The organism is Chryseobacterium sp. AC417 (genome assembly GCF_979258215.1).
The window spans coordinates 1,035,580-1,266,265 of record NZ_OZ409845.1 but is presented as its reverse complement, the minus strand read 5'-3'; the positions used below and the strand labels follow the sequence as shown (position 1 = coordinate 1,266,265).

Genomic DNA, 230,686 nt, shown 5'->3' with positions numbered 1-230,686 from the left:
AATTTCATCTATCTATTTTTTTGATAAAAATACAGTTTTAAAATTGAAAAACAAACGGTTGCAGTGTCAAATAATCATTAAAAAAGCCTTTTCTCAGATTTGAAAAAAGGCTTTCTTTAAGTGTATAAAACTCAGATTTATCTTGTTACAAGTATCTTTTTATTCAATAAAGCTTTGCCGGATTCATCTGTGATATTCACAATATATGAACCGCTAACCAAATTTTTAAGATATACCTGTTGATTTAATTGACCATCTTTTACAGACAATTTTTGCGTCAGTACATTCTTTCCGGAAATGTCAAAAACACTCACTTTTATATTTCCTTTTACTGATTTATCGTTCACATTTACATAGACAAAATGCTCGTCAACCTTGGTTGGATAAACATCTAAATTAGCAAAAAGATTCGTAGAAGATGCTCTGTCATTAACAAAATATTTACTTGCCAAATCATAAATATGAAGATTACTTTCTCCTGAAAGTTGTTTTGCTTCTAAATCATCAAGAGTCATTTCATACATTGAAGCTCCTTTTGCACTTGCTATAACAATTTTACCTTTAGAATTTACCGCAGCTCCGTTCACAGAATAATTTTCAGGAAGACCGGATATTTTCCCGATAAATTTTGCATTTAAATCTTTAGTAGAAACCTTAAAAACATTTCCTGAAGTTGAGAACACGTAAAAGTTATTTTCTCCATCAGCAATCATATCTCCGCCAAATCCGGCTTCCATAGAGGTGAAAGAATTTTTACCATTGGCAGCATCGTCTTTTATAATTCCAAGATCGCTTACCACAAACTGATTATTTTTTTTACTGATCTGAAGAAACTGCGTTCCTGAATTATTAATGGCATAAATATCTCCGTTATATCCTGTTGCCATTCGAGTAATATGAGAATTGATATCACAAGATGTAACTCTTGCAACGGTATTTTCAACTAACGTAATCTCCTTTGTTTTTTGATTTAAAACATAAATGTTAGAAGAAAACATTGGCATGTAGAATAAATTATCACCTGAAGAATCGTAAGCCAAAGCAGCTAAAGTCATTGACTGTGCATGATTGTACGAAGTTTTGTCCTCAGTAACTGTAGATTTTCTTGCTTGAGAAATAACTCTCGCTTCCGAAGAAACTCCAAAGATGCTTTGACCGGAAGTTCCGTCTGCATCCATTGCACGAAAATCGCTAAACTCTATTCTTGGAGAATCTTTACCTGCAAGAGCGAAAAAGTCTTGTTGTGCATTAATGGTATTTCCAAGTAATAAAAGAATAATAGGGAATAAATGTTTTTTCATAAGTACTAATTAATTTTTGTAATTGTTTTACTGTTACTAAGTTAAACATTTTTTGATTTGATCAAAAAAATATTTCAATATTATACTTCAAATTGTTGACATAAAAATTCACGCGCATAAATTAATAATCTTGTACGCATGAATTGGGTTTGATGCATATGAATTTCAAAGTTTGAAATAGATTATGGAAAATGATATGAAATAAAAAACTCCCACCTTAAAAGTGAGAGTTTCTATGATATGATTGAAGTAAAATTAATTTAAAACGTAAGAAGTGCCGTCTCTTCCGTCTTTTAACTCAATCCCTTCTGCTAAAAGCTTGTCTCTGATCTGGTCTGAAAGATCAAAGTTCTTAGATTTTCTTGCCTGATTTCTCAGCTCGATTAAAACCTGTAATGTCTGATCTAATTTTTCATTGTTGTTTTCTTCGATCGCTTGAAGACCTAAAACATCGAATATCAAAGCATTTAAAGTTGATTTTAGATCTTCCAAATCCTCTGTTGAAATTGCTTCTTTTTCATCTTTTAAAGCAAAAATAAATTTCACTGCTTCAAATAAATGCGCAATCAAAACTGGTGAATTAAAATCATCCGTCAGAGCATCATACGCTTTAGTTTTCCATTCTTTAAGATTGAAACCTGATTCTTTTTGATCGTTTGGACTGATTGAATTTAAAACTTTTACAGCTTCCATTAATCTTGTAAAACCTTTTTCGCTGGCAATCATTGCGTCATTGGAAATATCTAAAACACTTCTGTAATGCGCCTGCAAAAAGCAGAAACGAACAATCGTGGGATGAAAAGGTTTTTCGAAGAAGTCATTATCACCTGAAACTAATTGTTTAGGCAAAATATAATTTCCGGTAGATTTGCTCATACGCTGAGAATTCATGGTCAACATATTGGCGTGCATCCAGTAATTCACGGGTTCAATATCATTGCAAGCTTTTCCTTGGGCAATTTCACATTCGTGGTGTGGGAATTTAAGATCCATTCCGCCACCGTGAATATCGAATTGATCACCTAAATATTTAGTACTCATCGCTGTACATTCAAGATGCCATCCCGGGAAACCTTCTCCCCAAGGCGAATTCCAACGCATGATGTGTGCAGGGGAAGCTTTTTTCCACAACGCAAAATCCTGTGGATTTTTCTTTTCTCCCTGTCCGTCAAGATCTCTTGTATTGGCAAAAAGTTCTTCGATATTACGTTTTGAAAGTTCGCCGTAGTTCAGGCCTCTTTTGTTGTATTCTAAGACATCAAAATAAACCGAGCCGTTGCTTTCGTAGGCAAAACCTTTCTCGATTAATTTTTGTGTTAGTTCTATTTGTTCAACAATATGACCGGTTGCAGTAGGCTCAATATTCGGAGGAAGTAAATTGAACATTTCTAAAACTTTGTGGAAATCAACTGTGTATTTCTGTACAATTTCCATTGGTTCCAATTTCTCCAGACGGGTTTGTTTTACGAATCGGTCGTTATTCACGTCTCCATCGTCGGTAAGGTGCCCTGCGTCGGTAATATTTCTTACGTATCTCACTTTATATCCCAAATGCATTAGGCTTCTGTAGATAAAATCGAAAGAAAGAAAAGTACGCACATTTCCCAAATGCACATTGCTGTAAACCGTCGGCCCACAAACGTACATTCCGATATTTCCATCTAAAATCGGTTTAAATATTTCTTTTTCTGATGTAAGCGAGTTGTATATTTTTAGTTGCATTAATTTTTTTTTAATTAAATGATTGAATGATTAAAAGGAGTCAAAAATTAGACTAACAAATTGTTCCACAACAAATTATGATTGTGTGGAAAATCTGATTTTTAACTTTTCTAAATTTTATCATTTCTAAATTTTAATAATCAAGTTTCGCATGACTTCCTACATAATGCAGAAATTCCTGTCTGGTAATAGGATTGGTTCTGAAAATTCCGCTTAATTCTGCAGTAATGGTTGAACTTGCCGTGTCTTTTATTCCTCTGCAGTTGACACAAAGATGTTTTGCATCAATGATACAGGCAACATCCTTTGTTCCTAAAGCTTCTTTCAGTGCATCCACAACCTGCATCGTTAATCTTTCCTGAACTTGCGGTCTTCTTGCGTAATAATCTACAATTCTGTTGATTTTCGAAAGTCCGATCACATCACCATTTGAAATGTAGGCAACATGTGCTCTTCCGATAATCGGTAAAAAATGGTGCTCACAGAAAGAATATACCGTGATGTCTTTTTCCACCAACATCTGGCGGTATTTGTATTTGTTTGAAAAAGTAGAAATTCCTGGCTTATTTTCCGGAAGAAGCCCGCCGAAAATTTCATTCACGTACATTTTGGCAACACGTTTTGGGGAATCTTTTAAGGAATCATCCTCCATGTCTAATCCTAAGGTTTCCATGATTTCTCCAAAAAGTTTTGTGATTTTTTCTATTTTTTCCTGTGGCGATTTCTCAAAAGCATCTTCACGGATCGGCGTATGCTCTTTCCCTGTGAAAATATCATCATCGTTATCGGTAAAATCAACCATTTTTATTTATTTTGCAACAAAAATACGGATAAAATTAATTCTATATTTTAATTTAGCTCAAATTTGAATTACCTTTCACCTCTATACAGTCTAAAATATTATGATCATTGCTGAAGAAGTACTAAATAATGCACAAAAGAAAGAATTTCTAGAGTTTCCTGCCAGACTTTATAAACACGACAAAGCGTATATCCGACCTTTAGACAAAGATATTGAGCGCGTTTTTGACAGCAGTATAAACAAATGTTTTGCAAATGGTGAAAGCAAACGTTTTCTGTTTAAAAATAACGCCAACGAAACAATAGGAAAAGTAGCTGTTTTTATCAATAAACAATACATTGAAAAGCAACCAACAGGAGGAATTGGTTTTTTCGACTGCATCAATGATCAGACAACCGCCAATTTTATCTTCGATCATTGTAAAAACTGGCTTCAGGAAAGAGGAATGGAGGCAATGGATGGCTCTATTAATTTCGGAGAACGGGATAAATTTTGGGGTGTATTGATTGAAGGTTTTAGTCCACCTTTATATGGGATGAACTACAACTTTCCTTATTACAAAGCGCTTTTTGAGAATTATGGTTTTGAAATTTACTATAATCAGCTATGTTTCAGCAGAAAAGCTCACGCGCCCACTTCAAGGATTTTTAATATTATGCATGCCAAATATTCAAAAAATGAAAACTTCTCTGCAAAGCCCGTTAATAAAGCGAATATAAAAAAGTTTGCTGAAGATTTTCACATCATTTACAATAAATCCTGGGAAAGCCATGGAGGAGGAAAACAAATGTCATTAGATGATGTAAAAAAGCTTTTCAATACGATGAAACCTGTAATGAATGAGCATATTGCATGGTTTGCCTACGAAAATGGAAATCCAATTGCGATGTGGATTAATATTCCGGATCTTAATCAATGGTTTAAGCATTTGAATGGTAAATTTGGAACTTGGGAAAAACTAAAATTTCTGTACTATAAAACTTTTAAGCACAATTCTAAATTTGTCGGTTTAATTTTCGGGGTTCTTCCCGAATGGCAAAACAAAGGTGTAGAAGGCTACCTCATTGTGGAAGCTGCAAAACATTTTCAGGTTGCTACAAAATTTGAAGATTTTGAAATGCAGTGGATTGGAGATTTTAATCCAAAAATGTTGGGTCTTGCAAAACATCTTGAAACCGAAGTGACAAGAAAACTGGCAACGTACAGATATTTGTTTGACAGAAATAAGGTTTTTGAGAGACACCCGGATATTCAATAATTTCACCCTTTCTTTTTATTGTATTTTCCATTAATTTAAAAAAAAAATAATATATTTGACAAATTTAATCATCCATTATAATGAGAAAAACAATATTCAGCATTATACTATTTTCGAGCGTTTCTATACTTGCACAAAGTTTTACACCGGGTGCATATCAGTCATCATATTCAAATACATTATCCGTAAATAGTTTGGGAGGAGACCAAGCTGTATTTGGAGTTAGATCTGAAAATTCAGGGAGATCTTTAAAATATGATGAAATAATTGGAAGTCCATATTTTGATAAGAATTTTTACGAAGCAACAGTTTCAAAAGATTATGAAAAAACTACTGTAAGATATAATAGTTATTTGGATGAAATTGAATTTCAAAAAGATGGTAAGCCATTAGTATTGCCTAAAGATTCTAAGTTCTCACGAATAGAGATCGCAAAAGCCAAAGAAACTATGGTTTTATTGGAAACTGATGACGATCTAAAAGGTTATTTTTTCGAAGTTTTGAATGGAAACAATTCACTGTATAAAAAAATAAAAACTAAATTTATTGATGCAATGCCTGCAACTAATTCCTATGCTAGTGATAGACCTGCAGTTTTCAAATTATTAGATCCTATTTATTATATAAAAACTGAAAATGGTTTTATTAAAAAACCTAAAAATCAAAAAGAGATAATGGCACAACTTCCTAATAAAAAGGATGCACTAGATTCATTTTTCAAAGAAAACAAAATAAAATTTGATAAAGAGGAAGACTTGAAAAAACTTGTCAATTTCTTGAATCATTAATTATAAAGGCTATCTTCACAGGTAGCCTTCCTTTTTCAAAATAACTCTCCTGCCACTTTTTTGATATTGTCACTTTTTCCCATAGAATAAAAATGTAAAACAGGAACACCAAAATCCAATAATTCTTTACACTGATGAACCGCCCATTCTACACCGATTTGTTTTACGGCTTCATTATTCTTTGCGCTTTCAACTGCATTAATGAGATCTTCAGGTAAATCTATTTTGAAAACCTGTGGCAATAATTTCAAATGTTTTTTTATCGCAATCGGTTTTATTCCCGGAATAATCGGAACCGTGATCCCCATTTCTCTTGCTTTATTTACAAACTCAATGAATTTTTTATTATCGAAAAACATTTGTGTGACGATGTAATCTGCACCTGCGTCTACTTTTTGTTTTAACCATTTTAAATCATAATTCATAGACGGAGCCTCCATGTGTTTTTCCGGATAACCCGCTACTCCAATGCAGAATTTATTATGTTCGTCACAAACTTGTTCTTCGTCATGAAGATATTTTCCCCTTCCGAGATTGTTGATTTGATTGACCAAATCCATTGCAGTGGCGTGACCTCCCGGAGTCGCTTCAAAATACTGATGCCCTTTCATTGCATCTCCGCGAAGTGCCATTATATTGTCAATTCCAAGATACATACAGTCCACTAAAAGATATTCTGTTTCTTCTTTAGTAAAACCTCCACAAAGTAAATGGGGAACAGTATCTACACCATATTTATGCTGAATTGCTGAACAAATACCCAACGTTCCCGGTCGCATTCTCGTAATTCTGCGCTCCACCAAACCGTTTCCTTTATCAATGTAAATATATTCTTCGCGAGAAGTAGTCACATCAATAAACGGGGGTTTAAATTCCATCAAAGGATCAATGTTGGTATATAAATCTTCAATCCCGATTCCTTTTTGAGGCGGAACAACCTCCAAGGAAAATAGGGGTTTGCCGTTGGCGTTTTTTATGTGGTCTGTGATTTTCATTTTTAATGAATAGTGAATTATATATTTTTTGATTGAGTGATTTTGTTTTCCGGCGGCGGCTTTGCCGCCGCCGGAAAACAAAAAATCTAAATTCCGTCTGCTAAATTTGGAGAAAGCCATTTTTTAGCCTCTCGTAAAGAAATTCCTTTTCTTACCGAATATTCTTTTACCTGCTCTTCTGTGATTTTCGCCAAACCAAAATACTTTGCGTGCGGACTTCCAAAATAATATCCGGAAACGGCAGCCGTTGGGAACATCGCTAAACTTTCAGTAAGATAAACCCCAATGTTTTCTTCAACTTTTAATAAATCCCAAATTGCATGCTTTTCTAAATGATCGGGGCAAGCCGGATAACCGGGAGCGGGACGAATTCCTTTGTATTTTTCGGCAATTAAATCTTCATTGCTCAGATTTTCCTGATTAGCATAACCCCAGTATTCTGTACGAACTTTTTTATGTAAAAATTCTGCATAAGCTTCTGCAAAACGGTCTGCGATTGCTTTTACCATGATGGCATTGTAATCGTCGTTGTCTTTTTCATATTGATCAGATAATTCATCAGTTCCAAAACCTGTTGTCACACAAAAAGCTCCCATATAATCGGTTTTACCGGTACTTTTTGGAGCAATAAAATCACTTAACGCCAGATACTCTTTCCCTTTCGACTTTTGAAGTTGCTGTCTTAGTGTTAAAAATTTAACCACTTCCTGATCGGTTTCATCATAGATTAAAATATCGTCGGTTTCGTTTGAGTTAGCTTTGAAAATTCCAAATATCGCTTTTGCGGTGAGTAATTTCTCATCAACAATCTTCTTTAAAATTTTTTTTCCGTCTTCGAACAATTCTCTAGCCTGCTCTCCTACCACCTCATCTTCCAAAATATTCGGATATTTTCCATGTAAATCCCAGCTTCTGAAAAACGGTGACCAATCGATGAATGGAACCAATTCATTCAAATCCTGATTTTCAAAAACCTGAATTCCTAGCTGATTTGGAGTGAAAATTTCTTCGTTTTCCCAATCAATTTTAAATTTATCCTTTCTTGCTTGTTCCAGTGAAACATAATCTTTATCAATCTGTCTATTTAAAAACTTCTCGCGGAAATCTGAATAATCGTTTTTCAAATCGTTTACATATTCCTTATTGCGATCTCCCAAAAGAGAGCTTACCACGTTGACTGCCCTTGAAGCATCATTGACGTGTACGACTGCATTTTTATATTTTAAATCTATCTTTACAGCAGTATGTGCTTTTGAAGTTGTCGCACCTCCGATTAACAAAGGAAAATTAAGATTCTGCCGTTCCAACTCTGAAGCGATGTAAACCATTTCGTCCAAACTTGGCGTAATTAATCCGCTCAAACCGATGACATCTACATTATGATCAATGGCTGCCTGAATAATTTTCTCAGCAGGAACCATCACTCCCAAATCGATAATATCGTAATTATTACAACCTAAAACAACACTCACAATATTTTTCCCAATATCATGAACATCACCTTTTACGGTTGCCATTAAAATTTTCCCGTTGGGTTTCTGAGCAACATCTTTTTCGGCTTCGATAAACGGCTGAAGATAGGCAACTGCTTTTTTCATCACACGAGCAGATTTTACTACTTGAGGAAGAAACATTTTTCCGCTTCCGAACAAGTCTCCGACAACGCCCATTCCTGTCATTAGATTAACTTCAATGACATGAAGAGGTCTTGCAGATTGTAATCTTGCTTCTTCAACATCTTCTTCGATAAAACGATCAATACCTTTAACTAATGAGTGTGTAATTCTTTCCTGCAAAGGATAAGAACGCCATTCTAATTCTTCAACCTTTTCTTTTTTAATTGATTTATTTCTTTCGGAATAATCTAAAAGACGTTCTGTAGCATCTTCTCTTTTATCGAGAATCACGTCTTCTACAAGCTCGAGAAGTTCTTTGTTAATTTGATCATACACCTCAAGCATTGCAGGATTTACAATCCCTATATTCATTCCGGCCTGAATGGCGTGGTAAAGAAAAACCGAGTGCATCGCTTCACGTACCGTATCATTTCCACGGAAGGAGAACGAAACATTAGAAACTCCACCACTCACCGAAGCGTACGGAAGATTTTGTCTCACCCATCTTGTCGCTTCAATAAAATCGATTGCGTTTCGGCGGTGCTCATCCATTCCTGTTGCAACCGGAAATATATTTAAATCGAAAATAATATCTTCAGCCGGAAATTTAACTTCATTCACCAAAATATCGTAAGAACGCTTTGTTATTTCAAGTCTTCTTTCGTAATTATCGGCTTGCCCTACCTCATCAAAAGCCATTACAACGACAGCTGCTCCGTATCTTTTTATTGCTTTGGCGTGTTTTACGAACTCTTCTTTTCCTTCCTTTAAACTGATAGAATTGACCACGCATTTTCCCTGAACAACCTGCAGACCTGCTTCCAAAATCTCCCACTTGGAGGAATCGATCATGATGGGGATTTTGGAAATATCCGGTTCTGAACCAATAAGATTAAGGAATTTGATCATGGAAGCTTTTCCATCAATCAAACCGTCATCAAAATTAACGTCAAGAATCTGAGCGCCGCCATCAACCTGATCTCTGGCGATATCTAAGGCTTCAGAAAATTTTTCTTCTTTAATTAATCTTAAAAACTTTTTAGATCCCGCAACATTGGTTCTTTCACCAACATTTATGAAATTACTTTCCTGAGTTATAATCAAAGGCTCGAGACCTGATAATCGAAGGTATTTGGTTGTCGGTTGCCGGTTGTCGGTTGTCAGATTTATACTGTTACTTTCCATTGTTCAACTTTTTATAATAGTTAATAAATCCGTTAATTAATTTTTTGCAAACTAAAACTTGATTTGAAATTTTATTAAATTCGAGTTCGGAAATATAATTTTGGTCTAACGATAAGTAAATTTGGGTTTCCAATTCAAATAAAGAACCCTTTGCAATATGCAAAAATTGTATTGTATCATTAGAGGTTCTTCTTCCACAACCTTCAGCAATATTAGATGGTATTGAGACAGAACATTTTCTAATTTGACTAGTTAATCCAAAAAGTTCTTCTTTAGGAAATTTTTTGGTTTTTTCGTAAACTAAATTTGTTAATTTTCTTGATTCTATCCATACTTCCAAACTTGTATAATCCATATTTATTTTCATATTTCCCTGACAACCATCAACTAACAACCGAAAACTTTCTAGGTTCATATTTCTCAACCAAATCAGCAATAGCTTTAATATGCTCAGGAGTTGTTCCGCAACATCCACCAATAATATTGATCAATCCTTTTTCTACATATTCTTTAATTTGAACAGCCATTTGTTCCGGAGATTCGTCGTACTGACCGAATGCATTGGGTAATCCTGCATTGGGATATGCCGAAACACAAAATTCAGAACTGTGTGCTAATGTTTCTAAATAAGGTGTGAGCTGATTCGCTCCTAAAGCACAGTTGAATCCTACGCTCAGTAAATTCAAATGTGAAACTGAAATTAAAAATGCTTCCGCAGTTTGTCCGCTCAGTGTTCTTCCTGACGCGTCAGTAATCGTTCCTGAAACCATGATCGGAATTTCAATTCCTCTTTCTTCCTGTATTTCATCGATGGCGAAAAGTGCAGCTTTTGCATTCAAAGTATCAAAAATGGTCTCAACCAAAAGAATATCTGATCCTCCATCCAATAGAGCTTCGCACTGCTGTTTGTATGCTAATCTCAATTCTTCAAAAGTTATCGCACGATAACCGGGATCATTAACATCCGGGCTTAAACTTGCAGTTCTGTTGGTTGGTCCTATAGAGCCTGCAACAAATCTTGGTTTATCAGGATTTATAGCCGTGAATTCATCACAGACTTTTCTGGCAATTTTTGCAGATTCATAATTTAGTTCATATACCAAATCTTCCATGTGATAATCTGCCATTGCGATGGTAGTCCCGGAAAAGGTGTTGGTTTCAATGAGATCGGCTCCAGCTTTGAGATATTTTCTGTGAACTTCCTCAATCGCTTCAGGTTGTGTGAGCGAAAGGAGGTCGTTATTTCCTTGTACGGGATGTTCCCAATCTTTGAAACGCTCTCCACGGTAATCTTGTTCCACAAATTTGTATCGTTGAAGCATCGTTCCCATTGCTCCGTCGAGAATGAGAATGCGATCTTGTAGTGCTTTATATAATTGTGCTGAATTTTTCATTTAATATTTCGGCGAAAGCCAATTTTATATTTATTTAATTAAAATGATCTAAAGCCCGCTCTTATTGAATTAATCAAGCGCCTGCTTCAAATCTGCGATAATATCATCCACATTCTCTAAACCTACTGAGCAGCGAACCAAACCTGCGGTAATTCCCACTTCATTTCTTTCTTCATCAGACAGTTTGGAATGCGTTGTAGATGCAGGATGCGTGACAATCGTTCTCGTATCACCAAGATTAGCAGAAAGCGAGCACATTTTTATTGAATCTAAAAAGTTTCTTCCGCCTTCAATGCCGCCTTTGATTTCGAAAGCGACCACATTTCCGCCCAACTTCATTTGCTTTTTGGCAATTTCATAGCTTGGATGAGATTTTAAAAATGGATATTTTACCAATTCAACATTGGGATGACTTTCTAAAAACTCAGCCACTTTAAAAGCATTTTCACAGTGTCTCTCAACACGGATAGCCAATGTTTCTAAACTTTTCGACAAAACCCAAGCGTTGAACGGCGACATTGCCGGTCCGGTATTTCTAGCGAAAAGATAGATTTCTCTTATTAAATCTTCTCTTCCAACTGCTACACCGCCTAAAACACGACCTTGTCCGTCAATTAGTTTTGTTGCTGAATGCACTACAATATCAGCTCCGTACTTAATAGGCTGTTGAAGATAAGGCGTCGCAAAACAGTTGTCTACAATAAAAATCAGATGATGCTTTTTTGCAATTTGACCAAAAAATTCTAAATCTAAAATTTCAATCGCAGGATTTGTCGGAGTTTCCAAATACAGAATTTTTGTATTTGGTTTGATGTAGTTTTCTACATTTTCAGAATCTTCGGCTTTGAAATAGGTGGTCTCAATATTCCATTTTGGAAAATATTTGGTAAATAACGTATGTGTAGATCCAAAAACTGATTGGCAGCTAACAATATGATCTCCTGCATTAAGCAAGGTCGCAAACGTTGAATAAATGGCTGCCATTCCTGTTGCAAAAGCGTAACCAGATTCTGCACCTTCCATTTTTACTATTTTATCTGTAAATTCTGTGACATTCGGGTTTGAAAACCGGCTGTACAGATTTTTAGATTTTTCTTCGGCGAAACTTGCTCTCATATCTTCTGCATCTTCAAAAACAAAGCTTGAGGTAAGATACAATGGCGTAGAATGCTCATCAAAATGAGATCTTTCGGTTTGGGTTCTTACGGCAAGGGTTTCAAAATTCTCCATGACAATTGTAATTATTTAGTTTCACTTAGTCTTAAAATATCTCCGAAGACACCTCTTGCTGTAACTTTTGCTCCGGCTCCGGCTCCCATGATCACGATGGGGTTTTCACCATAACTTTCGGTGTAGATTTCAAAGATTGAATCTGACCCTTTTAGTTGTCCTAAGGCTGAAGTTGCAGGAACAGAAATTAATTTCACATCCAATTCGCCTTTCTCTTTCTGTAAGTCTCCGTGCAAATCTCCAACATATCTTAAAACGTGATCCTGTGCTTGATTTTTCTTCATTTTATCATATTCATCATCTAATTCTCCCAATCGTTCGAGAAATTCTGGTTTGGAAATCGAACTCAACACATCCGGAACTAAATTCTGAATTTTGATATCTGTAAATTCATTGATTAAATCTAATTCCCGCGCCAAAATCAACAGTTTTCTCGCAACATCATTTCCTGATAAATCTTCTCTTGGATCCGGTTCGGTAAAACCTTTTTCTAAAGCTTCAAGCACGATTGTTGAAAATTTATCGTCTCTCAAAGAAAAATTGTTGAACACATAACTCAATGTTCCTGAGAACACACCTTTAATTCTCGTAATATTTTCTCCTGACAGGTGTAAAAGTTTTATGGTGTCAATTAATGGTAAACCTGCTCCAACATTGGTTTCGTACAGATAACGTTTGTTATTTTTGTTCAACGTATGTCTTAGTTTACGATATTCTTCGATGGGAAGTGTATTGAAAATTTTGTTTGATGAAACTAAATCGAATCCGTTTTCTGCAAGAGCATGATAGTTTTTCACAAAATCAATACTCGCAGTATTATCCACAACAATCAGGTTTTCAAGCTGATTTTGTTTTGAAAAATTAATCAATTCGTCTACACTTGAAGATTTTTCGGCCGCAAAAACCTCATCACTCCAATTGCTGTCAAATCCTTTTTTGCTGAAAGCTATTTTTCTTGAATTAGCAACAGCTACCACTTTCAAATGAATATTTTTTCGTCTTTTAATTTCTTCTGAAGATTGTAATACCTGTTCTATTAAGGTTTTTCCTACATTTCCGTGACCTATAATTGCCAAATGAACTGTTTTTGGTTTTTTGAAAATTTCAGATTCAATGATATTTTTAGTCTTCTCATCCTGAGAAGAGGTCACTATGATATTGATGCGTTTCTCGCTTGAATTTTGATTTAAAAGCAACGGAAAAACATTATTTCTGGCCAGTTCAGAAAGTATTTTATTTAAATCTTCTGCTACAAAACCGATGACAGAAACATTGTTGATGCTGTAAATTTGTGAAACCTTTCCTGATTTTCTTTCTTCAGCAAATTCTTCAATCAGGCAATTGACTGCTTTTTCAGAATCATCTTCATGTACGAGAATTGATAATCCATTTTCTACAGCTTGTTGAGAAATCACTCCCACACTGATTCGTGCCAAAGTAAGTGCTTTAAAAACTCTTCCGTCAATTCCTATTTCACCTAAAAAATCTGCTCCTTCAAATTTGATGATTGATCGATTTTTTAAAAATTTTATTTCGTTTGCATTATTTTTCATCTGATATTTATTTTCTTATTTGTGGAATTTCGCTTACGCTCTATTCATCTACAAAATATTTTTTATAATATTATTTAATTGTTCGTATTCCATTAAAAAGGCATCATGCCCATGAATTGATTGGATCTCGTGGTAGAACACATCTTCTTTTTCAGTTTTTAGCTTCTTAAAACACGTTTGAATTTGAGAAGCCGGGAAAAATAAGTCGGTATCTACAGAGATCATGTGCATTCGTGCTTTGATTTTACTTAAATCTGCATCGTTTGTATTGATGTTCATGAGCAAATAATTCATCAGTTGGTATGACTTTAAACTAAATCTTTCGGCAAGAGATTTCCCATGATAATTCAACCAGTCTTCAGATTCTAATTGCTGTTTTTCCTCATTGAATTTATTTTGAAATCTGTTATTTAAAGACTCAGGGGTTCTGTAACACAGCATCGCATGAATTCTTGCTTTTTGGAGAGGTTCATTATTCCCATTTAATAAAAATTGTTGAACCAAACATTGGGCATGTAACCAATCATGAGTTTTATAATGGCAAGCAATCGGGATAAAAAGCTCTGCTAAATCTTGTTTTTTAGCAAGCATTTCCCAACCAATTCCGCCCCCGAGCGAGCCTCCGATAATGGCATATAAGTTTTTAATATTCAAAGTTTCAAGACCTTTCAGAAAAATATTCGCTATATCTGAAGATGTAAACTCTGAATATTCGTCGATAAAAAAATCATCATACCCATTTCCTGGAATATTAAAACAGAGAACCGTAAATTTGTTTGTATCAGTTGCCTGGTTTTCCCCAATCAAATTCTTCCACCAACCTGTCTCTCCCGAAACATTTGAATTTCCGGTTAAAGCATGATTGACCAAAATAATGGGTGCAGAAAACAAGTCTCTTCCAAAAAGCTGATAGCTTAATGGGATTTGATATTCCTTGTGGGAATCGGTTCGGTACAAAAAATTAATATGTTGCAGTTCTGTTTTCAATTTTATATTATTAAAATAAATTTGAAAATGCCAAGGGAAATGGCTGAAAAAGAACTTCAGTAAGTTATCTGTCCAAAATAAAATTTTATTTGGTAGAACGTAGCACCTTCTTCGCTTGCGCAAAGGGTTGCTAAGGTTTCACAGGGTCTATCCCTCAACCTTTCTTGATAACATTTTCAATATGTAAATGAACGAATGGTGCAAAGATAATACATTTCTCTTAAAAAATTAAATAAAAATTATTTTTCGTTAAAAATCCTTTATCTGAAAGCGTTTCAGAAGCATGTTAAGAATTATTAAGCTTAAAAAAATTGGTTTTTTTTACCAAAAAATCTACCTTAGCAATGAAAAATGATGTGATATGAGTGTCGAGAAGCAAAGACTAAAAGATAAAAACTGGTTAAACTGGGGACCTTACGTAAGCAACCGACAGTGGGGAAATGTACGTGAAGACTACAGCCCAAACGGTGATGCGTGGCATTTTGCCAATCATAACAATGCTGAAAGTTATGCATATCGTTGGGGTGAAGAAGGTATCGCAGGAATCTCAGATACCAAGCAGCTTTTTTGCTTTGCACTTTCATTTTGGAATAAAAACGATGAAAGAGTAAAAGAACGGTTTTTCGGATTGAGCAATCCGCAGGGAAATCACGGGGAAGACATCAAAGAAATTTTCTATTACTTAGACAATACACCTACTCATAGTTATATGAAAATGGTGTACAAATATCCTATCAATAAATTTCCCTACGAAGATTTAGTTTCAGAAAATGGTAAACGAACCAAAAAAGAGCAGGAATATGAAATCATCGACACCGGTATTTTCGATAAAGATGAATATTTCGATATTTTTATTGAATACTGCAAAGGGAATATTGATGATATCTTGGTGAGAATTACCGTTTGTAACCGAAGTCGGCAGGATGCACCTATAGTAGTGATTCCGACCGCATGGTATCGAAATAATTGGAAATGGGGATATAATGAATACCAAGGACAGCTGGAAGATTCTCATGATGGATGCATCAACATTAATCACGACAGCGTTTCGTTAAAAAAGTTTTATTCGAAAAATAAAAATGCACAGAGCGTTTTTTGTGATAATGAAACCAATACTCCTAAACTTTACGGATGCCCGGAAATTGATAATACATTCTACAAAGATGGCATCAACAATTTTGTCGTTCATCAGAAAAACACCATTAATCCGGAAAAAAAAGGTTCAAAAGCTTCGTTTATTGCTGAGGCGGAAGTAAAAGCCGGAGAATGTGAAATTTTTGAATTCAGACTTGCACCACATGAAATGGATGATGCATTTTATGATTTTGAAAATATATTCAATGCAAGAATCTCTGAAGCGAACGAATTTTATGAAGAGATTCAGCAGGATATTCCCAATGAAGATGAAAGAAATGTGCAGAGACAGGCTTTTGCCGGGCTTCTCTGGAACAAACAATTTTACCATTATAACGTAGGAAAATGGCTAAAAGGAGATCCTAATCATGAAGCACCAAGAGATTTTAATCATTATGTGAGAAATACCGAATGGGAACATCTTCACAATAAAGATATTATCTCCATGCCGGATAAGTGGGAATATCCTTGGTATGCGACTTGGGATTTGGCATTTCACTGTGTTCCGTACGCAATTATTGACGGCGATTTTGCTAAAAATCAGCTCCTTCTCTTAACCAAAGAATGGTACATGCATCCCAACGGACAAATGCCTGCTTATGAATGGAATTTAAGTGATGTAAATCCGCCTGTGCACGCTTGGTCTTGTTTCAGGGTTTTTAAAATCGATGAAAAAAGTAATGGTAAGCCTGATCTTTTATTTTTAGAAAAAGTTTTTCAAAAACTTCTTTTAAATTTTACATGGTGGGTAAACCGAAAAGATAAAAACGGCAAAAATATTTTTGGCGGCGGATTCTTGGGACTTGATAATATCGGAGCTTTTGACCGAAACATGGAATTAAAAGATGGTGAGCATCTTGAACAAGCTGACGGAACGAGTTGGATGGCGATGTATGCACTAAACATGATGCGTATTGCCATGGAACTAGCTCAGTATTACCAAGTTTATGAAGATATGGCAATTAAATTCTTTGAGCATTATCTCTACATCGCAGAAGCCATGGAAAATATGGGTGAAGACAAGGAAGGTCTTTGGAACGAAGAAGACGGATTCTTCTATGATGTACTTCAGCTTGGAAATGGTGAAAGTGTTACCCTAAGATTGAGAAGTATTGTAGGGTTGATCCCATTGTTTGCCGTGGAAATTATTGATCATCATCTTTTGGATAAAATGCCTAATTTCAAAGCAAGAATGGATTGGGTTCTTAAAAACAAACCTGAACTTGCCAATCTGGTTTCTCATTGGGACGAAGAAGGTAGCGGCAGAAAACACCTGATGAGTATTCTTCGTCGTACAAGACTGAAAAAAGTTTTATCAAGAATGGTGGACGAGAAAGAATTTCTAAGCGACTACGGAATCCGTGCGATGTCAAAGGTTTATGAAGCCAATCCTTTTGTGTTTACCGTTCACGGTAATAAGAATGTAGTGTATTATACTCCTGCAGAAAGCGATAGCCGAATGTTCGGAGGAAACAGCAACTGGAGAGGTCCTATTTGGTTTCCGATTAACTTCCTGATTGTAGAAAGTCTTCAGCGTTTTCATTTTTATTACGGAAACAGCTTGAAAATTGAATTTCCGACAGGAAGTGGTGAACAGAAAAATCTGGATGAAGTTGCCCACAATATCAGCAACAGACTCTGCTCTATATTTTTAAAAGATGAGAGTGGACAAAGAGCTTTCAACGGAGGAAATTATAAATTTAACTATGATCCAAATTTCAAAGATTACATCACATTCTTTGAATATTTCCACGGAGATAACGGTCGTGGTGTAGGAGCATCTCATCAGACAGGCTGGACAGCTACTGTCGCTAAATTACTTAAACCTAGATTAGCGTAATTGGGTAGGGGAGTTTTAGTGTTGGAGAATTTATGAGTTATATGCTTTTATTTTTTCCTACTCAAACTCTCCCACTCTATTTATTCACCTACTTTCTCTCCGTTTACATACACTTCATAACCGATTTCAACATTAGGTTCTAAAGTTTTTGAAACCGAACAGTATTTTTCGAATGATAATTCTGAAGCTTTTAATGCTTTTTTAGGATCAATTGTACCTTCTAAAAAGAATTTAACCATAATTGATTTAAAAGGTTTTGCATCTTCCACAGGAATTCTTTCACCTTCCACTTCAGCTTTAAAATCTGTAATTTCCTGTCTTTGTTTTTTTAAGATTGAAACTACGTCGATTCCGCTGCATCCTGCAACTGCCATCAGTACGCTTTCCATTGGGGAAACTCCTTTTGCACCAGGTTGTGAAGTGTTGTCTAAAAGAATTGAATTTCCCTGTGCGTTGGTACATTCAAATAAAAAGTCGTCGTTTATTCGGTTTAATGTTATTTTCATTTTGCTTATTGCTTATTGCTTATTGCTTATTGCTTATTGCTTATTGCTTATTGCTTATTCGAAATTATAAAATTCCTCTTGCCTTAATTTCAAGATATTTATTAATAACTTCCACATTCAGATTTTCCGGAAGTGTGTAAACAGAATAAATTCCGTATTTTCTTAATTCCTGAATGATCAATTTTTTTTCGAATTCAAATTTTTCTGCAATCACTTCATCGTAAATCTCCTGCATACTTTCAGGATTTTTGTGAAGTAAAGACTGAAGTTCTGAATTTTTAAAGAAAACCACCACCAGTAAATGGTTTTTGGCGATTCCACGAAGGTATTTCATCTGCCGGTTTAAAGCGTCCAACGTTTCAAAATTGGTAAAAAGTAAAACCAAACTTCTTTGATTCACAGAATATTTTACATCCTGATATAATCTATTAAAATCACTTTCAAAGAAATCTGTTTTAATATTATAAAGCGCTTCTGAAATCCTTCTTAACTGACCAGATTTATTATCTGCAGCAACTTTATTTTCCGTTTTTTTGGAAAATGTCATCATTCCGGCCCGGTCGCCTTTTTTAAGAATAATGTGGGACAACGCCATACTCGCATTAATAGAATAATCAAGAAGACTTAAACCTTTGAATGGCATCTTCATGGTTCTCCCCTTATCAATCAGCATAAAAATACGCTGCGATTTTTCATCCTGAAACTGATTGACCATCAATCGATTGGTTTTTGAGGTTGCTTTCCAATTGATGGTTCTTACATCGTCTCCGGGAACATATTCTTTAATCTGCTCAAACTCCATCGTATGACCGAGTTTTCTGATTTTTTTGATTCCTCCGAGTAAAAATTCGTTTTGCAACGCCATCAATTCATATTTTCTAAGATGAACAAATGACGGATAAGCAGGAAGCATTGCATTCTTCTGAAAGGTAAATCTTTTAGAAATAAAACCTAATGGCGATGACACAAAGACATTTAAAGCTCCGAAACTATATTCTCCTCTTTCTTTCGGCTCAAGAATATATTGAAATAAAGTGTTTTTACCGGATGCAATTTGTTTTTCAATTAAAAAATCTCTCTTCTGAAACTGAAACGGAATTTCATCAATGATTTTTGTATTAATTTTAAAACTGTAATTATTTTTTATATCAACTTTTACTGCATTTTCATCGCCGTTTGATAATTTTTCGGGCAAAATTCTCTGTGCTAAAATCCCGTCTTTTTCTCTGAATAAAAGCAGACAATCGACCATCGCAGTAAGAAAAACCAACAATAAAACGACATGCGCTACAATCATTAAAAACGGAAAGAAAAACGCAAAAACATACAGAATCCCCACTCCGATGAGCGTGAAAAAAAAGCGGTTGTTGATGAATAGGTTTTTCATTTATTTCAGTTAAAAGCTGTAGAAAATTAAATCTCAATTATTGATGATTCTTATCTTGGGATTTCGATTCCTTCCAAAATCTGACGGATAATTTCATCAGCCGTCAATCCTTCCATTTCTCTTTCCGGAGAAACGATTACTCTATGTCTCAATACGGCATAACTGGCTTCCTTGATATCTTCAGGAGTGACAAAATCTCTTCCTCGTAATGCAGCAAAGGCTTTTGAAGCTGTCAACAAAGCTAAACTAGCTCTTGGTGAAGCTCCTAAATATAAGAATTGATTTTCTCTTGTATTGATAATGATTTTTGCGATGTATTCTATCAGTTGAGATTCAACGATGATTTCTTTAACCAGTTTTTGATAGTTACCCAATTGCTGCGCACTAATAACAGGCTGTACGACCTCTGTTTTATCTTCGTGTCTGCTTTCGTGTTGGTTTTTGATAATGGAAATTTCCTGTTCAAGATCAGGATATCCAACATTTATTTTAAACAAGAAACGGTCAAGCTGTGCTTCCGGAAGTCTGTAAGTTCCTTCATGCTCGATCGGGTTTTGGGTTGCCACCACTAAAAACGGGGCTTCCATTTCGTATTGTGTTCCGTCCATCGTTATTTGCCTTTCTTCCATCACTTCAAACAGAGCAGATTGTGTTTTAGCAGGCGAACGGTTGATCTCATCAATCAAAATAAAATTTGAGAAAATAGGACCTTTTTTAAACTCAAATTCAGAATTTTTCATACTGAAAATTGAGGTTCCCAAAATATCTGAAGGCATCAGATCCGGAGTAAATTGTATTCTGCTAAAATCTACATCAATTGTTTTTGCTAAAAGTTTTGCTGTAATCGTTTTCGCAACTCCCGGTACACCTTCTATCAAAACGTGACCATTTGATAACAACGCCGCCAAAAGATGCTCTATCATATCATGCTGACCTACGATTACTTTTGCAATTTCTAATTTTACTTTTTCTAAACTAGTACGAAGTTCCATCATGTCAATTCTTGACGCAAATTGACTTTCGTTTTTATCTAAATTGATAGAATTTTGCAGTTCTGTATTTTGGTTTTCCTGGTTTTCCATTGTTTATTTAATTTAATGAGCTCCGTAGGAGCGAAATGTTTGTAGTTTATCGTTGAGTATATGATGCATGGCTCCGTAGAAACGACACTTAATCATCATAAAATTCAAACATGTATTTTTCATCGTATTGTATTTCAAATTTATTTAAAATTTCAAGATATTCTTCCTGGAAATTTTTCTTTTTATGATGTTCTTCCTGATTAAGAATGTAATTAACAACTTTATCAATCTGACTTTTTGAATAAGAAAATGCACCGTAACCTTCTTGCCAATTAAATTTTCCATTTAACCATTTTTCTTCATTCATGAATTTTGAAGAATTTGCTTTAATATCACGAACAAAATCTGAAATTTTGAGATTCAAACTATTAAAGCCTACAAGAAGATGAATATGGTCGGGATTAGCATAAACAGCCAATAACTTTTGATTACTATTCTTAATAATTCCAGAAATATATCTTTGCAAAACTTCTCTTTTTTCAGGCGCAATCAGATTTTGTCTCCCCTTTACAGCGAAGATAAATTGAATGTAAATCTGAATATAAGTATTTGCCATATCTGTTTCACTCCTTCGGAGTCCAATTTATTATTATCAATTTTATTTACAAACATGTCGCTCCTACGGAGCTCTCCTCTTCAATTTTATCGTAAAATTTCATCCAAAAGTTTATTCATTCTGGCCAAATCTTCCTTCATCACACTTGCGTAAGGATCCTGAGATTTTTTAATTAAAACTACAGCTTCATTAATAATTTCAATACTTTTTCCGGTTTTTAGCTGGAGTTTTTTTGGAAATTCTTCATCTAAGTTTTGGGTATCAATTAAAAGATCAAGTCTTACTTTATTGAGAAAATACTGAGATTTTTTCGCCATCATATCATGAAAATCCCCTTCCTGCAGATAAAGGTTCCCAATACTTTTTACAAAATCTACAGATGTATTTTTCAATGGTTCAATAATCGGAACGATGCGCTGTTTTCTTTTAGCATTAAAAAAGATAAATAAAACCAAACCTGCTAATAAAAGCCACCAAGCATATTTCAAGGCAGGATTTCCTAAAATAAACCGCATAAAAAATTGAGACTCTTTGGTATTTGCTTCCACAAACCAAAGCGTTTCTTTATCATCAAGATAAGAAAAAACATCCTGAGTATATTTTGTGTTTCCAGACTGCAGAAGATAATAATTGGTAAGGAAAAGAGGTTCACAATGTGCATAGATAGTACCTTTTCCAAATTTTGTTTCGATGAAATTAACCTGATCTGTATTTTCATCTTCAACAGTTTTTCCCAATGCCTGAACGTTCGGTTTGATATAGGAAAAACCACGTCCAGAAGGGAATTTATCAAGTTTTATGAAATCGTTTTGATATTTTTTATCAGTCAGTTTCAGAACATTTTTATCTTCAAATGAAATTTGTGAATCATAAAAGCCAATCGTGTCTGAGATCTCTTTCGGCATTTTACTCATAATAAACATCGCATCAGAGCCATTCGAAACTTCATTAAGAATTTTCTTCCAGGATTGGATATCAATATCACTTTCTATGACAAGAATATTATGAGGTTTCTTCTTATTTTGGCTGTAATAATCGTAAGCCGTAACCTCGATTTTTTTCAGATTACTTTTAAATAAATCTTTCACTTCCTGATTAAACACAAATAATCCGAAAGGTGATTTTTCATTGACATCAAAATTCTTACGCCAGTCTACAGCTTCTTTTTTGTTAACTTCAAACAATGCCAAAATCACCATGATAATGATAAAAATAATAGCATATATTCTGAAAGTTTTATTCATTTTTAGCTTTTAATTATGGTTTGAATGACTGATATTGCTCTTTAAATTTCTCATAACTCTGCTCATCAATACTGAACTCTCCGTACCAAACATAATCGAAAATATAAGAAAGATTTGAAAATTCTTTTTTGAAAGTCGGAACCTTCAATTCTGCCACATAATCTTTATTGGTTTTTTCAGGATTCCAGAGAATGAGTTTTTTGTCGCTGAGTTTTTTCAGGACAAACAAAAACTGGTAGCGTACTGCAGAACGGTAATCTTTTGTACGTTCGAAAGTAGCAATACTTTCAGGGAAATTAATTTCGTGGATGTTCTCATGAAGTTCTTCATCATTGATGATGACTTTCTTATTTTTCTTTCCGAAAATGAAATTTCCATTCTTCCCGATGATAAATTTAACAATGAAATACAGTAGAAATCCTACCAGAATAATCGCAAAAATACGCACGAGCAATGTTGTAATCTGAGCTGAACTTTCTAAACTCGTTTCTCCAAAAATACTCTGAATAATCTTTAAAACTTTCTTCATCAACTTATCCCAAAATGATTCTCTGGGTTTTGAAGTCGAATAGTCAAACTCTTCACCTTTATATCTTGACTTGATGTTTGCTTTAAAATCTTTAGGATAGACTGTGTTTTCAGAAACAGGATTTTTAAGCAAAACAGAATCTGCAGGATACATATTTTTATAATGTCCCGTAATCAAAGAATCCTCATAAGATTCTTTGTAGTAATCATCATAAACAGCCGTGCTATCTACTTCCTGAGCATTTAAAAACCCAAAATATAAAAGAAAAAATATAAAGAAAAAGATTTTATTCATTGATTCCTATCGTATCTATTTCTGCTAATTCTACCTGCTGATGAAGGTCTCTTCTGCTGTCATAATACATCAAACCTGAATTTATATACAATAAATTTGAAAGGAAAAATGAAATCAACAGTGAAAATCCATATGTCACAAAGAATAATATTCCCATTGTTCCTGAGAACGGATTTTGTTCAAAATTAGCATCAGGTTCGGTAGTAAGCATCGTTCCAAAAAATATAATCAAAGGAATCATTGTGAAAATAGTGGTAATCACATACAAAATAATTGAAATTACCGTCGTTGAACCCCAATATTTCCAGTAAGGAGACTTTTCTCTGCCATTTGGATAAGAAAACTGAGATCTGATAGAAAAACTTAAGCTTTCAAAAAATCCTTTTTGGCTGTTGAAATAATCATGCATCAAAAACATTATGACATTAAAAACCGTTGGAAAAACAAACAAAACCAAAGGCAGCCCAATAATGATGAGTATCATTGCATAAGAAACTCCCATCAAAATAAATGACAATGGGGTCACGATAAAAATCATTCCGAGACAAAGTATTCCAATTCGTCCGGCATTGTCCTTAAAGTCATTCAAAATATCATCCATTTTGATTTTATTTTCTCCTTTTGCCAGTCTTTTCAGATAAAATACAGGATAGAGATAATTGACAATCATTAAAACAGAAAAAAGCACAAACGTTATCACACCGATCATGATAAACATTCCTAGATTGTCTTCAAAATAGTTTTCAAGATAAGAGCTGTCCCCATTTATATTTGACCCAAAAATCTGCGTCAAAAACTCTCTGTATCCAAATATGACAACAACGACCAACAGAATGAGCAAAAGCCCGTTCAGAAGGATATAATTTTTAAAATAATTCTTCCCGTATAATTTGAAAAATCCAAAACTATCACTGATGAAAGCTCCAAAATCTCTATTTTTATAAAACTGCATCATGGGTATTTTTAATTGCGTTATTATGTTTTTTATTGACAATAAAAGGATACACAAAATAGTAAAATCCTATGATGGCTAAACATCCGAAGATGATGATCAGATTTAAAAATTCCGGCATTTTTAAGGCATGTCTTGTTACGTAACCTTCAATGATTCCTGCACAAATCGTGAATGGAATGGTGCTTAAAAATATTTTAAACGAATCTTTCAATCCGATTTTTAAAGATTCAAATCTAGACAATGTCTTTGGGAAAAGTATGGATGTTCCCAAAACCAATCCGCACATGGCTTCGATAACCATTGCGAAGATTTCAAAAACCCCGTGTAGCCAGATTCCTCTTGCGCTGTCTTTCAATGCTCCGTAATCATAGAAAAAATACTGAAACGAGCCCAACATCACAGAATTTGATAACAGCACATACAATGAACCGATTCCACCGAAAATTCCGTACAAATACATTTTCGCACCTACTCCAATATTGTTTAAAGTAATGCCTATTGTGCTTCCCCAAGTTGAGCCGCTTTGGTAAACACCGACCGCATTTCCTGCTTTAATATTTTCGATGGTGGTATTTACATAACTTTCACCCAAAATAATTTTGGCGAAATCTTTATCGTAAACTGCCGACAAAACACCCATCGAAGTGAAGAGAATAAAAAACACAAAAGCGTACATTAAATATCTTCTGTACTGATAAACCAGAAGCGGAACTTCTGTTCTGAAGAAATACAGCATTCTGTTTTCTTCCACTCTTTTGGTCTTGTAAATTTTCTGAAAAATCTGAGATGAAAGATGGTTAAGATAAACCGTCGTATTACTTTTCGGGTAATACGTCTGGGCAAAAGAAAGGTCATTAATCAGATTAATGTACAACGAAGACAGGTCATCAGGATTTTTTTTGATTTTCCCTTGAATAACCTGTTCGATTCCCAACCATTTTTCTTTATTTTGTTTAATAAAAAAAACTTCTCTCATAATTGTAAGGCTAAAATAATAAAAATTATGTCTCAAATTGCGATTAATACCTCACAAAATGTAAATATTAACTTTAACATATCAAGTGTTGGTGAAAGGATTCTTGCATTTCTCATCGATTCTACAATCAAAATTGCCTATGGTATCTTTATTCTTTATGTTTTTTTCAGTGTTTTTGATTTGGGATATATTTTGAATGGGCTAGACCAATGGTCTGTAGGCGCTGTTTACAGTATTCTTCTTTTCCCTACCGTTATTTATCCGCTTGTTTTAGAAAGCTTGATGGACGGACAAACTGTTGGCAAAAAAGTAATGAAAATTCGTGTGGTGAAAATTGACGGTTATCAGGCAAGTTTTGGTGATTATCTGATTCGATGGGTTTTCAGAGTGATTGATGTTTCTTTTTTTATTGTAGGATTTATCACGATGATTATCACAAAAAACAACCAGCGTTTTGGAGACATTGCAGCCGGAACTGCAGTAATCTCACTTAAAAACAATATCAATATTTCTCATACTATATTAGAAAATCTACGTACTGATTATGTTCCAACTTTTCCACAGGTGATTGGTTTGAGCGATAACGACATGAGAATCATTAAAGATAATTATCTGAAAGCTTTAAAAATAGATGACCGACAAATCATCAGCAAACTTTCAGACAAAATAAAAGGCATTCTAAAACTAGAAGTTGACCCGACAAAAATGACAGAAAGACAGTTCATCGGCGTTATTATCAAAGATTACAATTATTATACAGGAAAAGAATAATTCAATATGTTTGGTCAATTTTTGCTTCAAAAATTGAATTGTGAATTAATAATGTCTTTCGGTGTAGAATTTGTATCTGTCTTTCAGATCAAACTTTTGAAATTACTTTCATTCGTTAGATTCGATAACATTAAACAATAAAGAACATACATATGAAGCTCGAAAATAATAAATCAGGAAATGGTGGTGTCATTACCATGAACAACGAAATAAAAGAAGTCGGAAGACTTACTTACACCATCTTCCCGGCTGATAATAAACTGATTATTTCATTTGTACTCGTTCATCCTGAATTTGAAGGTCGCGGAATGGGAAAATATCTGGTTGAAGAAGCCATCAAATTTGCAAGAGAAAATAAATGGAACGTCTATCCACACTGTTCATACGCAAGATCGGTGATGAGAAGAATGAGTAATGTGGAAGATATTTTACTTGAACGTTAAAACTTCATTTAAGATAATATCTTCAATATCATCAGGATAATTTACTTTAAAATGAATATCAGAATGTACCCAATTTCTAATTTCTTCAACATCAAGAATTTTAGAATTGGGAATTCCTATTTTATCTAAAGCGCAGGCATTACACTCTTGCTCGTATTGATTATGAATTGGAATGACGAACAATTTTTTATCCAGAAAAAGTGCTTCTGACGGTCCCTCAAATCCTGCGTTACACAAAATACCATCACAGTTTTCAAAACACTCTAAGAAATGAGTCTCATCAATCGGATAAATTTCAACATTGCCTGTCTGACTGTGAAGATGAGTATACTTTGAAAAAACTTTCCATTCAACAGGAATCTGACCCAGAGCTTTCGTGATATTTTCATCTGAAAAACTGGGAAGATAAACCACATAAAATCCTTTTTTTGTTGGGTTCAGGTTTCTGATTTTTCTTCTTATGACCGGTTTTTTGATTTTAGGATGATAATTTTCAAAATGAAAACCAATCTTATCTTTACTTGGACAATAATGTTCCAGTACAGATTCTCCCAAAAAACTTTTCCTGGCTGGTTTCGGCGTTTCTTTAAAACTCATGGAAGCTTGATGACTTAGTTCAAGCATTCTTAAATTTCTCAGCTTGCAAGCCCAGGCTGTCAAAGGTTCGTAATCATTAATAATTAGATCATAATGATTCAGCTCAATTTGCCGGATGGTATTGATCGCTTCCAGAAAATTATTTTTAAAAAGAATTTTTTTGTACGAAATTCCTCCTGTTTTATTATAGAGAAGAGAAACACCCCGATGTTTAAAATCTATTGGAAAATCGGTCTGTAACTGGGATTGATGACCACTGATGAGCGTATCAACAGAAGCATATTTTTTTAGGATAGGAATAATCTCCTGTGCTCTCGCAACGTGACCGTTTCCTGTTCCCTGAAAAGCATATAATATCTTCATGTTACGAAAATTGGGTTACTATTTTAAGAAGTTCAGAATTATTCATATCCTGAATTTCTTCCGTCTCATCATCTTTTAATAAATGCTGATGTTCTTCGTAATGAAAGATTTTCCATTCGCCATTGTTATATTCTAAAGCAGAGAGGTTTTCAATCCAGTCACCGGAATTTAAATATGTACAAGAACCTTTTTTAGTAACCACTTCACGAATTTGTGGCTGATGAATATGACCGCAAATCACGAAGTCGTATCCGTTATCAATGGCTAGTTCAGAAGCTGTCAATTCAAAATCACCAATATATTTTACAGCTTTCTTGACGTTATTTTTAATTTTTTTTGAAAATGAATATTTTTCTTTACCCATTTTATCTAAAAACCAATTCACAACATTATTGATCACAATCAAAAGATCGTAGCCTTTTCCACCTAATTTTGCAATCCATTTTGAATGCTGAACAGAGGCATCGAAAACATCACCGTGGAAAATCCAGGTTTTCTTTCCGTTCAACGTTACACAAAGTTTATTGATTACTTTTAATTTACCTAATTCAAAATCGGTAAATTTTCTGAACATTTCATCGTGATTGCCTGTGATGTAGTAAACATCGGTGGTTTTTGTGGCAAATGAAATAATTTTTTTGATGACCTTTAGATGAGGCTTAGGGAAGTAAGACTTTTTAAATTGCCAGATATCAATAATATCACCATTTAAAACCAATGTTTTCGGTTGAATAGAATTTAAATATCTCAACAATTCTTTAGCCTTACATCCGTAAGTTCCCAAATGTACATCCGAAATGACAACCAATTCAACGTTTCTTTTCATTTACAGATTGCTTTTTAACCCAATAAATCTTCCAATTCTGATTACTTATCAGGAATTCTCAGTTCACATGATTTTATGCAAAGAAACTACATGAAAATGAATTGTATATGAATGCTATATTATTTTTTATAATGATTCTAACAGTGCATCTGTTATTTCCATGTTGTGATACACATTCTGCACATCATCATCTTCCTCAAAACGGTCAAGCATTTTCATGTTTGCTTTAAACTGCTCTTCTGTAACTTCTTTGATTATGTTTGGAATTCTCTGTAGTTCTGCACTTTTTACCTCGATTCCTAATTCATCTAATTTATGAGATAAAGATCCAAAATCTTCAAATGCTGTAGTAATCATAACTTCTTCTTCATCTTTATCGATATCTTCTGCACCACCGTCGATCATTTCCATTTCGAAGTCATCCCAATCCATTTTGATTTGAGTCATATCAATACTGAAAATTCCTTTTCTGTCGAAGATGAAGGCTAATTCACCATTCTTACCTAAGTTACCGTCAAATTTATTGAAGATAGCTCTTACGTTGGCAACGGTTCTCGTGGTGTTGTTGGTAGTACATTCTACAAAAAATGCTACACCGCCTTGTCCGTATCCTTCATAGTTGATTTCCTCATAGTTTTCTGCATCTGCACCACTTGCTTTTTTGATGGCTCTTTCTACATTATCTTTAGGCATATTTGCACCTTTAGCATTCTGGATGCATCTTCTCAATGCAGGATTAGCTTCCGGATCAGGACCACCGGCTTTTACTGCTAAGGCAATATCTTTACCTATTTTAGAAAAAGTTTTGGCCATTTTATCCCAACGTGCCATTTTCGAAGCTTTTCTATATTCAAATGCTCTTCCCATTTTATATTTTAAATTTTCACAAAATTACTCAAAATCAACAACAAAAAAAATACCCCAGAAAAATCTGGAGGTATTTATTATTTAGAAAAATTAATTATTTTCTTTTTTTAGCTGGAGCTTTTTTCTTAGCTGGAGCTTTTTTCACTGGAGCATCTTCGTAATCTCTTTTTTGGATTGCATTCCACTCAGCAGCATCTTCAACAGCTCTTACAACTACTTTTCTGTCTACTTGTCTTTCAGCGTCAGTAGCTTTATCAGAGACTGTAGCTTTGGCTTCACCTACACCAACTGATTTTAGAGCATTAGCATCTACACCTCTTGCATCTAAAGCAGCAACTACCGCAGCGGCTCTTTCTCTAGATAACTTCAAGTTGTATGCTTCAGCACCTTTAGCATCAGTTCTACCTTCAAGCACATAGTTACCTCCATCTTTTTTGATGATATCAGCAGCTTTATCCAAAGCAGGCGCAGATTCAGCTTTAATTGTAGCTTTATTGAAGTCGAAATATACGCTTCTAACCTCGTTTTCAATTTCTGTTCTGGTAACTTCTCTTGGTTTAGGACATCCGTTGTATTTCTGGAAGACCTGGAACAGTAGGACAAGCATCATCTTTGTCTAAGATACCGTCACCGTCTGTATCTGGCCAAGGACAACCATTGTTTTCTGCAGGACCTGCAACTGTAGGACAAGCATCATCTTTGTCGATAATACCATCTCCATCAGTATCTGGCCAAGGACAACCGTTGTTTTCAACCGGACCAGCAACATCTGGACACTGATCGTCTTTATCTGGAACTCCATCTCCGTCAGTATCAGGACATCCTTGGAATTCTGGTAAACCTGGTGTATCAGGACATAAATCGTCTTTATCTAAGATACCATCTTTATCTCTATCTCTGTTTCCGAATCTAAAGTTCAAAGAAGCAGAAGCTTGCCAAAAGTTAGCAACTGTAGACTTATCGCCAGGAGTTGAAACGTAATCTCCTTGTATACCAAGACCGAAGTTCTTAGTTAACCAGAAGTTAGCACCAGCTCCAGCAGCAACTGTAAAGAAGTTAGCTTTACCATTTTCGTTACCGTTTTCACCGTTATTAACACTTTCTCCTGTCCAGTCAGTTCTAGGGAAAGTAAGAGCAGTATAATCATGTCTAAGGTAGTTAGCACCTACTCTTAAATATGGATCAAACCAAGACTCTTCATTCCAGATAAGACCTGCAGCTTTAGCTTGGAAACCAAGACCAGTCATTAACATGAATTCTTTACCCATGTTGAATCTTTGGTTTTCAACGTTTCCAACTGTAGTTTGCCAGTCAATTACCAAACCTTTACCGATGTTTCTAGCAACAGTCAGTTTAGACAAGGGTGGAGTGATTGAGAAGTTGTTCACGTTGAACATATTCTTCGTCAAATTTGTAGCAGAAAACGTGTTACTGAAGTTACCTGCCTGTGCTTTATGGTTCTCTGCATGAGCACCAACTCCGATCAACCACGGATTATTGGTAGTCTGAGCGAACACAGTAGAGGCAACAGTAAGCGCCAATGCTGAAATTCCTAATTTTAGATTTTTCATAGAATTAAATGATTAAATAATTGATATTGCAAAATAAATATAATTTTTCTTTATAAACAAAGTTTTCAGGATGATTTTTAACTTTTCTTTAATATTCTATCGAGGTTGCGTTTATTTTCTCTGTCTTTTATTGCTTCTCTTTTATCAAAAAGCTTTTTTCCTCTTCCCAACGCTATCAGTACTTTAGCCTTGCCACTGTCGTTGATATATAATTTTAAAGGGATTATTGTATTTCCTGCATCTTTGAGTTTTTTTTCGAATTTTAACAATTCTCTTTTGTGCAACAGCAATTTTCGTTCCCTTTTCGTCTTGTGGTTATAAAACGTGCCTAATTTATACTCATCAATCATCATATTAATAATGTACAATTCTCCGTCAATGAACTGGCAGAAGGCATCCGTGATTGATGCTTTGGATGAGCGTAATGATTTTATTTCTGTTCCGGTGAGCACCATTCCAGCTTCCAATTCTTCAATAAATTCATACTCAAAACGCGCCCTTTTATTTAAAATTTTAACAGTTTTTTCAATCTTCATGATCTAAATTTTCATTCATGTAATATACAAAATTACATTCAGCAAAAACTTGGGTATTACAATATTATAATTACCCGATTTCTTTTCGTAATTTTGCGCCAAATTTACAAACAATATGTTAACAGTATCAAACTTATCTTTACAATTTGGGAAGAGAGTTCTTTTTGACGAAGTAAACATCATGTTTACAAAAGGAAACTGCTACGGTATCATCGGGGCAAATGGAGCAGGAAAGTCAACATTCCTTAAAATACTTACCGGAAAACAAGATCCAACCACAGGACACGTTTCTCTGGAACCAGGGAAAAGAATGTCAGTCTTGGAGCAGGATCACTTTGCATATGATCAATTTACTGTTTTAGAAGCTGTTTTAAGAGGAAATAAAAAATTATTTGAGATAAAAGAAGAGATGGACGCTTTGTACGCCAAAGAAGATTTCTCTGATGAAGACGGAATAAAAGCAGGTGAACTAGGCGTTGTCTATGACGAAATGGGTGGTTGGAACTCAGAATCTGATGCACAGACTATGCTTTCTAATGTAGGAATTAAAGATAGTATGCACTGGCAGATGATGAGCGAACTAGAGAATCAGGACAAAGTAAAAGTTCTATTGGCTCAGGCTCTTTTCGGAAATCCTGATGTATTGATCTTGGATGAACCTACCAATGACCTTGATATTGATACGATCGCCTGGTTAGAAGATTTCTTAGCTGATTATGAAAATACTGTGATTGTCGTTTCTCACGACCGTCACTTTTTAGATACGGTTTGTACGCACATCGGAGATTTAGATTATGCTAAATTGAATTTATACACAGGTAACTACTCTTTTTGGTATCAAGCTTCGCAGTTAGCAACAAGACAAAGAGCTCAGGCGAACAAAAAAGCTGAAGAAAAGAAAAAAGAACTTCAGGATTTCATCGCAAGATTCAGTTCAAATGTTGCAAAAGCTAAACAGGCTACTGCAAGAAAGAAAATGATCGACAAATTGAACATTGATGATATTAAACCTTCTTCAAGAAGATACCCTGCAATCATTTTTGAAATGGAAAGAGAAGTTGGAGATCAGATTTTAGATGTTAAAGGGCTAGAAAAAACAAAAGACGGAGAATTATTGTTCTCAAATATAGATTTAAATCTTAAAAAAGGAGATAAAGTTGCCATCATTTCTAAAAACTCTCTGGCAATTACAGAATTTTTTGAAATTTTAGCAGGAAATACTAAAGCTGATAAAGGAAATGTGGCTTGGGGAGTTACGACCAACCAATCTCACATGCCTTTGGACAACACTTCTTTCTTTCAGGAAGACATTAATTTGGTTGATTGGTTAAGACAATTTACCAAAAATGATGAAGAGCGTCACGAAGAATTTATGAGAGGTTTCTTAGGAAGAATGCTATTCTCAGGTGATGAAGCTTTAAAGTCTTGTAAAGTACTTTCCGGAGGTGAAAAAATGAGATGTATGTTTAGCAGAATGATGCTTCAGAAAGCTAACGTATTGCTACTAGATGAACCAACCAACCATTTAGATCTTGAGAGTATCACTACTTTGAACAACTCATTGTCAAACTTTAAAGGAAACTTACTGTTATCCTCTCATGACCACGAAATGCTTCAAACAGTATGTAATAGAATCGTAGAATTGACTCCGAAAGGAATTATCGACAGAGAAACTACTTACGACGAATATCTTGCAGATAAAAAGATCAAAGAATTAAGAGAAAAGATGTATTCTTAATTAGATTATACTAAACTTCCATACTATCAGGATAGAAATTTCTATCCTGATTTTTTTTGTATTAATTTAGTAGATTATATAATTAGATAAGAAATATTAATATTTATACGGTTTTATAACAGTAAACCTTAAATGAATTATAGAAGAATTTTTAACCGATTTCTTCTAATTTTCTTTTAGCTTTTCTTTCGTTATTTATCTCATGTTATATTTTCTGATATCCTTGTGAACAAAAGAGTGCTGTATAAAATTGTACGGACGTATGTATTTTACTTTTATATAAATCTTTCTGTACAGCTATTTCTACTTTATCTTAGTTCAGACTTTTGCATATAGCTTTCTATTTTCAGTTTAAAGTTTTCCAGGATCTATTTGCGTAAACCGGTTTTTACTTTTTTTTAGGATATAAAAAGACTTATAACCAGATACTAACAATAAAAAGTCCCATACTACTGAGTACAGGACTTTTTTGGGTTTCATTATTTAGTAATTGATTATTTGTTATAACAAAAAAGACTCCTGTTTTTCAGTAGGAGTCTTTTTGGGAGTGTATTGTTGAATGTATTGCATAAAAAAAGCTCCTCAATCTTTCGATTGAGGAGCTTTTAAAAAAAAACTGGCGGCGACCTACTCTCCCGCTTTCGCAGTACCATCGGCGCTGGTGGGCTTAACTTCTGTGTTCGGAATGGGAACAGGTGAGCCCCACCGCTAAAACCACCCTAAAGGTTGTATATAAGATATCAGAGGATAGATTTCAGATTTCAGACTTTTCTAGTCTGTTATCTGATGTCTTATTTCTGACATCTGTTTTAAGCGATAAGAATATTCACAAAGAGAGAACCTTGATTGCGCAATTAAGCGATGCCAATTAGGCTATAAATCTACGGGTAATTAGTACTACTCGGCTATGCTGTTACCAACTTTACACCTGTAGCCTATCAACGTCGTCATCTCCAACGACCCTTAAAAGATGTCTCATCTTGAGGCGAGTTTCGCACTTATATGCTTTCAGTGCTTATCTCTTCCAAACGTAGCTACTCAGCGGTGCTCCTGGCGGAACAACTGATACACCAGAGGTTTGTTCAATTCGGTCCTCTCGTACTAGAATCAAGCCCTCTCAAACATCTAACGCCCGCAATAGATAGAGACCGAACTGTCTCACGACGTTCTGAACCCAGCTCGCGTGCCACTTTAATGGGCGAACAGCCCAACCCTTGGGACCTTCTCCAGCCCCAGGATGTGACGAGCCGACATCGAGGTGCCGAACCTCCCCGTCGATGTGAGCTCTTGGGGGAGACTAGCCTGTTATCCCCGGAGTACCTTTTATCCTATGAGCGATGGCCCTTCCATACGGAACCACCGGATCACTATGTCCTGCTTTCGCACCTGATCGACTTGTAGGTCTCACAGTCAAGCACCCTTATGCCATTACACTCTACGCACGGTTACCAAGCGTGCTGAGGGTACCTTTGAAAGCCTCCGTTACTCTTTTGGAGGCGACCACCCCAGTCAAACTACCCACCACGCAATGTCCTTCTAAAAGAAGTTAGGCTCCAAGTAAGTAAAGGGTGGTATTTCAACGTTGACTCCACAAACACTAGCGTGCCTGCTTCAAAGTCTCCCACCTATCCTACACATTACTTACTCAAAGTCAATACGAAGTTATAGTAAAGGTTCACAGGGTCTTTTCGTCCCATTGCGGGTACTCGGCATCTTCACCGAGACTACAATTTCACAGAGCTCATGGTTGAGACAGTGCCCAGATCGTTACACCATTCGTGCAGGTCGGAACTTACCCGACAAGGAATTTCGCTACCTTAGGACCGTTATAGTTACGGCCGCCGTTTACTGGGGCTTCAGTCAAACGCTTCGCATTGCTGCTAACGCCCTTCCTTAACCTTCCAGCACCGGGCAGGTGTCAGACCCTATACAGCATCTTTCGATTTAGCAGAGTCCTGTGTTTTTGATAAACAGTCGCCTGGGCCTCTTCACTGCGGCCAACATTGCTGTTGGCGTCTCTTCTTCCGAAGTTACGAGACTATTTTGCCTAGTTCCTTAACCATGATTCACTCTAGCACCTTAGGATTCTCTCCTCGACTACCTGTGTCGGTTTTGGTACGGGTTGCTTCACTTCGGCTTTTCTTGGAAGCACTTTCCTTACAGCAACTTCGCCCGAAGGCTAGGTCTTGACTATTCCGTCAGTCTCCAGTAAGTACGGCACTCCGTCCCCTTTTTAGTGTGAGCAAGTATGGGAATATTAACCCATTGTCCATCCACTACCCCTTTCGGGTTCGCGTTAGGTCCCGACTAACCCTCAGCTGATTAGCATGGCTGAGGAAACCTTAGTCTTTCGGTGAGCGGGTTTCTCGCCCGCTTTATCGTTACTTATGCCTACATTTTCTTTTCTGTACGCTCCACAATAGCTCACGCTACTGCTTCTGTGCAAACAGAATGCTCCCCTACCAGATACAACCCGAGGTTGTAAATCCATAGCTTCGGTACTCTATTTATGCCCGATTATTATCCATGCCGGACCGCTCGACTAGTGAGCTGTTACGCACTCTTTAAATGAATGGCTGCTTCCAAGCCAACATCCTAGCTGTCAATGCAGTCCAACCGCGTTGCTTCAACTTAATAGAGATTTGGGGACCTTAGCTGTTGGTCTGGGTTCTTTCCCTCTCGGACACGGACCTTAGCACCCGCGCCCTCACTGCCGTGGAACATTTATTAGCATTCGGAGTTTGTCAGGAATTGGTAGGATTTGACTCCCCCGCATCCAATCAGTAGCTCTACCTCTAATAAACTTATACACGACGCTGCACCTAAATGCATTTCGGGGAGTACGAGCTATCTCCCAGTTTGATTGGCCTTTCACCCCTACCCACAGGTCATCCGAAGACTTTTCAACGTCAACCGGTTCGGTCCTCCACTTTGTGTTACCAAAGCTTCAACCTGCCCATGGGTAGATCACAAGGTTTCGCGTCTAATCCTACTAACTATACGCCCTATTCAGACTCGCTTTCGCTCCGGCTCCGGACCTGAAGTCCTTAACCTCGCTAGTAAAATTAACTCGTAGGCTCATTATGCAAAAGGCACGCCGTCACCCAACTTGTGGGCTCCGACCGCTTGTAGGCGTACGGTTTCAGGTTCTATTTCACCCTTCTATTCGAAGTGCTTTTCACCTTTCCTTCACAGTACTTGTTCACTATCGGTCTTTCAGGAGTATTTAGCCTTGGAGGATGGTCCCCCCATATTCAGACAGGATTTCACGTGTCCCGCCCTACTCATTTATCATCTATGTATGCCTTTCAAATACGGGGCTATCACCCTCTATGGCTGTTCTTTCCAGAACATTCTTTTAAACATATAAAGACTTTTGGGCTAATCCGCGTTCGCTCGCCACTACTTACGGAATCTCTTCGATTTCTTTTCCTCCGGGTACTTAGATGTTTCAGTTCTCCGGGTTTGCTCTCCTTGCGGAGTGACTGGTCTTCAACCAGACGGGTTGCCCCATTCGGACATCTGCGGATCAATTCGTGTGTGCCGATCCCCGCAGCTTTTCGCAGCTTACCGCGTCCTTCTTCGCCTCTGAAAGCCTAGGCATCCGCCATACGCCCTTAACGATTTCTTTCCTAATTATTAATTAGTTCAGTATTTTGTCTAATATTACTATTAAACTATTTTGTAAACTCAAACGCTTAATTGCGCTCGGTTTTCTCTTTGTGATATTTTTACCGTTAATGTCAATGATCTTTAAATTCTTTCTGCTCGTCTGATAAATGGATATTTGTTTTGGCTCTATCCATCTTACTTTTAAATCAAACTCGCAAAACTGTGGAGAATAAGGGAGTCGAACCCTTGACCTCCTGCGTGCAAGGCAGGCGCTCTAGCCAGCTGAGCTAATTCCCCCTCTAGTTAGACTTGGAGAGTAAAGAATAAAGAACAAAGACGTATCTTTTTTCTTTTCTCTTTCTTCTTCCCGTCTTTTTTAAATTAGTAGTCTCGGGCAGGCTCGAACTGCCGACCTCTACATTATCAGTGTAGCGCTCTAACCAGCTGAGCTACGAGACTTTGTTTAGATGTTAGATTTTAGACACTAGATGTTAGACTAATCTCTAACTTCTAATTTTCTAACCTCTATTTTCTAAATCTCTCCCTCTGATACTAATTTCTAGTGGGTTTTGTATTTTTATAATATAAGCAACCGAGTAAAAAACTAAAACGTCTTCTTTAAGTAAGTACATGATACATTTAAGTATCTTTTTTTGTTTATCGTCTAATGACGCTCTAAAATGAGATGTTCCAGCCGCACCTTCCGGTACGGCTACCTTGTTACGACTTAGCCCTAGTTACCTGTTTTACCCTAGGCAGCTCCTGTTACGGTCACCGACTTCAGGTACCCCAGACTTCCATGGCTTGACGGGCGGTGTGTACAAGGCCCGGGAACGTATTCACCGCGCCATGGCTGATGCGCGATTACTAGCGATTCCAGCTTCATAGAGTCGAGTTGCAGACTCCAATCCGAACTGAGACCGGCTTTCGAGATTTGCATCACATCGCTGTGTAGCTGCCCTCTGTACCGGCCATTGTATTACGTGTGTGGCCCAAGGCGTAAGGGCCGTGATGATTTGACGTCATCCCCACCTTCCTCTCTACTTGCGTAGGCAGTCTCACTAGAGTCCTCAACTTAATGCTAGCAACTAGTGACAGGGGTTGCGCTCGTTGCAGGACTTAACCTAACACCTCACGGCACGAGCTGACGACAACCATGCAGCACCTTGAAAATTGTCCGAAGAAAAGTCTATTTCTAAACCTGTCAATTCCCATTTAAGCCTTGGTAAGGTTCCTCGCGTATCATCGAATTAAACCACATAATCCACCGCTTGTGCGGGCCCCCGTCAATTCCTTTGAGTTTCAATCTTGCGATCGTACTCCCCAGGTGGCTAACTTATCACTTTCGCTTAGTCTCTGAATCCGAAAACCCAAAAACGAGTTAGCATCGTTTACGGCGTGGACTACCAGGGTATCTAATCCTGTTCGCTCCCCACGCTTTCGTCCATCAGCGTCAGTTAAGACATGGTAACCTGCCTTCGCAATTGGTGTTCTAAGTAATATCTATGCATTTCACCGCTACACTACTTATTCCAGCTACCTCTACCTTACTCAAGACCCGCAGTATCAATGGCAGTTTCATAGTTAAGCTATGAGATTTCACCACTGACTTACGAGTCCGCCTACGGACCCTTTAAACCCAATAAATCCGGATAACGCTTGCACCCTCCGTATTACCGCGGCTGCTGGCACGGAGTTAGCCGGTGCTTATTCATACTGTACCTTCAGCTACTTACACGTAAGTAGGTTTATCCCAGTATAAAAGAAGTTTACAACCCATAGGGCCTTAGTCCTTCACGCGGGATGGCTGGATCAGGCTCTCACCCATTGTCCAATATTCCTCACTGCTGCCTCCCGTAGGAGTCTGGTCCGTGTCTCAGTACCAGTGTGGGGGATCACCCTCTCAGGCCCCCTAAAGATCATTGACTTGGTGAGCCGTTACCTCACCAACTATCTAATCTTGCGCGTGCCCATCTCTATCCACCGGAGTTTTCAATATCAACTGATGCCAGTTAATATATTATGGGGTATTAATCTTCCTTTCGAAAGGCTATCCCCCAGATAAAGGCAGGTTGCACACGTGTTCCGCACCCGTGCGCCGCTCTCAAAGTCCCGAAGGACTTCTACCGCTCGGCTTGCATGTGTTAGGCCTCCCGCTAGCGTTCATCCTGAGCCAGGATCAAACTCTCCATTGTATGTTTGTCTGACTCACTCAAAGTTATTGACGCTTTAGTCTTTTCCTTACTTGGTTGTTATATCTATGTTTCAATGATCTCTTCTCTTACGCTCCCTCGGCTACCCTTTTCTGTCGTTGGGCGTTGCCGTATTTGCGTGTGCAAAAGTAATAATTTATTTCGTCCTGACCAAATGTTTTTTGAAGAAATTTTAAAGTTTTTTAAGTAACCCTAAACACCCTCTTTCTAAACATCCAATCTACTACTCCTGCGCTCCCCGTATTGGGATTGCAAAGATACAAATCTTTTTAAACCTCACAAATTTTTATCGCTAAAAATTTATTAATTATTAAAAAGTTTCTCTCTATCCTAAAGTAATATAAACTACAGCCCTAAAGCTCTCCTGCGCTACTGTCATACTCTCGTTTTCAGTGGGGCAAAGATAGAAACTTTAACCCATCCAACCAAAAGAAGTTAACATAATGTTGATCTTTAATTCATATTTAAACCTAAAATACTGAAAATGTGAGAGAAAAATTTTAAGAATGAAGGATGAGTGATGAAGCCGATGTCTGCAGCGTAGGAGAAACGAGAAGTGGAGAGTGGGAGACGTAAGGCGCATTTGGAAACTTATGGCGAAATTATATGCTACACTTGCGCAGTTACTACGAAGCTTATTATTCTCAGAAGTATTTATCATGAACTGTTACGAAATTGAGAACTATTATATTTGCTGTGAAGGTAAAAACAATATTGCATCTACGGAGCTTACTTATTATTAGAATGTGTAGCATTTTTTCTAAAGGAAATTTTCGGCACAGATTCAAATAGTTTGATACAAATACAATTTGTGACAAAACATCATATAAAGACCTCCTCTCCAGCCCCGATCGCAACGGCATCCTTTTTGGCAGCGGGCGGAGCGCAGCGGAGACCGCGTCAAAAAGATATAGTGAAGAGCGGGAAAAGCTCCTAAAAATTTACTTCAAATGTGAAGAAATTTTGCTATCCTATATATAAGGAAAAATCCTTTCTCGGAATTACCGAAAAAGGATTAACTAACTATTTTAAATTGAATTAATCAATAAATAAACTAGCAATTGCTGTAGCTTCAGCTCCTGTTAAGATTTCATCATAAGCTGCAGAACCTGCTGCTGCTCCGAAAGCTGTTGCTGTATTGAAACCTGCTTGCATGGTAACATCTTCTCCATTATATACTGCATTAGTTGCTGCAGGCATATTTCCTCCGTTTGCTAATTCGATCCATCCTTTGTTAGCACGCATTCTACGAACCATAGAAGCATGTCTTGCTTCTACAGAGTGAATTTGTAAAGCTGCCTGTAGTACTGCACCATTTGACATAACGTTTCCTGCCTGTCCTTTGTAAGCTCTTACCCCTGTATCTTCAAAAGCCTGTGCTAATGTAAGAAACTGCTGATAGTTGGTAAATGGTGTGAAAGCACCGTTTGCTGTAAAATCAAAAGTTGGTTTTGCAACCGGAGCTGTTCCTAAAGATGTTAATGTACTTTTAAGGAAAGTAACGTGAGCTGCTTCGTGTTTTGAAATCTGAAGAAAAACCGTTCTGTCTCCTGTAGGAATTAAACCTGCTGTGTTAAGACCGATTCTGTAAAATTCGTCTTCTAAGTATTCCAAAGTTAATGCTAATTGAAGAGCATCTGTTAATGCACTTTTCATTGCTAAAGTCGGTTCTGTTTTAGTTTCAGCTTTGGCAGAAGTTGCCATGAAGCTTCCCAATCCTAATGGTATTGCTGCTACTGCCGCTTTTGTACCAAATGATTTAATATCTGAAAGATTATCTAGTCTAGACGTTTGCTTTGTGAAAAAAGAATCGTCAGCCAATTTATCTAATAATTTTAGTATGTTCATAATAATAGATTTTTGAAATGAATAATTTAATTAATGCCTCTTTCTTTCCAAGTAAATGGAGTTTTAATAAATCCTCCAGCTGCTGCGATAACATCTTTCGGTTCTTTTGCAACATCAAGACCAGTTACAGGATCTACTACATCATCTCCGGAAAAAGCTGCAGTTAACGGATTAATCAAATCTCTAATTGCTGATGCATGTCTTGCTTCCACAGAAACAATTTTACCTGCCAATACAAGATAAGTAGGGTTAGTAATATATTTACCTGCCGCATTATAAGCAGCAACACCGGTATCTTCTAAAGCTTTTGCAGTAGCAAGTACAGAATTTCTATCATTAAAGTTTACATTAGGATATTGAAATTCAAGAGTTGGCAATACATTAGGTGTTGCACCTGTGATGGCAGCCTTAAAAAAGTCTCTGTGAATAACCTCGTGGTGATACAAATCTGTAAGCACTTCTTTTTCAGCATTTGAAATTCCTGCATAGAAGTTATTAACTACTTTCGTGTAGAAATCGGCTTCTAACTGCTCCAGAGCGTAAGCGTAGTTAAGAACACCTACATCACCCATACCCAGGTCAAAAATTTTATTATCATTATACTCAAAATCATCATCATCACAACCTACAAGGGTAAGTCCTGCAACGGCAATACCAATGCCGCTTAGTTTTAGAAAGTTTCGTCTGCTGGTATCCAGAGTAGCTCCCTGGTTAGAAACATTAATAGGTTTTTTCATAATATTATTTTTATAAAGGTTTAGTACTTTAATGATATCTACGATAATAGTTTTGGTTTGGTTTTCATAATGTGCAAAAAAACCAAACATTTATAAAATAAATTACTTAAAATACCTTAAAACACTGAAAATAAAATAAATGAAAATGAATGAGTGGCAATAATGAAGATGATGATCTGCTGGTTTTTAAATAAAAAAATCCTTATTTTTGTGAAATGAGTCAAAAATGGATTTACAAGCCCGAACCTGATGAAGAAACTGTTGACGGATTAAGTTCGTCTCTCGGTTTTGGAACTTTTGAATCCAAACTATTGGTTCTTAGAGGAATTGACAATTATCAGAAAGCGCGTGAATTCTTCAAACCCAATATGCAGGATATTCACAATCCTTTTTTAATGGCAGATATGCAAAAAGCTGTTGAGCGAATTGCCACAGCCATTGAAAACGGTGAAAAAATAATGGTTTACGGTGATTATGATGTGGATGGAACCACTGCCGTTGCACTTACTTATCTGTATTTAAGAAAAATAGTTCAAAAAAAATATTTAGATTTTTATATTCCTGACAGAAACTCTGAAGGATACGGAATTTCCACTGAAGGTATTGATTATGCCAAAGAAAATGGTTTTTCACTGATTATCGCTCTAGACTGTGGGATCAAGGCAATTGACATGATCAATTATGCAAAAGAAAAACAAGTAGATTTCATCATTTGCGATCACCATCTTCCGGGAGACGAAATACCTGATGCAGTTGCCGTTTTAGATCCGAAAAGAAATGACTGTCGCTACCCTTTCAAAGAACTTTCAGGCTGCGGAGTTGGTTTTAAATTATGTCAAGGACTTAATACGATTTACAAAATTCCCGAAACAGAATTATTTGAATTGACCGATTTACTCGCTATTTCTATTGCCGCAGATATTGTTTCCATGACTGGTGAAAACCGGGTTTTAGCAAAAATGGGCCTTAAAGTTCTCCGAAAAACCCGCAATCTCGGTTTAAGACTTCTGATCCCAGAAGATAAATTATCACACTTTGAAATTTCAAACATCGTTTTCGAAATTGCTCCAAAAATAAATGCTGCAGGAAGAATTTCCCACGGAAAAGCGGCTGTAGAGCTGATGGTTTCTGATAATCTGAAACACGCTCAGCAAATTGTAGGTGACATTATGAATCTGAATGATGAAAGACGTGAGCTCGATATGAACTCTACCCTTTCTGCATTAAATCAAGTAATCGAATCTCAACAGGAGACTAAATATTCCACGATTGTGTATCATCCGGAATGGAATAAAGGCGTGATTGGAATTGTTGCTTCACGACTGACTGAAACCTATTATAAACCTACTTTGGTTTTCACCGATGGAAATAATGGTGAAATGGTGGCTTCAGCAAGATCTATTTCAGATTTTGATGTGCACGAAGCATTGGATATCTGTTCGGAATATTTTCTGAAATTTGGCGGACATCATGCAGCGGCAGGACTTTCAATGGAGAAAAGTAAATTTGAAGATTTTAAAATAAAGTTTGAAAAAACGGTTGCCGAAAAAATTAAGGATCATCAAAAAGAGCCTTCTATCACGATAGATTCTGATGTGGAAGCCGATGAGATCAACAGAGATTTTATCAATTTCCATCGCAAACTGGGACCTTTCGGACCTCAGAATATGAAGCCTAACTTGGTTTTAAAAAATCAGAAAATTGCCGGTTACCTAAAAACGATGGGGAAAGATAATAACCACCTCAAATTTTACATCAAACAAGAATCTACCGGAAGAAATATTGAATGTGTAGGTTTTAAGCTTGGACAATTTGCTGATGATTTTAGAAATAAATCTTTTGATATCGCTTTCACTTTAGAAGAAAATCACTGGAAGGGCAATGTAACACATTATCTGAATATAAAAGATGTAAAATTTATAGAAGGCGAATAAGTGAATTTTCCTTTTGAAGAGAATGGTGAATTTAAAATTACCTTAAATAAATATTTTAAAATTGACAAGTGTAGTGAATTGATCTGCAGAGCAAAATTGACAATTATCTTTAAACAATGAAAAAAATCGGTTTATTTTTCGGGTCTTTCAATCCTATTCATATCGGTCATTTGATTTTGGCAAATTATATTCTTGAGAATTCGGATATGAATGAATTATGGTTTGTGGTGAGTCCGCAGAATCCTTTTAAAGAAAAAAAATCTCTTTTGAATGATCATAACCGTTTGGATATGGTACAACTTGCCGTAAAAAATTATCCTAAAATGAGGGCTTCCAACGTAGAATTTTCTTTACCCACTCCCAGTTATACAGTGGATACTTTGACGTATCTCAAAGAAAAACATCCTGAATATTCTTTCAGTCTGATTATGGGAGAAGATAACCTCATCAGTTTTCACAAATGGAAAAATTCGGATATTTTAATTAAAAATCATCACATTATTGTGTACCCGAGAGTTTTTGACGGAGAGAAAAAAGATTCTGAATATCTGCAGCACGAAAATATTTCTATCATTAAAGCTCCAGTGATTGAATTGTCTGCAACTGAGATTCGCTCAATGATCAAAGAAGGTAAAAACGTAAGACCTATGCTTCCTCCGGAGGTGTTTGAATATCTTGATGGGAGTAGTTTTTATAAGTAGTTGTTAGTTGTTAGTTGTTAGTTGTTAGTTGTTAGTTGTTAGTTGTTAGTTGTTAGTTGTTAGTTGTTAGTTGTTAGTCAAAATTAAATCAATATGGAATTCTTTGAAAATTTTTTCTCAAAATATAGTCAGGAAAAAGTCATAAAATGGTTTAAGCAAATCTGTATAGCAGAAGCTATTTCTTGGTTTTTTCTATTTACTGCGATGATCTGGATTCGTGTTGATCCTGAAGGTATTTTACCTATTATTTACATAAGCACAATAGGGAGTATTCACGGATTATTTTTTACGCTGTATCTCATCTTTTTGCCTGCAATAAGAAAAATTTACTCTTGGGATGACGAAGATTCTGTTTTCGCATTAATCTCTGCATTCTTCCCTTTTGCCACAATTTGGATTGATAAAAAACTGGCTCGTTTCGACAGAGAATAAAAAAAGAGGCTTTTTTTTGAAGCCTCTTTTTATTGAAATATTACATTTAATTATCTCGAATAACGTGTCCTGTCACACTCAATGTATGTGAACCTGTAGAATTGGTATACGTTCCGTTGATTGTAAAATCAATGTATTGTCCTATCGCACCATAATTGCTTATTTGCAGCGTAAGATTATTCCCGTTAGCACTTATATATCCTCCCGAAGATTCTAAACTAAAATTTGAAGTATAAGTACCGACCGCAGAGGGGTTTTGGGAGCTAAAATTAAAACTTCCTGTTGCATTTTGTGAACTTACATTTAATCCTCCAGTTCCGATTGGAGTTTGTAAATTTCCAATAGCATTGATTGGAGAAATAAAATATTTAATTGCTTGTGCATCTGTTTGACTTGTAATAAATTCTGTCGTAGCAGTGCAAACAGTAAGATTACCCAAATTAGTTGTAGGAGCAGCTGCGGTAAAATTAATATCTCCTGTTGTTTGAAGATTTGCGAAATCGGCACCAGAAAATGTTAACTGCTGACTTGATGCACAACTTAAAACATTAAAAGAAAAGCTTCCATTATTGACCTGTGTGGAATAATAAGTAGAAAAATAATTTGTGCCTGAAGTATACGATAAATACGCAAGTCCGTTTGTCACATTATTGCCAGAACAATCCTTAAGAGTACCTGTAATTGTTATTGTATTACTCAAACTCTGCGAAATTGTAATTGCAGGAAGTATATTGGTAGAATTATTTGCAAAAGGGCCAATATTATTGGTGACAATTACATTATTACAAGCGTCATAAATTCTCATAATTAAATTTTCGCCAGCTGGTATAATTCCCGATGCGTTTCCGTTTCCATCTGTTGTGGCAGAACTGGAAGACTGGTTTTGTCTAAATATTTTTACATTGACGTTGGTCAAAGGTTGTGCAGCAGAGTTTTGAATATGAACTTTCAAAATACATTGTGGAAATTGTACATCGCAATTCCACCAAGAAAAGTGACTTACATTTCCTACATAAGCATTTCCAACCTTCGTCGCAGAACCTTCTTCCTGCCAAATCCCTGTAGTTTCGTTGAAAGACCATAAAGGTATGGTTGCCGGAGCTGTTGACGTTTGACTTGCATCGATCGCGACCGTCATCTCGGCTGTATGATTGTTTGCAATCTGAAGATTTTGTCCGGCAGCACCCGTCAACTGTACATGCAACATTCCAAAAGTCTCCATTATTCGGGCATTTCCTGCTGCGTTGTTTGCGAGAAGAGATCCAGGCATCAACTCGTTTAAATACTGGTCTGAAGGTTTTAAATGAAACAGGGCAACATTTACGTTTCCAGTGTATGCATTTCCATTGGCGTCTTTGAAGCTGCCGTCAAATTTTACTTTGGTTCCATTCGGTAACGAAACAGTTGCTGTCGCTCCTGAAGCGATCGTGGATGTGTTGGTTGCAGGAATCATCATGATATTGATTCTGTTGCTTCCGCTGGTAGGAACCATGGTGCGAGAACCATTCACAAAACCGGCTTTCGTCACTTTTACGTAAGCGAAGTTTTCTTTTACATCGGCATTTTTAATTGCAAAAATACCCTTAGAATTAGTTTGTACTGTTGTCGAACCAATGGTAACCGACGCACCCGAAATAGGAGTTCCGTTTGTTGCTAAAACTAAACCGTGGAAATTTCTTTGTGCCGAATTTCCAAAATTAAAGTTTGTTTCCTGATTTTCCTGATTTTCGAGATCGATAAAAGAATCGCTTTTACATGATACGAGCAGTAGAATAATCATTAATAATGAGTAAAGTTTTGTCATAAATTATTATTTTTTTTGTGAATTTAAAATTACTCAAAAAAAAGTGAATTCAAATATTATATTTTTTAATGTAACAAAACAGTTCATTAAGTTGTCTAATTATCTAGAAAGCCAAAGTAATAAAAACTTTTAAATAAAATTTTAGTAACTAACATTCAGCAAGTTATAATGCAAAATAAATTATTTTTACTACTTTGTATTGCATGATACTAAATTTATTACATATCTTTGCAATATTCAATAATGACAAATACAAGCATCTATAAACTATTAAACTTAAGATCATGAAAACGCCACTTCTTATCGCCGCTATATTTTTTACCGGATTGACATTTGCTCAGGAAAAAAAATCAGACTCAGTAAAAACTACAAAAATTGAAGAAGTTGTACTGAAGAAACAGGTTTTCAAAAAACAAAGCGACCGTTTTGTGTACGATGTTGCCGCTTCGCCAGTTACGAAAGGAAATACAACGTTTGACTTGTTAAGACAAACTCCCCTAATTTCTACAACAGATGATAAAACATTAAAAATTGCAGGGAAAAACAATGCGTTAATCTACATTAACGGAAGAAAAACCAATATGGATGCTGAGTCTCTTACTCAATTCCTTAAAAACACACCTGCAGAAAATATTCAGAAAATTGAAGTAATCACTGTTCCCGGAAGTGAATTTCAGGTAGAATCTTCAGATGGTATCATCAACATTATTTTGAAGAAGAAAATGAGTGATGGCACAAGTGGAAACATGAGAATGTCTAATTCGCAGAACAAATACAATTCAAGCCAAGCCAGTTTTTCTGTTAACTACAGAAAAGACAAATTGGGTATTAGCGGAAATTTGAGTGGTGGTGAAAACATTCAGGCTCAAAGCTATATTTTAAAAAACGGAATAGGAAATGTAAAAAACGAATCTGTAGGAACTATTGACGATCCCAATAAAAATATCGGTGGATATCTTAATTTTGACTATCAGCTGAATGATAATCAAAATTTAGCTTTATCTTGGAATTCTTGGGCAAATAAAAGTTATGATTCTTCGATTGATTTATTGAATACTTTAACCCAGCCTAATCAGAACGGTATTTTAGGGATTACTCAGACCAAAACCAGAAACAGAGAAAACGCAAGAAATTATAACAATTCTGTCAATTTAAATTACGAATTAAAAACTGATTCTCTGGGAAGTAAGCTGAATGTGAATGCTGCATATCTTCATTACAGGAGATTCCAGTATTCTGACAACAGTACATTGCTTCCTGATAACATAGGCACATTTGCCAGAAAACGAATCACTATCATACAAGATATTCCGCAGATCATTAATAACTTTTCGGGTACGGTAGATTATATCCAGAAATTCAAAAATAATTTTACAGCTTCTGTTGGTGGAAATTTAAACAAAACAAAAACCGATAACGATACAAAAAATTATAGTTATCTGTTTGTAGATCAATCAGGAAATGATATTCCGAATGTGCAGCCTTCACTAGATTTTAATCATTTTGTATATGACGAAAGTATTTATGGTTTGTATCTGACTCTTGAGAAGAAATTCTCAGATAAATTTTCAGGAAAAATCGGTGCAAGATATGAGATCACAAACAGTTTGGGAACTGCTGACAGCCCAACAAACATTAATCCCGAACAAAAACAGCAGAGAATTGAAAGAAATTACAATAATCTATTGCCTTACTTGAGCTTTAATTACGCCATCAATGATAAGAATAACATTTCTTATGCATTCTCGAGCAGAATGAGAAGACCGAGTTTTTGGGAGCTTAATCCTGTAAAAAATTATATTACCGAAAACAATTATACTCAGAATAATCCTTTTGTAAAAGCATCTTCCATATATAATCAGGAATTGACTTACATGTATAAAAATTCTTACTTTTTAATCTTAAATCATTCCTTATTTAAGGATCAGATCACACAGGTTCCTTTACAGAGAGAGTATATGGAAAATAATATTAAAAAAGTACAGCTTGCTTACATCAGAACCAATTTCGGTACGAAACAGGAAATGTCTGCAATGTTGGGGATTCAGAAATCATTTTTTAATCAATATCTCACCACTAATTTCAATATAGGACTTCAGCGTAATGTGAATGATGGTTTTTTGAATACTGATCCTACAACAGGACAAGTCTTTGACGATTATGTAAATACGACAAAATCGACCAGTATCCTGATCCAAACCAATAATACTATTCGCCTGGATAAAAAGAAAACCTGGTTTTTAGGTATAAATTATTTCTATGTAAACAAACAGCAAATTGAATTAGGAATGCTGAAAGATCTCATGAGTTTAGACCTCAGCATAAAGAAAAACTGGAATGACTGGACATTTGCATTAAATCTTAATGATGTCTTAAGAACCAATATTGTAGAGATTGAAGATTTTCAGGACGGCGGTAACTACAACTATATCAGAAACGATCAATACAAACAAGGCGGAACTTTCAGCATCACGTACAACTTCGGAAACCAGAAAGTGAAAAAAGTAAGAGATATCGAAGGTGCATCAGATGCCATTAAAAGCAGAACGAGATAAAAAATCATTTCTTCATATATATTATTTTGTAAGAGAAACCTGCCGGGAAACCGGTGGGTTTTTCTATCTTTAGGAGTATGAATAAATTTTGGATCTTTTTGTTTTTCATCTTTATCTCCGGGTGCAAAGAGAATACGATCAACTTCGGAAAAGATATTTCCTTTGATCAGGAGATGGATCTCTCTTATGGAAATGATGCTGAACAGAAAATAGATTTGTACCTTCCAAAAAACAAAGATTCCATCAAAGGAATTTTTGTAATCATTCATGGTGGCGGTTGGAAAGCAGGAAACAAAAGTAATCTGACGTTTTTCACATTATCATTGATGAAGAACATGCCAGATTACGCTTTTGCAAATATCAATTACCGATTGGCAGATGCAGACTCTTTGCTCTTCCCAATCAAACTGATGATATTGATAGCGCTCTTGGCTTTTTAAATAAAAGATTAAAGTCAAATTCTAAATTTATTTTGCTGGGAAACAGCGCAGGAGCACACCTATCCATGTTATATGGTTACAATTCTTTTTTGGATTTTAAACATCGTAACAAAATTAAAGCGGTAGTTAATATTGTGGGACCCGTAGATTTGTTGCATAAAGATTTCGCTCAATATCCTGATTATCATTTTGTTGAAAAGCACATGATAGGTCTTAACACTCCTACTACAACTGATCTTACAAGCAGAGACATTCCAAATCCTTTATATTGGATTAATGAAAAATCTCCCCCTACTATTTCCTTTTATGGAACCAATGATCAAATTATTCCTTTATCGCAAAAAAGGATTTTAGATTCAGCTTTACATAAAAATGGTGTCTTCAATCAGTCTTTCGAATTTTCTGGCGGACATCTGGATTGGGATAATGAGAGAAACGCACCGTTTTTGATTAATAAGATCGACGGGTTTTTGAAAAACATCAAATAACATCAGATTATTTAATTCAACTTTTTATATAGATTTATTTTTTCGAGTCCGTAATTATTCATTCTGATTACAGAAGCATCAACGTTCCAATATGGTAAATTCTCGTAAAGCTGATTAGATAATTTCTCAATTCCGGGAATATGTTCCTGATTAAACTCAAAATTTCTTTCCGCTGTCACCACTTCGATACCACTGTGTTTGTTACGATATCCTGCAGGAATGCTGAAAGAATTTACTTCAACAATATCCTCCCATTTTACATATTCACTTTTCTCAGATAAAACAAAATGAAATCCCTTTTCTTCGTATCTGAAAATTCCATTAAAATTCTGCAGAGCATCTATTTCTTTTTCAACAGATTCATATTCATCATTTGCAATTGAATTTGGATACTTAATCTTAACAATTGAAAATATTATGAATGCAAAACAAATGAGAACAAGGAAATAAGCAACACCCGCATTCTCAAAATCAGAATAATTGTAAAGCACAAATCCGAGTGCTAAAATGCTCAATACCAATAGAGGTTTCTCCACAATTTCATTTAAATTATATTATCAAACCTATTCAGACTTCACAACATCCGTTCTTTCCGAAATTCCATTCGCATTGAAAGCTTCAATCTGGAAATAGTAAGAATCTACCCGATCTGCTCCGGTGAAGAAATATTCGTTTTTACCGTAAACCATAATGCTTCCGTACAATTTATCAGGAGATTTTCCCCAATAAATAACGTAACCATCGGCTTCTGAATTTTGTTGCCATTTCATCCAGATGCTTCTTCGCTCACCATATTTTTTAGGATCTGCTCTTAAAGGCACAAATCCCTGCACTTTTCCGGGCTTCGTTCCTGCTCCTTTTCCAAATGCTCTGAAACCGCTTAATGCAAATTTTCCAGTCGGCATTTTCAGATTTTCCATTTTTAAATATCTTGCTTCGGCCGGTTTTTCCAATTCTATATAATCGTGTGGAACATCTTTGGTATTTTTACTTTTATCGACAATGACTTTCCATTTTTTACCGTCGTTTGAACCGTAGATTTTATACTGATGCATTTTGCCTAAAGTTTTTCCCATAAATTCTACATCCTGATCTGCATAATTGACCTGAATTGCATTGATGGTAGAAACTTCACCTAAATCCGTCTGAAACCACTCACCAGAATTGCCTGTTTTTGCACTCCAATACGTTTTAATATCTTCATCTACCGCATAATTGGAATGATAACCTCCTAAAGTTGATGAAACCTGAACGGGTTTATTGTAATTCAGTAACATCCAATTGGTGAAAAGTCCTTTTGAGAAATCTTTACCCTGTGCAAACTGCGGAAGTAAAGTAGGATAATCACCGTAAGCAGTGTTGGTATACATGACGTCATCTTTATCAAAACCTGCAGGCCAAATTCCCAAACGTCTTTCAAAATTATTTTTAGTCGAAATAAAAATCGTTGAAACGTGCCACCAGTTTTTAAAATTGTCTTCGAAAGTTGCTCCATGACCTGCTCCTCTTGCAAAGCCGCCCGGTTTATATGAAAACGGATTGTGCTGTTGGTACTCGTAACCTTCCAAAGGATTTTTTGAAACATACACTCCGTCAGAATAACCGCTGAATTCTGTTGCCGGAGCGCCATATTGCATATAGTATTTGTCTTTATATTTTGTCACCCAAGCTCCTTCTACAAAGGGTTGAAGAAAAACATTGTCGTTGTACTCCCCAAATCTTTCCCAACCGTGATCTTCGGGTTTTAATCTTAGAATTGGTTTTACAAAACCTTCAGACTGCAAATTTTTTACCTTTACTTCAGTTCCCAAAAGCGGCCATTCGTTGCTTGATCCCCAATACAGATACAATTTATTTTTGTCTTCATCATAATGAAATGCAGGATCCCAAGCTCCAACTTTTAGTGTATCAACCGCAATTTTCCAGTCGTCCTGAGTTGGGTTTGTGCTTTTCCAGATCGGGAAATCAGATTCCCAAGTTGATCCATAGACGTATAATGTATCTTTCATTGCCCACACGGCAGGTGCGTTCAGATCGTGGGTGTATTTATTATCTCTGAGGAATTTTCTTTTGACAAATTTCCAATCGAGCATATTGTCGCTGTGCCAATATCCTTCCTGATTGGTAGAAAACAGAAACAGTTTTTTCTGAAAATTGACAATCACCGGGTCTGCTGTTGCACGGTGTTTCCCTTGTTTTGAAAAAACTTCAAAAGGCGTGTAACCATAATCGATATTGATTGGATTACAGTAGGTTTTCTGCTGCGCATTTGAGAATAAACTGAATACAACAGTTAATAAAAAAATATATTTTTGCATCTGAAATAATTCTTGAATACAAATTTAATTAAAGTTTTTTGGGTTTGGTGATGAAAGCTTCGTGATTAAAGTATTTAAATAATAGAAAATGTTTACTACCAAAAATTTAAAGATTTCTTTAATAAAAAATTTAGCTGCTTTATAAAACAAAAAACCCACCGCAATTGCGGTGGGTTTTTATCTGCTCACGGATTATAAATCCGCGACATCGGGTTTTTTTCTAATTTCTCAAATGTACTTTTCGATTTCCTGTTTGAGATTTTCGAGTTCGGTTTGATTAAAATATTCCAGACTTCGTAAATATCTAAATCCTGCTTTATATTGAACTTCACGCAAATTGTATTGTTTCAGCCACAAATTTATTCTGCTGTTTCTGATCAGCTGTAAACTTGCAATATTAAAAAACCTCGCAAATTGCGAGGTTCTTTATTTATATGCCACACGATACAATCGTGCGGTAGCGAGATTTATAATTTAATATAAGATATTGCACCATCATGTCTGATTGATATTATCCAACTTAAATTTTGATTTGATATGTCAATATCATCTGCTGAAGGATACCAAATATCATTAAAATATTTACAGAAGTCTTTTGTTGAAAATTTATCAACATTTACAAAAGAGTTCCAAGTAACATATATACTATTATCTTCTTTTAAACTTAACTCTTTTATTAAATTAAAAAAATTAAAATTTTCATCTTCAGCATTTAATTTATCAAAAAACACCTGTTTTTCGCTTAGATCATTATCAAAATCTTTTTCTTGAATTTGGTATTTTTTTATAATATTATATTTTATCTTAACACATTCTTCATCTATTAACTCATCGTAAAAAGGAAACTCAATATTATATTCTTTTCTAAATAATTCTTTTTTAAAACTTTCCATTTTTTAATGCTTTATTGGTATTGCTCCACTAATTCCTCCTTTTCCTCTTTTTCCTCCTGTATAATCCCAATAGTTAACGTGTGGAAATTCTTCACCAGTACCTGGCTTAGCATTCGGATGGGCAGGATCTAATCTATACCCTTTCAATCCGGTTCCCCTTTGAGGACTTCCAAACTTTCCAGTACCCATTTTAGGTAATGTTTCTGACGCTTCTAAACCAATCATAGACTTTGCTTCAGCTAATGCACCTTTTGTGCCTGAAAGACTTCCTTTTGCAGCACCTAAAAGTTTCAATGCATCATCACCCTGCCCTTTAACTAAAAGAATGGGGGCAATAGCATACTTCAAATCAGAATCTGAAGAGCCTAAAATCATTCCTCCCACCTCAAAAATCGCAAACGGATCACCCGCACCTCCCATCATTTTTATTCCTCCTACAGGTAATTGAAAAGCTCCTGCGCTCATACCTTGAATTGCTGTTCCTTTGTCTGTAGCGAAAGCAGAATTTTGAAATCTTCCATTTTGATCCATTACAGTCCCATCTCCATTTAAAGAATAGCTGTAGCTACTCGTTTCAATACCGGCTATACTAGTTGAACCTTGTATTGTAGCACTTTCATATACTTTACTTACACCAGTATATCCTGCTGCTTTAGCTTGTTCTACCGTATTAATATTTGGATCATAAGTATAAGATTTGCCTTTAGCTAAATCAAATTGCTCGATCCAACCAGTTCCTTCTCTTCCATCAGGATCAATAAACATAATCGGATTATTAAATGCATAATTATAAGGACTATGTCTAGTCATCTTCTCCGCCAACGGATCCACCACACCCCATCTTCCAATATCCGGCATATAAAATCTTGCGCCGTAATCATACATTCCCGTCTCCTGGAGTTCTTTCCCGTTGTACTTGTAATTATAATAGCTGCCCAGATAGCCTTTATCTACACCACCTATATGATTAAGACCAAAAGAGTAATAATCATTAGTATCTGTAATTTCGACACTGCCGTCGGCCTTTTTAGCGTAACTCACCCTCGCATTTCCAAGATGATCTCTGTATTGGTAAATGTAACGATTTTCAGTAAAACTATAAAATCCTTCTGTAGTACCAACAAAATCCAGTAAAAAAGCAGGCTCTAATACTATCGGAATTGGATCCATATTGCGATATGCACGCTGTTCGTAAGCAAATTCAATTGGACACCACATGCATGGTGTTATAACTTGAGTTTGATTATATTGAAAACCATCAAGATAATCGGTAATTTTTGTAGTGGTAGCTCCTCCACGCTCGGGACGTGTTGTAAATTTTTTTCTGAGCTTTAAACCATCTCCCCTGTACAGATAATCCATAGTATAACTTCCAAAAACAGGATCATACGGCTGAAAGATCAACATTTTTGATGGTAGGCTCAAATGATTATAAGTAATACTCGATATACCTTTATCCGGCATAGTAGTCATATTTCCATTATTATCGTAAGTCATAATCCCGTTACCACCTTCATACCCAATATCTAAAGATGTCTCAATAACTTGCGTGAGGCGGTTACCCTCATACTGATAGTCAAGATCATCTACTTTCAATGCTATCGTACTGCCCACATCAGGATAAGCAAATCTTTTGAGCGTTTTTATGTTGCCATTTTTATCATAGGTCAGATTCTCATTATAATAGAAGGTATTAGGATCTGTCTGATCGGGTTCTGTATATACAGCATCTAACAATCTGTTTAAACTGTCGTACGCATAAGTATATCGTTTCCTGCTGTTGACGGTGGACATATTCCAATCGACTTCTGCAATATTTCCATTATACCTGCCGGAACCGGCAGCTGTGTATTCAGGATTTGTATATTTTATCTTATAACCGAAAAAATCAGTTCCAAGATTTACAGCATCATTAATTTTTGTCATCCATCCACGGATGTTGTATTCATAATCAATGCTTTGCAAAGGTGTTGTCGGATTGGTTCCGCCGACTTTTTTGGTTTGTAACTGCGACAACTCATTGTAGGTATTCTGAGCCAGAATTTCCTCTGCATTGTTATCTACTTTATGTCTGTGAACCAGCGGTCTGTTTTGATGGTCATACGTAAAAGTTTCTGTGATGACCTTTTCCGTATCCGAGTCCAGCCTTTTGTGTCTTGTCACAGCCTGTTTGGTAACTCCGGCAAAATAAAGCTCAGATTCTGTTTTGGTATAACCTCCGAGGTGGTTGATAGAATGAGAGCCAATTGCCCTTCCTTTTTCATCGTACCAGGTATAATTTTTTGTCCAGTTATCATCCTCGATGTTTTTCACATGAGAAGCAACGGGTAGACTTTTGGTACTGATGTTTGAATTTTGGGCATCCTGTGTCAATACATTTTGACCTAGCACTTGAGTAGGCAGTGCGGGACTTCCTGTAGGATAGGTGTCGTAGTAATTAACGGATAATAAAGTTATTATCTCATTAAACAGGATATTCGTGTAATACACTTGTATTCCGTTTTTTGTAAAACCTACTGCGTCTCTCGAATCGACAACTACGTAATTGTTGGCGACATTCTGTAAGGATTCTCTGGGTGCTGCAAGGATAATGCCGGTATAAGCCACTCTTCCAAATGGATCATATTTCGTGAAAAGCCATTTCCCTTCTGTACGTAGATTAGCATCCTGTGTAAAAATAAGCCTGTCAGCTTTATCATACACCATGTGTTCCCAGCCTTTTCCAGGAAGCTTCTTTTCTACCAATCGGTTTCTGCCGTCATACTTATATTGATAGCAAAGGTCATTTAACAGATTCTCAGTAATTGCCTGATGTACTGCTAAAGGTGGAATTACAAATGCCAACTGATTATATTCATTGTAAACATAGTAGGTATCAACATTATTGAGTCCGTCAGTTTTTCTCACCAATAACGTTTGTCCTTGTCCGTTTTTAAATTCAATAGTTATGTTCCCGTCTTCATCAGTTATAATGTTTTTGTACAATTGGTTAGGAGGGAAGGTAATGGCACTTGATAGGCTTAAAACTGATGATATGCTGTCATTAACCCAACTTGTCGTTGTCTCAAATTTGTATACTTCACCACTGTAATTGGTTTCATATCCGAACTGTACCGGCTTATTCGTCCAGGCATTACCTACATGGATTTGCTGCTGAATCCTGTCTAATGGTGAGTTTTCTAATATTTTCTCAGAATAAATTTTCTCAGAGCCATAAATCGCAGGGTTGGAAGCGTAATCCAACGGCGCAGTAAAAATGCTGCCATTGGCAGTGAAAGTCTGTGTCACAGGAAGATAATCTCTCACCTGTCTTCCAAAAGCGTCATATTCGATATGGGTAACAACATCTCTTCCCAGAGGTGATGCTTTTACGTTGACAACCTGCTTGGGTCTGCCCAAACCGTCAAAATATTGAACGGTTTCTATTTGTTTGGCTGTTGAACTTGATATGGTGACAGGTTCAAGATATACTCTGGTTTGTACATAGTTTTCTGCATTCGTTGCCTGTGCATGGTATAACCCTACTACAAACAGTAAATTGATGAGGATAATAAGTTTTTTCATGTATTTTTATGGTTTGTAGTTGTACCTGAACTCTTTCAGAATATTACCTGACGCATTGTTTTCTCTGATTTCTTTTAGACGATTTGCTGAATCATATAAATAAAACTCCCTGATTCCTGATGGCGGAGTGATACTCGTTACACCAATTAAAGGATCGTATGTGTAAGTGCTGATTTGGGCGTTTCTTCTCGGTAAAGCTTCAAACTGCTTTCTGAAAATATCTAACTGAGCAATTAAATCGTTTTCAGATACCGGAGTTCCTTGTGAGGCATCTGTAACTGAATATTGGACAATGGTATCAATCATTGCTTGAGGAATATCACTCATACTTGCACCTATGAGTTTTGCAATAGGCTGAGTTTGATTGTAACCCCAGATTATCGATGTCGGTTTACCTTCCCTCGTCGTGTACTGTAATAAATTTCCCTTCGAATCATACTGATCAAAAGTGACTTCTGTAGAATTTAATCCCAAAAGGTCAGTTGATTTTACTTCATATGGAAGTGCAAGTCCGGAAGTTTTGACATCGGCGTCTGATTGTGAAACAGGATAAACTTTTTCTGTTTTTGACAATGTTTTTGTAGTACTATTTTCTGTTTTCAAAATCGTAGTCTCCAATGGAATACCAATTATATTTTTACTTATCATTAGCTGATTTCCTTTCTCATAAGCGTATTGGTAATTTGTTTGATTTGTGCTTAAATCAGCATAAATATTTTTCTGACTACTTAACTGAAAATGCAGAGGATTATTATAAAAATAATCTGTCTGAGTTAACAGTGGGTTTTGTCCGTTTGTATCATATAAAGTTGTTTTTTTAGAAGAGAGAAAATGAAACTGGCTTCGTAATTGATACCTGTTGATACCGTAATATTTAAAGGTAATAGTAGAAGTATTTCCATAAGAGTCGGTTGTTATCTCCTCGGTAGTTTTTACTACTCTTCCAACATAATTATTTATAGTTTTATTAAAAACAGGATTTAAACTATAAATAAACTCTTCTGAGCTTAGTGTAATAAAATTATTATTAACCTTTCTAAATGTTTTATTCAACTTTTCGCGTCCAGCAAGAAAATTATTAGAGAAAGAGATTCCTCTAAAAAGTTCATCTTGACATACATATTCTGGGAATGTTTCTTTATTGTCCGAAAAATTATGCAAAACTCCACCCTTTTCAAAATTCTCTCCATAACTCTCTACCACGTAAGGATACATAATCATGTAACCATCTAATGAAGATAAATTGACTTTGGGATTAGAATTCATGGTATATTTAGATGTTACAATGGTTGTCGAGTAATTGTAAATTTTTGATGATTGAAACAAATCAACATTTCTATCAAGTTGAGGATCTTCTGTTGCAAAAACTCCAGAAGTAGTATCGAGACTTTCTAATTTTCCGTAAAAGTATTTTTTAGTTTCTATATTTCCATTATTATCATAATTTAATGTTTTTGAAACTCTCATTCCCGCTACAGGATCATTAACTCTAACTGTGTAGGGCGAACCTGCAGGAGCATTGATGAATGCATTAGCACCTAAACAAGGGCGACTCACTCTACTTTTTAATTTATAATTAATACCTGGTGATAGTATAACAGTTGTGTTGGCAGGGGTTTCGTTTGTAGAAAGAGACTGGATTATAACTCCTGTGTCTGCGTTTATTACATTTACACTTACTTGAGGAGGATGTACAGGATCGTCGGCTCCGCAATCCCTCCATGCTACAGCATACAAAGTAGCAGTGATATTACTGTTTACAGTAAAGATTTGTGAATAGACAATGGTATTGTAGCCAACCGATTCAGAAATTACAGCATCAGCCAATTGTACAATAGGAGGAGTAATTGTTTTATCTCTAGAAATAGAATTAGGCTCATAAACCAATTCTGATTTGCCTTTTGTAGGATAATAAATGTTTTTCAACATTCCATTTTTAGTATATATATAACTAGGAGTTCTATTAGAACTTATATTTTTAAATGCATTATAAACTGCATCGGTATTATTTATTGGATTTTGATTTACAAGGTTATTGTATATAATATTACTGTTGTTAGTTGCACCATTATAATATCCATAAATATCCTTTGCAAAAGAATGCCTTGGAGGCAACTGTTCCGGAGAATAATAATCAAATGCATATTTTATGAGACTTTCATTAGTCATAGGAGCTACTTCTTTGATTTCTTTCAAAAAAATATGTTTTTCATTAGTATCTGTATATGAATTTAATATTCCCGAACTATTAAGAACCCCATAACTATAGTAATTAAAAATAAATTTCTTTATAATATTTAAGGTATTGTTAAATATATCAATAGAAATAAGCTGTTTGGATTGATTGGAATTAGGATCTATTTTTTGATAATTAAAATTAACTTTTTTATCATTGATTATAATTTCCTTTAAAAAAGATGTATCATGACGTAACTCGTTATAACAAGGCGGATATAATACTGCATTAGGTAAGCTACTATTATTGCCTCCGGATATAGCTTTCTGATAGTATGATTGTATATATTGAAAATTTTCTTGTTCGTAGTTCAGAAATATTTCTTGTCCCTGATTTGTCTTTATTTTACTTAAATACCATGCCGTATCATATAATATTGGTGGGGTTACACCTCCGCAGTGACTCCTGTTGAATGATTTTTCAACGGCATTTATTCCGCCAAAATAGTATTCTGTTCCATCAATATCTATAATTTTAAATTTTGGCGTTGCATTGTTAGGGGCAGGTAATCTTTCAATCTTTATATTCGATGGTTCAATTTGGACGATATCATTCCCTTCAAAATAAAATTTCCCTGAAGTCCCTAAAAAGTTAAAATGAAATATGTCTTTCTCTGTATCTATTGTCCCATTGGCTACATTCGCACCTTCAGCACTATCATATAAGCATAAACTTGTAGTATTTACATTAGTGAAAGGAAACTGTAGATCATCAAGATCATTTATTTGTCTTGATATAACTCCACCCGCAATTAGATTCCAATCTATTCCTAGCTGTTTAGCAACCCCATCAACCTGAACTCCATTTGAATTATAAGTTATATTTATCGGAATACTCAAACCTGACTCTTGTAAAGTATAGATATTTAAATTAACATTCGGAGATCCTGTAAACATTCCTACAGGAACATTTCCATATTTCCCAAGTTCTGAGGCTTGTGGTGAAGGGGGAACAATCTTGGGGAGAAAATCTTCATCTTGTGCCCAATACATTTGCATAGCTATTAATCCAATAACAGTAATTATTTTTTTCATTATGTTTTTATTTCTTAATCAATTTAGCGTTCGCAGTTTTATTCGTATCCGTTTTTATCGTCACCAAATAAGCTCCCTGAATTAGATTCTGCGTATTGATCTTCGTGATTTTGTTTTTGGTTTTTAGTGTTTGGAGCTGTCTTCCGCCCATGTCATAAATCGTGATATCTGCTTCTTTAAAATCAAGCCCAATCTCCACATAACAGTAATCCGAAACAGGATTCGGATAGATTTTAATATCCTGCTTTTCAATCAACTGATCAAGCTGTTTATCGCCCAACTTAACGATCTTCCAGTTTTCCTTTCCTAATTCTTCGGCACTGGTTCCAGCTAAAATAATTGAGCCGTCTCTGTTTAATTTGATGTCAGACAAACGTTCTTCCTTTTTTCTAGATTCTCCCTTTACGTGCTTTCTCCACTGTTCGCTGCCTTCAGAATTTAAATACAACATCCAGAAGGTTTCGTCATCGGTTTCAATTCTGCCTTCTGCCTGTGTATAACCACCGAGTAAAATTCCCTGAGTTAAATCTTTATTCTTTGCTCTTTCATCTTTCCTCTGAATCACATTCATCCCCATCAAAACATCCCTGTTTTTAAAATTGTAGGATTTTTGCCACAGTTCTTCACCTCGGTCATTTAAAGAAATCAACCAGATGTCGGTTCCTTCTTCAATTCCTGTTGTCTTATTTCCTGATCTTTCTGATCTTGATTCTCCGCCAACGATAAATCCTGTAGAAGTCATTGCCAAAGTCCGCAAATGGTCATCACTTTTACCTCCAAAGTTCTTTTCCCATTCTACTTTTCCTTCTTTATTCAGCTTTACAATCCAAAAATCACCTTCTCCGAAGTTTTCGGTTTTCTTGGAACCGCCAACAGTACTTCTTGAGTAAATTCCGAGCAAAGCACCGCCATCCAAAGTAGGAATCATTTTTTCCACTTCATCCAGTCCCTTGCCGCCTAAAATGATTTGTGACAATTCTTTTCCGTTTTTATCCAGTCTTGAGATCACTACATCTTTCGATCCGTGACCTTTTGGAGCATTCTGAACATTTCCTGCAACAAAAAATCCGAAATCTGTAGTTTGGATCACTGCTTTCGCTTCTTCATCCTGAGCCGATCCTAAAGTTTTCTGCCATAGCTCGTCTCCGAATTCGTTGATTCTGATGAGCCAGATGTCGCTGCCGCCTTTTGCATTGTCTTTTTTGTCTAATCCTGCGTTGGAGTACGAAGTTCCTGCCAGTAAAAAACCGCCTTCCTGTGTGGCAACCGTTGCAGAAAGAAAGTCATGGTTTTGTCCCGATAAATATTTTTCCCAGACTTCCTCACCCTGCTGGTTGAGCTTTACCAAATGAAAATCGTAACCGTTATTCTGTTTGTTTTCGGAAGTCAGTTTTTTTGCCTGAATGGAACTTCCTGTAATGAGATATTGCTGATCGATCGTTGTGGTCACCTGAGAAAGAAAATCCTGAGTGGAGGATTTGATGTCTTTCTGCCATACCACATCCTGAGCATAGAATATTGCAGCAGCGCACAGAACTGCACTCGTGTAGAGCTTTTTCATCATAGAGTTTTAATTTCTTATGGTTATTATTTTATGTTGCGAATTTAACTTTTTTTAACGTATATTATAATCTCATTAATGAGAATTAATATGACTGATATCACATTTCAATTCGACAAATCTAATTTGTCATAACGACAAAACTTGACGTGTTATTAACAAAAGGCAAGCTCTTAAAAAGTCATACTATCAGAGTAAATAAACATAATCAACAGAAAATAAATTTTATACTTCTGCTAAAATTTTAAGATAAAAACTGTATTCTACCATAATTTCATCTTAGAATTAGTTTTTGCCTTATTAATTAGATTTGAAAAGATTATTTAATCTCTTGCTTTTGGTTTACGCCAGATAAATCCATCCAGTAAATAATGCGTCAGTTGAGGAACCACGAGTAGCGGAACCAAAAACGGGAACCAAAATTCTGAGAGTTTAAAATCCCATGAAAAATGTTCTCTCCAGATGAATATTTCCCATAAAAATTCTTCAAAAAACGCAAATCCTAAAATCACAGCAATAAATAGAACGATTCCGAATGTGGATTTGAAAACAGACAGTTGATTCAGTTGATGACTTTCTTTCTGTTTAATTTCTCTGATGTAAACCAAAGCAACATAAGGAATTCCGTGTGAAATGACATTGAGAAAAGTGAAAACCAGATCATTGTTGAAATAGACAATCCCGAAATACCATGAAAGATAAGTTCCAACCATAATAGAAACTTTGGGAATATTAAGTTGTTTCGTTTTTGAAGATTCAACAACCGTTTTAATAATCCAGATTGCCAGAATGATACAATATAAAATTGAAATAAAACCAATGTAATCAGGAAGATTTTTAAACCATGTAAATTCATTTTCAACAAACCATGTGAAAGCTCTGGGTGTTTTAAACCAATACAGCATCGGAAATATGGTAGCCGAATAAATGGCAATTTCATCTATTCTCTTACTACGGGTATTGGGTTCAAACCGGGCATAAATCCGCATAAAACCATACTGCTGACGAATGAAATGAAATACCGCAACCAAAGCCAGAACAGACCAAAACGTCAAACTTCCGAATTGGTATAAAATCAATCCTAAAACCCAGCTTACAACAGGAATTCCGTAATACAAAAGAGGTTTTCTCTGAACTTCAGATTTTACGAAATACGTTTTAAATAAAGTTGAATATACATGAGCAACATCTATAAACACGATCAGGAAAAGCCATGTGTAGAAAGAATATTGATTTTCAAGATTCTGAATCTGTTTCTGGAAAAGAAAAATAACCGCCAAGATCAAAAAAGGAGGCAAAAGAATCAGCCAGCTGTCTGTTTTTGCATTATGTATCCAAGGTTGCTTCATATCATCTGTTTTGCAGCTCTGATTCCCTGATAAAAGGCTTCTTCAAAAATTGAAATCCCGGATAAATCAGTGTGAGCGAAAAATATTTTTCCTTCAATCGGTTCTTGTGCTTTTGCAGTTTCTTTACCAAAGATTTGATTGGGAACCGGTGCAATCATCGCATGACCCATTTTATGAAATTCCATTTCAACAATAAAATCTTCAATCAGAGGATGCGCTATCTTCAGGTCTTCTAAAACCATATTTTTTAGCTGATCTTCCTTCATGGAATACAGTTTCTTTCTTACTTTTCTGGAATCATTAGAAGAAAAACTTTTGTAATAGGTAATTACTTTTTCGCCCAAAATCTGATTGATATTCTGATGCTGATCGTAAATATATCCTAAACCTTCTGAACCGTAAATCACATTATCCCAGGCAAGTTCTTCATCACCACCGAATTCGTTTTTCAATGTAATGGTGGTCAGAAGCCACGGCACATAATGGAAAGATTTTGTATTTCTGTTTTTAAATATTCTTTCATTCACAAATTGCGGCGTAGCAAAAAGCACTTTTTCTGCAATAATTTTCTTGGTCTTTTTCTGAATATTATCGAAGCTTAAAACCTCAACGTTATCATCTTTTATGGTAACTTCAAAAACCAAATGCTGTGTTAAATTTTTGTTTTGAATATATTTTGAAAAATGTTTTGTCAGTCTTGCATTTCCTTCAGGCCATGTGAAAACCTGATCTTTGTATTTTGTACTCCAGTTGTTTTTTCTTCCTGCAAAATAGTGAATTCCTGCCCACGCAGAAACGTAATCAATTCCTAATCCGTAATCATCTCTGCAGGAATAGTCTAAAAACCAAAGCAATTCTTCAGATTTAAAATTTTTCTGCTGCAGCCAATCTTTAAAAATGATTTTCTCTAACTGTAAAACCTCATCTTCTCTGCTGGAATCCTGAACAGGAATTGCAAACCAATGTTTTTCCTGAGAATCTTTTTTTAGACGAAACTGATTCATTAGAGTAAAAAATCGATCAAGCTCATTTTGAACTTCCTGAGAAATTCCTTTTTGCGGGACTACATCATTCTGCCACGAATTTTTGAAAAACAATCTTTCCTGCTGCGGAAAAGTCATTTGATATTCGTCTAAAATCGGTTCGCCTTTTTCATCTTCCCCGAGACAAATTTTACTTTCTTTCAGAAAATCGATGATTTCTGTATTTTCTTTGTTGGGTAAAGGTAAATAATGCGCTCCCAAAGGAAATTTAGAAAATTTGTTTTGTCCGTTTGACGAGTTTCCGCCGAGATGATTTTCCATTTCGAGCAGAAGAAAATCTTCCTGATTGTTCTGATCTAAAAAACGACACGCCGAAAGCCCGGAAATACCGCCTCCGACAATTAGATATTTGACATGAATCTCTTCCGAAAAAGGAGGGAAATCTTTCGCCCAAAGCTGGTGACCCAAAATATGATTGGTTCCGGTAATTTTCAGCAGCAAAGATTTACCTATTTTCTCACAATACTGCAAAAAAGGCAGCATCAGACTGCCTAAAAAGATTGTTTTAAGGAAATCTTTTCTACTGTACTTTCCCCCACTCTTCATCAAAATAACGTACTAATATTTGATTATCTAATCGATTGACCTCTACAGAATCTACCTTCATGTCTTTGGTGAAATAAGACATCTGAGAAAAATTGTAATCATAAAATTTAAGATCCGGAATTTTTCTGTAAACCTTATTGTTAATCGGCTCAAAAGATGCCATCGAAAATCCCCATTCGCCAAAGGAAGGAACGTAAGTGTGATAGGCACTGGTGAAAGGAAAAACCTCATGTATTGTTTTTTCTATACACCAAAAAGATTTTGGCGCAAAATACGGTGAAGTGGTCTGAACAACCATCTTTGTATCGGTTGTGGTCACTTTTTCAAGCTCGTGATAGAACTGCAGAGAATATAATTTTCCTAAACTGTAATTGGAAGGATCCGGAAAATCAATAATAATCACATCAAATTTTGATCGGTTTTCTTTGATCCAAATATAGGCGTCTTTATTAACAACCTTGACTTTTTTATCGGAAAGAGAATTTTGGTTCAGATGACGCATCGTTTCATTGGTTTTAAAGAAATTGGTCATTTCTCCATCCAAATCTACCAATGTGATATTTTTAACATCTTTATATTTTAAAACTTCACGAGCAGCAAAACCGTCACCGCCACCGAGAATCAAAACCTGATCAATTTTTTTTGCCATCGACATTGCAGGATGTACCAAAGCTTCGTGATAACGGTACTCATCGGTTGATGAGAACTGCAGATTGTTATTTAAATATAATCTGAATTCTTTGGCGTTTCTCGTTAAAACAATTCTCTGGTAAGGTGAATTTTTTGCGTAAACCACATTTTCACCATATAGTTTTTCTTCTGAAAAGGATAAAATCTTATCTGAAAATATGAATAAAAACAAGAGTAAGACAAAAGCGCCAATTGATTTTATTTTTAATGATAAAGAATTCCTTAAATCTCGTTGCAGATAAAAACACAAAAAAATGGCAATAGAAATATTAATTAATCCGAAAAACAAAGGTGTTTTAATGATCCCCAGATTCGGAATCAGGATGAGCGGAAAAAGAATAGAAGCCAATAAAGCTCCTACATAATCAAAAGCAAAAACATTGGAAACTAAATCTTTAAACTGAACTTTATCCTGCAAAATGTTCATCAGCAAAGGAATCTCAAGCCCTACTAAACATCCCGTTGCAAAGACAAAAGCATACAATGCCCATTCAAAATGCCCTACTGTATTAAAGAGCAGAAAAAGCACAACAGAACTTATCCCGCCAACGATTCCTACGAGAATTTCTATCTCAATAAACTTATCTATTAAACTCCCTTTGATAAATTTGGCCAGATAAGAACCTACTCCCATCGAAAAAAGATACACCCCGATGATAAAGGAAAACTGCTTCACAGAATCTCCCAAAAGATAACTTGCCAATGTTCCTGCAACCAATTCGTAAACCAATCCGCACGTTGCAATGACAAAAACCGATGAAAGCAAAAGCAGTTCTAAAGACAGTCTTTTTTTATCCATGAACTGCCGAACCGATGATAATAGAAATCCCTATGATAAAAGATCCGAAGATGATAGCCAGTGCAATATTTTTATTCTGAGCAATCTCATGCCATGTTTTTTCAGGCGTCAGTTTTTCTATAATCACATAGCAAACCAATAGTATTGCGATGCCTAAAAATGAATAAATAACTGAATTAATAACCGGTAAGAAGTTTATATTTTCCATGATTGTATAATTTTTATTTGTGATAATATCTGTAGTAACCCACGCCTGTAGAATGTCTTCTTGCTGTGCCGTCTCTGTAAGTTTCTGTTTTTTCGCAGTCGCAAAGCTGATTTCCTTCAAAAGTAAGATAAACAAACCAGCCCACAAACAAACTTCCTGTCATCAACAGAAACCAATTATTTTTAAAGTAGGTAAAAACTGCATTCATAATTTATGATTGTGGATAAGGTGAGTTTGAACTGTTTTTCCATTTTGAAACATTGAAGTAATATCTTCCGACATAACAGATAACATATATCAGTACCATTAAAAGAATGATGATCCAAAAATTCCAGAACGAGACAGGAAGCCATGTTGCTTTTACATCTACCGAACTTTCGTCAGATATTGCGCTTAAAGCAGGAGTCTGAATTACAGAATTTATATTCAGAAGAGAATCTAAGTTTTTATTCGGAAAACTCATCCTGACCAATTTTCCTGTATCGCTCGAGTCTGTTTCTAATGTTTTTACGTCACCAAAGGAAAGAGTTTCTTTAGTGGTATTGTTGATCACATTGATAATTCCTGATGCTTCTCTGGAGATCGTTACTCCATTATCCGAAGATAACGTGTTGAGCGAAACAGTTTCTGCTGGGGGCTGCTTTTCAGCTGATAGAACGAAATGGTATTTTCCGGGTGCTACACCGCAAATATTAAAATCTTCACTGTCACTGCCTTCACTCCAGCTTTCTCCTCCTTCTACACCAGAATATTTTTCTATATCTTTTGATACATACGTTGACTCGTTGGTATTTTCATTCACAAGGCTCAACTGAACATTTGCCCAGGAATTGTCAACATCAGCATGCACATCTATTTTTAATGGTGCAGAACCTCCCGAGAGTGTAAAACTTTTAGAAAGGAGCTCTTTATCGGTAACGTTTTTGAATTGAATTTTTTCCTGAAATACCGTATCATTGGTTCTGGAAACATACACATACGTTTGAACCAGACAGATAAAAAGTGCGGCAATACACAAAATATTGATTGCCTGCTTCATATCTACATAATAGGGCTGTACAATTCCTATTCCTGAATAGGTAGGAAGATTCTGAATTTTAAAGGCTTTCTTGATTTCGTGTTTTGAAATATGTTTTCCCTTAAAATATTCTGGCTTGCTTCCTGACTCTTCACGGGAAATCATATCCGTTCCGTTTACAAATTCTTTGTAAGTGGCAATTCTAAAATATAAATTATCTTCGAAAAAACCTGTCGCAGCATGAATATAGCATTGAGTAGTCTCGTACCATCGGTATTTTTTTCCGTTGTATTCTCCTAAAGATTTAGTTATACTTACAAACTTTTGAGTAGGAATAAGCTCCAACAAAACCCAATGTCCATCGCTTTCGCTGAGAAAGAGATCATTTCCTGAAGCATCTTTCAAAGTATATTCTCTCCAAAAAATATCCGTTCCGTATTTGCGGATAATGATTGATATGACTGTAAATTCTACATCCTGCAGTATTCCTTTTTGACCGATTTCCAAAACAACATGTTCTGTTGGCTTTTTTACGATTTTTTTGGAGATATTCTGCTCAACATCAATCAAATTAGCGCAGTGTTGACACACGTACTCTTCAATAGAGAATGTGATCGCTATTTTATTTTCTTTCTTACAAACCGGACAAATATATTGCATCGTGTTATCTGTAAATCTTGTGTTCCTGAATAATTTTGGCACTAAAATACCTCACAACTTCATTTGCAATCTGCTCTACCTTTTCTGTGTTATCCTGCGTATAATTGCAGAGAAAAACATCAAAAGTTAACTGCTTAAACTCTGGCCATGTATGAATTGTAAGGTGTGATTCTTTGAGACAGACAGCCGAAGTAAAACTTTGGTTCTCAAAAATATGATTGGTGACACCAACCACTTCCACATGCTTTTGCTCTAAAATAGAATGGATATATTCTAAAAACTGGATACTGTCTAATAACAAAGCTTCCAACTCTGTTTCCAAAGTTAGAAGAATATGTAAACCTTTATTTGATAATGGCTGCAATGAAATAATTTTTTACAAATATATTATTTTTTCGGTAAGAAAACTTCTGCCAACATGCAACGTGCACTTCCACCACCGTTGACTTCAATGGTATTTAAATCTGAATAGATAATTTCACAGTATTTTTCAATATTTGAAACTTGCTCCGGGTTTAAGGACTGATAAGCGGTTTGGCTCATTACAAGAAACCTTTCTCCATCTTTATTCTTAACCTGAAGCATATTTCCTGCAAACTGCTGCATTTGTTCTTCCGAAATTTCAATGATTCCTTTTCCAGAATTTTTAATGGTTTCGATAACTTTACTTCTTTCAAGTTCGTTATCGATACAATCAAGGCAAATAACAACAAACTGATCTGCAACACACATCATGACATTTGTATGATAAATCGGAAGTCTTTCTTCGCCGACTGTCTGAAAAGAATGAAAAACTACCGGCATAAAACCATATTTATCACAAAATTCTCTGAATAAATTTTCATCCAATCTTAAAGAAACCGAACCATAAGCAATCTTATTTTCGTGATCGAAGATCATGCTTCCTGTTCCTTCTAAAAAGTGACCCTGAATTTCCGGTAAAGACCAGTCATCGATCTCAGCAACTTCAAAACCCTGATTTTTTATAGTTTCGATAATATCCTCTCTTCGCTCAACTCTTCTGTTAGAAGCAAACATAGGATATAAAACTACTTTTCCATCATTGTGAAAACTCACCCAGTTGTTTGGGAAAATAGAATCTGGTGTGTGCGGATCGATGGTATCTTTTATCGTAATTACATTAATGCCTTTACTTTTCAGTTTTTCAACAAAAATTTTGAATTCTGCCAAAGCTTTAGATTGAATATTTGCACCTTTTTGCTCTATCTGAAAGTAATTATTCTTTGCCGTTTCTGCGTTGTACCCGAATGCAATCGGCTCTATCATTAGTACTGTATCTGTTGTCTGCATAGTTTGAGTAGGAGGGTTTTTGATTGGGAGAGTTAGAGGCTTAAGTGTCTGAAAATAAAAGTTATTAACTTAACTATTACATATTTTACATCTAAAACCTATTTCTCATGATGAGTGAATGAACACCAACTTTTTGACTGATTCATCATGTTTACCAACATCCCTATTATTTGATTATACTGATTATTTAGATTATTAAATTGTTCTTCGTTTATGTATTTACAGGCTGATAAAAACTGCAGCCATGTTTGAGTTTCTCTCGCCTCACCTTCAGAATCGGTTAGTTTTGCTACAAAAGATTTTTCATATTTTCTTTTGCCCCAAGCTTCGCTGATATTGGCTGAAACTGATCGGGATGATCTTCTAATTTGATCTGTAAGGGAATAGCGTTCTTCTGTCGGAAATGTTTTTGAAAGTTCATAGATTTCCATTGCTGTATCAAATGATTTTTGATAAATTTTTAAATCTTGATGAAATTTAATTGTTGACATCTTTGTATTTTTAACTAAAATAAAAAAAATCAATAATATTTCAATCAGAAGTCATAAAATTCACAAAAACTCAAACACTCCGACTCTCAAACATATTACTCTCTCACCAACGGCATCGTAGAGCAACGTAAAAGTCCTCCCATTTTAGAAATTTCTCTGTATGGAATTTCTTCCACGGTCATTCCCCATTCGTTTCTCAAGTGATTATTCATTCTTGTAAACGAACTGTCTGAAACGACAACTTCCGGAGAAATTGAAAAAATATTCGGGAACATTTCAAACATTTCTTCATCTGTAACATGGAAACAATTTTCTTCTCCGAAAATATCGATGATTAAATTGTAATCACTTTCGTCAACAAAACCGTTCTTGTAAACAATACATTTATCAGTACCAATGGGGTTGAAGGTGCAATCTAAATGCAAAATCCCCTGATAGGGTTCTCTGTCGTTTTTTTTCAATTCAAAATCGAGAATTCGTTTCTTGGGAAAATATTCTTTCAAGATTTCAATCGCATATTCGTTGGTGCGGGCTGTTTTATAATTCCTGTAATCTTGTGAAAAACAAGTTCCTATAAAAATAAAGTCATTCCAGACGATGACGTCTCCACCTTCAATATGAGCCGTGTCGGGAAGATTGATAATATCACGCCATTTTACTTTTTCGAAAATTGAACGATAAGCATCTTGCTCATCAGCACGGTCTGCAATGACGTTAGAAATGATCATTTTATCTTCAATGACAAATGAAACATCTCTTGCAAATACCTGATTATAATCTTTGATAATGCTTGGTCGCAAGACTTCTACATCATATTTTTTCAGCACTTTTTCAAAAGCTTCCATTTCATTTATGATATCTTTTTCTTTCGGATAAATATTGTGCTGAAGGGAATGGTATGACTTCGCATCATAACTTTCTTCTAAAGTAGGATCTGGCCCCATCGAATTAGGCTGACCCAAAACCACAGATTTTAATCTTCCGGTTTCGTTTTTGATATTTAATTTCATAAAAATTCTTCTGATGTATTTGCTTTAAATAAAGCATTCTTTACATAGCATGAGCAACAAATATAATGAAACGGCATTGAAGTCAAAAATTTAATATTGAATAAAATGCATGGAATTTATGCCTACAATATTGGTTTGAAATATTGTCAAAATATTCAAATTCTATCTGTTTAATTTCTCTTTTTCAGATAGAAATAAGGGATGGATATTGAAATCAAATGATATTATCTTTAAATTGAAAATTACAGTTTACAGTTTTGATTTATTTTAAATGATTATTCATTAAGAATTTTTAGATATAAGCAATTTTTAAATGACCAAAACATCGTACTAGGTTCATCTTTTGAATAATTTTTGATTCAAATATAAATTATAGAGTGGACAGTATCAATTAGCTGATTGATTAATGATCTTTTCTGATACAAACATTCCGCTCCTACGGAGTTTAGTTTATGAGGGCTCTTCTTTCTACAAACATGATGCTCCTACGGAGCTCAGCTTATAAGGGCTCTTCTTTCTACAAACATTTCGCTCCTAAGGAGCTGAAAAAGAGTCTAAATTTCTGTGCTACAAACGTTACGCTCCTACGGAGCTCAATTGAAGGATTTGTTTTGCTACAAAAATTGCATTCGTAAAGCGCTAAATTCCCAAATATATTTTTACAAAAAATCCCAAAGCAAAAACTTTGGGATTTAAATTTATCTAAGAAAATAATATTATCTGTTTGAAATATCGATGTAATCTCTTTTTTGAGCTCCTTGGTACACCTGTCTTGGTCTTCCGATCGGATCTCCTTTTAATCTCATTTCTTTCCACTGAGCGATCCATCCCGGAAGTCTTCCCAATGCGAACATTACGGTAAACATTTCTGTAGGAATTCCCAGCGCTCTGTAAATAATTCCAGAATAGAAATCTACGTTTGGATATAATTTTCTTTCGATGAAATATTCGTCTTCAAGAGCTACTTTTTCTAACTGCATTGCAATATCAAGTGCTTTGTCTTCAATTCCTAATGCAATTAACAAATCGTCAGCAGCTTTTTTGATGATTTTTGCTCTTGGATCGAAGTTTTTGTATACTCTGTGTCCGAAGCCCATCAAACGGAAACTGTCGTTTTTATCTTTCGCTTTTTCAACCCATTTATTAACATCACCACCATCTTTTTCGATCAATTCAAGCATTTCGATAACTGCCTGGTTTGCACCACCGTGAAGAGGACCCCAAAGTGCAGAAATACCTGCAGATACAGAAGCAAAAAGACCTGTGTGAGCAGAACCTACCATTCTTACAGTAGATGTAGAACAGTTTTGCTCGTGGTCAGCGTGAAGAATCAATAATTTGTCTAAAGCCTGTACGACAACCGGATTGATCTCGAAATCAGCATTTGGCTGTCTGAAAGACATTTTGTAGAAATTTTCTACATAGTTCAGGTTGTTATCTCCGTGGTTTAATGGTAAACCAAGGGTTTTTCTGTACGTCCATGCAGCAAGATGAGCAAATTTTGCAATCAGCAATTCTGCAGCAAGATCCATTTCTTCTTTTGAGTTTACATTAACAGCTTTAGGATTAAAAGCAGTTAATGCAGAAGTAAGAGAAGATAAAACTCCCATTGGATGAGCAGAACGAGGGAAAGCATCGATGATTTTTTTCATCTCTTCTGCTACGAAGTTATATTTTTTAATATTACCGTTGAAGGTATTGAACTGATCTGCTGTAGGTAAATCACCGTGTAACAAAAGATACATTACTTCTGTGAAGTTTGACTTCTCAGCAATTTGCTCGATAGGATAACCTCTGTAGAACAATTCTCCTTTATCACCATCCAGATAAGTAATCTCACTAAGTGTAGCACCTGTGTTTTTGTACCCTAAATCTAAGGTAATAAGACCGGTTTGATCTCTTAATTTTGAAATATCTATTCCTCTGTCTCCGATTGTACTATCTACGATAGGATATTCATACGAATTACCGTCATAATTCAATATAACTTTGTTGTCTGACATTATATAATATTTTATTTAAATTTCTTAAAAATACACAAAAAACAGCAATACCAAAAAAGTTTGCTGTTTTTTTTATTTAATTTATCTGTTTATTTTGAAAGCATCCAATCCTGGGAAATATGCTGTTTCTCCCAAAGCTTCTTCAATTCTCAACAATTGGTTATACTTCGCCATTCTGTCTGATCTTGAAGCAGAGCCAGTTTTAATCTGACCGCAATTCATGGCAACCGCTAAATCTGCGATTGTAGAATCTTCAGTTTCGCCAGATCTGTGAGACATTACTGATGTAAACTTGTTGTGCTGAGCCATTTGTACAGCTGCCATCGTTTCAGAAAGAGAACCGATTTGGTTTACTTTAACCAAAATTGAATTGGCAATACCTTCGTCAACTCCTCTTTTTAGTCTCTCAACATTGGTAACAAATAAATCATCACCTACTAATTGTACTCTGTCACCAATTTTATCGGTTAACATTTTCCAACCTTCCCAGTCATTTTCCTGCATACCATCTTCGATAGAGATAATCGGATATTTATTTGCCAATTCAGCTAAATAAGAAACTTGCTCACTGCTTGTGAACTGAGCCGCATCAGGAGTCTGGAATTTTCTGTAATCGTAAACTCCGTCTTTGTAGAATTCTGAAGCTGCACAATCTAATGCAATCATCACATCATCGCCCGGCTTGTAACCAGCTTTTTCAATAGCCTGAAGTAAAGTATCCAGAGCATCTTCTGTTCCTTTGAAAGTTGGCGCAAAACCACCTTCGTCACCTACAGCGGTTGACAAACCTCTTGAATGAAGAATCGCTTTTAAATGATGGAAAATTTCAGTTCCTTTCCTCAACGCATGAGAGAAAGAATCTGCTTTTACCGGCATTACCATAAATTCCTGAAAAGCAATCGGTGCATCTGAGTGAGAACCACCATTGATTACGTTCATCATCGGAACAGGAAGTGTATTTGCATTAACACCACCGATATATTTGTACAAAGGCATTTTCAGTTCTGCAGCAGCAGCTTTTGCAGCAGCCAGTGAAACTCCTAAAATTGCGTTAGCACCTATGTTTCCTTTATTCTTAGTTCCGTCTAAATCGATCATGATCTGATCTAAAAGATTCTGATCAAAAACAGGAAGACCTACTAATTCGGGAGCAATTACTTCTCTTACATTTTCTACAGCTTTAGAAACTCCTTTCCCCATCCATTCAGAACCGCCATCACGCAATTCTACGGCTTCATGTTCTCCGGTAGATGCCCCGGAAGGCACTGCAGCACGACCCATCGCACCACTTTCTGTAAATACATCAACTTCTACTGTAGGATTCCCTCTCGAATCTAAAATCTGTCTCGCTTCTATGTAAGAAATGTAACTCATTTTTGTTTATTTAATAGTTTAGACAAATTTAATTAAAAAATAAGTTGTTTCGTTATTCGAAGTATATCAATTGATGTTTTTTGAGTTAAATTTTAGTTAATATTATGATAAAAAAAATACTCTTTTTCGAAAAAGCTTAAAAGAGAGTAGTATAATCGTTTTGCTGTTTAAAATTTGAAGCCGATTCTTATTTTATAATCATCAAACTTATAAACTTACGGACTAGGAGTTGATAATTGTAAAAATTTCCCTCTTTGTGTATTGGTTAAGTTATATGTTATTGCAAAGAAAACTCCCACCTTATAATTGTTTACATATTTTGTCTCATCAAGATTAAAACTTGATGGCAGAGATATTTGACCGGTATATTTCTGAAATTCCGGATTCAGTTCTTTGATTTTTTTAAATGAAGGACCAATTGTAAATATGACCTTATTAGATCTACCCCACAATAAACTAGGACCAATATATATTGAACTGATATCGAAATTAGCAACATCTAAAGCAGTTCCAAGAGAAAAACCAAAGGCAATGTCGTTACTACTTCTTCTACTGGCATGCAGCAAACCAACTAACTTTGGTGAATAATCACTTTTTGTACTACTCAGGAGATATTTATTCCCAACATTATCTTCATTAATTACATACTCTTGATTTTTCGATCCAAAATCAAGGCTCACACCAACTCCAAAATCTAAACGCATTCCACCTTTTACAAATTCTTTGTAAGAGAATTTTTTGTTTGAACTGAAAATTACATATTCACCATCAATTTTCTTTTTTTCTTTAATATCTATATCGAAATTAAGATAATCCCCATAAGCTTGTATTGGCTCAGAAACGTAAACATAGGAATCTTTATTTAATAAAATTCTATTAACTATCTCTACATAATTAAGTTTTTGGTGAAGATTCATCTTATTAATATCTTCGTCTGTTTTTGTTATGTATGTTTTCCATTCATCAATTTCTTTTTTAATATTTTCTGAAACAAAAGTATTGCCGGTACTATTAAATTCTAAAATAATATCTTGAACTTCTTTTGAATCAAGAAAATCTTTAAACTCGATTTTGCATTCTAAATATTCGTTGAGTGTGACATATTTATCGTCATGTTTTTTTGCATTTAAAATGGCTGATCTTTCAAATGAATCCAATGTATTTGTTTTAAGATTAGAATCTTCATATAATTTTTTATAAATATCATAAGTCAAATGAGGAGTATTAATTTTTTCCAAATAATTATTATAACTGCCATTCATTATATTAATAACATATACATATATTTGCATTCTTTGGGATAGTACCGATAATTTTTTCTTGAATTCCGAATATAATTGATTAGCAGTATCAGGTTTACTTGATCTAAAATCTAAAGCTTCATCTAATATGTTCAATCCTTCGCTACTAAAATCTTTGGACTGAGATAGATTTTTAATTATGAAATTTTGGTTTTCTAATTTTTTATTAAGAATCTGTGATTCAATATTTGCAGATGTTGGTGCTTTTCCGTCTGTATTTTCTGTTTTTGCGGGAGCTCTTAAATCAATATTACTATCGATATCTTCTCCTATCACACCTTTGATAACAGGATTATAAAATATTCTATTGATATTTTTTATCTTAAAAACAATCGGTTTTCCAAATTCTGGCTCTACGCCATTTTTTTCAAAAATTCCTTTTGAGAAATCATATACTATTGAATCTTGTTTTTGCGCAAATATTGGATTGCAAAAAATCACTAGTAGATACAGATAAATTTTAGTTTTCATGGTTATTAGTTTAAACGTTTTTACATTTCAAATTTCACATTATAAACCCCACAAATCAATTACCCAAAAGGGTGATTATTACAAAAAAAAGCAGCATCATAAAATGATACTGCTGTTATAAAATTTTAAAGAGATTATATAGTAATCTTGAAAAAAATAGAAGTTCCTTTTTCTGTAGATGAAATCTCAAATTGTCCGGATGATTCTTTCATTCTTCTTTCCATATTCCTGAGACCGTTTCCTGATGCATTCTCAATATTAAATCCTTTACCGTTATCTAATATTTTCATAATCAAATATTGCTTTTCTAATGAGAACGAAAGTTTTAGTTGATCTGCACCCGAGTATTTATATGCATTGTTGAGAGATTCTTTAAGACACAGAAACATATTTCTTCTCAGTTCTGTAGAGATCGCTACAACAGAGTTATTGATCGCATTATTTTCAAAACTCAAATTAATTGATGTCTTTTTCAAAAAGCTTTCTGCGTAAATTTTAGCATATTCAATAAAACTTTCAGCGGTATCGTTTCCAGAATTTAAGCTCCAAAGCATTTCCCGCATAGAAATATTCATTTCCTCGGAGGTTTTCAGAAGTTCATCAATATCTGTTTTCAAATCTTCATCTTCTGCTTTCTGTTTGAGAAATTCTGCCTGAAGTTTTAAAGCTGAAATTCCTGCTCCGAGATCATCGTGCATATCATGAGAAATACGTTCACGCTCCAGCTCTATAGATTTTTGTTTTTCGAGCTCTTTTTGGAGAAGCAGATTTTGATATTCTGACTCTTGAAGTTGTTGTTCTTTAACATATAAAAGCTGCTTTCTATTATAAATTACAACCACAAAAATAATGAACGCCACGAAGAACATCATTACAATTGTGATCATAACGTATGTAATTTTTATTTCATTGATATTATCCATTTAATTTTTTCTTATATTTTAAAAGAGAAACAAATAATAATGAATAGAAAATAATATTTACACAGAAGAAAAATGATTGGGATACAATCAGCAATTGCCCATCAACTTTGCTAAATAAATATCTTGGAATAATTCTCAAAATAAAAAACACTCCCCAAAACAACAATCCGCTGGAGACCCAAAATTTAGAATCATCTAAAATACTTTTTTGATCCGGATACATTATTTTACCATAAAACCAAATCAAGCTATAAAGAATGTATAGAAAGGAGAATGACATTCCTATTACCTGATTGATTTCGAAGAAATTAACAAAAATGGCTGACGAAAAAATGAATAGAAAGCCGAAAAAAATCAATTTGTTCAATATTTTTAAATTTCTTCTTTGATTTCTATTAAAATAAATCAGAAAAAAGATTGCGCAAAAAAGAATGTAAATATTGTACAAAAAACCAAATTGAGCTGTATTCTCATACAATATCTGAAGAACAAACATCACGAAATCAAGAAGAAAGCTTACAGTTAAGTAAACATACAAGAATTCCTGTCTTATGCTCTTCTTTAGATATAAAAATATAGAAAAAGAAGTGACAAGAAATAGAACGATGAGATAAGCTAACTGAAATTCGGAATACATTACGGCTGCATATTTCCTATGTCGTAGAAACCAGTGTTGCCTCCAATGGGATTTTGTTGAAAAGCAAGAGAAATTCTATTTTGATTTTCAGGATCTGAAAGGTAATCTGAGACATCATGATTATTATTAGTACTATTTCTATAACTGCAATCAGTGTGGATCAATATTAATTTAACAGTCATTTCATTATGTAAAGACATATTTATCCTAAATTGATCTACTACAGATTTATTAAAAGTTATGTACTCTGTAATATCATTTATCGAAGAGTTTGATCTGATCTCCTGTCCTATATACATACTAAAATGATCTCTTATCTGCTCATATATATTAGCATCAAAAGTATACGGTTGAATTATATAATTATCGTCTACAATATAAACCGCACAATTGTCATAATCAATATTATTTAAACTATATGCATCACAAGTAATCATTAAAAAATAAAGGTCATTTCCAAAATTAGTAGAAATTGAAACACCTGTAATCGACCTTTTATCAATAAATAAAAAATGCAAATATTGATAATTAATTTCAAGATTCTTAAATGACTGACAATTAATTTTAAAATCATCATTAATATTCAGGATCGTTCTTGCCTTTTCATGAGTACATTTTAACTGTTCTTCGGTGAACCTTTTATTTAGAAATTTCTCATCGATCTGTAATAGTTCTGTTGTGCTTTTCATAGTTTTTTAGTTTTTAAAATGGTTAAATTTATTGATAGCTTCTACTTTATTATTTACCTGAAGCTTTCTGTATATATTTCCGACGTGTTTTTTTACGGTATCAATGCTTACACATATTTTATCTGCAATTTCTTTGTATAAAAGTCCTTGAGACAAAAGTTCTACAATTTCTGTTTCCCTTTTTGTAAGCTCTTCAAAGTCTTTCACTTCAATTGTTTTTCTTTCAAAATGAGTTAAAACTCTTCTTGCAATTGAAAAACTCATTGGTGCACCTCCGTTATAAACGTCACGGATTGATGATAGAATTTTGTCCATGCTTTCGCCCTTGATAAGATATCCCATAGCGCCGGCTTTTAGAGAGTTGAAGATCATCTCATCATTCTCAAAACTGGTACACATAATAAACTGTGTGGTGGGCATTTCTTTTTTCAACTTTATGATAATATCAATTCCCAGCATATCCTGAAGCCGTATATCCATCATCACTACGTCGGGAGAAATATGAGATAAATTTTTGAGTGCCTCATTTCCGGCAAAGAACTGTGCAATCACCTTCATGTCAGTTTGGTAATCGATCACTTTCTTCAACGCATTGTTGTAGTTTTTTTCGTCTTCTACTATGGCTATGGAAATGCTCATGTTATTGATATCGTTAAGACAAATTTCAACAGAAAACAAAAAATATACAATTACACTTTTGTGTAATAATTGAAATTTGAGTTCAGGTTATTGTTTTCCTTTTTGTTTTTACTAAATTTAATGAAAATTATACAAATAGAATATTAATTTAATTTAAAAATAAACTTAATGAAAACTTTACTTTTACTTGGAACGTCTTTTGTCGCACTATCATTAGCAAGCTGCAAAAAAGAAGGGAACAAAGGAGTTATAAAAAGCGAAAATGCAGAACAAGTAATTCTTGCTGATGATGGAAAAACAGATTCTACAATTGCTTACAATATTAATGTAAATGGGAAGAAGACCATCAAAACAGATTATGTTTATAAGGCAACAGATGGTACTCTTGTAAAGGTTGTTTTTGATTACGAATCTGAAAATAGAAATGTAACGATCATCAATAATAATAAAACATTTGTATTAGACAAAACTGAGGCTAAAACCAATGAAACAATTTATGAAAAAGATGATATGAAAGCAACAGTGAAAGGAGATAGCTTAATCATTCATCAGGGTGATAATATCATTGAACTCGTAAAGACTAAAATCTAAATAAAAAAAGACCGCTCAGAAATCTGAACGGTCTTTTTTTATATATTTCTGAATGAATATTATTCACCAGCCTTTTCTTCAGTAGAATCAGTTGTTTCTGCCTTAGGCTCTTCAACTTTTTCTTCTACTGCAGCAGCTTCAACAGCTACTTTTGCAGTAGAAGCAGATCTTCTACTTCTTCTTGTCGTCTTCTTCTCCTCAGCATTAGGATTATAAAGCTCATTGAAATCAACTAACTCGATAAGAGCAGTATCTGCAGCATCACCAGGTCTGAAACCAGTCTTGATGATTCTCGTATAACCACCATTTCTTTCAGCGATTTTCGGAGCTACAGTTCTGAATAATTCAGCAACCGCTTCTTTACTTTGAAGATATGAAAAAACAATTCTTCTGTTGTGTGTAGTATCTTCTTTTGCTTTTGTTAATAGAGGCTCAACATATACTCTTAAAGCTTTCGCTTTAGCTACAGTAGTGTTGATTCTTTTATGCTCAATCAGAGAACAAGCCATATTAGAAAGTAACGCGCTTCTGTGAGAAGCTGTTCTTCCTAAGTGATTGAATTTTTTACCGTGTCTCATTATTATTTAATTATCAGCGTCTAATTTATATTTTGCAACGTCAAAACCGAAGTTAAGACCTTTTGAATGCACTAATTCTTCTAGTTCTGTCAAAGATTTTTTACCAAAATTTCTGAATTTCATCAAATCAGACTTACTGTAAGAAACCAATTCTCCCAATGTTTCAACTTCAGCCGCTTTCAGACAGTTCAGGGCTCTTACAGAAAGATCCATATCTGCTAATTTAGACTTTAGAAGTTGTCTTGTGTGAAGAGTTTCCTCATCGTATTGGATAGATGCCTTTACAGCTTCAGTTTCTAGAGTGATTCTCTCATCAGAGAACAACATGAAGTGATAAATCAATATCTTAGAAGCTTCAGTTAAAGCATTCTGAGGGCTTATAGAACCGTCAGTTTCAATATCTAATACTAATTTTTCGTAGTCTGTTTTTTGCTCTACACGATAATTTTCAATGCTATACTGCACTTTTTTGATCGGCGTAAAAATAGAGTCGATAGCAATGGTACCTACAGGTGCATTGTTTGACTTGTTTTGGTCAGAAGGCACATACCCCCTTCCTTTTTCTACATTAAACGTGATTTCGAAAGTTACATCTGAGTTTAGGTTACAGATCATCAATTCTGGATTAAGAATCTCAAAACCGTTGATTGATTTACCTAAATCTCCAGCAGTAATTACAGTTTGACCGGTAACTTTAGCAACAACCTGTTCGTTAGTCTGGTTTTCTGCCGTAGCTTTTAATCTTACCTGCTTAAGGTTAAGAATAATTTCGGTAACGTCTTCAATTACTCCTGGAATCGTTGAAAATTCGTGCTCTACACCTTCTATTTTGATAGATGAAATAGCGTATCCTTCTAGAGAAGAAAGCAACACTCTTCTCAAAGCATTACCGATTGTAAGCCCGAAACCTGGTTCTAAAGGTCTGAATTCGAATTGACCTTTAAATTCATCAGAGTTAAGTAGAATTACTTTATCGGGTTTTATGAATTGTAAAATTGCCATATTATTGGGTTGAGCAAAAATTTGATTAAAAAATTATTTAGAGTAAAGTTCGACGATAAGCTGTTCCTTGATGTCTTCCGGAATTTGGATTCTCTCAGGAGCAGATACGAAAGTACCTTGCTTTTTCTCATCGTTGAATTGTAACCACTCATAGTTTGCTTTAGAAGCTAAAGCATCTGCAACCACTTCTAGAGACTTAGATTTTTCTCTGATAGCAATTACATCACCAGCTTTTACCAAATAAGAAGGAATGTTAAGAATCTCGCCATTCACTGTAATGTGTCTGTGAGAAGTCAACTGTCTTGCACCAGCTCTGGTTTTAGAAAAACCTAATCTGTATACAACGTTATCCAATCTTGATTCGCAAAGCTGTAATAAAACTTCACCTGTTACACCTTTACTTCTGTGTGCTTTTTCAAATAAGTTAGCAAACTGTCTTTCTAAAATACCGTAAGTATATTTAGCTTTTTGCTTTTCCATCAACTGGACAGCATATTCAGATTTTTTTGCTCCTCTTCTTTTATTAACACCGTGTTGTCCCGGCGGTTGGTTTTTTCTTTTCTCGAAGTTCTTATCATCTCCGTAGATTGCAGCACCAAACTTTCTAGCAATCTTTGTTTTAGGTCCAATATATCTTGCCATAATGGGTAAATTCTAAAAATTAAACTCTTCTTCTTTTTGGTGGTCTACATCCATTGTGCGGCATAGGAGTAACGTCAATAATTTCGCTCACCTCGATACCTGAATTGTGAATTGTTCTGATAGCAGATTCTCTACCTGCACCTGGACCTTTCACATACACCTTTACTCTTCTTAAACCAGCTTCGTGAGCTACGTTTGAGCAATTTTCTGCTGCCATTTGAGCAGCAAAAGGAGTGTTCTTTTTAGAACCTCTGAACCCCATTTTACCGGCAGAAGCCCAAGAGATAACTTCTCCGTTTTTATTTGTTAAAGAAATGATGATGTTATTGAAAGAAGCTTGAATATGCGCTTCACCAATAGCCTCAACTTTTACTTTTCTTTTTTTAACTACTTTACTTTGTTTTGCCATAATTCCTAACGATTATTTACTTGCTTTTTTCTTGTTAGCAACTGTTTTTCTCTTTCCTTTACGGGTTCTCGAGTTGTTTTTCGTTCTCTGGCCTCTTAAAGGTAGTCCTAGTCTGTGACGTATTCCTCGTTGGCATCCTATGTCCATTAATCGCTTAATGTTCAATTGCACTTCAGATCTAAGCTCACCTTCTACTTTAATGTTTTCGGTAATGTAATTTCTGATTGCAGCCAATTCATCGTCATTCCATTCGTTGACTTTCTTGTCTTCGCTGATACCGGCGTTCTTAAGGATTTCTGAAGATGTACTTCTTCCAATTCCGTAGATGTAAGTTAAACCGATAACACCTCTTTTGTTTTTTGGTAAATCAATACCTGAAATTCTCGCCATAATTTAGCCTTGTCTTTGTTTAAATTTTGGGTTCTTCTTGTTGATTACAAATAGAACGCCTTTTCTGCGAACGATTTTGCAATCAGCACTTCTTTTTTTAATTGATGCTCTAACTTTCATTTGATATATTATAATCTTTTAATAAGGACAAATGGAATCTTCGATTTCATTTGAAATATAATTATTTTTTTACTGAAAAGCGGAAGCATGCAGCTTCAATATTCAGCACTTATCTTTTAACAATAGCCAAACGGAGATCAGAAGATTCCATTTGGCGGTTGTTTAATATCTAAATGTGATTCTCCCTTTTGATAAATCGTAAGGAGACATTTCAAGTTTTACCTTATCACCAGGTAAAAGTTTTATATAATGCATTCTCATTTTACCAGAAATATGAGCGATAAGTATATGCCCATTTTCCAATTCTACACGAAACTGCGCATTCGAAAGTGCTTCCGTAATAACGCCGTCCTGTTCAATATGTTTCTGTTTTGCCATAAATTAATATCCAGTCGATCTTGATAGTTTAGACTGCATTAAGCCATCATAATGATGATTCAGCAGATAAGTGTTAATCTGTTGAACAGTATCTAATACCACCCCAACCATAATTAGCAACGAAGTTCCGCCGAAAAATAAGGCGAATGCATCTGTCTGAACAAGGCTTCCATGCACTATTGCTGGAAGGACTGCAAAGATAGATAAAAATATTGCACCCGGCAAGGTAATTTTTGATAAAATATCATCTAAATAATCAGCTGTCTCTTTACCTGGTCTTACCTTCGGTACCAAACCTCCGTTTCTCTTTAAATCATCAGCCATTTGGTTCACCGGAATTGTAATTGCGGTATAGAAAAATGAAAAGATAATAATCAATAGCGCAAACAATACATTGTACTGCCAGCTAAAAACATTCTTGAAACCTGCAAGAAAGGTATTAGACTCGTCAAATTTTGTTAATAAACCAGGTACAAACATCAATGCCTGCGCAAAAATGATTGGCATAACCCCGGCTGCATTAACTTTTAACGGAATCCACTGTCTTGCTCCCTGCATTAGATTTTTGTTTACACCTCCTCTCGCTTGAGCTCTGCTTACATACTGAATAGGGATTTTTCTTACCGCAACAGATAATACTACTGCTAAAAGAACAACCAACATCCAGAATATCACTTCAATAAGGATCATGATAGAACCCATTCCGCCTTTTCCGTTTTGTACTGCGATTTCCTGTACAAATGCTTCTGGTAATCTAGATAAAATACCTACCATAATAAGGATGGAAATACCATTTCCAATACCTTTATCGGTAATTTTTTCACCTAACCACATAGCAAATACAGAACCACCTACCAAGATTACAATACTTGGCAACCAGAACATAATAGAATTGGGATCTACAAGATATGCAGACTGGAACTGAGCATACGGTAAAAATAACTGAGTAATAGACGTTAAATAAGAAGGTGCCTGTACAAGACAAACTCCAATGGTTAACCATCTAGTAATCTGATTCAGCGTATTTCTACCTGACTCTCCATCTTTTTGAAGTTTCTGAAGATAAGGAATTGCCATCCCCATCAACTGAACGATAATAGAAGCAGATATATAAGGCATGATACCTAACGCCATTACAGATGCATGGCTGAAAGCCCCACCTGTGAACGACGAAAGCAAGCCAAGGAGACCTGCTCCTTGCTTGTTACCGCCTTGATCTTTATAATGCTCTAAGAGATCTCCTACTTCTGCAAGGTTAATTGCAGGTAAAGAGATGAAAGATGCGAATCTATACACAAGGATAATACCTAAAGTAAAGAGAATTTTGTCTCTCAGTTCTTTAAGGCTCCAGATATTCTTAAGGGTTTGTATAAATTCTTTCATTAGTAATATTATAAGGTAATTGCTTTTCCACCTACTTTAGAGATTAATTCTTCAGCAGATTTAGTGAACTTGTCAGCAGAAATTGAAACCGCAGATTTCAATTCTCCTCTACCCATAATTTTCACTATTTCGTTTTTGGTAGCTAAACCGTTTTCTATTAAAACTTCTTTTGTAATATCTCCAGTTATAGATTTAGTATCAATTAAGTTTTGAATATCATCCAGGTTAATACCTCTGTATTCTTTTCTGTTTACGTTTTTGAAACCGAATTTAGGTAATCTTCTTTGCAAAGGCATTTGCCCCCCTTCGAAACCGATTTTTTGAGAATAACCAGCTCTTGCTTGCTGACCATTGTGACCTTTCCCAGCTGTACCGCCTTTTCCACTACCTTGTCCTCTACCAATTCTCTTTGAACTAAAAGTAGAACCTGCTGCAGGTCTTATGTTGTTTAAATTCATTTTAAAATTATTTTAAAAATTATTTTTGAACTTCAAGTAAGTGACTAACTGCAGCGATCATTCCTAAAATAGAAGGAGTAGCTTCGTGCTCTATAACTTGGTGAAGTCTCTTAAATCCTAATGCTTCAAGCGTTCTCTTTTGGGTTTTTGTTCTACCAATAGCGCTTCTTACTTGTTTTACTTTAATTGTTGCCATTGTATATTTATTAACCGTTAAACACTTTACTTAGAGAAACTCCTCTCATTCTTGCAATTTCTTCTGGTCTTCTGATATCTAACAATGCTTTGAAAGTTGCCTTTACCACATTGTGAGGGTTTGAAGATCCTTTAGATTTTGAAAGGATATCATGGATACCAGCAGATTCTAATACCGCTCTTACCGCACCACCGGCAATAAGACCTGTACCGTGAGAAGCTGGTCTCAAGAAGATATCTGCACCTCCATATCTCGCCGTACTTTGGTGAGGAATGGTGTGATTCATCACAGGAACTTTTACTAAGTTTTTCTTAGCATCTTCTACTGCTTTAGCAATAGCAGAAGCAACTTCCTTAGATTTTCCTAAACCAAAACCGATAGTTCCGTTCTCGTCTCCTACAACAACAATTGCAGAAAATCCGAAAGCTCTACCCCCTTTAGTTACTTTTGTTACCCTATTTACGGATACGAGACGATCTTTTAATTCTAATCCTCCCGGTTTTACTCTTTCTATATTATCTAGTCCTAACATATTTTCCGAAATTTAATGATTAGAATTTAAGTCCTCCTTCTCTCGCACCGTCAGCTAGAGCCTTAACTCTACCGTGATATACGAAACCGTTTCTATCAAATACAATAGCTTCAATTCCGGCAGCAATAGCTTTGGCAGCGATAGCTTTACCTACAGCAGCAGAAATTTCACTTTTAGTACCGTTAGCATTCACACCTTTTTCTCTCGAAGAAGCTGAAGCTAAAGTTTTACCATCTTTATCGTCTATTAACTGAGCGTAAATTTCCTTATTACTCTTGTATACAGATAATCTTGGCAATTCAGAAGATCCAGAGATTTTCCCTCTTACTCTTCTTTTTATTCTTATTCTTTTTTCTAATTTACTTAGTGCCATTTTCTTAAAATTTATTAAGCAGATTTACCAGCTTTACGTCTAACATTTTCTCCTACGAATCTTACACCTTTTCCTTTGTACGGCTCAGGCTTTCTGAATGAACGGATTTTCGCCGCTACCATTCCTAGAAGTTGCTTGTCAAAAGACGTTAAAGTAATAATTGGGTTTTTACCTTTTTCAGTCAATGTATCGATTACTACTTCTTTAGGAAGTTCTAATACGATACCGTGAGAGAATCCTAAAGCTAACTCAAGTTTTTGACCTGAGTGAGAAGCTCTATAACCTACTCCCACTAGTTCTAACTTCTTAGTGAAACCTTCAGTGGCTCCAATAATCATGTTATTTACCAACGCTCTGTACAAACCGTGCAGCGCTCTGTGTTGTTTAGACTCAGATGGTCTGCTGAATGTAAGCACTCCATCTTCTTGTTCTAAAGTAATTCCTTCTGTAAGTTCCTGGATCAGTTCTCCTTTAGGACCTTTTACAGTTACTAAGCCATCTTTTTCAGTGACAGTAACTCCAGCTGGAATTGTTATAATTGATTTACCAATTCTTGACATTTTCCTTTGATTAAAAATTAATAAACATAGCAGATTACTTCACCGCCTACTTTTTCTTCTCTAGCTTTCTTATCTGTCATTACTCCTCTAGAAGTTGAGATAATAGCTACACCCAAACCGTTCAGTACTCTTGGAAGTTCTGTAGAACCTTTGTACTGTCTTAGACCTGGTCTTGAAGCTCTCTGGATAGATTTGATTGCAGGCTTGTTTGTTTGCTTGTCATACTTAAGAGCGATTTTGATTGTCCCTTGAACAGCGCTATCTTCAAACTTGTAGTTTAAGATATACCCTTGATCAAATAAGATTTTCGTAAGCTCCTTTTTGATTTTCGATGCAGGAATTTCCACCACTTTGTGGCCTGCGCTTTGTGCGTTCCTTACTCTAGTTAGGAAATCTGAAATTGGATCTGTTACCATTTTTCTATTTTAAATTATTGGTTAAAGACAATCAGTATTGAAAGGACTTGAAGATTAAAATATCAGACTTCAGAAAACTTCGGTCTGATATTTATTTCTTTAGTATCCAGACAACTTAATTGTCCCGATTTTAATTAGTAATTATTACCAACTGGCTTTTTTCACTCCCGGGATAAGACCGTTGTTGGCCATTTCTCTGAAAGTTACTCTTGAAAGACCAAAAGTTCTCATGTAACCTCTTGGTCTACCTGTCAGTTTACATCTGTTGTGTAATCTTACAGGAGAAGCATTTTTTGGTAATTTTTGAAGTCCTTCGTAATCACCAGCTTCTTTCAACGCTTTTCTTTTCTCAGCGTATTTAGCTACAGTAGCTTCTCTTTTGCGCTCACGCGCTTTCATTGATTCTTTAGCCATTTCTTAGTTCTTTTTGAAAGGTAAACCGAAGTGAGTTAATAATGCTTTAGCTTCTTTATCTGTTTTCGCAGTTGTAACGAAAGTAATATCCATCCCTTGGATTTTCTTTACTTTGTCGATTACGATTTCAGGGAAGATAATCTGCTCAGTAATACCTAAGTTATAGTTACCTCTACCATCGAAACCATCAGCTTTGATACCAGAAAAATCTCTAATACGTGGTAAAGCAGAAGACGTCAATCTGTCTAAGAATTCGTACATTTTCTGAGCTCTAAGAGTTACCTTAGCACCTACAGGCATACCTTTTCTTAATTTGAAAGCAGCTTCATCCTTTTTTGAAATAGTACCTACGGCTTTTTGCCCGGTAATATTTGTAAGTTCTTCAACAGCATAATCGATGATTTTTTTATCAGCAGTAGCGTCTCCTAAACCTTGAGATAAAATAATTTTCTCAAGTCTTGGTACCTGCATCACTGATTTATATCCGAATTCTTCCATCATTGCTGGAACAATTGTCTCGTGATATGCTTTTTTGGGTCTTGCTATATATTCCATTTGTTATTTAAAATTATAAAGTTTCACCCGTTTTTTTGTCGATTCTTACTTTTTTATCTCCGTCGATTTTGTAACCGATTTTGATAGCTTTACCGTCTTTATTAACTAAAGCTATGTTTGAGATATGTATAGAAGCTTCCTTTTCTGTAATTCCTCCTTGAGGATTTGAAGCTGAAGGCTTAACGTGTTTTTTAACGATGTTAAGTCCTGCAACGATTACTCTAGGGTCTTTTCCTTCTTTTTTGATCACTTCAATAACTTCACCAGTTTTACCTTTGATTTCTTTTTTACCAGTGGTAATGATTACGTTATCTCCTCTTTTTATTTTTAACTTTGACATTTTTTTAAATTTTAAATATTAAAGTACTTCAGGAGCTAATGAAATGATTTTCATATATTCTTTGTCTCTCAACTCACGAGCAACGGGTCCGAAAACACGTGTTCCTCTCATCTCTCCTCCAGCGTTTAGCAAAACACAAGCATTATCTTCGAATTTGATGTAAGATCCATCTTTTCTTCTCACTGCTTTTTTTGTTCTTACTACTACCGCTTTTGATACTTGACCTTTCTTAGCGTTTCCTGATGGTGTAGAATCTTTAATAGTAACTACGATTTTATCACCAACTGAAGCATATCTTCTTCTGGTACCTCCCAGAACTCTGATCACTAGTACTTCTTTAGCACCTGTGTTATCAGCAACTTTTAATCTTGATTCTGTTTGTAACATTACTTAGCTTTTTCAATGATTCTTACTAATCTCCATCTCTTGCTCTTGCTCAAAGGTCTTGTTTCTGTAATTAATACAGTATCCCCTTCTGTGCATTCGTTGTTCTCGTCGTGTGCAGTATATTTTTTCGTTTTCAGAACGAATTTACCGTACATCGGGTGCTTCACTCTTGTAGTTTCACTAACAACAATAGTTTTTTCCATTTTATTGCTGGAAACCACTCCGATTCTTTCTTTTCTTAAATTTCTATCCATTGTAAAAAGGATTATTGTTTGTTAGTTAACTCAGTGTTTAGTCTTGCGATTGTCTTTCTCAAATCTCTGATTTGGATTGGATTTTCAAGTGGACTGATTTTGTGAGCCATTTTCATTTTTGAAAATTGAGCTTGAGCTTCAGCCAATTTTGCTTGAATATCTTCAGCGCTTAGATTTTTAATTTCAGCTTGTTTCATTGTTTCAGAGATTAAAGAGGTTTAACAAAATCGTTAGCAACTACAAATTTGGTAACTACCGGTAATTTCTGTGCAGCAAGTCTTAAAGCTTCCTTAGCGATTTCGTAAGATACACCTCCGATTTCGAACATAATTTTACCTGGTTTTACTACAGCTACCCAATATTCTACAGCACCTTTACCTTTACCCATCCTTACTTCGGCTGGTTTCTTAGTAATTGGCTTATCTGGGAATATTTTGATCCATAGTTGACCTTCTCTTTTCATATATCTTGTCGCAGCGATACGAGCAGCTTCGATCTGTCTAGCAGTAATCCAAGCGCCTTCATTGGCTTTGATTCCGAAAGTTCCGTAAGCAAGTTGATTACCTCTTTGTGCAATCCCCTTCATTTTCATCTTGTGAACTCTACGGAATTTGGTTCTTTTTGGTTGTAACATAATTTCTTAAATTTTAGATTTTAGAATTTAGAATTTAAAAAAGTAACGGTCATTTAAAAACTATCCTCTAAAATTTTATTAATTATTTTTTTTATCTCTAGAAGGTCTTCTGTTGTCTCTGTCTCCACCTCCTCTGTTTCCGCCACCTGATGAAGGACCAGTTTTCTTCTGTTGTCCTACTAATGGAGAAAGATCTCTTCTGCCGTACACTTCACCTTTCATGATCCAAACTTTAACTCCTAACTTACCGTACTGAGTTAATGCTTCACCGATATGATAATCGATATCTGCTCTGAAAGTTGATAATGGAATTCTTCCGTCTTTGAAAGACTCAGATCTTGCCATTTCAGCACCGTTCAATCTACCAGAGATTTGAACTTTGATACCTTCAGCACCCATTCTCATTGTAGAAGCGATAGCCATCTTCACAGCTCTTCTGTAAGAAATTCTGTTTTCGATTTGCTTAGCGATACTGTCTGCAACTAATACTGCATCAAGTTCAGGTCTTTTGATTTCGAAAATATTGATTTGAATATCCTTTTTTGTAAGTTTCTTCAATTCTTCTTTTAACTTGTCAACTTCCTGACCTCCTTTACCGATGATTAATCCCGGTCTAGCAGTAGTGATTGTTACTGTTACTAATTTAAGTGTTCTTTCAATATAAATTTTTGAAATTCCACCTTTAGATAATCTTGCTTCAAGGTATCTTCTGATTTTGTAGTCTTCAGCGATTCTGTCTCCATAATCGTTTCCGCCAAACCAGTTAGAATCCCATCCTCTGATGATACCTAATCTGTTACCAATTGGATTTGTCTTCTGTCCCATACCTTGAATTAATTTTCTTTTGTACCTAAGATTAGTGTAATGTGGTTTGATCTTTTTCTGATTCTATACCCTCTACCTTGTGGAGCTGGTCTTAGTCTCTTCAATTGTCTTGCACTGTCTACAAAAATTTCTTTAACGATAAGGTTAGCTTCTTCAATATCAGCACCATCGTTCTTTGTTTGCCAGTTGGCCATCGCAGAAAGTAATACTTTTTCTAATTTCTCAGAAGCTCCTTTTTTTGAATATTTTAGGATGCTTAAAGCTTTGTCAACTTCTACCCCTCTGATGATATCAGCAACTAATCTCATCTTTCTAGGAGATGTAGGGCAATCATTGTGCAATGCTTTCACTACATCTTGATTTGTTAATTTACGTGCTAATGCACTTTCTCTTTTTCTTGATCCCATGATTATCTACTTCCTTTGTTTTTATTACCACCATGACCTCTGAAAGATCTTGTTGGAGAAAATTCGCCTAGCTTGTGACCAACCATGTTTTCTGTAACATATACAGGGATAAAAGATTTCCCGTTGTGTACTGCAATAGTTTGTCCTACGAAGTCCGGAGAGATCATTGATGCTCTAGACCAAGTTTTAATAACTGTTTTTTTACCAGCCTCTATATTTGCCTGAACCTTCTTATCTAAAGTATATGCGATGAATGGTCCTTTTTTAAGTGATCTTGCCATAATTATTTACGTTTAGATATGATATGACGGTTAGACGCTTTGTTTTTCTTTCTAGTTTTGTAACCTTTAGCAGGCATACCGTTTCTAGATCTTGGGTGACCTCCAGAAGACTTACCTTCTCCACCTCCCATTGGGTGATCTACAGGGTTCATTACTACCGGTCTAGTTCTAGGTCTTCTACCTAACCATCTGCTTCTACCAGCCTTACCTGATACAGTTAGCTGATGATCAGAGTTTGAAACAGATCCAATCATTGCATAACATTCAGTAAGGATCATTCTAGACTCTCCTGAAGGCAATTTGATGATTGCATATTTTCCGTCTCTTGAAGTCAATTGAGCTGATGAACCAGCACTTCTTGCTAAGATTGCACCTTGACCTGGCTTCATTTCGATACAAGAAATTACAGTTCCCAAAGGAATACTTTTCAATTTCATTGCGTTACCTACATTAGGTTCTACGCTTTCACCAGAAATGATTTTTTGGTCAACTTTGATCCCGTTTGGAGCGATGATATATCTCTTCTCTCCGTCTGCATATTCAACTAAAGCGATGAAAGCAGTTCTGTTTGGATCATACTCTACAGTTTTTACCGTTGCTTCAACATCATGTTTGTTTCTTTTGAAGTCGATAATTCTGTATTTCTTTTTGTGTCCACCTCCGGTGTAACGCATGGTCATTTTACCAGTTTGGTTACGTCCACCTGACTTACTAATACCAACAGTTAGAGACTTCTCTGGTTTGTTGGTAGTAATTTCCTCAAAATTGTTTACAATTCTGAATCTCTGTCCTGGGGTGATAGGTTTTAATTTTCTAACAGACATTACTATTATTTATAATTAATAATTAATTTACAGCAAAAATGTCGATTACTTCTCCTTCAGCAAGAGTGATAATCGCCTTTTTTAATTTGTTTGTCTTTCCTACTTGAAGACCTTTTTTAGTGTATTTCGAAGAAACTTTAGGAGCATAAATCATGGTTCTAACGTCTGCTACTTTTACACCATAAGCTTGCTCTATTGCATTTTTAATCTGGATTTTATTCGCCTTAGGTTGTACTAAGAAAGAATAAGCACCTCTTAAATCTGTAAGATAGTTTGCTTTTTCTGAAATAACTGGTTTAATAATTAGTGACATGATTTATTTCTTTAAATTTTCCTGGAATTTTTCAACTGCACCTTCTAAGAAAACGATCTCACCTGCATTGATTAAGTCATAAGAAGAAATTTCGTTGAATTTCATCACCTTAGTCTTAGGCAAGTTTCTTGAAGATAAATACACATTTTTATTTGTATCAGGAAGAATGAATAAAGATTTCTTATCATTCAATGCCAAAGCATTTAGGATAGTGATGAAATCTTTAGTTTTAGGAGCAGAAATGCTCAATCCTTCAACAATTTTTATGCTGTTATCTCTCATTTTCTGAGAAAGAACAGATTTTTTAGCTAATCTCTTAAGAGCTTTGTTCAATTTGAATCTGTAGTCTCTTGGTTTTGGACCAAAAATTCTACCTCCACCTCTGAAAACCGGCGATTTGATATCACCATATCTTGCAGAACCTGAACCTTTTTGCTTTTTCAACTTTTTAGTTGAACCAGTGATTTCGCTTCTCTCTTTTGATTTATGAGTACCTTGACGCTGAGCAGCAAGATATTGTTTTACTTCTAAGTAAACCGCGTGCTTATTTGGCTCGATTCCGAATACAGATTCGTCTAGAGTTACTTTTTTTCCGGTTTCTTTTCCTGATGTATTTAATACTACTAGTTCCATTTTCTGATAATTACATAAGAATTTTTAGCTCCCGGAACAGCACCTTTTACTACTAAAAGATTTTGTTCTTGATCCACTTTTAATACCTGAAGGTTTTGTACAGTTACCTGCTTACCTCCCATTCTACCTGCCATTCTCATTCCTTTGAATACTCTCGAAGGATCCGATCCCGCACCGATAGAACCTGGAGCTCTTAATCTGTTGTGCTGACCGTGAGTAGCTTGCATTACACCTCCAAAACCGTGTCTTTTAACAACACCCTGGAAACCTTTACCTTTTGAAGTTCCTGTTACGTCAACAAATTCACCTTCAGCGAATAAGCTTACAGTTACATCTACTCCTACTGTTACCGTGTCAACGAATTCTCTGTAGAATTCTACCAACTTAGCTTTAGGAGTTGAACCCGCCTTTTTAAAATGGCCGGCTAACGCTTTACCAACGTTCTTTTCACTCTTGTCATCGAAACCTAACTGAACAGCTTTATATCCGTCCTTTTCAATGGTTCTGACCTGTAAAACTGAGCAAGGACCTGCCTGGATAACGGTACACGGCATATTTTTGCCGTTTTCGTCAAACAGAGAAGTCATCCCAATTTTTTTTCCAATAATACCTGACATTATTTATATAATATGTTATAAAATTTTCTTGTATACACTCTCATTTTTCGAGTTCTCAAATAATTACCAAGTTTGAATTGGGCATATTCCTCCCCTAAAATGAGTGTGCAAATGTATGAATAATTTTCAAAATGACAAATATTTAATGTAAAATATTTTGATTTTTAAAGGTTTAGCAAATTCAGGCAAAAATTTACTTCACTACATGAGAGAATATTTCTATTTTTGAGAAAAAGTTATATGAAGAATATCTTCGTCATCTTCTTTAGCGTGGTCAGTATATTTTCACTTGCTCAATATAATGAGTGTTCTTTAACTTCTGATTTAGCTTTACAGAATTGTAATCCAGCATTTAATACATAATGAAAATCCTTCCACTTATTTTTATTTTATTTTTAGTTGCATCCTGTAGCGAAAGACAGACACATCGTTATACCTATTACTATTGGAAAACTAATCTTGCTTTAAATCAAACAGAAAAAAAAGCACTCGCACAATCTAATTCACCTTATTTATATACACGGTTTTTTGATGTTGATAAAGTAAACGGAAAATTTGAACCGGTTGCTGTGATTACCAAAGACAAAAGTTTTCAAACTGATAAAAAGATTGTACCTACTATTTTTATTACAAATCGTACATTTTTTAAGATAACTAATTCAGATATAGAATTTCTTGCAAAAAGCATCAGCGATTTAATTCAGAAAAAAGTTAAAGATTATGAACTCTCTTCAAACAATGAAATTCAAATAGACTGTGACTGGACCGTCGGAACCAAAGATGATTATTTTAAATTTTTGAATGCATTAAGAAAAATCTCCGGAAAAGAAATTACCTGTACACTACGACTTCATCAGGTGAAAGATAAGAACCTGATGGGTATTCCGCCGGTGAAAAAAGTGTATCTGATGTGCTATTCCACTTCTTCACCTTTAGAAAATTCAGATAAAAATTCAATTTTGGATGTAAACATTCTGAAAAGCTATTTATCAAAACTGGAAGATTATCCTTTAAACAAAATCGAAGTTGCATTACCAATTTATTCCTGGGGAATTGTGACCAACCATTTGGGAAAACACAAACTCATCAATGGCCTGTCAAAAAAAGATTTGGAAAATCAGAATTTCAAAAAAATCTCTGATCATGAAATTGAAATTATAAAAGACGGTTTCTACTTTGGAAATTACTTAAATAAAGGTTTTAAAATAAAAATTGAGGAGATTTCGGATGAGCAACTCGATAATGTTATCCAATTTTTAGATAAAAAAATAAGCAGCTATACTGTAATATATTATCAATTAGATAGTAAATTTGTGGAAGGCAGAATTTTCTAAAAAGACAGAAAGTTTAAAGCAAAACACCAAAAATAAATATGAAAAAATACATTTTATCATTAGCCGTTGCATCGCTTTTTTACACCCAATCAGAAGCCTGCTCTTGGGCAGATCCGGATTATGACTATTTTAATCTTTTTACCCAAAGTATTATTAAAGATAAATCTTATCTTCCTTTTCTTCACAACTATTCGTCCAGGTTTTATACCGATTTCAAAACCTCTCAAATTCCGAATGAGAATATTGATTCATGGAGAAAATTCTTCAATAATCAGCTGACTTATACCGAAACAGATTATCTGGTGAATAAGATCACTATGAATGATCTCAATGATCTGAAGAGAGGGAATCCTAATAACTCCTTGCTAAAAAAAGCAGGAACAGGTTTTTACGCAAAATATCGTGAAGGCATTGATTATCTTATAGAGGCAAAATATCTGGAGCCTTATATGAAAATCAATTATGTAGAAAGTCCAGATTCTTTCTATTACCGTGAAAATGAAAGTGACAAAAACGCAACTCAATTAGATTATACAAAAACGATCTCGGCATTGACTTCTTTATATAATGCTGCCAAAAATCCTGAAATCAAACAGCGATACGGTTATCAGCTGGTGAGATTTAATCACTACACAAGAAATTTTGATGTAGCTCTTGAGGCTTTTAAAAAATATGTTCAGCCGATTTCGTCAAGAGGCGCAGCATATTATATGGCATTAGATCAATTGGCAGGTGCGCAAAGAGGTTTGCAAATGGGAAGCGAAGCAAACTGGAATTTCTTTCAGGTTTTTAAAAACAGCAAAAGCCGAAAAGAATCTGCATTTATATCGATGAAACTTTCTGACACGGCATCTTTCAACAACATTTTGAAAAGAGCTGAAAATAACGAGGAGAAAAACATGGCGTATTTTCTGTTAGGCTATGAAGATTTTACCAACCCGATTCCGATGATGGAAAAAATGTATGACATTGATCCCAATTCGGAAATCCTGAAAGTAATGGCAGCGAGAAGCATCAACGAGTTGGAAAGAAGCTATCTTCCTACCTATTATTATGAATCAAAAGAGGCAGATCAATCTGTCAATACTAAATCTACGACAGCGCCTGAAACAAAAAAAGCAGAAAAAAAAGAATTGAGCTTTTGGCAGAAATTTATTTTATTTTTTAAAAATCTGTTCAGTTCAAAACCTGACAAAAATAAAGAGGAAAGTAAAAATGACCAAAGTGACGATGAGTTGCTCGAAAACCCAAACAGAATTCCTTTTTACACAAAAAATCAAAGTTATTATTACGACGAAAACCAGAAAGATTATCTCGATGATTTAGAAAAATTCGCTTCTAAAACTAAAGAAAAATCCACTGACGAATATTGGCAGATTGCAGATGCTTATCTCAAATTTTTAAAGAAAGATTACAAAGCAAGCACAGAAATTTTAGAAGATATCAAAACCAATAATCCTGAATATCTTGAAGAGATCAAAAGAATGAAGGTGTTGAATGATATTGTGTCACACCCAAAAATTGATGCTGAATACGAGGAGCATTTGATGGCAGATTATGCTGATTATTTTGTTGAAAAGAAAATTGAACAAGACAGCACAGAAGATCAAAGTTATGATGATTACGGATCGACTCCCTCCACAGCTTCTTTCCTGAAAGATGTTTTGGCGAACCGATATTTTCTGCAGGGTGAAGACGGAAAATCTTACCTGATGAATAATAAATTATCTGATCTTCAATACAATCCGAATTCTACGTTGGTAAAAAGTGTGGAAGATTTTTACAGAAAACCAAATAAGACCCAATTTGAACAGCAGATCATTGCTAAAAACATGGACAACGTCGGGAATATTGACGCATTTTTTAATGTAATTTATGGTGACCGAGCCATGAGACTGGCAGATTTTGGTAAAGCTAAATTGCACTATCAAAAAGCACAGAACTTCTCAGGAATTCCGAGAGATAATTATGAAACGTACAATCCGCAAACCGGAAATTATGAAAAGCTGGTTTATAACGGGGAAAACTACGACGGTTTCAACAATATTCCGAGTTTGGTTTTCGGACATAATGTTTGGGAAAGTTTCGGAAGTTCTGACGAAGAAAGTATGCAGGCAGAAGATTACACAGCTTTTCCTTTCATTAAACCAAAGATGAATAAACTTGAATTGGCGGATGCTCTCATTCAGCTTAAAAAAATAGGAAACGGCAAAGATGAAAAGTCAGCCAGTGCAAATAAATTCATCGGAAATATTTTGTATAACACTTCCATTCTCGGATATTACAGAGAATTGTTCGTTATGGATGTCGACAACAGCAACGGTGGGAAATACGACTTTTGGAGTACCGATAAGAAAACACCTTATCAGTATTACTACAAGAATTTTACTTCGACAATTTATATTGAACCTGATAATTTTGATCTGGCTTTGAATTTTTATAAAAAAGCATTAACTCTTTCTGCTAATAAAGAAGACAAAGCAAGAATTCTCTTCCAGATGGCAAGCGCCGAGCAGGGAAAATATTATCAGTACGAAGCCAAAAATCAATCAAACACAGATTATTCTGACCCAAAATGGTCTGAGAAAAATGACGCGTATCAGAAACAAATGAATGATCTTAAAAACCAAAAGTACAGAACTTATTTTGCCCAGCTGAAATCTCAATATTCCGATACTGAAGTAGCGAGAACGCTTTTGGGAAGCTGCAGCTATTTTGATTATTTTATGAAGAGATAATTTTTTAGATAAATTAAAATAAAAAAGGAATCAATGCGATTCCTTTTTTTGATTCTGTTCCTGCAACCATATTTCATGTTTCTTTTTAAAGGTTTCATGTTTCCTATTTTGATTTCTTTTGGCGGCATCAATCGAATGTGACGCATGAATATCTTCGTCTTCTTCGGCAAAGTCTGCCAATTTTTCGTAGTAACAATGAATCTGGTCGAGTTCTTTCTCTGTAAGATCTTCAATATCTACCATTCGGTTGCTAGCCTTTTCATTGGCAGCAATTAACTCGTTTAATTTTATCTGAATCGCTTTTGAATCTTTATTCTGAGATTTTTGAATCAAAAAAACCATCAGAAAAGTAATTATTGTAGTTCCTGTATTAATCACCAACTGCCATGGTTCGGAATAATTAAAAACCGGCCCGGAAACTGCCCAAATTACAACGATAGAGACTGCGCTGAGAAAAGCATAAGAACTTCCCGTGAATTTGGTTGCCCAATTTGAAAATTTCTCAAAAATACTTTTATCTGATTTTGACATTATGCTTAATTTATGTTTAAATATAAACAAAAACCTACCCACTTGGTTGAGTTTTTAAGATATTTAAATGGAGATTTTATCACTTTGTCTAATCAATTTTCTGACATAATTATTTCGGATAATGGATGGCTTTATCGAGCTCGATTGGATTATTACTTTTCCTGATGTGATTCTGCATCATATCAGACAACTCTTTCATTTGTTCAGGACTTTTAACTTCAATACCCATCACCATAAATCTCGCGGTAGGATCAGTATTGTTCTTTATTTGTTCTTTAAACTCATGAAGCGGATCATTAAAATTATCAAACATTAATTTTTTGAGTCTTGCTTCATTAATTTTTACCGGCTTTTGTCCTCCAAAATTCTCAATAATTCCCGTGGTATCATACGTTTTCGAGAGATTATAACTTTTAAACAGAGAAAATTTAAAATTATTTTTGTCATCAGAAATTTCAAAAATCATACCCGGAAGACCTTTAAATTTGTATGGACCTTCGCTTAGCGCAATATCTTTTGTAAACCATGCCGTCCAGTTTCTACCTCCGAATTTGGTAGTTGCTTTTTGCAATTTGTATCCTCCTAGATTCTTCGTTTCATGAGACAGTTTCCAGTTTATCTGATCTTCTGTATCTACAATAAACATGTTTTGAACATGAATATAATTTGAATTAATATTCGAATTTTTCTTTCTGATTAAAGCGGGAGTATCATCCCAAATAACGTGGTTTTGACCTTTTGTTTTGTTGGTAGAATCTGTAACTACAAAATCATAGTTGTAAAATTTAACGTTATCAGTATTCACATCCAAAACCATACTTACCTTTCGCGACTCTGAATCAGTTGAATCTACTTTATAATGATATTCATAAATAAACCGATGCGTTTGAGCTGTCAGACTCAAACTTATCATTGTCATAAATAGTAAAATTGCTTTCATTGTAATAATTTGTTACAAATATAGAAATAAAATAGAACCTTGCAATACATAATAGTGTTAAATTTAAAACTTGTTTTAGTTTCAAAAAAAATCCCTATTCTTTCGAAAAGGGATTCTATAATGATGATAACTAAATTATCACACTTTAATTTCAACGTCAACTCCTGAAGGAAGTTCTAATTTCATTAGAGCATCAACAGTTTTAGAAGAAGAAGAGTAGATATCCATTAGTCTCTTGTGAGCTGATAATTGGAACTGCTCTCTTGCTTTCTTGTTTACGTGGGGAGATCTCAACACCGTGAAGATTCTCTTATTGGTAGGTAATGGAATAGGTCCGTTTACAACAGCACCAGTAGCCTTTACCGTTTTTACGATTTTCTCAGCAGACTTGTCTACCAAGTTGTAATCGTAAGATTTTAGTTTTATTCTGATTCTTTGTGACATTTCTTTGATTTAAAAAATTAACCTTTTGCTTTAGCGATAATATCTTCAGCAACGTTTTGAGGAGTAGCTTGGTACTTCTCTAATTCCATAGAAGAAGTAGCTCTTCCTGATGAAAGTGTTCTTAGAGTAGTAACATAACCAAACATTTCAGATAATGGAACTGAACCTTTGATCACAACGGCACCGTTCTTTTCTTCTTGTCCACTGATTGTACCTCTTCTCTTGTTAAGGTCACCAATGATGTTACCCATATATTCTTCCGGAGTTACAACCTCCAGTTTCATAATAGGTTCCATAATTACTGGCTTAGCAGCACGTCCCGCTTCTTTAAATCCTAATTTTGCAGCCATTTCAAAAGAAAGTGCGTCAGAATCCACTGCGTGGAAAGATCCGTCTTTAAGAGTCACTTTAATACCTTCAACTTCGAAACCAGCCAAAGGACCGTTTTTCATTGCAGCTTTAAAGCCTTTTTCAATAGAAGGAACAAATTCTCTAGGAACGTTACCACCTTTGATCTCATTAACGAATTCTAAACCAATTTTACCTTCGTCAGCTGGTCCTAATTCAAATACGATATCAGCAAATTTACCCTTACCACCAGATTGTTTTTTGTAAACTTCTCTGTGCTGAGCAACTCTTGTAAGATTTTCTTTGTATTCTACCTGTGGCTGACCTTGGTTTACTTCTACTTTGAATTCTCTTCTCATACGATCTACAAGAATGTCAAGGTGAAGTTCACCCATTCCTGAAATGATTGTTTGACCAGAAGCTTCGTCAGTTTTAACCTGGAAAGTAGGATCTTCTTCAGCTAATTTAGCCAAAGCGTTACCCATTTTATCCTGATCTGCTTTAGTTTTAGGCTCAACAGCAATACCAATTACCGGATCTGGGAAAACCATCGATTCTAGAACGATTGGGTTTTTCTCGTCACACATTGTATCACCAGTTTTGATAGATTTAAAACCTACCGCTGCACCAATATCTCCTGCTTCAATATAATCTACAGGATTTTGCTTATTAGCGTGCATCTGATAGATTCTAGAGATTCTTTCTTTATCACCTGAACGAGTGTTCAAGATATAAGAACCTGCATCTAGTCTTCCAGAGTATGCTCTGAAGAAAGCCAATCTTCCTACGAAAGGATCGGTAGCAATCTTAAATGCCAAAGCCGCGAAAGGCTCTTTTACGTCTGGTTTTCTTGTAATCTCAAGATCTGTTCTTGGGTCAGTACCTTTGATATCATCTTTATCCAATGGTGAAGGCAAGTATTTACATACTGCATCCAACATAAACTGTACTCCTTTATTCTTGAATGAAGAACCACAAGTCATTGGGATAATAGATAAATCGATAGTAGCCTTTCTCAAAGCTTCGTTGATTTCGTCTTCTGAAATTGAATCCGGATCTTCGAAGAATTTCTCCATCAAAGTATCATCATAATCAGCAACTGCTTCAACTAATTTTTCTCTATATTCCAGAACTTCAGCTTTCATGTCTTCAGGAATTGGCACTACTTCAAAAGTAGCTCCTTGTCCTGCTTCGTCCCAAACGATCGCTCTGTTTTTAATTAAATCAACTACACCTTTGAAATCTTCTTCAGCACCGATTGGTAAAACGATTGGAACTGCGTTTGATCCTAACATGGTCTTAACCTGGTTTACCACGTTAAGGAAGTCAGCACCTTGTCTGTCCATTTTGTTTACGAATCCCATTCTAGCAACTTTATAGTTGTCAGCAAGTCTCCAGTTTGTTTCAGACTGAGGCTCTACTCCATCTACTGCCGAGAATAAGAATACCAAACCATCTAATACTCTTAAAGATCTGTTTACTTCTACAGTGAAGTCAACGTGTCCCGGGGTATCAATGATATTGAAGTGGTAAGCTTTACTTTCAGGTAAAATTTTACCTTGATCAGTTGGGAAATTCCAAGAACAAGTAGTTGCAGCAGAAGTAATTGTAATACCTCTTTCTGCTTCCTGTTCCATCCAGTCCATTGTAGAAGCACCATCGTGAACTTCACCAATTTTATGGTTTACTCCTGTATAGAATAAGATTCTTTCTGTAGTGGTAGTTTTACCGGCATCAATATGCGCAGCAATACCAATATTTCTTGTAAATTTAAGATCTCTACTCATTTCTAATTAGAATTTAAAGTGTGAGAAAGCTTTGTTAGCTTCCGCCATCTTGTGAGTATCAGATTTTTTCTTGTATGCAGCACCTTCTTCTCTAGAAGCCGCTACGATTTCGTTAGCTAATTTCAAAGCCATAGACTTATCATTTCTTTTTTTAGAATAGCTAATTAACCATTTCATTGCCATAGAAATTTTTCTATCAGCTCTGATTGGCATAGGAATCTGGAAGTTAGCTCCACCTACTCTTCTAGAACGTACTTCTACGTGAGGCATAACGTTTGTTAATGCATCTTTCCAGATTTCAAGGGCAGTTTTTTCAGTTTCTCCTTTTTTTGCTTCTACTAAGTCTAAAGCATCGTAGAATATTTTGAATGCGATAGATTTTTTACCGTCTAGCATCAAGTTGTTTACGAATCTAGTTACCAATTGATCATTAAATGTCGGATCTGGTAACAACGGTCTTTTTTTCGCTTTTGTCTTTCTCATTGTTTCTGTACCTTATTTAATGATTATTTTTTCTTACCTTTAGCTGGCGCAGCTGCTGCCTGACCTGGTTTTGGTCTCTTAGCTCCATACTTAGATCTTCTCTGCGTTCTTCCGCTAACACCTGCAGTGTCTAATGCTCCTCTTACGATATGATAACGTACTCCCGGTAGGTCTTTCACCCTTCCGCCGCGTACCAATACTATCGAGTGCTCTTGAAGATTATGTCCTTCGCCCGGGATGTAGGCGTTGACTTCTTTACCGTTTGAAAGTCTTACCCTTGCAACTTTTCTAAGTGCAGAGTTAGGTTTCTTAGGTGTGGTAGTATATACTCTCGTACATACACCTCGTCTTTGTGGACAAGAATCAAGGGCAGCCGATTTACTCTTCTTGGTGAGTGCGACTCTTCCTTTTCTTACTAATTGTTGAATAGTAGGCATTTAATTGCTTTTTATTTTAGGGTGCAAAATTATGAATAATTTTTTAATTGACAATAAGTTAAGTGGAAATAAATATTTTTTAATCAAAAATAATTATGCAGAAATTCAGACAGAATACGTCTTATGATCTATATTTTATTAAAATTTTAATTTTACAGCTGAGAAAGAAATAATCAGTTGATCAATTCAACTTTTACATTTTTGTTCCAATTAAAGTTTTTGATATTTTTTTTCATTTGGGTGAGTTGTTCTAGATCAATACAATAAATAGAAACCTCTTCCCCATAGACCGAAATCTTATTATTTATCTTTAAAACTGCAACTTTCTTCCAGGCTTCAGGGATATTACCGTCAAACCAATCTTCATACACCACAGCTATCTCATAATGATTGTCAACTGTAAATTTTTCGATAAAATTTTTAAAATTCTCATCAAATTTTTTTCCATCTTTTGTAAAAGGAATCATTTCACTAGATCCAAGTCCTACAATATCCAGCAGACGAATATCTGTGAAATAAGTAATCGCACCGACATCATTGGCAACAACTTTAGATTGATTATAATAGGTATTGAGAAATTTTGCAGACTGTATTTGTTGTTCATAAATATTTTTCCCGCCGTTATTTAAAATCATATGGGCAATTCCAAATTTATAAATGAGTAAAATAAAATTCATTACAATCAAAAAACTCATCAGCTTTTCTTGTTTAATATAATTTTTAAAATCTTCAAAAAACAATTTCAATCTTGGAATCAAAGCCATAGAAAAGCCAACTAAAATATACGCTTCATATCTAAAACTACCTCGCAAGTCGGCAAAAAGTGCATGACAAATCATCAGAAGCGTAATCACTATTAAAAGGAAATTATTTTTTACTGCCTCAAGAAACTTATGATTTTTTAAATCTCTAAAAATAAAAATACCACACATTATTATAGGAAAGATCCCAACTTTATAAAAACTGATGTTTAGAAAAAGTTTATTCAATATAATATCTTTTAGCTGAATAAATAGATTGGTGTCAAGATTTAATTTAGTTCCTTTTACAACTACAGAATTTGGAAAAAGGTAGCCATCCTGCTGATAATTAAAATAACAAAATACTGCGATAGGAATAAATCCGGTCAATACAATCATCACAGCAGTTTTCAATTTTTTAATTAAAATAAAACAAAAAGCAAGAGTGATGAAATAAAACATACTTTCAAAACGCACAAGACCCATCAAGACTATCGTAAAATAAAAACCAAAAACAGCTGACCTGTTATGATTCATTTTTGATAAACATAAAATATTAACCACCATGAGCAAAACCTGAAACAGGTGTTCCATCCCGGATAACATCAACAGATGCAAAACCGCAAAAAAAACTGTAAACAAAACTGCTAATACTACGTTTTTAACCTCTTTTAAATATTCAGAATAATATATATTGAGGAAATAAAGAATGCCAAGCCCAAATACAATATTGATATACAATGGAAGTTGATCATTATTTCCAAAAATCTTGATACAGACACTCAGAACATAAGTGAAAAGAGGAGATGAAGACGAGGATGAAAATTCATGAGAAGTAATACCCCAAACCTGATGCAGTGCAAAGTTTTTTGCCATTGCCAAATGAATGTAAGCATCATCCAGAAAATAGATGTAATGATAATCAGTTTTAAAAAGAACATTGATGTAATATCCAAAACTCAATATGGCAATGATAAATACTATCATGCAGAAGCTTTTTAAATCAAATTTAACATCTGAGAACATACCTAATACATTTTAAAAATACCAAAGATAACCATCATCAATCATTTGAAGACGATTACGGCACAATTTTTCCTGCCAATTAAGTTATTAAAAAATAAACATATGAAAAATGCCAATATTATCGGTTTGCAAGAAGCAGATTGCCAAAAAATCTCAGAAAAACTCAATATACTTTTAGCCAACTATTCGGTTTTTTACCAAAACACCAGAGGTTCTCACTGGAATATCAAAGGCGAACAGTTCTTTACTCTTCATCCGAAATTTGAAGAATTGTACAACAGTTTAGTTTTAAAAATTGATGAGATTGCAGAAAGAATTCTCACATTAGGAGCGACTCCTGCTCATAATTATTCAGATTATCTTCAGGTTTCAACGATCAAGGAAAGCAAAGAAGTTTCTGACGGAAACAAAAGTGTTGAAATCATTTTAAACTCTTTCAAAGTGGTCATCGATTTACAAAGAGAACTTTTAGACATTACTGATAAGGCAGGAGACGAAGGTACCAACTCGCAGATGAGCGATTATATCACAGAGCAGGAAAAAGAAAGTCTGGATGTACAATTCATATTTAGGAAAATAAAAGACAAAAATCATTTTGCTGATGATAAAAATCGCCTCCAAAAAAGGCGATTTTTTTATTTATTTTATTACATTTATTTAAAATTAAAACATGTCCGAAATACGACTCAATTCTATACTCGACAACGATTTTTATAAGATTACAATGCAAAATGCGGTTGTCAAACTTTTCCCAAGTCAAATTGTAAAATACGAGTTTATCAACCGTGGAAAACACCACTTCCCTGAAGGTTTTGATTTGGCTTTGAAAATGATTGTCGATAAAATGGCAGAATTGAAACTCACAAAGGAAGAAAAGAAATTTCTGGCTAAAACCTGTCCGTATTTAAATTTACCTTATTTAGACTTTTTGGAAGGTTATCACTATGATCCTTCAGAGGTAAAAATAGTTCAGACAGGAAGTGACTTGAGAGTAACCGTTGAAGGATTATGGTACAGAACAATTCTTTGGGAAGTACCATTGTTAGCTTTAATCAGCGAATTGCATTACGAGATGAATCATATGGAAAGAGATTCTAACGATGTGGTGATGAGCAAAACACTTGAAAAGGCAAATTCATTAAATGAATTGGGAGTTAATTTTGCGGAGTTTGGAACCCGAAGAAGACATTCGTATAAAGTTCAGAATTTGGTGATGGAAGCTTTAACGCAGAAAAAGGAATCCACATTTATCGGAAGCTCAAACGTACATTTTGCGATGAAGTACAATGTAAAGCCTATCGGAACCCACGCTCACGAATGGTTTATGTTTCACGGAGCCGAGTTTGGTTTCAAAATGGTCAACGAATTAGCTCTTGAGCATTGGGTTGATGTCTACAGAGGCGATTTGGGAGTTGCACTATCTGATACGTATACAACTGATGTTTTCTTTCAGCAGTTTGATAAAAAATTTGCTAAACTTTTCGATGGTGTGCGTCACGACAGCGGAGATCCGTTTGAATTTGCCGACAAGACGATTACTCATTACCAAAGCAACGGAATTAATCCTTTATTTAAATACATTATTTTTTCAGATAATTTAAACTTAGAAAAAGTAGGAGAAATCACCAATTACTGCAAAGGAAAAATCGGAGTTTCTTTCGGAATCGGAACCAATCTCACCAACGATGTAGGTCTGAAACCAATGAATATCGTCATGAAATTAATCGGAGTTCAGGCTCTCAACAAAGAATGGATTCCTACGGTGAAACTATCCGACGAACACGGAAAATACACCGGTGATCCGAAAATGATCGAGCTGGCAAAAGAATTTTTGAGAATTAAAGACTAAAAACATATAATGATGAAAAAAATAATCCTTCTAATTTTAATCTCATCGACCTTGACGTCTTGTTTTATCTACACAAAAGGTGAAGATGGAAAACCGGCTGAAGATGGAAAACCAGGACAAAACACTTCAGTTGCCGAAAAAACTTCAGGATTTAACCAAAAATTAGCTGATTCTCTCGGAGCAGACAAGTTCGGAATGAAGGCTTACACAATCGTCATGCTGACAACAGGCACAGCGAAAATTGAAGACAAAGCTAAAATGACCGACCTGATGAATGGCCACATGGAAAACATCGGAAAACTCGCCAAAGAAGGAAAAATAGTCGTTGCCGGACCGTTTTCAGGAAAAAACCAAAGAGAATACCGAGGAATGTTTATATTCAATACAAAATCTAAAGAAGAAGCTGAATCTTGGGTAAAAACAGATCCCGCAGTTGCTGCAGGTGTTTTCAATTATGAAATTTTTCCTTGGTACGGTTCCGCTGCATTGCCTTTATATCTGAAGCATCACGATGAGATTGCGAAAGAAAATCCTTAAGTATAAACCTCGCAAATATGTGAGGTTTCTTATTTTTAATTAAATTAAACCAGCATGAAAAATAGATTTCGTTTCAACTAAAATTTTGACGGTTTCCCATAATCAAATCCTACTTTTCTTTTGTAATTTTGAAGAATGGAGACGACTTATTTAATCATTGGATTTATTTCCGGAGGAATTATTGGTGCTGTTATTTTGTATTTTATCCTAAAATCTTCAACGGTTTCCAGGAACTCTTACGATGAGCTTAATAGTTTATTCATTAAAAATAATTCAGATCTTGAAAATTCAATCTTAAAGATGAATGAATTAAGTCAAAATATTAATAATGAAAAAGAAATAAACTTACGTCAACACGATTTGCTCAATGATTTGAGAAGCGAGTTTTCCAGAATATCTGCGGAAAAATCTTCATTAGACACTCAGTTAAAAGAACAAAAACAGATTTATAACGATCAGATGATTCAGATCAAAGAACTCCAAGATAAAAAACAGGAAATTCTTGCTTTGAATTCTGAACTTTCAGCTATTAACAACAGTCTGAAAAATTCTCTTGAGACACAAAAAGAGGAAATCACTAAAATTCAGGAGGAATCAAAACTGCAATTTGAAAATTTGGCTAATAAAATTTTAGAAGAAAAAAGTGAAAAATTTACCACCCTTAACCAGAACAATCTTAAAAACATCCTTGATCCTTTTCAGGAAAGAATTACAGATTTGAAAAATAAAGTGAACGAAGTTTATGACAAGGAAAACAAAGAGCGTTTTTCTTTAGGTGAAAAAGTAAAAGAATTAGCATTACTCAATCAACAGATTTCGGAAGATGCCAAAAAATTGACCAGAGCATTAAAAGGTGAAAGCAAGACCCAAGGAAACTGGGGTGAAATGATTCTGGAAAGCATTCTGGAAAAATCCGGGTTGGTAAAAGGAAGAGAGTATTTTCTGGAACATGAACTGAGAGATGAAGATAACAAAGCTTTGTTTTCGGAATTTTCCGGTAAAAAAATGCGTCCTGATGCTGTAGTAAAATATCCCGACGAAAGAAATGTCATTATTGATTCTAAAGTTTCATTGACAGCTTTCACAGAACTCGTTGACGAAACGGATCAAAGTGTTTATCAAATAAAACTCAATCAACATTTGTCTTCCATGAAAACTCACATCAGTCAACTAAGTCAGAAAGCGTACGATGATTACGGAAAATCTCTGGACTTTGTGATGATGTTTATACCGAGCGAACCTGCTTATATTGCTGCAATGCAGGCTGATCAAAATCTTTGGAACTTTGCTTATGAGAAAAGAATTTTACTTCTCAATCCAAGCAATCTGATTACATCACTGAAATTGATTGCCGATCTCTGGAAAAGAGAATATCAAAACAGAAATTCTATGGAGATTGCAGAGCGTGGCGCAAAACTATATGATAAATTTGCGGGTTTTATAGAAAATCTTGAGAAAGTCGGGAAGAATATTGATCAGGCAAAAAATGTTTACAACGATGCATTCAAACAATTATCAACAGGTAACGACAATCTGATTTCTCAAACCCAAAAACTTAAATCTTTAGGAATCAAAAATAAAAAAGAACTTTCTCAAAGTCTGATCAACGGCATAAATGATGATTTATGATGGATAAATGATTTTTAAAAATTATTTTTGCAGTATATATTGATAAGCAATCATGATCATCGAAAGTTTTCAGAACGAAAAAATAAAGAACATCACCAAGCTTTTGACAGACAACCGTTTCAGAAAGAAATCTGGTGTTTTTGTCGTTGAAGGTCAGCAGGAAAACGAAAGAGCTTTGAAATATCATTTTGCACCTGAAGAATTCTTTATTTGTGAAAATATTTTTAAAGGAACACTTCCAAAAGAGAAAATCCATTATGTTTCTGAGAAAGTTTATGAAAAAATAGCTTACAGAGGAAGTTCTGAGGGGATTATCGGGATTTATAAAGCCAAAGAATCTGATTTAAATACTTTTAAACCTAAAAACGACTCAACCGTCATTATCGTTGAAGGCGTTGAAAAACCTGGAAATTTGGGAGCAATTTTGAGAAGCTGCGAAGCTTTCGGAATTGATGCTTTAATTATTGCAGATGCCAAAACAGATTTTTATAATCCGAATGTGATTCGTTCAAGTGTGGGATGTTTATTCGGAATGGAAGTTTTTCAGGCAGATAACCAGGAAACTTTGGATTTTTTGCTGAAAAACGAAGTCAATATCTACACCACTATTATGGATGAGACTTCTGAAGACCTGTATAAAAGAGATTTCAAAACAAAATCAGCAATTTTATTCGGCACAGAACATTCAGGGCTCAGTGAATTTTGGATCGGAAAAGGAAAAAACACTTTGATCCCGATGATCGGAAGTATTGATTCGTTGAACTTAAGCAATGCTGTAGCCATTACCTGCTATGAAACCTTGAAACAGAAGAAAAGTCAGTAAAACTGATAACTCAATATTGAGCATAAAAAAACCGCTTCGCTGGGCGAAACGGTTCTTTATTTTTAGCAGTTGCTAGAAATTATTTCTTAACAGCAGCTTTAGCTGAGTCAGTTTTAACTTCAACGCTATCTTTCTTCATATCAGCAGCAGCTTTAGTAGAATCGATAGTAGCATCAGCAGTTGAATCAATTGCAGTCTGAGTTGAATCAGCAGTTTGCTCTAATGAATCTGTAGTAGAAGTTGTAGCTTCACCTTTCTTACAAGCAACTAAAGAGATTGCAGCGATAGCAGCTACGAATAATGACTTTTTCATAATAAATTAAATTTAATTTTGTTAATATTGTTTTTTAAATCTTTTTCTCTGTTCGGTTATTTGAACAAGACAAAGGTATAGCAGATTCAAAATTTGTTTATGAAAAATAATTGTAATACCTTTGTAAAACAGTTTTACAAATAAATATAACTGATAATCAATACATTAATATTATATTAACAAATTGACTGATCTAGATTTACTACACTTTGAGCAGCTAAAAAAGGATGTGCAAGCTCAATATCTGAAAGAACACTCTCCTTCCTATGATGATATATCAAAATGGAAGGGTATAGATATCATATATTTCCAGGAAGATCTTCGAAAAAGGGCTAAAGGGAACATCAGCGAAAAAACATTCTACACCTATTTTAAAAACTCTCCTGTTACCAAATTGCCTCGCATCGACATGCTTACTTTACTCAGTGTTTATGCAGGTTATAGCTCGTGGTACGATTTTAAAAAGCAACATCTTTTTGCCGGAGAATTATTACAGGATGAGACAGATCTTGAGGATAATGACATAAGAGAATTAGAAAAAACAATTTCTAGTGCTCTGAATCTTCCAAAAAGTGAGAATTCTTCTAAAATAGCTGAAACAAAAGCACCTGAAAACATTGATTTACAAAAAATAGCTACTGAAAATCAAAACATTGAACAAAAAACGGCTTTAGAAATTTATCCTGAAAAAAGTACCACCAAAACACAAAAGAATACCTATCAGAAAACAGCATGGATTGCCGCAACTTCACTTTTTGTGATTTTATTAGGGATCTTAGGTTTTAAAGATGAAATTTTCCAAAAAACTTACACGTACTGTTTTACGGATGCTGACAGAAATCAGAAAGTACAAAGCACGATTGAAATAAAGGTGATCAAACAGAACGAATCACCATTATTTTATAGAATCAAACCTGGTGAATGCTTTTATTATCAAACAAAAGATAATAACATACAGATGCAGATCAGTTCGACAGTCTATGAAAATCTGGAAATCAACCGAAATCTTGAGGATGCTCCTGAAGAAGAAACCATTGAACTGAAACCTGATGATTATAAAATGGCGGTGTTTTATTATTCTACTAAAGATGTGTCAGGAAATCCATCAGAACAGATTAATATAAAAAGACGTCAGCTGGAAAGCCGTATAAGCAATGATGCTATAATTTCTCAAGTGTATGATAATGAAATATATGGGATTGAGACTTTAGACAAGCAGAAATACATCACTTTAGTTACTACCCCTACAACATCCCTCAAAAACCTTTCTGTGATCGAAATGAAAAAAGATAAAAACGGAAAAATAATTTCCATCAAATTTAAAATCTCAACCAATGAAAACAATAAATAAACTTTGGATTTTGGTCATCTTGATGGGCTTACTCTCATCATGTGTAAAAAAAGAAGATCAAAGCATCAGTGATTTAGATAAACTAAGAAACAGCAGTAACAAAAAATCATATCCAGGTGTACAAATGGACAGTATAAAAGTGATTAATGATATCACCACCCAAAAAGTTCAACAGCTTTTGGAACTTTCTACTTTGTATCTTTCAGGAAACCGGAATACAGAAATCGATACAACCATCTACTCTCAAATGCAGGGGTATTTTCAAAAACCTGACAGCCTCACCTTTAAACCATTATTTAAAGATCTGGAAAGCTTAAAAGTAAAAACAGTAAAAGTGAATAATTTAAAGGTGTATAAAGAGGTGCAGAATCAGGACACTTTGGATTTGGTGAAATTCAATGTAGAATATTTTGATAACAGAAATAAATCTATAGGCACGTTTGAGAAAAACGCACAATATACTTTGGTTTCAAAAGACTTGAAGTTAAAAAAAGAATTTAAATTTTATTTCGTCAATTTTTATCAGCAACTTCCAAAGAAAGACAGCACTTCAGTTGGAGTAACCAAATAATCTAAGGGAATATCATTTTCCCAAACATCATCTATCATATCATCGGGGTTAAAATAATTAACTCCGATTTTTTTTGAATGATTAGAAATGTTTTTAAATAAACCATCATAAAACCCCTTTCCGTAGCCTACTCTATTTCCTTTTTTATCGCAATATAAAAGCGGAGTGATGATAAAATCGAAATCATATACTTCGGAATTTATATTCGAAACAGGTTCTGAAATTCCCCATTTATTCGTTTCAAATTTTGTTTCGGCAAAAATTTCAACAGAAATTAATTGTGTTTCTATAATTTTCGGAACAAAAACGCGAATATTTTGACTTAGAAAATATTGAATAAAAATACCTGTTTTTAGTTCATTAAATTTTTCAATCGGAATAAAGATGTGGATTTTTTGTTCCGGAACTGGTTTAAAATAATGAATGAAATTTTCAAAAATCTGATTAGACAGAAAGAAAACCTCATCGAATGACAAGGCTTTTCTTTTTTGCATATATTTTTTTCTAAGCCCAGCTTTCAACATGATAATTATGCATTTTTATCCTGCAAAATTTTATACAGTTTATCCGATAGACGAACTCTGAATGGAAGCTCAAAAGTGATTTGATCACCTATTTTGGCGGTATCAGAAGGCACTCCGTTTACAAAAATTTCGGTAATTGTAATTTCCTGCTGACCGGTTGTAGGACCAGAAATCAAAACCTTATCACCCACTGAAAGTTCGTTTTGCTCAATTAAAAACTGTGCAATTTTTGATTTTGTGTAATAATGTTCGGCCTTTCCAATCCATGTTTTTTTACTGGTGATTTTTTGGCGAATATTTTTCGTTTCTGCTTTTGCTAAAGGTTTATCGGGTAAGTCTCCTGAGTTTTTGAAAGTTAAAGCGTCTGATTTTCCTTTTCTGAAAACTTTATTTCCAACCTGTAAGCCTTTTCTTAACCTTAACTGCTCGGCTGCAGGCAAATGTGTTATCTCTAAGCATTCTGTGGAACAACAGTTTTCCATTGTTACTTTGCAGTCATCGCACTGAATGAATAACAGATGACAGGCGTCATTTGCACAATTTGTATGGTTATCACAAGGTTTGCCGCACTGGTGACATTGTGAAATAATGTCATCGGTAATTCTCTCGCCCAAACGATGATCAAAGACAAAGTTTTTTCCAATGAATTTACTTTCTATATTTTCTTCTTTGATTTGACGGGTATACTCAATAATTCCGCCTTCTAACTGGAACACATTTTTAAAACCCTGATGTTTAAAATAAGCACTTGCTTTTTCACAGCGGATTCCTCCGGTACAATACATCAATAGATTTTTATCTTCTTTAAAATCCTGTAGCTGCTCATTAATAATAGGCAGACTTTCTCTGAAGGTTTCTACATCCGGAGTAATTGCACCTTCAAAGTGCCCGACTTCACTTTCGTAATGATTTCTAAAATCGACAACGATCGTGTTCGGATCGTCCAGCAAATTATTAAATTCCTGAGCCTTTAAGTGAATTCCTTTATTGGTAACGTCAAAAGTTTCATCATTTAAACCATCAGCGACAATTTTGTGTCTTACTTTGATGGTTAATTTTAAAAAAGAATGATCGTCCTGTTCTATTGCTACATTTAGCCGAATTCCTTTCATAAAATCATAAGCTTCCAACGTATCCCGGAAGGCTTCCAAATGATCTGCAGGAATACTCATTTGAGCATTTATTCCTTCATGGGCAACATAAATACGTCCGAGAGCATCAAGTGCATTCCAGGCTATAAAAAGTTCGTCGCGGAATTTTTTGGGATTTTCAATTTTGGCATACGCATAGAAAGACAAAGTAAGACGTTGCTTACCGGCTTCATCAATAAGCTGAGCTCTTTCTTCTGCGCTTAAGGTGTTGTACAGTTGCATGCTATAAACGGTTTAAGTGAGAAAAATAATTCTGCAAATATAAAGATTTTAGATTATTCACGAATACAATATGACAGATCTCAGATTTTTAATATGGTAAAATTGTCAGAATTTTCTTTAATAAAATCTTAAGCTATGTTAATAAAGATTTTAACAATTATGATCTGATATACAAAATGACACAATACTCGTTAAATTTTAGTTAAAACAGTAACACAGCATACTAATTGCATACTTATTAAGCATTAAATATACATTCAGTAATTCATAATAATTAAATATACAAGACATACAATGAAGAGTACTTTAAAAAAACTTTTACCATTTGCCGTTGTAGGGGTTATCTCAGGAGCTACTACCGTTGGCGTACAACAATACTTAGGTCACGATTCTGATAATGCTGACCAATCTTATTTCACAAAAGCCAGCAATACATCTTTTGTAGGAATGAATACCGGAGCAGTAGGAGACGATTTTGTGAAAGCTGCCAAAACGACAGTTCCAGCTGTGGTAACCATTAAAAACTTTCAGACCAGAAGCTCGAGCAGAGCATCTGAACAGGATTTACTAGATTATTTCTTCGGTGATCCGTTTGGCGGAAGAGGGCAGCAAAAACAAAGGCAGCAACAGCAAACTCCGGAGAATATGCCTTCAGGAATGGGTTCCGGGGTGATCATTTCAGCAGATGGTTATATTATTTCAAATAACCATGTTGTTGCAGGAGCAAACAAGCTTGAAGTTGTCTTAAGCAATAAAAAATCTTACATCGCAACTTTGGTAGGAACAGATCCAAACACTGATATTTCGTTATTAAAAATTGAGGAAAAAGGTCTTCCGTTTTTAAATTTTGCCAATTCAGATAATATTGATGTGGGACAATGGGTTTTGGCAGTAGGTAATCCGTTAGGCTTAAATTCTACAGTGACTGCCGGAATTATTTCTGCAAAAGGAAGAGGAATCGGAATTTTGAGCGGGCAAGGAAAAGCAAATAATCCTATCGAAAGTTTTATTCAGACTGATGCAGCGATTAACCCCGGAAATTCAGGAGGTGCATTAGTTAATGTGAATGGAGATTTGATTGGAATTAATTCAGCAATATCATCCACAACAGGATATTATCAAGGTTACGGATTTGCCGTTCCTGCAAACCTGGCAAGAAAAGTAGTTGAGGATATTAAAAAATTCGGAATCGTACAAAGAGGATTCTTAGGAGTTACCTCATTAGATCTTTCAAACGATCAGCAAGTAGCTTTTTATAACAGAGACAAAAAAACCAATATTAAAGTTGGTTCCGGGGTTTATGTAACAGGTTTTTCAGACAACAGTGGTGCTGAAGATGCGGGATTGAAAACCGGTGATATCATTACAAAAGTTGATAACACTCCGGTTACAGATTTTGCAGACTTATCAATTGCTGTCGGAAGTAAACGTCCCGGAGATAAAGTAATGGTAACTTACCTTAGAAGCGGAAAAGAAGCTTCAACAACCGTAACGTTGAAAGATCAGAAAGGTGGAATATCTTCGAGATCAAAAGCAGACTTAAGTGTTACAGAAAAAATAGGTGCAGATTTTGAGCCTTTGAATGACAGGTTTAAGACCGAATACGGATTAAACAGCGGAGTTATTACAAAGAATGTACAGGAAGCTGGAGAAATGGCTAAGATTGGTATTGTAGATGATTATATCGTTATCGAAATCAATGGCAAGCCTGTTAACTCTCAAAAAGATGTGGAGAAGATTTTAGAAAAATACCAGGGAAATGTGCAGGTAAAATTTGTAGATAACTTTGGAAGAATTTATACTAAAGGTTTTAAAATGCCTTAGTTGAATATTCAGGACAAATAAGAACGCTGCGGTTGGTAACTGCAGCGTTTTTTATGTTTAAAATCTATCGATTGTTCATTTTATCGGCGATTCTTTTTTTCTTTTTCCTTTCATAGATGACTTCTACAATTTTACCGCCCATCCAGGCAAACGGAAAAAATATGAGAAATATAGAAATTTTATAAAAAGTAGGATGATAAGGGAAAACTACAACATCAAGCATTGCGATAAACAACATGATAAAACCAATCAAAATTGCATAAGCCACTTTAGCATATTTTACGATAATAGCCGTGGCAACTCCCCCTACCGTACTTCCTAATCCCGAAATAAAAAGAAGAAAACCAAAAAAAGCATCATTATTTTTCATGCTTTCCAAAAATCTTTGCCAATGCTCGAAAGGTGCAAAAGCTTCAAAAGTCACCCATTTCGGGAAAGCTCTTATACCCAGCGTGATGATCAGCCCTGCAATCGCAAGACCTACTAATACGGCAAATGTATTTCTGATAAAACTCATTAATCCTGATGTGCGATCATAGAAATTTCGATATCAACATTCTTCGGCAGACAAGAAACCTGTACTGTTTCACGAGCAGGATAGCTTTCGGCATCAAGATAAGAGGCATAAATGTCATTCATCACTGCAAAGTCATCCATACTTTTAAGAAAAATACTCGCTTTTACGACATTTTTAAAAGTCATTCCTGCTTCCGTAAGAATTGCCTCAAGGTTTTTCATCACCTGATGGGTTTCTTTTTCAATGCCTTCAACCAATTTTCCTGTAGCAGGATCAACAGGAATCTGACCTGAAATGTATAAAACTCCGTTTGCAAAATTAGCCTGTGAATAAGGCCCGATAGCTGCAGGAGCATTAGTAGTAGATATTATTTTTTTCATAAGTAGGTATTATTATATTATGTATATCACACCATCTTCACTACAAGTGAAAATCATGCCGTTTTTTTAACAGAATTTATTTCGGGTGCAAATATAAAATTTAAAATTAAATAAATTTATGATTCTAAAAAGGAGGATTCGGCTGTGTAAAACTTCGGTCTTTATATTTCAGCGCATCGCTTAAGATATTTGCTTTAATGCCAATAAAAAAGTCATACACTTTATATTGTCCGAATGGTACCCAGTTAAAATTGATGGTAAAACTTCTCTGATCTCTGGAAAATCCTATTCTTGTATATGCCAAATCTCTGGTCACCATATCGTAATGAGTACTGCCTGTAATATTCCAGTACGGAGTTAGCTTAATACTTCCGTCTAAACCAATAGACGCCAATGTAGTTGGAGTTCTTGCCGTTGTTCTGGAATAGGCATAATTGGCATTCACATTCAACGTCCATGCCTGATCAAAATGTGCATAATTATCATCATCAAAATAATAATTTTCGTTTCTTATTTCTCCTTTGGAGCCATATTTTTTAGCATAATCTGTTTTCTCTCCAAAAAGCTCACTGCTTAAAGGATACGAAAGTTGCACGTTGAAGGACTGTACACTGAAAGCTCCAAACTCTTCTGTTCTGATTCCTATTTCTTCCCCGGGAATGAAGAGTGTTTTATAAGGATCTAAGCTTAAACTTGTATTGATGCTAAGCTTATTATCAAACATCGAAGACTGTCCGTTTACCGTAATGATAGACCAAGGATGTGTTTTTGCGGCAAAATTGTAATTTCCTGAAATATTTAAAGACTCAAATATCTTAATTTTTTTAACTCCGGTAGAATCACTTTTAGATCTTACTTTCATCTCGATATTGTTTCCTATATTAAAGCCTAATGCTCCTACCAATCCTGAAGTTGGCGCACCTACAATTCCGTTATCAAAGATCGAATAAGGCGTAATGGCGCCATTGGCATCATAATAATTCCTGAAATATCCGAATCCTGAACCTCCGAAATCAGGAGCATATGTGAAACCTATACTCGGCGTCATCATGTGTCTGATTGCCTCAATAGATCCGCCTTTTTTGAAGTTTGCCTGACCATAAAGCTGAGTCTGTAAACTTGCTGTGGTAGAAAAAGTAGAATAACCTGCAATTTTCTTGTTGACCTGATCGACGACTTTATTTTCAATAGGATCATAGAACTTGGTCAGCGTTTTCGTTGTCAATGCATTATCGATATTTGCCCCCAAACTGAATGTAAAATACTTTGCTATCGTGGTATTGGTTCCTAAAGATATGTTGTTTTTAAGACCTGTCTGCATCTTATCCCACATCGCTTTGGTAAAAAGTTCTCCTTCATCTGTACTCACAAAATTGGTTAAATTCAAACCTGTATTGACTGTAATATTTTCAAGTAAACCTGTTCTTGTCCCGGTTTTTGATCCAAATAAATAAAACTGATTGATGGCAACATTCATCTGCGGCAAACGCAAATCTGCCAAACCTGTTGCGAAATTCTGGGAATAAGAAGCGGTTCCGGTAATCGTAGCAGGAAGTTTTAAAAATCTTTTGGTGAGTGAAAGCGTAGAATTCTGTTGCGTTCTCAGCACACTCTGATCCATGATATAATTGTTATTGACCGTATTGTTATAAAATGTCTGACTGGTTACATCAACGGATGCAGAAAAATTCAAAAACGGATTTGCTTTTGTATCCTGACTATGCCTCCATGCAATTCTGTATGTCCCTGTTTTGCTATAGTCATCCAAACCTTTAATACCCCGAACTGTAGTACCAATATCTGCAGAAAAATTACCTGAATAACGGTACTTTTTGAGATAATTCATTTCCGGACGGAGATTCCAGCTGCCTTTCGTATAAATATCTGCTAAAACTTTTAGATCGAAATGTTCCCCGATTGGTTGATAATATCCTAAACCGTTCAGGAAGAAACCTACATCTTCCCTTTCACCAAAACTCGGAATCAAAATACCCGCTGATCTTTTATCTGAGAACGGTAATATCGCAAAAGGCATAATAAGAGGCGTTGGTACCTGCTCAATATACATCTGCACAGGTCCTGTAATTACAGAACTGCTGTTTTTGCCTTTTACCATCTTAATATGAGGTGCCAGTAAATGGTAATCTGCTACGGTATCTTTTTTCTTGATAAAATAATCGTCTGTAGTAAACAGACCACGTCTCATAAAGAAAACCGAATCATTGTACTTTTTGGTTTTTTCTGCTACAATAATCCCTTCACTTTCTTCAGTTCTTGCATTGTAGGCAATTGCCTGCTTGGTTTTAGTATTATAGCTGAACTCATTAGTTTCATATTTTTTACCAGCTTGTGTAGTAATTACAGGTTCAATTATTTTACCTAAAGAATCCTGCTTACCTCTTGCATAAATAAGGTTTTTCTGCTCATCAATAGATATGTAATCTGCATCAATCTGCATATCCTGATATTTCACCTGAGCATTTCTGTTCAGGTAAATCATTTTTTTAGGAAAATCTCGACGTTGAACGTCTGCCTTAGTTTCGAGAACATCCTCTAAGGCTTCTTTCTTTACAACAATTGTATCCTTTTTGAGGATGGTATCATTAACTATCGGAGTTTTCTTTAGATCTTTAGGATTTTGCTGTGCTAAAAAACTGTTAAAAATTAGGATAATTAAAATTTGTAATATATTTTTGAAGACGGTTTTGTCCAATTTTTGTTTTATATAATTTAGGCTCAAAATTAGTATAATTTTTAAAACTGTAAGATGTACACACGAAAATTTAAAATAATTTTAGCATTTCTTTTATTACTTTCAACACATTTCGTCTTTTCGCAGAAAAAATTCACTGTAGTTTTAGATGCAGGGCATGGAGGAAGCGACCATGGTGCCAATAGAAGTTATGCGGATATCGGAACTGTACTGGAAAAGAATGTTACTTTAGGAATTTCACTCAAATTGGGCTCAATGCTTGAAAAAAACAAAGATTTTAAAGTAATCTATACTAGAAAATTTGATGAATATCCATCACTTACAGATAGAACAAATACAGCCAATCGAAGCAAAGCAGATTTATTTATCTCTATACACGTCAATTCTTCACCCAGCAGAAGCGCTACTGCAAGAGGAACCGAAACTTTTGTACAAGGCCCTGCCCAAAACAGAGAAAATCTTGAAGTAGCCAAACAGGAAAACAGCGTGATCTACCTTGATGAAAAAGATAAAGAGACTTTCGCATCCTATGACGCATCTTCTCCTGAATCTTTGATAGCTTTGAAGCTTCAGCAAAGTAAATATCTTGAAAACAGTTTGATTGTAGGAAGTTTTGTAGAAGGTAATTTTGAAAAGAGCGGCCGTTTTTCAAGAGGTGTAAAGCAAGAAAACCTCCACATTTTAAGAAGGAGCTCGATGCCTTCCATCCTTATAGAAACCGGATTTGTAAACAATTACGAAGATGCTGCTTTTTTAAATTCAGAAAGAGGACAAGAAGAAACAGCTGAAAACATCTATAAAGCAATCATAGATTACAAAAAAGCAGTTGACAGAAAAGGAGGTGTACAAACGCCATTAAAAAAACCAGAACCCGAAAAGAAAGCGGAAGTTCCTTTAAAGAATGATTTTAGGATTTTACTTCTTACTTCTGCAATAAAATACAATGAAGACGATCCTGCGCTTAAAGGTCTAAATTACATTCTCCCGTTGAAAGAAAATGGAATCTACAAATATTATTATAGTGTTACCAATCTTGCATCTGTGAAAGACAGCAACATAAAAACGGCTAAAGACGCAGGTTTCAGAAATGCCTATGCAGTAGGATTTATGCCAAATCAAAAGCTGAATGCAGGATATTACACCATAGAAGTGTTCACAGGAAAGGATAAACTAAGTGCTAATTCTTTCATTCTTCAGACATTAAAAGATGTTGAAAGAGATAAAAACAACGGTATGTTTTATTACACTTACGGAAAAGTTTCTTCACTGGAAGACGCAATCAAACTTCAGAAAGAACTGGAATCTAAAGGCTTGAAAAACACAGTCATCCAAAAAGTAAGCAAATAGCTAAAAATAATTTTGATGTTTGAAAGTTAATCTATACTTTTGCAACCTCAAAATTCGGCCTATTCGTCTAGTGGTAAGGACTCAAGGTTTTCATCCTTGCAACAGGAGTTCGATTCTCCTATAGGCTACTAAATTGATATCATGCCGGATTTAAAAATTCAGGAAGCAAAAATGCTTTTTAATAAAATCCACTCGGACCCAAAAAGTTACGATTTAAAAATAAATGATGAAGGGATTACAGGCAGAGATGATAAAATAAATTTCAGACTATACAGGAACGGTGAAGGAAGTGCCTTTGAGGTAATCATTGACGGATTAACGTTCACCAACACCACTGGAGAATGGAATAATGCATTGAATATGCTGACAAGCACAATCAAAAAAATAGATAAAGAACAACAGAATATAAAAATAGAACAAGCATTAGATAAACTCAAAAAGTACCTCTCAGAATAAAGTTAAAATTTTTTAAAAATAAATTTGGCTGGTATAAAAAAAGTTTATAAATTTGCACTCACATTTGAACGATATGGCAAATCATAAATCAGCATTAAAGAGAATAAGACAAAACGAAGTTAGAAAAGTTCGTAACAGATACTACCACAAGACTGCTAGAACAGCTGTGAAAGTATTAAGAAATGAAGAAGATAAGGCTGCTGCGACTGAGCAATTGCCAAAAGTTATCTCTTTATTAGACAGATTAGCAAAGAAAAACATTATTCACAAGAATAAAGCGGCTAATTTGAAAAGCAAATTGACTAAGCACGTTAATAAATTAGCGTAATTAATAGTAGGCCCGTTCGTCTATCGGTTAGGACCTCAGGTTTTCATCCTGGTAAGAGGGGTTCGACTCCCCTACGGGCTACTAAATAAAAAGAATTGAAACTTTTAAAAATTCAAAATACTAACCCGTTACTCGTAACGTGATGGTAGATGGCCCGTTCGTCTATCGGTTAGGACCTCAGGTTTTCATCCTGGTAAGAGGGGTTCGACTCCCCTACGGGCTACTAAATATACTTTAACCTCTGATTCTTTCAAGAATCAGAGGTTTATTGTTTTTACTTATTCCGGAGCTACTCGATATTCTAAAATTACTTTACATCATCTCCTCCAAAGTAAATTATTTCTACATCTGTATGATTTAAGACATAAAGTAATGTCTTATCATTTGTGTAGATTCGTAAATTATACAAAGAATAGCATAATAAATATATTATAACTATATTTGTAACAATAATTAAAATATTTTTTTTAAATGTCAAAGATAAATTATATTCTTTATCATTACTTCAATCATGCTCAAAAATATTAAATAAAACATTATGAAAATCATCTATATTATTTTAAAAAATCAGAAGTCTACATTACTTTTATTTTTTTTATCAGCATTGATAATGACTCATGCTCAAGTCGGAATTGGCACTACAACACCCAATGCAAGCTCTATACTAGATTTAACTTCTACTACTAAAGGTCTGTTAACACCCAGAATGACAACAGCCGAGCGAAACGCTATCGCATCACCTGCAGATGGGTTAATGGTATATGATACGACATTGAAGGCATTTTATTATTACACAAGCTCTACATCTTCTTGGTCTCAAATGGCAAGTGGTGTAACAGGAAGACTGAATTTTAAACGTATAAAGTCTACTGATGTACTTGCAACAGTTTTAGCTTCTGAGCTTACAGCAGGTGGAGGTTCTAAATATCTGATGGATTCTAATACTCTATATGAAATCAACGGGCAGGTTGCATTTGATTTTCCTATTGATATGAATAATTCTTACATACATGGATTAGATACCAATAATGACATCATCGTAAGAACCACAGGCAATATCTTTGAAGGCGCTACCGGAGGAACGATCCGAAGTGTAACGCTAATCGCTTCAGGGGGAAGTGTATTTAATCTTAACAGTTCAGCCACTCAGAATTTTATCTTTAGAGATTGTATTGTAGCCAATTCAAACAGTGTAGGTACTGTTTCGGGTTTTGGCTTAGTCTTTTTAAGCATCATTCAGTTTTCGGGAAATACCAATGGTGTAACCTATAATAATATTACTCAGCTACTTCTTAGTAATTTAGGATGGTTTGGAAACAACACGGGCACGTTTGAAAAACTGACAGGCACATTCACCTTAGTTGAGAAGCAGGGCGGTTTCAGCCAGGTAAATGGTACTGCTGTAGGATTTGACGTTTCTACAGCTGGTCTTACCATCACTGGAGATGCAGTGTTGGAATCAGTAGTTTTCACCGGAACAAATAGTGCAGGATACGTAAAACCTTACACAACAGGAACCTACCCTGGATACAATTTCAATAACAGCTGGACAGTGAGAGCCGCAGGAATTCCTACAGAATCCGATAATAATGCAGTTGGAGATTTTGCTGTAGACTATGCGGTTGGAACCGGTATCGCAGTTACTTTTAACAACAGTAATCCCAGTAATATTGTGAAGATTGGTACAGGAACGTCTGTTTCAACTTCATCAAATTTATTCAGATTTTCCACCGATGGTGGAGTTCCAAACAGATTAAAATATTTAGGTAAAAAGAAAAGAATATTCCAGATAACGGGATCAGTATCTTTTCAGGTACCTGCTGCCGGAACATATATTATTTATATTGCCAAGAACGGTACAGTTATTAATCAATTCAAAATTTACGGAAGAGGATCGGCAGTAAACGATATCGTTGTAGTTCCTATTAATGGTACTACCGAGCTTCTTACCAATGATTATGTTGAGATTTTCGCACAGCGTTTTTCTGGTTCTACCGGTGATATTGTTGTTCCTAATATGGCTATTACGATAAAATAGATTATAACATCTTACTTTAAATAATTGATGATTGCCAAAGCCACTGAATTACAGTGGCTTTTTTGATTAAAATCAGCTAAATTTAAGTTTGGGAAACTTACTTTAAAGCCTCTTCATATCTTCTGCTTACTTCCTCCCAGTTAGTCACATTCCAGATAGCCGTAAGATAATCTGCTCTTTTGTTTTGGTATTTCAGGTAATAAGCATGTTCCCATACATCAATTCCAAAGATTGGGGTTCCTTTTTCTTCTACAACGTCCATCAAAGGATTATCCTGATTGGGAGTTGAAGAAACAAATAATTTTCCGCTCTTGTCTACAGAAAGCCAAGCCCAGCCAGAACCGAAACGTTCTGCTCCCGCTTTACTCATCTTTTCTTTGAAAGCATTCATGCTTCCGAAAGCATCAGTAATTGCTTTTGACAATTTTGCTGATGGCTGGGTATTTTTTTGAGGCGTTAAAACCGTCCAGAACAACTCATGGTTGTAATGTCCTCCCGCATTGTTTCTTACCGCCATTGGTAAAGTTCCTGCTTTTGAAAGAATCTCAAACAACGTCTGCTTTTCCTGTGGAGTTCCGGCAATTGCTTTATTCAAATTTGCAACATACGCCGCAGCATGCTTCGAATAGTGAACCTCCATCGTCTGTGCATCAATATTACCCTCTAATGCATTGTAAGCATATGGTAATGGTGTTTGTTTGAATTGTGCAAACGCAAATTGCGCTGCAAAAACTGCAGTAAAAGCAGCTACCTTAAAAATCTTCATAACGTTTTGTATATATGGTTAAACATTTAATTCTCTGAGTAGAAGATAAATTGATAGAAGTTTTACAGTTTATTATTAGCTTCTATCGTTCAGCTTCTCGCTTTATTTCAATAATTTCTTAATGTCTTCAATCAAAAATTCCCTGTCAGGATGAAATTTTCCGTTTAATCTGGGAATTGTTCCTGCTGCATCTTCATAATTCAATCCTGAATAATAAAGAATAGGCATTTTATCTTTGTTGTATCTGCATCTTATATTTCCCTCTTTATCTACCAAAGCAATCATTCCGCTGTGATTAAGGTTTTCACTTTCATCTTCTTTATCACCTACATAAATATCGAACTGATCTGCAAGATTACCAATATACGCTCTGTCGCCGGTGAGAAAATGCCAGTTGAGAGATTTTACCCCAATTTTTTCAGCATGGCTTTTCAGTTGTTCCGGTGTGTCATTTTCCGGATCGATACTGATTGAGATGATTCCAAAATCCGGGTTATTAATATCGTCTTCAATTGCTCTCATGTTTGTATTCATTACGGGACAAATGGTTGGACATTTACTGAAGAAAAATTCCACCACATATACTTTCCCCAACATATCTTTATTGCTGACTTTTTTATTATTCTGATCTGTGAGTTCAAAATCCGGCACTTTCATGACGGTGTAAAGATTATTTTTAAAATAACTCATTCCAAATCCTATCCCTAAAAAGATCAAAGCAATAATCACAATCGGAATTATGATCTTATTTTTCGTGCTGTTTTCAGCTTTTTTATTTTTGGACATATTTCTCTGGATTTTTTTTGAACTCGTCCTTACAGTAGCTACTGCAAAAACCGTACGTTTTATTTTTATAAACTGCCGTATCTTTCATATTGGCTTCAGTTTTCATATGGCAAATGGAATCTTCGGCATTGGCAAACTTCACTATCTTACCATTTGACTTTGAAGCCACACTTTTTGTTTTATGCTTTACTTTGGGAGTTTCCTGCGTACAGGAAAGCAATGAAGCGGACAATAGTACCGCAAAAATTATTTTTGTTTTCATTAAATTTTATTTAAAATGAATGATTGTAATGTCTGAAAAACAGGTTGATTTAAACTAAATATAACTTTGGTTTTATTTCAAATCATTAAAATATTAAACTCAGCTTCATTTATTAAAATGCTGGTATACTTAAAATGTAAATAAAATAAGACAATTTAAAGTCAAAAACTAAACATTAGTTTAAATAAAATTTAAAATAAGGGAGGATGAAATATTCGGGAAAAATATTCTGAAGAATGTAAATTAATATGATATGAATTTTCCATTTTTAAATGAAAAAAAGAAAGATCAATATTTTCAAACGAAAGAATTTCATTGGCTAAGAAAACATCTGGTACAGCAATTTTTATATTTTGGGAATGATTAGATTGCCTTTCAGTTTTTGTTAGTTCTTTTTTAACAAAGCATTTACCTTTACAGTCAGATTCTACAACATTTCTATTTTCACAAAGGTTTTTCACAATGTAATTATAATTGACTGCATAATTTAACAATGGCAATGCAGGGCGGATTGCGATCGTGAAAATGATGAAAAAGGAGATGAAAAATTTCAAGTCTTAATCTTTACTACAAATATAGTGTAGAAAATTGAGTTAAGTAGTCATGTATGATGAATGTCAGTCTTGGGTTTGGCAGAGGAATATTGGGAGTTTAATGTAGAAAATGATTTCCGAGAGAGTGCCCGAACCTACAAAGATTTTTGATAATTTATTTTTAATAATAAGTTTTGGCTAAAGCCAATTGCATCTGAATTTTGCAAAGCGGGCTAAAGCCCGCCCCTATTGATAAAGCTGTGATCTTTAGTCTAGTTGTAACATCTGGTTATAATTGCTTAAAACTTCATTTTGTATTCTTACAAGCCATTTATTGTGATGAATGGAAATATAGGTTATAAAAAAATTTCAGATTTCATCTTTATAAGCTTAAAACAAAAAGAATTCTTACTTTTATGCTATGAAAGTTTTAATTATAAATGGTCCGAATCTGAATCTTTTAGGAACAAGAGAACCTGAAATCTATGGAACTATTTCCATGGAAGATTATTTAGAGAAATTAAAAGCTGAATTTATTTCTTACGAACTGGAATATTATCAATCTAATATCGAAGGAGAATTGATTAACAGGCTTCAGGAAGATGATTTTGATGCTTTAGTGATCAACCCCGGAGCTTTCACGCATTATTCTTATGCAATTGCGGACTGTTTAAAAAATATTCAGAAGCCGAAAGTGGAAGTTCACATCAGTAATATTTACAAAAGAGAAGAGTTTCGTCAGAAATCTGTGACAACAGCTTGTACGGATGCAGTTTTGTCAGGTTTTGGGATGGATGGATATAGATTGGCTGTTTTGAGTTTCAGTTTGAAATAAAAACTTCCAGGGATTAGAAAAATCATGCAAATTTTTCATTAAAATAAAAAAAGCCTCATCAATCGATGAGGCTCTTCACTATTTCTAAATGGTCTGTTCCTGCAATTGAGGACCAGAAGCAATCAGCTTTTTGGCTTCGTCATTACCGCAGTATTGATCGAAGTTTTTGATATATTTTGCAGCAAGATCTTTTGCTTTTTCTTCCCATTCTGCAACATCGGTGTAGGTATCTCTTGGATCTAAAATACCTTCAGAAACATTTGGCAGTGAAGTAGGAATTTCTAAATTCATTATAGGAATGATTGTTTTGTCAGCATTTTCAATTGATCCGTCGATAATAGAATCAATAATTGCTCTTGTATCTTTCAGAGAAATTCTTTTTCCTGTACCATTCCAGCCTGTGTTTACCAGATAGGCTTTTGCACCATGCTCTTTCATTTTTCCAATCAAAGTTTTGGAATACATTGTTGGGTGTAAGGTAAGGAATGCTTCACCAAATGCAGGAGAGAAAGATGGTTCCGGTTCTGTAATTCCTCTTTCAGTTCCGGCTAATTTTGAAGTATAACCACATAGGAAATGATACTGAGCCTGGTTTTCATCTAAAATAGAAACCGGAGGCAAAACCCCGAAAGCATCAGCCGAAAGATAAACAATCTTGCTTGCATGACCTGCTTTAGAAGGTAAAACGATTTTATTAATATGGTAAATCGGATAAGAAACTCTTGTGTTTTCTGTGATAGACCCATCTGTGTAATCTGATACACCATTATTTACCACTACATTTTCCAGAAGTGCATCTCTCTTGATGGCTCTGAAAATATCCGGTTCTTTTTCTGCTGACAAATCGATTACTTTAGCATAACAACCGCCTTCATAGTTGAAAACTCCGTTGTGATCCCAACCATGCTCATCATCACCAATTAAATATCTTTTAGGATCTGCAGACAAAGTTGTTTTTCCTGTTCCCGAAAGCCCGAAAAATAACGCTACATCACCTTTTTCTCCTACGTTTGCAGAACAGTGCATAGATGCCATACCTTTTAATGGAAGATAATAGTTCATCATGGCAAACATTCCTTTTTTCATTTCTCCTCCGTACCATGTTCCACCGATAATCTGTAATTTCTCAGTAAGATTAAACATAACGAAGTTCTCAGAATTCAATTCCTGCTCTTCCCAATTTAGGTTGGTAGTTTTTGAACCATTAATTACTGTGAAATCCGGTTCTCCGTAGTTTTCTAGATCGAAATGAGAAGGGCGGATAAACATATTCGTTACGAAATGTGCCTGCCAAGCCACTTCAACGATAAATCTCACTTTAAGTCTTGTATCATCATTAGTTCCGCAAAAAGTATCGACAACGTAGATTTTTTTTGCATCAGAAAGCTGCTTCAAAACTAAGTCTTTACAAGATTCGAAAATTTCAGGAGTTGTGGGTAAATTCACTTTACCATCCCAGAAAATAGTTTCTTTCGTAACATCATCCTCAACAATATACCTGTCTTTAGGCGAGCGACCGGTGAAAATTCCTGTTTTTACCGACACGGCTCCAGATTCTGTAAGCTCAGCTTTTTCAAAACCTTGATTTTCAGTCGAAATTTCCGCTTGATATAACTCTTCGTACGAAGGATTATAAGTTAATTCATACTCTCCTTTAATCCCTAATTTTTGTAAATCCTGGATGATTTTAGCGTTTTTCATTTTACTTATATTTTCTTTTTCTTTTTGTTTGTTTATCCTTAGCCATATTAACTAATTGTTAAACGTGGATAAATATAAACATATAAGCGAAAATGACAAATAAAAAATGAGATATTTAAAATATTGACTATCAACTAATTAAATCGCTCCAATTGAAAACTGTTGAAAAACCTTTTCCCCAAAAATAGTCCTCAAAGCCTTCAAATTTTGCACTCATTACAAAATCTCCGCCCCAGGCTCCCAAACTTTTGACAAAAGTGGGGCAATCTGGGAAAAATTTAGACTTAACTGTCGGAATTTCAATAAAATCGGAAATCTTTTGCTCATGTAACATCATTAGTTTAGAAAAATTTTCCAATTCATCACATAACAAAATATTTTTTGTGAGATCAGAAAATTCATCAACCAGTTTTTGAGACTTTATTTTTGATCTGTAAAGATCAATTGCTTCACGGCTATCCTGCTTTTGATTAAGATGAATGAAAATCAATTCATCCTTATATTTCGGGTTGAAATTTACTTTTTCAAAATAAATTTCAGGCTTGTTTTGATAAAGCACGGCAGATTTTGCTTTTGCAACTGCAATGTCATACCCACTTCCACCCAAACTTATAGAATTAAGATGAAAAGGATCAATATCTGACCATTCAGCAAGATTGTTCATCAAAGTAGAACTGCTGCCAAGACCGTAATCTGAAGGAAACTGAAGGTTTGTTTTTAAATAGTATGTGTGAGTGTTTTTAAATGTATTTTCAGAAAGATACTGAACATTTTTTAGAACTTTTAAGATAAATTCTGCACTCGAATTGAGGTTGGTTTCTATGATCTGCCAATTCTTATAATCAATAACAGCTTTTAACCATAATTTATTCTGATGATAGGCTTCCCAAAAAATAACCGATTTTCCATCTGCTTTTTCCTCAAAAAAAAACTCTTGTCCTAGCTTTGTGGGTACAGCTAAGACAAGAGCTCCGTCTACAGCGAAATATTCTGAAGTAAGCATCAGCTTTCCCGGTGAATAGATCTCGCCCATTTTTATTTATTTTAAATTGCAGAAGCTGATGTAACTTCGCTGTCAATTTTCTTAATTAATCCTTGCAATGTTTTTCCGGGACCCACTTCTATAAAGTTGGTAGCTCCGTCTTTGATCATGTTTTGCACAGATTGCGTCCATTTCACAGGACCTGTCAGCTGAGAAATCAGATTATTTTTAATCTGTTCAGGATCAGTTACAGCGGTTGTTGTAATATTCTGATAAACAGGTATCGTAGCTTTTCTGAATTTTGTATTTTCAATTGCTGCTGCTAATCTCTCCTGAGCCGGCTGCATTAATGGTGAATGAAAAGCGCCGTTTACCGGTAAAAGCAAGGCTCTTTTTGCTCCTGCTTCTTTCAGTTTTGCACATGCTTCTTCTACAGCCGCAGTTTCACCAGAAATCACCAATTGTCCCGGACAATTATAATTTGCAGGAACTACAATCCCGTTGATTGTTGCGCAAATTTCTTCTACTTTGGCATCTTCCAATCCTAAGATTGCAGCCATAGAACTTGGGTTTGCGTCACAAGCTGCCTGCATTGCTTTTGCTCTTTCAGAAACCAATTTCAAACCATCATCAAAAGATAAAACTCCATTCGCTACTAAAGCTGAAAATTCCCCTAAAGAATGTCCGGCGACCATTTCTGCGCCAAGACCGTTCACTGCTTTCAAAGCAGCAACCGAATGAATAAATATTGAAGGCTGGGTAACCTCAGTTTTTTTAAGATCTTCATCGGTACCATTAAACATAATGGAAACAATATCGAATCCTAAGATTTCATTGGCATATTCCATTAAGTCTTTGATGTCTTTACGGGAATCGTATAATTCTTTTCCCATACCCACAAACTGTGAACCCTGCCCAGGAAATACAAGTGCTTTCATTTATTGATTTAAAAAATTTGATACAAATATAAACTTTAAAAGTTGAATTACTTTCAGGTTTTACGGAGTTAATCTTACTACTCTTAAACCGGTATTGACGTAAGCGCCGTTTGTTTTAGACTTTACAAATTCGAATTTCGTAGCAAGCTGAGTCTGCACTTTATTCATTTGTTTAAAGATTTCTCCTTTTTTATTTTCTCTTGTCAACATGTCATTCATCACATCAAAACCAATAATGGCATATTTCCCCGGAGTTTTGCAGTATTTGGCTTTATAAGCTGCTAATATTTCTTTTTCAAAACCTCCGTCGGTATTGATTGTTCTATCCATCAGATACACCAGACTTGCCTGGCTCAATTCATCTATTTTCTTTTCAAAACTTGGGACAGAATATAAACTGAATGCTTTCATGCCCTGAACTTCTTTTGATAGTGCAATCATCCTGTTAGAAAATGCTTCTCCTACGGTATCATTATCACTTGCTAAAATGGCAATTACTGGTGTAGATTGCCCGGTCATCATATTCTGATCCAACTGAATGTCATTTGCTGAACTTACAATAGAAACATTGGTATTTTTAACAGATTTTTCCAGATTTGATTTGATGTAATTGGCATTTTCTTTTTTAGAATCTGCAACAATGAATATTTTTTGATCAGAATAAATTGTTTTTACTTCTTCAACGATTTTATCAGAATAAGTTTTATCGTTGGTTTCAACAATAATTAAGTTGCTGTAATTATATAATTCCGGAGAGTTGGCAAATGGTGCAACTACAGGAATTTTTTGAGTTTTTGTAAAATCTAAAAGATCTATCACATTCGATTTGAAAAACGGACCGATAATTAAATCTGTATTATTAGGGTTGATTTGGGTAAGAGAATTTTTGAAAGATGCCTCATTGCCAGAATCCACCACTTTAATGTCAAGTTTTTGTCCTTTGGCTGCATTCCTTTGAATCGCCAATTTAGCTCCGGTAAGGAAATCTACCGCCATTGAACGATACTGGCTTTCATTGGTACTGTATCCGAATGGAAGCATCAAAACTACGCTCAACGCATCATCATTTTTCTTTACATAAGCAGCATCCAGCTTTTTGATTTTTAAAATCATCCCAGCTTTTAAACCTTTTGATAACTCCGGGTTTAATGCAACCAGCTCATCGATCGTCACACCAAATTTATTAACAATTGAAAAAACGGTATCTCCCTGCTCAACAGTGTAAGTTGCATATTCCTCCTGACCGGAAGAACTGTGAACACTGGTTGATCTCTCGTTTCCTGAATCTATTTTTGTTTTCGTATTGTTTGATGACACTCCTTCTACAGGTGTTTCAACTGATTTCACCGTTGTCACTGCAGTCTGGTTACCACCATATTTTTTTATGCTGTCAAAAGGCAATGTAATTTCATCACCTATCTTCATGTGAGAATCTAAATCCGGATTTAATTTTCTTAAATCTGTTTCAGAAATTCTATACTGTTTTGTAATACCGTAAATAGTCTGTTTTGGCTGAAGCAAAATTCTTCCGGTTTTTGGAGAAGGAGTTTGAGACACCGCTTTAGAGGCTGGAATATTTCCACCTTTAACGTTGAGAATATCACCAATTGCCAGTTTTCCATCTTTGAATTTCGGGTTGAGCTTCAACAATTCATCTATCGTGATACCATATTTTTTTGAAATATTGTAAGGATTATCACCTTTTATAACCGTATGTGTTTTCTGTGCAGATACACTCAGAAACATGCATAAACCAGATAGTAAAAAAAACTTCTTAATCATTTTCAATATTTAATGTACAAAAATACTTCTTTAAAATTAAATCGCAACTATTATTAACTTTGATTGCTCTACCTCCATTTCTTCTAAAATTGTTTCCAGCCAAGAATATCCAAAATCTGCAAAAAAAACACTGAAATTAAAAATTCTTTCCTGCCATGTTTTTGCCGGATGAACATCTAGAAATAATGTTTCTAAACGTTCAAGTAACTCATTTTGTTTAATTTTCTCAGCATGAAGCAATCTTTTTTTCAGTCGTTTAAAAGATTTCAGCTGACGAACTTCTTCAGCTTTCACCATATTTCCAAAAGATTTTTCGGTAGTTTCTGCTAAAGATTTTAGCTCGGAAAAATTATTAAGAAGTAAATTTTCCTGTGTATCTAAAGATTCAAGAATAGAATGATTATCAAGAATTTTAGAATTAGAAATCTGAGTAAAATTCTGAAAAAAATCTTCTATTTTTAAACTCAGCTTGTCAATTTTATGTAAAGTTTTCTCTTTAATAAACAACATCGAATTTCTGGGAATCAAAATCGGAAAAGGAATATTGATTTTAGTAAAATAATCCTTCAATTCAAGCCAGTACATGATTTCCGCATTACCCCCAATGTATGCCAAATTGGGTAAAACCTTTTCCTGATAAACAGGACGCATCAATGCATTCGGACTGAATCTTTCCGGGAAATTTTCAAGTTCTTTTAATATTTCTTCTTTTGTAAACTTTTTATTAGCATCAACAATGATATAATTTTCGCCATCATAATCTATCCTGTCTCTGGTTTCCGAAAGATAAAATAAATTTATTTCCCGAGGATTGACCTGAACTTTACTATATTTTTCCGTCAGAAAATCGACTTTTTCTTTTGAAGTTGTATTTAAACTAAAATTAAGCAACTCGTCTTTGAAAATCTCCTTAACCTGACTTTTAAGCTCCTTAGAGTCTCCGTCAAGAATTAATAAGCCAAAATCTGAAAACAATCTGTTGACTAAAATTCTGATGGCTTCCGTTAAAGTATTTCCAGCTTTATAAGATTCTTTCAGCATTAAAATCAATTCAGTTCCGAAAATAGAATCTTTGAATTCTTTTTCAAATTCTGAAATGAAAAACATATCGTTTATTTTGATTCTACCGACAGCTCCGCCGGATTTTTCGTTGGTTTCGTAATAATTATTTTCAGTTTTAAAATGATTGATCTCTGCAAAATCATGATCTTCTGAAGCCATCCAGTAAACCGGAACAAAATTAAATTCAGGAAATTTTTCTTTAAGATTGGTACAGGTTTTTATCGTTTGCAGAATTTTATATACAAAAAAAGCTGGCCCTGAGAAAAGATTCAATTGATGTCCTGTTGTGATCGTAAAAGTATTCGGAGATTTTAAACGATCAATATTCTCTTTCTGTTTTGAAGAAAGCTGAAGTTTTGAAAGCTGATCTGTAAATGTTTTAGAAATAATTTCTCTCTGAACATTCTCGAATGAATCTTGCTTCAAATGAATCTGCTTGGCAAAGTTATCAGATGAAAAGGTAGAACTTTCGAAGCCCTCAATCTGATGATTTAAAAAATCTTTTATCAGCTGAGGAATACTTTCGATATCGTGAAATGAAATTTTATTGACTGTTTTCAACTTGATTAAATTTAGTTGAACAAATACCAAACAATCCCGATATTCAATCTAAAATCATAGACCGGATAATGTGGAAATGCGTAGGCTTTATTGTGTGAAATCATGGTCCCGATCTGTTGTCCTTCAATAAAAAAGAACATTTTTTTGACCTTGAAATTAATGTAAAGATCAGCAATTGGCTCACCTCCTATTGAAAAAGAGTCTGCGCCGGGAAGAATATATTCGTTGAGAATCGGAAAATATTCTCTTGAAGCAAATTTTGAGAAGTAGTACACTTTTATACCCGCCTGAATTTCTGCCGCATTTTTGAACGCTTTGGATTGAAAGAAAAAATTAGCTCTTCCTATAAATGATGGCATTGGCAGAAGTTCTTTATTGGTTAAAGCACTTTGAAACTGTACTCTTGTATTCAAATGAAATTTTCTGTAGCTAAAAGTTGCTTCTCCCCCAATTTGAGAAATGTTTAGCGAATTCTGGCTTTGACGAGATATCGCATCCGAACCGAAATAAGTATAATTGTCTATTCTGAAATAATTGGCAAATAATTCAGATTTAAACCATTTTAAATTAACGCTTCCTCCAATTTCTGTGATCGCCTGATTTTTTGCGTCTTGAAGATAATAATTAAATCTTCTGTACACAGAAGAGTTTGCCAAATAATTGAAAGACGGATAAACACTTTGGAAGTTAACTTTTGCATTGACAAAATAATCTTTTATGGGCTCAAACTTTACATTGTTTGTTGTTTTCAGATAATTTCCAAACTGACTTCCTTTAGAAAATTCTAAAAATGAATTTAGCTGAAATTTGTCAAATAATTTAACCTGTAAATTTCCGACAGCACCTAATCTGTTTTCTTTTAATTCAGCAGGAACATCTACGGTTGGTAAATTAATTTCGTTGAGACCAAATTTGAGCATTTGATATCGCACTCCGGCATCCAGTTTAATTTTTTCATTATCTAAAACCAAGCTGACTGTGTTGCTCAGATTATTGGAATATTTTTTGGTAGATGGCGAGAAATTAGTGACAATTTGTGAAGCTGTACTGTACCAGTAATTTTCTAAAGCGTCTTGAAAATAATAGTATTTATTACCTTGGTTAAATATTGTATGTCTGATTCTAAATGGAAATTTTTCAGAATTAAAAGGGGTAAACTGATGACTCAAATAATATCTTCTGTAAGAATATTGACTGCTGGATTCTGCCAAGTTAACCTGAGCATTTTGTTTATTGCTTTCGCTGTTCCCTGACTGGAATAGGGCATCATCTACTATTCCGCCATTCTCTGCATTGTTAACATTTTGATGAAGATAGTGAGCAAAAAGCTCATAGTTTCCACTTTTTGAAGTGTAGTGACCAGAAAATAAGGTATTGTTATTTGCAGCGAGAGAGTTTCTGTACATTCCTTCAGAACGGAGTCCGTTGTACTCAAGAGCAAAATTGAATCTCTTTCCAATGTTTTGTGTATATGTAGATTGAAGAGCTGCACCATTTCGCATGGCTGTATGATAAATAAAAGTTGCGGTGGGTGTTTTGACATCATAATATTTGACGTCCTGAATTCCCATGATCACATACGATTTATTTGACGGCAGCAATGAAAGATTCTGTTCGGCATTTACTTCATACGACAAAGGATTGAATCCTGCACCAATATTAGCAAATTGCACACGACCAAAATTATCTCTGTTGTTATATTGCGAAAAGATATTTGTTTTATCAAAAGTCATTACCGTATCAAATACTTTCTTTTCTGAAAATTGTGTCTGGTATTGATAATCCTGGATGGTCGGTTTAAATATTTTTAAAGAATCTTTCTGTCCGGAATCTATGACTAGGGTATCCGACAACTTCTTATCCAATCTGTTGGAATCTGTTTTGTTGACGATCACCTGGGCCTGGAAAATTGAGCCGAAGAAAAGTATAACGGGGAAAATGTATTTCATTTATTTTTAGTTAAATAAAATCAAACATTGGAAATGATTTTATTATGCAAAAATAGGAAATAAAAGGAAATAAAAAACCCTGCTTGAAGCAGGGTTTTTACTATTCTAAAAATGATTATTTAATAACCAGGATTTTGCTGAATATTTGGGTTAGCAGAAATTTCTGTAAATGGAATTGGTAAAGTATATTTATAACTTCCATTAGCTAAGTTAGTAACAGGAATGTTATCATCGGTAGGATTTCTATCCATACTTACTCCCGCCTGAACAGCCAATCTTTTTAGGTCAATATAACGGTGACCCTCTAAGCCTAATTCAACTCTACGTTCTTTTAAAATATCTGCATAAGCAGTCTGCGTATTTCCATAAGTCGGTGTTGTTGCCGTACCATTATAATTTCTAGCAACTCTCACTGCCTGAATAGCAGCTTGAGCACCGGATAAATTGTTACCAGCAACTTCAGCCTCGGCTAAAATGAAATACATCTCTGACAATCTAAACAGTTTTAGATCGTTTCTTACAGGTGTACTTGTTTTTCCAGGATACTTGTCAATCACTAGTCTGTCAGATGTAATTGGAGATGGACTAGTTGTATAATTAGGATCTATAATAGAACTTGGATCAATATAGGTATATCTTCTTACATCACTACCAGTATTTACTAAATTAAATAAATTTCTTCCTAAAAACCACATAGGAACTCCAGAAACTGCAGATGTATTTGTATTCCAGTATGTACCCACACTTGCTCCTACTCCTGTTGGTAGCCTATTTAGAGAAAAAATAATTTCCCCTCTACTAAAGTCGTTCCATAAGTTTCTGTATGGATTAAACGATGAAGCTACTGCATAAAATGATGAATTCCAAACCGGTGTACCAATTACTGGTGCAGCCGCTGTAGTTATTGGAGTGGCTAAAGTCAATGATAAACCTGAATTTGAGATTACATCTTGTGCATACTGTTTAGCTAATGCAGCATTACCTCTATAAATATTAAATCTTGCAGAAAGCGCATTTACAAATCCTTTATCAACATAATATCTAGCTGCAGCATTGCTCGCAGGCGAATATGCTAAAGTATTCCTTGCAAAATCTAAATCAGCATTAATAATATCAAATACAGCTTGATTGGTGCTTCTTGGTAATTTAGAATCTGTTTCCGGAATGCCATCTGTTATTATAACTCCTAACGCTCCAGGATTTTTCATATCTGTTGAATAATATGCTAATAATTGAACATAAGCATATGCTCTTAGAGCTCTAGCCTGTGCAATAATATTATTATACTGAGCTTGCTCAGAAGCAGCAGGTGTAAATAATTGAGAACCCGCAATTAGTCTGTTTACACGGTTGATCAATCTGTAATGGTTAGCCCATATACCACCAGGTACACCATCTGAAGCATCTAAAAAATGTCTGTGTAACTGAAACTCTTGGCCTCCGCTACCACTCCCAGGTTTCACTTCATCCGTAAATACGGCAGTAAAGTAAATATCATTACCAGTTTCCATACTTGAATATACAGAACCCAATAAGAAACTATTTAAATTTCCTACACTGCTGAAAATTGCATCGTCATCTAATTGACCAGGTTGCTCAATTTCAATTGCATCCTGACAACCTGTTATTGAAAAACCTGCAGTAACAAAAGTTGCTAAAAATAAGGCTGTTTTTATAATTCTTTTCATAATATTAAAATTTAGAAATCTACATTCATCCCTACAGAAACAGTTCTAGGGTTTGGATATACATTTAATGAATAAGTAGTTACCGGCTCAGGATCAAAACCTTTCCAATCTGACCAAGTCAACAAGTTTTCAGCTTGAATAAATACTTTAATTGATCTTACTGGTAAATTACCTAATCTGCTTTTAGAAAAATTATATCCAAGAGATACATTTTTCAATCTGATGAAATCAGATTTATATAAGAATCTGTCAGATTGACCTTCTAAACCAGCATTATTAGCAGTAAGTGAAGGAATATTTGATCCTGTATTTGTTGGAGTCCAAGCATTTAATAAATCTGCAGAAACATTAATATTATTTGCAGCATAGAACGGATCCATTACCCAAGAATAAAGGTTGTCATAAATATATCCTCCTTGTTGGAAAGAGAATAAAGTATCGAAGAACAGACCTTTGTGTTCAAAGTTAAATCCGAATCCTCCCGTAAATTTTGCGTAAGGAGATTTACCTGTTGCTCTCCTATCTGTTGCTACAGGAGTCTTAGTTGTATTTCCATTAATATCTAAAAATAACTGCTCACCATCTGTAGGATCTACTCCTATATAAGGATATAAGTAGTATTGACTTGCAGGACCACCAATTCCGTCATTGTTATCACCGTTAACAATATCCTCAGTTACTAAAGATACAATTCTATTTTTATTATAAGCACTATTAACAAAAACTGACAATCTCGTGTCTTCTTTTCTGATAACATTAAATCTTAATAGACCTTCAACACCTTTATTATCCATTCTACCAGTATTACCTGTAATGGAAGAAACACCTGTAATTGGAGAAACACTTATTGGACCATATAATCTTTCAGTTCTTTTTTCGTAGTAGTCAAATGAACCTTCTACAATACCTTTATATTTAAAATCTAAACCGATATCAGATTGTGTTACTTGTTCCCATTGTAGCGCAGTATTTGCTAAATTAGAGATACCAAATCCTGGTAAGTTTTGGTAACCTGAATTACTGGTATAAAGATCTAAAAAGTTGTTTGGAAGAACAATTAGAGGATTCGTATTGTTTGCAGTTGCAGCTAGATTTTGATTTCCAGTTGTACCTACTGATCCTCTTAATTTTAAAAGATCAAATCCAGATCCCTCCATAAAGTTCTCTTTATCAATATTCCATCTTGCACCTACTGACCAGAAAGTCTCCCATCTATTTTCCGGAGCAAATCTGTAAGAACCATCTCTTCTTACAACTCCACTGATTCCATACTTATCTTTATAATCGTAATCTAAGGTACCAAAGTATGCTAATGTTCCGGCGGTAACTTTCAATGCTGAAGCTGTAGGTCTATATATGTTTGGAGTTGCCGGGTTAAAAGGCACATAACCTGTCCCTGCACCAAAAGCCCAGTTCAAAGGATTTAGACCATTCTGAGTTTGTGAACTTTGATTAAAATGCACTTTAATATAATCCATAAAAGCTGACGCTGAAATGGTATGATCTTCTCCAAAAGTCTTGTTGAAACTAATATTCGTAATTGTGTTGAAAGTAAGGTCTTTCTGGTTAGTAAATGTTTCAGAGCCTCCGAATTCTGCACCTTGACCAGCAGCAACTGCTAAAGACAGATACCCATTAGCACCTCTTGCAAAAATTCTTCCGTAATCTTTGTATTCAATTCCGGTTCTGTTTCCAACACTTAACCAGTCTGTAACTTTGTAATTAATATTACCGTTAGCATTAATACTTGTTTCTGTAAATTGGTTTCTTACTCCTCCCATAATATTATCATACAGGACGTATGGTCTGGCAACTACAGAGTTTGTTCCAATAGCATTAAAAAGTTCTCTACCATTCTTATACGGTGAAGGAGCCAAAAATGAAGGAGAAAGTACCCCACCAAACAAAGGATTCTGAATTACATTCGCATTAATTCCAGCATTGGTCTCATCGTCTAATTGATTTCTTTCAGAATATCCTAAACCAATGATCGCTCCAAATGTTAATTTATTATCTTTAGACTTCCCAGTAAGATTATTTCTTAAAGTAAATCTTTGAAAATCAGTTCCTTTAACGATACCCTCACTGTTCAAATATCCTAAAGATACAAAATTATTAAGATTTTCGCCACCAGCACTTACAGAAAGGTTGTGTTGTTGAGAAATACCCACTCTTGTAAATTCCTTATTCCAATCGGTATCAATACCCCAATTATCGATTTCGCTTTGAGATAAATTATTTTCAACAGCAAAACCACCGCCGCCATAATTCTTCTGGATTTGCAATAATTGCCTAGCATTAGACATGTTGTAATCCGGCTTTGGCATCGTTGAGAATGATGTTAATCCATCATAAGACACTCTTAAACCAGAATTAAATCTACCACCTTTTGTTGTAATTACCACAACACCATTTGCTCCTCTGTTACCATATATAGCTGTAGCTTGAGCATCTTTAAGTATACTGAAAGTATCAATATCATAAGAGTTAAGGTTTCTGAACTGCGTAGAAGAAGTAATGATACCATCTACAACAAATAAAGGATCTGTAGATCCGTTCAATGAGCTTAGACCTCTAATTAAGATATTGAATTTTCCTGAACCTGGTGAACCAGATGCTGAGTTTACAACAATACCTGGTGCAGTACCTTGAATTGAGTTCAAAACTGAAATATTAGGTCTGTTTTCTAAAGTTTCAGAACCAATCGTAACAGATGCAGCAGCAGACTTAGCTTTTGTAGACGTCTTACTATACCCCAAAACAACAACCTCTTCGATTACTTTAACCTTATCAGGAACAGTATCATTCTTTGTTGTCTGCGCGAAAGCAACTTGTCCTAAGAAGAACATTGCTCCAGCACTTAATACACGTAGTTTAACATTCATATTAACAAAATTTTAATATTTTTAATGAGCAAATATGTTAATAAATATTAACACTTGCAAGTTTTTTAGCAAATGATACTTTTTTTTTTTCAATTGTTTTATATTTTAACTTTTAATATAAACATAATTATACAGTTAAAAAGAGATAAGTTAAATAATATTACTATTATTATTGCATTAATCATATTTTTAACATTTAATTTTCAACTCAATATTTGTTATTTAGATTTAATCTAAATTAAATACGTGTATTTTATTTTATAGTATTCTTTTTTAGTGAATAAAATTAATTTTGTTTTTTTTTCGCTATATTGTAGGCAAAAATTTAACATGAAAAAAATAATTTCAGCAACATTTCTTGCAATAGTATGCATAGGATATTCACAACAAACACTATCTGTAAATCAAGTAATAGGCGATAATTCTGTTTTTGGGGGAGTAAGATCAGAATCAGGTAAATCTCTCAAATATGAGGATATAAAGGGTTCACCTTATTACGATACCAATTTTCAGTTAGCGAAAGTAGGAGATAATTATGAAAACGTTGTAATTAGGTACAATACTTATAAAGATGAAATAGAATTTCAAAAAGAGGGCAAAGTACAAGTCCTTCCCAAAGAATCGGTTTTCTCTAGAATAGAAATTTTAAAACCCAAAACTGTTTTGGTTTATTTGGATACAAATGACTCAATGACCGGATATTTTTTCGAATTAATAAACGGGAAAAATTCTTTATATAAAAAGATTAAAACAGATTTTAGGGATATTGTACCTGCACCAAATTCTTATGCTTCGGATAAACCTGCTACTTTTAAAACCAATGCACCAATATATTATATAAAGACAATTGAAGGTAGTTTTTTAAAAAATCCTAAAAATGAAAAAGATATTCTACAAATAGATAATGGTAAAAATGATCAAATAAAAACTTTCATAAAATCAAACAAAATTAAATTAAATAAAGAAGAAGACTTGATAAAGTTAGTAAATTATTTAAATTCACTATAAAGGTTATCCTTGTTATAATTGTTTAATAATTTACAATACATAACTTTAAATAATTAATATAGAGTAATCGTTATTGTACAAATAATTTCTGTTTTCATTAAATTTTTCATTACTTACAGCGTACATTTTAGTTAGAATTATTCTATAAAAAACACTTTTCTGTGATAAATAATGAAAATACTTTAGTAAAATAGCATTAATTATCAATTTAACACAAATTATATATATATTTGTATAAAATTTTTTTAGAATGAAAAAAACTGTATTTTTATCTGTAGCACTTTGCCTATTTTCTGCGAAATCATTTTCCCAGACAAAGGAAGAGCGACTGAAAATTTCAACATATTCCAACAAATTGGGCAATGAAAAATTGTTGAATACACTAAATAATGATGAAGTTAGCAGAAAACAAAGGTTAAATAATTTTTTAACTTCAAATCCAAGTTTTGTAAAACGCATGACGTTTGGAGAATTTGGCATTCAAGAATTGATAGACGTATTACCAAATGGCGATATGATTTATGCGAGAACTTACAATGAGGGTGCTGGAATTACAGCTAGAGCAAATAAACTTTACAATGGAGGTTCTCTTGGTATAAATATACAAGGTCAAAATATGCTTGCTGGAGTTTGGGACGGTGGAAATGTACGCGACACTCACCAAGAATTTATGAATGGTTCTGTAAGTAAAATCAGTAATTTAGACGGAACAACCTTTATAGCCCATGCAACCCATGTTATGGGAACTATATTATCAAAAGGCGTATTACCTTCTGTGAAAGGCATAGCATTTAATGCATCAGGTATTTCTTATGACTGGAACACTGATTTAGCTGAAATGTTAGGAGAATCTGCAAATGGATTATTAGTTTCAAATCATTCTTACGGATTTGGTGTTTTGGGTAGCGTTTGGTTTTATGGTGCTTATGACAGTCGAGCAAAACAAATTGACGATATATGCTACAATAATCCATTTTATCTGCCTGTCTTTTCTGCTGGTAATAGTAGAAATGAAACAACTGCTCCCGGATCAACCCAGATTGCTAACAAATTTGGTTATGATATGATATTTGGTCATGGAAACGCAAAAAATGTAATCACAGTGGCAGCTGTTGAGCAAGTTGATGAATACACAGGTCCTTTTAGTGTTGCGATGTCATCATTTAGTAGCTGGGGACCATCTGATGACGGAAGAATAAAACCAGATATTTCTATGAAAGGAGTAAATGTAAGATCTACACTTGCTACCTCAAATACATCAACAGGTTTTATGTCTGGAACATCTATGGCATCTCCTGGAGTTACTGGTGTTGTTTTATTATTACAACAATACTATAATCAACTGCAATCAAATTACATGAAGGCCGCAACTGCTAAGGGATTAATTTTGCATACTGCGGATGAAGCTGGCTTTTATCCTGGACCGGATTATGAATTTGGTTGGGGGTTAATAAACGCTGAAAGAGCAGCTACAACTATTAAAAATAAAAATTCGACTACAACCAGCAAAAGCATTATTGATGAATTAACATTAACTAATAATGTACCTTATACAAAAACTATTACTGCTAACGGAACCAGTCCATTAAAAATTTCAATATCATGGACAGATCCTCAAGCCCCTACTGCTAATTCTGGAACAACAGATCCTTCTACTAAATATTTAGTAAACGATTTAGACATTAAAGTTTCCAAAAATGGGGTTGATTACTTTCCTTGGAAACTGGAAGGAATGTTAGCTCCTTATAGTCCGCCGACAAATACAGGAACTAATAATGTAGATAATTTTGAAAGAGTAGATATCAATAACCCTTCAGGAACTTACACTATTACTGTAACTCATAAAGGAACATTATCGGGTGGTATCCAAAACTTTAGCTTGATTGCTACATCTGATAATCTTTCAACGCTTTCTACTAATGAGGCTATTTTAGCTAATGATAAAAAGGTAGATTTCTATCCTAATCCAGCAAAAGATTATATTCAAATTAATGAGAAAGATAAAGATTTATTAATTAATATTTATGACGTTTCTGGTAAATTGGTATTGACTTCAAAATTAGTTGATAATAAAATCAGCATTAGTCAACTAATTAAAGGAAATTACATTGCTAATTTTATCAATAAAAAAGGAGATATAAAAAGCTTTAAATTTATTAAGGAATAAATTATAATTTTTCAGATTATTAAAAGGGTGTTTCTTAGTTTAAGAAACACCCTTTTTAATATGAATATCTAATTACAATATGGCTATGTTTATTTTTTTGCTTATAAATCCAAAATATTAACATGATCATATTCGTTTAATAAGAACATTATTTTCAAGTCCTTACAATTGATATTAAGCGGTTTGAGTTGAATAGTAAGTACTCAATTCCATTGCAGCTGTTGTTTCTGGTGATCCTAATACTGCTTTGCTCACTCTCAACTGATAGGTGTTTCCAATTACAAAAAACAATTAACACATACATATAATACTGACAGTTGAGATAAAAGTTATCTTCCGTTTCATTAATGATATATGATAGAAATGAAAAAATAACCCAAGAGCAATACCTACGCCTACACTGCTTCACCACCGCTTCCTTCACAATGTGCTGGTTGATAACACCTGTAGATTCGTCTTTTAATGTTTTGCATTTAATGGTCGATGCAGGAGATCCCGAGATCCTGATCCTTCAGGATTATCTTCATCATCGAAATACAATACACATACTTATCCATTGTTGGGTACATGTAATTTCGTTTGTATGCGCTGTTGAGCCATTAATTATTTAAAAAACCTCCAATTGGAGGTTTTTATGTTATTGCTTGATCAAAGTCATTTCACCTCTTGGTATTTCATTAAAAGGTGCACAATTGGAGTTATCAGTTGTTATAGTCTGATTTGCGTAATTAAAGAATAAGATAAGTATTAAAAATATTTTATTATTGTATTGATCTACAAGCTTAAATTTTCTATATAAAGATTTAATACTAACTAAAAAAGATTTCTTTCTTTTAAATAAGTTTCCTTCTTAATCAGAAATAATCTTTTAATACTTTTTCCATTCCTTCCTCTAAAACCTCTTTTAGTTTTTTTAATAGCATCATATTGATATTTCATGTGGATCAATTTACCCTCATTATTTTTTGATAAATATAAGAGAACGTATTTAAATTTTTTGAATTCTGGAATACCATCATGGTCATAAGCCTCAAACTGAATTGTATCAATATCTTTTTTGTTAAAAACATTTTGACATACTTGATATCTGCACAAAAAGGCTTCATCCATAAAATAGTCTGTTACGATTATAGAATCGTTTGAATTAGGATTTTTAATCTTTTTTTTATAATTAGCATTCGGATTAAAACTTTCTACAGATATTTTTTTACCTATAAAAGCATATAAATTTATATTATCATTTTCCTCATAAAAAGTTGATTCTTTAATTTTTTTTTGAGAACTACAACTGAGAAAAAATATTAAAGCTAAAAATTGAACCTGCTGTTTCATTTTCATTACTGCTTGATCAAAGTCATTTCACCTCTTGGCATTTCATTAAAAGGTGCACAGCCTGAATTACCAGTTATTATGGTCTGGTTTGTAAAATATTGCCAGTACATTTGCGTTTTTTGAGGGTTCATAAAATTGAGATGAATCTCACCATCTATACAATGATCTGTAAACATGAGCGAAAGTTTATCTCTGATAGCTCTGTTTACAAAACCTAAACTTGTCACTTTTGCTTGTTCTACAGAAAGATTATAGGTGGAATATAATTGATTTCCATTGTCATCCAGCATTTTATACCGACCCATTATGCGATCTTTAAAATATTTACCAATAGGTTCATAATGCTTGAATTTAACGAAAGTAATGGTAAAAGTTTTTCCCTCAAAAGTACCTTTCCATGTTCCTGTATAGGGATCAAGTTCATTATTCAGATCTTTGTAATATGTATTTTCTACAGGCCATCCCTTAGTATCTAATGGAATAATCTGTTCCTGCTGTTGTGCTTTACAATTCATGCAAATAAACATAAAGCTTAGTATCAATAATATATTTTTCATAATAATCATTTTAATAATTAAGGACATTGATTTTCAGAAGGGTTTCCATATTCGTCATAGTTTACTTTCTTAGGATTGGTAGAATTTCCTTCTATTTTGAACAATACGGTATTTTGTACGTTCATTTTTTCAAGGGTTTCAGCAAACAGCCTTTGCAAATCTGTATGGCTTAATGGCTCTCCAGTGTTTTGCATAATTTCTTTTGCATTTCTAGTATACCAAGTTTTCAGATTTTCTAATTGTGTCTCTGTAAACGCAGGAGGAAGATCAGAGCCGTCACCTGTATATTGTATCTGGTAGGTATTGGTGATGTGATCAGGATCAGGAGATACCATGCCACCAAATACCTGATCAATAGGAATGCCATTAGCTATAGTATTTCTGAGAATTTCTAAGAAAGTACTAACATCTCTTGGTGAAAATATCTTTATGGAAACCCTGCCATTGTTTTTATTCAGATGGGTATGGTTGTATCCAAAAGTTGTAGAAGTTAGGCTTAGGTTCATAGCATCTACACTCATAGCATCAGGATTCATAGGAGTGGTTACTATTGATCCATCTGCTGTAAATTTAACGCCATATCCTGTTTCACTGGGTGCATTTACTTTCCCTTTTAGGATATCATATCTCGATTTTACAGCTGTCATTGTATATGTGTTTTTAGCTTTCTCACAAGGGGTTTCTTCCACCGGCTCTGTTCCACCGCCACCGCCAAGTCCGGGATAGGTGTAGCCGCCTTCACCATTACCACCGTCACATTGTCCTACTCGTTGATAAACCTGTACATTCGTCTTTTAATGCTTTGCATTTGATGATCGATACCGGAGATCCCCAAGATCCTGGTCCTTCAGGATTACTTTCATCATCGGGATACCACATACTTACCCATTGTCTGGTACAGGTAATGGTGTTGGTCTGTGCCGTAGAACCATCCGGCATCCCTTCTTTTTTAATTTTGGCAAAAACCAAAGCCTGAAAAAATGAAGATCACTTTCATCTTGTGTGTAATAGAAGTAGATCTTTTTGCAGTGTCTAGGTACTTTCAGCACCGAGGTTACTTTTCCGCTGTCTATGATTGGTACTGCAACGAAGCTTTCGTCGAAGCTCTCTACTGTCGTGGCATAGTCCCAGTAAGGGATTCCGTTTACTTTCTTGATGTCTGCCTCGTTTTCGGCATAGACTTTCATGACATTGGTAATGTACTTTCGTCCTGTTTCCAGAGGCTTTTGTTAGTGTACTCTGTAGAAGAAGGGTCAGATGAAGAGTAGACTTCATCGTGAATGCAGGAGTAGAGGGACAGGATCACTGTCATCATCAGGCAAAGCCTGAGAAATAATTTTTTTTTCATAAACATTTGTATTTAAGAATTTAAATATATAATAATTCTGCAACAAATATCATAAAAGAATGAATAAATTTTATACAAGTTTGGTTGTAAAATAACTGAACCTTAGTTGTTTTTTTCAATTTTTAAGGACTTTAGCATAAAATTTACAAGATGACTTTGGGAACCAAACTCAACAAGCTAAGAACAGGGCGCAATCTCACCCAGGTGCAGATTGCAGAAAAACTGCATATCTCACAAAATGCGTACAACAAATGGGAAAGCGACAAGGCAAAACCCGCCATGGAAAACCTGATGAAGATCGCAGATTTTTATGAAACGGATGTGTATGACTTATTGGATGAGACACCAATTGTACAAAACAACACCGATAGAGCTGTTGGAAATATTCATAATAACAATACTGTTACAATTAATAATTCTTTTTCAGAAGAACTGATAGAAAGTATTATTAAAAATCAGCAGGATATTACCAATCTGGTAGAGTCGCAGAGTAAGCTGATCGAGAACCTGCTGAAAAAGTAAGACAAATAAAAGAATAGACAGTTCTACCTATTTCTATTAAGTAAAATATTGTCTACTGTCACATTATTATAATCTCCATTGAATGTAAGGTTTGTCATTCCGTAGGAATCTCAGCAATGTTTTGAAGAATATAATTTAGATTCCTACGGAATGACAAAAATGAACTTAAATTTTAAAACTTGCTTAAAATAAAAACTGCCCGTATCAGATGATATGGGCAATTTTAATATATATGATAATTGAATTACTTCAATTTTTTCTTCACAGATACTTCTTCGTACACTTCAAGAATATCGTTCTGTTCGATATCGTTGTAACCTTTCAGGTTTAATCCGCATTCATAGCCTTTTGTAACTTCTCTTACATCGTCTTTGAAACGTTTTAAACTTTCCAGTTCACCATCAAATTTCACGATACCGTCTCTCAGCAATCTTACTTTAGACTGTCTCGTTACTTTTCCGGTAAGAACCATACAACCTGCAATAGTACCGATCTTAGAAATCTTGAAGACTTCACGGATCTCTACATTACCGATGACCTGCTCCTGAATCTCAGGAGAAAGCATTCCCTCCATAGCTTCTTTTACCTCATCAATTGCTTTATAGATTACAGAATACGTTCTGATTTCAATTTCTTCACGGTCAGCCAAATCTTTTGCATTAGCACCGGCTCTTACATTAAATCCGATGATAATTGCATCTGAAGCTGCAGCCAAGTTGATATCAGATTCAGTGATCTGTCCTACTCCTGAGTGAAGAATGTTGACGCTGATCTCTTCTGTTGATAATCTCTGTAATTGGTCTGAAAGTGCTTCTACTGAACCATCCACGTCACCTTTCAAGATAATGTTCAATTCTTTGAATTCTCCTAAAGCGATACGTCTACCCAATTCTTCAAGCGTCGTATGTTTTTTGGTTCTGATAGAAAGTTCTCTCTGTAACTGCTCTCTCTTGTTAGCGATCGCTTTACCTTCACTTTCGTCTGCATACACTCTGAATTTGTCACCAGCTGTTGGTGCTCCGTCTAATCCTAAGATTGTTGCCGGGATAGAAGGTCCTGCTTCTTCAAGATTTTTCCCTCTCTCATCAAGCAAAGCTTTTACTTTACCGTGGTTTTTACCTGCTACTACATAATCTCCGACTTTTAAAGTTCCGCTTTGTACCAACATGGTTGCTACATAACCTCTACCTTTGTCTAGTGAAGCTTCAATCACAACACCTTGTGCAGCACGTTCAGGATTCGCTTTTAATTCAAGCATTTCTGCCTGTAGCAATACTTTCTCTAATAAGGTATCCATATTGTTACCCATTTTAGCAGAAATTTCCTGCGCCTGTACGTTTCCACCCCATTCTTCAACTAAAATATTCATTCCTGAAAGCTGTTGACGGATGTTATCCGGGTTTGCATTCGGCTTATCTACCTTGTTGATCGCAATAATCATTGGTACACCTGCAGCCTGTGCATGCGAAATAGCTTCTTTTGTTTGAGGCATTACATCATCATCCGCAGCAATTACAATAATGGCAATATCAGTGATTTGTGCACCTCTTGCTCTCATTGCGGTAAAGGCTTCGTGACCCGGTGTATCTAAGAATGTAATTCTTTGTCCGTTTTCCAACTGCACATTATAAGCACCGATATGCTGAGTAATTCCTCCGGATTCACCTGCGATAACATTGGTTTTTCTTACGTAATCCAATAATGAAGTTTTACCGTGATCAACATGTCCCATTACTGTAACAACAGGTGCTCTTGAAACAAGGCTTTCTTCAGTATCGATATCTTCTTCAGAATCTGTATCTTCAAGATCAGCATCCGAGAATTCAATTTTAAATCCGAATTCGTCAGCTACCAATAATAAGGTATCAGCTTCTAATCTTTGGTTCATGGTAACCATTACCCCTAAAGAGAAACAAGCAGAAATCACTTCAGTTGCACTTACATCCATCAAACTTGCCAATTCTCCGACAGTGATGAATTCTGTAACTTTTAATGAAGTATCTCTTGCATCTGCTTCCTGCTGACGCTCATCTTGCTCTCTACGGTAAGATCTTTTATCTTTTCTGTGTTTAGCAGATTTAGATTTGCCTCCTTTATTGGTTAGTTTTTCAAGAGTTTCCTTGATCTGGTTTTTAACCTGCTCATCTGTTAATTCAACAGGCATGGTTCTTTGTCCCGGTCTGGTGTTGTTTCCAAAACGGTTTCCACCAGCTTGACCTTGACCAGCCGGACGATTTTGTCCACCCTGTCCCGGAGGTCTGTTTCCTTGAGGTCCGCCCGGACGGTTTTGACCGCCTTGTCCCGGAGGTCTGTTTCCTTGAGGACCACCTTGTCCCGGAGGACGGTTTCCTCCTGGACCATTCTGACCTTGAGGACGGTTTTGTCCGCCTTGATTATTTCCACCTTGTTGGTTTGGACCAGTATTCTGGTTAGGACCACCCGGTTTTTCGATTCTTTTTCTTTTCTTCTTGGCTCCGGAATTTGGCTTCGGCGCAAACTGCGTTAAGTCAATCTTTTCGCCAACAATTTTTGGTCCATCCAATTTTTGATAAACCGTTTCGATTTTCTGAGATTCCTGAGGCTCTTCAGCTACAGGTACTGGTTTTTTTTCTTCCACTTTCTCAATAGGTTTTTCAACCGGTTTTGGTGTTTCTTTTACCGGCTCCACAGGTTTTACCACTGCTTTTACCTCTTCCACTTTTGGTTTATCTTTTTTTGCAGGTCTGTTTCTATTTCCCTCAATCTGAGACAAATCGATTTTGTCCAACACTTTAAATTCCTGCTTCTCAGGTGTTGGTTTAGTTTCAGAAACCACTTTTGGTTCTTCTTTCGCCGGTTCTTTCACTTCTTCAACCGCCTCCTTTTTCTCCTCAACAGGAGCAGGAGCGGGAACAGGAATTTCTTCCACAGCTTCAGGTTTTTTAGGTTCCAAATCAATTTTACCTAAAATTCTGGTTTCTGGTTTATTAGCTTTAGCTCTTATTACTTCAGGTGTTTTCTTTTCTTCGATTTCCAGTTTTTCTTCCGGAACTTTAGATATAACCACCTCATGGGAAGCTTTACGCTGTTCGCCGTCTTTGGCAAACTCAGCTTCCAATGCAGAATATGCCGCTTCTTCTAATTGAGCGTTAGGATTATTTTCAACCACGATATCTTTAGACTGTAAAAATTCTACCAGTCTCGACATCGATATATTGAATTCCTTAACCGCTTTATTTAATCTTATTTTTGGCATCTATATTATTTACTGTTTTTTTAATTCTTAAAATTAAAGTATTCTTTTACTATTATAAAATTTAATCTAAATTTTAATCTTCAAATTCTGCTTTCAGAATACTTTTTACGTCATTGATTGTTTCCTCTTCCAGGTCAACCATTTTTAACAGACTTTCTGTATCCTTATCCAGAACTGATTTTGCAGTCGTAAGACCTACTTTCTTAAACTCATCCAAAATCCACTGCTCGATATCATCATTGAATTCTCTCAAATCAACGTCATCATCTTCGCTGGCTTCTCTGTATACGTCAATTTCGTAACCTGTTAACCATGAAGCCAATCTGATGTTTTGACCTTGCTTCCCGATCACTTTAGAAATCTCTTCAACTGGAGTATAAACCATTGCATAGTTTGTATCCTCATTGATGTCAATTTTATTGATGGTAACATTTCCTAAAGCTCTCTTCACCAATATTTCAGGGTTGTTTGACCACTGAATTACATCTATATTTTCGTTTCTTAGTTCTCTTACCACACCATGGATTCTTGATCCTTTCACTCCCACACAAGCTCCTACCGGATCTATTCTGTCATCATACGCATCAACAGCGATTTTTGCTTTTTCTCCCGGAATTCTTACTGCTTTTTTAAGAATAATCGTTCCGTCCTGAATTTCAGGGATTTCTAATTCCAATAATTTCTCCAAGAATTTCGGAGCTGTTCTTGAAATGATAATTTGTGGCTTAGAACCTTTAAAATCAACAGACTCTACAATAGCTCTGATGTTTTCGCCTTTTTTGAAGAAATCAGAAGAAATTTGATTTTCTTTTGGCAGAATAAACTCATTATCCTCATCATCCAACAAGATCACATGCTTGTGACGGATGTGGTGAATTTCTCCTGTTACAATTTCTCCGATTTTATCTTTAAACTGCTCATAAAGCATCGCATTGTTATGTTCCTGCAATTTCGTAGCCAAAATTTGCTTCAGGGTAAGGATGTTTCTTCTTCCCAACTGAGCCACCGGAATTTCCATTGTAAAATCTTCACCTACTTCAAAAGTCGGGTCAATTTTCTTCGCTTCAGTGATTTCGATTTCCAAATCATCATCTTCAGACATCTCGTCTTCAACAATAGTTTTATTTAAAAATATCTGAAAGTCACCCTTATCAGGGTTTACAATGACATCAAAATGATCATCAGAGTCGAATCTTTTTCTTAAAAGAGTTTTCAGAGAATCCTCAATTATTGCCATAAGATCAATCTTACTGATGCCTTTTTCGTCTTTAAAATCACCAAAGGATTCAATCAACGCTATATTATCCATTTATCTTTTTTTCTTTAATTAAAATTTAACTACTACCAATGCTTTCTTGATCTCAGAGTACAAAATATCTTTTTCCTCTTCCACATCAACTTTACCTTTACCGATATCTTTCGGTTTACGGTAACGAAGAATCAGTGTGATTTTTTCATCATCTACATTTGCCAATTCTCCTTCTATTGTTGAAGAATCTTGCAGCATTACTTCTATTTCTCTTCCTAAGTTTTTATTAAACTGTCTTGGCATCGTCAAAGGTTCGCTCAGCCCTGCCGACATTACCTGAAGGCTGAAATCATGCTCATCACGATCTGCATTGAATTCTATCGCTCGGCTTGCATCCAGACAATCCTGTAACGTCACACCATTATCACCATCCAAAATTACAGTCACATCGTCTGCTGCAGAAATCTTTAAATCAATAAGAAATAAATCCTCTCTCGTCTCAAGGAAAGTATTTAATAATGTTTCAATATTTTTTCTAAACTCCATATATTTATTATCATGGTCTATCTGTACGAAAAAAGGCTTTCTTGCGAAGCCTTCTCATTTTTCCGTAAATCTTATGCAAATATAATACATTTTTATAAAATAAACAAATACTGTTCATAATCAATTGAATAAGAATTTAAAACTCAATCCGTTAAAATTAATTAAATTTTATGATTATTTAATTTCTAAACCAAAATTATATATAAATATCAATCATTATAGACAACTTATTACTAATTTAAAGAACCATGAAACAATTTTTAGTATTTTTGTCAAGAATTTTTTAAAAACATATATTTTGAATATTACGATAGTAGGAACAGGCTATGTAGGATTGGTGACGGGCACTACCCTTGCAGAACTTGGAAACTCTGTATATTGTGTTGATATTGATGAAAAAAAAGTAACGGACATGAAAAACGGGATTGTGCCTATTTATGAGCCCAATCTTGAAGAAATGTTCCTCAGAAATATACAGGCAGAAAGACTTTTTTTTACAACCAATTTAAAAGAAGCTTTAGATAAAAGCGAAGTCATTTATCTTGCCTTACCTACACCTCCTGGTGGAGATGGCTCTGCGGATCTTTCTTACGTGTTACAAGTTGCCAATGATATTGGTGAAATGATGACTGAATATAAAGTGGTGGTTAATAAAAGTACAGTACCAGTAGGAACCGCCGACAGAGTAACAGAAGTTATCGCTTCAAAAACTCAAATACCGTTTGATGTAGTTTCAAATCCTGAATTTTTGCGTGAAGGATTTGCTGTTGAAGATTCTTTGAATCCTGCGAGAGTAGTAGTAGGATCAAGCTCTGAAAAAGCAAAAGATATTATGGCTCAGATCTATCAGCCTTTTACCAATACCGGAATTCCTATTATATTTATGGATGAGAAATCATCTGAATTGACGAAATATGCTTCCAACTCATTCTTGGCTGTGAAAATCACTTTTATGAATGAAATTGCCAACTATTGCGAAAAAGTGGGTGCCGACGTTGATAAAGTGAGACTTGGAATGGGGAGCGATGACAGAATCGGTCATCGATTTTTGTTTCCAGGGATCGGATATGGCGGAAGCTGTTTTCCGAAAGATGTAAAAGCATTAATCAGATCCGGAAAGGATGAAAATTTTAATTTTCAGATTCTGGAAGCAACAGAAAACGTTAATATTTCTCAAAAGGTTATCTTGGTGTCTGAAATCGAAAAATACTTCGGAGGAAATATTAAAGGTAAGAAGATTGCTGTTTGGGGACTCGCTTTTAAAGCAAATACTGATGACATCAGAGAAGCATCTTCTCTGGATAATATAAATTTATTGTTACAGAAAGGAGCAAAAGTTACTGCTTATGATGCAATAGCAGAAAAAAATGTTCAGAAAATTTTGGGCGACAGCATTGAATATGCCAAAACCATGTACGAAGCATTGGAAAACGCTGACGCATTGTTTATCGCTACAGAATGGCCGGAATTTAAAAATCCTAACTTTAAAATGATGGCCGAAAAAATGAATAATAAAGTTATTTTTGACGGAAGAAACTTATATCCGCTTGAAACTCCTGAGCAAAATGGATTTTTTTATAAAAGTATCGGAAGAAAAACAGTTGGCAAGTAGCAGATCGCTTCAATTAAAATTTAATTAAAGTCATTCATTTGGCAAAATATATACAATGAAAAATATCATCATCACAGGCGGAGCAGGATTTATCGGTTCTCACGTTGTAAGAGAATTTGTTAAAAACAATCCGGATTCTAAGATTATTAATCTTGACGCTTTAACGTACGCCGGAAATCTTGAAAATTTAAAAGACATTGAAAACGAGCCCAATTATGTTTTCGAAAAAGCTGATATCACAAAACCGGAAGAGCTAAGAAAGGTTTTTGAAAAATACAATCCTGATGCAGTGGTACATTTAGCCGCAGAAAGTCATGTTGACAGAAGTATTACAGATCCGAACGCATTCATCAACACGAATGTGAACGGAACTGCTAATCTGCTCAATCTGTGTATCGAATTTTGGACATTAAACCCAGATCATACCCACGGAAGATTTCCTAATGAGCCAAGAAAAAACTTGTTTTATCACGTTTCAACAGATGAAGTATACGGAAGTTTAGGTGAAACAGGATTTTTCTTAGAAACCACACCTTACGACCCGCAATCACCATATTCTGCAAGTAAAGCTGCTTCTGATCATTTGGTAAGAGCATATGGAAATACTTACGGAATGCCATTTATTTTGTCAAACTGTTCAAATAACTATGGTCCAAATCACTTCCCGGAAAAGTTGATTCCGCTTTGTATTTCGAATATTATCAATGAAAAACCTTTGCCAATATACGGTGACGGAAAATATACGAGAGATTGGTTATTTGTAATAGATCACGCTAAAGCAATTTATCAGATTTTTAACGAATCAAAAACAGGAGAGACCTATAATATCGGAGGTTTTAATGAATGGCAGAATATTGATCTGGTAAAAGAACTTATCAAACAAATGGATGAAAAGCTTGGAAATCCTGCAGGACATTCAGAGAAATTAATCACTTATGTGAAAGACAGACCTGGTCACGACAAACGCTACGCAATTGATGCTTCGAAACTTAATAAAGATTTGGGCTGGAAACCGTCTGTTACTTTCGAACAAGGACTAGGGAAAACAATCGACTGGTTTCTGGAGAATAAAGAATGGCTGGAAAACGTAACTTCCGGAGATTATCAAAAATATTACGACGGACAGTATAATTAATATAAATCACCGAATTAATGAAAGGAATTATTTTAGCAGGCGGTTCAGGAACAAGACTGTATCCACTGACAATTGCCGTAAGCAAACAACTGATGCCGGTTTATGACAAGCCGATGATCTACTACCCGCTTTCTACACTTCTTTTAGCCGGAATTAAGGAAATTTTAGTAATTTCTACACCTCATGATATAGATGGTTTCAAAAAATTATTAGGTGACGGCTCTTCTATCGGCTGTGATATCTCTTATAAGATACAACCTTCACCGGATGGTCTGGCTCAGGCTTTTATTTTGGGTGAAGAATTTATCGGTGATGATTCCGTGGCTTTGGTATTAGGAGATAATATATTTTATGGTGCCGGTTTACCACAGTTGTTGGCAAGTAAAACCAATGTAAAAGGCGGTTGTGTTTTTGCGTATCAGGTGGCTGATCCGGAAAGATACGGTGTAGTAGAATTTGACGAACATCTTAAAGCGGTGTCTATTGAAGAAAAACCTTTGGAGCCGAAATCTAATTTCGCAGTTCCAGGATTGTATTTCTATGATAATTCTGTAGTAGAATATGCTAAAAATCTGAAACCTTCACCAAGAGGCGAACTTGAGATCACAGACATCAACAAAATTTATCTTGAAGAAGGAAAATTAGAAGTTGGCGTTATGAGCAGAGGTACCGCTTGGTTAGATACCGGAACTTTTGACTCTTTACACGATGCCTCAGAATTTGTAAAAGTTTTGGAGAAAAGACAAGGTTTCAAAATATCCTGTATTGAAGAAATTGCTTATAAAAAAGGATTTATTAATGAAGAGCAACTCTTAGAATCTGCCAAAAAATACGGTAAAAGCGGTTATGGAGAATATTTGAAAAAGCTTGTGAATAAATAACTAACTTTATAATAAATTTAAAAAACTATTGACTGTAAAAGTCAATAGTTTTAGATGAATAATTTTTCATCCGGCTAAAGCGCTCTATTTCAATTAATTTATTATAAATTTGCAAAAACACAACAAATGAATGAACCACAACAAAAGTGGACAGAAACTATTGAAGATAGCCATTCTTTATTTGATCTAAAGCTCAAAGAAGTATGGAGGTATAAAGATCTTGTTTACATGTTTGTAAAAAGAGACTTTGTATCTAGTTTTAAACAAACTGTTTTGGGACCGGTCTGGTTTTTCATCAATCCTATTTTAACAACAATTGTATATCTCATAGTTTTTGGCAAAATTGCCAATCTTCCTACAGATGGCGCCCCGCCAATACTTTTTTATCTCGCAGGTGTTACTTTATGGAATTATTTTTCCGGTTCGCTTACCGGTACTTCTTACACTTTTGCCGGGAACGCAGGAATTTTTGGAAAAGTATATTTTCCAAGATTGGTTACTCCCATTTCTATTGTTATTTCAAATTTGATGCGTTTTGGAGTTCAATTTATACTTTTTATACTGGCTTGGTTGTACTATCTAACAAAAGGAGAAGCACATCCTAATTGGTGGGTTTTAGCAACACCTTTTTTAATTATTTTGATGGCATTATTTGCGTTGGGTGTAGGAATGATTTTTTCTGCACTTACTACAAAATATAAAGATCTCAATATGTTATTAGGCTTCGGAGTGAGCTTATATATGTATGCAACACCTGTAATTTATCCGGTTTCCTCATTGTCAGGTATTTTCAGGAAACTGGCGTACTATAATCCTCTAACCGGCATTTTTGAATGTTTTAAATATGCCTGGATAGGCGTTGGAGATTTTTCCCCATTTATGTTAGGAATAAGTACCATCATCATACTTGTTTTATTATTGATCGGGGTTATCATATTCAATAAAGTCGAAAAAACTTTTATGGATACCGTGTAACACAATGTATGTTGAATAAAACACAAAAAGAAAATTAAATTTATAAAATTAAATTAAATGCTTGCATTAAAGGCAGAAAATATATCAAAACAATACCGTCTAGGACAAGTGGGAACCGGAACGCTCTCTCATGATCTTAACAGGTTTTGGCACCAAATAAGGGGTAAAGAAAATCCTTATTTAAAGATAGGAGAAGCCAACGACAGAGCATCCAAGGGAGGTTCAGAATATGTATGGTCACTCAGTGATATCAATTTTGAGATCGAGCAGGGAGATGCTGTAGGAATTATTGGCAGAAACGGAGCCGGAAAGTCTACGTTACTAAAACTGTTAAGCAAAGTAACCAAACCTACTACGGGGAAAATATACACTAACGGAAGGATTGCTTCGCTGCTAGAGGTGGGTACAGGTTTTCATCCCGAAATGACAGGTCGTGAGAATGTATTTCTGAATGGAGCAATCTTGGGAATGACCCGTAAAGAGATCAAAAGAAAGTTTGACGAGATTGTAGACTTCTCTGGTGTAGAAAGATATATAGATACACCTGTCAAAAGATATTCTTCCGGAATGTATGTGCGTCTGGCTTTTGCTGTTGCTGCTCACTTAGAGTCTGAAATACTTATAGTAGATGAAGTCTTAGCAGTAGGTGATTCAGAATTTCAAAAAAAATGTCTTGGTAAGATGGGCGATGTAAGCCAGGGTGAAGGAAGAACTGTTCTATTCGTGAGCCATAATATGGCAGCAGTGAATGAGCTTTGCAATAGTGGCATATTACTAGACAAAGGATCTATTCTTATGCAGGGTCCGAATGACAAATGCATAATAGAATATCAAAAAAGGAGCGGACATATTTCTCATTACAATGTTTCATCAGATGATTTCAAAATAGAAAATGAAAATATTGCCGTAAAATCATATTCCGCATTGCCTATTCACGGAAATGTTTTAAATATTAACTCAGGAATACGGTTTGAAGTTATTTTTTCGAATAAAATCCGAAATGTAAAATTAGATCTTTCATTTTATATAAGAAACTCCCATGAAGTCACGGTAATGAGCAATGGCATAATGATAAGCGAACAGGCTGAATTGGGAGAATATGCACTTATTTTTGAGATTGAACCTCATATTCTGAATGAAGATTCTTATTATTTTGAAATGTTTTGGGGAGTCAACCGTTCAGAAGTTGCATTTAAAACAGAACTATTCGGCTTTGAAATCAACGGGATAAAAAACCAATTTGGCGAAATCACTAAATCTCCCGGTGTTCTTTTTCCAAATATAAAATATCAAACAAAAAAGATATAATCTAGTATTATCTAAAAATTTAATCATGCTTTTAAACATTATCTTTTCATATAATCGCGCAATGCAGTTAGATTATCTTTTGACTACTATTTTAAAAAGAATTAAAGTAGATAGTTATGAAACTGTCATTTTATATCATACAACAGGAAGACATGATTTAGGATATGAAAAATTAATTTACAAATATAAAGACTACCCCAATATCAGCTTTGTAGAAAGGAAAGAAGTATTGTTTGATCCTGCTTTTTTTAAGACTTTTAATAGCAAAAAGAATTATAATTTTTTTCTGGAAAAAAATTTATATAATAAGAAAGGAGATAATTTCAAAGGTTTACTTCAAAAATTGTTAAGAAAGTCAAAACATGAATTAGTGATGTTTAATACTGATGATGGTGTTTTCTATGAAGATATATTTTTGAGTGATGAAATTCTTTCTATATTTAAAAGCAATCCCGACACAGTGTCTTATAGAATGTACGTTGGTGATAATATAGAGGGTTTCCCTGATTACGTACAGCAAAAAAACGGCTATTACGAATGGGATTATTATGAAGATAAAAACATTACGCATTGGTCTTACCCATTTTCTGTAGATGGTACAATTTATAATACTCAATATTTATTGAAGATTTTAGAAAAAGTACCTTATCATAACCCCATTACAATGGAAGAGAATGTTTTTCGATTTGCACTGGCTCATAAGCTTTTCAGAAAAGGATTAGGCCCTATCACCACTAAATTAGTGGGAACTACATTAAACAGGGTTTCAGTAGAGACGTTCAATCCTACGATCAATATTAGTGTGGATTTTTTAAACGAAAAATTTATTGATGGTTATACACTTCATCTCGGATTACCCGATCATATTGATGTTGTAAATATTGTTCCTTTTGAAGTCGCCATAACAAAAGGAGACACCAAAGAAGTTATTTATTCCTTAGATGAACATGGCAAAAAAATACAGAATTTATATGGTGTGGAAGGCTCAAAAGAGCAGCTAGAATAATAAATAATTATAAAGACTTATTTATTTAGATGGAAAAGCCATTAGTAACGATCATTATTGTTTCGTATAATCATTCGAAATATATTAAGGAAAATCTGGACAGCATAAAAAACCAGACCTACAATAACATCCAGCTTATCGTAGGTGATGATGCTTCTTCGGATAATTCTGTAGTTATTTTAGAAAAATGGTTGCATGAAAACAATTTTCCTGCACTGAAAAATATCCATCAGACCAATACAGGATTAGCAACCATGCTCAACGAATGTGTAGCACTTGCATATGGAAAATATATTAAAATAATTGCAGCTGATGATTTTTTGCATCCAAAATCAATAGAAAAATGCGTCGAAAAATTAGAAACATTGAATGAGAACTATGGAATGGTATTTACAGATACTTATGCAATTGATGACCGTTCTAAAGTAATAGCAGACATTGCAGATTATAATAAACTGGGAGGCGTCTCACCTGAAATTTTTAAAAAAGAACTGGTAAAATCTAACAGGATTGCTGCGTTGACAGTTTTAATGAAAAAAGAAGTTTTACAAAAAACCGGAGAATATAGAGATGATTTATTGATTGAAGATTATTACAGATGGCTAAAAATCAATTCATTGTTTTACATCGCATATATTCCTGAAAAGCTGGCTTATTACAGATTACATGAGGGAAACTTATCCAAAACAAAAGCGCAAAGAATTGAGTATGAAACAATAATGGTTCAGATGATGTTTGATAAAGATGGCGATAACAGGCAAAAAATTAATAATTTTACAAGTAAAAGTTATTTTAATCATCAAAAATTACCCATTGAGTATCGCTTGCTATACAAAAGCTATCCCTATTCTATCAAAAGACTATCTTTTTTATTAAATAATAAAATACCTGTTATACTATATCGATTTTTTAATAAAATATTGTGAAAAAAGTGAAGCCACTAATTTCCATAATTGTCCCATGCTACAAACAGTCACAATATCTTGATGAATGTTTGCAGTCTGTGCTTGATCAAACTTACCAAGACTGGGAATGTATCGTTGTGAATGATGGCTCTCCTGACAATACGGAAGAAGTCGTTAAACATTGGACAGAAAAAGACAGTCGTTTTACTTATGTATTTAAAAAAAACGGAGGTTTATCTTCTGCAAGAAATGCAGGAATTGAAATGGCTAAAGGCAGATGGATTTTACCATTAGATGCTGATGATAAAATTGGACATCAGTATTTGGAACTAGCAGAAAAAAAATTTGCCGATGGTTATACTGTTATATATTGTAAAGCAGAGTTTTTTAATCAAATTAACCAACCTTGGAAATTACCTGAATATAATTATTCTCAATTATTGATAGAAAACCTCATTTTCTGTTCAGCATTTTTCAATAAAAGTGATTGGGAAAAAACTTCCGGATATGATGTGAATTTAATTCATGGCAAAGAAGACTGGGATTTTTGGTTATCTATTTTAGATGAAAAAAAGAAAGTTCATTGTCTTGATTATTTAGGTTTCTTTTATCGAAGAAAAGAAGAATCTATGGATGTTGAGATTAATAAGAATAAAGCAAAAAAAGATTTTTCTTTAAATTATATCTATAAAAAACAATTAGAAAAATATCTTCCTGATAATCAAAACGCTATAGAATATTATCAGCAACAAAAAAGACTTAGTATAAATCTTAAATTTTATAATGAAATGGTTAATAAAAATAAGATCACCAAATTTTTATTTAAATTAATTACCAAACTCTCATAGAATGCTTTCGATAATAATTTCATCATATCAACAAACTTATTATGATCAGCTCATTAGAAATATCAGTGAGACGATTGGTAATAATTTTCTGTATGAAATTATTCAAATGTGGAATCCTAACTTGATGGGAATTACAGAAGCTTACAATTTAGGAGCAGAAAAATCAATTTACGAGAATCTTTTGTTTATTCATGAAGACGTTATTTTTCATACAAATGACTGGGGCAGAAAACTAATAGCTCATCTTAATAAACCCAACATTGGGATTATTGGATTGGCAGGAGCTTCGTATGTACCCGTTGCTCCCAGCAGCTGGACAGTTTCAGAAAAGTACAATTTTATCAATATCCTTCAAGGTGAGAAAGAAAAATCAGAAGCAATCCATATTCATACAACCAAAGAACATATCACTAAAGTATACGTTGTGGATGGTGTTTTTATGTCTGTGAAAAAAGAAATTTACACTCAATTTAAATTTAACGAAGAATTGCTTAAATGTTTCCATGGATATGATTTAGATTTCAGTTTGAGAGTTGCCGAGAAGTTTCAAAATTTTGTAATTGATGATATTCTCATCCAACATTTCTCAATGGGTAATCAAGACAAAATCTGGCTTGATACCAATATTAGAATCAAGAAAAAACTGAATATTAATTTTCATCAGGCAGTCGATTCTGAAACAGAAAAAAACGTTTTCAACAGTTTTTTATACCTTTATTTCAAATTTTACCCTATCAATATAAAAAATATTTTATTAACACTTAAATTTTATCCTTTAAAACATATTAAATTTGCACATCACCTATTTTTGGCGAAAAAATATTATCATTTGATTAGGTATTATAGGGATATTAATAAAAAACACAAATGATTATAGGAAACGGACTTATTGCCAATGCCCTCAAACCGATTGATACAGAGAATATTTTATTCTTTGCATCCGGCGTTTCTAATTCTCTGGAAATAAGAACTTCTGAATTTGACAGAGAATTTTCTCTTTTACAAAAAAGTATATTCGATCATTCTGAAAAAAAACTGGTTTACTTTTCTACATTAAGTATTAATGATCAGTCCAAGCAAAACAGCCTTTATGTGCTTCATAAACTTCGAATAGAAAATTTTATTAAAAACAATTGTAAAAATTATTTAATATTAAGAGTAGGAAATGTCGTGGGAAAAGGAGGAAATCCCAATACCCTCTTTAATTTTCTGAAAACACAGATAATTAACCATAGTCAATTTGCACTTCATAGTAAAGCAAGACGATTACTGATTGATATTGATGACATCTCAAAATTTTTACAATTAAACAGCAATCATATAGGAAATCAAACCATCAATTGTGCATTTCCGTACTATTATGATTTAAAAGAAATTGTAAAAATGATTGAAGTGAAAATAAAAAAAACTGCTGATTATAAAGAAATTATTGAAGGAGATTTTTATAAGATCGATTTTGATGATCAATTTACCTACTTTTTTTCTGAAATTAGCTCTGATGATTACTTAAAAAAATTAGTACAAAAATATATTTAAAATACAAATTGACACGAATGCCCGAAATTTATATCATTATCGTCACTTACAATGCCATGAAATGGGCTGAAAAATGCTTTACAAGTCTCAGAAATTCTTCTGTTCCTGTGAAAATTATTGTAGTTGACAACGGATCGATAGACGGCACTCAGGAATATATAAAAAATGAATTTCCCGAGGTAGAATTTATTCAGTCTGAAGAAAACTTAGGATTCGGAAGAGCGAATAACATTGGTATTGAGAAAGCCTACAAAGAAGGTGCAGATTTTTTTTATCTGATGAACCAAGACGCATGGATTTATCCTGACAGCCTTGAAAATTTATTAAAAGTTTATCACAATCATCCTAAAAATGATGAGATTGGAATCATCAGTCCGATGCATCTGGATGGTTCAGAAACGTACCTGGATATATTCCTTGACAAGTACATTGCCAGCAATTTTGAAAAAACAAGATTCATTTCTGATCTTTATTTGCAAAATATAAAACCTTTTTACGAGATCAGCTTTATCAATGCGGCTCATTGGTTTATTCCAAAAGCTACAATTGAAACGGTAGGTGGTTTTAATCCTTATTTTTTTCATTATGGGGAAGATTTAGAATATGCTAATCGTGTAAAATTTCATAGAAAAAAAATATTATTAACGCCGAACAGCAAGGTTGTACATGATGGCAAACAGATTTTAAGTAAAGTAGATTACAATAAATATGAAGATTTAGGGATTGAAACAAATATCATTAACCCAAATCTTCCCAATGCATTACAGCTGGAGAAAAAATCACTTCGCCAAAGTATGGTAAAAAATATGTTTACAGGAAACAGGATGATGTACAAAAAACTGCAGCTGAAATATAAAAAGATTCTGAAAGAAGAAAAAACACTGATAGAAATTGCTCACAAAGTGAAGAAAGCTGGATTGACATTTTTGAATGTAAAAATTTAGCTCGTAAAAAACCCTCAAATTAAACTTAATATGTCATTAATAAAAAGAATTAAAAACAAGATAAAACTTCAATCTCATTCCGGAAACAACTATCATTGCCCATTTTGTGGTTATGATGCTAAAGATTTAAAAATAGTGGGTCACGATCTTCCCGTTCTAAAAGAAAAGCAGGTCGTTGGCGGAGGAAGAAGAGCTGCGGGTTGTTATAAATGCGAATCCAGAGACCGAGAAAGGCTGTTATATGCGTTTCTTATTGATGAATTGAAGCTTCCTGACAATAAAAACATCGGCATACTTCATATTGCACCCGAGCCCAAACTTTCAAAAATAATTCTCGCACAGAATTTTAAAGAATATATTTGTGGCGATTTATTTACAAAAGGTTACGATTATCCGGAATATGTTCAGAATATGAACGTTATGGATATTCCCTTTGAGGATCAGCATTTTGATTATGCCATTTGCAATCATGTTTTGGAGCACATTCCTGAGGACACAAAAGCAATGAAAGAGCTTCACAGAGTATTGAAAGTTGGAGGGAAAGCCATTTTGCAGGTTCCTATTTCTAAAAACAGTCAACATACATCCGAAGATTTCACCATTACTGATCAGAATAAAAGAAAAGAATTATTCGGGCAGTTTGATCATGTAAGAATATACGGTCAGGATTATGTTGACAGATTAGAAAGTGTAGGCTTTAAAGTAAATCGGGTAAATATTTCAGAGAAATATCAAAAGTTTGGAGTAAATCCTGACGAAGATATTTTCTTTTGTGAAAAACTAATTCCATAATAATACAATCAGCTTATGTGTGGAATTGCCGGAATTATTGCTCCAAACTCCAGAAATTATCAACAGGAAATCCTAAAAATGACCGATGCTATTGCGCATCGCGGTCCAGATTCTGCCCATCATGAGTTTTATGAGAATGCAACATTGGGACATCGCAGACTCTCGATCATTGATCTTTCTGAAAACGGAAAACAGCCTATGTTTTCCAATACAAAAAACGAATGTATTGTTCTGAATGGTGAAATCTATGGCTATCAAACCCTGAAAAATAATTATTCTGATTATCCTTATCAAGGAAGTTCTGACACTGAAGTTATTCTTGCAATGTATCAGCGCAAGCAGGAAAAGATGATTCATGATCTTCCCGGAATGTTTGCATTTGCGATTTGGGATGATGTAAAACAGCAGTTATTTTGTGCGAGAGACCGATTTGGAGAAAAGCCTTTTTATTATGCAATCGGGAAAAATAAAGAATTCATTTTTGCTTCAGAGATCAAAGCTATAATAGCAAGCGGGTTAATCGAGCCAAAAGTTAGCCAGGAAGCACTTTCACATTATCTGCAATATGGCTATGTAAGCACTTACCAAAGTATATATTCTAACATCTTCATCCTACCTCCTGCTCATCAGTTGATTTGGAAAAAGGGTGAAATCGAAATTTTAAGATATTACAGTCTTCCGAAAAGCGACCGCCAGATCAGTTTATCAAATGCGAAGGAAGAATTTATTTTTCTTTTAAAAAATGCTGTGCAAAAACAACTTATTGCCGATGTGGAAGTTGGAAGCTTTCTTAGTGGAGGCTTAGATTCTTCATCAATAGTGGCACTGGTAAATGAATTTCTGCCGCATCAGACTACCATCAGTTTTGGATATGACCACGAAAAAAGCGAACTTAAATATGCCCGTGAAATTGCAGAAAAATATGAAACGAAACACGTAGAAATACATGAAAAGAAAGAAGATCTTGTTTCAGGAATTTTGAAGGTTAATCCCTTCTTAGATGAACCTTTTGCTGACCGTTCTTGTCTTCCGCACTTTGAAATCTGCAAGGCTGCAAGAAAAAATCTCACTGTCGTACTTTCTGGCGATGTGGGAGATGAGCTATTTGGCGGCTATAGTTTTTATAAGGTTGAAAATGAGCTGAAAAAACATTTCAGTTATCAGAATATCGTAGCTCAATTTGGATTAAAATTGTATCAGAATCTGAAGCAGACCTCATATATTTCACAGAAAAATATTCAGTACAGTTCGATATTAGATTTTCATCAAAATGATGTGCGAAATTTCTTTGATAAAAATGAAAGAAAGCAGCTTGGCATTAATGAAAACTACTCTCAGCCTTACAGTTTTACCGCAGACGAAAACTCGTTAAACGATATTATGCGTATCGATCTGGAAAAATTTGTTCCCGGGAATATGCTGGTAAAATCAGATAGGATGGCAATGGCAAATTCTCTGGAAGTAAGAACACCGTTTTTGGATGTAGACTTTGCCGAATTTTGCATTCAGCTTCCTGATCAGCTTAAGATCAACTCTGCTCAGGAAAAAACAATCCTTAGAGAATCGATGAATTCTTACTGGACAGAAACGATCAGAAACCGCCAAAAACAAGGCTTTGGATTAAGTATTGAAAATTGGTTTGAGGAAGATAATTTAATGAATCTTTCTGACGACCTTTTGAAAAATAAGAATCATGCGGTTTTTAATTATATCGATTTTAAAGCTTCCCAAAAGTTTTTAGACAAAGGACAAAAACACTGGAATCTTTTGCAATTGGCATTGTGGGCTGAAAAAATAAAATGATGAGCATCAGGAAAAAACTCTCTTCACAATTTTACTATCTGCAATGGCTTTGGCAGACCAGAAAGTTACGGTCAGATTTTCCGAAATATAAAATCATGAGCATTGACAAAACTATAGATAAAATAATACAGGAAAAAATTTCATTGAGCCGTTTTGGTGATGGAGAATTCAGGCTGCTGTTCCCCGAATTCGCTTTAGAATTCCAGGAAAACAATGAAGTAATAAGAGAGAAACTTAAAGAAGTTCTGAATTCTGAGCTGGAAAATCACATTGTTTGTCTTCCGGAACCACTTTCTTCGGTTTCAAAACTTGATATTTTGACAAAATACTGGTGGAAAAAATTCATTAACAATTACGGCAAAAGAATAGTCCCTTTTTTGAATAAAGACACAATGTATGGTAACTCATTCATGACAAGATTTTATCTTGGTTATGAAAACAAATCTGTAAAAAGAAACCAGGGTATTGTAAATTCTTTGAAAAACATCTGGGAAAATAAAGATCTCCTGCTTATTGAAGGAAGATTTTCCCGACTTGGTGTAGGCAATGATCTGTTTGCCAACGCAAGATCAGTTCAGAGAATCCTGTCTCCCGAAAAAAATGCATTCAGATGTTATGATGCAATATTTGAATCGGCAAAAATGCACGGTCAGGAAAAAATAATTCTCATCGCACTAGGTCCTACAGCAACAATTCTAGCTTACGATTTGGCGAAATTAAATTATTGGGCCGTAGACATCGGACATATTGATATTGAATATATGTGGTTTTTGCAAGGTACAACCGAAAAAATTGCCATTGCAGGAAGGCACGTTAATGAAGCAGAAAAACAGGAAGCCTTCCACATTCCTGATGAATTTCTGGAGACTTATACCAATAGTATTATTGTAGAAATTACCGAATGAGCTTAAATATTTCAGTCATCATCCCCGTATATAATGCTTCTTTGTTTCTTAGAAAAGCGGTTGCTTCTGCTTTGCAGTTTAATGAAGTAAAAGAAATAGTATTAGTAGAAGATAAATCCACCGATAATTCATTAATCATTTGTCAGGAATTGGTGAATGATAATTCAAAAATAAAGCTGTATCAACATTCTGACAAAGAAAATCATGGTGCAGGAGCAACAAGAAAATCTGGGTCTTGAAAAAGCCGAATCAGAATACATTGCCTTTTTAGATGCGGATGATTATTATCTTCCCAACCGTTTTGATGCTGAAAAAACAATTTTTAATGATCCTAAAATTGAAGGTGTATTCGGAGCAATTGGTGTAGAATATCTATCGGAAAAAGGTAAAGAAGAATTTCAGAATAAATTTAAAAATACCACATTGACCACTGTGAATTTTCCGGCGGCAGGTGAAGACGTTTTTAAGGGATTAATGGGATTGACAACTCAAGTTTTCGGTTCTTTTTTTCACCTGAATACTTTAACGGTAAAAAAATCTTCGATTGAAAAAAATAATCTCCAATTTAACAAAGATTTGCGTGTTCATCAGGATTCTGATTTTATTATTAAATTATCGTATCACTGTTATCTGAAATCAGGAATTATAGAAAAAGCGATTGCAGTAAGAGGTGTACATGATGACAATAGAATTACCAAAATAAAAGCTTATTCAGGTAAATTTTATCATAATAATCTCTTATTACAAACCTCTCTTTACGAATGGAGTAAAGCATTAAAACTAAATCCTATCTATTCTAAAAAGATAAGATTGGATTATTTAAGCTTTAAAATAGCCAATCAAAAAGGTCTGAGAAAATGGGTTAATTTTTTTACAACCTGTTTAATAAATCCTGAGTTTATCAAAACAAAATATCGTTTTCACGCCTTAAATAAAAACCATGATTCGTAAAAAAATAAATCAGATTATTGTACTTGTGAAAGATTCTCTGGCTTTTGCAAAACTAAAATTATATCATCCGCCACAGAATCAAAAGTCTTTATTGGTGAACGTTGAAAACCCTCAGTTATACCACAGATTTTTTTATTTGGTCTTAAAATTTTATCAGATATCCGGTTACAATATTTATTATCCTATGAGTTTCTCGAAGTTCAGAAACCTAAGAAATAAAAATCTTTATCTGGGTTTGATTTTGAGAGAGAAAAATTTCTTATCAATAAATAAAAATAACTTTATACAAGATATCATCGAAATCAATGATAAAATGTTCAGTCCTGATTATTTTCTAAATTATTTTAAAAAAGAAAATCAAGAGAACAATTGCTTTCATGTACCGATGAGTTTTCATCCTTTTATGTACCATCAAAATATTTGGGATAACAAGGTAAACACAGAGAAGCAACGGATAAATTCTATTTACTGCTACGGAAATTTTGATTCTAAAGCCTATTTAGATATTAAAAGAACGGAATTTAATGTGATTCCTAGAACAGAATTGTTGGATTTTTTCCAGCAAAAAAAACAATTTATGTCTATTCATAATAAAGAGGAAATCATTTCTGAAAATACCGACCAACTAAATGGAAAATTTATCTTTGCCATTAAAGAAAACTGTCCTATAGCAATGGATGACATCAGAGAACTTTTATCTTATTTCAATTTTTATCTCTGCTGTCCGGGAGTTGTAATGCCATTATGTCATAATGTAATTGAAGCGATGTCTGTGGGAACGATCCCTCTCATAGAAAAAGAATATGCAGAAGTAATGTATCCCAATCTGCAACATCAAGTGAATGCTATTATTTTTAAAGATTTACCCGATCTTGATAAAATTCTTTCAGAACAGCTTTTTGCTTTTTCAGAAACAGAAATTTCTAATATGAGGAAAAATGTTTTAGAATATTATCAGAATTTTCTCACGCCGGAAAGCGTTGTAAATCATCTTAACGAAAACATTAAAAGCAAAACACTCATATATCTTCAGGCTGAACATCGCAGCGTAAAATTTAAAAAATAACATTTCTTATCATGGGAATTACACAAAAAATCACCTCAAAATTATATGGCAAAATTGCTTACCAAACTTTTTTTGAAAAACTTTTTTATACAGCACTAAAAGGAATGAACTATGGAAACGGTTCAGATTATGAAAAAAGTGGAGAAAAATATGTTTTCGCCTTAATCAATAAAATTTTCGCTAATCAAACAATTACAATCTTTGATGTAGGAGCCAACATTGGAGGATATAGTAAATCACTGATTCAAAATATACAATCAGATTTTACAATTCATGCTTTTGAGCCTACTTCATTTTGTATTGCGGAACTAAAAAAAATAAACCACCTCAACTTTATACCTTATCAAATAGGCTTCAGCAGCAAAGCTGGAACAGCGGAGATTAATTATGATTACGACGGATCTGTATGGGCATCGATTGAAAATAGCGAGTATGCACGACATCACAAGAAGCTTGATAAAACAGAAATTATAAACTTAAAGACAATAGACACCTTCATTGAGGAAAACAACATTTCAAATGTTGATTTTCTGAAAATTGATGTAGAGGGACACGAGTTGGAAGCTTTCAAAGGCGCTTTAAGATCATTAGAAAACAACAAGATTTCCTTAATACAATTTGAATTTGGCTTGGCAAGTCTGTATGCAGGAAACACCTTGAAAGACTTCTTTTCACTTCTTTCTAATTATGATATCTACAGAATTCTACAAGACGGAATTCGCAAGGTAACTTATCATGAGGCATTTGAAATTTACTTGACGACAAACTACTTAGCTGTAAATAAAAATGTAAATCTTAAAACCTAATGAAAATATCTGTCATCATTCCCGTTTACAACGCAGAAAACTATATTGTTCAGGCTGTGGAATCTGCACTTCAGTTTGAAGAGGTCTTTGAAGTAATTTTGGTGGAAGATCAGTCTCCCGACAATGCTTTGGAAGTTTGTCAAAAATTAACTGAAAAATATGATCGTGTAAAACTTTATCAACATCCTGACAAAAAAAACCATGGTGCCGGAGCCAGCAGAAACTTAGCTATTGAGAAGTCTACAGGAGATTTTATTGCATTTTTAGATGCTGACGATTATTATCTTCCTAATCGATTTGACGCCGAAAGAGAGCTTTTCAAAAACCCTGATGTGGAGGGCGTTTATGGAGCAATTGGTGTTCACTATTATTCGGAAAGGGCAAAAAAACAGTATTATAAGGTATTTGGCGACCGCCTGACAACTGTATATAAAAGACACAATCCAAAAGATGTATTTCCTGGTCAGCTTAATATGAAAGGAAGTTTTGGGCTTTTCAGCATTGATGCTTTAACTCTACGAAGAGAATCTTTAATACAAAAAGTGAAACCTTTGTTTAAAACTCATTTAAGACTACATCAAGATACAGAATTACTTTTCAGAAGCTCTTTTTATTTAAATTTTTATTCAGGAATTTTAGATGAAGCTGTGGCGATGAGAGGTGTTCACGAGAATAACCGAATTACACAGGTTGACACAAAAAAGATAAAACCTTCTTCCACAAGAGTTTTACTTTGGAGAGAAGTAAATCACTGGGCAGAAAATGAAAACACGTTACCTGAAGAGATTAAAATTCATATCAAAAGAGTGCACCGCAGCTGGGAAATTGCAAATGCACCTGCCATAAAAAAATGGGGTATGATTTTGAAGTATCTTGTGAAAGATTTCCCAAGCATCAAATCCGGATTGTACAATATTAATTTTAGGAAAGATTTATTTTAATAAAATTATTTTTTCATCAGAATAGAATCTGAAATTTGTGCTGTGAAAATTTTACCAGATTCTTTGTACATATGGTTTCCGTCTGTATATTTATAATTATTGAAATTTTTAGAAAAATCAAAAAACCTTACATCATCACTTTGTGCTAAGTTTTTGATTGTCTGGTTAAATTGAGGATATTTTTCATTCTCAATGTTCATAATTTCAAAAGAAGCTGGTACACGGACTATATAGACCTTACCTTTTTGTTTTAAATACTTTACGATCTGTCTAAATGCTTGTAAACGATCTGATGACAATTTCTGTTTTTTCGAAAGGCTTTTATAAAAAGATATTTTTTCTTCTGTCCTTCTGTTTACCGAATCTCTATTCATGTTTACGGTAACCTCCAACCAGCCATCATTATGTAGAAAAGTATTTGATTTTCCAGCTTCTTTTCTTTCTGTATAGAGCTTAAACCAGCTTCTTGTGTAATTTTTTATTAGATATTCGTAATTGGGCGACAGATCATAAAAATACATATTATTAAGTGGAGAATTTTCTTCAGGATATTCTGCAGTATTTTTTACATTTCTATCCATAGATAAATTCCAGGGGTCAACTGTTAAGATAAATGTTCCATTTTGAGTATTGGGATCCATTTTTCTTTTTAAAGCTTTAAGATAAATCTGTCCGTAAGGTGATTCTACAACATTGAACGAGAAATTATCAAACTTTTTATTGAGTTTTTTATTCAAAATACCGGGTATTACCGCTTGTGCACCTCTCGAATCTCCTAAAATAATATTTTGAGGTTTTTCAACAGAAAAATGCATATAATTATCATCTGTATTACCATCAGCAAAAATACCCAACAAGCCAAATAACAATAATATCGCTATACAGTAAGGTAATATTTTTAAAAGAAACTTTTTCATACTAAAACTGAAAATAAATAAATTCATTGTTTCCAAAAACGGCATATCGTAAAATGATATATATAATCAGTATATATATAATGCGTCTGATCCAGGGATTAAATCTGCTCACTTCAAGGCCGTGAAATCTTTCCCTGTTGATCCATTCGATAATCAGCATAAAAACAATTAAGCAAAAGACTTTGAAAGGAAAATGATGGGGAAATGAAAAGACTTCCACGTCAAATATATTGCGAATATATACAACTGCCTGTGATAACGATGATGATCTAAAGAAAATCCAGGCAAAACAGACGATTGAAAATGTAAATAAAATCTGGAATATTTCTTTTAATGACGGGAAAAATTTGCCCTGAGAAACCATTTCCATATTCTGCCTGTTTTTTTTGGCAACCAATAAAGGTAGAAAGTATAAAGCATTTAAGAATCCCCAAATAATGAATGTCCAGTTGGCCCCGTGCCAAAATCCTGAAACTAAAAAAATAGCAAAAGTATTTCTTATTTTCATCCAAATTCCACCGCTGCTTCCTCCCATTGGAATGTATAAATAATCTCTGAACCATGATGAAAGAGAAATATGCCACCTTCTCCAAAATTCAGCTATATCTCTTGAAAAATAAGGAAACGCAAAATTCTTTAACAGTTCTATCCCAAACAATCTGGATACTCCCAGAGCAATATCTGAATATCAGAGAAATCACCGTAAATCTGAAAAGCAAAAAGAACAGCACCCAATACCAGATTAGAGGAACTTTCCGTTTGATAATTATTAAATATCTCGTTTACAATAGGTGCACAATTGTCTGCTATTACCATTTTTTTAAACAGCCCCCACAAGATTTGTCTCATCCCATCAGCAGCTTGTTGATGATTGAAAATTCTTTTCTTTTGAATTTGCGGCAAAAGATGGGTTGCTCTCTCAATCGGGCCTGCAACCAGCAAAGGAAAATAGCTTACGAAAACAGCATAATCTGTGAAATTCTTTTCAGCTTTTATTCTTTTTTTATAAACATCAATCACGTAAGATAGCCCATGAAATGTATAAAAAGAAATTCCTACAGGAAGAAAAATATTAATAAGCCAAATATTCACATTCAACCCAAAACTATTAATTAACTCGGAAAAACTTTCGACGAAAAAATTATAATATTTAAAAACACCCAAAAAACCAAGATTAATTCCGATACTTATGATCAACCAAAACTTAGCTTCTTTGTCTGTTTTGCTTTTCTCAATTTGAATTCCTGAAAAATAATCTAATGTTATTGAAAATATTAATAGAAACAAAAATCTCCAATCCCAGCAGGCATAGAAATAAAAGCTTGCAAAAAGCAAGAGACGATTTTGATATTGATACTTTTTATTAAAGAGAAACCAATAAAGAAAAAAAACGACTGGCAGAAATATTAAAAATCCGAAGGAATTGAATAGCATACAGTTTTTTTATAATTTCTAAATAATTATAGATGAAAAAACTGTATATAAATGTTTCATAAAATTCGTAATTATAGTAATTTTTATGGATTTTTATTTTAATTTAAGAATAACACACCAGATAAGATAAATCTTAATTTAATATCCTATTCTTTATTGAAGTTTTTATATTAAAGGTAAAGTTGATATTTAAAATAATTTACTTGACAAAAACACCCACAAACTTGCCTTCAAATTCAACAACTGTGGTTTGAATGCTATTTTTCTCACAAAAATCCTGATAGGCAGAATTGTCACCAATATCGTCACTGATAAACACACCACCCTTTCTCAAATGTCTGTACAATTCGTTATAAGCCCAGACTCTACCGTTATAACTTTTATCAGAATCATAATGTACTACATCAAAAACCTTATTTTCACTGAAGATTTTAGGTAAAGCTTCCTTATCAGCAAAACGAAATAATTTCCAGAACTTTTTAAGATTTTCAGGAACTATAAAACCTACATATTGATCTCCATTTTGTCCCAGATATGGCATATCTGAGCTGTATAGGGTTCCGTTTCTTTTTTCAAGAGACAACAAAGAAAAAAGAGAAGACCAGCCATAAGCAACTCCGGTTTCTACTGCATTCTCCGCATTGGTAAATTCACAAGCGTAATAAATGAGCTCAAGAGCTCCGGGACCACCCATTTTTATGGGACAATTTTTTTCTTTCTGTGATGCTTGTTCTAAGACTTCACTAAAATTTTTTCTAAACGAAGAACTGTCAATTTTAAAAAGCGCAGAAATAGCATCCTCCTGTGAAACAACTTTAGACTCAGCCCAGGAATGGGTTTTTTCTTTACCTTTGAAGGCATTATTTCTGTTGATGGTGTTTTTTAAAATTTTCCTTCCCAGTTCAGGATAGAGGTCTGGTCTTTTAATATAACCTATTAAGGTTTTAAGAACTCTTTTTATTTCGCCCAAAGCATTTAAATTAATTTACAAAAATAAAGATTTTATCTTATTAATGATTTATAAGAATAATTATCTTTGTGAAAATTTATTAACACAAATCCCTCTTCATCTGATGAAGTTTTCTATACTTATTGCCAATTACAATAACGGAAAGTTTTTCAAAAACTGTTACGATTCTATTATTGCCCAAAGCTATAATAATTGGGAGGCTATTATTTTGGATGATGCATCTACAGACAATTCTTTAGAAATCATTAAAAAATTGGTAGATCATGACAATCGTTTTAAAATTTTCAGAAATGAGCATAACAGCGGAGTGGGTATTACCAAAAGCAAACTAATAGAACTGGCAAACGGAAAAATCTGCGGTTTTGTAGATCCTGATGATGCGATTACACCCAATGCATTGAGCTCAAGCATTAAAATTTTCTCAACCAGAAAAGAAGTGGGACTCACCTATTCTAAATATGTGAAGTGTGACGAAAATCTAATTCATTTGGAAATTCCTAAAAATTCTATGCAGGTTCCAAATAATGACCTCTATTTTTTCAACTGTCCGGTTCATATCGTACATTTTGTTTGCTTTAGGAAAGATCTGTATGAGCAGACCGTAAAAATAAACTCTGAAATGAAAATTGCTGAGGATCAGGATTTATATTTAAAAATGTATGAAAAAGGAAAAGTAAAATTTATTGACGAAGCTAATTATCTGTACAGAACTCATTCTGGTGGTATCTCACAAAATGATAACAAACCAAAATCAAGAGAATATTTTGCTCAAGTAATTTTTAATGCAATGAAACGAAGAAATTTAAAAATGATTAATGGTAAAGCAGTTCCTGATCACTTCAAAGATTCCAAACAGATTTATGATTTACTTGAATATCAAAATTCTGTTTTCTTTAGGATAAAAAAGAAGTTGAAAATTTTGGGTCAGCAGTTATTTAATATATGATGAAAAACAATAAAAAATAATTTAAAAAACACTAAAATGATGAAAAACACTAAAACAAAGGTTCTTTTCAGACACCGCTCTATGGAAATGGGTGGTGTTGAAAAAGTAATTTTAAGCATGCTCAATCATCTTGATAAAGAAAAATTTGAGATGACGGTTTGTTTAAATATCAATCAGGGTGAACTTCGCAATGAGTTTCCTAATCATGTAAGAAAAGTTTTTATAACTAACGGAAAAGAAGATTTTTCTACAAATTCAATTATTCAAAAATTACAACTTGCAAAAAGAAAAATAAAGCTTCTGAAAGCTGAAAAAGACCCGAAAATAGCCGAAAAGTTACTCAATGAAAATTTTGACGTTGAAATTGCACCCACTTATGCGGCCTTTTCATCAGTTTTAAATTCACCGAATAAAAATTCAAAAAAAATCGGCTGGTTTCATTCAGATATTACCTTTCCAAAACTGCAACCCGTAGTACCCTCAATTTTAAAACAGATTCCTCAGTTTGATTACTTTATTTTTGGATCTCAACAGACTAAAGATATTTTAATAGAAACCTATCCTACTTTAAACATTCCGGAAAATCAGGTCATCTTAAATGCCATTCCGATGGATGAGCTGAAACATAAAGCTGAAGCTTTTAAACCAAAATTCCCAAACAAACCGGTATTTGTTTCTGTGGCAAGGCTTCACAGCAGAAAAGGTTTTCACAAGTTGATGGATGCACATGCAGGATTATTAAAAGATGGCCTTGATCATCATATTATCGTGATAGGTGACGGTGATGAAATGGAAAATTTAAAAAAACAGGCGGAACATTTAGGCGTAACCAAAAGTTTTGAATTTTTAGGATCATTGTTAAATCCTTATCCCTATGTGAAAAACGCAGATTTTTTTATTCTGCCTTCTGAATCTGAAGGATGGCCATTGATTATTGCAGATTCACTTATTCTTCAGAAGCCTATAATTTCTACTAATGTAGGCGGAATTCCTGAAATGATAAATCATAAAAAAACGGGTTACCTCATCAATTACGAAACCAGTGAGATGTATGAAGCCATGAAGAAATTTATCACCGAGCCAGAATTTGTCTCCAATATTAAAGAAAATCTGACTGATATTGAAAAACAGTTTGATAATCAAAAAATTTTTGATGCAGTTGAAAATATCATCACTAAATTAGTTGAAAAATAATCCCCTGCAGTTAAAACAATATTTGATGAATTTATTTTACAGAATCATACTCAAAATTCATGCGATCTGGCAAAGTATACATGATACGGCGTACATAGAAATATGTAAAGCTCGAGGCATGAAAGTAGGTAAAAATGTAGTTTTTATTAAAGCTCCGGCATTTGGCTCTGAACCATACCTGATTGAAATTGGTGATCGCACAAAGATTACTGCAGGTTGTACGTTCATCAATCATGACGGCGCTATGTATGTCATCAGAAATATGGAAAAATATGCAGATGCCAGAAATTTTGGGAGAATTAAGCTTGGTAACAATTGTTTTGTTGGCAATAACTGTATATTCCTTCCCGGTTCTCAAATGGGCGACAACTGTATTTTGGGAGCGGGCTCTGTTCTGAATTCATCCATGCCGGATAACTCTGTATATGCAGGAGTTCCTGCAAAATTCATCTGCACGATTGAAGAATATGGTGACAAAGCACTTGCAAATAACGTGATGTACCCGAGAGAACTGGAACCATATCGTCCTAAATTAGATGCATACATCAAAGAAAATCTCCCTCATAATTATAAACACATAAAAAAATAAATGATTGAAAAGAAAAAAATTCTCATTCGTATAGGCTCCCTGCGTCACGGCGGTGCTGAAAAAGTTTTGGTAACTTTTCTCAAAAATCTTCCGGAAGACAAATACGAAATCGATTTATTATTAAATCTATATTCTGGCAAATATCTGAGCGAAGTACCCAAGTGGATCAACATTATCTATCTGAATAAAGGTGAAATGATTACGACCAACCGACTGCAGGATATCCCGGAAAAAGCTGCAAGAGTAATTTTCCAGAAGGTTCTGAAAGAATTTCCGGATCTTTTGTATACCCTCATATTAAAAGATAAGAAGTACGATATTGAGTTTGCGGCAATCCATGGGATGAGAGACGAAATCCTTCACTCTACACATCATACTTCAAAAAAAATTGTCTGGATTCATAATGATCTTTCACAGGTAAAAGAATATACCGATGATGAGATCCGTAAGTTTTTCGGATTTGATTCTATCATGGTGATTTCAAAGAAAATTGAACAATTATTTCACGATTTAGCCAGAAATGAAACCGAAAAGCAGAAAATTGTAAAAATTTATAATCCTTTAGATACCAAAGAAATTGTTACTAAAGCTGAGCAGCCGGTTATTAATTATGAGTTTGATAATGAAATTCCTACGTTTATTTCCGTTGGAACCGTTTTTCCGCAGAAAGGTTTTGACAGGCTTCTGAAAGTTCACAAAAAATTACTTGATGAAGGATTTTTACATAAAATATTAATTGTAGGTGATGGTTATGATTTTGAAAATATCAAACAATTAAAAACAGAATTGGGAGTTGATAAAACGGCTACAATGCTTGGCTTCACAGACAATCCTTATCCATATTTTAAGAATTCAGATTTTTATATTTTGAGTTCGAGATATGAAGGTTTTCCTACTGTACTGTTTGAAGCAATTACATTGAAAAAGAAAATAATCGCAACAGAAGTTTCCGGTGTGAACGAAATGCTGAATAATGGTGAGCTGGGTCTTATTGTAGAAAATTCTGAAGAAGGAATCTATCTAGGGATGAAAAAAGCTTTGACTGAACCCCAATATTTCTCCGTATTCACCGAAAAACTTCAAAATTACTCCATGCCTTTCAATCTTGATCATTCTGTTGCAAGAATAGTTTCGGTTTTAGATGAATTATAATTAAAATTTAATCCTGATAAAAATAAAAGAGAATCCGTAAATTTGCCGCATGCCCAAAACATATTCAATCATACAGAAAGATTTTTACAGAGAAAGCGGAGAATGGCTTTCGCCCATTCAGATTTTGCTGAAATGCATCAACCCGAATCTTCATTTTATTTATATTTTAAGAAAAACTCAGAAATTTAATAAAACTCCTCTCTTAGGATTATACTGGAAGATTGTTTTAAGGCATTTTCAGATAAAATATGGTTTTCAGATTTATCCTGAAACACAGATAGGAGAAGGTTTATACCTGGGTCATTGGGGAAGTTTGGTCGTAAATCCCAAAGCGATAATCGGCAGAAACTGTAACATCGCACAAGGTGTAACGATCGGTCAACAAAACCGGGGAAAAAATGAAGGTTTCCCAGTCATTGGTGATGACGTCTGGATCGGTCCTAATGCTGTAATTGTAGGCAGTGTAAAAATTGGAAATAATGTTTTAATTGCTCCGAATTCTTATGTAAACACAGATGTGCCCGATAATTCTATTGTTGCAGGAAACAAAGCGAAAATATATCCTACTGCAAATGCAACTGAAGGATATATCAACAACAGGGTATAAATATTGATTTTTTTTATATTTTATCTATATTAAATTCTGTTAAAAAAGATTGTAACTACATCAAAATTTATATTTTTGTACTGTTATTGATTTAGTCTATTGAATTTGGAAATAATTTAAACGGAATAAATAATCATCTATTTTAATCTTATTTATGTCACAGTCGTACAAAGTTATTTTTGAAAACAACAGAAAATGGGTAGAGTCTAAAATCGCAAAAAACCCGACGTTCTTTGAAGATTTAGCCAAAACTCAAAATCCTGACTATTTATACATCGGGTGTTCAGACAGCAGAGTGACAGCAGAAGAATTGATGGGTACAGAACCGGGCGAAGTTTTTGTAACAAGAAATATTGCTAATGTTGTCAATACTTTAGATATGAGTTCTACCGCTGTAATTCAATATGCTGTAGAACATTTAAAAGTAAAACACATTATTGTGTGTGGACACTATAATTGTGGTGGTGTAAAAGCAGCCATGACGCCTCAGGATTTAGGACTATTAAATCCTTGGCTGAGAAACATTCGTGATGTATACAGATTACACCAAGCCGAGCTGGATTCTATCAATGATGAAGGAAAACGTTATGACAGACTTGTAGAACTGAATGTCCAGGAGCAATGCATCAACGTCATAAAAATGGCTTGCGTACAGGAAAGATATATCATTGATGAATTTCCTGTGGTGCATGGTTGGGTTTTTGACCTGAGAACCGGAAAAATTATTGATCTGGAGATTGACTTTGAAAAAATCTTAAAAGACATACAAAAAATATATAATCTTACCAGCTCAGACTGGGTAATGAGCAGAAAGATAAAATAATCTTTCAAAAAAATAAAGAGTAAATGAAATTCTGGAGTATTATTACATTAATGATTGTCCTCAACTTTACAGCTTTGCCCAGCATTGCTGCCGTTGCTGATTGGGACATCATGACGACCAATGTAATCGTCAACGAAGAAGAAACCCATTCTCACTACTCATCTCTCTTTTCAGTTTACGAGAAAACACTTCCAAAAACTTTAGATGTCTATGATTATCTTAAGTTTTTTGAACCCGATCTTGAAGGAAAATCTTTCACACTCATCGATGATTCTTTTCATCTTTCACCTTTACTGCGTATATTTTCTCCTCCTCCGGAAGCTTAGTTATACTACATTTATCTATTCAGATCATTTTTGATTCTGAACACTTCTATTTTGTATTAATTCCAGTCTTATCTGATTGGTTTTAGTCAATCATTTATTTTACACAACGCAATAACGTATTTTTCAATAGTCATGAAAAAATCAAAATCTTTCTTTGGAGGAATTCAGGAGAACTTCCCTTCGGGTCTCGTCGTATTTTTAGTAGCTCTTCCCCTCTGTTTAGGAATCGCCATAGCATCCGGAGCACCACCTTTATCTGGAATTATTTCCGGAATCATCGGTGGTTTGGTAATCGGCGCCATCAGTAATTCAAATATATCAGTTTCAGGACCTGCAGCAGGATTAACAGCAATTGTTTTGACTGCTATTTCTGACTTGGGTGCATTTGAGCTTTTTCTTTGTGCAGGGCTTATTGCCGGCACGATTCAACTTATTTTAGGATTTGTAAGAGCCGGAAGTATTTCCAACTACTTTCCTAATAATGTGATTGAAGGAATGCTTGCCGGAATTGGTATCATCATCATATTAAAACAAATTCCACACGCTTTGGGATTTGATAAAGATTATGAAGGTCATGAATCTATTTTTGATAAAGGATTAAATTTTGGATACTTCAACGAGTTATTCGGTGCTGTACATCCGGGTGCAATTATTGTTACTTTGGTTTCTGTCGGAATTCTTCTGGCTTGGGACAAAATACCTTTCCTAAAAAGACTGAAGATGCTTCCGGGAGCTTTGGTTGCTGTTGTTGCAGGAATTTCATTAAATGAAATGTTTAAAATTTCTGGAAGCGCATTAGCTATTGGTCCCGAACATTTAGTTCCTTTGCCTGTGCCAAAAACCATAGAAGATTTTAAAAATTTAATCACAACACCTGATTTTAGTGGTCTCACAAATTACAAAGTCTGGATCGCAGGCGCAACCATCGCTGTCGTTGCATCCGTTGAAACGCTTCTCTGCATAGAAGCATCGGATCGATTAGATGTTCAAAGAAGAATTACAGATACCAATCTGGAGCTAAAGGCCCAAGGAATCGGTAACTTAGTAAGCTCATTAATTGGCGGACTTCCTATGACCTCTGTAGTAGTAAGAAGTTCTGCTAATGCCAACGCAGGTGCAACTTCAAAAGTTTCAACAATGATTCACGGTGTCTTACTACTGGTTTGTGTACTTACAATTCCGTTTTTATTAAATCTAATTCCATTGGCAACGTTGGCTGCGGTATTAATTTTGGTAGGATATAAATTGGCAAAACCTGCAACATTCAAACATTTCTGGCATCTTGGTAAATTCCAGTTTATTCCTTTCGTAGCGACTGTGGTGGCAATTGTTGCAACAGATTTGCTAAAAGGAGTAGGAATTGGTCTTGCCATCTCGGTTTTCTATATACTTCAGGGGAATATGAAGCGTGCCTATTATCTGAGCAGAGAAAAACTAGACGATGCAGATGGGATCACTATGAAATTAGCAGAAGAAGTTTCTTTCCTAAACAAAGCAGCCATTAAAAAGACATTGAAAAATATCAAACCTAATTCTACCTTAATTATTGATGCCACAGGAACTTCTTATATTGCGACTGATGTATTGGAAATGATTCAGGATTTTGCAAATATCCGTGCAAAAGAAGAAGATATTAACGTAGAACTTTTAGGCTTCAAAACTTCGTACAAAGATTACGAAACCGATGAAGACTCACACATCGTCATTACTCACAAAAGAGCAATGTAAATTAAACAAAATCAATTTTAAATTTAAATTTAATTCAAAAAAATATACAGTTATATGAAAGCACATACATCTGAAACACAATCGACCATTACTCCTGAAAAAGCACTAGAATTTTTGAAAGAAGGAAATCACAGATTCGTAGGTAACCTTAAAGCGAACAGAGATCTTCTGGAACAAGTAAATGCTACTCGTGAAGGACAGTGGCCATTTGCAGTGGTGTTGAGCTGTATTGACAGCCGTACTTCTGCAGAATTAATTTTTGACCAAGGTCTGGGCGATGTTTTCAGCATCAGAATTGCAGGTAATTTTGTGAATCAGGATATCTTAGGCTCAATGGAATTTGGCTGTAATGTAGCCGGATCTAAATTAGTGGTTGTTTTAGGGCATACTAAATGTGGCGCTTTAAAAGGCGGATTAGATGCTGCTAAAATCGAAGGTATGGGAATGGATAACCTCAACCATCTGATTGATCATTTTGATCCGATTATTAAAACAATTATCCAAGATGGTGAAGAGCGAACTTCTGCAAACGCAGATCTTCTTGAAAGACTGAATCAGCACAATGTAAAAAATGCAATCGATGATATCCGTAAGCAAAGTTCTACATTGAGAAGACTTGAAGAAGAGGGTAAGATCAAAATCGTGGGTGCAAATTACGATGTAGAGACTGGTGTTGTAACCTGGTTATAAAACCAACATAGTAAATATGAACGGCGGGAGCTTTGCTCCCGCCGTTTTTTTTGTCCATTCTGATTAAAATATATCTATAAAAATTTACTTTCCGTTAAATGCTGACATTGTATTCCCAATTCCGGCAAAAACAAATGACAGACAGGCTTTGGAAAACTTTTCAATCCGTTCTCCCAATTTTTCAGATTCTTCTTCGTTCCATGTTCCGAGAACGTAATCGACTTGTCTGCCTTCAGAAAACTCTGCAGAAATCCCAAACCGCAATCTCGCATAATTCTGAGTCTGTAAACTTTCCTGAATACTTTTAAGACCATTATGTCCTGCATCAGAACCTTTCATTTTCATTCTTAGAGTTCCGAAAGGTAAAGCAAGATCGTCGGTAACAATCATCACATTTTCCAACGGAATATTTTCTTTCTGCATCCAGAATTTTACGGCGTTACCAGATAAATTCATGTAGGTGTCTGGTTTTAGTACAAAAACTTTTCTGCCTTTATATTTCCCTTCAGCCAGCCATCCAAAGTTGCTTGTATTAAAAGAAGTTTCCAGACTTTCTGCTATTTTATCAGCAACCTTAAAGCCTATATTGTGACGCGTATTTTCATATTCCGGTCCTTTGTTACCCAAACCGACAATTAAATATTTCATGAGAAATTTTTTGCAAAATTAAGAGATATAAAACAAAAAACTCAATCCTGTAAGAATTGAGTTTAAATACTTTTTTAGTAACGTTTTTATAAAGGCTTATAAAAATAATTTACACTAAAACCTTGTGTCATATAGGTCTGCTCATCATATCTATACGCTGTTGAGAAAATAACAGGTGTAGGAATTGGTGGTGCAAGATCTGTAATGGTAAGTCTCTTTGGATTGTTCGGAGACATAATAAAAGATTTGTCGTCTCCGTCATTCGTAGATAAAAGTGCCGAAACTTTGTATGCAAAAGGCAATAAAGTGTACGGGTTGATGTGAGAATCATAGTTTAAAAACTCATAACCGTATTTCGACAACGCCGGACCGTTGACCCCTGCACTGATTTTACCGTAATGTCTTTCTACCTTAGAAACATTATCTCCCAAATAAGTATACCATGTTTTAGAATAATCTTTATATTCAAAAGGTACTCCAGGAGCATCAGGACCATCCTTCATGTTAATGATATCAAGTTTACCTGTAGTTGCGCTATAAGCTAAGTCATAAATTCTTTTTGTTCTTTTATCAAGAGCATAAGGACCAGCAGGTGTTGTTGGAGGTGCAGCCGGAGTTCTTTTATAGGTCGCTCTGTTTTCTGAAATAATGGTTAATCTACCTAAGTTTCCATAAGTAAACAACTGTGTATAAACAATACTGTCATCTTCTACAGCACCATTTCCATCAAGATCCAGACGACCGTTGAAAGTGATCTGACTGATCTTATCGCCACTCCACATAACATTGGTGACAGAATTTCCCGGTGTAATCACTTTGGTCAAAAGCAAACCATTATATTGATATTCTGCAATTGTTGCTGCATCTGTAACTTCTCTGAATAAAGCTCTTGGACCGTTAAAACCACTATTTGGATTTAAATCAATCAACGGGTTTCCTTCTTCATCAACCAAATCTTTACAAGAATGAATAGATGAAATACCAGCTACAAGTAAAATAAAATAGAATATTTGTTTCATTTCCGAAGGGTATTATTTATATTTCCACAAATATAATTTTTTTTTGAATAAAAATCATGTTTTTATTTATATTATCATAAAACTAACAAACAAAAACACGTTATAAAGCCTTATAAATATATTTTTGAGCTTGAGCCTGATCCGAAGTTGGGTAATTCATCGAATCATAAAGATAAGTAAAATCACCACTTACCAATGGAGCCGGAACTGATCCGATAGGAGGAAAGACGATATTAAAACTCTTGACATTATTAGCAGATAATGATTGGAAATTAGCTGGATGAAACAAACCCCACATCAGAAAAAAAGTTTTTGGTAAGGTTGTGTATGGGTTTATTTTATCATCGTAAAGTGGGTAATTATATATACCATTAGACATTACAGAAGACATATCCGGAACTCCTGTTGGGCTTGTAATTCCTGCTTCTATTACAATTTTTGTAATATTATCTCCGGTATTCGTGAAATTATAATTGGTGAAATTTACATATGTAGCTCCCGACTTCTTTTTTTCTACAATTTTCGTCATTTTACCGGAACCATCGTAAGTGTAAGTATATTCGCTATTAAAGTTAGCCATACCTCCAATAGCTCTTTGACAAGTTGTATAAGTGATTTTCCCGCTTACATCGTATGTAATATCAAAATCATAAGTTTGACCATTACTTACCGGCGCACCATTTAATTCTTGTCCGAATTTTACTTTAGTAATTTTCCCTGAAGTATACGTGGCAGTTCCTACTATAAATGATGTAGGACCGCTTGTTTCTTTGAAAATCGCTTTCTGAAGAACATTTCCGGTGGTTACAAATTCTTGATTAGTAACATTATTGACAGTAATTTTGTGTAAAATTCTTGGTCCTGTAATTGTGGGACCTGTAGTTCCACCGCCACTCCCGCCTGGAGTGTTATTAGGATTATTTTGGTTGATAGGATCTGCGGTAGTATTGTCGCATGAGAACATGAAGAAAAGAAGTAGAGCTGCTACTACTTTAAAAAAGTTGTTTCTAATCATAAAAATTTAGTTTTTTTTAGTTCACAAATATAATTATTTTTCAACATGACTAGACTTAAATTTAATTTTTATCAAAAAAAAATCTAAAAACATGGTTTTTAGATTTAATTATTGAAATATTAATGTGAAATATTAAATGTAAACTTTTTTAAATTCCTAAAATAGATTTTAACAAAACATTCACCTCATCCACATTTTGAACTCCGTCTTTTCTCATCATCAGCTGATTTCCATCTTTATTTATTTTTTCTTTCAACTGTGCCTGCGACGGGTTTTGAGTTAAGTAACTGATAATATGTCTGAATTTATCGGTCTGATAGAATTTATCTTGCGGATTATTCGGGAAATAGCCTAAGAAAGTTCCGTTTTTCATAACGATTTTCTCAAAACCTATATCTGCAGCAAGCCATTTCAGCGCAACACTTTTCAAGAGATTGATTGCATCATCGGGTAAATTTCCAAAACGGTCGGTCAATTCAGATTCAAATTTCTGAAGATCAATTTCATTATCAATTTCAGCTAATTTCTGGTACAGCAAAAGCCTTTCTTCTGTGCTTGAAATATAAGAATCCGGCAACATCAATTCTAAATCTGTATCGATATTGACATCTTTAACCGATTTAAATAATTTCTGACGATCTTCTTCATTCTCAAAAAGATTTTCAAAATCTTTATCATCTTTCAGCTCTTCCAAAGCTTCCTGCATCATTTTCTGATAGGTTTCAAAGCCCATTTCATTGATAAATCCGCTTTGTTCACCACCCAATAAGTCTCCTGCACCACGTATCTCCAGATCTTTCATTGCAATCTGAAAACCACTTCCCAAATCTGAGAACTGCTCAATAGCTTCGAGCCTTTTTCTTGCATCAGAAGTCACCATATCCAAAGGCGGAGTGATCAGATAGCAAAATGCTTTTCTGTTGCTTCTACCAACACGACCTCTCATCTGGTGAAGATCTGCCATCCCGAAACGTTGTGCATCATTGATAAACATGGTATTGGCATTGGGCACATCTACTCCACTTTCTACAATGGTGGTGGCAACCAAAACATCATATTTCCCTTCCATAAAGTCAAGCACATTTCTTTCCAGCTGTTTGCCCTCCATTTGTCCGTGACCTGTAATTACTCTCGCATCGGGAACCAGTCTTTGGATAAGACCTGCAATGTCTTTCAGGTTTTCAACCCTGTTGTTGATAAAATAAACCTGTCCGTCACGCTGTAACTCGTAAGATACCGCATCACGGATAATCTCTTCACTAAAACCAACCATATGAGTTTCCACAGGCTGCCTGTTTGGCGGCGGCGTTTTGATAACTGATAAATCTCTCGCTGCCATCAATGAAAACTGCAAAGTTCTGGGGATTGGTGTTGCCGTCAAAGTCAGAGTATCAATATTTGATTTTAAGGTTTTCAATTTGTCTTTTACCGAAACTCCGAATTTATGCTCTTCATCGATAATCAATAATCCCAAATCTTTAAATTTCACTTTTTCAGAAGCCAACTGATGCGTTCCGATCACGATGTCTATTTTTCCGTCTTTTAAGCCTGCTATCGTTTCAGCTTTTTGTTTTGCCGATCTGAATCTGTTTAAATAAGAAACATTGACAGGAAAATCTTTCAGTCTCTCGGTAAAACTGCGGTAATGCTGAAATGCCAAAATCGTTGTGGGAACTAAGATAGCAACCTGTTTGCCATCTGTTGCCGCTTTAAATGCGGCACGAATAGCAACTTCAGTTTTTCCGAAACCTACATCTCCACAAACCAAACGATCCATAACCGTGTCTGCTTCCATATCATTTTTCACATCAATGGTTGCTTTTTCCTGATCCGGAGTATCTTCGTAGATGAAGCTTGCTTCCAGTTCATTTTGCAAATAAGAGTCTGGTGTATAAGCGAATCCTTTGGCGGTTTTTCTTTCGGCGTATAATTTAATCAAATCAAAAGCGATCTGTTTTACTTTGGCTTTTGTTTTCTGTTTTAAAGATTTCCAGGCAGGAGAACCGAGTTTGCTCAAAACAACTTCCCTTCCATCCGGGCCGTTATACTTTGAAATTTTATGTAATGAATGAATACTTACATATAATAAGTCTCCATTTTTATAAGTCAGTTTAAAACACTCCTGAATTTTACCATCGTTATTCACTTTCACCAATCCCATGAATTTTCCGATTCCATGGTCGATGTGAGCGATATAATCTCCCACTTTTAAAGACATTAAATCTTTCAACGTAAGCTGCTCAGATTTTGCAAACGTATTTTTGGCTTTATATCTTTGATAACGGTCAAAAATCTGGTGATCGGTATAAACTAGAAGTTTGTGATCAGTGTCTACAAAACCTTCGTGAAGTTCCGATTTAAAACTTTTAAACGAAATTTTAGACGACCCGGACTGAGCAAAATCGATGTCCTCAAAAATAGATTCCAGCCGTTCTTTCTGCTTGTCGGTCGCAAAAGAAATCCAGGTATCAAAACCTTGCTCTTGTTTTTCTTCTAAATCTTCAATTAACAATTCAAAATTTTTGTGGAAAGAAGGTTGCTGGGTTTGATTGAGCTGGAGTGCTTCAGAGTCTGGGAGTTCGAGATTCTGTGAACTGAAATCAATGGTTTTAAATTTTTTATAGTCAAACAAAAACTCTTCGTCTGAAATAAATAATTCCTGTGGAGTTCTGTGCGAAATATCTTTGCTTAAACTATCATATTTCTCCAACGATTTTTCATAAAAGCTTCTGATTTTATTTAAGCCTACAACCGCATTTTTCGAAATCATAAAACTGTCTTTCGGCAACAGTTCCAGCAAAGAAACACGACTTCCTGAAACCGAATAATTCATATTTGAAACCAATTGAAAGTCTTTTATCTTATCTACAGAAAGCTGAGTTTCGATGTCAAAAGTTTTAATGTTTTCAACTTCATTACCGAAGAAAGTAATTCGATAAGGTTTTTCGTTGGAGTAAGAAAAAACATCTACGATTCCTCCTCTCACAGAAAATTCTCCCGGCTCAGAAACAAAGTCGGTTTGCTGAAACTGATAATGTGAGAGCAATTCATCCACAAAATCAAAATCAAGCTGATCGCCAACTTTGATGTGATGAGAAATTGCTTTAAAATCTTCTTTCTTTAAAACCTTTTCAGACAAAGCGCCCATGTATGCAACAATGATCTTCGGAGATTTTTCAGAATTTATTTTATTTAAAACATCCGTTCGTAAAACCAAATTGGCATTTTGAGTTTTTTCAACCTGATAAGGCTCAAGATGCGTTGCCGGAAAATATAAAACTTTTTCTTTACCCAGCAAATCCTCCATTTCAGTATTTACATAGAGAGCCTCTTCCTTGTCATCAACAAGATAAAGTATGGTCTTTTTTTGCGTAAGAAAAAGTTCGGCAATAAAAATCGAAACAGATGAGCCTGCACTTCCTTTTACAGAAAGGTGCTGATGATTTTCCAGCTGTACAAAAATTTCTTTCCCGAATTCTTTTTTCAGAAGATCCGGAAGAAAGCTTTCTTTTATGGTTTTTAAATGCATAAAAAATAATATAGATATAAACGACAAAAGCGATTTCGGGAGAATTCCGAAACCGTTTTAGTATGACAAAGATAATACTATTTTTTCTTTAAGATAAATCGAATGGTAGCAAATTAATATAAAGCAACAATAAACGTTTATAAATCTTAAATTATCAGTATAATTCAAAAAATGAGTTAAAAACAATTCATTTTTTGTCACACGGCATGGTGTTTGGAAAACTAAACCCATAAACCAAAAAAAATAATTTTATGAAAAATGTAATCAAGATTTTAGGAGTTTTTATGCTGGTCATGTTCACAGCAATTTCATTCACATCATGTAGTGATGATGACGATCCGGCTGATAATGATTTCTTTGCAGGAACTTACAAAGGATCTGTATCTTACAATGACGGATCTACAACTATCGGATCAGATAATGGTGAAGTGTTTGTAACAAAAATTGCAAGTGCTACGAAATATAACTTCAAATTTTCAAATGGAATTCCTGATCTGAACGGACTTGAATTTGAAAAGCAAGGAGATAATTCTTTGGTAATGGTAGGTTCTAACGCATTGGTCTATGTAAGAATCGACAACAACGAATTAAAAATGCTTTATAAGGCAGATGGTAAAACCTGGACAGCCAACGCTACCAGATAATACTGTCAATAAATATTAAAAACCTGTTTCTCTTTTGGGAAGCAGGTTTTTTTTATTACCTAAAGCAAGAGTCTATAATTTTTAATTTTCAGCGAGTTTAATTAAGTCTGAAAAAATGATTTTTTGTAGTAAAATTTTAATTAACTTTACCTTATTAAACAAATATAAACACATGAAAAAATTTCTTACCGCAATGTCAATCGTATTAGGATTAGGATTTGCATCTGCTCAACAAGCTGTTCCGGCAACGAAAAACACCGTACAGAAAACAACTAAAACTGTAAAAGCTGTAAAAAAAGAAGCCGCAAAACCAACAGTAAAACTTAAGAAAGACGGTACTCCCGACAAAAGATTCAAAGAAAACCAAAAATTAAAAAAAGACGGAACACCAGACAAAAGATATAAAGTGAACAAATAATCAACATATAAAAATATTATTTTCATCATCAATTTTTGAAAAACCGATACATTTTTGTCGGTTTTTTTATGTTTAAATTTCAAAATATAATAACACAATTCTCTACTTATTTATAAATTTGAAGCATGTTAAACTTCTTCAAAAAAAATGCAGCATTAATCTGGGCAAAAAATCATGTTCAGAAAGCGAACGATTTTAAGCAAAATGCTGAAAAAAATCAGGAAAACTTACTTTTATTGCTGGTAAAAACTGCTGAGAAAACCCTTTTTGGAAGAGAACATCAATTTGAAAACATCAATTCTATTCAAGATTTTCAGAAAAATGTAATGATTGCAGATTATGAAGATCTTAAACCATATATCGAAAAAGTAAAAAAGGGTCAACGAGAAATTCTCTGGACAGGAACTCCGGAATATTTTGCTAAAACTTCCGGTACGACTTCCGGATCAAAATATATTCCCATTTCAAAAGAAGGAATGCCATATCAGGTTGCAGGTGCGCAAAGTGCATTATTTCACTATATTTCAAAAAAAGGCAACGCCGATTTCGTTAACGGAAAAATGATCTTTTTGCAGGGAAGTCCGGAACTGGAAGAGGTTTTCGGCATTAAAACAGGCAGACTTTCGGGAATTGTTGCCCATCACATTCCCAAATATCTTCAAAAAAACCGTCTGCCAAGCTGGGAAACCAATCTGATGGAAGACTGGGAAGCAAAAGTCGACAAAATAGTAGAAGAAACGGAAAAAGAAAACATGACTTTGATTTCCGGAATTCCGCCCTGGCTGATCATGTATTTTGAAAAACTCATTGAGAAAAACGGTAAAAAAATAAAACAGCTTTTTCCAAATCTTCAATTAATAGTTACCGGCGGTGTCAATTATGAGCCATATCGTGAAAAAATGGAAGAGCTTTTGGGAGGAAAAGTTGATATTGTGCAAACGTTTCCGGCATCAGAAGGCTTTTTTGCTTTTCAGGATGACTATACTCAGGAAGGACTTCTGCTTTTGACCAATCATGGAATTTTCTACGAATTTATTCCGCTTGAACAATACGGAAAACCGAATGCAGAAAGATTGACTTTAAAGGAAATTCAGCTCAACAGAGATTACGCTCTGATTTTAACGACAAACTCTGGATTATGGGCATATTCTATCGGTGATGTCGTACGTTTTATTGATAAAAATCCTCACCGGATTCTGGTGAGCGGAAGAACTAAACATTTCACTTCAGCTTTTGGAGAACATGTCATTGCCTTTGAAGTGGAAGAAGCGATGAAAGCTACAGTAGAAAAGTTCTCTGCACAAATTACTGAATTTCATCTGGCTCCAGAGGTCAATCCTACAGAAGGTTTACCTTACCATGAATGGTTTATAGAATTTGAAAAAGAGCCGGAAAATTTAGACTTATTTAAAAATGAACTGGATGATCAATTGAGAAAACGCAATACTTATTATGATGATCTGGTTACAGGAAACATTCTTCAGAAATTAAAAATTAGCAAACTTTCAAAAAATGCTTTCCAGGAATATGCAAAATCTCAAGGAAAACTTGGTGGTCAGAATAAAATTCCAAGATTGGCAAATGAAAGAAAAATTGCAGATTTACTGAAAATTTATAAAATTTAAACACATTTTCTTCATTCTGAAAAGATATATTCAAAAAAATTGATAAATTTGGAAAACTAAAATTTTATAATGAAAGCATCTGTACTTTTAAAATCATCTTTACTAACCGGTTTATTTGTCATCTCATCTTGTGCTACTACAAAGTACAGCGAAAACATCTCAACAAATAATTACTCTAATCTTGAAGCGGGAAAAATTTATGTTGTAACGCCTAGAGACGGTTCTAAAAAACAAACGATTTTGTTTAGAAACATCAGTGGAGACAACATTATCGGGACTGCAGGGAAGAAAGACAGCGCAGAAGTAGTGATCCCAAAATCGAATATTGCATCTGTAAAAGACAGATCAAAAGGCAGAGTTGCAGGAGGAGCAGTGCTTATCGGAGCTGCAGGAGCTGCCGCAATTGTCATCAGTGCTTTGAGAGCAGACTAAAATAGATTTTATCTTTCAAAAGAGATAACCAATTTCTTTTGAAAACACAGTATACCAATAGCCCTGAATGAATATTTAGGGCTATTTTTGCGGAATGATTTCTCTTACTCCGCTTAAAACCCTAGAAAATATAGAATTCAGGAATCTTCTTACAGGAAGATTTTTTATTGTTTTAGCATTCAGAATGCTTGCAACTTTACTTGGCTGGTGGGTGTATCAGTTGACAAAAGATCCCTTCTCTATAGGATTGATCGGACTTTCAGAAGTAATTCCGGCGGTGAGTTGCGCTTTATATGCCGGTCACGTTATTGATATGAATGAAAAGAAAAAATTACTTCTCATATGTACCTATCTGTATGTTTTTCTGATCGGATTATTATTAATTCCTGCTTTTTATAATGTCGAGCTTCATTTTTCGGGACACGAAATCACCTACTACATTTACGCTGTTATCTTTTTTACAGGAATTGTAAGAGCTTTTATTGGTCCTATTGTTCCATCGATGATTCCGAAAATAGTTCAGAAGGTTAATCTTCCCAGTGCCATTACTTTAAATCAGGCAACATTTTTAATTTCTTCTGTTTGTGGTCACGCCGCCGGAGGATTTTTGATTGGATTGGTTGGTGTAAAATGGACTTTGATTGTGATTATTTCATTAATTTCCATTGCATCTATATTTTTCTGGCAACTTCAAAAACAATTTTCGGAACATAAAAAAGATGAAATTAAAGTTTGGGAAAGCATGCATGAAGGAATTTCTTATATTTTTAAAACTAAAGAAATCTTAGGTGCGCTTTGTCTGGATATGTTTGCGGTACTTTTTGGCGGTGCCGTTGCGATGATTCCTGTTTTCGCCACTGATATTTTGAAATCGGGTGCTGAAGGTTTTGGATTACTGAACGCTGCTTCAGATATCGGTTCCATGATCATCATTACTACACTATCCATCATTCCTTTAAGAAAAAATCAGGGTAAAATTTTGCTTGGTGTGGTTGCGGGATTTGGGCTTTGTATAATTGGTTTCGGGCTTTCTCACTATTACTGGTTATCCTTTATGTTTCTGGTTCTAAGCGGAATGCTTGACGGAATTTCTGTTGTCATCCGGGGAACGATTGTACAGCTGAAAACACCGGATCATATCAGAGGTCGTGTTTTGAGTGTAAATTCTATTTTCATTATGTCGAGTAATGAGATGGGACAGTTTGAAAGCGGGCTAGCTGCAAAATTAATGGGAGTCGTAAGATCTGTCGTATTTGGCGGAAGCATGACCTTAATTATTGCGTTGGTGGTAGCAGCTACAAATCCTAAACTAAGAAAAATGCAGTATTAAGACATATTTGGCTAACTTTTGATTATATTAGCAAATTCTAAATACGTGGTTAATAATTTTTATATATTTGTAACAAAATTTTTCCGAAAATGAAAAAAACTCTACTCATTTTTTTGATGATATTTTCTCAGATGTTTTTTGCACAGTCTGATTGTCCTACCGCAATAACAGTTTGTGGGAATTCCGGAATATCATATACACCATCCGGTCCGGGAAATATCCTGGAAGATCTTGGCGGTTGTTTGAGTGATGACGAAAACTTCTCTGTGTGGTATACTTTTTCTATTGCTACCGCAGGAACTTTAACATTTACTATTGATCCTAATGTATTCGCAGACGATTATGACTTCGGAGTTTACGGACCTAATAAAACTTGTGGAACTTTGGGAGCACCCATACGATGTAATTATTCCGGAGCAGACGGACCTACAGGTTTAAATTTAACTACTGTACACCCAGCTGTAAACGGACAATGGAGCGGTTTTATGAATGTGCTTCCGGGAGAGACCTATTATCTGGTTATTGATAACTTCTCAAACAGTCCAAATGGTTTTACACTTTCTTGGGGTGGTACAGCTACATTGGCTTCGCCATTTAATGACCCGAGTTTAATTACTAATCCGTTTATTGCACCAGGTCTGCCAAACGCAAACCCTACAGCACCGAATGAAGTGGTAATTTGTACCAATCCTTCCGTTTTTAATTTCACTTCATTATCAAGTGCAATTATTAACGGTAATACTAATTTCACAGTAAATTACCATTATAATACTAATGATCTATTGACTGGTGACAACCCTATCGTAAATCCGATTACTGTAAATACTACAGATACTTATTACTACAGTATAACATACACAGATCCCACCAATCCGAATAACCCTATTAATAAATGTAAACAGACAGGTACATTTAAATTCAAAGACGGAAGTATTGTAGCAACTGACGACACTTTAACAGAATGTAATAACAATAACGAAGGAACAGCTGTATTTAACTTGACCGATGCCAATGTTACTACAATAGCAAATGCAACAAAAAAATACTATCCTTCAATAATAGATCTTAATGCCAACACCAACGAAATTACCAATCCTTATCAATATCTTTCTGCTGGCGGATCTGCATTTGTTTTGGTAACCTCAGAATTTGGATGTAAAGATATTGCAGAGATCAAGCTGAACTTTTATCCTATAGTAGTGGTAACTGAAGCTACACTCAGAGCCTGTTTTATAGAATCTAATCCTTCAACTGGTTTGTTTAATCTAAACAATGCTACCGTTAATACGCAGACAGGAACTACTAAAAAATATTATCCATCTACAGCAGATGCGGTTAACCAGACCAACGAAATATTAAATCCTTTAACCTATACAGCGCCAAATGGTGTAGTATATGTAAGAGTAACTAATGCCAATGGATGTTTTAATGTAGCTAAAATCAATCTTGTGGTAATCCCACCTGTATATTCTACAGTATTAATTGATAAAGTGATATGTATTGAAGATAAAACCACTTTAGATGCAGGTCCTGGCTTTACTTCTTACGAGTGGAGCACTGGTGCAACTACGCAGATTATCTCTGATGTAACCGTGGGAACTTATTGGGTTAAACTTAAAACCGGAGACTGTACTGCAATACAGACTGTAAAAGTTTTTGCTTCTGATCAGCCTGTAATTTCAAATATTGAAATTACCAACAACTCTCTTACTGTAAATGTAACTGGCGGTACACCGGCTTATCAATACTCAATAGATAATGTAAACTGGCAGGACTCTAATTCATTTACGGGTCTTACGAGAGGTGATTACATAGTTTATGTAAAAGATGCTTACGACTGTGTTCCTATGGAAGTAAACATTTTAGTTCCAAACATGATCAACGTCATTACTCCAAACGGAGACGGAATAAACGATGTAATAGATTATTCTGCTTTAGGAAGCAGACAGAATTTAGTTCTAAGTATTTTTGACAGATACGGATACAAAATTTTCCAGGCAGATAAAACGAATGGTTTCAAATGGGACGGTACTACTAATGGTGGTAAAAAAGTTCCTACAGGTAACTATTGGTATTCTGTAACATGGAACGAAAACAACAAGACCAAAACACCAATCAAATTCTCAGGTTGGATAATGGTAAAAAACAGAGAATAATCTCGATCAAAAAAATAAAGAATCGCTTATCAAAGCGATTTTTTATTTAAAATCATTTGTAATATTTTGTTTAAATTTGCTATAAATTCATTTTAACATGAAAAAAATACTACTTTTTATTATTATCATAATTTCGCAATTTTATTATTCGCAATCAGATTGCACCACAGCAATTCCTGTTTGCGGAAATTCAAATGTTTCATTTACCCCTTCAGGACCTGGAAATGTTTTGGAAGATCTTGGCGGATGCTTAACTGATGATGAAAACTTTTCCGTATGGTATACATTTACCGTTGCTACATCAGGTACATTAGCTTTTACAATAGATGCAAACATAAACACAACAGATTATGATTTTGCAGTTTATGCTGCCAATGCAACATGTGCCGCACTAGGAACGCCTATACGATGTAATTTTGCAGGATCTTCTCCTACAGGAAATACGGGATTAGAGCTTACTCCAAGTGGATCTGCCTATTTCGAAGCTTATTTGGATGTAGTTGCTGGTCAAACGTATTATCTGGTGATTGATAACTATAGTAATGCAGCAAATGCCGGATTTTCATTAATTTGGGAAGGTACCGCTTCGTTAACCTCTCCTTTTACCAATCCTGCACTGACTCCAAATCCTTTTATTACACCTGGGGTACCAAATGCTACAGATCCTACTCAACCTAACGAAATTCTGAAATGTGCATTACCAATGATGTTTGACTTTACAACATTGAGTACAGGAATTTTAAACGGAAACCAAAACTTTACAGTTACATATCACGATACCGCAAATAATGCGATCACTGGTGACAGCCCACTTACGACAGCTATGGTTAATGGTACTACAATCTATTATTATAGACTGAAATATGTTGATCCTACCAATCCTACCAATCCTGTAAATGGATGTTTTTTAACTGGTAAATTTAAATTCAAACAAGGAAATATTGTGGCTGATAACGCTACACTAACTGAATGTAACAACAACGGTGCAGGTACAGCAACTTACAATCTTACAACAGCAGCCGTATTTGGAGATCCTACAGCTACTAAGAAGTATTACACTTCGCTGGCTAATCTGAATGCAGACACCAACGCCATTACCAATCCGACGGCATACGTATCATCTGCACCAGCTACAATATACGTAAAAGTAACTTCAATAGAAGGTTGTTCAGATGATTCAACAATCACATTAGCATATCATCCTGTAGTAGTAGTTACACCTGCCATATTAGAATCATGTTACATCCCTACTGCAATTACTACTGCTCTATTTGATTTAACAACTGCAACTGTTTCTACCCAAACAGGAATTACAAAAAGATTTTTTAAAACTCAGGCAAATGCTTTGGCAGGAACTAGTGAAATTCCCAATCCTACAATGTACATCTCTGAAAACAGTGAAGTTTTTGTAAGAGTTACAAATTCTAATGGATGTTTTGCTATCACAAAAATTACTTTAAAAGTACTTCCTCCTGTAAAATCTACAGTTTTAAAAGACAAAACGATTTGTATAGAAGATAGAACAATTCTTGATGCAGGACCAGGATTTGATGGGTACGAGTGGAGCACCGGTGCAACCACACAAACCATACAAGGTGTTGGCATAGGGCAGTATTGGGTAAAACTACAAACCGGTAAATGCTTCACTATGCAGCTAGTGAGTGTGTTGCCAGCTCAACAGCCCGTAATCGCTAGTTTAGACATTACCAATAACACAATTACCGTAACAGCAACTGGTGGAACTGCTCCTTATCAGTATTCTATTGATGGGATCACTTGGCAGAATTCTAATGTATTCACTAATCTGCCTAGAGGTGAAAATAAAATTTATCTGAAAGATTCTTTCGATTGTAATCCTGTCAGTGTTCAGGTAACAGTACCCAATCTTGTGAATGCAATCACTCCGAACGGTGATAATGTAAATGATGAAGTAGATTATTCTGCATTAGCTTACAAGAAAAATCTTGTCTTCACAGTTTACAACAGATATGGTAATAAAGTCTACGAATCTGATAAACTAAGAAACTACAAATGGAACGGAACTTCGGGCGGTAAAAAAATACTAACCGGAACCTACTGGTATACCATTACTTGGAACGAAAATGACATCAGCAATACCCAAACAAAATACAGTGGATGGATATTGGTAAAAAACAGAGAATAAATAAACAATCATATCATTACAATCACCTCAGCAATGGGGTGATTTTTTTATTCACAACATTCAACCCTTACAGACATTGATATTTTGAAAGTTATCAACAATAATTATGAATTACTCATTTCAAATTATTTCTTAAATAAACTATCTTTGCATTATGGCGCAGAAAGAAACTTTATCTTCTCTTACACAAGGAAACTTTGCTAAAGAGTTGTCGATTGCAGATGGAAAAATGCCTCCTAATGCTATAGATTTTGAAAGGTTGGTGATTGGTACTTTTTTAATTGATAAAAAAGGACTCGATCATTCTATTGACCTTTTGACACCCGAAGTTTTCTATGACCCGAGACACGCTGTAATTTTTGAAGCGATTTTAAAATTATATGAAGGAAACCATCCTGTCGACCTGATGACCGTTATTCAGGAGTTAAAAAAAACAGAGAAATTAAGTTCTGCGGGTGGTGATCATTATATTATAGAGCTGACTATGGGCGTAAGTTCGTCTGCCCATATCGAATATCACGTACGGGTAATCCTTGAAAAATACATTCTGAGAAGCTTAATCAATGTTTCCGCAAATGTAATTGATACTTCATACAAAGAATCAACAGATGTTTTTGAGCTTTTAGATAAAGCGGAGCAGTCATTTTTTGAAATAACCAACGGAACTATTAAAAAAGGTTTCGACACCGCCAACTCTTTGGTAAAACAAGCGATTGATACTATTAAATCTTTAAAAGACAAAGAAGGAATTTCCGGAGTTCCATCTGGCTTTGCAGGAGTTGATAAAGAAACCGGTGGCTGGCAAAATTCAGATTTAATTATCATTGCGGCACGTCCCGCAATGGGAAAAACTGCTTTTCTGCTTTCGATGGCAAGAAATATTGCTGTGGGGCACAAAATTCCGATGGCATTATTTTCTCTAGAGATGGCATCTGTACAGCTGATTACCAGAATGATTGCTTCTGAAACCAAAATTTCCTCAGAAAAATTAAGAAAAGGACAAATGAGCGATGAAGAATGGCAACGTCTGTTTTCCAACGTTTCGGAACTGGAAAATGCTCCTTTATATATTGACGAAACTCCTTCCCTGTCCATTTTTGACTTCCGTGCAAAGTGCCGAAGACTGGTTATGCAACATGGTGTGAGAATCATCATGGTTGATTATCTTCAGCTAATGACTGCAAGCAGCGGAGGAAAAGGTGTAGGAAACCGTGAGCAGGAAATTGCAATGATTTCGCGTTCCTTAAAAGCCATTGCCAAAGAGCTGAATGTTCCCGTGATTGCACTTTCGCAGCTTTCAAGAACTGTGGAAACCCGTCCCGGAAAAAGACCTCAGCTTTCAGATTTGAGAGAATCCGGAGCGATTGAGCAGGATGCAGATATTGTGTCATTTATCTTCAGACCAGAATATTACAAAATCGCTGTTTGGGATAACGATGAAGAAGGTCAGGAATCTTCAACAGAAAATCAGGCAGAACTCATCATTGCAAAACACAGAAATGGCGCAACTGCCGATGTGAGACTCTCCTTCATGAAGCATTTTGCAAAATTTGGCGATTTAGATTTATATGGAAACAATGATTATGGATATCCATCAGGAGGCGGACAAACACCTGAACCAAGCGGTTTTGAGAAAATAAAAACAACCATTCAGCCTGGTGCAGCATTTGATTTACCCGATAATTCTAAAGTTTCCGGTTCTTCAATGAATGATCTGGATGATGAAGACGATTTTCCTTTTTAAATGAAGTTTCATCATCAAATTGAGTTTCCTAAAGCTTAGATATAAAATTTATATTTAAAATCAACCTCCATATTTTCCTAACACTAAACCTCGGTCTAAACATTTTGAGAATTGAAATTTACACAGACGGTGCATGCAGCGGAAATCCGGGAAAAGGCGGATACGGTATTGTCATGAAAGTACCCGAAAAAAATTACCAGAAAACATTCTCAAAAGGTTTTCGCAAAACTACCAACAACAGAATGGAATTGCTGGCAGTAATTACCGCACTGGAAAAATTAAAATCAAATGAAAATGACATTCATGTCTTCACAGACAGCAAATATGTTTCTGATGCTATCAATCAAAACTGGCTTGCAGGTTGGATTAAAAGAGGCTGGAAGAATGTAAAAAATCCTGATTTGTGGAAACGTTTTTTAGTGCTTTTCAATGAATATCATCCTACAATGCACTGGATAAAAGGACATGCAGGACATTTTGAAAATGAACTTTGCGACAAACTCGCCGTAGCCGCTGCCAATTCTACCAATCTTGAGGTTGACGCATACTTTGAAAATTTGGAAAGCAATTCTCTGTTTTAACTTATTAAATTTTGAATAATTCGAGCTTTACATTACTATTCTAATTATTTCTTTTAAAAATACAATAAATTTTACCATATATTCATTATTTTTTGCTAAATTAACATTAAATACACATTTTTAAATCAGGATTTAATATCTTTACACGTCTAAATAAATATCCTGATTAAATGAATAAAAATTTACTGTTTTATTTTACTTTACTTCTATTTTGTATTTTCGGGAAAACATATTCCCAAACTTATCAACTTACAGGAAATCCGGTGACTACAACGGGATGGACTATGGTTGCACCAACAGTTGTAAACACTGATTTTATACAGCTTACTCCAGATACCAATAATCAGTCTGGTTCTATAAGGCTGAACCAGCCCATTAACCTGAAATTCTGTGACAAATGGAGGGTGGAATTTGATTTCAGAATGGATTCTAACCAAACAGCTAACGGAGACGGCCTTGCTTTTTGGTATTTAGCCAATCCGCCTGTTGCAAGTGTATTGGGATCAGGACTTGGAGTTTCACAAAATGCCGTTGGTCTTGTTGCAGGTTTTGACACTTACAACAATACCACTACAGCAGTAATGAGTAAAGTACATGTTGCCTACGGACAGGTAGTGAATACAACCGATCTGAACAATGTTGAGTTTTTCAATGTTGCCGGAAGTTCTTTCCATTCAGCAGATCTTAATACGACATTGCCATTTCAGGGAACTACTTACAAGCATGTTGAAGTGACAGCAGAAGTAAATCCTCTTGCTCCTACCAGCTGGATTATACAGATTAAAATTGATGGTACAGTAATCTGTAATCAGTCTTTTGCTCCATCTGGCGCAGCGGCGGCGATGACTGTCGGATATTTTGGATTCTCTGCTTCTACGGGAGGAAACAGATCAAGACACTCTATTAAAAACGTAAAAATATATACCGATAAAGTAAGTATTTTACAACCTTCTGTTACACAGTCTTTTTGCCCTAATCCTTCGACCGGATTTGCTACAACGAATTTAACATCGTTTAATTCACAATTTGTTACAACACCTGCAAACTATACTTTCACCTACTCTGCAGGAGGATCACCAATTACCAATCCAACAAATTATCAGTTCAACGCAAACACTACGGTAAGCGTATCTATAAAGGATAATTCAGGAGTTTTGTGCGATAATCCAGATGGTCAGATTCTACTGACATTATCTCCTTTTACGGCTAGTAACAGAACAATTTCTGAATGCAATAATAACAATGCTACAACAGCAATATTTAATCTCACTACCGCCAATGTAAGTACTGTACCGGGAATTACGAAAAAATATTTTAAAACACTCGCAGATCTGAATGCCGGAACCAACGAGATCACAAATCCTACCGCTTACGTTTCTGCACCGGGAATAGTTTATGTAAAAGTTACCACTCCCCAAGGATGTACCGGTAATGCGCAAATTACTTTAAACTTTCTACCGCTTCCTGCAGTAACGGATGCTACATTACAATCCTGTTTTATTGCGACAAATACTGCAACAGCGTTATTTGATTTAACTTCAGCCAATGTAACTTCAGATGCAGGCATTACGAAGAAATTTTACACTTCTTTAACTGATGCATTAGCAGGAATTAATGAAATTTTAAATCCTATCGCTTATATTTCTTCAGATTCAGAAGTTTTTGTGAAAGTGATTGCTTCAGTAAGCAACTGTTTTATCATCAAGAAAATTACACTCAAAATAACACCTCCGGTGAAATCTTCTGTTTTGAAAGATAAAATAATCTGCATAGATGACAGAACTACGCTTGATGCGGGACAAGGTTTTGACGGATACGAATGGAGTACCGGTGCAACAACTTCTTCTATACAAGGCGTTGCTGTAGGAATGTACTGGGTAAAACTAAAAACAGGAAACTGCTACACACTCCAGGTGGTGAATGTAAAAGCAGCAGCAAATCCTGTGATCGCAAGTATTGACATTACCAACAATACGATCACTGTAAATGCTACTGGCGGAACTGCGCCCTATCAATATTCTTTAAATGGTACAAACTGGCAAAATTCTAATGTTTTCACAGGATTACCCAGAGGTGAAAACAAAATTTTTGTAAAAGATTCTTATAATTGCGAGCCTGTTGAAATACAGATCACCGTACCAAATCTCCTCAATGTTATAACTCCAAACGGAGATAACGTGAATGATATGATTGATTACAGCGCTTTGGCTTACAAGAAAAATCTTGTGTTTATTGTTTATGACAGATACGGAAATAAAAAGTATGAAGCTGACAAATTGAGAAACTTCAAATGGGATGGCACCTCCAACGGAAAGAAAATCTCAACAGGTACATACTGGTATACAATCTCTTGGAACGAAAACGATAAAAACAGCACCCAAACAAATTATAACGGCTGGGTACTTGTAAAAAACAGAGAATAATTTTCACAAATAAAAATCACTCCATTTCGGAGTGATTTTTTGTAAGATCTGCCTGAGAAAAACAAAACTGATTTGTGCTTTTTAATGAAAATTATATAAAAAACTATCAATAATAGATAATAATTTAAATCATCACATTATTGCAAAAATATAATTAATTATAAACAGGAACCGATGATTAATGATTAAGAGAATTTTAAAATAAACTAATCACCATATTAAATTTAATAAAATGAAGAAAAAACTACTACTTCACTTTTCTGTATTCTTATTCTTCCTAAACATTTCTGCCCAGACGTATCAGCTTACCGGAAATCCTGTGAATACTACAGGCTGGGATATTGTACCTTCGGCTATTGTAAGTGGAGACTTCATAAGACTTACAGCAGATCAAACGAGCCAGTTCGGAGCAATAAAACTTTCAGATCCTATCAATTTAAAATATTGTGATAAATGGAAAGTTGAATTTGATTTCAGAATTGATGGAAACGGAACCACAGCATACGGAAGAGGTGACGGTTTGACGTTCTGGTATCTTTCAAACCCACCTACCGCATTTACAACAGGAGGAGGTTTAGGAATACCGGCTAATGCAAACGGATTGATGGTGGCTTTTGATATCTTCAACAATACTACTGAAGGACAAATGAGTAAAGTTCATCTTTTATACGGAACCAACAATGTACCGGCAGGAAACGCAAACATAGAATACAATACGACTGCGGGGAGCTCATTTCACTCTCCTGATCTACAGGCTACACAGCCTTTTGTCGGCACAAATTACAAACACGTTGAGGTAAACGGACAAGTCGATCCGGCTAACCTCAATAACTGGATCATCCAGATCAGGATAGACGGCGTAGTAATCACCAATCAATCTTTTGCGCCATCAGGCGGAGCCATCGGAATGACAACCGGATATTTCGGGTTTTCATCGGGAACAGGAGCTGCGAGTGCAAGACACTCAATTAAAAATGCCAAAATATTCATTGATAAAGTACCTATTTTACAAAGTACCATTACCCCATTCGTATGCACCAATCCCTCTACAGGAAATGGTTTTGTGGATTTGACATCTTACGCATCACAATTTGTAAATGTTCCTAGCAATTACATCATTACGTACTATGTTTTGGGAAGTTCTACCCCAATTACAACTCCCAGCAATTTTCAATATACCGGAAATACCACAATTACGGTAGTCATCAAAGACCCTTCCTCTACATTATGTGACAATGGAGATGCCAGAATAATTTTAAATCCAACTCCGTTTGAAGCAACAGATGCTCCTCTTACTGAATGCAATAACAACAATGCAGGTGTTGGAATATTTAATCTAAATGATGCCGCCATAACAACATTACCTAATGTTATCAAACAATACTATCCTACTCTTGCAGACCTGAATGCAGGAACCAATCAGATTACCAACTTTGCAGCCTTTTCTGCCGCACAGGGTACAACTATTCACGTAAAAGTAACAACAGCGCAGGGTTGTGTAGACAATGCAATCATCACACTTAATACTTCTCCGGTTGTGGTTGTCAACGATGCAACTTTAAGAGTTTGTTCTGAGCCTAATAATCCATCATTAGGTATATTCAATTTAGCGAATGCTAATGTAACTTTACAAGCGGGGACAACTAAAAAATACTATCCATCATTAACAGATGCAGTCAATGCAACAAATGAAATTCCCAATCCTACATCATACACGGCACCCAACGGTGTTGTTTATGTAAGAGTCATCAATGGAGCTGGCTGTTTTACAGTTGCTAAAGTAAATTTAATTGTGATTCCGCCGGTCTACTCTACAACTTTGATTGATAAGATAATCTGTATAGAAGACAAAACAACTTTAGATGCAGGATCCGGATTTACCGGATACGAATGGAGTACTGGCGCAACGACACAAATCATTACCAATGCAGGAGTAGGTACCTATTGGGTAAAACTAAAAACAGGCGATTGTATTGCCACGCAAACTGTAAAAGTATATGCTTCTGAACAACCAGTGGTAACGTACATTGATATATCAAATACGACAATCACGGTTAATGTAAATGGAGGAACCCCTTCCTATCAATATTCTCTTGACAATGTCAACTGGCAGGATTCTAATGTATTCACAGGGATTTCCAGAGGGATGTATAAAATTTACGTAAGAGATATTTACGAATGTGAACCTATCATCGTAAACGTTACTGTCCCTAATTTAATTAACGTAATTACACCAAACTCAGACGGACAAAACGACTTCATCGATTACTCTGCATTGGCAGGAAAATTAGATTTAACCTTTAATGTTTTCGACAGATACGGTACAAAACTTCATCAAGGTGACAAAACCAACCGATATATTTGGGACGGAACCGCCAATGGCAGAAAAGTCCCAACCGGAAGCTACTGGTATTCTGTAACCTGGAATGAAGATAACAAAACCAAAACACCTGTAAAATTCTCGGGGTGGATCATGGTAAAAAACAGAGAATAATTTTTTTCATATTTAATTATATTTTTGATCACTCCCCTAAAAAGGAGTGATTTTTATTGATTAATTTAAAAACAGATATTTCGGCACAAAACTCTCATTATTCACATTCAATTCTTAAATTTGTCTTTATGAATTATTTGGAAGCTTTAAGCAGAAGATATTCTGTAAAAAAATTTAACCCCGAATTAATTATTCCGCAGGAGACACTTCTCAATATTCTTGAGTCGGGAAAAATGGCAGTAAGTTCACAGGGTTTGCAGCCCTACAGAATTATAGTCGTCGAAAGTAAAGAGATGAAGCATAAACTGATTCCCTCATTTTACAATCCTTCGCAAATTTCTACATGCTCGCATCTGGCTGTTATAATTTCAAAAAAAACCGTTGATGACCAGTATATCCACGGATATTTTAGTCACATATCTGAGGTAAGAGACATTCCGTTAGAAAGTCTGGATTTATTTAAGAAAAGTATTAATCAACACATTGTTCAAAAGACACAGGATGAAATTTTCAACTGGGCAGAAAAGCAATCGTACATCGTTTTAGCAAATTTAATATATGCCGCAGCCTTAGAAAATGTAGACACCTGCCCTATGGAAGGCTTCCGTCAGGAAGTTATTGAGGATGTTTTAAATATTAATACTGAAAAAGAAAAAGTGACGGTGACTCTTGCTTTAGGCTACCGATCTGATGAAGATCAATTTCAACACCTGAAAAAAGTAAGAAAACCAAACGAAAAATTATTTAAATTTATTTAATTATTTTAGACGATTGTCTTAAAGCAACTATATGATAAGAGCGGATGTATTAGTTATAGGTTCCGGAATTTCCGGACTTTCTTATGCCATAAAAATTTCAGAACAGCTTCCCGATGCCAAAATAATCATTGTAACAAAATCTGACGAAGATGAAAGCAATACCAAATATGCACAAGGAGGTTTGGCAGTTGTTACAGATTCTAAAAATGATAATTTTGACAAACACATTGAGGACACCATGCGTGCAGGAGATGGTGAAAACAAACGAGATGTTGTAGAAATGGTGGTAAGAGAAGCACCCGCAAGATTTAATGAAATTGTAGAATGGGGAGCCAACTTCGACAAAAAAAACGGAGAATTCACATTAGGAAGAGAAGGCGGCCACACCGAAAACAGAATTGTACACCATAAAGACATTACAGGTTTCGAAATCGAAAGAGCTCTACTGGAAACTGCAAAAAGCAGCCCAAATATCGAAATTCTGGATCATCATTATGTCATCGACATTATCACCCAGCACCACGTACCGGGAAAAGAACTTAATGAAGGCGAAATCAATTGCTACGGTGCCTATATTTTAGATGAAAAATCTAAATCAATTAAGAAAATTACTTCAAAAATCACTTTGGCCGCAACTGGCGGAGCCGGTCATGTATATAAAAACACCACCAATCCTACCATCGCAACCGGAGACGGAATCGCATTTGTTGCCCGTGCGAAAGGTAAAGTGACCAATATGCAGTATTATCAGTTTCACCCTACTGCATTATACAGCAAGCTTGACGGAATGTTATTTCTAATTTCTGAAGCAGTGCGTGGTGATGGCGCAAAACTGAGAACCAAAAAAGGTCAGAAATTCATGCATAAATATGATGAACGCGAAGAATTAGCGTCCAGAGATATTGTCGCAAGAGCAATTGATGCCGAAATGAAAGTTACTGGAGATGAATTTGTAGGTCTTGATTGCCGTGGAATGAGTCACGAAAAATTCTTAGAACATTTTCCCAATATTTATAAAAAATGTAAGGATGAAGGCATTGATCCATTCAAGCAATTAATTCCTGTGGTTCCGGCTTGTCATTATTTAATGGGAGGTATTGAAGTTGATAAAGACGGGCAATCTTCAATCAATAATTTATTTGCAGTAGGAGAATGCACCAATTCCGGATTACACGGCGCCAACAGGCTGGCTTCCAATTCCTTATTGGAGGGTTTGGTTTTTGGTCATAATGCTGCCATGAAAACGGTAGAACTCTTAAACGAAAACCACTTTAATTTTGATGATTTGAAAGCAGTTCCTGAGTGGAATGAAGAAGGAATGAAAATTATTGATGAGATGGTCATCGTTTCTTATCTTAGAAAACAGCTTCAGGAAATGATGAGCGATCTTGTAGGAATTGTTAGAAGCAACAGACGATTAAAAATGGCTCTTCAGAAACATCAGGAAATTGCTGCTGCTGTTGACGAAATTTACCACTACTCTATTTTATCACCTCAGCTTTCAGAATTAAGAAATTTAACTACCGTTGCACATTTGATTATTACCCAATCAATGGAAATGACTCAAAATAAAGGAGCATTTTATAATAAAGATTTAGTTTAAACATTTTTGCCTTCATAAAATAAAACACAAAAAATCATAGCTATTTTTTCACAATGCTAGAGAAAAAAAACGAGCAGTACATCAACTGGATTTTAGATTTAAAACAGAAAATCCAGCAAAGCCAAATCAAAGCGGCAATTCAGGTGAATTCTGCTTTGATAGAAATGTATTGGGATTTGGGAAAGGAAATTATAGAAAGAAATTTTGAAAACACATATGGTTCTGGTTTCTTTTCACAATTAAGCAAAGACTTGCGTACAGAATTTCCAGAAATAAAAGGACTTTCTGAAAGCAATTTAAAGTATTGCAAAAGATTCTATTTGTTTTATAATCAAGACATGGGAAATCGTCAACAAGTTATTGACGATTTGGAAAATGATATTTTATCACAAAATATCTTTCTAATTCCGTGGGGACATCATATAACATTAATGACGAAATGTAAGACTTCAGAAGAAGCTTATTTCTATATCAAAAAAACCATTGAAAGTGGTTGGAGCCGTGCTGTTCTGCTCAATATGATTTCCGGTAAATTGATTGAAAGTCAAGGAAAGGCGATCAACAATTTTTCAAAAACACTTCCTGATTACGATAGCGATCTAGTGCGTGAAACCTTGAAAGACCCCTATATTTTTGATTTTCTGAACATTACAGAAAACTATAAAGAAAGAGAGCTGGAGAATGCCCTGACTGAAAATATTTCAAAATTTTTGATAGAACTAGGAAGCGGTTTTGCATTTGTTGGAAAACAAGTGGAAATATCTGTAGGCAATCAGTCTTTTTTTATTGATTTACTTTTCTATCATATCAAATTAAAAAGATATGTCGTGGTAGAATTAAAAACCGGACATTTTGAGCCGGAGTTTGCCGGCAAACTGAATTTTTATGTAACTGCTGTCGACAAACAAATGAGAGATAATACCGACAACGCAACGGTAGGATTATTGATTTGTAAAGACAAAAACGAAATCATCGCAGAATATTCTCTTACAGATCTTCATAAGCCTTTGGGCATATCCTCTTACGAACTCAAGAAAATATTACCCGAAAATTTTAAATCTCATCTTCCGTCAATAGAAGATGTAGAAAAAGAATTGAAAAAAATTACAACAATGAAATCGCTATGAGTTGCAAACACGAATGCCTATGAAGAAGATGCAATAACATACGACTTTTTAAAAACAATAGATATCTACATATGAAAAGACCCAGCTACGCAACCGATAAAGTTTTAAAACAGTTCATAAAGAATGCTTTAGAAGAAGACATTCAGGATGGTGACCATTCTACCTTGTCTACAATTCCTAAAGATTTGCAGCAAAGTGCAAAACTTTTAGTGAAAGAAAACTGTATTTTGGCGGGAGTCGAATTGGCAGAAATTATCTTTAAAGCCTTTGATAAAGATTTAAAAGTAGAAAGATTCATCAAAGATGGCGAAACTGCAAAAGTTGGCGATGTAGCATTCATCGTCACCGGAAGCGCAAGGTCTATTTTATCAACAGAAAGATTAGTTTTAAACTGTATGCAGAGAATGAGCGGTATTGCAACGCTTACTCAGGATTGGGATTCGAGACTAATCGGTACCAAAACTAAACTTTTAGACACCAGAAAAACAACGCCCAATTTCAGAGTTTGCGAAAAATGGGCAGTGGCAATTGGTGGCGGAACCAATCACAGATACGGATTGTACGATATGATTATGCTGAAAGATAACCACATCGATTATAACGGAAGTATCACCAATGCGGTAAAAATGGCGAAAGATTACGTGAAAAAAACTAAGAAAAAACTTAAAATTGAAGTTGAAACCCGCACTTTGGAAGAAGTACAGGAAGCCATCAATGCAAAAGTTGACAGAATTATGCTTGACAATATGGATGTTGCTACTATGAAACAGGCAGTGAAATTGATAGATGGGTCTTGTGAGAGTGAAGCATCGGGAGGAATTACGAGAGATCAATTAAAAGAAATCGCTACCACAGGAGTGACTTTTATCTCTGCAGGAGCATTAACACATTCTGCAAAAAATATCGATTTAAGTTTAAAGGCTGTTATGTAAAACATTATATATTTGATAAAAACAAGTGGTATTTGTTAAAAATTAAACAATATGATTTTTTTCACGTTAAAATCCAAATTTTATATATTTAATTGAAAAACAACAACTTAATCATTATTAAGACTGATTAAAAATTAATATTAAGTTAATAAGAGTTAAAGTTTATTTGTCGAATTTTGCAAAAAATTAATTCTAACTAACTTAAGATTATGAAATTAATCAACAAATCGATGCTAACTGCGGTAATCACACTTTCTACAGCTAGCGTTTATTATGCACAACAAGTTCAGGATACTGTTGACACAAGATCAAGAGATATTGAAACCGTTGTAATATCAGGTGTAGCCGATCTTGCAAAAGACAGAAAAACACCGGTAGCAGTCTCAAACATTAAGGCTGCACAAATCGTTGAAAGATTGGGTAACCAAGAGCTTCCTGAAATTTTAAACACTACACCTTCAGTGTATGTAACTAAAGGCGGTGGTGGTTTCGGAGATGCTGTTATCAGAGTAAGAGGTTTTGGAAATTCCAATACTGCTGTAATGATCAATGGTATGCCTGTAAATGACATGGAAAATGGAGCTGTATATTGGTCAAACTGGGCTGGTCTTTCTGATGTAACTTCAGACATTCAAGTACAAAGAGGTCTTGGTTCTTCTAAATTGGCTATCGCTTCTGTGGGTGGTACTATGAATTACATTACTAAAGCTGCTGATAAAAGAAGAGAAGGTATAGTAACATTGGGAATTGCTAATGATGGATATCTTAAAACTTCATTTGCTTACAACACTGGTAAATCTAAAACAGGATGGTCTTCTTCATTCTTGATGGGAAGAACCGCTGGAGCAATGTATGCGAATGGTACAGATTTCGAATCTTACAACTACTATTTTGCTTTGGGTTATCAGCCGAATGAAAAACATGATTTACAGTTTACATTCACAGGTGCTCCTCAGTGGCATAATCAAAACTTCACAAACACAATCCAAACTTATATTAAATATGGTAAAGATGGTGAACCTAATAGAAAATACAACTCAAACTGGGGTTTATTGAATGGTGAAGAATTTTCTACAAATACAAACTATTATTCAAAGCCAATTGCATCAATCAACTGGGATTGGAAAATTTCCGAAAAATCAAAATTATCAACCGTAGGATATGGATCTTGGGGTAGAGGTGGTGGAACTGGTTTTTTAGGAAGCATTAATGGAAAAACAGTTTTCAACGTTGCTAAAACTGCTGACGGACAAATGAGATGGGATGACATCGTAAGATGGAATCAAGGTGCTGTTATTTCAGATTTCACAAATAATGCCGGTACTGCAGCTCCAGCAAATGCAACTCCGGGTATTGCAACAAGAAGTAACGGTTTAGTAAGAAGAGCACACGTAAACTCTCACGACTGGTATGGTATTTTATCTAATTTCCAACATAAAGTAAATGAGAACTGGAACTTCCAAGTAGGTATTGACGCAAGGTATTATTATGGTTATCACCCTGGTGTGGTTTCAGATTTCTTAGGAAACAAAGAATACCGTGAAAATCAGAACTTAAATTCTCAACCTTTCTATACAGTAACTCAGGCATACAAAGCACTTCCTTCTGCAAATCCTTTTGTAAAAGCGATTAAAGATGACTCTCAGATCGCTAGTAGAAACTATGATGGCGAAGTTTTATGGTATGGAGGTTTTGGACAAGTTGAATATTCAAACGACAAGATCTCTGCATTTGCACAAGGATCTGTATCCAATCAAGGTTTCCAAAGAATTGACAACTGGGTAGTTGATGGGGTTACAAAACAACCAAATCCAACAACCGGCCAAGTGGTTAACACAAAAACAGGATTTAAAGATATTTTAGGTTATAACGTAAAAGGAGGTTTAAACTATAACGTTAATGATCAGCATAATGTATTTGGAAATATTGGTTACTATTCTAGACAACCTTTTTTCACTGCAGTTTATCCAAATAATCAACAAGTAGTAAATCCTAACTTAACAAACGAGAAAATTTTCTCTGCAGAATTAGGTTACGGTTTCAGATCTTCTAATTTCAGAGCTAATGTTAACCTTTACAGAACTTCTTGGGCAGACAGATTCCAAAGAAGAACTGGTTTAACAATTCCAAATGGTAGTGGAGGAAACTTCCAAAATGCTTATGCAGAAGTAAACGGAATCACCGAAGTTCACTCTGGAGTTGAATTTGAAGGATTCTATAAAGTTGGCCAATATCTTGAGCTAGAAGGTATGTTCTCTATGGGAAATTGGGAGTATAAAGGTGATGCGTCTAGTACATCTTTTGACGAAAACAACAACCCTATCAACATATCACCAGGATCAAACACTGCAACATTAGCATTAGACGGTGTAAAAGTAGGTGATGCTGCGCAGATGACCGCTTCATTCACAGCGATTGTAAAACCAGTACAAGGATTAAGATTTTATGCGAATTGGAGATATGCAAATGATTTGTACGCTGGATTTAACGTAAATGATTTTGACAATTCTAGAAACACACCTACCTTCAGAGCGCCAGCAACAGAATTTGGAGCATTAGAATTACCAGACTTTCATTTATTTGACATCGGTGCATCTTACGTATTCAAATTGAAAAGCGGACAAAGCTTTACAATAGGAGCAAACGTTTATAACTTATTTGATACTACATATATTTCAGAAGCTACAACAAATATACATGCTAATCAAACAAGAGAAAACTTTGCAGCTGGTACTTCAGGAAATACAGCATTTGCAGCTTATCAAGCAGCAGGGCAATACAATGGAATTAGCCAACAAAACCAAGTTTACTTCGGTTACGGAAGAACATGGTCTACAACATTAACGTTTAGATTCTAATAAATTCACTTTTATTACATACCAAATCCCGGCTTTATCGCCGGGATTTTTTTTATATTTGCAATTAACTAAAAATAAATATTATGGATTTCAACTTTATGCTTCAGGCGCACCGTGGTTTTGCTTATTTAATCTTATTGGCTACTGCAGTTTTCGTTGTGGCACTCTTGGTAACCATGTTCGGATATTCCGGAAAAATCTCTAAGCTTTTAAGAAAATCTACGTTGTTTACCATGATATTCTTTCATACCCAGGCTTTGATCGGACTGATCATGCTGTTCTTCTTTTCTCCCGGCTTCAAAGCAGCCAAAGAAGCTGGTACGTTGATGAAAGATGCTGTTTCCAGAAACACTTATGTTGAACACCCTACAGCAATGATTATTGCTGCAGTTTTATTAACCATTCTTAATAAAAAATTTAAAACAAACGATAAAATTCAGATGAGCTGGGTAATCATAGCTTTTGTTGCGATTGCATTAATGCTTTGGGCATTCCAGTGGCACAGACTTTTCGGAGCTTAATTGAAATTGATTTCAAATTTATACAACTTAATAAAATCGCTCAATTCTAAAAATTTTTTTTGAAACAAAAGCGATTCAAATATAATCCTTAAAATAATAGTATTCTCACATGAAAGTAGCTGTAGTAGGGTCAACCGGAATGGTTGGACAGGTTATGCTTAAAGTTTTGGAGGAAAGAAATTTCCCGATAACAGAATTAATTCCAGTAGCATCAGAAAGATCTATCGGAAAAAAGGTTAAGTATAAACAGGCAGAATATACCATCGTAAGTATGGAAGATGCCATCGCTGCCAAACCCCAAATCGCTATTTTCTCTGCAGGCGGAGATACGTCATTAGAATTTGCTCCAAAATTTGCCGAGGCAGGTACCACTGTTATTGACAATTCTTCAGCATGGAGAATGGATCCTGATAAAAAATTAGTGGTTCCCGAAATCAATGCAGATGTTTTGACAAAGGAAGATAAGATCATTGCCAACCCTAACTGTTCAACAATTCAGTTGGTGATGGTTTTAGGTCCTCTGAATAAAAAATATGATTTAAAAAGAGTAATCGTTTCCACCTATCAGTCTGTAACAGGGACAGGAAAAGCTGCCGTTGATCAGCTGAATGCTGAAATATCCGGTGATGATTCTGTTGCTAAAGTTTACCCTTATCAGATCTTCAAAAATGCTTTGCCACACTGCGACGTTTTTTCTGATGACGATTATACGAAAGAAGAAATAAAATTAATGAAGGAACCTAAAAAGATTTTGGGTGACGATACCTTCAATTTAACAGCAACTGCCGTAAGAGTTCCGGTACAGGGCGGTCATTCTGAAAGCGTGAACATCGAATTTGAAAACGAATTTGAGCTGGACGAAGTAAGAAAAATTTTATCCGAAACTCCCGGAGTGATCGTGATGGATAACGTTAAAAACAACGAATATCCAATGCCTTTATATTCTGAAGGGAAAGATGAAGTTTTCGTAGGGAGAATCAGACGAGATCTCTCACAGCCTAAAACACTCAACCTCTGGATTGTGGCAGACAATCTGCGAAAAGGTGCTGCCACCAATGCAGTACAGATTGCAGAATACTTGGTAGCAAATAACTTAGTATAAACTAACAAAAATAAAAAGAGTCTCCGAAAGAGATTCTTTTTTTTATCAAACTATGAAAAGCAGTAAAAACGCAGAAAATATTAACTTCCAAAAAATCATAGCGCTTATTGGCGTAACGCTATTTGTGGCAAAAATCATTGCCTGGAAACTCACAGATTCAGATTCTGTGTTTTCTGACGCCATGGAAAGCATCGTGAATATTATTAGTGCATTCATGGGCTTATATTCACTATATTTAGCAGCAAAACCGAAAGACGAAGATCATCCGTATGGTCACGGCAAAGTAGAGTTTGTAACATCAGGAATAGAGGGAGCATTGATCATTATTGCGGGGATCATGATCATCTATGAAGGAGCAAACAGCTTATTGACCGGAAAAGTGATCTCTCAGATCAATTGGGGAATCTTGATTATTGCCACAACAGCTGTCATTAATTATATTTTAGGATACATCTCTATTCAGAAGGGTAAGAAGGTTAATTCTGTCGTACTTATAGCTTCCGGAAAGCATTTGCAATCAGATACGTTGACAACTTTTGGAGTCGTACTGAGTTTAATTATCGTCTATTTTACAGGAATTTATTGGATAGATTCTGTTGTAGCTCTTCTTTTTGGAGGGTACATTATTTTTGTAGGGTATAAAATCGTACGAAAAGCATTAAGCGGAATCATGGACGAACAAGATCCTGAACTCTTAAACAACATCATCCGACTTCTTGAAGACAACCGTAAAACAGAATGGATAGACATTCACAATATGAAAATTCAGCAGTTTGGCTCGTCATTGCACATTGATGCACACATCACCCTTCCCTACTACTACAGCCTAAGAGAAGCTCATAATGAGATGGAAAACGTCATCCTTCTTCTGGCAAAAAACACATCCAGAACCGTCGAATTCAATTTCCATATGGATGACTGTAAACCTATTTCCTGTCCGGTCTGTCAGATTATGGATTGCCCTGTAAGAAAACAGCCGTTTATAAAAAGAGTGGAATGGACTGCCGAAAACGTAACAAGAGTAGAAAAACACACCATCGACGAGTCTTTGAATCAAAGTGACCATGTCAATTGATATTTTTATTGAGTGTAGAAAAGACAATTTCAACTAAAAGATTCAATTACTTTTATCTAAAACCTGTTTTCTATAATAAAACAAGGGTACGATCAAAAGTAAAATCAACGGCTGAATGACAAATCTCCGCATGTAAAAGGAAAAAAGATAGCCCATTTCAAACCTGTCATGAATACAATACAGATAAATTGGGAATGTAATCAGAAAAATAATGCCAATCAGCATTGCACCTTGTATCGTCCATTCTTTATTTCTAAACAAAAAATGAATGATTACACACGAGAAAAAAAGATTCAAAATAAATCTGAAAATATGACTTACAACCAGTTTCCCCCATTCGAAATTTGGAAAAGCAATATTTTTATTCGCTTCGTGAAAATAATTCAGAAATGGATCATAGAAAATCTGATCTTCAAGCATTCTGACCCCGAAAAGCCCGCAAACACCGGCTGTGACTAAAAACCAACTAAGAATTTTCATTTTTTAAAGCAAAAAATTTAATCCAGATCATCCAAAGAATCACCACACTTCCGTAGATAATCGCCGGAAAAAGATAATCGTGAGCCAACTTATTGTATTGAGAATAATCTCGGGTCACAATATTGAGCCCTACAATTCTTAAAACATTCATGATATAAAGGGCTAAAAGACTGACACCAACAAAAATGAAAGTTTTAGTTCCTTTGTAAAAAGCAAAAATGAAAGACACAAAAAGTATAATTACAGAAACTGCATTGCAACCCTCCACCATTCTGGTCACGTATTTTTCTTTTACGTAAAAATAGACCTGTTCATTAGGAACATCATCGTATAATAACGTAGGAAAATGGAGTTTGTTCTGAATGAACATCACATGATCGGCAATCACCCTCGAATAAGGATCAAGACCTTGTGTCTTAAAGCTGTTGAGATAAAACTGATAGGCAAAAAGCAACACCACATAAATGATGATAAATCTCAGCAAAATACCCAAAACCGGCTTAAAGTCCTTTAGCATACTGCAAAGATAAAAATTCGGACGTAAATTAGTATATTTGTTACCATATTATGACTTCCGAAAACGCAAAAATATTTTTCGAAAACCATTTTGGCGAAAAATCAACCCAATTTGTCACTTTAGCTCAAAGCGGTTCTGCAAGAGTCAATTTTCTGGCTCAAAATCAAACCGGAAAATACATCATCACCTTCAACGAAAATGTTCCGGAAAACGAAAGTTTTCTCTATTTTTCACAGGTTTTTTCAGATTTAAATCTTAATACACCAAAAATCTTTACGATTTCTGATGACAGAAAAATGTATATCCAGGAATTTTTGGGCGAAAATACATTTTCGGAAATTATTACTAAAGAAAATTTATCTGTAAACGTTCAATCTTTGGTGAAACAGACTTTAGAAAAACTTTTTCAGTTACAAATTCAGACGCAGAATCAAATTGATTATACCCAAACTTTTGAATATGAAAGTTACGACGAGCTTCCTGTTATGCACGATTTGTATTACTTTAAAAATTTTGTTGCTGATGTTCTGGAACTCGAATATCATAAATCTTCGCTCTTAAAAGAATTTAAAAAACTCGTTGACCTCATCGGAAATTTAGAACCAAAAGGATTAATGATTCGTGATTTTCAGGCTAGAAATATTATGGTAAATGAAAACAATGCTGTCTCGTTTATTGATTATCAGTCGGCGATGAAAGGTCCTCTGATGTATGATGTTATCTCATTTTTATTTCAGGCTAAAGCTAATTTTCCGAAAGACTTTAACAATGAAATGCTTGATTTTTATATTCAACAGTTTGAAAATGAAGAGATTCGATTTCAACTAAAAAACTCGGTAAAACCCGTTAAGCTGATGCGTTTTCTACAGGTTCTTGGCGCATATGGCTTCCGTGGATTGATTCAAAGAAAAAAACATTTTGTTGCAAGCATTGATAAAGGGATCGAAAATATAACAGCATTTTCTAGTAACTGGGAAGAAATGAAAAATTATCCGGAGCTAAAAAAAGTGATTGAGCAACTAAGCTCTGAGAAAACGAAATTGAAAATCAAAGAATTATTGAAACATTAAGATTAAACGCAATCTTTGTCATTCCGCAGATTAAAAAAATAGTAATTAGATAATAAAAAAATATGCTACACATAGACATCCACAGTTTTTCGTATAAAAAAGGAGGAATCCCCAAAGACCATTCAGGAAACGGAGGCGGTTTTACATTTGACTGTCGCGGAATTTTAAACCCCGGAAGAGTAGAAGAATATAAAATCCAGACCGGAAATGACATCGGGGTTCAGGAATATCTTGAAACAAAAACGGATATGCCTCAATTTTTAGAATTGGTAAAAAGCATGGTTTCCATCAATATCGATAATTATCTTGGAAGAGGTTTTGAAAATCTGCAAATTAACTTTGGCTGCACCGGCGGACAGCACAGATCGGTTTATTCAGCCATAAAAATAGCCCATTTTATCGAGGAAAAATACGGAAATCAGGTAGAAATAAGTCTTCATCACGACGAACAGCACCAACTTAATAATAGGTAATCAATACTGTGCAATAAGTAATATTAGCTTTGCTTTTTCACTATCTTAAAATCACTGATTACCAATTACACATTACCCATATTATGAAGGCATTAATTTTTGCAGCAGGAAAAGGAACCAGACTAAAACCCTTTACAGATCATCATCCGAAAGCTTTGGCTACAGTGAACGGCATTCCGCTTTTGGAAAGAAATATTACCTATCTGAAAAGTTTCGGAATTACCGATTTTGTGATCAACGTACACCATTTTGGCAACCAAATCATCGATTTTTTAAAGATTAATAATAATTTCAACTGCAAAATTGAGATTTCAAACGAGTCTGCTGAACTTCTGGAAACCGGTGGCGGATTGGTTTTTGCTAAACAATTTCTAAATCACGGAGAAGACTTTATCATCCTGAATGCAGATATTTTAACCAACATCAATATCACAGATTTTGTAAAATACCACAAAAGTCTGAAAGATTTTGCTACTTTAGCAGTATCAGACAGAGAAAGTTCAAGAAAGCTACTCTTCAACGATAGCATGGTGTTGAGAGGCTGGCTGAATGTACAAACCGGAGAGCAGCGGCTTGCAGAGTTTAATAAAGGTTTTAAGCCTTATGCATTCAGTGGTGTGCATTGTATTAATCCTACCATTTTTGATAAAATAAAACGAACCGGAAAATTTTCTATCATGGAGGAATATCTGGATATTATGCACACAGAAAAAATTCATGGCTTTATACACAACAGCATTCTGATCGACGTGGGAAGACCGGAATCTGTAATTGAAGCCGAAAAATATTTTAAATAATACAATGGAAATAGAAGGAAGCAGGGATGAAAGTTTACAAAATCCTGAATTAGATATCAACGAATCAATATTACATAACAGTTTCAGACAAAAAACCTGGGACGAAATCGTAACGAAAGACAGCTGGATGGTTTTCAAAATCATGGCAGAATTTGTGGACGGTTATGAGAGAATGGCGAAAATTGGACCCTGCGTTTCAATATTCGGGTCTGCAAGACTGAAGCCTGAAACTAAATATTACCAAATGGCGGTAGAAATTGCTGAGAAAATCACCAAAATAGGCTTCGGAATCATCACCGGCGGGGGCCCCGGAATTATGGAAGCAGGTAACAAAGGCGCTTTCACGGCTGAAGGAAAATCGATAGGTTTAAATATTGATCTTCCGTTTGAACAGCATTTCAATCCTTACATCAATAAAATGTACTCTCTCAATTTCGATTACTTTTTCGTGAGAAAAGTGATGTTTGTAAAGTATTCACAAGGTTTTGTTGTGATGCCGGGAGGTTTTGGAACTTTGGATGAATTAACTGAAGCGATTACCCTTATTCAAACCAATAAGATAGGGAGATTTCCTATTGTGTTGGTAGGTTCAGAATTTTGGGGAGGTCTTTTGGGATGGTTTAAAGAAACTTTACTGAAAGAAGGAATGATTTCTGAAAATGATCTTGACCTTTATCGTGTGGTAGATACTGCTGACGAAGCTGTAGCGCATATTAAGTCTTTTTATGACAAGTACTCCGTAAATGTTAACTTTTAGTTGGCATTATATTTGAGCAGAATATATTTACTAAGATGATTAACAATCAAGAAATTAAGATGAAAAAACTACTATACATATCAGGTATTTTAACATTATTTGTGTTCATGAGTTTTATGACTTTGGACTTCTTTTCTACAATGACGAAAGTAGATTATGTGGACGGAAGTAAGACCTTGAAATTCACCACAAAAATGAATACCAGTCATATTTCGGATGCTATCAAAATCAACCGCAGTACAGCAGGTTTTGAAGCAGAAGTAAAAAAATATGTAAACAACAATTTTGATGTTTATGTAAATGGTTCTCCTAAAACCCTTACTTTCACAGGAAGTCAGGTAAGCGGAGAGACGGTTTGGGTGTATTTTGAGACAAGCGAGGTTAATGATATCAGTACTTTGAAGATCAAGAACAGTCTTCTTTTAAGTGCTTTTCCGAAACAAATCAACCTTGTAAATATTGCGTACAAAGGAACTCAGAAAACAATGAATTTCCAACGCGGAAAAGAGATGAACGAAGTTTCTTTTTAATAAGAATTTACAGCTTAAATTATATAGCCACTGCTTTTGCGGTGGTTTTTTTTATGTTATCAATCGCAGTGTGAATAAATAAAAAGGCTGTCTATTGAAAGACAGCCTTATAACTATTTAAAATTTAAATATTATTGAGCCTGAATATTATCTAATTGTATTGTAGTTGTGATACCACCTGTAGTTCCTGTATATTCAAAAAGAATATATCCGTTACCTGTTAAAGTAGATGGTAGTGTATATGTACCCGCTGAGGTTAATGTACCATAACCGGTAAGAGGTGTTTGAGGAATAGTAAATTGTGAAGTTATATCTGTTTTTGTAACTGCAGAGATATCTCCAAGTGCTGTATAGTTTGTTGTTGTATAAACTTTCAATGCATTACCATTCCAGAAGCCAACATTTACATCAAATTTAAATGTATTTGCAGCTGTAAAGTCAATAGGTACAGCAAAATAAGTTACATAATTTCCAGAACCAGCATTTGCTGAAAGCTGAATGTATTTATTATTGCTGAAAGTTTTCAATTGCCAGTAACGATTTCCAAATAAAGGATCGTTTACATATTTTGGATAAACCTCTAAGTTTGATGGCGTCAAAGAATAACTTTCGAAGTTTTCAAGAAAGCTTCCTGAGAATGCAATAGCAGTTCCGCCTTTTGGTGGAGCAGCATCTAATCTTGCCCCTTCGAAATTAAGATCATTGGTTTTTCTGATCAGCATTTGCCAGCTACTATTGTAACGACTTACTACGAAGGTAGCATTCCCATTTCCTTTTGGTAAAAGTTTTGAACCTTCTGAAAAGAAACCAGAATTTCTTACTGTTACGGTATTTCCAGTTGCATCTTCTAAAGTTCTGTCTGTATCTACTCCGGCTCCAACAAGATAGTCGATGAATGTTTTGTTCACTGGCAAAATGTCACCAGTTGCAAACTGTACATTAGGAACTGTAACAAGCATATTAATATACTTCGCATCTTTTGCTTCATTTAAATTAGCAAGTTGGACAGGCTTTAAAGAAGCCACCTCAAGACCATTACCGTTACAGACTCCGGAAACATATCTGCTCACTAACACTCCCGGGATTCTTCCGATATCAAAAGAAGGATCTACTGAACCAATCTTCACAACACCTCTATCTGTTCCTAATCTTAAACCTTTAGCATTGATTCTGATATGTGCTCCCACAGGAAAATCTGCATAATTACTTGATTTATCTACTTCAATCTGTAAAGCTGCAGTAGGATTTTCAGGCTTATCCTGAAAAGAGATTGTTTTGTAGAAGTTTCCGTTTTCGTCAGAAGAGGTAACATAGCCATCAAAAATTTCATCTTTATCTCCCGGAAGTTGTACATATCCTGTAGCCGGAGCTTTAGCCTTAAAAGCTGCTAATGTTATGGTAGGTTCTGCAAATTTATTATTACAGTTGATAGGTGGTGTTTCCCACTCATCTTTCTGCACACAAGAAGTAATAGAAAGCACAGCAAATGCAGCTCCTGTTACGATACTTAAGTATTTGTTTTTATTCATCTTAATTATTTTTAATTATAAGTTTTTAAAATCTGAATTGTAAGTTAACGAAGTATGATCTTCCCTGAGTATACCAATATTTTGGAGCAAATAATGTAAATTCTCTGTCACTGTCTTGTCTGAAATCCGGAAATTTTGCATTTCTGGTCTGCTCAAAACCCCCTGTAATATATCTTGTATTATCAAATACATTATTTACAGAAGCAGAGATTAACACATAGTATTTACCAATGACCCAAGATTTTCCTGCATTTACATTAAAGAAAAACGCTGACGGTAATTTATTAGGCTCTAAGACTCTTCTTAATTCCGATTCTGTAAGATCAGCAAAAGGAGTTCCTGAGTTGTTGTTCTGAATAAAAGATTCTGTTCTTACTAATGCAGACGGATCAAGATAATTATCATCAAGATAATTCCAGTTAGCTCCCAACCACCAGTATTTCGGTGAGTTGTATCTTGCCCCTACTGAATATGCTTGCTGAGGCGTACCTCCCTGTCGATAATTTTTAATAAAAGCTTTTCCTAAATTCACATAAGAAAGACCATTAGAAAATGTTCCCGTTGCATCTGACGCAAAATAAGTGACAGGATCATTTTGATACGTAAACTGCCCGATACTCGCCAATCCCTGTAAGGACAAAGTAGGAATAACTTTCACGTCAACACCCAACTCTGCACCTAGATTTCTTCTTTTGACATCGGTCATCACCTGAGTTACAAATGCACTCTGAACCAGCGTTTGATTCCCCTCAGAATCTGAATTATTCAATTGGATTCCGTCTGCAAAAAATCTTTGCACGGTTGTTTCATTACTTGAATTAATTAAATAACCTGTCAATCTTAACTTTAAGAAGGGCGAGGAAATTACATAGCTAAGATCATTAGCACTAATTACCATATTCTGCACATTTGGAGCAACAGAACCATTGACTCTTGGATTGATAAATAAATCTTCTAAATAAGGAGACTGTGAAAAGTAAGCGCCGTTATAAACCAGGAAATTTCTTCCGTCTAATTTATAAACTGCCTGACCTTTAAGACCGTAATTCCAGAAGTTGTAGTTTTTACCTTTTCCAAACGAATCTTTGTATAAATAATGATTAAATAAACCTTCTCTGCTTGACGATGAATAACCTGCCATTGCAGAAACGAAAACATCAAACTTTCCTGTAGAAAATTTAATACCAGGATTTACTTTAACTTCCTGTCTTCTGAAAATGTAATCGTAAGTCATTCTATCACCTACTTTTTTCGTTACATTTTCTTCACCTTCATTGAACAAGCCGGATTTGCCGGGCTGATTGGTAGCTGCAAATGGATCACGGTTTAATACAAAATCGGCTCCTAAAAGATCATTCACTTCTCTGTATTGCTCAGAACGGTAATTCTGGTAAGATAAGTTTAATAAAAATTTAGTAGTATCATTAAAATTGTGAGTAAAATGCGTTGCAGCATTGAAGATTTTATCATCACTTACATCATTCACAAGATAATACAAAGCTCTTTTACCTGTTTGCCCATAATAGCTTCCTGCAGGTTGCTGCATATTTCTTCGGTATAGATTATCCCAATTGAGCTGCGTAACATTAGGATCTGCTTTATTCCATGCCGCTAAAGAAGTCTGATAAGCATCCTGAGCGGTTGTTGTTACACCATTTGGTCCTAAGACTGAAGCATTTGGATCTAAAGAATCATAAAAGCTAGGTAAGTTTCTATAATAGGTAGGTGAAGGGTTTTGTACATTCTGCCAGTCTAAACGAGAACCCTTATCTTTTCCGAACTGATAAGAAACAGAGGTCCAAAGATTAGATTTTGGAGTGATTTTCCAGAAATCCTGAAGCTGGAAAATTGGCTGGAAGCCTTTTCTTACTCTTTCACTTCTTTGCTTACCATCCTGATATCCCCAGTAAGAGTTATAATGTACACCTCTGTAATCATATACTTCCTGTGTACTTGGGCTTGAGGTGGATCTCCTGTATGGTGCAGCAATAAAGTTGAAGGTCATGCTGTGTTTATCTGTAAACTTTTTTTCGATCCCCAAATAAGCACCGTAAGCATCATAGAAAGTTCCTTCCTGAATACCTTCTTCTGCCCATCTTCTCGCACCCATTACAGTAAATGCCCATCCTTTGCTGTTCATTCCGGAGCTGTATCTTAACGATGTTCTGTTTCTGTAATTCCTGTTGGTAAGAGACTGCGTAAACTGAAATCCTTTTCTGTATTCGCTCGCTTTGGTATTCTTATAGATCACAGAACTGTTACCTCCAAAAGCATATTCTGATGGCGCATGATTTTGAGAAATCTCCGGGTATCTTGTGATCTCGTTAAGACCTCCCCAGTTTCCAAAATCCACGTTTCCGTTATCAGATTTTATCATAGAGACTCCATTTAGCATCGTTTCTCCCATTCTTCCATCGATCCCTCTTGGTCGATACCAATAGAAACCTAAATCAAACGCTGCAATTCTACTGAAAACATCCATTGAAGACTGTAACAGACCAACCGTAGAAGCCTGGCTACTATTGTCTTCATCATCATCGCTTTCAATAATCGCTAAGCCCTGATCTGCGCTTGTGAGACTAGAATTCAGAGTAAATACTCCCAAATCCTTCCTTTTCTCATCACTGGTTACATCAAACTCTACTACTTTTGTTTCGTAATTGGGTTTTGTAATGATCAATTGGTAATGTCCCGGCATTACATCTACAAGCTGGAAGTAACCAATCTTGTCTGCCGTCACATCATTTTCTGCCCCTTTCACATCTACTTCAGCCTGCTCCACAGGCTTTCCCTGCGCATCCTTTAAATATGCAAAAACCGTAGTCTGTGCAAAATAAAAAGAAGCAGGAAGTAAAGTAAATAAGGAGACTAATGATAGTTTTTTAATCATGCGTGTATATACTTTTTTAATAGTTTTAATAGTTCGTATTCAATAAGTTAAAAACTTTGGGGGCACAAATTTAATAAAAAATTATATTTAATAATTTTTTTAACATTATCATTTCTTAACATTGTTAAATTTCTATAATGTTTCATAAAAGGTATGAATATCCAGGTGATAAATTTACATTTAATTAAAATGGCATGAATTAAAATTAAGTAAATTTGCAGATTAATAATATGTAATATTCTACGATGAAAAAAATTTTAAATCTGGTTGTAGTCATTTTTTCAGTAATGACTTTTGCACAGCAGGGAAAAGTAAAAAGAGTGGCTGCGGTTGGTTTTTTAAATGTTGAAAACCTTTGGGATACTATTCGTTCTGCTGATTACATAGACGGAACTAAGGACAAAACCAATCCTGCATTCCACAGAAGCATCCCTTTAGATTCTATTAAATTTCTGAAGCAGAAAAGTACGATGGACAATGGAGTGATGGCTTACTGGTGGGTAAAAAAGCAGTAAGATACCAAAGCGGATCAGATGAATTTACACCTGCGAGCGGAAAAAATTACAACACCAAGATCTACGGCAAGAAACTGGAAAACGCAGCTAAAGTAATTGCTGAATTAGGATCACAATACACAAAAACCGCACCTGCTGTAGTAGGACTCATTGAGGTAGAAAACAGACAGGTTATTCAGGATTTGGTTAAGCAACCTGCATTATCAAAATATGATTATGGTATTATACATTATAATTCTTACGATTACAGAGGAATTGATGTTGCTCTGATTTACCAAAAGAGAAGATTTACCGTAACCCATTCTCTTAAAAAAGAACTGAAAGTTTATGGTCCTGACGGAAAAAGAGAATATACAAGAGATATTCTTGTAGTATCTGGAATTTTAGATAACGAAAAAGTAGCTTTCTTTATGAATCACTGGCCTTCAAGAAGAGGCGGTGAGGCTGTTTCTTTACCTAAAAGAAATGCTGCCGCAGCATTATTAAAACAACAAATGGACAGCATACGAACAGAAGATCCGGCGACAAAACTTTTTGCAATGGGAGATTTTAACGATGATCCTGTAAGTGCAAGTTTAAAAAATCATTTAAAAGCTGCAGCCACCGAAAAAGATTTGAGTGATGAAAAACCGTATCTTAATTTAATGTATCCATTATACAAGAAAGGTATTGCTTCTTTAGCTTACCAGGACGCACCCAATTTATTTGATCAGATTATTGTATCAAAAAATTTAGTTTTAGATAAAAATCCAAAAGAATATTCGGTTTACAAAGCTGAAGTCTACGCTCCTGCATATCTCATCAACAAAGAAGGGAATTATAAAGGTTATCCTTTCCGATCTTGGAACGGCGACCAATTTACAGGAGGTTACAGTGATCACTTTCCTGCATTTGTCGTCTTACAGAAAGAACCATAAATCATCTTAAGCACTCTTCATCGGGTGCTTTTTTTATGTAATCTATCATTATAAGAAATATAATATGATGATTGTTTTTGTCTAATTCCATTAAATTTTGTTGCTCTGCTTATTAAATTTTATCGGTTTTGTTTTTATTAATTGAGATAATAAATTAAATTGAATTAGATTGGTAAAGCTGAAGCAAGTATTTTTATGAATAAAATACTTTAAAACATTAATTATTAAAAATAAATTAACGTAAAATGAATATAGTAATATATATTTCTAAATTTAACAAAAGTTAACTTATAATTCTCAAAATATAGTTTGGTAAGTTATTATTATTCCATACATTCGTAAAATAACCACACAAAACTATTAACCTTGAAAAATTCCATAGCAAAAACACCAGTGCTCTCAGTAATACATCTGCAGCAAAACTTCAGTATACTTTCGCAGATACACTCTAATTAATCTTTTTAGTAGACGTCTCCATCTAAACATATTTTGTATTGGATATTATTCTTTATGTAAACGCATTATTTATTTCACTACTGTATGAGTATGATATTTAAATGCTGATTACATACTAATTATTGGGTGTAGATCTTCCTGAAAATCAATTAGATGATATAATTTCATCAACAAATAAATCATAAAATTAACATTAAATCATCATCATGAAAAAACAATTTTTAGCATTAGCAATATTTGCGTCAGTTACATTATCTGCACAGCTTTATTCTCCGAATGGTGCTCTGGTTACCTCAAATCCCACTACCGGCAACGTTGGAATTGGCGTTTCGGATCCTTCATCGAAATTACAGGTAGGAGGAGACATAAGTGCGACAGGAGGTCCAATTTTAAATATAGGTTTTAATACAACAGACAAAACAAACGGAATTGCAAATTATGGGATGTCATTGTTAGGAATATATCCCATTGGAGGGGGGCTTTTCGGACCAGGAGTTGGACTGTCTGGCTTTTATGGCGTAAGTTTTTTTACCGGATATAACGAGAGAATGAGAATAGATGGATTAGGAAATGTGGGTATTGGAACTTTATCTCCTCAGTACAAATTAGATGTAAATGGTAAATCTTCTTTTTCTGATAATGTAAAAGTAGACGCAAAATTTGAAGCAAAAGAAATAAAAGTAACCCTTACCCCAACAGCCGATTTTGTGTTTGAAAAAAAATACAATCTTCCAAAATTAGAAGATGTCGAAAAACACATTAAGGAAAAAAAGCATTTACCGGAAATAGCTTCTGCTAAACAAATGGAAAAGGAAGGTGTAAATGTGGGTGAGTTTCAGATTAAATTGCTGCAGAAAATTGAAGAATTGACGCTTTATACTATTGAGCAGAATAAGATTACGAAAGAACAAAATAGGCTTATTAAAGAACAGCAGAAAAGAATCGAAAAACTTGAAAATTTTAATAACAATAATAAATAACTTATGAAAACAAAAATATGTTTACTTTTTCTTTTCATCAGTTTTTGTGGAAATTTCACATTTGCACAACATGAAAATGACAACTGGAGGTTTGGAAATAACAATTGGCAATTTGATAGCAGCACACCAAACGGTTTTACACATGCTACAAATATAAATCCATATATAAGATATGCGAGTTCTGTGATTAGTGATAAAAATACAGGCCAATTACTTTTTTATAGTGATGGTTATAAAATTTATAATAGGAATAATCTGGTTATGATAAATGGGGATGATCTTTTTGGAATTAATAACAATTCTTTTAACACTTTCGGCAATCCTTCTGATCAATCTTCAATAATAGTTCCATTACCCGGCTCTAATTCTATATTTTATGTCTTTTATATTAATGGCAATAAGAAGATTGATGATCAGGGCATTAATTCTGACCTGACATCATACAATTATGGATTGAGATACGCTATTGTTGATATGACTTTAGCGGGAGGTTTGGGTGCAGTCACGTCAAAAAATATATTATTTAGCAATTCGCCTACTAATGCATTGACATCTACAATTGGGAGCGATGGAAATTCTTACTGGATTATAACAGCAAATAACGGAAACTTTCTCTCTTACAGACTGACACCAATTGGCTTAAACGTTACTCCTGTTATAAGCCCAGCAACAAATTATGGCAATTTCTTTAAAATATCCCCGGATAGCAAAAAATTAGTGACACGAATAAATAATAACCCTAACAAAGGTATTTATTTATATGATTTTAATAATACTAGTGGGGCAATTACGAATCAACAAAATATTCTTGTTAATAGTTTTGGTATCACACAATCACAATATGTAGACCATTCAGACTTCAATAATAGCATTGAGTTTTCAGCTAATAGTGAAATCATTTATTTTACCAGTTGGGATGGATGTTTATGCGTCAATCCGGCAGCAACCTCCGCTTTCCACAAATACAGAATTGCTGATGGTATTTTTGGAACGAGTCCGAGTACCACATATGGAAGAAGTTTTTCACTACAAAGAGCAGAAAACGGAAAAATCTATGCGATTGGAGCCTATATAGGATATCCAACAACCGGAACTAGAGCAGTGAATTTTGGATGGGATAGTACTCCCGGATCGACAATTCTTAATAATTCTTACGAATGGAAGGTTATAAACAGTCCAAATAATTTCATAAATTCTTTTGTTGAAGAAATATATCCTCAACTTACTCAAACAAAAAATGGCTATTCATTTCCTCAATTAGTTCCACATTTAAATAATGTAAACACCTGTCCTGATATTCGTACTATTACACAACAGATAACAGCTTCTCAAAATTTTCAAGCAGGTCAATCTATTATTGCATCTTCAGCAATAAATGATGATTTAATTGTAAACTATAAGGCGGGTCAAAATGTAACTCTACTTATGGGTTTTCATGTAAAAGCTACTCGAGGCAGCTTATTCCGTGCCTACATTGGTCCATGTGACGGAATAATCGAAAATTTCGCTAAGAATAATGAATCTTTAATGGACATTGAAGGTAAAAACCTTTCAAAATCATTATCAGTTTCAGAAGTTAAGATATTCCCTAATCCTGCATCTACATACATCAATATAGATTCAGGAAACGAAAAGGTTGTTGCCTGGAAACTATATGACCTATCGGGGAAGAATATTCTAAAAGGAAATTCTAAACAAATAAATGTACAGAGTTTGCCAAGAACAACGTATTTATTAAAAATAAACACTGAAAGCAAACAAGTCACCAAAAAAGTAATCTTAAATTGACTCTATTCTACAACTAAACATCTAAAATTATTATGAAAAAACAATTTTTATCATTAGCAATTTTTGCTTCAGCATTTTTATCAGCTCAAATTTATACTCCAACAGGAAGTATTAGTGGTACAACATCAAATCCGGCAACCGGGAATATTGCGATTGGTCATAACAATCCTTTGCGAAAACTACATATTTCAAATGGAGATATGTATCTTGATGGACCAGCAGTTATAAATTTTGGAGATGATGCAAGATTTGCTGTCACCAATACAACTATACCATCATTATCTATACCTACTTACTCAATGGCACAATATGGAATTGCTGCACCTACAACATCATATTCTGCAGAACTTTGGGCTTCTGGTAATGATGGGATTCGATTTTTCACACGTTCCTTACCTAGAATGACCATACTTAATAATGGAAATGTAGGAATTGGCTCATTAAATCCAGACTCAAAACTAACTGTAAAGGGGTTAATACATGCTGAAGAAATAAAGGTAGACTTAAATGTTCCTGCGGATTACGTATTTGAAAAGTATTATACCGGTAACTCTGCTTTGAATCCCCAATACAAAATGCTTACTCTTGAAGATGTTGAAAAATTTACTAGAGAAAATAATCATCTACCAAGCATTCCTTCATCTAAGGAAATTAAAGAAAACGGGCTAAAAGTGGGTGAAATGACTAACTTATTATTACAAAAAATTGAGGAATTGACGCTTTACACAATTGAACAGAATAAAAGAATCAAAGAACTAGAATCTAAAATTAATAAAAACTAAAAACTATGAAAAAAATCCTATTAACAGCAATTTTATTATCATCTATAACTTTTCAGGCACAACAAACTCTTGATGATAATACTTTTTTTACAAATTTAATTGGAAGACAAGCCAGAGATTATCCATCAGAACATCAAAACTACCGTATATCAAACACACTCACACCTGCTGGATATGTTTTGGACACAAATTGGTGGGGTGGTATAAACTTTACAACTCAAGGCTCAGTAAAACTAAAATCATTATGGGGAACATTATATGTTGCAAACACTGGTGCCACCGGAATTAATACAGAAGACCCACAACATACCTTAGATGTTCGCGGAGATTTCAAAGTAAGAAGCAATAATAATTACTTTTTTTATAACGGAGCTGGTGATTTAGAATTGAAATATGAGCAAAATGGACAAGGTGGAAGAGCAATTGTACATGACACCAACAACGTATTAGCATTAAATTATAATAATGATTTTTCTGGTGGAACAAGAGTAGGAAATACCTTTTTAGTAAAAGGGGATAACGCCGCCCTACAAGGAAAATTAGAAGCTAAAGAAATAAAAGTTACTCTCACCCCAACTGCCGATTTTGTATTTGAAGAAAAATACAATCTCCCAAAATTAGAAGATGTTGAAAAACATATCAAAGAGAAAAAACATTTACCAGAAATTGCTTCTGCAAAAGAAATGGAAAAAGAAGGGGTAAATGTGGGTGAGTTCCAAATTAAGTTGTTACAAAAAATCGAAGAATTGACGCTTTATACGATTGAGCAAAATAAGCAACTGAAAATTCAAAAGGAGGAAATAGAATTGCTTAAAAAAAAGATGAATTCTAATAATAACAAAACAGATAATCGATGAAAACGAAAAGTATTTTTCTAGCATTTGTGTTAAACTTAGTTTTTATCACAACTTTTGCACAGGGAGAGAACGATAATTGGTATTTTGGAAATCAAGCTGCTGTAAATTTTTCCAATCCAACTACGCCTATATCTGTGAGCAATAGCCAAATGAATACGTCTGAAGCCTCTGGAACAGCAAGCGACACAAATGGAAATTTGCTTTTTTACTGTAACTCGCAAACAATTTGGAATCGACAGCATCAACCAATGCTAAACGGAACTGGACTTTCAGGAGGAGCTTCGTCGCAACAGTTGGCAATTGTAAAAAATCCAGCCAATAGCAATCAATTTTATGTTTTTGTCACTCCAGAGGACGAGAATTTTAATAATCCTAATAATCCTCTTCCTCAATGGATTTCATATTCAATCGTAGATATGTCACTTGGTCCCGTTGTTGGCGGGTTACCATTGGGTGCAGTTTTACAAAACTTTAAAAATGTTCCAATTTTAGATAATCTTGGGAATAACTTTCGCTCAGAAGCAGTTACAATTGTTGCTGGATCTAATGCCAATACCTACTGGGTTCTCATTCCTAGTGGAAATAACCTATTTAGCTATCGAATTGACAATACGGGATTTTCTGGCGTACCTGTTACTAGCAATCTAAATTTTCCGGGAAATTTAGGTGCTCGAGCAGGCTATAGCATAAAAGCTTCTCCAAAATTGAATAATCAAAATTTCTCCCATTATATTTGTGTATCACTTTGGCAAGATAGCGTAAATCCTAACAGCACTTTGAATCTTGTTAACAGAGTTGTTTCGTTCAATTCTAGCACAGGATTAGTGACCAATAATTATTCTTTAAATGTAAATTCAACTCGAAGTTATCTGCCAGAATTTAATACACATGGTTCAGTTTTGTTCTTAGCAAACACATCAATATTTGCGGTGGATTTACTAAACTCTTCAACAGGCAATGTGAATTCTTTACAAATTTTTAATGGCCCAACAACACCTTTATCAGCTACTTACACAAATCTTCAACGAAATAAATATGGGAATATTTATATAAATAGATTTGGTAGTAGCTTTTTAGGAATTATAAATAATCCGGAGATATATGGTTCGAATATGAGCGTAACAATGAATTCTGTAAATCTGGGTAACGGAATTTGTAGATATGGCCTTCCCAACTTATTACTGAAAATAGGTCTACTTACTATCCTTGTATAGATAGTTTAACACTGACATCAGAACCAAATACAAATTTCAATTATGTAGTTGGAGACAACATCACAACTTTGGATACTTATACAGTTGGAGCTGGATATAACATTTCCATGCAAGCAGGACAAACTATAAATCTTTTATCTGGTACCCATATTCAATTAAGAGCAAATTATCATGCTTTTATTGCACGTTGTACCGAAGGTGATGCTACTTCTAAAATTTTTAATGATAATCAAAATCAAAAAGAAATGGTTTTAGATTTAGATATGGAAGAAAGAAAAACTTTGGATAAGCAAATTGATATATATCCAAATCCATCATCTACATACATCAATATAGATTCAGGAAATGATAAAATCACTTCTTGGGAATTATTTGATGTTTCAGGGAGAAGTATTCTGAAAGGAACTTCTAATCAAGTAAATGTGCAAAGTTTACCAAGAGCCACATATTTATTAAAAATAAATACTAAAAATAACCAAGTCACCAAAAAAGTTCTTGTAAAATAATATAAGGAGGCTCAATTGCTAGAGCCTCTTTTCTTTAGATTTATTAACAATAAAATCATTATAAATTTACCATGAAAAAACAAATTTTATCATTAGCGATTTTTGCTTCGGCTACATTATCTGCACAACTTTATTCTCCGAACGGAGCACCCGTTACCTCAAATCCTATTACCGGAAATGTTGGGATTGGCGTTTCGGACCCATCATCAAAATTACAAGTTGAGGGAGATATAAGTGTAACAGGAAGTTCAATTTTAAATGTCGGATTTAATACAACTGATAAAACCAATGGCATTTCAAATTACGGATTATCATTATTAGGAATATATCCTACAGGAATTTCAAATGGTACAGGTCCAGGAACTAATCTTTCGGGATATTTTGGCGTAAGTTTATCTACAGGAACCCAGGAAAGGATTAGAATAGATCGTACAGGAAATGTCGGAATTAATACATTGAATCCTACGAGAAGATT

The 230,686-nt window shown here is 34.7% G+C and carries 207 protein-coding genes, 5 tRNA genes, 3 rRNA genes, 4 pseudogenes and 1 riboswitch (2 of these 220 running past the window's edge); of the genes and pseudogenes, 95 read left to right on the top strand and 124 right to left on the bottom strand.

Annotation, left to right across the window (positions count from 1 at the left end; translation table 11 throughout):
* The 4 genes from ACZZ9T_RS06145 to folE all read right to left on the bottom strand — a co-directional run.
* Positions 1 to 8, bottom strand: partial view of a 4-alpha-glucanotransferase gene (locus ACZZ9T_RS06145; protein ID WP_463441331.1) — the 5' end (the start) only. 2,644 nt of this gene lie to the left of the window's left edge; only the first 8 of its 2,652 coding nucleotides appear in the window; its start codon is at positions 6 to 8; its stop codon lies beyond the left edge, outside the window.
* A 129-nt stretch (positions 9 to 137) separates the two neighbouring features.
* Complete coding sequence (locus ACZZ9T_RS06140; protein ID WP_463441330.1) at positions 138 to 1,301, bottom strand: T9SS type A sorting domain-containing protein; 1,164 nt, start codon at positions 1,299 to 1,301, stop codon at positions 138 to 140.
* 255 nt (positions 1,302 to 1,556) lie between these two features.
* Complete coding sequence (gene cysS, locus ACZZ9T_RS06135; RefSeq protein WP_463441329.1) at positions 1,557 to 3,023, bottom strand: cysteine--tRNA ligase; 1,467 nt, start codon at positions 3,021 to 3,023, stop codon at positions 1,557 to 1,559.
* Positions 3,024 to 3,156: 133 nt separating this feature from the next.
* The gene (gene folE, locus ACZZ9T_RS06130) at positions 3,157 to 3,825 is read right to left on the bottom strand and encodes a GTP cyclohydrolase I FolE (protein WP_463430478.1); all 669 of its coding nucleotides are present in this window, start codon (positions 3,823 to 3,825) and stop codon (positions 3,157 to 3,159) included.
* A 100-nt stretch (positions 3,826 to 3,925) separates the two neighbouring features.
* On the opposite strand from folE, the gene ACZZ9T_RS06125 reads away from it, so the two are divergent.
* Entirely contained in the window at positions 3,926 to 5,083 is a 1,158-nt protein-coding gene (locus ACZZ9T_RS06125; protein WP_463441328.1) for a hypothetical protein, read from the top strand.
* A gap of 80 nt (positions 5,084 to 5,163) precedes the next feature.
* Positions 5,164 to 5,871 (top strand): hypothetical protein, encoded by a 708-nt coding sequence (locus ACZZ9T_RS06120; protein ID WP_463441327.1) that lies wholly within the window; start codon positions 5,164 to 5,166, stop codon positions 5,869 to 5,871.
* 35 nt (positions 5,872 to 5,906) lie between these two features.
* Here ACZZ9T_RS06120 and metF read toward each other — a convergent pair whose 3' ends face one another.
* The 7 genes from metF to ACZZ9T_RS06085 form a co-directional block, all read right to left on the bottom strand.
* Complete coding sequence (metF, locus tag ACZZ9T_RS06115; RefSeq protein ID WP_463430475.1) at positions 5,907 to 6,866, bottom strand: methylenetetrahydrofolate reductase [NAD(P)H]; 960 nt, start codon at positions 6,864 to 6,866, stop codon at positions 5,907 to 5,909.
* 86 nt (positions 6,867 to 6,952) lie between these two features.
* Positions 6,953 to 9,667 carry a methionine synthase gene (gene metH / locus ACZZ9T_RS06110; RefSeq protein ID WP_463441326.1) on the bottom strand — a complete coding sequence of 905 codons (2,715 nt, stop codon included), beginning with the start codon at positions 9,665 to 9,667 and terminating at the stop codon, positions 6,953 to 6,955.
* Positions 9,657 to 10,022 (bottom strand): four helix bundle protein, encoded by a 366-nt coding sequence (locus ACZZ9T_RS06105; protein WP_463441325.1) that lies wholly within the window; start codon positions 10,020 to 10,022, stop codon positions 9,657 to 9,659. The genes metH and ACZZ9T_RS06105 overlap by 11 nt, the downstream gene beginning before the upstream one ends.
* Positions 10,023 to 10,050: 28 nt before the next feature.
* On the bottom strand, positions 10,051 to 11,061 hold the full coding sequence (locus ACZZ9T_RS06100; RefSeq protein ID WP_463441324.1) for a homocysteine S-methyltransferase family protein: 1,011 nt from the start codon (positions 11,059 to 11,061) through the stop codon (positions 10,051 to 10,053).
* Between the two features lie 69 nt (positions 11,062 to 11,130).
* Entirely contained in the window at positions 11,131 to 12,291 is a 1,161-nt protein-coding gene (locus tag ACZZ9T_RS06095; protein ID WP_463441323.1) for an O-succinylhomoserine sulfhydrylase, read from the bottom strand.
* Between the two features lie 11 nt (positions 12,292 to 12,302).
* Positions 12,303 to 13,844: an ACT domain-containing protein gene (locus ACZZ9T_RS06090; protein WP_463441322.1), complete on the bottom strand. Its 1,542-nt coding sequence runs from the start codon at positions 13,842 to 13,844 to the stop codon at positions 12,303 to 12,305.
* A gap of 48 nt (positions 13,845 to 13,892) precedes the next feature.
* The gene (locus tag ACZZ9T_RS06085) at positions 13,893 to 14,831 is read right to left on the bottom strand and encodes an alpha/beta fold hydrolase (protein ID WP_463441321.1); all 939 of its coding nucleotides are present in this window, start codon (positions 14,829 to 14,831) and stop codon (positions 13,893 to 13,895) included.
* 61 nt (positions 14,832 to 14,892) lie between these two features.
* Positions 14,893 to 15,005, bottom strand: a riboswitch (SAM riboswitch).
* A gap of 187 nt (positions 15,006 to 15,192) precedes the next feature.
* Here ACZZ9T_RS06085 and ACZZ9T_RS06080 point away from each other — a divergent pair.
* The gene (locus tag ACZZ9T_RS06080) at positions 15,193 to 17,805 is read left to right on the top strand and encodes an MGH1-like glycoside hydrolase domain-containing protein (protein ID WP_463441320.1); all 2,613 of its coding nucleotides are present in this window, start codon (positions 15,193 to 15,195) and stop codon (positions 17,803 to 17,805) included.
* 80 nt (positions 17,806 to 17,885) lie between these two features.
* Here the strand turns inward: ACZZ9T_RS06080 and ACZZ9T_RS06075 are convergent, their stop codons facing one another.
* The 8 genes from ACZZ9T_RS06075 to ACZZ9T_RS06040 all read right to left on the bottom strand — a co-directional run bounded on the left by ACZZ9T_RS06075 (position 17,886) and on the right by ACZZ9T_RS06040 (position 25,334).
* Complete coding sequence (locus tag ACZZ9T_RS06075; RefSeq protein WP_463430466.1) at positions 17,886 to 18,311, bottom strand: OsmC family protein; 426 nt, start codon at positions 18,309 to 18,311, stop codon at positions 17,886 to 17,888.
* Positions 18,312 to 18,375: 64 nt separating this feature from the next.
* On the bottom strand, positions 18,376 to 19,698 hold the full coding sequence (locus tag ACZZ9T_RS06070) for a DUF58 domain-containing protein (RefSeq protein WP_463441319.1): 1,323 nt from the start codon (positions 19,696 to 19,698) through the stop codon (positions 18,376 to 18,378).
* A 50-nt stretch (positions 19,699 to 19,748) separates the two neighbouring features.
* On the bottom strand, positions 19,749 to 20,780 hold the full coding sequence (locus ACZZ9T_RS06065) for an AAA family ATPase (RefSeq protein WP_463441318.1): 1,032 nt from the start codon (positions 20,778 to 20,780) through the stop codon (positions 19,749 to 19,751).
* A gap of 88 nt (positions 20,781 to 20,868) precedes the next feature.
* A complete protein-coding gene (gene tnpA, locus ACZZ9T_RS06060) occupies positions 20,869 to 21,336 on the bottom strand; it encodes an IS200/IS605 family transposase (protein ID WP_463430464.1) in 468 nt (155 codons plus the stop codon).
* A gap of 86 nt (positions 21,337 to 21,422) precedes the next feature.
* Positions 21,423 to 22,580: a hypothetical protein gene (locus tag ACZZ9T_RS06055; protein ID WP_463441317.1), complete on the bottom strand. Its 1,158-nt coding sequence runs from the start codon at positions 22,578 to 22,580 to the stop codon at positions 21,423 to 21,425.
* Positions 22,581 to 22,593: 13 nt separating this feature from the next.
* The gene (locus ACZZ9T_RS06050; RefSeq protein ID WP_463441316.1) at positions 22,594 to 23,403 is read right to left on the bottom strand and encodes a DUF4129 domain-containing protein; all 810 of its coding nucleotides are present in this window, start codon (positions 23,401 to 23,403) and stop codon (positions 22,594 to 22,596) included.
* Positions 23,396 to 24,355, bottom strand: coding sequence for a DUF4013 domain-containing protein (locus ACZZ9T_RS06045; RefSeq protein WP_463441315.1), 960 nt, complete (start codon positions 24,353 to 24,355; stop codon positions 23,396 to 23,398). Before ACZZ9T_RS06045 ends, ACZZ9T_RS06050 begins: the two co-directional genes overlap by 8 nt.
* On the bottom strand, positions 24,342 to 25,334 hold the full coding sequence (locus ACZZ9T_RS06040; protein ID WP_463441314.1) for a stage II sporulation protein M: 993 nt from the start codon (positions 25,332 to 25,334) through the stop codon (positions 24,342 to 24,344). Before ACZZ9T_RS06040 ends, ACZZ9T_RS06045 begins: the two co-directional genes overlap by 14 nt.
* A 27-nt stretch (positions 25,335 to 25,361) precedes the next feature.
* On the opposite strand from ACZZ9T_RS06040, the gene ACZZ9T_RS06035 reads away from it, so the two are divergent.
* Complete coding sequence (locus ACZZ9T_RS06035; RefSeq protein ID WP_463441313.1) at positions 25,362 to 26,105, top strand: RDD family protein; 744 nt, start codon at positions 25,362 to 25,364, stop codon at positions 26,103 to 26,105.
* A gap of 152 nt (positions 26,106 to 26,257) precedes the next feature.
* Positions 26,258 to 26,548: a GNAT family N-acetyltransferase gene (locus ACZZ9T_RS06030; protein ID WP_463430458.1), complete on the top strand. Its 291-nt coding sequence runs from the start codon at positions 26,258 to 26,260 to the stop codon at positions 26,546 to 26,548.
* On the opposite strand, the gene ACZZ9T_RS06025 is transcribed toward ACZZ9T_RS06030, so the two are convergent.
* From ACZZ9T_RS06025 to smpB, 5 genes and pseudogenes are all read right to left on the bottom strand, one after another.
* Positions 26,534 to 27,508 (bottom strand): glycosyltransferase family protein, encoded by a 975-nt coding sequence (locus tag ACZZ9T_RS06025; RefSeq protein ID WP_463441312.1) that lies wholly within the window; start codon positions 27,506 to 27,508, stop codon positions 26,534 to 26,536. The two genes, ACZZ9T_RS06030 and ACZZ9T_RS06025, sit on opposite strands and share 15 nt — an antisense overlap.
* Before the next feature lies 1 nt (position 27,509).
* The gene (locus ACZZ9T_RS06020) at positions 27,510 to 28,334 is read right to left on the bottom strand and encodes a UDP-2,3-diacylglucosamine diphosphatase (RefSeq protein WP_463430456.1); all 825 of its coding nucleotides are present in this window, start codon (positions 28,332 to 28,334) and stop codon (positions 27,510 to 27,512) included.
* A gap of 126 nt (positions 28,335 to 28,460) precedes the next feature.
* A complete protein-coding gene (locus tag ACZZ9T_RS06015; RefSeq protein WP_463430455.1) occupies positions 28,461 to 29,201 on the bottom strand; it encodes a YebC/PmpR family DNA-binding transcriptional regulator in 741 nt (246 codons plus the stop codon).
* A gap of 94 nt (positions 29,202 to 29,295) precedes the next feature.
* Positions 29,296 to 30,772, bottom strand: a pseudogene (locus ACZZ9T_RS06010) (OmpA family protein).
* Positions 30,773 to 30,849: 77 nt separating this feature from the next.
* Positions 30,850 to 31,308 carry an SsrA-binding protein SmpB gene (gene smpB, locus ACZZ9T_RS06005; RefSeq protein ID WP_463430453.1) on the bottom strand — a complete coding sequence of 153 codons (459 nt, stop codon included), beginning with the start codon at positions 31,306 to 31,308 and terminating at the stop codon, positions 30,850 to 30,852.
* Positions 31,309 to 31,423: 115 nt separating this feature from the next.
* Here smpB and ACZZ9T_RS06000 point away from each other — a divergent pair, with 115 nt between their 5' ends.
* Positions 31,424 to 33,046, top strand: a complete 1,623-nt coding sequence (locus tag ACZZ9T_RS06000; protein WP_463441311.1) for an ABC-F family ATP-binding cassette domain-containing protein — start codon at positions 31,424 to 31,426, stop codon at positions 33,044 to 33,046.
* Positions 33,047 to 33,660: 614 nt separating this feature from the next.
* Here the strand turns inward: ACZZ9T_RS06000 and rrf are convergent.
* From rrf to ACZZ9T_RS05975, 5 genes are all read right to left on the bottom strand, one after another.
* Positions 33,661 to 33,768, bottom strand: a 5S ribosomal RNA gene (gene rrf, locus ACZZ9T_RS05995).
* A gap of 149 nt (positions 33,769 to 33,917) precedes the next feature.
* A 23S ribosomal RNA gene (locus ACZZ9T_RS05990) occupies positions 33,918 to 36,677 on the bottom strand.
* A gap of 204 nt (positions 36,678 to 36,881) precedes the next feature.
* Positions 36,882 to 36,955, bottom strand: a tRNA-Ala gene (locus ACZZ9T_RS05985).
* An 88-nt stretch (positions 36,956 to 37,043) separates the two neighbouring features.
* A tRNA-Ile gene (locus ACZZ9T_RS05980) sits at positions 37,044 to 37,117 on the bottom strand.
* A 219-nt stretch (positions 37,118 to 37,336) separates the two neighbouring features.
* Positions 37,337 to 38,853, bottom strand: a 16S ribosomal RNA gene (locus ACZZ9T_RS05975).
* The 16S, 23S and 5S rRNA genes sit together here with 2 tRNA genes alongside, the layout of an rRNA operon.
* A 611-nt stretch (positions 38,854 to 39,464) precedes the next feature.
* Between ACZZ9T_RS05975 and ACZZ9T_RS05970 the strand changes: the two genes are divergently transcribed.
* Positions 39,465 to 39,614, top strand: coding sequence for a hypothetical protein (locus ACZZ9T_RS05970; protein ID WP_463441310.1), 150 nt, complete (start codon positions 39,465 to 39,467; stop codon positions 39,612 to 39,614).
* Positions 39,615 to 39,909: 295 nt separating this feature from the next.
* Here the strand turns inward: ACZZ9T_RS05970 and ACZZ9T_RS05965 are convergent, their stop codons facing one another.
* Both ACZZ9T_RS05965 and ACZZ9T_RS05960 read right to left on the bottom strand, forming a co-directional pair.
* Positions 39,910 to 40,719 (bottom strand): ferritin-like domain-containing protein, encoded by an 810-nt coding sequence (locus ACZZ9T_RS05965; RefSeq protein WP_463441309.1) that lies wholly within the window; start codon positions 40,717 to 40,719, stop codon positions 39,910 to 39,912.
* A gap of 26 nt (positions 40,720 to 40,745) precedes the next feature.
* Positions 40,746 to 41,456, bottom strand: coding sequence for a ferritin-like domain-containing protein (locus ACZZ9T_RS05960; RefSeq protein WP_463441308.1), 711 nt, complete (start codon positions 41,454 to 41,456; stop codon positions 40,746 to 40,748).
* A 215-nt stretch (positions 41,457 to 41,671) separates the two neighbouring features.
* Between ACZZ9T_RS05960 and recJ the strand changes: the two genes are divergently transcribed.
* The 3 genes from recJ (at position 41,672) to ACZZ9T_RS05945 (ending at position 44,523) form a co-directional block, all read left to right on the top strand.
* Positions 41,672 to 43,390 (top strand): single-stranded-DNA-specific exonuclease RecJ, encoded by a 1,719-nt coding sequence (recJ, locus tag ACZZ9T_RS05955; RefSeq protein ID WP_463441307.1) that lies wholly within the window; start codon positions 41,672 to 41,674, stop codon positions 43,388 to 43,390.
* Positions 43,391 to 43,506: 116 nt separating this feature from the next.
* On the top strand, positions 43,507 to 44,091 hold the full coding sequence (nadD, locus tag ACZZ9T_RS05950; protein WP_463441306.1) for a nicotinate (nicotinamide) nucleotide adenylyltransferase: 585 nt from the start codon (positions 43,507 to 43,509) through the stop codon (positions 44,089 to 44,091).
* 93 nt (positions 44,092 to 44,184) lie between these two features.
* Entirely contained in the window at positions 44,185 to 44,523 is a 339-nt protein-coding gene (locus tag ACZZ9T_RS05945) for a DUF3817 domain-containing protein (RefSeq protein ID WP_463441305.1), read from the top strand.
* A 46-nt stretch (positions 44,524 to 44,569) separates the two neighbouring features.
* Here ACZZ9T_RS05945 and ACZZ9T_RS05940 read toward each other — a convergent pair whose 3' ends face one another.
* Positions 44,570 to 46,327, bottom strand: coding sequence for a carboxypeptidase-like regulatory domain-containing protein (locus ACZZ9T_RS05940; RefSeq protein ID WP_463441304.1), 1,758 nt, complete (start codon positions 46,325 to 46,327; stop codon positions 44,570 to 44,572).
* A gap of 284 nt (positions 46,328 to 46,611) precedes the next feature.
* Here ACZZ9T_RS05940 and ACZZ9T_RS05935 point away from each other — a divergent pair, with 284 nt between their 5' ends.
* The 3 genes from ACZZ9T_RS05935 to ACZZ9T_RS05925 all read left to right on the top strand — a co-directional run bounded on the left by ACZZ9T_RS05935 (position 46,612) and on the right by ACZZ9T_RS05925 (position 49,810).
* The gene (locus tag ACZZ9T_RS05935) at positions 46,612 to 48,882 is read left to right on the top strand and encodes a TonB-dependent receptor domain-containing protein (protein WP_463441303.1); all 2,271 of its coding nucleotides are present in this window, start codon (positions 46,612 to 46,614) and stop codon (positions 48,880 to 48,882) included.
* A gap of 77 nt (positions 48,883 to 48,959) precedes the next feature.
* Positions 48,960 to 49,322 carry a hypothetical protein gene (locus ACZZ9T_RS05930; protein WP_463441302.1) on the top strand — a complete coding sequence of 121 codons (363 nt, stop codon included), beginning with the start codon at positions 48,960 to 48,962 and terminating at the stop codon, positions 49,320 to 49,322.
* Positions 49,205 to 49,810, top strand: coding sequence for a hypothetical protein (locus tag ACZZ9T_RS05925; RefSeq protein WP_463442984.1), 606 nt, complete (start codon positions 49,205 to 49,207; stop codon positions 49,808 to 49,810). The genes ACZZ9T_RS05930 and ACZZ9T_RS05925 overlap by 118 nt, the downstream gene beginning before the upstream one ends.
* An 11-nt stretch (positions 49,811 to 49,821) precedes the next feature.
* On the opposite strand, the gene ACZZ9T_RS05920 is transcribed toward ACZZ9T_RS05925, so the two are convergent.
* The 22 genes from ACZZ9T_RS05920 to ACZZ9T_RS05815 all read right to left on the bottom strand — a co-directional run bounded on the left by ACZZ9T_RS05920 (position 49,822) and on the right by ACZZ9T_RS05815 (position 78,578).
* Entirely contained in the window at positions 49,822 to 50,346 is a 525-nt protein-coding gene (locus ACZZ9T_RS05920) for a hypothetical protein (protein ID WP_463441301.1), read from the bottom strand.
* Between the two features lie 27 nt (positions 50,347 to 50,373).
* A complete protein-coding gene (locus tag ACZZ9T_RS05915) occupies positions 50,374 to 52,128 on the bottom strand; it encodes a discoidin domain-containing protein (RefSeq protein WP_463441300.1) in 1,755 nt (584 codons plus the stop codon).
* Positions 52,129 to 52,595: 467 nt separating this feature from the next.
* Positions 52,596 to 53,021, bottom strand: coding sequence for a hypothetical protein (locus ACZZ9T_RS05910; protein ID WP_463441299.1), 426 nt, complete (start codon positions 53,019 to 53,021; stop codon positions 52,596 to 52,598).
* A gap of 3 nt (positions 53,022 to 53,024) precedes the next feature.
* Positions 53,025 to 56,585, bottom strand: a complete 3,561-nt coding sequence (locus ACZZ9T_RS05905) for a DUF6443 domain-containing protein (protein WP_463441298.1) — start codon at positions 56,583 to 56,585, stop codon at positions 53,025 to 53,027.
* 6 nt (positions 56,586 to 56,591) lie between these two features.
* A complete protein-coding gene (locus ACZZ9T_RS05900; protein ID WP_463441297.1) occupies positions 56,592 to 59,855 on the bottom strand; it encodes an RHS repeat domain-containing protein in 3,264 nt (1,087 codons plus the stop codon).
* Positions 59,856 to 59,862: 7 nt separating this feature from the next.
* Positions 59,863 to 61,416 (bottom strand): T9SS type A sorting domain-containing protein, encoded by a 1,554-nt coding sequence (locus ACZZ9T_RS05895; protein ID WP_463441296.1) that lies wholly within the window; start codon positions 61,414 to 61,416, stop codon positions 59,863 to 59,865.
* Positions 61,417 to 61,739: 323 nt separating this feature from the next.
* On the bottom strand, positions 61,740 to 62,765 hold the full coding sequence (locus ACZZ9T_RS05890; protein ID WP_463441295.1) for a hypothetical protein: 1,026 nt from the start codon (positions 62,763 to 62,765) through the stop codon (positions 61,740 to 61,742).
* On the bottom strand, positions 62,762 to 64,354 hold the full coding sequence (locus tag ACZZ9T_RS05885) for an NAD(P)-binding protein (RefSeq protein WP_463442983.1): 1,593 nt from the start codon (positions 64,352 to 64,354) through the stop codon (positions 62,762 to 62,764). The genes ACZZ9T_RS05890 and ACZZ9T_RS05885 overlap by 4 nt, the downstream gene beginning before the upstream one ends.
* A complete protein-coding gene (locus tag ACZZ9T_RS05880; protein ID WP_463441294.1) occupies positions 64,329 to 65,843 on the bottom strand; it encodes a polyamine aminopropyltransferase in 1,515 nt (504 codons plus the stop codon). Before ACZZ9T_RS05880 ends, ACZZ9T_RS05885 begins: the two co-directional genes overlap by 26 nt.
* Positions 65,836 to 66,051, bottom strand: coding sequence for a DUF350 domain-containing protein (locus tag ACZZ9T_RS05875; RefSeq protein ID WP_463430422.1), 216 nt, complete (start codon positions 66,049 to 66,051; stop codon positions 65,836 to 65,838). The genes ACZZ9T_RS05880 and ACZZ9T_RS05875 overlap by 8 nt, the downstream gene beginning before the upstream one ends.
* Before the next feature lie 13 nt (positions 66,052 to 66,064).
* Positions 66,065 to 66,259 (bottom strand): hypothetical protein, encoded by a 195-nt coding sequence (locus ACZZ9T_RS05870; protein ID WP_463430421.1) that lies wholly within the window; start codon positions 66,257 to 66,259, stop codon positions 66,065 to 66,067.
* 3 nt (positions 66,260 to 66,262) lie between these two features.
* Positions 66,263 to 67,729: a DUF4178 domain-containing protein gene (locus tag ACZZ9T_RS05865; protein WP_463441293.1), complete on the bottom strand. Its 1,467-nt coding sequence runs from the start codon at positions 67,727 to 67,729 to the stop codon at positions 66,263 to 66,265.
* A gap of 4 nt (positions 67,730 to 67,733) precedes the next feature.
* Entirely contained in the window at positions 67,734 to 68,093 is a 360-nt protein-coding gene (locus ACZZ9T_RS05860) for an S-adenosylmethionine decarboxylase family protein (RefSeq protein ID WP_463430419.1), read from the bottom strand.
* A gap of 23 nt (positions 68,094 to 68,116) precedes the next feature.
* Positions 68,117 to 69,040 carry a citrulline utilization hydrolase CtlX gene (gene ctlX / locus ACZZ9T_RS05855; protein ID WP_463441292.1) on the bottom strand — a complete coding sequence of 308 codons (924 nt, stop codon included), beginning with the start codon at positions 69,038 to 69,040 and terminating at the stop codon, positions 68,117 to 68,119.
* Positions 69,041 to 69,138: 98 nt separating this feature from the next.
* Positions 69,139 to 69,531 carry a four helix bundle protein gene (locus ACZZ9T_RS05850; RefSeq protein WP_463441291.1) on the bottom strand — a complete coding sequence of 131 codons (393 nt, stop codon included), beginning with the start codon at positions 69,529 to 69,531 and terminating at the stop codon, positions 69,139 to 69,141.
* A 95-nt stretch (positions 69,532 to 69,626) separates the two neighbouring features.
* Positions 69,627 to 70,541: a dimethylarginine dimethylaminohydrolase family protein gene (locus ACZZ9T_RS05845; RefSeq protein WP_463441290.1), complete on the bottom strand. Its 915-nt coding sequence runs from the start codon at positions 70,539 to 70,541 to the stop codon at positions 69,627 to 69,629.
* A 716-nt stretch (positions 70,542 to 71,257) separates the two neighbouring features.
* Positions 71,258 to 72,544, bottom strand: coding sequence for a citrate synthase (locus tag ACZZ9T_RS05840; protein WP_463430415.1), 1,287 nt, complete (start codon positions 72,542 to 72,544; stop codon positions 71,258 to 71,260).
* Positions 72,545 to 72,625: 81 nt separating this feature from the next.
* Complete coding sequence (gene eno, locus ACZZ9T_RS05835) at positions 72,626 to 73,918, bottom strand: phosphopyruvate hydratase (protein WP_463430414.1); 1,293 nt, start codon at positions 73,916 to 73,918, stop codon at positions 72,626 to 72,628.
* Between the two features lie 215 nt (positions 73,919 to 74,133).
* Positions 74,134 to 75,690: a hypothetical protein gene (locus ACZZ9T_RS05830; RefSeq protein ID WP_463441289.1), complete on the bottom strand. Its 1,557-nt coding sequence runs from the start codon at positions 75,688 to 75,690 to the stop codon at positions 74,134 to 74,136.
* A gap of 134 nt (positions 75,691 to 75,824) precedes the next feature.
* The gene (locus ACZZ9T_RS05825; RefSeq protein WP_463441288.1) at positions 75,825 to 76,577 is read right to left on the bottom strand and encodes a sensor histidine kinase; all 753 of its coding nucleotides are present in this window, start codon (positions 76,575 to 76,577) and stop codon (positions 75,825 to 75,827) included.
* A gap of 672 nt (positions 76,578 to 77,249) precedes the next feature.
* On the bottom strand, positions 77,250 to 77,939 hold the full coding sequence (locus ACZZ9T_RS05820; protein WP_463441287.1) for a hypothetical protein: 690 nt from the start codon (positions 77,937 to 77,939) through the stop codon (positions 77,250 to 77,252).
* A 6-nt stretch (positions 77,940 to 77,945) separates the two neighbouring features.
* Positions 77,946 to 78,578, bottom strand: a complete 633-nt coding sequence (locus ACZZ9T_RS05815; protein WP_463441286.1) for a response regulator — start codon at positions 78,576 to 78,578, stop codon at positions 77,946 to 77,948.
* Between the two features lie 168 nt (positions 78,579 to 78,746).
* Between ACZZ9T_RS05815 and ACZZ9T_RS05810 the strand changes: the two genes are divergently transcribed.
* Positions 78,747 to 79,169, top strand: coding sequence for a hypothetical protein (locus tag ACZZ9T_RS05810; RefSeq protein ID WP_463441285.1), 423 nt, complete (start codon positions 78,747 to 78,749; stop codon positions 79,167 to 79,169).
* A gap of 59 nt (positions 79,170 to 79,228) precedes the next feature.
* Here ACZZ9T_RS05810 and rplQ read toward each other — a convergent pair whose 3' ends face one another.
* The 28 genes from rplQ to rplC form a co-directional block, all read right to left on the bottom strand.
* Positions 79,229 to 79,747, bottom strand: coding sequence for a 50S ribosomal protein L17 (gene rplQ / locus ACZZ9T_RS05805; RefSeq protein ID WP_463441284.1), 519 nt, complete (start codon positions 79,745 to 79,747; stop codon positions 79,229 to 79,231).
* Positions 79,748 to 79,753: 6 nt separating this feature from the next.
* Positions 79,754 to 80,749 carry a DNA-directed RNA polymerase subunit alpha gene (locus tag ACZZ9T_RS05800; protein ID WP_463430406.1) on the bottom strand — a complete coding sequence of 332 codons (996 nt, stop codon included), beginning with the start codon at positions 80,747 to 80,749 and terminating at the stop codon, positions 79,754 to 79,756.
* A gap of 33 nt (positions 80,750 to 80,782) precedes the next feature.
* On the bottom strand, positions 80,783 to 81,391 hold the full coding sequence (gene rpsD, locus ACZZ9T_RS05795) for a 30S ribosomal protein S4 (protein WP_463430405.1): 609 nt from the start codon (positions 81,389 to 81,391) through the stop codon (positions 80,783 to 80,785).
* 19 nt (positions 81,392 to 81,410) lie between these two features.
* The gene (gene rpsK, locus ACZZ9T_RS05790; protein ID WP_129535100.1) at positions 81,411 to 81,800 is read right to left on the bottom strand and encodes a 30S ribosomal protein S11; all 390 of its coding nucleotides are present in this window, start codon (positions 81,798 to 81,800) and stop codon (positions 81,411 to 81,413) included.
* 12 nt (positions 81,801 to 81,812) lie between these two features.
* Positions 81,813 to 82,190 (bottom strand): 30S ribosomal protein S13, encoded by a 378-nt coding sequence (rpsM, locus tag ACZZ9T_RS05785; protein ID WP_050378498.1) that lies wholly within the window; start codon positions 82,188 to 82,190, stop codon positions 81,813 to 81,815.
* Positions 82,191 to 82,193: 3 nt separating this feature from the next.
* Positions 82,194 to 82,310 carry a 50S ribosomal protein L36 gene (gene rpmJ, locus ACZZ9T_RS05780; protein ID WP_007839480.1) on the bottom strand — a complete coding sequence of 39 codons (117 nt, stop codon included), beginning with the start codon at positions 82,308 to 82,310 and terminating at the stop codon, positions 82,194 to 82,196.
* Positions 82,311 to 82,472: 162 nt separating this feature from the next.
* Complete coding sequence (gene infA / locus ACZZ9T_RS05775; protein ID WP_027381317.1) at positions 82,473 to 82,688, bottom strand: translation initiation factor IF-1; 216 nt, start codon at positions 82,686 to 82,688, stop codon at positions 82,473 to 82,475.
* 3 nt (positions 82,689 to 82,691) lie between these two features.
* A complete protein-coding gene (gene secY, locus ACZZ9T_RS05770) occupies positions 82,692 to 84,071 on the bottom strand; it encodes a preprotein translocase subunit SecY (protein WP_463430404.1) in 1,380 nt (459 codons plus the stop codon).
* An 8-nt stretch (positions 84,072 to 84,079) separates the two neighbouring features.
* Positions 84,080 to 84,529, bottom strand: a complete 450-nt coding sequence (gene rplO / locus ACZZ9T_RS05765) for a 50S ribosomal protein L15 (RefSeq protein WP_463430403.1) — start codon at positions 84,527 to 84,529, stop codon at positions 84,080 to 84,082.
* Positions 84,530 to 84,548: 19 nt separating this feature from the next.
* Positions 84,549 to 84,725, bottom strand: coding sequence for a 50S ribosomal protein L30 (gene rpmD / locus ACZZ9T_RS05760; protein WP_162087521.1), 177 nt, complete (start codon positions 84,723 to 84,725; stop codon positions 84,549 to 84,551).
* A 10-nt stretch (positions 84,726 to 84,735) separates the two neighbouring features.
* On the bottom strand, positions 84,736 to 85,257 hold the full coding sequence (rpsE, locus tag ACZZ9T_RS05755; RefSeq protein ID WP_463430402.1) for a 30S ribosomal protein S5: 522 nt from the start codon (positions 85,255 to 85,257) through the stop codon (positions 84,736 to 84,738).
* A gap of 19 nt (positions 85,258 to 85,276) precedes the next feature.
* The gene (rplR, locus tag ACZZ9T_RS05750; protein ID WP_463441283.1) at positions 85,277 to 85,630 is read right to left on the bottom strand and encodes a 50S ribosomal protein L18; all 354 of its coding nucleotides are present in this window, start codon (positions 85,628 to 85,630) and stop codon (positions 85,277 to 85,279) included.
* 14 nt (positions 85,631 to 85,644) lie between these two features.
* Positions 85,645 to 86,190, bottom strand: coding sequence for a 50S ribosomal protein L6 (gene rplF / locus ACZZ9T_RS05745; protein WP_463430401.1), 546 nt, complete (start codon positions 86,188 to 86,190; stop codon positions 85,645 to 85,647).
* Positions 86,191 to 86,207: 17 nt separating this feature from the next.
* On the bottom strand, positions 86,208 to 86,606 hold the full coding sequence (gene rpsH, locus ACZZ9T_RS05740) for a 30S ribosomal protein S8 (protein ID WP_129535106.1): 399 nt from the start codon (positions 86,604 to 86,606) through the stop codon (positions 86,208 to 86,210).
* A gap of 144 nt (positions 86,607 to 86,750) precedes the next feature.
* Positions 86,751 to 87,020, bottom strand: a complete 270-nt coding sequence (gene rpsN, locus ACZZ9T_RS05735; protein ID WP_034712998.1) for a 30S ribosomal protein S14 — start codon at positions 87,018 to 87,020, stop codon at positions 86,751 to 86,753.
* A 3-nt stretch (positions 87,021 to 87,023) separates the two neighbouring features.
* The gene (gene rplE / locus ACZZ9T_RS05730; protein ID WP_129535107.1) at positions 87,024 to 87,575 is read right to left on the bottom strand and encodes a 50S ribosomal protein L5; all 552 of its coding nucleotides are present in this window, start codon (positions 87,573 to 87,575) and stop codon (positions 87,024 to 87,026) included.
* A 13-nt stretch (positions 87,576 to 87,588) separates the two neighbouring features.
* Positions 87,589 to 87,915: a 50S ribosomal protein L24 gene (gene rplX / locus ACZZ9T_RS05725; RefSeq protein ID WP_463430400.1), complete on the bottom strand. Its 327-nt coding sequence runs from the start codon at positions 87,913 to 87,915 to the stop codon at positions 87,589 to 87,591.
* Between the two features lie 18 nt (positions 87,916 to 87,933).
* The gene (gene rplN, locus ACZZ9T_RS05720; RefSeq protein ID WP_034684837.1) at positions 87,934 to 88,302 is read right to left on the bottom strand and encodes a 50S ribosomal protein L14; all 369 of its coding nucleotides are present in this window, start codon (positions 88,300 to 88,302) and stop codon (positions 87,934 to 87,936) included.
* Positions 88,302 to 88,556 (bottom strand): 30S ribosomal protein S17, encoded by a 255-nt coding sequence (gene rpsQ / locus ACZZ9T_RS05715; protein ID WP_027383312.1) that lies wholly within the window; start codon positions 88,554 to 88,556, stop codon positions 88,302 to 88,304. Before rpsQ ends, rplN begins: the two co-directional genes overlap by 1 nt.
* Positions 88,557 to 88,567: 11 nt before the next feature.
* Positions 88,568 to 88,753 (bottom strand): 50S ribosomal protein L29, encoded by a 186-nt coding sequence (gene rpmC / locus ACZZ9T_RS05710; protein ID WP_463430399.1) that lies wholly within the window; start codon positions 88,751 to 88,753, stop codon positions 88,568 to 88,570.
* 11 nt (positions 88,754 to 88,764) lie between these two features.
* On the bottom strand, positions 88,765 to 89,190 hold the full coding sequence (gene rplP / locus ACZZ9T_RS05705; RefSeq protein WP_463430398.1) for a 50S ribosomal protein L16: 426 nt from the start codon (positions 89,188 to 89,190) through the stop codon (positions 88,765 to 88,767).
* 78 nt (positions 89,191 to 89,268) lie between these two features.
* Positions 89,269 to 90,015, bottom strand: a complete 747-nt coding sequence (gene rpsC / locus ACZZ9T_RS05700) for a 30S ribosomal protein S3 (RefSeq protein WP_463430397.1) — start codon at positions 90,013 to 90,015, stop codon at positions 89,269 to 89,271.
* Between the two features lie 8 nt (positions 90,016 to 90,023).
* Positions 90,024 to 90,422: a 50S ribosomal protein L22 gene (rplV, locus tag ACZZ9T_RS05695; RefSeq protein ID WP_047442260.1), complete on the bottom strand. Its 399-nt coding sequence runs from the start codon at positions 90,420 to 90,422 to the stop codon at positions 90,024 to 90,026.
* 2 nt (positions 90,423 to 90,424) lie between these two features.
* Entirely contained in the window at positions 90,425 to 90,703 is a 279-nt protein-coding gene (gene rpsS, locus ACZZ9T_RS05690) for a 30S ribosomal protein S19 (protein ID WP_050378485.1), read from the bottom strand.
* 2 nt (positions 90,704 to 90,705) lie between these two features.
* On the bottom strand, positions 90,706 to 91,527 hold the full coding sequence (rplB, locus tag ACZZ9T_RS05685; protein ID WP_463430395.1) for a 50S ribosomal protein L2: 822 nt from the start codon (positions 91,525 to 91,527) through the stop codon (positions 90,706 to 90,708).
* 22 nt (positions 91,528 to 91,549) lie between these two features.
* Positions 91,550 to 91,840 carry a 50S ribosomal protein L23 gene (rplW, locus tag ACZZ9T_RS05680; protein WP_129535110.1) on the bottom strand — a complete coding sequence of 97 codons (291 nt, stop codon included), beginning with the start codon at positions 91,838 to 91,840 and terminating at the stop codon, positions 91,550 to 91,552.
* Between the two features lie 3 nt (positions 91,841 to 91,843).
* Entirely contained in the window at positions 91,844 to 92,473 is a 630-nt protein-coding gene (gene rplD / locus ACZZ9T_RS05675; RefSeq protein ID WP_162087528.1) for a 50S ribosomal protein L4, read from the bottom strand.
* The gene (gene rplC / locus ACZZ9T_RS05670; protein WP_463430393.1) at positions 92,464 to 93,090 is read right to left on the bottom strand and encodes a 50S ribosomal protein L3; all 627 of its coding nucleotides are present in this window, start codon (positions 93,088 to 93,090) and stop codon (positions 92,464 to 92,466) included. Before rplC ends, rplD begins: the two co-directional genes overlap by 10 nt.
* A gap of 362 nt (positions 93,091 to 93,452) precedes the next feature.
* On the opposite strand from rplC, the gene ACZZ9T_RS05665 reads away from it, so the two are divergent.
* Both ACZZ9T_RS05665 and ACZZ9T_RS05660 read left to right on the top strand, forming a co-directional pair.
* Positions 93,453 to 94,424, top strand: a complete 972-nt coding sequence (locus ACZZ9T_RS05665; protein ID WP_463441282.1) for a hypothetical protein — start codon at positions 93,453 to 93,455, stop codon at positions 94,422 to 94,424.
* Positions 94,425 to 94,462: 38 nt separating this feature from the next.
* Positions 94,463 to 97,162 carry a hypothetical protein gene (locus ACZZ9T_RS05660; RefSeq protein ID WP_463441281.1) on the top strand — a complete coding sequence of 900 codons (2,700 nt, stop codon included), beginning with the start codon at positions 94,463 to 94,465 and terminating at the stop codon, positions 97,160 to 97,162.
* Positions 97,163 to 97,192: 30 nt separating this feature from the next.
* Here ACZZ9T_RS05660 and ACZZ9T_RS05655 read toward each other — a convergent pair whose 3' ends face one another.
* The 7 genes from ACZZ9T_RS05655 to ACZZ9T_RS05625 form a co-directional block, all read right to left on the bottom strand.
* On the bottom strand, positions 97,193 to 97,693 hold the full coding sequence (locus ACZZ9T_RS05655) for a low affinity iron permease family protein (RefSeq protein WP_463441280.1): 501 nt from the start codon (positions 97,691 to 97,693) through the stop codon (positions 97,193 to 97,195).
* A 109-nt stretch (positions 97,694 to 97,802) separates the two neighbouring features.
* Complete coding sequence (locus tag ACZZ9T_RS05650) at positions 97,803 to 98,633, bottom strand: GLPGLI family protein (RefSeq protein WP_463441279.1); 831 nt, start codon at positions 98,631 to 98,633, stop codon at positions 97,803 to 97,805.
* A gap of 138 nt (positions 98,634 to 98,771) precedes the next feature.
* The gene (rpsJ, locus tag ACZZ9T_RS05645) at positions 98,772 to 99,077 is read right to left on the bottom strand and encodes a 30S ribosomal protein S10 (protein ID WP_002661363.1); all 306 of its coding nucleotides are present in this window, start codon (positions 99,075 to 99,077) and stop codon (positions 98,772 to 98,774) included.
* A gap of 17 nt (positions 99,078 to 99,094) precedes the next feature.
* A complete protein-coding gene (gene fusA, locus ACZZ9T_RS05640) occupies positions 99,095 to 101,212 on the bottom strand; it encodes an elongation factor G (protein WP_463430388.1) in 2,118 nt (705 codons plus the stop codon).
* A gap of 6 nt (positions 101,213 to 101,218) precedes the next feature.
* A complete protein-coding gene (gene rpsG, locus ACZZ9T_RS05635) occupies positions 101,219 to 101,695 on the bottom strand; it encodes a 30S ribosomal protein S7 (protein ID WP_463430387.1) in 477 nt (158 codons plus the stop codon).
* A 23-nt stretch (positions 101,696 to 101,718) separates the two neighbouring features.
* Positions 101,719 to 102,132, bottom strand: coding sequence for a 30S ribosomal protein S12 (gene rpsL / locus ACZZ9T_RS05630; RefSeq protein WP_027383325.1), 414 nt, complete (start codon positions 102,130 to 102,132; stop codon positions 101,719 to 101,721).
* 173 nt (positions 102,133 to 102,305) lie between these two features.
* Positions 102,306 to 103,859 (bottom strand): hypothetical protein, encoded by a 1,554-nt coding sequence (locus ACZZ9T_RS05625; RefSeq protein WP_463441278.1) that lies wholly within the window; start codon positions 103,857 to 103,859, stop codon positions 102,306 to 102,308.
* A 141-nt stretch (positions 103,860 to 104,000) separates the two neighbouring features.
* On the opposite strand from ACZZ9T_RS05625, the pseudogene ACZZ9T_RS05620 reads away from it, so the two are divergent.
* From ACZZ9T_RS05620 to ACZZ9T_RS05600, 5 genes and pseudogenes are all read left to right on the top strand, one after another.
* Positions 104,001 to 104,478, top strand: a pseudogene (locus ACZZ9T_RS05620) (Dps family protein).
* A 90-nt stretch (positions 104,479 to 104,568) separates the two neighbouring features.
* Entirely contained in the window at positions 104,569 to 105,747 is a 1,179-nt protein-coding gene (gene pncB / locus ACZZ9T_RS05615) for a nicotinate phosphoribosyltransferase (protein WP_463441277.1), read from the top strand.
* Positions 105,748 to 105,759: 12 nt separating this feature from the next.
* Positions 105,760 to 106,284 (top strand): YciI family protein, encoded by a 525-nt coding sequence (locus ACZZ9T_RS05610; protein WP_463441276.1) that lies wholly within the window; start codon positions 105,760 to 105,762, stop codon positions 106,282 to 106,284.
* A 135-nt stretch (positions 106,285 to 106,419) separates the two neighbouring features.
* Positions 106,420 to 107,913 (top strand): DNA recombination protein RmuC, encoded by a 1,494-nt coding sequence (locus tag ACZZ9T_RS05605; RefSeq protein WP_463441275.1) that lies wholly within the window; start codon positions 106,420 to 106,422, stop codon positions 107,911 to 107,913.
* 52 nt (positions 107,914 to 107,965) lie between these two features.
* Positions 107,966 to 108,736, top strand: coding sequence for a TrmH family RNA methyltransferase (locus ACZZ9T_RS05600; RefSeq protein ID WP_463441274.1), 771 nt, complete (start codon positions 107,966 to 107,968; stop codon positions 108,734 to 108,736).
* Between the two features lie 79 nt (positions 108,737 to 108,815).
* Here the strand turns inward: ACZZ9T_RS05600 and ACZZ9T_RS05595 are convergent, their stop codons facing one another.
* Positions 108,816 to 109,049 carry a hypothetical protein gene (locus ACZZ9T_RS05595; protein WP_463430380.1) on the bottom strand — a complete coding sequence of 78 codons (234 nt, stop codon included), beginning with the start codon at positions 109,047 to 109,049 and terminating at the stop codon, positions 108,816 to 108,818.
* Between the two features lie 184 nt (positions 109,050 to 109,233).
* Here ACZZ9T_RS05595 and ACZZ9T_RS05590 point away from each other — a divergent pair, with 184 nt between their 5' ends.
* A complete protein-coding gene (locus ACZZ9T_RS05590; protein ID WP_463441273.1) occupies positions 109,234 to 110,400 on the top strand; it encodes a hypothetical protein in 1,167 nt (388 codons plus the stop codon).
* A complete protein-coding gene (locus ACZZ9T_RS05585; protein WP_463441272.1) occupies positions 110,384 to 110,971 on the top strand; it encodes a hypothetical protein in 588 nt (195 codons plus the stop codon). Before ACZZ9T_RS05590 ends, ACZZ9T_RS05585 begins: the two co-directional genes overlap by 17 nt.
* On the opposite strand, the gene ACZZ9T_RS05580 is transcribed toward ACZZ9T_RS05585, so the two are convergent.
* Positions 110,923 to 111,465: a 5-formyltetrahydrofolate cyclo-ligase gene (locus ACZZ9T_RS05580; protein WP_463441271.1), complete on the bottom strand. Its 543-nt coding sequence runs from the start codon at positions 111,463 to 111,465 to the stop codon at positions 110,923 to 110,925. The two genes, ACZZ9T_RS05585 and ACZZ9T_RS05580, sit on opposite strands and share 49 nt — an antisense overlap.
* A 35-nt stretch (positions 111,466 to 111,500) precedes the next feature.
* A complete protein-coding gene (gene trhO / locus ACZZ9T_RS05575) occupies positions 111,501 to 112,868 on the bottom strand; it encodes an oxygen-dependent tRNA uridine(34) hydroxylase TrhO (RefSeq protein ID WP_463441270.1) in 1,368 nt (455 codons plus the stop codon).
* Between the two features lie 294 nt (positions 112,869 to 113,162).
* On the opposite strand from trhO, the gene ACZZ9T_RS05570 reads away from it, so the two are divergent.
* Positions 113,163 to 114,692, top strand: coding sequence for a trypsin-like peptidase domain-containing protein (locus tag ACZZ9T_RS05570; RefSeq protein ID WP_463441269.1), 1,530 nt, complete (start codon positions 113,163 to 113,165; stop codon positions 114,690 to 114,692).
* 64 nt (positions 114,693 to 114,756) lie between these two features.
* Here ACZZ9T_RS05570 and ACZZ9T_RS05565 read toward each other — a convergent pair whose 3' ends face one another.
* From ACZZ9T_RS05565 to ACZZ9T_RS05555, 3 genes are all read right to left on the bottom strand, one after another.
* A complete protein-coding gene (locus ACZZ9T_RS05565; RefSeq protein WP_463430375.1) occupies positions 114,757 to 115,209 on the bottom strand; it encodes a hypothetical protein in 453 nt (150 codons plus the stop codon).
* Complete coding sequence (locus tag ACZZ9T_RS05560) at positions 115,209 to 115,589, bottom strand: RidA family protein (RefSeq protein WP_162087549.1); 381 nt, start codon at positions 115,587 to 115,589, stop codon at positions 115,209 to 115,211. Before ACZZ9T_RS05560 ends, ACZZ9T_RS05565 begins: the two co-directional genes overlap by 1 nt.
* Positions 115,590 to 115,713: 124 nt before the next feature.
* Positions 115,714 to 118,302: a putative LPS assembly protein LptD gene (locus ACZZ9T_RS05555; protein ID WP_463430374.1), complete on the bottom strand. Its 2,589-nt coding sequence runs from the start codon at positions 118,300 to 118,302 to the stop codon at positions 115,714 to 115,716.
* 54 nt (positions 118,303 to 118,356) lie between these two features.
* Between ACZZ9T_RS05555 and ACZZ9T_RS05550 the strand changes: the two genes are divergently transcribed.
* From ACZZ9T_RS05550 to ACZZ9T_RS05520, 7 genes are all read left to right on the top strand, one after another.
* Positions 118,357 to 119,649 carry an N-acetylmuramoyl-L-alanine amidase family protein gene (locus ACZZ9T_RS05550; RefSeq protein WP_463441268.1) on the top strand — a complete coding sequence of 431 codons (1,293 nt, stop codon included), beginning with the start codon at positions 118,357 to 118,359 and terminating at the stop codon, positions 119,647 to 119,649.
* Between the two features lie 56 nt (positions 119,650 to 119,705).
* Positions 119,706 to 119,777: transfer RNA gene (locus tag ACZZ9T_RS05545), tRNA-Glu, on the top strand.
* A 13-nt stretch (positions 119,778 to 119,790) separates the two neighbouring features.
* The gene (locus tag ACZZ9T_RS05540) at positions 119,791 to 120,105 is read left to right on the top strand and encodes a hypothetical protein (RefSeq protein WP_463430372.1); all 315 of its coding nucleotides are present in this window, start codon (positions 119,791 to 119,793) and stop codon (positions 120,103 to 120,105) included.
* A 73-nt stretch (positions 120,106 to 120,178) separates the two neighbouring features.
* Positions 120,179 to 120,433 (top strand): 30S ribosomal protein S20, encoded by a 255-nt coding sequence (gene rpsT, locus ACZZ9T_RS05535; protein ID WP_463430371.1) that lies wholly within the window; start codon positions 120,179 to 120,181, stop codon positions 120,431 to 120,433.
* Positions 120,434 to 120,442: 9 nt separating this feature from the next.
* Positions 120,443 to 120,514: transfer RNA gene (locus tag ACZZ9T_RS05530), tRNA-Glu, on the top strand.
* A gap of 70 nt (positions 120,515 to 120,584) precedes the next feature.
* Positions 120,585 to 120,656, top strand: a tRNA-Glu gene (locus ACZZ9T_RS05525).
* A 315-nt stretch (positions 120,657 to 120,971) separates the two neighbouring features.
* The gene (locus ACZZ9T_RS05520) at positions 120,972 to 122,471 is read left to right on the top strand and encodes a hypothetical protein (protein WP_463441267.1); all 1,500 of its coding nucleotides are present in this window, start codon (positions 120,972 to 120,974) and stop codon (positions 122,469 to 122,471) included.
* Between the two features lie 97 nt (positions 122,472 to 122,568).
* Here ACZZ9T_RS05520 and ACZZ9T_RS05515 read toward each other — a convergent pair whose 3' ends face one another.
* From ACZZ9T_RS05515 to ACZZ9T_RS05505, 3 genes are all read right to left on the bottom strand, one after another.
* The gene (locus ACZZ9T_RS05515; RefSeq protein WP_463441266.1) at positions 122,569 to 123,237 is read right to left on the bottom strand and encodes a superoxide dismutase; all 669 of its coding nucleotides are present in this window, start codon (positions 123,235 to 123,237) and stop codon (positions 122,569 to 122,571) included.
* Between the two features lie 102 nt (positions 123,238 to 123,339).
* Positions 123,340 to 124,023, bottom strand: coding sequence for an SCO family protein (locus ACZZ9T_RS05510; RefSeq protein ID WP_463441265.1), 684 nt, complete (start codon positions 124,021 to 124,023; stop codon positions 123,340 to 123,342).
* On the bottom strand, positions 124,010 to 124,285 hold the full coding sequence (locus tag ACZZ9T_RS05505) for a YHS domain-containing protein (protein ID WP_463441264.1): 276 nt from the start codon (positions 124,283 to 124,285) through the stop codon (positions 124,010 to 124,012). Before ACZZ9T_RS05505 ends, ACZZ9T_RS05510 begins: the two co-directional genes overlap by 14 nt.
* 954 nt (positions 124,286 to 125,239) lie before the next feature.
* Here ACZZ9T_RS05505 and ACZZ9T_RS05500 point away from each other — a divergent pair.
* A complete protein-coding gene (locus ACZZ9T_RS05500) occupies positions 125,240 to 125,653 on the top strand; it encodes a type II 3-dehydroquinate dehydratase (RefSeq protein ID WP_463441263.1) in 414 nt (137 codons plus the stop codon).
* A gap of 84 nt (positions 125,654 to 125,737) precedes the next feature.
* Here the strand turns inward: ACZZ9T_RS05500 and pckA are convergent, their stop codons facing one another.
* From pckA to ACZZ9T_RS05460, 8 genes are all read right to left on the bottom strand, one after another.
* Positions 125,738 to 127,354, bottom strand: a complete 1,617-nt coding sequence (gene pckA / locus ACZZ9T_RS05495) for a phosphoenolpyruvate carboxykinase (ATP) (RefSeq protein ID WP_463441262.1) — start codon at positions 127,352 to 127,354, stop codon at positions 125,738 to 125,740.
* A gap of 130 nt (positions 127,355 to 127,484) precedes the next feature.
* Entirely contained in the window at positions 127,485 to 128,387 is a 903-nt protein-coding gene (locus ACZZ9T_RS05490; RefSeq protein ID WP_463441261.1) for a GYDIA family GHMP kinase, read from the bottom strand.
* 11 nt (positions 128,388 to 128,398) lie between these two features.
* Complete coding sequence (fabD, locus tag ACZZ9T_RS05485) at positions 128,399 to 129,274, bottom strand: ACP S-malonyltransferase (protein WP_463430362.1); 876 nt, start codon at positions 129,272 to 129,274, stop codon at positions 128,399 to 128,401.
* Positions 129,275 to 129,334: 60 nt separating this feature from the next.
* A complete protein-coding gene (locus tag ACZZ9T_RS05480; protein WP_463441260.1) occupies positions 129,335 to 131,056 on the bottom strand; it encodes an amino acid ABC transporter substrate-binding protein in 1,722 nt (573 codons plus the stop codon).
* Positions 131,057 to 131,092: 36 nt separating this feature from the next.
* Positions 131,093 to 132,679: a bacillithiol biosynthesis cysteine-adding enzyme BshC gene (gene bshC, locus ACZZ9T_RS05475; RefSeq protein ID WP_463441259.1), complete on the bottom strand. Its 1,587-nt coding sequence runs from the start codon at positions 132,677 to 132,679 to the stop codon at positions 131,093 to 131,095.
* Positions 132,680 to 132,690: 11 nt separating this feature from the next.
* The gene (locus ACZZ9T_RS05470; RefSeq protein ID WP_463441258.1) at positions 132,691 to 134,628 is read right to left on the bottom strand and encodes a putative porin; all 1,938 of its coding nucleotides are present in this window, start codon (positions 134,626 to 134,628) and stop codon (positions 132,691 to 132,693) included.
* Positions 134,629 to 134,747: 119 nt separating this feature from the next.
* Positions 134,748 to 136,316, bottom strand: a complete 1,569-nt coding sequence (locus ACZZ9T_RS05465) for a RagB/SusD family nutrient uptake outer membrane protein (protein WP_463441257.1) — start codon at positions 136,314 to 136,316, stop codon at positions 134,748 to 134,750.
* An 11-nt stretch (positions 136,317 to 136,327) separates the two neighbouring features.
* Positions 136,328 to 139,201 (bottom strand): SusC/RagA family TonB-linked outer membrane protein, encoded by a 2,874-nt coding sequence (locus ACZZ9T_RS05460; protein WP_463441256.1) that lies wholly within the window; start codon positions 139,199 to 139,201, stop codon positions 136,328 to 136,330.
* Between the two features lie 330 nt (positions 139,202 to 139,531).
* Here ACZZ9T_RS05460 and ACZZ9T_RS05455 point away from each other — a divergent pair, with 330 nt between their 5' ends.
* Together ACZZ9T_RS05455 and ACZZ9T_RS05450 are read left to right on the top strand one after the other, a co-directional pair.
* Positions 139,532 to 140,209: a hypothetical protein gene (locus ACZZ9T_RS05455; RefSeq protein ID WP_463441255.1), complete on the top strand. Its 678-nt coding sequence runs from the start codon at positions 139,532 to 139,534 to the stop codon at positions 140,207 to 140,209.
* A gap of 250 nt (positions 140,210 to 140,459) precedes the next feature.
* A complete protein-coding gene (locus ACZZ9T_RS05450; RefSeq protein ID WP_463441254.1) occupies positions 140,460 to 142,376 on the top strand; it encodes a S8 family serine peptidase in 1,917 nt (638 codons plus the stop codon).
* An 813-nt stretch (positions 142,377 to 143,189) separates the two neighbouring features.
* Here the strand turns inward: ACZZ9T_RS05450 and ACZZ9T_RS05445 are convergent.
* The 4 genes from ACZZ9T_RS05445 to ACZZ9T_RS05430 all read right to left on the bottom strand — a co-directional run bounded on the left by ACZZ9T_RS05445 (position 143,190) and on the right by ACZZ9T_RS05430 (position 145,204).
* Positions 143,190 to 143,708 (bottom strand): hypothetical protein, encoded by a 519-nt coding sequence (locus ACZZ9T_RS05445; RefSeq protein WP_463441253.1) that lies wholly within the window; start codon positions 143,706 to 143,708, stop codon positions 143,190 to 143,192.
* A 5-nt stretch (positions 143,709 to 143,713) separates the two neighbouring features.
* On the bottom strand, positions 143,714 to 144,265 hold the full coding sequence (locus ACZZ9T_RS05440) for a DUF6705 family protein (RefSeq protein ID WP_463441252.1): 552 nt from the start codon (positions 144,263 to 144,265) through the stop codon (positions 143,714 to 143,716).
* A 17-nt stretch (positions 144,266 to 144,282) separates the two neighbouring features.
* On the bottom strand, positions 144,283 to 144,912 hold the full coding sequence (locus tag ACZZ9T_RS05435) for a hypothetical protein (protein WP_463441251.1): 630 nt from the start codon (positions 144,910 to 144,912) through the stop codon (positions 144,283 to 144,285).
* Between the two features lie 106 nt (positions 144,913 to 145,018).
* Positions 145,019 to 145,204 (bottom strand): hypothetical protein, encoded by a 186-nt coding sequence (locus tag ACZZ9T_RS05430; protein ID WP_463441250.1) that lies wholly within the window; start codon positions 145,202 to 145,204, stop codon positions 145,019 to 145,021.
* Positions 145,205 to 145,763: 559 nt separating this feature from the next.
* Here ACZZ9T_RS05430 and ACZZ9T_RS05425 point away from each other — a divergent pair.
* Positions 145,764 to 146,135, top strand: coding sequence for a helix-turn-helix domain-containing protein (locus tag ACZZ9T_RS05425; RefSeq protein ID WP_463441249.1), 372 nt, complete (start codon positions 145,764 to 145,766; stop codon positions 146,133 to 146,135).
* A 244-nt stretch (positions 146,136 to 146,379) separates the two neighbouring features.
* On the opposite strand, the gene infB is transcribed toward ACZZ9T_RS05425, so the two are convergent.
* From infB to rimP, 3 genes are all read right to left on the bottom strand, one after another.
* A complete protein-coding gene (gene infB / locus ACZZ9T_RS05420; RefSeq protein WP_463441248.1) occupies positions 146,380 to 149,370 on the bottom strand; it encodes a translation initiation factor IF-2 in 2,991 nt (996 codons plus the stop codon).
* Between the two features lie 73 nt (positions 149,371 to 149,443).
* Positions 149,444 to 150,679, bottom strand: coding sequence for a transcription termination factor NusA (nusA, locus tag ACZZ9T_RS05415; protein ID WP_463430346.1), 1,236 nt, complete (start codon positions 150,677 to 150,679; stop codon positions 149,444 to 149,446).
* A gap of 18 nt (positions 150,680 to 150,697) precedes the next feature.
* Complete coding sequence (rimP, locus tag ACZZ9T_RS05410) at positions 150,698 to 151,165, bottom strand: ribosome assembly cofactor RimP (RefSeq protein WP_463430345.1); 468 nt, start codon at positions 151,163 to 151,165, stop codon at positions 150,698 to 150,700.
* A gap of 298 nt (positions 151,166 to 151,463) precedes the next feature.
* Here rimP and ACZZ9T_RS05405 point away from each other — a divergent pair, with 298 nt between their 5' ends.
* From ACZZ9T_RS05405 to ACZZ9T_RS05315, 19 genes are all read left to right on the top strand, one after another.
* Positions 151,464 to 152,777: a UDP-glucose dehydrogenase family protein gene (locus ACZZ9T_RS05405; protein ID WP_463441247.1), complete on the top strand. Its 1,314-nt coding sequence runs from the start codon at positions 151,464 to 151,466 to the stop codon at positions 152,775 to 152,777.
* Between the two features lie 55 nt (positions 152,778 to 152,832).
* Positions 152,833 to 153,912, top strand: a complete 1,080-nt coding sequence (rfbB, locus tag ACZZ9T_RS05400) for a dTDP-glucose 4,6-dehydratase (RefSeq protein WP_463430343.1) — start codon at positions 152,833 to 152,835, stop codon at positions 153,910 to 153,912.
* Between the two features lie 17 nt (positions 153,913 to 153,929).
* Entirely contained in the window at positions 153,930 to 154,793 is an 864-nt protein-coding gene (rfbA, locus tag ACZZ9T_RS05395) for a glucose-1-phosphate thymidylyltransferase RfbA (RefSeq protein ID WP_463441246.1), read from the top strand.
* Between the two features lie 126 nt (positions 154,794 to 154,919).
* Complete coding sequence (locus tag ACZZ9T_RS05390; RefSeq protein ID WP_463441245.1) at positions 154,920 to 155,768, top strand: ABC transporter permease; 849 nt, start codon at positions 154,920 to 154,922, stop codon at positions 155,766 to 155,768.
* 57 nt (positions 155,769 to 155,825) lie between these two features.
* Positions 155,826 to 157,076, top strand: coding sequence for an ABC transporter ATP-binding protein (locus ACZZ9T_RS05385; RefSeq protein ID WP_463441244.1), 1,251 nt, complete (start codon positions 155,826 to 155,828; stop codon positions 157,074 to 157,076).
* A 25-nt stretch (positions 157,077 to 157,101) separates the two neighbouring features.
* Positions 157,102 to 158,082, top strand: a complete 981-nt coding sequence (locus ACZZ9T_RS05380) for a hypothetical protein (protein ID WP_463441243.1) — start codon at positions 157,102 to 157,104, stop codon at positions 158,080 to 158,082.
* 29 nt (positions 158,083 to 158,111) lie between these two features.
* Entirely contained in the window at positions 158,112 to 159,008 is an 897-nt protein-coding gene (locus tag ACZZ9T_RS05375) for a glycosyltransferase family 2 protein (protein WP_463441242.1), read from the top strand.
* Positions 159,005 to 159,835 (top strand): glycosyltransferase family 2 protein, encoded by an 831-nt coding sequence (locus tag ACZZ9T_RS05370; protein ID WP_463441241.1) that lies wholly within the window; start codon positions 159,005 to 159,007, stop codon positions 159,833 to 159,835. The genes ACZZ9T_RS05375 and ACZZ9T_RS05370 overlap by 4 nt, the downstream gene beginning before the upstream one ends.
* A gap of 1 nt (position 159,836) precedes the next feature.
* Entirely contained in the window at positions 159,837 to 160,706 is an 870-nt protein-coding gene (locus tag ACZZ9T_RS05365) for a glycosyltransferase (RefSeq protein WP_463441240.1), read from the top strand.
* Positions 160,703 to 161,371: an NAD-dependent epimerase/dehydratase family protein gene (locus tag ACZZ9T_RS05360; RefSeq protein ID WP_463441239.1), complete on the top strand. Its 669-nt coding sequence runs from the start codon at positions 160,703 to 160,705 to the stop codon at positions 161,369 to 161,371. Before ACZZ9T_RS05365 ends, ACZZ9T_RS05360 begins: the two co-directional genes overlap by 4 nt.
* Positions 161,372 to 161,388: 17 nt before the next feature.
* Positions 161,389 to 162,315, top strand: a complete 927-nt coding sequence (locus ACZZ9T_RS05355) for a glycosyltransferase family 2 protein (protein ID WP_463441238.1) — start codon at positions 161,389 to 161,391, stop codon at positions 162,313 to 162,315.
* A 30-nt stretch (positions 162,316 to 162,345) separates the two neighbouring features.
* The gene (locus ACZZ9T_RS05350) at positions 162,346 to 163,107 is read left to right on the top strand and encodes a methyltransferase domain-containing protein (RefSeq protein WP_463441237.1); all 762 of its coding nucleotides are present in this window, start codon (positions 162,346 to 162,348) and stop codon (positions 163,105 to 163,107) included.
* Positions 163,108 to 163,122: 15 nt separating this feature from the next.
* Positions 163,123 to 164,910: an asparagine synthase (glutamine-hydrolyzing) gene (gene asnB, locus ACZZ9T_RS05345; protein WP_463441236.1), complete on the top strand. Its 1,788-nt coding sequence runs from the start codon at positions 163,123 to 163,125 to the stop codon at positions 164,908 to 164,910.
* On the top strand, positions 164,910 to 165,815 hold the full coding sequence (locus ACZZ9T_RS05340) for a GT-D fold domain-containing glycosyltransferase (RefSeq protein ID WP_463441235.1): 906 nt from the start codon (positions 164,910 to 164,912) through the stop codon (positions 165,813 to 165,815). The genes asnB and ACZZ9T_RS05340 overlap by 1 nt, the downstream gene beginning before the upstream one ends.
* Positions 165,812 to 166,054 carry a glycosyltransferase family 2 protein gene (locus ACZZ9T_RS05335; RefSeq protein WP_463441234.1) on the top strand — a complete coding sequence of 81 codons (243 nt, stop codon included), beginning with the start codon at positions 165,812 to 165,814 and terminating at the stop codon, positions 166,052 to 166,054. Before ACZZ9T_RS05340 ends, ACZZ9T_RS05335 begins: the two co-directional genes overlap by 4 nt.
* Positions 166,023 to 166,766: a glycosyltransferase family protein gene (locus ACZZ9T_RS05330; protein ID WP_463441233.1), complete on the top strand. Its 744-nt coding sequence runs from the start codon at positions 166,023 to 166,025 to the stop codon at positions 166,764 to 166,766. The genes ACZZ9T_RS05335 and ACZZ9T_RS05330 overlap by 32 nt, the downstream gene beginning before the upstream one ends.
* A complete protein-coding gene (locus tag ACZZ9T_RS05325; protein ID WP_463441232.1) occupies positions 166,756 to 167,832 on the top strand; it encodes a hypothetical protein in 1,077 nt (358 codons plus the stop codon). The genes ACZZ9T_RS05330 and ACZZ9T_RS05325 overlap by 11 nt, the downstream gene beginning before the upstream one ends.
* Positions 167,833 to 167,843: 11 nt before the next feature.
* A complete protein-coding gene (locus tag ACZZ9T_RS05320; RefSeq protein WP_463441231.1) occupies positions 167,844 to 168,638 on the top strand; it encodes an FkbM family methyltransferase in 795 nt (264 codons plus the stop codon).
* Positions 168,638 to 169,579: a glycosyltransferase family 2 protein gene (locus ACZZ9T_RS05315; RefSeq protein WP_463441230.1), complete on the top strand. Its 942-nt coding sequence runs from the start codon at positions 168,638 to 168,640 to the stop codon at positions 169,577 to 169,579. The genes ACZZ9T_RS05320 and ACZZ9T_RS05315 overlap by 1 nt, the downstream gene beginning before the upstream one ends.
* Positions 169,580 to 169,584: 5 nt before the next feature.
* Here ACZZ9T_RS05315 and ACZZ9T_RS05310 read toward each other — a convergent pair whose 3' ends face one another.
* The 3 genes and pseudogenes from ACZZ9T_RS05310 to ACZZ9T_RS05300 form a co-directional block, all read right to left on the bottom strand.
* On the bottom strand, positions 169,585 to 170,496 hold the full coding sequence (locus ACZZ9T_RS05310) for a hypothetical protein (protein ID WP_463441229.1): 912 nt from the start codon (positions 170,494 to 170,496) through the stop codon (positions 169,585 to 169,587).
* Between the two features lies 1 nt (position 170,497).
* Positions 170,498 to 171,930 (bottom strand): annotated as a pseudogene (locus ACZZ9T_RS05305) (MBOAT family O-acyltransferase).
* A 199-nt stretch (positions 171,931 to 172,129) separates the two neighbouring features.
* Positions 172,130 to 172,900 (bottom strand): class I SAM-dependent methyltransferase, encoded by a 771-nt coding sequence (locus ACZZ9T_RS05300; protein ID WP_463441228.1) that lies wholly within the window; start codon positions 172,898 to 172,900, stop codon positions 172,130 to 172,132.
* 103 nt (positions 172,901 to 173,003) lie between these two features.
* Between ACZZ9T_RS05300 and ACZZ9T_RS05295 the strand changes: the two genes are divergently transcribed.
* The 9 genes from ACZZ9T_RS05295 (at position 173,004) to ACZZ9T_RS05255 (ending at position 180,955) form a co-directional block, all read left to right on the top strand.
* A complete protein-coding gene (locus ACZZ9T_RS05295) occupies positions 173,004 to 173,846 on the top strand; it encodes a glycosyltransferase family 2 protein (protein ID WP_463441227.1) in 843 nt (280 codons plus the stop codon).
* Between the two features lie 36 nt (positions 173,847 to 173,882).
* Positions 173,883 to 175,040 carry a glycosyltransferase gene (locus tag ACZZ9T_RS05290; protein ID WP_463441226.1) on the top strand — a complete coding sequence of 386 codons (1,158 nt, stop codon included), beginning with the start codon at positions 173,883 to 173,885 and terminating at the stop codon, positions 175,038 to 175,040.
* Between the two features lie 25 nt (positions 175,041 to 175,065).
* On the top strand, positions 175,066 to 175,629 hold the full coding sequence (locus ACZZ9T_RS05285) for an acyltransferase (RefSeq protein WP_463441225.1): 564 nt from the start codon (positions 175,066 to 175,068) through the stop codon (positions 175,627 to 175,629).
* Positions 175,630 to 176,781, top strand: coding sequence for a glycosyltransferase (locus tag ACZZ9T_RS05280; RefSeq protein ID WP_463441224.1), 1,152 nt, complete (start codon positions 175,630 to 175,632; stop codon positions 176,779 to 176,781).
* A 49-nt stretch (positions 176,782 to 176,830) separates the two neighbouring features.
* A complete protein-coding gene (locus ACZZ9T_RS05275) occupies positions 176,831 to 177,388 on the top strand; it encodes a serine acetyltransferase (RefSeq protein WP_463441223.1) in 558 nt (185 codons plus the stop codon).
* A gap of 154 nt (positions 177,389 to 177,542) precedes the next feature.
* Complete coding sequence (locus tag ACZZ9T_RS05270; RefSeq protein ID WP_463441221.1) at positions 177,543 to 178,211, top strand: carbonic anhydrase; 669 nt, start codon at positions 177,543 to 177,545, stop codon at positions 178,209 to 178,211.
* Positions 178,212 to 178,234: 23 nt separating this feature from the next.
* Positions 178,235 to 178,537, top strand: coding sequence for a hypothetical protein (locus tag ACZZ9T_RS05265; RefSeq protein ID WP_463441220.1), 303 nt, complete (start codon positions 178,235 to 178,237; stop codon positions 178,535 to 178,537).
* A gap of 132 nt (positions 178,538 to 178,669) precedes the next feature.
* Positions 178,670 to 180,265, top strand: a complete 1,596-nt coding sequence (locus ACZZ9T_RS05260; RefSeq protein WP_463441219.1) for a SulP family inorganic anion transporter — start codon at positions 178,670 to 178,672, stop codon at positions 180,263 to 180,265.
* Between the two features lie 54 nt (positions 180,266 to 180,319).
* Positions 180,320 to 180,955 (top strand): carbonic anhydrase family protein, encoded by a 636-nt coding sequence (locus ACZZ9T_RS05255; RefSeq protein ID WP_463430315.1) that lies wholly within the window; start codon positions 180,320 to 180,322, stop codon positions 180,953 to 180,955.
* Positions 180,956 to 181,039: 84 nt separating this feature from the next.
* Here ACZZ9T_RS05255 and pth read toward each other — a convergent pair whose 3' ends face one another.
* From pth to mfd, 4 genes are all read right to left on the bottom strand, one after another.
* The gene (gene pth / locus ACZZ9T_RS05250) at positions 181,040 to 181,603 is read right to left on the bottom strand and encodes an aminoacyl-tRNA hydrolase (RefSeq protein ID WP_463430314.1); all 564 of its coding nucleotides are present in this window, start codon (positions 181,601 to 181,603) and stop codon (positions 181,040 to 181,042) included.
* Between the two features lie 86 nt (positions 181,604 to 181,689).
* Complete coding sequence (locus ACZZ9T_RS05245) at positions 181,690 to 182,622, bottom strand: hypothetical protein (protein ID WP_463441218.1); 933 nt, start codon at positions 182,620 to 182,622, stop codon at positions 181,690 to 181,692.
* 100 nt (positions 182,623 to 182,722) lie between these two features.
* A complete protein-coding gene (locus ACZZ9T_RS05240; protein WP_463441217.1) occupies positions 182,723 to 183,637 on the bottom strand; it encodes a hypothetical protein in 915 nt (304 codons plus the stop codon).
* 148 nt (positions 183,638 to 183,785) lie between these two features.
* Positions 183,786 to 187,166, bottom strand: a complete 3,381-nt coding sequence (gene mfd / locus ACZZ9T_RS05235; protein ID WP_463441216.1) for a transcription-repair coupling factor — start codon at positions 187,164 to 187,166, stop codon at positions 183,786 to 183,788.
* 251 nt (positions 187,167 to 187,417) lie between these two features.
* Here mfd and ACZZ9T_RS05230 point away from each other — a divergent pair, with 251 nt between their 5' ends.
* From ACZZ9T_RS05230 to ACZZ9T_RS05140, 19 genes are all read left to right on the top strand, one after another.
* Positions 187,418 to 187,810, top strand: coding sequence for a hypothetical protein (locus ACZZ9T_RS05230; protein ID WP_463441215.1), 393 nt, complete (start codon positions 187,418 to 187,420; stop codon positions 187,808 to 187,810).
* A 172-nt stretch (positions 187,811 to 187,982) separates the two neighbouring features.
* Complete coding sequence (locus tag ACZZ9T_RS05225) at positions 187,983 to 188,228, top strand: hypothetical protein (RefSeq protein ID WP_463441214.1); 246 nt, start codon at positions 187,983 to 187,985, stop codon at positions 188,226 to 188,228.
* A gap of 125 nt (positions 188,229 to 188,353) precedes the next feature.
* Complete coding sequence (locus ACZZ9T_RS05220) at positions 188,354 to 189,853, top strand: GH3 auxin-responsive promoter family protein (RefSeq protein ID WP_463441213.1); 1,500 nt, start codon at positions 188,354 to 188,356, stop codon at positions 189,851 to 189,853.
* A 69-nt stretch (positions 189,854 to 189,922) separates the two neighbouring features.
* Positions 189,923 to 190,285, top strand: a complete 363-nt coding sequence (locus ACZZ9T_RS05215) for a hypothetical protein (protein WP_463441212.1) — start codon at positions 189,923 to 189,925, stop codon at positions 190,283 to 190,285.
* A 94-nt stretch (positions 190,286 to 190,379) separates the two neighbouring features.
* Positions 190,380 to 191,615 carry an MFS transporter gene (locus tag ACZZ9T_RS05210; protein WP_463441211.1) on the top strand — a complete coding sequence of 412 codons (1,236 nt, stop codon included), beginning with the start codon at positions 190,380 to 190,382 and terminating at the stop codon, positions 191,613 to 191,615.
* An 89-nt stretch (positions 191,616 to 191,704) separates the two neighbouring features.
* The gene (locus tag ACZZ9T_RS05205) at positions 191,705 to 193,771 is read left to right on the top strand and encodes a T9SS type B sorting domain-containing protein (RefSeq protein WP_463441210.1); all 2,067 of its coding nucleotides are present in this window, start codon (positions 191,705 to 191,707) and stop codon (positions 193,769 to 193,771) included.
* 97 nt (positions 193,772 to 193,868) lie between these two features.
* Entirely contained in the window at positions 193,869 to 195,935 is a 2,067-nt protein-coding gene (locus ACZZ9T_RS05200) for a T9SS type B sorting domain-containing protein (RefSeq protein ID WP_463430303.1), read from the top strand.
* Between the two features lie 154 nt (positions 195,936 to 196,089).
* Positions 196,090 to 197,679 carry a replicative DNA helicase gene (dnaB, locus tag ACZZ9T_RS05195; RefSeq protein WP_463441209.1) on the top strand — a complete coding sequence of 530 codons (1,590 nt, stop codon included), beginning with the start codon at positions 196,090 to 196,092 and terminating at the stop codon, positions 197,677 to 197,679.
* Positions 197,680 to 197,783: 104 nt separating this feature from the next.
* Positions 197,784 to 198,260 (top strand): ribonuclease HI, encoded by a 477-nt coding sequence (rnhA, locus tag ACZZ9T_RS05190; RefSeq protein ID WP_463441208.1) that lies wholly within the window; start codon positions 197,784 to 197,786, stop codon positions 198,258 to 198,260.
* 170 nt (positions 198,261 to 198,430) lie between these two features.
* Complete coding sequence (locus tag ACZZ9T_RS05185; protein ID WP_463441207.1) at positions 198,431 to 200,683, top strand: T9SS type B sorting domain-containing protein; 2,253 nt, start codon at positions 198,431 to 198,433, stop codon at positions 200,681 to 200,683.
* A gap of 232 nt (positions 200,684 to 200,915) precedes the next feature.
* The gene (locus ACZZ9T_RS05180; RefSeq protein ID WP_463441206.1) at positions 200,916 to 203,177 is read left to right on the top strand and encodes a T9SS type B sorting domain-containing protein; all 2,262 of its coding nucleotides are present in this window, start codon (positions 200,916 to 200,918) and stop codon (positions 203,175 to 203,177) included.
* A 128-nt stretch (positions 203,178 to 203,305) separates the two neighbouring features.
* On the top strand, positions 203,306 to 203,935 hold the full coding sequence (locus ACZZ9T_RS05175) for an NAD(P)H-dependent oxidoreductase (RefSeq protein ID WP_463441205.1): 630 nt from the start codon (positions 203,306 to 203,308) through the stop codon (positions 203,933 to 203,935).
* 31 nt (positions 203,936 to 203,966) lie between these two features.
* Positions 203,967 to 205,538, top strand: coding sequence for an L-aspartate oxidase (nadB, locus tag ACZZ9T_RS05170; RefSeq protein ID WP_463441204.1), 1,572 nt, complete (start codon positions 203,967 to 203,969; stop codon positions 205,536 to 205,538).
* A 53-nt stretch (positions 205,539 to 205,591) separates the two neighbouring features.
* The gene (locus ACZZ9T_RS05165; RefSeq protein WP_463441203.1) at positions 205,592 to 206,665 is read left to right on the top strand and encodes a PDDEXK nuclease domain-containing protein; all 1,074 of its coding nucleotides are present in this window, start codon (positions 205,592 to 205,594) and stop codon (positions 206,663 to 206,665) included.
* Positions 206,666 to 206,736: 71 nt separating this feature from the next.
* A complete protein-coding gene (nadC, locus tag ACZZ9T_RS05160; protein WP_463441202.1) occupies positions 206,737 to 207,597 on the top strand; it encodes a carboxylating nicotinate-nucleotide diphosphorylase in 861 nt (286 codons plus the stop codon).
* A gap of 209 nt (positions 207,598 to 207,806) precedes the next feature.
* Complete coding sequence (locus ACZZ9T_RS05155; RefSeq protein ID WP_463441201.1) at positions 207,807 to 210,455, top strand: TonB-dependent receptor; 2,649 nt, start codon at positions 207,807 to 207,809, stop codon at positions 210,453 to 210,455.
* 83 nt (positions 210,456 to 210,538) lie between these two features.
* Positions 210,539 to 210,976: a hypothetical protein gene (locus ACZZ9T_RS05150; protein WP_463430294.1), complete on the top strand. Its 438-nt coding sequence runs from the start codon at positions 210,539 to 210,541 to the stop codon at positions 210,974 to 210,976.
* A gap of 109 nt (positions 210,977 to 211,085) precedes the next feature.
* Positions 211,086 to 212,078, top strand: coding sequence for an aspartate-semialdehyde dehydrogenase (locus ACZZ9T_RS05145; protein WP_463430293.1), 993 nt, complete (start codon positions 211,086 to 211,088; stop codon positions 212,076 to 212,078).
* 52 nt (positions 212,079 to 212,130) lie between these two features.
* On the top strand, positions 212,131 to 213,153 hold the full coding sequence (locus tag ACZZ9T_RS05140; RefSeq protein ID WP_463441200.1) for a cation diffusion facilitator family transporter: 1,023 nt from the start codon (positions 212,131 to 212,133) through the stop codon (positions 213,151 to 213,153).
* A gap of 42 nt (positions 213,154 to 213,195) precedes the next feature.
* Here ACZZ9T_RS05140 and ACZZ9T_RS05135 read toward each other — a convergent pair whose 3' ends face one another.
* Entirely contained in the window at positions 213,196 to 213,633 is a 438-nt protein-coding gene (locus ACZZ9T_RS05135) for an exosortase F system-associated membrane protein (RefSeq protein ID WP_463441199.1), read from the bottom strand.
* Positions 213,620 to 214,150 carry an exosortase family protein XrtF gene (xrtF, locus tag ACZZ9T_RS05130; protein WP_463441198.1) on the bottom strand — a complete coding sequence of 177 codons (531 nt, stop codon included), beginning with the start codon at positions 214,148 to 214,150 and terminating at the stop codon, positions 213,620 to 213,622. Before xrtF ends, ACZZ9T_RS05135 begins: the two co-directional genes overlap by 14 nt.
* Before the next feature lie 50 nt (positions 214,151 to 214,200).
* Here xrtF and ACZZ9T_RS05125 point away from each other — a divergent pair, with 50 nt between their 5' ends.
* From ACZZ9T_RS05125 to ACZZ9T_RS05105, 5 genes are all read left to right on the top strand, one after another.
* Positions 214,201 to 215,220 carry an aminoglycoside phosphotransferase family protein gene (locus ACZZ9T_RS05125; RefSeq protein ID WP_463441197.1) on the top strand — a complete coding sequence of 340 codons (1,020 nt, stop codon included), beginning with the start codon at positions 214,201 to 214,203 and terminating at the stop codon, positions 215,218 to 215,220.
* Between the two features lie 62 nt (positions 215,221 to 215,282).
* Complete coding sequence (locus ACZZ9T_RS05120; RefSeq protein ID WP_463430289.1) at positions 215,283 to 215,693, top strand: RapZ C-terminal domain-containing protein; 411 nt, start codon at positions 215,283 to 215,285, stop codon at positions 215,691 to 215,693.
* Between the two features lie 83 nt (positions 215,694 to 215,776).
* Positions 215,777 to 216,490 (top strand): nucleotidyltransferase family protein, encoded by a 714-nt coding sequence (locus ACZZ9T_RS05115; RefSeq protein WP_463441196.1) that lies wholly within the window; start codon positions 215,777 to 215,779, stop codon positions 216,488 to 216,490.
* Positions 216,491 to 216,494: 4 nt separating this feature from the next.
* On the top strand, positions 216,495 to 217,247 hold the full coding sequence (locus ACZZ9T_RS05110) for an LOG family protein (protein ID WP_463441195.1): 753 nt from the start codon (positions 216,495 to 216,497) through the stop codon (positions 217,245 to 217,247).
* 59 nt (positions 217,248 to 217,306) lie between these two features.
* Positions 217,307 to 217,777 carry a DUF6702 family protein gene (locus ACZZ9T_RS05105; protein ID WP_463441194.1) on the top strand — a complete coding sequence of 157 codons (471 nt, stop codon included), beginning with the start codon at positions 217,307 to 217,309 and terminating at the stop codon, positions 217,775 to 217,777.
* Between the two features lie 131 nt (positions 217,778 to 217,908).
* Here the strand turns inward: ACZZ9T_RS05105 and ACZZ9T_RS05100 are convergent, their stop codons facing one another.
* Together ACZZ9T_RS05100 and ACZZ9T_RS05095 are read right to left on the bottom strand one after the other, a co-directional pair.
* Entirely contained in the window at positions 217,909 to 219,306 is a 1,398-nt protein-coding gene (locus tag ACZZ9T_RS05100; RefSeq protein ID WP_463441193.1) for a M949_1556 family lipoprotein, read from the bottom strand.
* Positions 219,307 to 219,331: 25 nt separating this feature from the next.
* Positions 219,332 to 222,196 (bottom strand): carboxypeptidase regulatory-like domain-containing protein, encoded by a 2,865-nt coding sequence (locus ACZZ9T_RS05095; protein WP_463441192.1) that lies wholly within the window; start codon positions 222,194 to 222,196, stop codon positions 219,332 to 219,334.
* 245 nt (positions 222,197 to 222,441) lie between these two features.
* Here ACZZ9T_RS05095 and ACZZ9T_RS05090 point away from each other — a divergent pair.
* The 8 genes and pseudogenes from ACZZ9T_RS05090 to ACZZ9T_RS05055 all read left to right on the top strand — a co-directional run.
* Positions 222,442 to 223,628 (top strand): annotated as a pseudogene (locus ACZZ9T_RS05090) (endonuclease/exonuclease/phosphatase family protein).
* 662 nt (positions 223,629 to 224,290) lie between these two features.
* Positions 224,291 to 225,064: a hypothetical protein gene (locus tag ACZZ9T_RS05085; RefSeq protein ID WP_463441191.1), complete on the top strand. Its 774-nt coding sequence runs from the start codon at positions 224,291 to 224,293 to the stop codon at positions 225,062 to 225,064.
* A gap of 3 nt (positions 225,065 to 225,067) precedes the next feature.
* Positions 225,068 to 226,852: a T9SS type A sorting domain-containing protein gene (locus tag ACZZ9T_RS05080; protein ID WP_463441190.1), complete on the top strand. Its 1,785-nt coding sequence runs from the start codon at positions 225,068 to 225,070 to the stop codon at positions 226,850 to 226,852.
* A gap of 32 nt (positions 226,853 to 226,884) precedes the next feature.
* Complete coding sequence (locus ACZZ9T_RS05075) at positions 226,885 to 227,634, top strand: hypothetical protein (protein WP_463441189.1); 750 nt, start codon at positions 226,885 to 226,887, stop codon at positions 227,632 to 227,634.
* 5 nt (positions 227,635 to 227,639) lie between these two features.
* Positions 227,640 to 228,491 carry a hypothetical protein gene (locus tag ACZZ9T_RS05070; RefSeq protein ID WP_463441188.1) on the top strand — a complete coding sequence of 284 codons (852 nt, stop codon included), beginning with the start codon at positions 227,640 to 227,642 and terminating at the stop codon, positions 228,489 to 228,491.
* Positions 228,488 to 229,705, top strand: a complete 1,218-nt coding sequence (locus ACZZ9T_RS05065) for a hypothetical protein (protein WP_463441187.1) — start codon at positions 228,488 to 228,490, stop codon at positions 229,703 to 229,705. The genes ACZZ9T_RS05070 and ACZZ9T_RS05065 overlap by 4 nt, the downstream gene beginning before the upstream one ends.
* Positions 229,706 to 229,773: 68 nt before the next feature.
* The gene (locus ACZZ9T_RS05060) at positions 229,774 to 230,211 is read left to right on the top strand and encodes a T9SS type A sorting domain-containing protein (RefSeq protein ID WP_463441186.1); all 438 of its coding nucleotides are present in this window, start codon (positions 229,774 to 229,776) and stop codon (positions 230,209 to 230,211) included.
* Positions 230,212 to 230,282: 71 nt separating this feature from the next.
* A protein-coding gene (locus ACZZ9T_RS05055; RefSeq protein ID WP_463441185.1) for a hypothetical protein crosses the window boundary here: on the top strand, positions 230,283 to 230,686 show its 5' portion. It continues 571 nt past the right edge of the window; only the first 404 of its 975 coding nucleotides appear in the window; the start codon lies at positions 230,283 to 230,285; the stop codon falls past the right edge of the window.

Excerpts from the sequence above, each read along its gene's own strand:
- ACZZ9T_RS06140 (WP_463441330.1), bottom strand. The coding sequence starts at position 1,301 with ATGAAAAAACATTTATTCCCTATTATTCTTTTATTACTTGGAAATACC.
- cysS (WP_463441329.1), bottom strand. The coding sequence starts at position 3,023 with ATGCAACTAAAAATATACAACTCGCTTACATCAGAAAAAGAAATATTT.
- folE (WP_463430478.1), bottom strand. The coding sequence starts at position 3,825 with ATGGTTGATTTTACCGATAACGATGATGATATTTTCACAGGGAAAGAG.
- ACZZ9T_RS06125 (WP_463441328.1), top strand. The coding sequence starts at position 3,926 with ATGATCATTGCTGAAGAAGTACTAAATAATGCACAAAAGAAAGAATTT.
- ACZZ9T_RS06120 (WP_463441327.1), top strand. The coding sequence starts at position 5,164 with ATGAGAAAAACAATATTCAGCATTATACTATTTTCGAGCGTTTCTATA.
- metF (WP_463430475.1), bottom strand. The coding sequence starts at position 6,866 with ATGAAAATCACAGACCACATAAAAAACGCCAACGGCAAACCCCTATTT.
- metH (WP_463441326.1), bottom strand. The coding sequence starts at position 9,667 with ATGGAAAGTAACAGTATAAATCTGACAACCGACAACCGGCAACCGACA.
- ACZZ9T_RS06105 (WP_463441325.1), bottom strand. The coding sequence starts at position 10,022 with ATGGATTATACAAGTTTGGAAGTATGGATAGAATCAAGAAAATTAACA.
- ACZZ9T_RS06100 (WP_463441324.1), bottom strand. The coding sequence starts at position 11,061 with ATGAAAAATTCAGCACAATTATATAAAGCACTACAAGATCGCATTCTC.
- ACZZ9T_RS06095 (WP_463441323.1), bottom strand. The coding sequence starts at position 12,291 with ATGGAGAATTTTGAAACCCTTGCCGTAAGAACCCAAACCGAAAGATCT.
- ACZZ9T_RS06090 (WP_463441322.1), bottom strand. The coding sequence starts at position 13,844 with ATGAAAAATAATGCAAACGAAATAAAATTTTTAAAAAATCGATCAATC.
- ACZZ9T_RS06080 (WP_463441320.1), top strand. The coding sequence starts at position 15,193 with ATGAGTGTCGAGAAGCAAAGACTAAAAGATAAAAACTGGTTAAACTGG.
- ACZZ9T_RS06075 (WP_463430466.1), bottom strand. The coding sequence starts at position 18,311 with ATGAAAATAACATTAAACCGAATAAACGACGACTTTTTATTTGAATGT.
- ACZZ9T_RS06070 (WP_463441319.1), bottom strand. The coding sequence starts at position 19,698 with ATGAAAAACCTATTCATCAACAACCGCTTTTTTTTCACGCTCATCGGA.
- ACZZ9T_RS06065 (WP_463441318.1), bottom strand. The coding sequence starts at position 20,780 with ATGGAAAACCAGGAAAACCAAAATACAGAACTGCAAAATTCTATCAAT.
- tnpA (WP_463430464.1), bottom strand. The coding sequence starts at position 21,336 with ATGGCAAATACTTATATTCAGATTTACATTCAATTTATCTTCGCTGTA.
- ACZZ9T_RS06055 (WP_463441317.1), bottom strand. The coding sequence starts at position 22,580 with ATGAATAAAACTTTCAGAATATATGCTATTATTTTTATCATTATCATG.
- ACZZ9T_RS06050 (WP_463441316.1), bottom strand. The coding sequence starts at position 23,403 with ATGAATAAAATCTTTTTCTTTATATTTTTTCTTTTATATTTTGGGTTT.
- ACZZ9T_RS06045 (WP_463441315.1), bottom strand. The coding sequence starts at position 24,355 with ATGCAGTTTTATAAAAATAGAGATTTTGGAGCTTTCATCAGTGATAGT.
- ACZZ9T_RS06040 (WP_463441314.1), bottom strand. The coding sequence starts at position 25,334 with ATGAGAGAAGTTTTTTTTATTAAACAAAATAAAGAAAAATGGTTGGGA.
- ACZZ9T_RS06035 (WP_463441313.1), top strand. The coding sequence starts at position 25,362 with ATGTCTCAAATTGCGATTAATACCTCACAAAATGTAAATATTAACTTT.
- ACZZ9T_RS06030 (WP_463430458.1), top strand. The coding sequence starts at position 26,258 with ATGAAGCTCGAAAATAATAAATCAGGAAATGGTGGTGTCATTACCATG.
- ACZZ9T_RS06025 (WP_463441312.1), bottom strand. The coding sequence starts at position 27,508 with ATGAAGATATTATATGCTTTTCAGGGAACAGGAAACGGTCACGTTGCG.
- ACZZ9T_RS06020 (WP_463430456.1), bottom strand. The coding sequence starts at position 28,334 with ATGAAAAGAAACGTTGAATTGGTTGTCATTTCGGATGTACATTTGGGA.
- ACZZ9T_RS06015 (WP_463430455.1), bottom strand. The coding sequence starts at position 29,201 with ATGGGAAGAGCATTTGAATATAGAAAAGCTTCGAAAATGGCACGTTGG.
- smpB (WP_463430453.1), bottom strand. The coding sequence starts at position 31,308 with ATGAAGATTGAAAAAACTGTTAAAATTTTAAATAAAAGGGCGCGTTTT.
- ACZZ9T_RS06000 (WP_463441311.1), top strand. The coding sequence starts at position 31,424 with ATGTTAACAGTATCAAACTTATCTTTACAATTTGGGAAGAGAGTTCTT.
- ACZZ9T_RS05970 (WP_463441310.1), top strand. The coding sequence starts at position 39,465 with ATGGCGAAATTATATGCTACACTTGCGCAGTTACTACGAAGCTTATTA.
- ACZZ9T_RS05965 (WP_463441309.1), bottom strand. The coding sequence starts at position 40,719 with ATGAACATACTAAAATTATTAGATAAATTGGCTGACGATTCTTTTTTC.
- ACZZ9T_RS05960 (WP_463441308.1), bottom strand. The coding sequence starts at position 41,456 with ATGAAAAAACCTATTAATGTTTCTAACCAGGGAGCTACTCTGGATACC.
- recJ (WP_463441307.1), top strand. The coding sequence starts at position 41,672 with ATGAGTCAAAAATGGATTTACAAGCCCGAACCTGATGAAGAAACTGTT.
- nadD (WP_463441306.1), top strand. The coding sequence starts at position 43,507 with ATGAAAAAAATCGGTTTATTTTTCGGGTCTTTCAATCCTATTCATATC.
- ACZZ9T_RS05945 (WP_463441305.1), top strand. The coding sequence starts at position 44,185 with ATGGAATTCTTTGAAAATTTTTTCTCAAAATATAGTCAGGAAAAAGTC.
- ACZZ9T_RS05940 (WP_463441304.1), bottom strand. The coding sequence starts at position 46,327 with ATGACAAAACTTTACTCATTATTAATGATTATTCTACTGCTCGTATCA.
- ACZZ9T_RS05935 (WP_463441303.1), top strand. The coding sequence starts at position 46,612 with ATGAAAACGCCACTTCTTATCGCCGCTATATTTTTTACCGGATTGACA.
- ACZZ9T_RS05930 (WP_463441302.1), top strand. The coding sequence starts at position 48,960 with ATGAATAAATTTTGGATCTTTTTGTTTTTCATCTTTATCTCCGGGTGC.
- ACZZ9T_RS05915 (WP_463441300.1), bottom strand. The coding sequence starts at position 52,128 with ATGCAAAAATATATTTTTTTATTAACTGTTGTATTCAGTTTATTCTCA.
- ACZZ9T_RS05910 (WP_463441299.1), bottom strand. The coding sequence starts at position 53,021 with ATGGAAAGTTTTAAAAAAGAATTATTTAGAAAAGAATATAATATTGAG.
- ACZZ9T_RS05905 (WP_463441298.1), bottom strand. The coding sequence starts at position 56,585 with ATGAAAAAACTTATTATCCTCATCAATTTACTGTTTGTAGTAGGGTTA.
- ACZZ9T_RS05900 (WP_463441297.1), bottom strand. The coding sequence starts at position 59,855 with ATGAAAAAAATAATTACTGTTATTGGATTAATAGCTATGCAAATGTAT.
- ACZZ9T_RS05895 (WP_463441296.1), bottom strand. The coding sequence starts at position 61,416 with ATGAAAAAGCTCTACACGAGTGCAGTTCTGTGCGCTGCTGCAATATTC.
- ACZZ9T_RS05890 (WP_463441295.1), bottom strand. The coding sequence starts at position 62,765 with ATGAAGCAACCTTGGATACATAATGCAAAAACAGACAGCTGGCTGATT.
- ACZZ9T_RS05885 (WP_463442983.1), bottom strand. The coding sequence starts at position 64,354 with ATGAAGAGTGGGGGAAAGTACAGTAGAAAAGATTTCCTTAAAACAATC.
- ACZZ9T_RS05880 (WP_463441294.1), bottom strand. The coding sequence starts at position 65,843 with ATGGATAAAAAAAGACTGTCTTTAGAACTGCTTTTGCTTTCATCGGTT.
- ACZZ9T_RS05875 (WP_463430422.1), bottom strand. The coding sequence starts at position 66,051 with ATGGAAAATATAAACTTCTTACCGGTTATTAATTCAGTTATTTATTCA.
- ACZZ9T_RS05870 (WP_463430421.1), bottom strand. The coding sequence starts at position 66,259 with ATGAATGCAGTTTTTACCTACTTTAAAAATAATTGGTTTCTGTTGATG.
- ACZZ9T_RS05865 (WP_463441293.1), bottom strand. The coding sequence starts at position 67,729 with ATGCAATATATTTGTCCGGTTTGTAAGAAAGAAAATAAAATAGCGATC.
- ctlX (WP_463441292.1), bottom strand. The coding sequence starts at position 69,040 with ATGCAGACAACAGATACAGTACTAATGATAGAGCCGATTGCATTCGGG.
- ACZZ9T_RS05850 (WP_463441291.1), bottom strand. The coding sequence starts at position 69,531 with ATGTCAACAATTAAATTTCATCAAGATTTAAAAATTTATCAAAAATCA.
- ACZZ9T_RS05845 (WP_463441290.1), bottom strand. The coding sequence starts at position 70,541 with ATGAAATTAAATATCAAAAACGAAACCGGAAGATTAAAATCTGTGGTT.
- ACZZ9T_RS05840 (WP_463430415.1), bottom strand. The coding sequence starts at position 72,544 with ATGTCAGACAACAAAGTTATATTGAATTATGACGGTAATTCGTATGAA.
- eno (WP_463430414.1), bottom strand. The coding sequence starts at position 73,918 with ATGAGTTACATTTCTTACATAGAAGCGAGACAGATTTTAGATTCGAGA.
- ACZZ9T_RS05830 (WP_463441289.1), bottom strand. The coding sequence starts at position 75,690 with ATGAAAACTAAAATTTATCTGTATCTACTAGTGATTTTTTGCAATCCA.
- ACZZ9T_RS05825 (WP_463441288.1), bottom strand. The coding sequence starts at position 76,577 with ATGATCACAATTGTAATGATGTTCTTCGTGGCGTTCATTATTTTTGTG.
- ACZZ9T_RS05820 (WP_463441287.1), bottom strand. The coding sequence starts at position 77,939 with ATGAAAAGCACAACAGAACTATTACAGATCGATGAGAAATTTCTAAAT.
- ACZZ9T_RS05815 (WP_463441286.1), bottom strand. The coding sequence starts at position 78,578 with ATGAGCATTTCCATAGCCATAGTAGAAGACGAAAAAAACTACAACAAT.
- ACZZ9T_RS05810 (WP_463441285.1), top strand. The coding sequence starts at position 78,747 with ATGAAAACTTTACTTTTACTTGGAACGTCTTTTGTCGCACTATCATTA.
- rplQ (WP_463441284.1), bottom strand. The coding sequence starts at position 79,747 with ATGAGACACGGTAAAAAATTCAATCACTTAGGAAGAACAGCTTCTCAC.
- ACZZ9T_RS05800 (WP_463430406.1), bottom strand. The coding sequence starts at position 80,749 with ATGGCAATTTTACAATTCATAAAACCCGATAAAGTAATTCTACTTAAC.
- rpsD (WP_463430405.1), bottom strand. The coding sequence starts at position 81,391 with ATGGCAAGATATATTGGACCTAAAACAAAGATTGCTAGAAAGTTTGGT.
- rpsK (WP_129535100.1), bottom strand. The coding sequence starts at position 81,800 with ATGGCAAAACAAAGTAAAGTAGTTAAAAAAAGAAAAGTAAAAGTTGAG.
- rpsM (WP_050378498.1), bottom strand. The coding sequence starts at position 82,190 with ATGGCGAGAATTTCAGGTATTGATTTACCAAAAAACAAAAGAGGTGTT.
- rpmJ (WP_007839480.1), bottom strand. The coding sequence starts at position 82,310 with ATGAAAGTTAGAGCATCAATTAAAAAAAGAAGTGCTGATTGCAAAATC.
- infA (WP_027381317.1), bottom strand. The coding sequence starts at position 82,688 with ATGGCAAAACAGAAACATATTGAACAGGACGGCGTTATTACGGAAGCA.
- secY (WP_463430404.1), bottom strand. The coding sequence starts at position 84,071 with ATGAAAGAATTTATACAAACCCTTAAGAATATCTGGAGCCTTAAAGAA.
- rplO (WP_463430403.1), bottom strand. The coding sequence starts at position 84,529 with ATGAATTTAAACAACATAAGACCTGCAGCAGGTTCTACTTTTAGTTCA.
- rpmD (WP_162087521.1), bottom strand. The coding sequence starts at position 84,725 with ATGGCAACAATTAAAGTAAAACAAGTAAGAAGCGCTATTGGTAGAACA.
- rpsE (WP_463430402.1), bottom strand. The coding sequence starts at position 85,257 with ATGTTAGGACTAGATAATATAGAAAGAGTAAAACCGGGAGGATTAGAA.
- rplR (WP_463441283.1), bottom strand. The coding sequence starts at position 85,630 with ATGGCACTAAGTAAATTAGAAAAAAGAATAAGAATAAAAAGAAGAGTA.
- rplF (WP_463430401.1), bottom strand. The coding sequence starts at position 86,190 with ATGTCAAGAATTGGTAAATCAATTATAACAATTCCAGCTGGAGTTACT.
- rpsH (WP_129535106.1), bottom strand. The coding sequence starts at position 86,606 with ATGGTAACAGATCCAATTTCAGATTTCCTAACTAGAGTAAGGAACGCA.
- rpsN (WP_034712998.1), bottom strand. The coding sequence starts at position 87,020 with ATGGCTAAAGAATCAATGAAAGCGCGTGAGCGCAAAAGAGAAGCTACT.
- rplE (WP_129535107.1), bottom strand. The coding sequence starts at position 87,575 with ATGGAATATATAGCAAGACCCAAAAAAGCATATCACGAGACAATTGTT.
- rplX (WP_463430400.1), bottom strand. The coding sequence starts at position 87,915 with ATGTCAAAGTTAAAAATAAAAAGAGGAGATAACGTAATCATTACCACT.
- rplN (WP_034684837.1), bottom strand. The coding sequence starts at position 88,302 with ATGTTACAAACAGAATCAAGATTAAAAGTTGCTGATAACACAGGTGCT.
- rpsQ (WP_027383312.1), bottom strand. The coding sequence starts at position 88,556 with ATGGATAGAAATTTAAGAAAAGAAAGAATCGGAGTGGTTTCCAGCAAT.
- rpmC (WP_463430399.1), bottom strand. The coding sequence starts at position 88,753 with ATGAAACAAGCTGAAATTAAAAATCTAAGCGCTGAAGATATTCAAGCA.
- rplP (WP_463430398.1), bottom strand. The coding sequence starts at position 89,190 with ATGTTACAACCAAAAAGAACCAAATTCCGTAGAGTTCACAAGATGAAA.
- rpsC (WP_463430397.1), bottom strand. The coding sequence starts at position 90,015 with ATGGGACAGAAGACAAATCCAATTGGTAACAGATTAGGTATCATCAGA.
- rplV (WP_047442260.1), bottom strand. The coding sequence starts at position 90,422 with ATGGGATCAAGAAAAAGAGAAAGTGCATTAGCACGTAAATTAACAAAT.
- rpsS (WP_050378485.1), bottom strand. The coding sequence starts at position 90,703 with ATGGCAAGATCACTTAAAAAAGGACCATTCATCGCATATACTTTAGAT.
- rplB (WP_463430395.1), bottom strand. The coding sequence starts at position 91,527 with ATGTCTGTTAGAAAATTAAAACCTATCACCCCAGGACAGAGATTCAGA.
- rplW (WP_129535110.1), bottom strand. The coding sequence starts at position 91,840 with ATGTCACTAATTATTAAACCAGTTATTTCAGAAAAAGCAAACTATCTT.
- rplD (WP_162087528.1), bottom strand. The coding sequence starts at position 92,473 with ATGGAACTAGTAGTATTAAATACATCAGGAAAAGAAACCGGAAAAAAA.
- rplC (WP_463430393.1), bottom strand. The coding sequence starts at position 93,090 with ATGTCAGGTATTATTGGAAAAAAAATTGGGATGACTTCTCTGTTTGAC.
- ACZZ9T_RS05665 (WP_463441282.1), top strand. The coding sequence starts at position 93,453 with ATGAAAATCCTTCCACTTATTTTTATTTTATTTTTAGTTGCATCCTGT.
- ACZZ9T_RS05660 (WP_463441281.1), top strand. The coding sequence starts at position 94,463 with ATGAAAAAATACATTTTATCATTAGCCGTTGCATCGCTTTTTTACACC.
- ACZZ9T_RS05655 (WP_463441280.1), bottom strand. The coding sequence starts at position 97,693 with ATGTCAAAATCAGATAAAAGTATTTTTGAGAAATTTTCAAATTGGGCA.
- ACZZ9T_RS05650 (WP_463441279.1), bottom strand. The coding sequence starts at position 98,633 with ATGAAAGCAATTTTACTATTTATGACAATGATAAGTTTGAGTCTGACA.
- rpsJ (WP_002661363.1), bottom strand. The coding sequence starts at position 99,077 with ATGTCACAAAGAATCAGAATAAAACTAAAATCTTACGATTACAACTTG.
- fusA (WP_463430388.1), bottom strand. The coding sequence starts at position 101,212 with ATGAGTAGAGATCTTAAATTTACAAGAAATATTGGTATTGCTGCGCAT.
- rpsG (WP_463430387.1), bottom strand. The coding sequence starts at position 101,695 with ATGAGAAAGACAAAAGCGAAAAAAAGACCGTTGTTACCAGATCCGACA.
- rpsL (WP_027383325.1), bottom strand. The coding sequence starts at position 102,132 with ATGCCTACTATTCAACAATTAGTAAGAAAAGGAAGAGTCGCACTCACC.
- ACZZ9T_RS05625 (WP_463441278.1), bottom strand. The coding sequence starts at position 103,859 with ATGATAGTATTTATCATTGCCATATTGAGTTTTGGATATTACATCAAT.
- pncB (WP_463441277.1), top strand. The coding sequence starts at position 104,569 with ATGTCCGAAATACGACTCAATTCTATACTCGACAACGATTTTTATAAG.
- ACZZ9T_RS05610 (WP_463441276.1), top strand. The coding sequence starts at position 105,760 with ATGAAAAAAATAATCCTTCTAATTTTAATCTCATCGACCTTGACGTCT.
- ACZZ9T_RS05605 (WP_463441275.1), top strand. The coding sequence starts at position 106,420 with ATGGAGACGACTTATTTAATCATTGGATTTATTTCCGGAGGAATTATT.
- ACZZ9T_RS05600 (WP_463441274.1), top strand. The coding sequence starts at position 107,966 with ATGATCATCGAAAGTTTTCAGAACGAAAAAATAAAGAACATCACCAAG.
- ACZZ9T_RS05595 (WP_463430380.1), bottom strand. The coding sequence starts at position 109,049 with ATGAAAAAGTCATTATTCGTAGCTGCTATCGCTGCAATCTCTTTAGTT.
- ACZZ9T_RS05585 (WP_463441272.1), top strand. The coding sequence starts at position 110,384 with ATGAAAACAATAAATAAACTTTGGATTTTGGTCATCTTGATGGGCTTA.
- ACZZ9T_RS05580 (WP_463441271.1), bottom strand. The coding sequence starts at position 111,465 with ATGCAAAAAAGAAAAGCCTTGTCATTCGATGAGGTTTTCTTTCTGTCT.
- trhO (WP_463441270.1), bottom strand. The coding sequence starts at position 112,868 with ATGCAACTGTACAACACCTTAAGCGCAGAAGAAAGAGCTCAGCTTATT.
- ACZZ9T_RS05570 (WP_463441269.1), top strand. The coding sequence starts at position 113,163 with ATGAAGAGTACTTTAAAAAAACTTTTACCATTTGCCGTTGTAGGGGTT.
- ACZZ9T_RS05565 (WP_463430375.1), bottom strand. The coding sequence starts at position 115,209 with ATGAGTTTTATCAGAAATACATTTGCCGTATTAGTAGGTCTTGCGATT.
- ACZZ9T_RS05560 (WP_162087549.1), bottom strand. The coding sequence starts at position 115,589 with ATGAAAAAAATAATATCTACTACTAATGCTCCTGCAGCTATCGGGCCT.
- ACZZ9T_RS05550 (WP_463441268.1), top strand. The coding sequence starts at position 118,357 with ATGTACACACGAAAATTTAAAATAATTTTAGCATTTCTTTTATTACTT.
- ACZZ9T_RS05540 (WP_463430372.1), top strand. The coding sequence starts at position 119,791 with ATGCCGGATTTAAAAATTCAGGAAGCAAAAATGCTTTTTAATAAAATC.
- rpsT (WP_463430371.1), top strand. The coding sequence starts at position 120,179 with ATGGCAAATCATAAATCAGCATTAAAGAGAATAAGACAAAACGAAGTT.
- ACZZ9T_RS05520 (WP_463441267.1), top strand. The coding sequence starts at position 120,972 with ATGAAAATCATCTATATTATTTTAAAAAATCAGAAGTCTACATTACTT.
- ACZZ9T_RS05515 (WP_463441266.1), bottom strand. The coding sequence starts at position 123,237 with ATGAAGATTTTTAAGGTAGCTGCTTTTACTGCAGTTTTTGCAGCGCAA.
- ACZZ9T_RS05510 (WP_463441265.1), bottom strand. The coding sequence starts at position 124,023 with ATGTCCAAAAATAAAAAAGCTGAAAACAGCACGAAAAATAAGATCATA.
- ACZZ9T_RS05505 (WP_463441264.1), bottom strand. The coding sequence starts at position 124,285 with ATGAAAACAAAAATAATTTTTGCGGTACTATTGTCCGCTTCATTGCTT.
- ACZZ9T_RS05500 (WP_463441263.1), top strand. The coding sequence starts at position 125,240 with ATGAAAGTTTTAATTATAAATGGTCCGAATCTGAATCTTTTAGGAACA.
- pckA (WP_463441262.1), bottom strand. The coding sequence starts at position 127,354 with ATGAAAAACGCTAAAATCATCCAGGATTTACAAAAATTAGGGATTAAA.
- ACZZ9T_RS05490 (WP_463441261.1), bottom strand. The coding sequence starts at position 128,387 with ATGGGCGAGATCTATTCACCGGGAAAGCTGATGCTTACTTCAGAATAT.
- fabD (WP_463430362.1), bottom strand. The coding sequence starts at position 129,274 with ATGAAAGCACTTGTATTTCCTGGGCAGGGTTCACAGTTTGTGGGTATG.
- ACZZ9T_RS05480 (WP_463441260.1), bottom strand. The coding sequence starts at position 131,056 with ATGATTAAGAAGTTTTTTTTACTATCTGGTTTATGCATGTTTCTGAGT.
- ACZZ9T_RS05470 (WP_463441258.1), bottom strand. The coding sequence starts at position 134,628 with ATGAAATACATTTTCCCCGTTATACTTTTCTTCGGCTCAATTTTCCAG.
- ACZZ9T_RS05465 (WP_463441257.1), bottom strand. The coding sequence starts at position 136,316 with ATGAAAAGAATTATAAAAACAGCCTTATTTTTAGCAACTTTTGTTACT.
- ACZZ9T_RS05460 (WP_463441256.1), bottom strand. The coding sequence starts at position 139,201 with ATGAATGTTAAACTACGTGTATTAAGTGCTGGAGCAATGTTCTTCTTA.
- ACZZ9T_RS05455 (WP_463441255.1), top strand. The coding sequence starts at position 139,532 with ATGAAAAAAATAATTTCAGCAACATTTCTTGCAATAGTATGCATAGGA.
- ACZZ9T_RS05450 (WP_463441254.1), top strand. The coding sequence starts at position 140,460 with ATGAAAAAAACTGTATTTTTATCTGTAGCACTTTGCCTATTTTCTGCG.
- ACZZ9T_RS05445 (WP_463441253.1), bottom strand. The coding sequence starts at position 143,708 with ATGAAACAGCAGGTTCAATTTTTAGCTTTAATATTTTTTCTCAGTTGT.
- ACZZ9T_RS05440 (WP_463441252.1), bottom strand. The coding sequence starts at position 144,265 with ATGAAAAATATATTATTGATACTAAGCTTTATGTTTATTTGCATGAAT.
- ACZZ9T_RS05435 (WP_463441251.1), bottom strand. The coding sequence starts at position 144,912 with ATGACAGCTGTAAAATCGAGATATGATATCCTAAAAGGGAAAGTAAAT.
- ACZZ9T_RS05430 (WP_463441250.1), bottom strand. The coding sequence starts at position 145,204 with ATGCCGGATGGTTCTACGGCACAGACCAACACCATTACCTGTACCAGA.
- ACZZ9T_RS05425 (WP_463441249.1), top strand. The coding sequence starts at position 145,764 with ATGACTTTGGGAACCAAACTCAACAAGCTAAGAACAGGGCGCAATCTC.
- infB (WP_463441248.1), bottom strand. The coding sequence starts at position 149,370 with ATGCCAAAAATAAGATTAAATAAAGCGGTTAAGGAATTCAATATATCG.
- nusA (WP_463430346.1), bottom strand. The coding sequence starts at position 150,679 with ATGGATAATATAGCGTTGATTGAATCCTTTGGTGATTTTAAAGACGAA.
- rimP (WP_463430345.1), bottom strand. The coding sequence starts at position 151,165 with ATGGAGTTTAGAAAAAATATTGAAACATTATTAAATACTTTCCTTGAG.
- rfbB (WP_463430343.1), top strand. The coding sequence starts at position 152,833 with ATGAAAAATATCATCATCACAGGCGGAGCAGGATTTATCGGTTCTCAC.
- rfbA (WP_463441246.1), top strand. The coding sequence starts at position 153,930 with ATGAAAGGAATTATTTTAGCAGGCGGTTCAGGAACAAGACTGTATCCA.
- ACZZ9T_RS05390 (WP_463441245.1), top strand. The coding sequence starts at position 154,920 with ATGAATGAACCACAACAAAAGTGGACAGAAACTATTGAAGATAGCCAT.
- ACZZ9T_RS05385 (WP_463441244.1), top strand. The coding sequence starts at position 155,826 with ATGCTTGCATTAAAGGCAGAAAATATATCAAAACAATACCGTCTAGGA.
- ACZZ9T_RS05380 (WP_463441243.1), top strand. The coding sequence starts at position 157,102 with ATGCTTTTAAACATTATCTTTTCATATAATCGCGCAATGCAGTTAGAT.
- ACZZ9T_RS05375 (WP_463441242.1), top strand. The coding sequence starts at position 158,112 with ATGGAAAAGCCATTAGTAACGATCATTATTGTTTCGTATAATCATTCG.
- ACZZ9T_RS05365 (WP_463441240.1), top strand. The coding sequence starts at position 159,837 with ATGCTTTCGATAATAATTTCATCATATCAACAAACTTATTATGATCAG.
- ACZZ9T_RS05360 (WP_463441239.1), top strand. The coding sequence starts at position 160,703 with ATGATTATAGGAAACGGACTTATTGCCAATGCCCTCAAACCGATTGAT.
- ACZZ9T_RS05355 (WP_463441238.1), top strand. The coding sequence starts at position 161,389 with ATGCCCGAAATTTATATCATTATCGTCACTTACAATGCCATGAAATGG.
- ACZZ9T_RS05350 (WP_463441237.1), top strand. The coding sequence starts at position 162,346 with ATGTCATTAATAAAAAGAATTAAAAACAAGATAAAACTTCAATCTCAT.
- asnB (WP_463441236.1), top strand. The coding sequence starts at position 163,123 with ATGTGTGGAATTGCCGGAATTATTGCTCCAAACTCCAGAAATTATCAA.
- ACZZ9T_RS05340 (WP_463441235.1), top strand. The coding sequence starts at position 164,910 with ATGAGCATCAGGAAAAAACTCTCTTCACAATTTTACTATCTGCAATGG.
- ACZZ9T_RS05335 (WP_463441234.1), top strand. The coding sequence starts at position 165,812 with ATGAGCTTAAATATTTCAGTCATCATCCCCGTATATAATGCTTCTTTG.
- ACZZ9T_RS05325 (WP_463441232.1), top strand. The coding sequence starts at position 166,756 with ATGATTCGTAAAAAAATAAATCAGATTATTGTACTTGTGAAAGATTCT.
- ACZZ9T_RS05320 (WP_463441231.1), top strand. The coding sequence starts at position 167,844 with ATGGGAATTACACAAAAAATCACCTCAAAATTATATGGCAAAATTGCT.
- ACZZ9T_RS05315 (WP_463441230.1), top strand. The coding sequence starts at position 168,638 with ATGAAAATATCTGTCATCATTCCCGTTTACAACGCAGAAAACTATATT.
- ACZZ9T_RS05310 (WP_463441229.1), bottom strand. The coding sequence starts at position 170,496 with ATGAAAAAGTTTCTTTTAAAAATATTACCTTACTGTATAGCGATATTA.
- ACZZ9T_RS05295 (WP_463441227.1), top strand. The coding sequence starts at position 173,004 with ATGAAGTTTTCTATACTTATTGCCAATTACAATAACGGAAAGTTTTTC.
- ACZZ9T_RS05290 (WP_463441226.1), top strand. The coding sequence starts at position 173,883 with ATGATGAAAAACACTAAAACAAAGGTTCTTTTCAGACACCGCTCTATG.
- ACZZ9T_RS05285 (WP_463441225.1), top strand. The coding sequence starts at position 175,066 with ATGAATTTATTTTACAGAATCATACTCAAAATTCATGCGATCTGGCAA.
- ACZZ9T_RS05280 (WP_463441224.1), top strand. The coding sequence starts at position 175,630 with ATGATTGAAAAGAAAAAAATTCTCATTCGTATAGGCTCCCTGCGTCAC.
- ACZZ9T_RS05275 (WP_463441223.1), top strand. The coding sequence starts at position 176,831 with ATGCCCAAAACATATTCAATCATACAGAAAGATTTTTACAGAGAAAGC.
- ACZZ9T_RS05270 (WP_463441221.1), top strand. The coding sequence starts at position 177,543 with ATGTCACAGTCGTACAAAGTTATTTTTGAAAACAACAGAAAATGGGTA.
- ACZZ9T_RS05265 (WP_463441220.1), top strand. The coding sequence starts at position 178,235 with ATGAAATTCTGGAGTATTATTACATTAATGATTGTCCTCAACTTTACA.
- ACZZ9T_RS05260 (WP_463441219.1), top strand. The coding sequence starts at position 178,670 with ATGAAAAAATCAAAATCTTTCTTTGGAGGAATTCAGGAGAACTTCCCT.
- ACZZ9T_RS05255 (WP_463430315.1), top strand. The coding sequence starts at position 180,320 with ATGAAAGCACATACATCTGAAACACAATCGACCATTACTCCTGAAAAA.
- pth (WP_463430314.1), bottom strand. The coding sequence starts at position 181,603 with ATGAAATATTTAATTGTCGGTTTGGGTAACAAAGGACCGGAATATGAA.
- ACZZ9T_RS05245 (WP_463441218.1), bottom strand. The coding sequence starts at position 182,622 with ATGAAACAAATATTCTATTTTATTTTACTTGTAGCTGGTATTTCATCT.
- ACZZ9T_RS05240 (WP_463441217.1), bottom strand. The coding sequence starts at position 183,637 with ATGATTAGAAACAACTTTTTTAAAGTAGTAGCAGCTCTACTTCTTTTC.
- mfd (WP_463441216.1), bottom strand. The coding sequence starts at position 187,166 with ATGCATTTAAAAACCATAAAAGAAAGCTTTCTTCCGGATCTTCTGAAA.
- ACZZ9T_RS05230 (WP_463441215.1), top strand. The coding sequence starts at position 187,418 with ATGAAAAATGTAATCAAGATTTTAGGAGTTTTTATGCTGGTCATGTTC.
- ACZZ9T_RS05225 (WP_463441214.1), top strand. The coding sequence starts at position 187,983 with ATGAAAAAATTTCTTACCGCAATGTCAATCGTATTAGGATTAGGATTT.
- ACZZ9T_RS05220 (WP_463441213.1), top strand. The coding sequence starts at position 188,354 with ATGTTAAACTTCTTCAAAAAAAATGCAGCATTAATCTGGGCAAAAAAT.
- ACZZ9T_RS05215 (WP_463441212.1), top strand. The coding sequence starts at position 189,923 with ATGAAAGCATCTGTACTTTTAAAATCATCTTTACTAACCGGTTTATTT.
- ACZZ9T_RS05210 (WP_463441211.1), top strand. The coding sequence starts at position 190,380 with ATGATTTCTCTTACTCCGCTTAAAACCCTAGAAAATATAGAATTCAGG.
- ACZZ9T_RS05205 (WP_463441210.1), top strand. The coding sequence starts at position 191,705 with ATGAAAAAAACTCTACTCATTTTTTTGATGATATTTTCTCAGATGTTT.
- ACZZ9T_RS05200 (WP_463430303.1), top strand. The coding sequence starts at position 193,869 with ATGAAAAAAATACTACTTTTTATTATTATCATAATTTCGCAATTTTAT.
- dnaB (WP_463441209.1), top strand. The coding sequence starts at position 196,090 with ATGGCGCAGAAAGAAACTTTATCTTCTCTTACACAAGGAAACTTTGCT.
- ACZZ9T_RS05185 (WP_463441207.1), top strand. The coding sequence starts at position 198,431 with ATGAATAAAAATTTACTGTTTTATTTTACTTTACTTCTATTTTGTATT.
- ACZZ9T_RS05180 (WP_463441206.1), top strand. The coding sequence starts at position 200,916 with ATGAAGAAAAAACTACTACTTCACTTTTCTGTATTCTTATTCTTCCTA.
- ACZZ9T_RS05175 (WP_463441205.1), top strand. The coding sequence starts at position 203,306 with ATGAATTATTTGGAAGCTTTAAGCAGAAGATATTCTGTAAAAAAATTT.
- nadB (WP_463441204.1), top strand. The coding sequence starts at position 203,967 with ATGATAAGAGCGGATGTATTAGTTATAGGTTCCGGAATTTCCGGACTT.
- ACZZ9T_RS05165 (WP_463441203.1), top strand. The coding sequence starts at position 205,592 with ATGCTAGAGAAAAAAAACGAGCAGTACATCAACTGGATTTTAGATTTA.
- nadC (WP_463441202.1), top strand. The coding sequence starts at position 206,737 with ATGAAAAGACCCAGCTACGCAACCGATAAAGTTTTAAAACAGTTCATA.
- ACZZ9T_RS05155 (WP_463441201.1), top strand. The coding sequence starts at position 207,807 with ATGAAATTAATCAACAAATCGATGCTAACTGCGGTAATCACACTTTCT.
- ACZZ9T_RS05150 (WP_463430294.1), top strand. The coding sequence starts at position 210,539 with ATGGATTTCAACTTTATGCTTCAGGCGCACCGTGGTTTTGCTTATTTA.
- ACZZ9T_RS05145 (WP_463430293.1), top strand. The coding sequence starts at position 211,086 with ATGAAAGTAGCTGTAGTAGGGTCAACCGGAATGGTTGGACAGGTTATG.
- ACZZ9T_RS05140 (WP_463441200.1), top strand. The coding sequence starts at position 212,131 with ATGAAAAGCAGTAAAAACGCAGAAAATATTAACTTCCAAAAAATCATA.
- ACZZ9T_RS05135 (WP_463441199.1), bottom strand. The coding sequence starts at position 213,633 with ATGAAAATTCTTAGTTGGTTTTTAGTCACAGCCGGTGTTTGCGGGCTT.
- xrtF (WP_463441198.1), bottom strand. The coding sequence starts at position 214,150 with ATGCTAAAGGACTTTAAGCCGGTTTTGGGTATTTTGCTGAGATTTATC.
- ACZZ9T_RS05125 (WP_463441197.1), top strand. The coding sequence starts at position 214,201 with ATGACTTCCGAAAACGCAAAAATATTTTTCGAAAACCATTTTGGCGAA.
- ACZZ9T_RS05120 (WP_463430289.1), top strand. The coding sequence starts at position 215,283 with ATGCTACACATAGACATCCACAGTTTTTCGTATAAAAAAGGAGGAATC.
- ACZZ9T_RS05115 (WP_463441196.1), top strand. The coding sequence starts at position 215,777 with ATGAAGGCATTAATTTTTGCAGCAGGAAAAGGAACCAGACTAAAACCC.
- ACZZ9T_RS05110 (WP_463441195.1), top strand. The coding sequence starts at position 216,495 with ATGGAAATAGAAGGAAGCAGGGATGAAAGTTTACAAAATCCTGAATTA.
- ACZZ9T_RS05105 (WP_463441194.1), top strand. The coding sequence starts at position 217,307 with ATGAAAAAACTACTATACATATCAGGTATTTTAACATTATTTGTGTTC.
- ACZZ9T_RS05100 (WP_463441193.1), bottom strand. The coding sequence starts at position 219,306 with ATGAATAAAAACAAATACTTAAGTATCGTAACAGGAGCTGCATTTGCT.
- ACZZ9T_RS05095 (WP_463441192.1), bottom strand. The coding sequence starts at position 222,196 with ATGATTAAAAAACTATCATTAGTCTCCTTATTTACTTTACTTCCTGCT.
- ACZZ9T_RS05085 (WP_463441191.1), top strand. The coding sequence starts at position 224,291 with ATGAAAAAACAATTTTTAGCATTAGCAATATTTGCGTCAGTTACATTA.
- ACZZ9T_RS05080 (WP_463441190.1), top strand. The coding sequence starts at position 225,068 with ATGAAAACAAAAATATGTTTACTTTTTCTTTTCATCAGTTTTTGTGGA.
- ACZZ9T_RS05075 (WP_463441189.1), top strand. The coding sequence starts at position 226,885 with ATGAAAAAACAATTTTTATCATTAGCAATTTTTGCTTCAGCATTTTTA.
- ACZZ9T_RS05070 (WP_463441188.1), top strand. The coding sequence starts at position 227,640 with ATGAAAAAAATCCTATTAACAGCAATTTTATTATCATCTATAACTTTT.
- ACZZ9T_RS05065 (WP_463441187.1), top strand. The coding sequence starts at position 228,488 with ATGAAAACGAAAAGTATTTTTCTAGCATTTGTGTTAAACTTAGTTTTT.